Below are 227,915 nucleotides of genomic sequence, written 5' to 3'. Positions count from 1 at the left end.
CCACCCCCACGACCGGCGGCACATCATCCGTAACAGGGCGTGCGACACGTTCCGCTCGGGCGTGAAACCGGGCATTCGTAGCAGATATTGAAGTACTTCCAGCCGCCGCACACCCCCACCTCGATCCGAAGCGGAAACACGCCGGCAGGCCGTCCCCATGCCTTCGGACCTCCCGAGCGTTCCGCCCCTTTCCCAACCTTTCGGATGGCATGAAAAGCGAATTATCGGCCCGCACTTCGGATTCGAAAACCGCGCCGATGGAGTGGGCGCAGTACGACTCCGAGGACACGCTCCGCGGGAAAGTAACCCACGTGCCGGGAGTCGTAACTGGCCTCCTGGTTGTCACCCAGGAGAACCAGCCTGCCCGGCGGTACACGATCCTCCGGCGCGTCGGACAGCGCGGGAACCCGGGCGCGCGGGACGGCGTCGCCGGGAACCGCGACGATCCGTTTGATCATCCAGCGCCTTCCGGACATCGACGCCTCACCGGCCCCCGGCGGCACCGGCGGATCAGGCCATTCACGTTCGGGCGTCGGCTGCTCCACCACGACCACCTGTCCGGCCCTCAGGGGGCGGCCACGCCGCGCGACGACGCGGTCTCCGTCCCGGTAGGCGGGTTTCATGCTCGACCCCCGCACCGTCACCGCGACCAGCCCGCGGGCCATCACCGCGGAGGTGAGCAGGCCCAGACCGAGAACCGACGCCGACGCGCCGCAGGCCACCGCCCATCCCCACGCTCCCCTGACGAGGAACGCGACCGTCCCTCCCCACAGGAGGAGCACACCGATCACCGTCAGCGTCCGGGCACGCGGCGGCCGGATGGAGACCGCCGGCGCGCGGCCCCGCCCCGGACCGCCGGCCGGCGCCCCGGTCTCCCCCATCACGCGCTCGCGACCGGGACGACGAGGGCCGGCGTCGGCGGTCATCCCGCGCCTCCCGCCGTCAGCGCCGGCCCTTCGGCGGCGGGATCCCGGTAACCGGACGACTGAAGCGCGAACAACCGCGCGTACTCTCCGCCGTCGGCCATCAGCCGGGCATGGTCACCCTGCTCCACTATCCGCCCGTCGCGGAGCACGACGATGAGGTCGGCGTCACGCACCGCGCTGAGCCGATGTGAGATCAACAGACTGGTCCGCTCCGCGCGGTGCGCGGTGAGCGAGGCGTGGATCTCGTGCTCGGCCTCGGCGTCCAGCCCCGCCGAGGGCTCGTCGAGGATCATCAGGTCCCGCCCGTCGCGCAGGAGCGCGCGGGCCAGCGCGAGCCGCTGCCACTGTCCGCCGGACAGCATCGTGCCGACCTCCGAGTCGTTCTTCTCCGACTCAGAGAAGAAGATCCGCGTCAGCGGGGTGTCGTATCCGTGGGGCAGTCCGGCGAGCGTGTCGTGGACACCGGCCCGTTCCGCCGCGGACCGGACGCGTTCCCGGTCGTCCCAGACAGCGGGGTCCCCAAGGGCGATGTTCTCCGCGGCCGTCATGTCGTAGTGCATGTAGTCCTGGAAGACCGCACTGATCCTGTCCCGCAGTCCGGCCACGTCGACGTCACGGATGTCCTGCCCGTCCCACAGGATGGAGCCCCTGGTCGGGTCGTAGAACCGGCACAGCAGCTTCACCAGCGTGGACTTGCCCGAGCCGTTCAGCCCGACGAGCGCGACCGTCCTGCCGTGGGGGACGCGCAGACTGACCCCGCGCAGCACCCAGGGGTGCTCCTCGGAGTAGCGGAACCACACATCACGCAGTTCGATCCCGTACCGCATCCGTGGCGGCGCCGGGGCCCGCGGAACGAGCGGCAGATCCGGGGGCGCCGTGATCACCGCCGTGTAGTGGCCGAACATCGTCAGGGCGTGATGTGACCGTGCGATGTCCCTGGCCAGACCGGCGAGGGCCGCCTGCAGGCTCGTCACCGCCGCCACGAAGACGGTGACGTCACCGACCGAAAGTCCTCCCGATCGCGCCGCATCCACCGCCCAGAACAGGCCCCCGCCGAACACCAGCGCGGTGAGCAGGTTGAGCGCGGCCTGGACCGCGACCTCCCGCCTGTCCACCGTCCGTCTCGCGGCGTTGGCGGCACGCCGTTCGTCCGTCATGCGCCTGCGCAGCAGAGGACCGATGCCGAACAGCCGCACCTCCTTCGCGGCCTCCACGCTGGACAGCAACTCGGCGTAGAAGAACTCCCGCCGTTCGATCGGGCCGACCTTCCAGAACATCCGGGAACGCCGCCTCGACATCGCGATCTCCGCGAGCAGCGACGGCACTCCCGACAGCGGCACCAGGACGGCCATCAGCGGGCTGAGCACCGTCAGCGACACGAGGAAGCCCACGATAGTGATCGTCCCGCGGGCGATGCCCAGCGCTCCGTCCACCACCTGGTTCGGCATGTCGCTGGACTGCTGGGCGATGCGCAGCCGGTCCAGGAAACCCGGATTCTCGAACCGGCCCAACCCGGTGAAACCCTCCACCGCGGTGAAGAGCCGGTCCTGTGCGAGCAGCCCGACCCGGCGGTTCATCTCGGTCCGTAGATACTGGGTGGCCTGCGGCAGGGTCCCGGTGACGACGGCCGCCGCCGCGATCCCCGCGGTCAGCGCGACCAGTGCGCTCGCGGAGGCGCCGCCGACCAGGGCGTCCAGCACCAGTTTGGTCAGCCAGGCGGTCGCGACCGGCAGCGCACCGGTGACCAGCGTGACGAGGCAGTACAGGGTGAGGATTCCCGGTGCGGCCCTGGCCGTGAGCGCCCAGGAGCCGGCGATCCGGCGCGTCACGGTCAGAGCGTTCATGTGCTCCGGCTCGCCGTCCGTCCGGCTCTCACCGGAGGCCCGTGGCCGCCCGGAGGGTCGCGTACGGCTCATGCCACGGCGGTGGCCGTCTGCCCCAGGTCCACGGCCTCGTCGGTGACCACGAGTCTGCCTCCCCGCGCCGCCACCCGGAGCACGGTCGGGTAGGCCTTGATCTTGAAAGCCTTGCTGAGGGGGCCCGAGGAGGTCTCGACGACCACGGAGGCCACCGGCGCCAGATCGGCGACAAGGGCGTTCGCCTCGTCCGCGTCGTGGCTGAGCACGACCGCGACCACGCGGCCCCGCCCGCCGGGCAGCGCCCCGCTGTACTCCACGAACCTCGGCAGTTGTTCCCGGCAGGGGCCGCAGTTCGGCGAGAAGAACCCGACCACCGTGTCGTCGGCCAGCGATTCCCTGCTCAACGTTCCACCGTCAACGGTCGAGGTGAGGAATTCGCCGACCTCCTCACCCACCCCGAGAGAGGGCATGACTTTTCCGTGGCCGGGCTTGGACAGCAGTTCCGTGTGTTCCCGGAGGCGTTTGATCACCCCTACCGAAAGGAGCAGATTCAGTACGCAGAGCGTCCCGACGAGCACCAGGGCCGCGATCACAAAAGGCATGACGTCCTCCTTCAACCGACTGCCGGAGGGGATGGGCGACGCCCAATACCCTTGTTCATTGGTTGGAAAAGCTCGAATATGTCGTCGAGTGCGGTGACCAGCACGCCGAGCATCGTCCCGCCGAGGACGGCGATCAGCACTCCAGCGGTCTCCAGGCCTTTCTGCGGTGTCAAGGTCCCGATCACGCCGACGACGGCGACCGCGGCGAGAATCACGTTCCTTACGGCCTGGCGCGGCCCCATCGGGACGGAGGACGCCCCGAAACACCGGCACGCCGCCCGCGTCCCTCTGCGCACCACAAGAACGACGACCACCGTGAACACGGCGAGCAGTCCCGCCGCGACCACGAATCCGGCGACGCCGGTGACGGGTGTGGGTGTCGCGAGCAACATCCATGTCGCGAGTTCGGCGCCCAGCACAATTCGAGCGAGGGAACGCACCGAGGCCGGCGGCACCAAATGCATATCACGTATGGAAGCAACGAAGTCACCGAACGTGTCGCGCCCGATGAGCTTGCCCGTCGAAGATATTAGGAACACGGCGCCGATGACACAGCGGAGCCCGATCGCCAGATATTGCACCGGACGCCCTCCACATGATCAACAATTGAATTTCAGTATGGCATCCGAATACACGGCCATCAAGTGTTGACATCATCAGAAATCACTGTTACGACAAACTCGCAATAAAGCCCGTTGCAAACACAAAATTCGTTTGTAATCATCGGCATGACCGGCGCCATATGTGTAAACCCAGCCGAAAGGAAGTGCCGTGCTCAAGAAGCTCGAAGCAATGGGAAGCAGTCTCCTTGGCATGTTCGTGCCCCGGGTCGAGGCCTCGGCGGCCTGCGGCCCCGTCGTGATCAAAAGCTACTCCAGCTGCTGGGAGTGCAAGGACATCTTCGGATGCGGCTGGAACGCCCCCTGTGACGCGTACTGCCAGAGCGGATGCGGGTGCGACGTCAGGACCTGCTACTGCTAGATAAGAGGCGGCCGTTACCGCCGAATAAAAGGTAGCCGATAAACATCGTGACCGGCGGCGGGCGGGTTCCGCCGGAAATTCGGCATTCCTGTGCACACGCCGGACGGCCTCACGGACCGCCCTCGGACATGTGCTCCTCCGCCGCCGGTCATGCGCCCGAGAGCGCGAACGGCATTGACTCACATTGTTTTCACGACGCCGATACGGGTTATCCGGAAACCGGCCGCGCGGGTTTCCGGAAAGGGTTCGTCCGGCACGGGGCGCTTCGCCTTCCCGAGCCGACGTGAAAGACGGCGGCCGGCGCGCCGCCGTGGACGGACGAAACGCAGAACGCGCCGCGGTCAGCCGGCACCGGCGGCGCATCAGCGGCGCACCGGTGGCATGGGGGCCGTACCGAACGGCGAGCCGCGCGGCGGCTCGCAGAACGGTGTCACGACAGACGGGGGAGATTACGCGGTCGTTCCCAGCGGCTTCGCCTTGCGGGTCTCGACGCCGAAGAGGGCGACCGCCAGGACCGCCAGGACCAGGGGAACCGCGCCCAGGAGGGCGGTGGCGCCGATGGAGGGGACCGTGACCCCGGCGACCAGGACGGCCGTGACCGCGACCCCGCCGAACTTGCCGACCCCGGCGGACAGGCCGGAGCCACGCGAGCGGATCCGGGTCGGGTAGATCTCCGAACTGTAGGCCGCCACCACCGCGGCGATCGTGGCGGTGCCGACGATCGGGCCCGCGAGCAGCACGTACAGCCAGGTTTCGTCGTGCACCAGCGAATCCCCCGCCACGGAGAAGGCCAGCAGGGCGGCGGCCACCAGGGCGCTCAGCACGACGATGGTCTTCTTCGCGCTCCACAGCCCGTACATCGCGGCGGCGACGAAGACCAGCGGCAGACCCAGTAGCGCCGAGTCCCGCAGCGCGCGGTCGGCGGCCTGCTGGGCGAGGCCGAGCTTTTGCAGGTTGGAGGGGATCCAGAGCTGGAAACCGTAGGTGACCAGCCCGACGCTCAGCCCCAGGATCACCACCGCGACGCTGAGGCCGGTGAAGGGACGGTGGAACAGCGGCGTGTAACCGCCCTTGTCCGCGGCGCTCTCCTCGGTGACGGCCCGCTCGATCTTGGCCTCGGCCGCCTCCGTGGAACCGTACCTGACCATGATGGCCCGCGCCTCCTCCTCACGGCCGTGGGCCAGCAGGAACCGGGGCGACTCGGGGATCCAGCGGTTCAGCAGGATGAGCACCACTCCGGTGGGGATGCCCAGCAGCCACAGCGACCGCCACGAGTAGACGGGGATGAGCTCGGACGACAGCCAGCTCGTCATGGCGTACGCCAGGGCCAGGTTGCCGCCGATGAGCACCATGACCCAGCCCCGGTGCCGTCCCGGGATCGTCTCGGCCAGCAGCGAGAAGGTGATGGGCAGCATGCCGCCCGCGGCGAGTCCCATGACCAGGCACATCACCAGGTTCCATCCGAAGGACGGCATCGCCCCGCAGATCGCGGTCGCCACGAACATCACCCCGGCCAGCAGGATGGCCGCCCGCCGTCCGATCCGGTCGCCGAGCCATCCCCACAGGAACGACCCCAGGACCGTTCCCGTCAGGCCGAACAGCGGAAGGAGCGCGACGGGCAGGTCGCCGCCCGGGTTGAGGGCCGACTTGAGGCCGTACTCCTTGCCCATGCCCGGGGCCACGAACGCCAGCGTGATCGGCTTCATCGCGTCGATGGTCACCGCGGCGGTCATCACGAGGATCAGACCGATGTGCGCGGGGCGGAGCCCGGCGTCGTCGGAGGTACGGATGCGCACCTCACCGGCCTGCCTCGCGGCCTTGAGATCACGCGGGACGAGCCCGTACGTGGTCACCGCCAGCCCGACGACGATCAACGCCATGCCGACCGTCATCGGGATGTCCATCGGCATGCCCGCCATGTGGAAGCCCATGTCCGCGGCGTGCACGTACATCGGGATGTGCAGCGCCACCCCCGCCACGCAGGTGAGAAATCCGGTCCAGAAAGCCAGGGGGTGGGCGAAGTCGATGCCGCCCACGGGCCGTTTGCTCATGAGTTCCCTCGGGATCACGATCGTCAGGGGGGTGACACCCGGGAGATGGGCCCGATCGGGTTTCGGTCACTGCCGCGAGATGTCTGCTTGTTCGATGCGTTCCGCACCGCCTTGGTTCGTCGAACAGTGCATCATCCGTGACTTGTGAACCGCTTGTGGGTCAGATGATCCGGCCGCCGCGCAGCCGCCAGTGGACCGACAGCACCCGCATCGGGCCGTTGGCGAACAGCCACTGGCCGATCCAGACGACCGTGAACATGGTCGCGAACGTCGAGAAGGCCACCGGGCGGGTGATGCCGGGGATCAGCCTCTGGTCCAGCAGGACCCACATGAGCAGGCCCTCGGGGACGATCGTGAGCAGCCCGAAGAGCGTCGGCCAGTCCTTGTCCCAGCGGAACTGCATCAGCAGGTGGTAGAGCAGCTCCCAGAGCAGGCCGACGACGGCGACCGCGAGCAGGATGAGGTAGGCGACGCCGTACGTCCTGGACATGGGGCCTCTCGTGCCCGGCAGCACCGGCACGACCAGCGCCGTGAGGACCACGCCGACGGTGGCGAGCAGGAAGATCCGGGTCTGGAGACGACCGGCGAGGGTGGGGATCACGACGTGAACTCCTCAGATGGGACGGCCCGCGGCCCACTTGAACCACTGGCTGACCGAGCGCAGGGGGCCGAGCCCGGCGCAGAACCCGCGCCGGGAGAGGTCGGCGGCGATGTCGAGGGCGGCGGTCTGCATGCCGAGGAAGCTGTCCACCGCCGGGAAGTGGTTGCCCGCGACGGCGGCACCGGAGGCGTACAGCATGCCGTCCCCGCTGCCCGCGCCGCTCACCTCGAAGTTCCTGCCGACGGCCAGGCGACCGGCGCCGTTGCGCTGGGCTCCACCGTGTTCGAGCAGGTCCGCCAGGACCCGGTGCTCGGGCATGTCGGCCTCAAGCCCGGTGCAGTCGACGATGAAGTCCGAGACGACCTGCCCGGCCCTGCCGTCGTCGCTGCTGGTGAAGCTGACCAGCCGTCCGTCCGGGGTCGGTTCGACCCGGTGGACCACCGCCTGGATCGCGTGGTACCAGTTGCCCTCCCGGCCCCGGCGCATCTGCTCCTGCCAGCGGCGCAGCTTCGGGGTGGTCGTGCCTCCCACGAGCTTGGCCAGCGCCGCGCGTTCGGCGCCCTCCGCCCGGCGGAACCGCGCCTTCAGCTGGCCGCCGAAGGCCGACTTGGGCAGGGTGAACGCCTGGTAGGCCCAGCCGTCCCCGCCGGGGCGCCGCATCCACGGGCTCGGGCCGTGGGGTCCGGTCACGTACGTGCGCAGCAGGTGCACGATCTGGGTGTGCAGGCCGTAGCGCTCCCGGTCGTCCATCAGCCGCTGGAGCACCCGGGAGGCGACGATCCCGGAGCCGCGCACCACCACCGTGCCCGGCCTGGTCTTGAGGAACTCGTAGACGTGCTCGTGCGGCTCGTAGGCGTTGACGACGTGGTGGTAGTCGTTGTAGGTCTCCCGGAAGCACTGGAGGTCCTCAAGGAACTTCAGGCCGGGGTAACCGACCGCCAGGTGCACATACCGGGAGCGGATCGCCACCCGCTTGGTCGGCGTCATGCCCGCCGGAGGGGTGAGGAGCGTGAAGTAGCCGCCCCCGAACCTGCGGCGGACCATCCGTACCTGCCCCTTGAGCAGCATCTCCCAGTACGAGACGCGGTCGGCCTCGCGTTTGACGGTGGAGAAGACCGTCGAGGCCCTGGGACTGAAGAAGTCGGTCAGGAGCGGCTCGACCAGGACCTGCCAGAGCAGTTTGGGCGACCTGTCCCGCCAGGCCTCGTGCACGGCGTAGGACGGGAAGCCCCAGATGTTGTCCGGCCTGGCCCCCGCGTCGGAGCGGATGCGCTCCTCAGGCGGCAGCTGGGAGACGCGGGTGAGGTACTCCCAGCTCTGCCACGGGGTGTCGCTGTTGGACAGCACGCGTATGGACGAGGTGGGCACCCCGCAGATCCTCAGCACGTCGACGAGGGTGAAGGAGCCGAGTCCCCCGCCCACCGAGACCAGCGGCACGTCGTGGAACGGGATGCCCGCTTCCTGGACCATCTGGTCGTGCCAGATCGGTGAGTCGATCAGCTGGGGAGTGAGGTCGTCATGGCGCCGGGCATCTAACACGTGACGTCCCCCGTGGTCTGACTCCGAGCGAGTTGCGGGTCCCCTTATTTCAGATAAAAGGGATCACGCGCAACTCGCCCGCGAAGAGCGTCAGCCGGCCAGCACCTTGATGTCGCCGGAGCCGGTGGACATCACGACCTTGTGCGCGGAGGCCGGATCCTGCGGCACGGAGACCTCCCTGTCACCCGATCCCGCCCTGGTCGACACGTTGTACGGCCCGCCGGGGAGGCGGACGGTCACGTCGCCGGAACCGCCCCGCATCTCGACCTCGTCGGGGACGGCGGTGTATCCCAGCTCGGCGGTTCCCGAGCCGACCTTGGTGAAGACCTTCCTGCCCGACAGCCCCGTGCCGGTGATGTCGCCCGATCCCGTGACGGCGGTGATCGCCCCGGTCAGGGAGGTGAGCCTGACGTGCCCCGAGCCCGTCTGCAGATCGACGGTCGTCCCCTTGGGGATCTCGATCCGGTAGTCGACGCCGCAGTTGTCCATGCTCGACGGGCAGTTGTAGCTCACGAACAGGGTCTCCCCCTGGACCCTGCGCGTGGTCTCCGGCTTCTCGTCGTTCCACCGGGCCGTCTCGACGACCTTGACGCCGCCCCCGGTTACCTCGGTCACCGAGACGTCGCCCGACCTGCCCCTGACGTTCAGCTTTGTGACCTTCTCGGTGACCTGGTGGGTCGCGGTCTCATGATGGGAGGCGGAGCCGATGTTCGTCAGCCCACACCCCGTCAGGAGCACCGCGACGGTCAGCAGGCCCCCGCCTGCCACGATCTTCTTCACCCGATGATCCTCCCAACGACCCCACGAACACGCATCAGGGATGTCCCTGGAAAACCTCGGGGATCCCTTAGGGGGCGACGGCCTTCATCCGGTCTTGTCGCCGCGGCCGCCGGACGGCAGGCGAAGGCCCGGCCCCCACGGGGAACCGGGCCTTCTTGGCTGTGGGGCCTACCTGGAGGCCTTGAGGTAGTCGTGGTTCATCCTGGCGATGGTGTCCAGCGGGATGCCCTTGGGGCAGACCGCCGTGCACTCGCCGGTGTTGGTGCAGCCGCCGAAGCCCTCGGCGTCCATCTGCTCGACCATGGCCCTGGCGCGGGCGTCACGCTCGGGCTGGCCCTGCGGCAGCAGGCCCAGGTGCGTGATCTTGGCCGCGGTGAACAGCGACGCCGAGCCGTTCGGGCAGGCCGCGACGCAGGCGCCGCAGCCGATGCAGGTCGCCGCGTCGAAGGCCGCGTCGGCGTCGTCCTTCTTCACCGGGACGCTGTGCGCGTCGGGGGCCGACCCGGCGGGAACGGAGACGAAACCGCCCGCCTGGATGATCCGGTCGAACGCGGAGCGGTCCACGACCAGGTCCTTGACCACCGGGAACGGCGCCGCGCGCCACGGCTCGATGGTGATGACCGCGTTGTCCGCGAAGTGCCGCATGTGCAGCTGACAGGTGGTGGTCGCCACCTGCTCGCCGTGCGCCACGCCGTTGATGACCATGCCGCACATGCCGCAGATGCCCTCGCGGCAGTCGTGGTCGAAGGCGATCGGGTCGTCGCCCTCCAGGATGAGACGCTCGTTGAGCACGTCGAGCATCTCCAGGAAGGACATGTCCGGCGAGACGTCCTCGACACGGTAGGTGACCATCCGCCCCTCGTCCTGGGGGCCCTTCTGGCGCCAGACCTTGAGTGTCAGGTTCATACCCATGGCTCGCTTACCGCTCCTCGTTCGCTGTACGGACCACTCGTCGGTCTGGAGCCACGCGGGAGGCGCTCACTTGTAGCTCCGCTGGCTCATCTTGACGTACTCGTAGTCGAGCTCTTCCTTGTGCAGGACTGGGCCCTGCTCGCCGTACTCCCAGGCCGCGACGTAGGCGAAGTTCTCGTCGTCGCGCAGGGCCTCACCGTCGGCGTCCTGCGACTCGGCGCGGAAGTGTCCGCCGCACGACTCGGTGCGGTGCAGCGCGTCGAGACACATCAGCTCGGCCAGGTCGAAGAAGTCGGCGACCCGCCCGGCCCTTTCGAGCACCTGGTTGAGCTCCTCGGCCGTCCCGGAGACCTTGACGTTCCTCCAGAACTCCTCACGCAGCTCGGGGATGCGTTCGAGCGCCTTGCGCAGCGACTCCTCGGTGCGCTCCATGCCGCAGTAGTCCCACATGAGCTTGCCCAGCTCACGGTGGTAGGAGTCCGGGGTACGGTCGCCGTTGACAGCGAGCAGCTTCGCGATCTTCTCGCGTACCGCGGTCTCCGCGTCGGCGACGGCCTGCTCCTCGACCTCACCGTAGGGGCCGTTGGCGAGGTAGTCGCCGATGGTCGTCGGCAGCACGAAGTAACCGTCCGCCAGGCCCTGCATCAGCGCCGAGGCGCCGAGGCGGTTGGCGCCGTGGTCGGAGAAGTTGGCCTCACCGATCACGAACAGGCCGGGGATCGTGGACTGCAGGTCGTAGTCCACCCACAGGCCGCCCATGGTGTAGTGGACGGCCGGGTAGATGCGCATCGGCTGGGTGTAGGGGTCCTCGCCGGTGATGCGCTCGTACATCTCGAAGAGGTTGCCGTACTTCTTCTCGACCGCGTCACGGCCGAGACGGCGGATCGCGTCGGCGAAGTCGAGGTAGACGCCCAGGCCGCCGGGGCCGACACCCCTGCCCTCGTCGCAGACGTTCTTCGCGGCGCGGGAGGCGATGTCACGCGGGACCAGGTTGCCGAAGGCCGGGTAGATGCGCTCCAGGTAGTAGTCGCGCTCGTCCTCGGGGATCCGCGCCGCCGGGCGGTCGTCGCCCGCCTTGACCGGCACCCACACGCGGCCGTCGTTGCGCAGCGACTCCGACATCAGCGTCAGCTTGGACTGGTAGTCGCCGCTGACCGGGATGCAGGTCGGGTGGATCTGGGTGTAGCAGGGGTTGGCGAACATCGCGCCACGCCGGTGCGCGCGCCAGATGGCCGTGGTGTTGCAGCCCTTGGCGTTGGTCGACAGGAAGAAGACGTTCCCGTAGCCGCCGCTGGCCAGCACGACCGCGTCGGCCACGTGCCGCTCGATCTCCCCGGTGACCATGTCCCTGACGATGACGCCCCGCGCCCTGCCGTCGGAGACGATCAGGTCGAGCATCTCGTGACGGGTGTTCATCTTCACGGTCCCCGCGGCGATCTGCCGTTCGAGCGCCTGGTAGGCGCCCAGCAGCAGCTGCTGGCCCGTCTGGCCCCTGGCGTAGAAGGTGCGGGAGACCTGGGCGCCGCCGAAGGAGCGGGTGTCGAGCAGGCCGCCGTACTCACGGGCGAACGGCACGCCCTGGGCGACCGCCTGGTCGATGATGTTCACGCTGACCTGGGCGAGCCGGTAGACGTTCGACTCACGGGCCCGGAAGTCGCCGCCCTTGACCGTGTCGTAGAACAGCCGGTAGATCGAGTCGCCGTCACCCCGGTAGTTCTTGGCCGCGTTGATGCCGCCCTGGGCGGCGATCGAGTGGGCGCGCCTGGGCGAGTCCTGGTAGCAGAAGGAGGTGACGTTGTAGCCGAGTTCACCGAGGGTCGCGGCGGCCGAACCGCCCGCCAGGCCGGTGCCGACCACGATGACGTGCAGCTTGCGCTTGTTGGCCGGGTTGACGAGCTTGGCGCCGAACTTGCGCTTCTCCCAGCGATCCTCGATCGGCCCCTCGGGGGCCTTGGTGTCGCGGATCGGCTCACCGAGGGTGTACTTCGTCACTTGACAACTCCGATCATGACCGCGACGGGGACGGCGAGGAAGCCGAGCACCAGCACGGCGGAGACCACGGCCGCGACGGCCTTCAGCGGGCGGTAGCTGCGCGAGCCCGCGAGGCCGAGCGTCTGGAAGGCGCTCCACAGGCCGTGCCGCAGGTGCAGGCCGACCATGACGACGGCGAGCACGTAGAAGGCGGTCACCCACCAGCGCGACGTCGCGAACCCCTCGACCAGCCTGTCGTAGGGCGTGCCGTCCCAACCGGCCGGGTTGACCACGCCGAAGGTCAGGTCGAGCAGGTGCCAGACGACGAAGAGGAGGATGGTCAGGCCGCCCCAGCGCATGACGTGGGTGGCGTAGCCGCTGGCCTGGGACTTGCGCTTGGCCGCGTACTTGACCGGGCGGGCCTTGTTCGCCCTGCGGGCCAGGGACACGGCCGACCACATGTGCAGTACGACGGAGGCGAACAGCACGACCTCGACGAGGGTGAGCAGAACCCTGCGCGGCACGAGCGGCTCGCCCATCGTCCGCAGGAACTCGGCGTAGGTGTTGAACGCCTCGGCGCCGAAGAAGCTCTTGAGGTTGCCGGCCATGTGGCCGACCAGGAAGAGCACCAGGATGGCACCGGTGACGGCCATCACGGCCTTCTTACCGTTGGACGAGCCCAGGAAGCCGCCTGACCTCCTGGGGGATGGGGTCTTGGCGGACCCGGAGGGTTTGACCGGCGCTGTGGCGGCGCCGCGCTCAATCGTGGCAGTCACGTCTCGACGCTAGGTAGGGTGGTTTCCCCTCGTCCAAGTCATCGTGGATGTGGTTCCCATAGCCCCCGGCTATCAGGTCTGGGTTTATGCGGGTTTTACAACGACGGCCCCCGCGCGGATGCGAGCAATCTCACACCGGGTCCGTCATTGTCCCGGGGTCGGGGGGCCGCCCCGAATCCGCCACCGGCCCATCCGTACGCTAGGGAAACGTGCAGCTCCAGCAACTGGCCTACTTCGTGGCTGTGGCCGACTCCCGGCACTTCACCCACGCGGCCGAGCGGATGCGGGTCGCGCAGCCCTCGCTGAGCAAGCAGATCAGGGCTCTTGAGGCCGATCTCGGCGCGCCGCTGTTCAGCCGGGCCCGGGGGAACGTCACCCTGACCGCCGCCGGGGAGGCGCTGCTGCCGCTGGCCCGCAGGATGCTGGCCGACGCCGAGACGGCCAGGCGTGAGGTCGCCGAGCTGGCCGGCCTGCGCCGCGGCAGGGTACGGCTCGGCGCCACCCCCTCGCTGTGCGCCGGGCTGATGGCCGACGCCCTGGCCAGGTTCCACCGTTCCTACCCCGGCATCGAGCTGCTCGTCGAGGAGGGCGGCTCCCGCGACCTGGTCCGCGCCCTCGCCCGTGGCCAGCTCGACATGGCGCTGATCATCATGCCGTTGCAGAACGACGACCCCTCCCTGGTCACCGAAGAGGTGCTGCGGGAGAACCTGGTCGTGGTCGCCCCGTCCATCTCGCACGCGCGCAGGCCGTACATGCGGATAGAGGACCTGCGCGGGCAGCCGATGGTGATGTTCCGGCGGGGCTACGACCTGCGGGAGGCGACGCTGGGCGCCTGCCGTCAGGCGGGGTTCGAACCGAGGCTGTCGGTCGAGGGCGGTGAGATGGACGCCGTGCTCCGCTTCGTCGAGGCCGGGCTCGGCATCGCCCTGGTGCCCTCGATGGTCCTGGACGGCCGCCCCGGGCTGACCGGGACGCCGCTGGCGCCTCCCGGGCTGCGCCGTACGATCGCCATCGCCCACCGCAAGGACGTCGAACCGACCAGGGCCGCCCAGGCGTTCCGTGACACGTTGCTGTTCTTCCTGGCCGAGGCCTCCCATGAGGGTAGTCTTCCCGAAGGCCTTGAGCTGATCGTCCAGGACTGAGCGAGCGCGCGTCCGGACGGCGCAGTCCGGGCGGTCGTTGTCCCGTACGTCCGGGTGCCGCACTATTCTTCATACCGTCAAGTAGGTTCCCCCTGAGACAGCGAAGAGGGGTCAGTGACCGCCCCGCCCAACGAAACGCTCACCGTCCTACTCATTGAGGACGACGCGGGCGACGCCTTTCTCGTGGAGGAACTGCTCGCCCAGGCCAACAACCCGCCGAAGATCATCTGGGTGCGCAGTCTGCAGGAGAGCCGGGAACGGCTGACCGACGACGTCCAGTGCGTCCTCGTCGATCTCTCCCTGCCCGACGCCACCGGTCTTGAGGCGCTCGAACAGGTGCTGGCGATGGTGCCCGACGCCGCCGTGCTCGTGCTGACCGGGCTGAACGACGCCCACGTGGGCGTGGAGGCCGTCGCGGCGGGCGCCCAGGACTTCCTGGTCAAGCAGGACGTGGAGGCCAGGCTGCTGGCGCGGGCCATCCGTTACGCGATGGAGCGCAAGCGCGCCGACCTGGCCCAGCGCAGGCTGGTCGAGGCCGAGCTGCTCACCAAGGAGAACTCCCGGCTCGAACGCGGCCTGCTGCCCGTCCCCCTGCTCGAACAGGGCGGCCTCGAACACCAGGCCCGCTACCTTCCCGGCCGCAGGCGCGCCCTGCTCGCCGGTGACTTCTGGGACACCGTGCAGAGCCAGGACGGCGCCGTGCACGTGGTCGTCGGCGACGTGTGCGGGCACGGGCCCGACGAGGCCGCGCTCGGCGTCGCGCTGCGCATCGCCTGGCGGGCCCTGGTGCTCGCCGGGCACACCGGCAACGAGCTGCTGAGCGTCCTCGACTCCGTGCTGCGTCTGGAGCGCAAGTCCGCGGAGATCTTCACGACGCTGTGCATCGCCACGATCGACCCCACGCTCAGCCGGGCGCGGATGCACGTGGTCGGCCACCCGCCGCCGCTGCTGATCCGCGACGGCACGATCGGCGTGGTCCCCGGCACACCCTCGGGGCCGCCGCTGGGCATCTTCAAGGACGTCGTCTGGTCGGAGATCGGGGTCACGCTCGGTGACGACTGGTCGCTGCTGTTCTACACCGACGGCCTGATCGAGGCGACCGTCGGCGGAGGCCCCGATCTGCTCGGCACGGAGGGCCTGCTCGCCCTGGTGCACGAGCACGGCGGCATCCACCTCGACCGGTTGATCGAGCGGGTGATCGAGCTCAACGGTGACTCTCTCAGCGACGACCTCGCCACCGTGCTCATCTCCCGCGGCTCCTCCGGGAACGGCGGACGGTGAGCCGGCGAGCGGAGATCAGGCCGTTGCCCGCCGTCACCCCGGCGAGCGGCTTCGGCAGGCTGCGGGTCGGTCAGTGGTTCACGCTCACCGGGGTCGCCATCACCCTGCTGTTCGCGATCTCCGCCGCCTTCACCGTCTCCTCGATCGAGGAGACGAGGGCGGCCAGCGTGGCCGTGGCCGACGTCGTCGATCCCGCGGCGTTGCGCACCATGGACGTCGCCAACGCGCTGTCGGCGCAGGAGAGCGCGGCCAGGGCGTACGGCAGGACCAACGAGGCCGTCTCCCTTGAGGACTACCGGGAGGCCGTCGCCGCGGAGACCGACGCCCTGCGCGCGCTCGACGGCCTGCTGCCCAGGATGCCGGACGAGCAGCCGATCAGAGCCGACGTGGAGCGCCTGAGGACCGCGGCCCAGGCGTGGCGCCGCGACTACGTGGACAAGGTCATCGCCGAGATCCCCGTCCACAAGTCGGAGACGGCCTCGCGGAACGCTCCCATCAACGCCAGCCGGTTCGCCGACGTCCGCCGCTCGATCGTCGCCCTCCAGGAGAATCTCGACCGGCTGCACGTCGAGGGCAGCGCACGTCTCGACCGGGGCTGGCAGGCCCTGTACCTCGCGCTCGGCGGGGTGGTCGCGGCGCTGCTCCTGGCCGCGATCGGCGCCGCGCTCATCGTGCGCAACGCCGTACTGCGCCCGCTCGCCGAGTTGAGCGGGCAGGTCCGGGCGGTCGCGCAGGGCGACTTCGAGCACCGGCTGAAGGTCGACCACCCCTCCGAGTTGTCGGAGCTGTCCGGCCATGTGAACTCCATGCGGCGGCGCATCATCGCCGAGTGGCGCAGGGTCGAGGACGCCCAGGCCAAGCTTGAGGAGCAGGCGGCCGAGCTGCGGCGCTCGAACGGCGAGCTTGAGCAGTTCGCCTACGTGGCCAGTCACGACCTGCAGGAACCGCTGCGCAAGGTGGCCAGCTTCACCCAGATGCTCGAACAGCGCTACGGCGACCAGCTCGACGACCGGGCCAAGCAGTACATCACCTTCGCGGTCGACGGCGCCAAGCGCATGCAGCTGCTGATCAACGACCTGCTCGACTTCTCCCGGGTCGGCAGGAAGGGCGGCGAACCGGCCCCGGTCGACGCCGACGTGCCGTTGCAGGCGGCGCTGAGGAACCTCGCCGCGCCGATCGAGGAGGCCGGGGCGACGATCACCTCCGACGACCTCCCCACGGTGCACGGCAACCGCACCCAGCTCGTCCAGCTCTTCCAGAACCTCATCGGCAACGCCGTCAAGTTCCGCTCCGAGGAGCCCCCCGTGATCCACATCGGCGTACGGCGCGCCGGGGACATGTGGGAGTTCTCCTGCTCGGACAACGGGATAGGCATCGAGAGCAAGTACACTGACCGGATCTTTCTGATATTCCAGCGGCTGCACGGCCGGGACGTCTACGCGGGCACCGGCATCGGTCTGGCCCTGTGCAAGAAGATCGTCGAGTACCACGGCGGCCGCATCTGGGTGGAGAGCGAGGCTCCCGAGCACCCGGGAACGACCTTCCGGTGGACCCTTCCCTCTGGAGAGAGCGATGAATGACCTGCGCTGGATCGACGTGCTCCTCGTCGAGGACGACCCGGGTGACGTCCTGCTGACGCGTGAGGCGTTCGAGCTGAACAAGGTCAGGAACAAACTGCACGTCGTCAACGACGGCGAGCAGGCCATGGCCTTCCTCCGCAAGGAGGGCGAGTACGCCGACGTGCCCCGGCCCGACCTGATCCTGCTGGACCTCAACCTGCCCCGCAAGGACGGCAGGGAGGTGCTCCAGGACATCAAGGGCGACGAGAAGCTGCGCGGCATCCCGGTGGTCGTGCTGACCACCTCGGAGTCGGAGGAGGACATCCTGCGCAGCTACCACCTGCACGCCAACGCCTACGTCTCCAAGCCCGTCGACTTCGACCAGTTCATCAGCGTGGTCCGCAGGATCGACGACTTCTTCGTGACCGTGGTCAAACTGCCCAGCTCCGACCAGCATTACTGACCCGGGCGGGCCCTGCGGGGCCCGTGACCGAGGATCTCCACTCGGCCCTCCCCAGCTCGCGGAATGTGACGTCCTTATTCCCTGCTCCTGACCAACGTGACAGGAATCACACCGGGTGACGGAAAATGTGAGTGACGCTTCTCACATGAGCGGGTAGCAGCGTCGTAACGTATCCCCACCAACAAGCGCGCGCACGGTGATCCGGCGCGACCACGGCGCGGTGCGCGGACAACTGAAACGACCCGGACCCCTCCGGCGAGCAGCGGGGGTCCGCGGGAGGTGGAGAGGTCTCCGATGACCCAGACAGCGGCCGAGAACCCGGCCAGAAGGCAGCGCGCGCAGATCAAGGAGCGCACGCTGCGCACCGACCAGTGGTGGCGTTATCCGCTGGTCACCTTCATCATCTTCGGGGGGTTCCTCGTCTACGCCACGTGGACGCTCTTCGACAACAGTTATTACGCGGCGCCGTACATCGCTCCGTTCTCTTCCCCGTGCCTGGCCACGAGCTGCCCCGAGGGGGCGCGCCTGTTCGGGTTCGCGCCCTTCGGCGACTGGTACACCCTGTCGCCCAGCCTGCTGATCCTGGCCCTGCCCGCGGGTTTCCGTTTCACCTGTTACTACTACCGCAAGGCCTACTACCGCGGGTTCTGGCTCTCGCCGCCCGCGTGCGCCGTCAGCGAGCCGCACGGCAAGTACACCGGTGAGTCCCGCTTCCCGCTGATCCTGCAGAACGCCCACCGTTACTTCTTCTACACGGCGATCGTGGTCGGCCTGATCCTCGCCTGGGACGCGGTGCTGGCCCTGGTGGAGAAGCCGTTCGCTCTCGGGACGCTGATCCTGGTGGTCAACGCCGTGTTCATCAACCTGTACACGCTGTCGTGCCACTCCTGCAGGCACATCACGGCCGGGCGGCTGAACCACTTCTCCAAGCACCCGGTCCGTTACCGGGCCTGGGGCTTCGTCTCCAAGCTCAACGCCAAGCACCAGGAACTCGCCCTCATCTCGATGTTCACCGTCATGGGAGCCGACCTCTACGTACGGCTGGTCGCCAAGGGCATCGTCAACTTCCCGTTCGCATAAGGATCACCAGTGGAAATCGAGCGTCACGAATACGACGTCGTCGTCATCGGCGCGGGCGGGGCGGGACTACGGGCGGCCATCGAGGCCCGCCAGCAGGGCAAGCGCACCGCGATCGTCTGCAAGTCACTGTTCGGCAAGGCCCACACCGTCATGGCCGAGGGTGGCGCCGCCGCGGCCATGGGCAACGTCAACAGCGACGACAACTGGATGGTGCACTTCCGCGACACCATGCGGGGCGGCAAGTTCCTCAACAACTGGCGGATGGCCGAGCTGCACGCCAAGGAGGCCCCCGACCGGGTCTGGGAGCTTGAGGCCTGGGGCGCGCTGTTCGACCGCACCAAGGACGGCAAGATCAGCCAGCGTAACTTCGGCGGCCACGAGTACCCCCGGCTGGCCCACGTCGGCGACCGTACCGGCCTTGAGCTGATCCGCACCCTCCAGCAGCGGGTGGTCGCGCTCCAGCAGGAGGACGAGCGGCTGCACGGCGACCCCGAGGCCTACATCAAGGTCTTCCAGGAGTGCACGATCACCCGGCTGCTGAAGGACGGCGACGCGATCGCCGGGGCCTTCGGCTACTGGCGGGAGAACGGCAAGCTGATCGTCTTCGACGCCCCCGCGATCGTGCTGGCCACCGGCGGCATCGGCAAGTCCTACGTGGTGACCTCCAACTCCTGGGAGTACACCGGCGACGGCCACGCGCTGGCGCTGCTGGCCGGGGCGAAGCTGATCAACATGGAGTTCATCCAGTTCCACCCGACGGGGATGGTCTGGCCTCCCTCGGTCCGCGGCATCCTCGTCACCGAGTCGGTCCGCGGTGACGGCGGGGTGCTGCGCAACTCCGAGGGCAGGCGCTTCATGTTCGACTACATCCCCGACGTGTTCAAGGACAAGTACGCCACCACCGAGGAGGAGGGCGACCGCTGGTACACCGACCAGGCCAACAACCGGCGTCCTCCGGAGCTGCTGCCCCGTGACGAGGTCGCCAGGGCCATCAACGCCGAGGTGAAGGCCGGTCGCGGCTCACCCCAGGGCGGCGTCTTCCTCGACGTGTCCAGCAGGCTCCCGGCCGCGGAGATCATCAAGCGGCTGCCGTCGATGCACCACCAGTTCAAGGAGCTGGCCGACGTCGACATCACCGCCGAGCCCATGCAGGTCGGCCCGACCTGTCACTACATCATGGGCGGGGTCGAGGTGGACGCCGACACCGGCGCTGCGGACGTCCCCGGCCTCTTCGCCGCGGGTGAGGTCTCCGGCGGCATGCACGGCTCCAACCGGCTCGGCGGCAACTCGCTGTCGGACCTGCTGGTCTTCGGCCGCCGGGCGGGGGCGGGAGCGGCCGCGTACGTCAACGGGCTCGCCGCCAGGCCGCAGGCCACCGAGGAGGCGGTCTCGGCCGCGCAGGCGGAGGCGCTGGCCCCGCTTGAGCGCACCGGGGAGAACCCGTACCAGGTCCACCAGGAGCTCCAGCGGACGATGAACGAGCTCGTCGGGATCATCCGCAACGCCCAGGAGGTCACCGAGGCGCTGGAGGCCGTGGGCAAGCTCAAGGAGCGGGCCCAGGGGGTCGGCGCCGCGGGCAGCAGGATCTACAACCCCGGCTGGCACCTCTGCCTGGACCTGCGCAACATGCTGCTGGTCTCCGAGTGCGTCGCCAAGGCGGCTCTCATCCGTGAGGAGAGCCGCGGCGGTCACACCCGGGACGACTTCCCCGGCATGTCGGCCGAGTGGCGGCGCAGGCTCCTGGTGTGCGCCCTGTCCTCCGACGGCTCCGGCGTGTCCGTCGAGGAGAAGGTGCAGCCCCCCATGCGCGACGACCTGATCACGCTTTTCGACCGGGCCGAGCTGAAGAAGTACATCACCGAGGATGAGCTGGCCGACTTCGACGCGTTGGTCAAGGAGTAGCCATGAGTTACAAGGCGAAGTTCCGCGTGTGGCGGGGCGAGGGCGGCGAGGGGAAGCTTGAGGACTTCACCGTCGAGGTGAACGAGGGCGAGGTCGTCCTCGACATCATCCACAGGCTCCAGGCCACCCAGGCCCCCGACCTCGCGGTCCGCTGGAACTGCAAGGCCGGCAAGTGCGGCTCGTGTTCCATGGAGATCAACGGCAAGCCGCGCCTGGGCTGCATGACCCGGATGTCCACCTTCACGGAGGACGAGACGATCACCGTGACGCCCATGCGGACGTTCCCGGTGATCAAGGACCTGGTCACGGACGTGTCCTTCAACTACCAGAAGGCACGCGAGATCCCGTCCTTCACCCCTCCCGCGGACGTACAGCCGGGCGAGTACCGCATGCAGCAGATCGACGTCGAGCGGTCCCAGGAGTTCCGCAAGTGCATCGAGTGCTTCATGTGCAACAACGTCTGCCACGTGATCCGTGACCACGAGGAGAACAAGCCCGCCTTCGCCGGTCCGCGTTTCCTGATGCGGATCGCCGAGCTGGACATGCACCCCTACGACGTGGCCGACCGCAAGGACTCCGCGCAGGAGGAGCACGGTCTGGGGTACTGCAACATCACCAAGTGCTGCACCGAGGTCTGCCCCGAGCACATCAAGATCACCGACAACGCGCTGATCCCGATGAAGGAACGGGTCGTCGACCGTAGGTACGACCCGCTGGTCTGGCTCGGCAACAAGATCTTCAAGCGGTCCGGCTCGAAGAGCTGACACCCCCGCCCCGGCGCCGGTCACCCCCGTGACCGGCGCCTCGGCATGTCAGGGCTCATGACCCCGTACGGCTCGCGACCGGCCGCCCACGTAACGACTTCGCCGGTCCACGCCCTTCATGACGCGCCAGCCGTGGTCCGCCGGCCGTGATGCGCGGGGCGCGACTCGCCACCCGCGTGACGGCGCCACCGCCCCGCGCCGGCTGTGACGCGTCGGCCGCGTGGCGGTGCCGTACGGCTCGCTTCACCGCGTTGACCGGCCATTTCCTGTCAGGACATATCCGGAAAAATGCTGATGAATTATTAGGGCCGGAAATCTCACCTTCTGGCCGACATATCGCCTTTGACCAGGTATTTCATGCCAAATACCCCCGGGTGGCGACCCGGGGGTAGGTGACTACTTCTTGCGGAACAGGCCGCGCTTCTTCTTGCCGCCCTCCCCGGGGAGGGGGTAGACCGCGGTGCCCGAGGGACCAGAACCGGGCGGCTCGAAGTTGGAGACCTCGGAGGCCGGTGCCTCAGGCTTGGGAGTCTCGGGCTTGGGGGTCTTCGACCTGCCCCTCTTGGACTTGGCCGGGGGCAGCGGCTCAAGGCCGAAGGGACGGCGGGCGCCCTGCGGCTCCTGCGGGCCTCCCGAGGGTTCGGGCTTGGTGCCGGGCAACGGCTCAAGGCCGAAGGGGCGCCGAGGCTGCTGTTCCCCTGCGGGCTTGGTGCCGGGCAGCGGTTCGAGACCGAAGGGACGCCTGGCGTCCCGCGGCTCCTGCGGGAACGGCGCCCCCGGGAACTCGCCCGGTCCCTGCGGCCCGTGGATCGGCCCGGTGAACTCCCCGGGTCCGCCGGGGAACCCTCCCGCTCCGCCGGGGAACTCGCCGGTTCCACCGGGGAGGTCACCGGGCGGGAACGGCGCCCCGGGGAACTCGTCCGGTCGCTGCGGGAACGGCGCCCCGGGGAAGTCTCCCTGCACGGCGCCGGGAACGCCCCTCTGGGGAACGCCGGGAGGATCCTGCGGGAGAGGGCCGTCGAAGCGCTCCGAACCCTGGGGGAACGGCCTCACGGCGTCCCCGGTGAACTCCTCCGGCCGCGCAGGCTCGCCGTACCCGGGATGCTGATCCTGCCCGAAGGGCTGCTCCTGGCCGGGAACCGGCATGTAGCTCGTCGGCTGCTCGTACTGCTCCGGCGCGTAGCCCTCGGGAAGCACCGGGGCGTACATCTGCATGGGGACGAAGCTGATGATCGGGGCGTAGGCCGTACCGCCCTGATAGACCGTGGGCGGCATGCCCGGCGCGGGGGCGTAGGCGGCGCCCTGCGGGTAGAGCCTCGGGTCGAGCCCGGCACCCGGGCCACGCGGTCCGGCCCTGCGTACGGCGGAGGCGTGGGCCAGACGGCGCAGCCTGCCCTCGAAGATCAACACGGCGAACAGGACCAGCAGCGCCAGGACCAACGCCGGGATGCCGAGCCGCTGGCTCAGCCCGGCGGCGTCGAAGTCGGAGCCCGCGTTACGGATCTCGTAGGGCACCGAGGCGGGCCCGTTGTCCTCGAACGTGGTGCTCTCGGTCGGCTCGGGCGTGGCGCCGGTCACGGGGGTCAGGGTCGGGGTCGGGGTCGGCTGCTGGGTCTCCTCCGTGGTGGGGAAGACCGGCGCCTGGTCGGAGGGCGTCGGATCGGCCGCCGGCGTCGGATCGGGGACCACCGGCGCGGTGGTCGGCGTCTCGACCGTCGCCGGGGTGGGGGTCGGCTCCGGAACCTGCGGCTTCTTGGGCTTCTTGGGCTTCGGGCTCGGCGTCACGGTGACCGTGGTGGTCACCGTCTTCTGCGGGGTCGGCGAAGGGGGAAGCGGGTCCGGGTCGCTGGTGACCGTGACGGTGACGACCGGCGTCGGCTCCTCCTCACACGGCCCGGCGGGATCGATGTCACAGCCCGGGATCTCCGAGGGGTTGGCGGCCAGCAGCCGGGTGACCCCGACCGGGGTCCGGTTCGCGAACGGCGCGTTGGCGACCACCAGTCCCGCGCACACTCCCACCGACACCAGGACGGCTGAGACGGTCGCCGCACGCCGTGATCGCCTCACAGGTGCCCTCCGAGGATTCCCTATACAAGCCCAGTCAAGTCAAGGAAATACTAGTCGGATAAAAGGAATAACAAACCCCTGTTTCATGACACCTATCGCGTACCGCGTCTGCGCTGAATACGCGCCTGCAGCCACAGCAGACCGAGCAGACCGCCGACCGAACCCCCCACCACGGGAAATCCATTCGCGCCAGTCAAGGACGGAGTCCACAGGGCCACCGGCTCGATCTCCTGACCGGGCCCGTCCACGTCCTGGGGCAACGGCGCACCCGGCGGCGGGGCATCCGTGGCGATCGCGGGGGACGCGGGGGGCCCTGCGCCGACGGCCGTCGGCGCAGCCAGCGGCATCCTCAGGCTGGGGTCGTTCCACAGCGGAGGTACCTGCCCTGCCCCCGGCACGTTGACCGCCGCCCCTGCCCCCGGCGCATTGGCCGCCGATCCGGTCTCCGGCACGTTGGCCACCTGCCCGGCCCCCAGCATGTTGGCCGTCTGCCCGGCCCCTGGGACACCGGCCGGGACCGGCGGCCCGGGAACCTCCGCCCGCCGCCCGGCGCCCGGCCCCTTCGGCGCTCTGACCGCCTTATGCGACGTGGGCGGCGTGACCGTCTCGTACGGCCCAGGCCCAGGCTGGACACCCACCTCCGTGACCTCGCCCCGGTCCTGCCCGGGGTCCGCCCCCTGATCTACCTCCCCGGAACCGCCTTCCGGCGGCACGACCTCCGCCTCCGGAACCGGACGGACAACCCCTGGCCACCGAACCGATGGGACGGCCTCCGTCCCTCGAACCGAAGGAGCCAACCCCGGCCCCTGGACCGGAGGCACGACCTCCGCCCCCGGGACCGGACGGGCGGCCTCCGCCCCCTGCCCTGGAAGGGTCTCCCCTGGTTCCCGGACCGGCGGAGTCCCCTGGGCCGGCGGAACGGATCCCGGCCCCTGGATCGCCGGGGCCCACGCGCTCCCCCGCTCCCCCGCCCCCGCTTCTCCCGGCGAGCCAGGAACACCCCGGGCATCCGGGCCCGGCGCCGACGAACCGCTTCCCTCGGGCCGTTCCCAGGCGATCGGCTCGATCTCGATCCCCTCGGGACGCCGCCGCGGCAGGGAGTCCGCCTCCCCGGGGCCGCCCGTGGGCCGTGCCCCCCGCAGGCCGGTGGCCGTACGGGTCACCCACTCGCCCTCCGGGGTGCGCATCCGCAGCAGCGCGGCCAGCCCGACGGGCCAGGCCCCGGCCGTGGGCGCGTCGACCAGCACGTCAACGGACGTGCGCGCGCTCACCTCCCCCAGGAGGCACTCCCGCCATACCTGCACAGCTCCTGACGACCCCAAGCCCTCCGAGAATCCCGGCGCGGCCCCCGGCTCAGGCTCCGACCCGCGTCCCGGCTCAGGCTCTGACGCGGACCCCGACCTGGACCCCGGTGTGAGTCCCGACGCGGCCCCCGGCTCAGGTCCCGACCTGGACCCCGGTGTGAGTCCCGGCACGGGACAGCCGACGAACCGGATCTCCGTACCCGGCGTCGCCACGACCGTGAGCCGCGCCTCACTGCCCGGCCCGCTCAGCCACACCCGGAACCCCGCCGTCCCGTCGGCACGGACCACGTCCGGTGGTACGGCGTCGCCCGCCCCGGCCGCGTGGACCACCGGCCCCCCGCCGAGGACGAACGTCCCCGCTCCGACCGCCGACATGATCCGGGCACCCCGCCACCATCCGGTCACCGCATCTCTCCGATCCCCCGATTCGGACACGCGACAACAAACGTTCAGTGGTGTTATGTCACAGTGAGTAGCCGATCAACCCCCGCCGAGCCGACCTTGTACGGCCCGCACGATCGGCAGGTCCGCCGGAAGCCACGGCACGTCGTAGAGTTCGTGACCGGCCAGCCAGCGCAGGTCCAGGTGTTCCTTGGCCTCCGGCTCGCCCTCGACGATCCGCGCCAGCCAGACCCGCAGCACGTATCCACCCGCCAGCGGCCAGTCACCGCCGATCTGCTGCCCCACCTCGATCAGGACGCCGAGTTCCTCCTCGCACTCCCGGACCAGCGCGGTTCGGTCGTCCTCCCCCGGATCGACCTTCCCTCCGGGGAACTCCCAACCGCCCGCCAGCTCAGGGGGGTCGGCGCGCTGTGCGGTGAGCAGTCTCCCGTTGCCGTCGACGATCGCGGCTCCCACAACGACCTTGTCCATGGGCCCGATTGTGTCAGCCCTGTTCCCTCAACCTGAGCTGCTCGACGACCTGGGGGTTGGCCAGCGGCCGGGTGAACCCGACGATGCCGGTACGGTCCTTGTAGGTCGTGACCTTGATCGGCCCGCACAGACGGCACCTGGCCTCGACCATCTTGCCCGGTGAGACCACCATTCCGACGTGCCCCGGCCGGTCGGCCGAGGTGCCGGGCCCGGCGTTGAAGAAGACCAGGTCTCCCGCCTGCTCCTGCCCCTCCGGCACCTTGACGCCGAACGGCCACTGGCCGAAGGTCGTGCGCGGGATCGTCAGGCCGACGCTGCGGTAGGCCATGTAGATGATCCCCGAGCAGTCGAAGGCGTCGGGCCCCGTGCCACCCCACAGGTACGGCTTGCCGCGCTGGTTCAGGGCGTACTCCAGGATCCCGGCCACCGTGCCGGAGGGGGCCGCCGCGATCAGCGGCTCGTCGCAGAGTTCCTCCGCCTGTGACGGCACGCCGACCGCGCCGTCCTTGGCGTACCGCTCGGCGATCTCCATGACCTGGTCGACGTACCACCAGGCCCGGTTGTAGACGAACAGCGACCTGCGCACGTTCTCGGGCGCCCCGTTGTGCTTGAGCATCTTGGCCGCGCCCAGGATGGCGTCGGCCGGGTTGTAGACGTCCGCCCAGCCGTCGCCGTCGCCGTCCGAGGCGTAGCCGTTGAACGTCGACGGGATCTTGATCTTGGCCTTGCCGCCCCAGGTGCTGATCAGGAACTGCATCGGCCCCGCGGCGCCCGCGTAGTTGGTGCCACTGCTGACCCCCGGCAGTGTCGAGCGTCCGTGGTCGGTCTCCCGCTTGCCGACCCCGGCGAGCACGTTCCACTGCACGCCGATCTTCTTGGCGCTGGCGCGGTACTGCTTGAGGTACTCGGAGGGGATGTCGGAGGCCGCGGTCTCCGACTCGTCTCCGACCGGCTGCGCCCTGTCGTTGCAGTCGGGCAGGTCACCGCCGGTGAAGGACGGGAAGGAGCCGATCATCAGCACCGGCGCCATGCTCAGCGTGAACAGGCACAGCGCCCCGACGGCCAGGATCAGCGCGAGACGGATCCTCTTGTTGTCCCTCATCCAGCCGCTCCGGCGGGCACGCCGTACGGGATCAGACGGACGAGCATCGCTTTCCCTCTCATCCGGCCGCGCCCGAGGACTGGTCGTCTCCGTCCTGTCCCTCGTCGGCGGGCTGCAGGTCGTGGATCCGCCACTCGGTGCCCATCTCGACGACCGTCACGGCGTAGTCGGCGGTGCGTTCCTTGGCGCCGCTCTTGGCGGTGACGGTCTGGGTCCCGGTGACCACGAAGATCACCGAGGACCGCTGGATCTGCCTGATCTCCTTCACCTTCGCCGATCCGACGGAGACCACCTCGTCGGCGGTGTTGGCCGCGATGGTGCCCGGCGAGGTGACCGTGCGCAGCAGCACGTCGGCGAAGTCCGACGTGGTGTAGCTCCTGAGCCGGTCACCGTAGGCGGAGGGCTGTTCGTCGTAGCTGAACGTGCCGTACTCGACGGTGAACCGCCGGGCGTAGTCGGCGGCTGCCGCCAGCTCCTGCTTGGTCATCGGCAGGTAGGAGTAGACGTCGAAGGGCGCGTTGCTCGCCGTCGCCTCGGCGTGCGGCGGCTCGGCCTCCCCCCGTGTCGTACGGCTCACGCCCGCCGGTTCGGCGGCGGGCTCCTGCCCGCCGCCGTCCGGACCGGACCACATGGTCAGGTAGAGCCCGACCAGCGCGAGCACCGCCACCAGCACCGCGAAGACGACGCCCCGCCTGCCTTCGACCATCGTCAGTCCTTATCGGGGTTCGAGGCACGCAGCCAGAACGGTGCCGCCTCCCCTGCCTGCCTGTCGCGCTCCGGTCTGCTGGCCAGCCAGAGCGGCGGTGCCTCTGAGGACCGGCCGCGCCCCGCGTCGTCCCGGGAACCGGAGGAGCTGAAGATGCTGCTGCCGGACCTGGAGGAACCGCCCGAGGAGCCGGAGCCCCGCGGGCTCGACTCGGCACGCCGGGAACCGCCGCCGTTGTTGCCGCCACCGCCGCCGAAGAGGCCGCCGCCCGACCGGCCACCGCCGGAGGAACCGGACGACCTGCCACCGCCGGAGGACGGCCTGCTGCCCGAGGACGGCGCGGAGGACCGGCCACCGCCCGACGACCTGCCCGTGGACGACCCGCCGGAGGAGCCTCGCGGAGCCCAGCCCCCCGAGGACCCGCCGAACCAGCCACCGCCGGAACCCGAGCCGCCCGAACCGGCCGAGCCGCCCGAGCCGGTGCCACGACCGGCTGAGCCCGTCCTGGCCGGGGTGGAGCCGCCCGCGCCACCGGACAGGTTCAGCGGCGGGGCCGCGCCCGTGCGGGTCGCGGTGACGGGACGCCCCACGCCCTTGCGCCGGTTGCCCGACTGGGCCTCGGTGTCCAGCGGCGCGGGCTGCGCGCCCGCCGGGACCCGGGTGCCCGCTCCCGCGCCCCGGTCGCCCTCCTCGCCCCTGACCTTGCCCTGGGCGACCGCCGCCGCGGCCGTCGCGACGGAGGCGCCGCCCGCCATGGCCGCCGCCTGCAGTACGGGCTCGGCCTTGCGCATCCCCCACCGGCCCGCCCTGGCCGCCGCGACCGGGGGCAGCACCCCCGCCGCGCGCTGCAGGGTCGGCGCGGAGGCCGCCTCACCCAGCATGCGCGTGGTGAACGTGTGGCCGTCCATCGAGGAGAACAGGTGCTGGAACGGCCGCCGGTAGAAGAACACCGCGATCGTCATCAGCGCCATGAACATGACCTGCATGCCCCACGGCAGCTCGGTGGCGATGATCAGGGCGTAGCCGTACACCAGGACGCCCAGGACCAGTGCCAGCACCGCCTGTCTGAGCAGGGTGCCGATCAGCATCTCCACCCAGCGCATCGCGATGATCCGCCCCGACCCCGGATGGACGCCGATCAGCAGGAAGACCGGCGCGAGGATCAGCAGCAGCAGGAACCCGATCTTCAGGACCAGCAGCGAGACCGCGACCAGGAAGATCAACAACCCCGCGACCATCGCGGCCATCAGGGCGCCGATCGCGATGCCGAGCCTGCTCGTCCAATCCTTTCCCTGGAAGAGGAAGAAAATGGGGGTGTTCTGCAGCTTGCTCGCGACCTCTTCCTCGTATCTTGCCTGGTGGGCATTGGTGTTGGGCGTCTGGTTCGCCTTCAGCTCGGCCGCGTCCAGCGCCTGGATGTCCAGCAGCTTCGCACCGAAGACCTTCACCACCGGCGCGTTGGGGTCGGCGGTACCGAACACACCCATGAGCCACGGCTTGCACACCAGGGTCGACCAGAGCGCCTCGGCGTTCTGGTCGACGCCGGGGACGCCGGTCTGGCCGTAACCACCGGGCTTCGCCTGGGGATTGGCGACGTCCTTGGGAGCGAGGCAGGAGGCACCGCCCGCGTTGGGCAGGTTGGAGAAGGCCGAGTTGACGACCTCTCCGGTCTTGTCCGTCACGGTCTTGCCGAGACCGGTGAAGTCGCCCGGCCTGCTGAAGAACCAGACGGCGACGGTGACGGCCAGGACCATCCAGATGATGCCCTCGGCGGTCGTGGTCGCGCGTTTGCGGATGAGGCCGTACCACGCCAGCCAGATGGCGCCGAGGATGACGATGGGCCGCAGGTACGGCCAGTACATCGCCTCGGCCAGGTTGCCCACGATGTCGTCGACGACGCCCTTGATCGACTCAAGCGGCCCCTCGGTCGCCGCCGCCTGGTAGGTCGTGATGGTCAGCCGGTCGAGCGCCTTGGCCCAGGAGAAGACGGTGTTGGCGGTCATGTTGCCCATGACCGCCGCGACGTCGCCGCAGCCGAGCCCGTAGGTGTGCCAGAACTGGCCGCCGGTTCCGTACCGGGCGTAGTTGCTCTGCGGGGCGGCGCCGGGCGCGGTCGGCGCCGGGGTGGGTGCCGCGGTGGGCGTGCCCGCCGCAGGCGTGTCCGGAGGCGGCGCCTTGACCAGACCGTCCACACCCGAGCCCACGATCTCGGGGGCCAGGTCCGGGGAGAGGTCGCAGGGGCCGGCGGCGACGGCGGTCGAGTCCCCCGTCGGCACCAGCATCGGTAAGGCGAAGAAGGCGGCCAGGGCCACCAGGGTGATGGCTATCCGCCTGCGTAGTCGTCTCTTGCGGGAGTTTCTGCTGCCCTCGCGGGAGCCCTTCATGACCGTACCTCCAGCGCCGTGGCCCCCGGCCTACTGACTCTGTCGCCCCCGGAAAGATCATGCACGTTCTCGGCGGGTTTGTCGTGGGTCGGATTCGTGTCCAGCCAACGGAGCAGCTCATCGGAGATGAGGTCCACCCCTATCCGCCCCGCGCGCCCGTCCAGATCCCGGAAAACACACTCGCCGTTGCCCAGCGAGCGCAGCACCGCCTTGTGCTCCTCGGAGGGTTCGACCCCGAGCAGCGCCATGACATGGTCCACCTCCACCCGTTCGGTGGACCTGAAGGCGAACACCGACGACAGGCAGTTGGTCACCTGTTCGTTCAGCAGGTCGCCCGCGTTCTGTGAGACCAGCACCAGCGCGGTGTTGCGCGAACGCCCCATCCGGCTGACCTCGGGCACCAGCTTGGCGCCCTCCGGGGTCGAGGTGATGGCCCACGCCTCGTCCAGGAAGATCGCCTTCGGCGTCCTGCGGTCGAGGCCGTTCATGAGTCCCCTGGCGAACTGCGCGACCAGGTAGAGCAGCGCGACGGACAGGCGCTGTTCGTAGGAGTAGTCGTCGCGGCCCGTCGAGGCGTCGGGAAGCGTCAGGCCCCCCAGCGTGAAGACCGTCGTCCAGCCCTCGGTGTCGATCTGGTCGCCACCCGACGGGTCGAAGCACAACCGCGCCAGGTGCATCTCCGACATCGAGCGCAGCACGGCGCCCAGGTTCTTCGAGGCCGCGTCCTCGGCCTGTTCGAGGAAGTCGACGACCTTGCCCAGCGACGGATCCGGCCTGGCGGAGACCGCCGCGACGGCCTGGATCATCGCCGACTCGCGTTCCTCCGACATCCGGGGAAGCAGCAGCCGCAGCGTCTCGCTGGCCATGGTCTTCTTGGCCGCGATGTCGTCGCCGAAGGAGAACGGGTCGAGCAGGCCCGGCGCCGCGGAACCGAGCGGGATGACCCGTGCCTTCCTGCCCCGCGCCTGCAACAGCTGGACCAGGGAGTCGGCGTCGCCCTTGGGGTCGATCACCGCGACCGTCACCCCGCGCAGCGCCATCTGATAGATCATCAGCAGGGCCAGCGTGGTCTTGCCGCCGCCCGGCTCACCGGTGATCGCGATGGCCGTCGGCCGGTTACGGGTCGCCGCCACCAGCGGGTCGAAGTGCACGATGCTGCGGGCCCTGCCCAGGGTCTCCCCGATGTACGGTCCCATCCAGCCCGCGTTGCCCTCGTCGACCCGGTCGCCGAGATCGACGGTGGCGCCGGCCATGCCGCCCGCGATCGTGCGCAGCGGCTGCCGCTGGGCGTAGGCGTTGACCCTGACCTTCTCCCCGGGAAGCGCCTCACAGAACAGCGAGAACTGGTCGCCGGTCGAGTTGACGATGTCGATGCCGATGTCCCGGTAGTGCTCGACGACCGCCTCGACCCGCTGTACGCAGATCTCCTCGGTCGGGGCGGACACCATCAGCCGGTGCCAGCCGTACACGAAGGGCAGGCGTTCCTTGGTGATGCCGTGTTCGAGCATCCGGGCCGCGTCGATCTGCTCGGCGAGCGCCAGTGGCGCCTCCGCTCCGGCCTCGCGGATGTGGATGTCCATGTCGCGGGCGTGCGCGAGCTTGCGCGCCACGTCCTTGCTCGCCTTGATCGGCGAGATCAGCCGCATCCTGGAGCTGATCTCGACGGGGAAGGGCAGCTGGTCGGCGAAGTGCATCCACGGTTCGCCGTCGGGGAAGGGCATCAGGTCGGGGAAGCGGGCGAAGGACAGGTGCGCGACGTAGGAGTCACCGTCCGGCTGCTCGATCCGCAGCAGGGATCTGCCGTTGTGGATCTGCCCCTCCACGAGGGACTCGATCTCACCCCTCCCCCACTGCCGCCTCGGGCTGGCCGAGGGGGGCGGATCGCCCAGGGAACCGGTCGCGGCGTGCTGGAACAGCCAGGCGATCTCGGTCGAGGTCGCGTGCCTGGCGTACAGCGCACTCGACGACAGGGCCCGTCCCAGACGCTCGGCCTGCTCACTCCACCGGGTGATCTCCGCCTTGGGGACGTGGTCGTCCTCGATGCCCAGGACCTTCTCACCGCGCTGGTAGAAGCCGAACAGCTGGGACAGCACCCCGGTGCCGAGTTGCCTGCCTCGCGCGCCGAGCCGTACGCCGAGGTAGACCTCCTTGGTCCAGAAGTCCTTGGCCCAGACGTGCCGGTACATCTCCTCCAGGTAGTCGCGCCAGCCCGGCCCCTCGTCGGAGGTGGCGTCCAGCGCCATCGCCCATTCGGCCGCCGGGTAGGTGCGGTGCGCGACCCGCAGGTGCACCTCGGCGTCCGGCATCCTGATCGCCGCGAGCGCGATCGTGATGTTGGTGGCCAGCGCCTCCCGTTCGTCGGGGGTGATGAACTCGTAGCTGACGGTCGGCAGCCGGAAGTACGCCCAGACCGACGTGTCGGTCAGCAGAATCCTGTCGTCGAAGTAGCGGACGGCCAGACGGTTGCGCGCCCGCGAAGAGCGGCTCACCCGTGCCCCCCAACCGGCACGACCTTTCGGGGGTTCACCTGAGCACCTCGCTGTCTCCTCGCGCCCGGGGGATCACTGGGCCACTTCCTCCTCGCTCGGTCGAACCGCCTGCGCCGTCCCGAAGCCCGCGACCACGACCCCGGCCAGCGCGAGGTAGGCCCGGCGGCCGGGGGCACGCAGGTGGGACGGCTCGACACGCTCCGACCTTCCCGGAGCCAGCTCGTCCTCCCAGGGCACCCGCACGATCGCCCTGCACCGCCCTCTGGCGACGGCCTCGGCCTGCTCGACGTCGCCCATGCTGCGGCGGCTCACTCCGTTGACCACCATGATCGCGCGCTTGCGCAGGTCCGCGCAGCCGTGTCCGTCAAGCCACTCGTAGGTCATGGCGACCGCGTCGGGGCCGTCCTCGCTGGCCGGGACGACCAGGACCAGCTGGTCGGCGTAGGGCAGCACCCTCGCCGCCAGCGCGGCGGCCGGGTCGACCACGACCAGCTTGTAGTGCCGGTCCAGGAGGTCCATGGTCCTGCCGAGCCGCCGGTCGGAGAAGAGCGTCCGGTCGGAGAGCCGCTGCTCGGCGCCCGAGTCGGCGTCGCCCGCCAGGACTTCGAGGCCGGAGGCGCACCTGCTGGTGTAGGCCCGCATGCCGAGGTAGCCGTTGACGCCGTCCAGGCCCGCGAGCAGGGAGGTCAGTGTCTCCGGCGACTCGGCCTGGATCCGGCCGGACAGGGCGTTCGCCCCGGTGTTGGCGTCCACCGCGAGCACCCGGTCCTCACGGTGCCTGGCCAGGGTGTGACCCAGCATGAGCGCGGTCGTCGTCTGGCCCGCGCCGCCGGTGCACCCGAGCACGACCACCCTGCGGCTGCCGGTGAACATGGCCTTGGCCCGCGCCTCGTCGATCTCCGACCCGTCGGTACGGCCCGCGCCCGGTCCGATCACGACCTGCGCGAGACGCCGCCAGCCGCCGGCCGAGTCTCTGCCGACGACCGACTCGACCCGGCGGACCTTGGGCTCGGCCTGCCCCGGCCTCGACACCGGGACCGGGGGCACGACCGGTGCCGGACCCGCCGTCGGCCCGCTGGGGACCGCCCTGATCGAGACGCCCTGCGGGGGCCCCTGCCGCTGGGCGGGGCGCTGGGTGGGGCGCTGAGCCGGTCTCTGCACCGGGTGTTCCCCGGTGGCCTGCTGGTCCTGGCTCCGCCGTACCTGGGGGATCTGCTCGGCGCGCGGCGCTCTGGCGACCAGCCGGTCCTGCCCTCTGCCCGCCTGGGCGGCCCGCTGCTCCTCGGCGAGGCGGCGTCGCTCGGCGAACTGCTCCGCGGGGACGGGCTGCCCCCTGCGGTGCTGGGCGCGAACCCCCTCGTCGGCTCCGGCGGGGGCACCCACGGGCGGGACGTTCCTGTACGGCGCCGCCTCCGGCCGCTTCACGGGCTCCTGGTCCGGGAGGCCGACGGGCGCCTCGGGAGCCGGGGCTTCGGTCGCCGGGGTGCCGGGTGCCGCGATCTCGGGGGCCGAGGTGCCAGGGGCCTCGGTCTTGGGCGCCTCGGTCGTGGGGGCCGGGGTGCCGGGTGCCGCGGCCTGGACCGGGGCCTGCGCGGCGGGCTTCTCGGGGGCCTTCGGCACCTCGGGCGCCGGGGCGGTCACGGCCTCGACGGGGGTGGCCCGCTCGGACGGACCGGGAAGCACGGCCTGCCGTTCCGGCCTGTCGTCGCGCGTGACGGTCGTGGGTTGTTCGGTCGCGGGCGGGCCGGCGCGGAAGGCGGCGGCGCGCTCGGCCTCGGTGGCGGCGGCGAGCCTGCGCAGCCGGCGCAGCGCCTCCGGACCGATCGGGGCCTCCTGGGCCACCGGGGCGGACTCCTCGGGAGCGGACTCCTCGGAGGCGGGGTGCACCGGTACGGAGTCCGCGGGCGTGGACGCCGCGACCGCCGACGCCGTGGGGGCCACGGGCTCGGAGGCCGCCGGTTCCGAGACCGTTTCCGAGACCGTGGGGACGGCCTGGGGAGCGGGGGCCGGAGCCTGGGAGAGCGCGATCTCGGGGCTCCGCGCAGTGGAGCTCTGGGCCGTGGGGCCCTGCGCGGCGGGGGTCCGGGGCGCCGCGGCCTGGGGCGTGGCCGTCTCGGCGCGGGATGCCGGAGCCGGGGTTCGCGCGTTCTCGGACGCCGTGGAGGGCTGAGCCTGAACCACAGGCTCGACCCGCGCCACCGGTACGGCGGGCGCCGCCTCGGCCTCCCGGACCGGGGCCTGCTCGGGAAGGGCGCGTGCGGACGGGGCGAAGACCCGCTCGACCGGGCTCGGCGTCTCGGTCCCGAGGGCCGGGGCCGTACCCCTGCGTGGGACAGCAGGCGTGCCCTTGACCGGGCGTTCGCGGACGGCGGGAGCGGTGGTCGCCGCCGCCGCGGCGGCCACGGCGGGACGGACCTCACGGGCCGGGGCCGAGGGGGCGATCTCCGGGGCCGTGGCGCCCTTCGCCTTGCGCCCGGCCTTGCCCTTCACACGGTCCTTCACCCGCGCGCGACTGGGATCTGCCCGCCACACCCGGCCGGTCAGCGCGATCTCGCCGGGCTCGGAGGTCGGCGCCATCCGGCACCAGGAGCGTGGCTCCCCCATGTAGCGGACCTGTGACTGCAGCAGTTCGGTGAGCCGCTTGCTCTCGATCACCGGTCTGGTCGAGAGCCAGGTCACCACCCCGGGCGGCACGAGGTAGACCACGTGCCAGGGGGCGTCGAAGGGCAGACCGAGAAGCGCGAGCAGCAACGACCAGGGGGCCGCCACACCCACGAAGACACCGATCCAGACGATCGGCAGCGGCGTCGGCAGCCGTAGGTCGTACAGCTTGTAGAGCCGCTTTTCGATCCGCCAGATATTGGTATACGTGGGTAGATCCACACGCTCCTCCTCTCCGCCACTCGTTCTTTGACCGCAAACACGCGGTCTCAACCCGCCGAGATGCCCAGTGCTCCCGCAATCGCCTTGGCGGTCACCTCGATGATGTTGGGCACGTAGAAGATCACTCCGATGGCTATCGCGAGAATGATGAACTGGACGAACCTGGTGATCTCACGCGTGAAGAGGAAGAAGAGCGCCACCACGGAGACGATGACGAGGAAGAGCGGCGCGAAGAAGCTCCTGAGGAAGGTGGCCAGCCCCTGGGTGTTCACACCCTGTGGAGGGGACGTCGGCTGGGCGAGATCGACCGCGTGCAGCAGGATCGTCTTCAGGATCATTTCTCGTCCTCCGTGCTCATGATCACGGCCCGGGGGATAACGGGCCCGCGACGCGCATATGGGAACCCGCTCACTGCCGACTCACCGATCAGGGGGGGTTTGTTCACTGTGGACCGGCACCATTCGATCATGTGTTACCCCACAGACCGTTTCGCGCCTCGGATGTCCTTGACGAACCACTTGTCGCCCTGCTTCACCACGGTGAGCCGGTAGGCCTGCTCCAACTTCCCGCTCGCCTCGCCGGGATCGACGTTGGTGGTCGAGTCGAGGGACGTGGTGGTCCGCGCGGGCACCCCCCACACGACCGTCGCGGTCACCTCCCGGGTGGCCCCGCTCCCCGCGGGAACGACGAGGTCCTTGAGGCTCACGAAGGTGAAGGCGCCGCCGAAGCCCTCCAGGGTCACCCCGGCGGCGGCATAACGCTGCAACGACACGTTGTTGCCCGCGGCGTACGCCTTGAAGAAGTCGGCCAGGGGTGTGCGCAGCTCGGTCTCCGCGGCCGCGTCCCTGTCTCCCGCCGGGATCGCGGGCAGGTTCGCCGAGGAGGGCGCGGGCAGGACGGCCGGGCGGCCGGAGACCACGAACCTCCCGGTCTCCGTGTCGTAGAACACCGGCACGGACAGCAGCTGACGGCGGTCGTCCGACTGGAAGGCCAGCGTCACGACGGCGTTCTGCCTGTCGATGATCTCCGAACCGTACGGCTGCACCGCCCCGGCGGCCATCCGGCCCAGGCCGTCCCAGCCGAACTGCGGCTCGGCGCCGTCGGGGAGATAGGGGGCCAGCCGCGACGCCCTTTCCTGGAGGCGGACGGCGTCGAAATTCAGATAGACCGCCGCGAACTGGCTGGCGAAAGAGGTCGCCCTGCTGACGGGGAATTCGGCGTCGGGGGAAATCTGCGGGGTTCCACTGGTCGTGTTCTGCTGGGTGAAGCGTTCAAAAGGTGCACGGACCCCGTTCACCACGATGACCACTATTAGCGCCCAAAGTATGGCGCGACCTGCCCATACGAGCCAACGACCACCGCCACCGGACCAACGACCCCTGGACGGCGCACCACGTCCCCGCGCCGGAGCACGGTCGAACTCGGGGTCGTGCGGCGCCCCCGGGTATGCCGACAGCTCAGGGTCGTCGGTGATCCGAGGATCACGGACGGTTGACCTTCGAGCCATCTTGCCTCCGCTCGCGCCAAACCCCCGGCTGACGCGGTCTCGTATTACTCCCGACCCCGTAAACCATGGTCAAGCACTTACTCTAACCGCCTTGACGATTGTTCCAGGAAAGCCACGCCTATGCTGCAGGCATCACGGTTACCGAGCAAACCGGGTCTGGAACCCGGCTGACGGCCCATCCGGGGACAACAAGACGAAGAAAGCACATTCCACCTGGCCAGCCCCTACGTCGATTACTCAAACGCCACGCATTGCTATCCAAACGGTCCCCACACTGTCCCGACCTGCCCTTTCCTCCCGAACCGGTCACTCACCGTAACCGCTCACGCAGGCCCGCTCCCCTCGCACGGGAGGCGCACGGGGAGGGACGCCGCGAGGGACGTCACGAAGGGCGCCGGGAGGGACAGAGCCGCCATGCGGGCCGGAACCAACACGTCAGAGGCGCTCGCGTCCATGATCACGAAGGCCGGGTCGGGAGCCGCCGCGCCGTTGGTCGCTGAAACGGCCGGGGAACGGGTACGGCGAGCGGAAAGTCTCGTCCCGCCCGCCGTACCTCTGATCAGCACGCCTGTGGCGCTCCCCGACCTGGGACCAGGGCACGCGTTTCCGCGACCCGGCAGGCCCGTGGCGGCGCGGTTCCGACGGGGACGCCGACGGCCCGCCACGCCGATACTTCCGCAAGGACGCATATCCGGCGGGTCCGCACCGTCAAGGACCTGAACCGAGCCCGACGGCCGCCCCACGCGAGACGCTCGGCGGGGAAGCCCCTGCCGAGCGTCTCGCCAAGCCTCCGGCGACAGCCGGTTGATCGGCCTGTGTTACGACGGCCCCTGGAATCGGGCCTTCGGGCGTCGCGGATCCACGGGGGCCGTCAGACGTTGAACCTGAACTCGACGACGTCGCCGTCGCGCATCACGTAGTCCTTGCCCTCGATGCGGGCCTTGCCCGCCTGACGGGCGGCGGCGATGGAGCCCGCCTCGACCAGCTCGTCGAAGGAGACGATCTCGGCCTTGATGAAGCCACGCTGGAAGTCGGTGTGGATGACCCCGGCGGCCTCGGGGGCGGTCGCGCCCTTGCGGATCGTCCAGGCCCTGGTCTCCTTGGGACCGGCGGTCAGGTAGGTCTGCAGGCCGAGCGTCTCGAAGCCGACGCGGGCGAGCTGGGCCAGGCCCGACTCCTGCTGGCCCACGGACTGCAGCAGCTCAAGGGCCTCCTCCTCGGACAGCTCGACCAGCTCGGACTCGATCTTGGCGTCGAGGAAGACCGCCTCGGCGGGGGCGACGAGCGCGGACAGACGGGCCCTGAGGCCGTCGTCGGTCAGCTCGTCGGCGTCGAGGTTGAAGGCGTACAGGAACGGCTTGGCGGTCAGCAGGTGCAGCTCACGCAGGTTGGCGAGGTCGATGCCCGCGCCCTTGGCCCCGGCGTACAGGGTGGTGCCGCCGTCGAGGAGCTTGACGGCCGCCTCGACCGCGTCGAGGGCCGACTTGCGGTCCTTGTTGGTCCTGGCCTCCTTCTGGAGGCGGGGCAGCGCCTTCTCCAGAGTCTGCAGGTCGGCGAGGATCAGCTCGGTGTTGATCGTCTCGATGTCGCGGCCCGGCTCGACGGCGCCGTCCACGTGGGTCACGTCGGGGTCGGCGAAGACACGGATGACCTGGCAGATGGCGTCGGTCTCCCGGATGTTGGCGAGGAACTGGTTGCCCCGCCCCTGCCCCTCGGAGGCGCCCTTGACCAGTCCGGCGATGTCCACGAACTCGACCTTCGCCGGGAGGATCTTCGCGGAGCCGAAGATCTCGGCCAGTTTCTCCAGACGGGGGTCGGGAACACCGACGATGCCCACGTTGGGTTCGATGGTGGCGAAGGGGTAGTTCGCCGCCAGGGCGTTAGCGGTCTTCGTCAGCGCGTTGAAAAGCGTTGACTTGCCGACGTTGGGCAATCCGACGATGCCGATGCTCAGGCTCACGTCAGCCGAGTTTACGGCGAATCACCCGGTGCTGACCGCCGCTGCGGGCCGGAGGCACCCGGAACCGGCGGTGCTGACATCATTCCGTGGTGGATGTCATGGCGCTCGCCTTCCAACTCGCCGTAGGACTCGCCGCCGGGCTCGCCATCGGGTTCCTGCTCGGCAGATCCCGTGCCTCCACGGGTGCGGACGACGCCGTGGCGCGCATGGCGGACGCCGAGGCGAGGGCGAAGGCCGCCGAGGAGAAGCTCGCCTACGTCGAAGGGCAGCTCACCGACAGGTTCCAGGCGCTGTCGGCCAAGGCGCTCGACGTCAACAACCTGCGTTTCCTCGAACTGGCCGAGGCCAGGCTCGCGGCGGGCCGGGCGGAGGCCGCGGGCGAGCTCGAACAGCGCAAGCAGGCCGTCGAACACCTGATCGAGCCGCTGAAGGACACCCTGGCGCGGGTCGAGACGCAGCTGCGCGACACCCAGGCCGGTCAGCGGGCCGCCCACGCCGAGCTGGCCAAGCACATCGACGTGGTCAGGGAGAGCAACGAGCAGTTGCGGCTGCAGACGACGGCGCTGGTGCGGGCGTTGCAGCGACCCGAGGCCAGGGGCAGGTGGGGCGAGCTGCAGCTGCGCAGGGTCGCCGAGATCGCCGGGATGCAACGGTTCTGCGACTTCGACGAGCAGGCGAGCGTGACCACCGCCGACGGCGCCCTCAGGCCCGACATGGTCGTACGGCTCGCGGGTGGCAAGAACATCGTGGTCGACTCCAAGGTCTCCCTGGCCGCCTACCTGGAGGCGGCGGAGTCGGCCGACCCCGAGCGCCAGTCGGTCAGGCTGGACGCCCACGCCCGGCATGTGCGCGAGCATGTGGACCGGCTGGCGGGCAAGGCCTACTGGCAGGCGTTCAGCCCGGCGCCCGAGTTCATGGTGCTGTTCATCCCCGGTGAGGCCTTCCTGGCGCCCGCGCTCGAACGTGATCCGGGGCTGCTCGAATACGCCATGCGGCGGCGGGTCCACATCGCGACGCCGACCACGTTGATCACGATGCTCCGTACCGCGCACTACGCCTGGCAGCAGGAGGCGCTCAGCGAGAACGCGCGGGCCGTCTTCGAGCTGGGCAAGGAGCTCTACGAACGGCTCGGCACCCTCGGGCAGCACATGGAGACGCTGGGCCGTTCCCTTGGCAGGGCGGTCGAGGCGTACAACAAGACCGTCGGTTCCCTGGAGAGCCGGGTCCTGGTGAGCGCGCGCAAACTGAACGATCTGGGCCTCGTGGACGGCGAGCTGGACGGCCCCGGCAGCGTCGAGAACCTGCCGCGGGCGTTGACCTCGCCCGAACTGCTGGCAGAAGAGGAGTCAAGCCCGTCTCCCATCTCCCGCCTGAACGGTAAGTTGGCGGGCGACCTGCCCTAGAGATGCTGTTCCCCGCGAAGCGCAGGCGGCCGGAGACCGCAGGCGGACAGGGGGGTCGACGCGGGCCGAGGTCGAGGGGGGCACAGTGGTGAACGAGCGAGGCGACGGGCAGCCGCTTGATGAGGCCGCCCGTGTGGGCGGAGCCGACCGGCCGGGCGGGACCGGCCAGTCGAACGGGGCGGGCCGTACGGGTGGGGCCGCAGGCCGTACGGGCGGGACGGGGCGTAAGGACGAACGCGGGCGGCCGGGCGGCGGTGTCCGGCTGACCGCGAGGGGCGCGATCGCGCTGGTGCTGGTCTCGACGCTGGCGGGCAGGGTGCTCCAGGCGGTGGTCGGGCCGTCGGCGCTGCTCGGCCTGACGTTCGTGGCCGGCTGCGCGGGCGCGGTCGTGCTGGTGAACCGGCGGGACCTGCTCTCGCTGGTGGTCAGTCCACCACTGGTCTTCTTCGTCGCGGCGCTGGTCACCGAGGGCGTGAGCGCGCTGGGGGCCAAGGTGCCGGTCCAGGCGTTCGGGCTCGGCATGTTCGCGCTGTTGTCGGCCAGTGCCCCGTGGTTGTTCGCGGGGTCGCTGCTGGTCCTGCTCGTCGCCTGGCGGCGCGGCCTGGCCACGTGCGTGCGCGAGCTGCGTGAGGAGCTGCGGGCGGCGGGACCGGCCCCCGCACGGCAGAAGGCGACCGGCGCGGCCTTCGCCCCGGAGCCCGAGGGCTACTTCGAACCCAAGGTGTACGGCACGCCGCGCGAGGAGCAGCCCACCGAGGAGCGGCCCGCCCAGGAGCAGGCGGCGGACGGCCGATAGGGCGCGGGTGCCGTACGACACCCGCGCGGCCCGGTGGCGGGGCGGATCAGACGGTCGCGCGCAGGTCCTTGCGCAGCTCGTGCGGCAGGGCGAAGCGGACGCTCTCCTCGACCGACTCGACCTCCTCGACGTGGTCGAAGCCGTGCCCGGCGAGGCGGGCCAGGACCCCGGCGACCAGCTCGTCGGGGACGGAGGCGCCGCTGGTCACGCCGACCGTCGTGACGCCGTCGAGCCACTCGTCCCTGATGAAGGAGGAGTCGTCGACCAGGTGGGCGGCGTCGGCCCCGTGGTCGAGGGCGACCTCGACCAGACGCTTGGAGTTCGAGGAGTTCTCCGAGCCGACGACGATGACGAGCTGGGCCTGGGCGGCGATCTCCTTGACCGCGACCTGGCGGTTCTGGGTGGCGTAGCAGATGTCGTCGCTGGGCGGGTCGATGAGGTTGGGGAAGCGCGCCTTGAGCCGGGAGACCGTCTCGGTGGTCTCGTCGACCGACAGCGTGGTCTGTGACAGCCACACCAGCCGCTCGGGGTCGCGCACCTTGACCGTTTCGACCGAGTCGAGGCCGTCGACGAGCTGGATGTGCTCGGGTGCCTCGCCCGCGGTGCCCTCGACCTCCTCGTGGCCTTCGTGGCCGATGAGGAGGATGTCGTAGTCCTGGGAGGCGAAGCGCCTGGCCTCGTTGTGCACCTTGGTCACCAGCGGGCAGGTGGCGTCGATGGTCTTCAGGCGGCGCTGCGCGGCCTCCTCGTGGACGGCTGGGGAGACCCCGTGCGCGGAGAAGACGACGATGGCGCCCTCGGGCACCTCCTCGGTCTCCTCGACGAAGATCGCGCCGCGCTGTTCGAGCGTCCGGACCACATGGGTGTTGTGGACGATCTGCTTGCGGACGTAGATCGGCGCGCCGTACCGCTCCAGGGCCTTCTCCACAGCCTGGACCGCGCGGTCCACTCCGGCACAGTAACCACGAGGCTTGGCCACTAGGACGCGCCGGATCGTGGGGGTCTCTGACGTCATGTTCTTATGCTACGTGGAGCGCCCACTCGTCCTGTGGCCACATGAGGCATCGTCTTGCCCGACACTTGCCATACGGAACGACCCAAACAGATCCATCAGGGAGACGACATGTCAGTCCCCGACATCATTCGCAATGTCACCAGAAACGTGCGCGAGGCGCTTTCCAGCCGTGAGGAGTTCAAGGAGAAGACCAAGGATCTGCCGCTCTACGTGCTGCAGAGCACGCTGAGCGGGGTCGGCCAGGCCCTGCAGTTCGGCGGCCGCGTGAAGGACAGGATCAGGCGCCTCGCCGGGCAGGACGTGGAGGAGGAGACCGAAACCACCGAGACCGCCGAGCAGGCCGCCGACGACAAGCCCGCCCGCAGGGAGCCGGTGATCTTCGCCCCGCGTCCCGACAGGACGGCCGCCAAGGAGACCGCCGAGCCCGTCGAGCCGAAGGCCGAGGCGAACGGCGCCAGGACGCGCCCCGAACCCGTCATCTTCGCCCCCGCGAAGCCCGCCACCGAGCCCGCCACCGAGCCCACCGCGAAGTCCACCACCGAGACCCCGGAGAAGGCCGCCCCACAGGCCGAGACTCCCGGGGCCGTCGCTGAGCCCGCCGCGAAGCCCGTCGGTGAGGTCGCCGAGGAAACCTCCGCCGCCCCGGCTGACGCCCCCACCGACGCCGCCGTGAGCGCCCCCGCCGACGTCCCCGCCAAGCCTTCGGCCGAGATCCCCGCCGAAGCCCCCGCTGAGGCTTCCACGGACGCCCCTGCGGAGGCCCCTGCCGAGCCCCTCGCTGAGACCACCACCGGGACCCCGGAGAAGGCCGCCCCGCAGGCTGAGACCACCGAGGCCCCCGAAGCCGCCAAGACCCCCAAGGCCGCTGAGACCGTTGAGACCGTTGAGCCTTCAGAGGCCTCAGGGACGAAGGCAGCCGAGGAGGAGAGCGCGCTCGTGGAGCCGATGCCGGGGTACGCCACCCTGACGATCGCCTCTCTGCGCGCCCGGATGCGCGGCAAGTCCGCCGAGCAGATCGGTGAGCTGCTCGCCTACGAGCGGGCCACCTCTGCCAGGCCCGAGGTCGTGCGCATGTACGAGAACCGCCTGGCCAAGCTCCAGGCCGCCGAATGACGGCCCGGGCCGCGTAGGCTCTGCGGACATGACCTCGAAGACCACCCCCGAACAGCCGCTTCCCGTCCGCACGGTGTTGCAGATGGTCGGCGGCTGGATCGGCAAACTCGGCACCGTGTGGGTCGAGGGGCAGATCACCGAGCTGACCGCCCGGGGTGGCACGGTCTTCCTGACGCTGCGCGACCCGGTGGCCAACGTCTCGGCCCGTGTCACCTGCCCGCGCGGCGTGTACGAGGCGACCGTCCCCCGCCCGGTGGACGGCGCCCGGGTCGTCATGCACCTGAAGCCGGACTTCTGGGTCAACAAGGGTTCCTTCGCCTTCACGGCCCTGGAGATGCGCCCCGTGGGGGTCGGCGAGCTGCTGGCCAGGCTCGAACGCCTGCGCCAGCTGCTCGCCTCCGAGGGGTTGTTCAAGGTGGACCGCAAGCGGCGGCTGCCGTTCCTGCCCGGCGTCGTGGGGCTGATCTGCGGCCGTGACTCGGCCGCGGAGCGCGACGTGCTGGAGAACGCGCGGCGCCGCTGGCCCGCGGTGCGGTTCAAGGTGGAGACGGTCGCCGTGCAGGGGCCGTACGCCGTGACCGAGGTCACCGAGGCGCTGCGCGGGCTCGACGCGGACGACGAGGTCGAGGTCATCGTCATCGCGCGGGGCGGCGGCTCCCTTGAGGACCTGCTGCCCTTCTCCGACGAGTCGCTGGTCAGGGCCGTGGCGGCCTGCCGTACGCCGGTGGTCAGCGCCATCGGCCACGAGCAGGACAACCCGTTGCTCGACATGGTCGCCGACGTGCGGGCCTCGACCCCCACGGACGCGGCCAAGAAGGTCGTGCCCGACGTCGGTGAGCAGCTCACGCTGGTACGCCAGCTACGTGACCGGGGGCGCAGGGTCGCGGGCGGGTGGCTCGACCGCGAGCTGACCTGGCTGGCGGCCGTACGGTCCCGGCCCGCGCTGGCCGACCCGGTCCGGGAGATCGAGCGCAGGGCCGAGCAGGCCGAGCAGCTCAGGGACCGTGCCCGGCGCTCCCTGGGCGCCTCCCTCGACCGGGCGGAGGACGCCCTGGGGCATCTGCGGGCCCGGTTGGTCGCGCTGTCGCCCGCGGCGACGCTGGAGCGCGGCTACGCGATCGTGCAGCGCCCCGGCGGCGAGGTCGTACGGCGGGCGGCCGACGTCGCCCCCGGCGCCGAGCTGACGATCAGGTTCCCCGACGACCGGGTCACCGTCAGACGGGACTCCGCCACGTGAGCGAGGGGTAGCCGTCGGCGGTGAAGCCCATCTCCCGGTAGAGCGGCGCCCCGTCGGAGGTGGCGTGCAGGTCGATCCTGCGGATGTCCCTGGCGCGGTACCACGCCATGAGGGCGGCCAGCACGGCCCTGCCGTATCCCTGCCTGCGGTGGGCGGGGTCGGTCGTCATGCCCTGGATGTAGCCGTAGCGCCCGTCGGGCAGGCCGGGGCCGGGGAAGCGGTCGAAGATGAGACCGACCCCGCAGGAGGCGAGTCCGCCCTCGGGGGCGTCGACCACGTAGACGGCGGTGTCGGTGCTGCCGATCCGCTCGCTGAGGCTGTCGGCGTAGGACTCACGCCAGCCTCCGTCGATCGGGAAACTGCCGTCCATCGCCATGCGGTCGGCCAGGATCTGGCGGAGCCGTACCAGTTCGGGGATGTCCTCGGATGTCGCGGGGCGAACACTCACCGGCCCAGTCTCCCAGGCGGAAGATCGTCGGCGGTCGGCGGGGCCCCGTCAGGGGCCTGTCCACGGAACTTTCCACCTACCGAGGTCGCCCAGGCCGCGCCCCGCGGAACAAGCCCTAGGGTGGGGGCGTGGCCGATGAGAAGACACCGTCGTACGAGCAGGCGCGTGAGGAGCTGACCGAGGTGGTCCGCCGTCTTGAGGCGGGCGGGCTCACCCTGGAGGAGTCCATCCAGCTGTGGGAACGGGGCGAGCGGCTCGCGGCGCTGTGCGAGGAGTGGCTGCAGGGCGCCCGGGTGAAGCTGGCGGCGGCCATGGCGCAGCGCAGGGGGCCGGACCCGGCGGGAGACGCGCCCTTCCAGCCCTTCTAGGTCAGTTTGGTCTGCTGCTTGAGGGTCGCGGCCAGGGCGGACAGCTCGTCCCACTGGGCGGTGCCGGTGACGACGAGTGTGACGTCGGGCAGGACCTGCACCAGGGAGCGCTGGTTCTTGTCCTCGCGGAAGCGCTTCTCCCAGGTCACCCCGTCGATCTGGAGGCTGCCCTGGGGCCGGTCGCTGTTGGCCATCCGGTTGGCGAACCCCGCGGCGGGCCGTTCGTCGCTCTGGGCGATCAGGGCGTGGGCGCGCTTGGCGGTGGCGAAGCCGAGCCGCCAGGTCACGGTCGCCTTGCCCTCGCTGTCCTTGCCCTTGGTCATCCGCGAACTCGTCGGCACCCAGTTGGCGAGCACGAACGCGGGGGACCACACCTGGTACGGCGCGTCCCGGCGCATGTTGGCCACGTCGATCGAGTAGTCGACCTTGGGAATGTGCTCGGTACGGCTCTGCGGGGTCACCAGGAGAAAGACACCGACGCCCGCGAGACAGACCATCATCGCGAACGCGTATCCGTAGAAGCCCTGAGTGAACCGTCTCACGACCATCGAGACTATCCGCTCACGGGGGCGCTCCCGCCTCAGGGGCGCCGGATCTGCCCGATGATGCCCAGTACGTTCTCGGCGAGGACGCGGGAGGTCTCTTCGTCCGGTGACAGGACGACCTCGATGACGGCGGCGTCCAGCGCCCCGGTGAGCACCACGACCAGCGCGTTCTCGCCGTCGAACAGGCTGGCGCTGCGCCTGGTCCACCGGCGCAGCCGTTCGCGCATGACGACCTCGAAGCCGGGTGGCCCGTCACCGCGCAGGAACAGCGCGGCGATCTCGCGTTCGGCCAGGCAGCCGTCGAGGTAGGCACGGGCGCCCGCGACGAACAGCCGCACGGGGTCGTCCTCACCCGTGGCGCGGGCCGTGTGGACGGCCTGCCTGGTCCGCCGGGCCTGCCGCTCCTGGAACTCCTCGAACAGCGTCAGGTAGAGGTCGGCCTTGCCGGAGAAGTGGTGGTAGAGGCTGCCGACGCTCGCCTCGGCCCTGGAGACGATGTCGGTGACGCCGGTGTCGGCGAAACCACCGGTGAGAAAGGCCTCCCTGGCTGCGGCGAGCAGGGCCGTACGTGTCGCGGCGCCTCGTTCCGAGGCGCGTGCGGTCAGGCCCGCGGGTTCCCGTTCCGTGTCACGGCTCATCGTGGGGACATTATCCTCCGCTGCTCGGTCAGAAGAGGGACAACTACGATCGATGTGCAGCAATCCACGAGAGGGGCCCTCCGCCATGTCCGATCAGACGACCGTCCCTGCCGAACTGGCCACGGGTGAACACGCACCTGATCGCAACCTCGCCCTCGAACTCGTCCGGGTGACCGAGGCGGCGGCGATGTCCGCGGCCCGCTGGGTCGGGCGGGGTGACAAGAACGGCGCGGACGGCGCCGCGGTGAACGCCATGCGCCAGCTGATCAACACCGTGTCGATGAGCGGTGTGGTGGTGATCGGCGAGGGTGAGAAGGACAACGCGCCGATGCTCTACAACGGTGAGCGCGTCGGCGACGGCAGCGGCGCCGAGTGCGACGTGGCCGTCGACCCGATCGACGGCACCCGGCTGACCGCGCTCGGCATGCCGAACGGCATCTCGGTCATCGCGGTCAGCGAGCGCGGCTCGATGTACGACCCGTCGGCCGTCTTCTACATGGACAAGCTGGTCACCGGGCCCGAGGCGGCCGACGCGGTGGACATCAACGCCCCGGTCGCCGACAACATCGCCGCGGTGGCACGTGCCAAGGGCGGCGCGCCCTCCGACGTGACCGTGGTGATCCTCGACCGGCCACGCCACGACAAGGTCATCCGGCAGATCCGGGAGGCGGGCGCCCGGATCAAGCTCATCACCGACGGCGACGTGGCCGGTGCCATCATGGCGGCCCGCGCGGGCACGGGCGTCGACCTGATGCTCGGCATCGGCGGCACGCCCGAGGGCATCATCGCGGCGTGCGCGCTCAAGTGCCTGGGCGGGGTCATCCAGGGCAGGCTGTGGCCGCAGGACGACGCCGAGCGGCGCAGGGCGCTGGACGCCGGTCTCGACCTCGACGCCACGCTGACCACCGACGACCTGGTCAGGTCGGACGACGTCTTCTTCGCCGCGACCGGGATCACCGACGGTGAGCTGATGCAGGGCGTGCGCTACCGGAGCGGGCGGGCCGTGACCAACTCCCTGGTCATGCGGGGCCGTTCCGGCACGATCCGCAAGATCGAGAGCGAGCACCAGCTCTGGAAGCTGCGGGCCTACAGCGCGATCAACTTCGACGACGCGAGCTGACCCGTCACGCCGACCGGCGGCGGAACCACGGCCTGCGGGGACGTTTGGGCGACTTGGCGACGACGTTGCCCATGGTGACGAGGCCGGTGATCTCGATCACCGGCCCGTCCGGGGAGGGCGGGACCTGGTTCTTCCTTCCCGCCATGAACCCCGACCCGGACATCAGGATGCGCACCCCCTCGGGGACGATCAGGGTGAGGGTGGCGGCCATCACGGTGACGTTCAGCGTCACGTGGCTCGACTGGAGCACCGCCTCGCGCAGGTCGAGGGTGACGTTGGCGCAGATGGCGGTGGCGGAGTAGCGGGTGGGCACCACCCAGCGGCCCGCGTGTGTCTGGGTGCCGAAGAGGGCCATGACGGGCCGGACGTCGGTGCGCAGGGGCTGCTCCTCCGGCGGGAGCAGGTCCGTGGTGAACGCCGCGAGCTCACCCAGGGTCCTGGCCTGGTAGACGGCGGTGAGGCGTTCCTCGTGTTCGTCGGGGGTGAGCCTGCCGTCGGCGAGCGCGTCGGCCAGCACCGCCGCCACGCGTTCCCGGTCGTCGTTGCCCGCCCTCAGATCACCGGGACGCGGTTCGTACACGGGATCGCGAGGCGCCGGGGGAGGGTAGCTGTCCACCTCTCGACCATAACCTTCCGGGGAACCCGTGAAGCCTCCGCGTGAGCGTCCGTTGACCGTCGGGTACGGCAGCGCCCCGGTCCTGCGGGTCTCCCGGCTCGCCGGAGGCTTCCGGCCCTCCCTGCCCGCGGGCCCTGTCCACGGTTGCGTCCGGGAGGCCGTCTAGGGCGCCTTCGTCATGGGCAGGCGCGGGTCGTCGGGGACCTGGCCGTGCGCCCGGATCTCGGTGGCCGCCGCCGGGCGCTCGGGCCCGGCCAGCACGCTCAGGTGGTAGAGGTCGTGGCCCGGCGCCGCCGTCGACGGGCCGTGGCAGCCGTGCGGGACGAGCACCACGTCCCCTGAGGAGACCTCGGTCACCGTCTCGTGGGCGCCGTGAATCCGCTGGTAGCCGGGCCCGCCCTCGAAGTAGTAGATCCGCTCGCGCACGGCCCCGCACTCCGGGGTCGCGTCGTGCTCGTACGGCGGGCAGGGCGTACGGTTGCCGCCCGGGGTGAGCACCTCGACCGCGACGAGCCGGTCGCACTCGAAGGCGCCGGGGGCGCAGAAGCCGTTGATCTGGCTGCTCGTCCGGCCCTCCCCGCGCACCTCGACGGGCACCTCGCGGGCGGGGCCGTACCTGACGGGGAAGCTTCTGCTCGCGCGGGCCGTGGGGAAGGCGAAGCGGCCTGCGCCGGTGATCCTGACCGTCGCGCCGACGGGCAGGTAGGCGAAGTCGCTGACCGCGTGGAAGACGGAGACACGCCCTTCGAGGGCGAGCCGTACGCCGTCGCACTCGATCCGGCACGAACCGGAGAGCGGCAGGACCAGCATCTCCTCGTCGCCGGTGCAGAAGAGCACGCTCTCGTCGGAGAGCGTGAGCAGGCGGAGCCCGGCGTGGTTCCAGCCCGCCGTCTCCGGGGTGATCCACAGCGCCCACGGCGCCAGGGTGGAGGTACCCGCGGGGACGAGGGTCATGGTCTCTCCCGACGTCGTGTTTCGCACGATCCTTCGCCCATGCCGCCTCCAGCGTGTCCTGGCCGTTACCGGCAGGCGTATAACACCGTCGGCCCGACCACAAGACCCACCGCCGCACACGGTATGACGGCGGCCGTGGACATCGACATAACGACGGCCGATTTCCGCGCGAATTACCCGTCCGACCTGCGCCGGGGCCGGGGCGGGCGGCCGGACTACCTTCGACAACCGCGGCCCGGGACCGGGTCGCGGGGTTCGACTGGAGGAGGACACATGGACCTGCGACTGTCCGGACAGGTGGCCGTCGTCACCGGGGCGTCCAAGGGAATCGGGCTGGCGGTCGTGAGCACCCTGCTGGCCGAGGGCGCCCGGGTGGTCGCCGCCTCGCGCGGGAGCAGCCCGGGACTTGAGGCGCTCGCCGGAGACGACCTGGTGCACGTCGCGGTCGACCTCATGGAGCCGTCGGCTCCCGGACTGGTGGTCGCCCGTGCCGTTGAGGAGTTCGGCGGGCTGGACATCCTGGTCAACAACGCCGGAGGGCCGCCGCCCGGGGTGACGTTGCCGCGTTCGTCGTTCTTCGAGGCCGGTGACGACGACTGGCGGACGGTGTTCGAGCTCAACCTGTTCTCGGTGGTGCGCGCCGTACGGGCGGCCGTCCCGCTGATGCTGCGGCGGGGCGGCGGGGCGATCGTCAACGTCTCCTCGGTCAACGCCAGGCAGCCCTCGCAGATGAACGTCGACTACGGCGCGGCCAAGGCGGGCGTGAACAACCTGACCAAGGCTCTGTCCGAGGAGTTCGGCCCGCAGGGCATCCGGGTGAACACGGTCTCCCCCGGTCCGGTCCGCACGCCGTGGTGGACCAAGCAGGGCGGCGCGGCCGACGTCATCGCCTCGATGACGGGTTCCGACCGGGACAGCGTGATGGACCGCCTGGCGCCGGAGATGATGCGCCTGACCACCGGCCGCCTGGTCGACCCGCAGGAGGTGGCCGACGCGGTCGCGCTGCTGGCCTCCCCGAGGTCGGCCAGCACCACGGGGGCCGACTTCGTGGTGGACGGCGGCTTCCTCAAGGCGGTCTGATCCGTCGCCTCCTCCGGAGGTCAGTGGTTGAGCCGCTCGTGGGTCTGTCCCTGGATCTGTCCGGGGCTCTGCTCCGGGGCGCTGCGCTGGCTGGGCAGGTCACTCCTCTCCAGCCGGCGCCTGCGCTGCTCCGCCTTGGAGATGTCGGCCGGCTGCTGGGGCGCCTCGCCTTCGTTGCTTCTGATGGTCGCCAGCGCTATCGCGATCAGCGAGACCGCCAGTCCCGCGACCACGAGGAGAGCCAGGATCGCGAGCATCACGATGTTGCTGCTCAGGATGGTGTCCACGGTTCCCATGACGTCCTCCGGCCTTCTCTCTTTCCACCTTTCTCCTCTTCTTCGCGAAGGGTGGTCGAAAAGCCGTCATTAAAGGCCCAAATGTTGATATATGCCTTTTGGTGGGTTTGTGGTGCCCGACCACGGCGAGGAGGCGTGAGCGGCAGGCCGTACCCTCTATGAGACCGGAGAAGGCCACCGGCACGGAGGACCGAGGACGATGCCCGAGTTCGACTACACCGACCTGCTTCCGCTGGGACAGGACGAGACCGAGTACCGCCTGATCAGCACCGAGGGGGTGCGTGTCGTCGAGGCGGCGGGCCGCAGGTTCCTCGAAGTCGATCCCGAGGCGCTGCGACTGCTGACCGAGACGGCCGTCCACGACATCTCCCACTACCTTCGCTCCTCCCACCTGGCCCAGCTTCGCAAGATCGTCGACGACCCCGAGTCGAGTGGGAACGACCGCTTCGTCGCGCTCGACCTGCTCAAGAACGCCTCGATCTCGGCGGGCGGCGTGCTGCCGATGTGCCAGGACACCGGCACCGCGATCGTCATGGGCAAGCGGGGGCGTCACGTGCTCACCGACGGCGCGGACGCCGAGCACATCTCGCGCGGTGTCTACGACGCCTACACCAGGCTGAACCTGCGCTACTCCCAGATGGCCCCGATCACCATGTGGGAGGAGAGGAACACCGGCTCCAACCTGCCCGCCCAGATCGAGCTGTACGCCGAGGACCCCAACGGGCACCCCGACGAGTACAAGCTGCTGTTCATGGCCAAGGGCGGCGGCAGCGCCAACAAGTCCTTCCTGTACCAGGAGACCAAGGCGGTCCTCAACGAGAAGCGGATGCTCGCCTTCCTTGAGGAGAAGATCCGTTCCCTGGGCACCGCCGCGTGCCCGCCGTACCACCTGGCGATCGTCGTGGGCGGCACCTCGGCCGAGTTCGCCCTGAAGACGGCCAAGTACGCCAGCGCCCGCTACCTGGACTCCATCCCCACCTCGGGCTCCCCCAGCGGCCACGGTTTCCGAGACACCGAGCTTGAGGCGAAGGTCTTCGAGCTCACCCAGAAACTCGGCATCGGCGCCCAGTTCGGCGGCAAGTACTTCTGCCACGACGTCCGCGTCATCCGCCTGCCCCGGCACGGCGCCTCCTGCCCGGTCGCCATCGCGGTCTCCTGCAGCGCCGACCGCCAGGCGCTGGCCAAGATCACGGCCGACGGGATCTTCCTTGAGCGGCTGGAGACCGACCCGGCGAGGTTCCTGCCCGAGACCACGGACGAGCACCTGTCCGACGACGTGGTACGGATCGACCTCAACCGCCCGATGCCGGAGATCCTCGCCGAGCTGACCAAGTACCCGGTCAAGACCCGCCTGTCCCTGACCGGCCCGCTGGTCGTGGCCCGCGACATCGCGCACGCCAAGATCGGCGAGCTGCTCGACGCGGGCGGCGAGATGCCGCAGTACATGAAGGACCACGCGGTCTACTACGCCGGTCCCGCCAAGACCCCCGAGGGATACGCCTCCGGATCGTTCGGCCCGACGACGGCGGGCCGCATGGACTCCTACGTCGAGCGCTTCCAGGCCGCGGGCGGTTCCATGGTCATGCTGGCCAAGGGCAACCGCTCCAAGCAGGTCACCGACGCCTGCGCGACCCACGGCGGCTTCTATCTCGGCTCCATCGGCGGCCCCGCCGCCCGGCTCGCCCAGGACTGCATCAGGAAGGTCGAGGTCCTGGAGTATCCGGAGCTGGGCATGGAGGCCGTCTGGAAGATCGAGGTCGAGGACTTCCCGGCGTTCATCGTGGTCGACGACAAGGGCGACGACTTCTTCACCGACCGCACGGGGCCGGTGCTGTCCATCGGGCGGCGCTGACCTGAGACGACCCTGGGAGGGGGCGAGGAGATCCTCGCCCCCTTTTCCGTGTTCCGTTTTGCGTCCCTGCCAAGGTGTTCCGGCGGCCGCGTTTCAATGGCCGGATGGACACCTCACGGGCGCGGGCCCTGTTCGTGACCGCCAGGGTCGCCCGCCTGGCAACCGTCAGCGCCGGTACCGCCGGCGCGCCCCGGATCGTCCCGGTGACCTTCGACGTGGACGGTGACACGGTCGCCTTCGCGATCGACCACAAGCCGAAGCGCACGACGGATCTGCGGCGGCTGCGTGACATCGCCGCCGACGACCGGGTGTGCCTGCTGGCCGACCACTACGAGGACGACTGGACGCGGCTGTGGTGGGTCCGTGCCGACGGCAGGGCCAGGATCGTCACGGACGGGCCCGACAGGGAGCGTGCCCTGGCCCGTCTGGCCCGGCGCTACCCGCAGTATCGCGAACGGCCTCCGCACGGCCCCGTCGTGCTCATCGAGGTGACGTCGTGGACGGGATGGGCCTTCAGCGATCCGCCGGGAGAGGGCTGAGAAAGGTCCCGCGCGGGAGGACGGTGCGAACGCCCTCGATCCGACCGGCTCGGGACGACCCGGACCACACGGACGTCCGTGCCGCGCCGCGCCGTACGGGTGTGCGGGACCCCCTCCGGACCAGCTGACACCTGCCATCATGATGTAATTGCGAATTACTTGCAACTACTGAGAGTCCTAGGTCGCAAGTCTGATGCACATGCATGTATCCGGCAGTAGTGTCGGCGAAGTACCGACCAACGAGGAGGTAGACCTTCATGGGTGAGTACACCCTTCCGGATATGCCCTACGACTACGCGGCGCTTGAGCCCGCGATCACCGGCGAGATCCTGGAGCTGCACCACTCCAAGCACCACGCCGCCTATGTCAAGGGCGCCAACGACACCCTGGAGCGGCTGGCCGAGGCCCGCGACAAGGGCGAGTTCGGCGGTCTCGTCGGCCTTGAGAAGACCTTCGCCTTCAACCTGTCGGGCCACGTGCTGCACTCGATCTTCTGGGAGAACCTCTCCCCCGACGGCGGCGACCGCCCCGACGGTGAGCTGGCCTCCGCCATCGACGAGCACTTCGGCTCGTTCGAGGCCTTCCAGAAGCAGCTGACCACCGCGACCGCCGGGGTGCAGGGTTCCGGCTGGGGCGTGCTGGCCTGGGAGCCGCTCAGCCGCCGCCTGGTCGTCGAGCAGATCTACGACCACCACGGCAACGTCGGGCTGAACACCACGCCGCTGCTGGTCTTCGACGCCTGGGAGCACGCCTACTATCTCCAGTACCGCAACGTGCGCCCCGACTACGTCGAGAAGCTGTGGTCGCTGATCAACTGGGACGACGTGAAGCGGCGCTTCTCGACAGCGACGAGCGCGAAAATCTGACCGAAGAACGCAAGAAGTTTCGGCCCGGTCCCTACTGGTCGCATTACGCAAATCGGTAAGCTGCCCATCATGCGTGCGCCCTCCGGATACCTCCTTGCAGCGCGCTACCGGCTTTCCGAGCCGGTCGGGCGCGGCGGCATGGGTACCGTCTGGCGCGCGCACGACGAGTTGCTCGACCGCGAGGTCGCGGTCAAGGAGGTGCGGCTGCCCCTCGTCCTGGACGAGGACCTGCGGGCGGAACTGTGCGCCAGGACCGAGCGTGAGGGACGGGCGACCGCGATGGTCGCCCATCCCTCGGTCATCACCGTCTTCGACGTCGTGACGGAGGACGAGCGTCCCTGGATCGTGATGGAGCTGCTGCGCGCCAGATCCCTGGAGCAGCTCCTGCAGGACCGGGGACCGCTGCCACCCCGCGAGACCGCCGAGATCGGCCGCCAGGTCCTCGGGGCGCTGCGGGCCGTACATGCCAAGGGGATCCTGCACCGGGACGTCAAGCCGAGCAACGTCCTGGTGACCGACGACCGGGCGGTGCTCACCGACTTCGGCCTGGCCGCGCTCGAAGGCGACGTGTCGATCACCCAGGCGGGCATCGTGCTCGGCTCCGCCGGATACATCGCCCCCGAGCGCGTGCTCGGCGCCAAGGCAACCCCCTCGGCCGACCTGTGGTCGCTCGGCGCGACCCTCTACACCGCCGTCGAGGGCCGCGGCCTGCACGGCCGCCGTACGGCGGCCGCCGCCCTGGCCGCGTTGACCAGCGGTGAGCCGATTCCGATGGAGAAGGCCGGCCCGCTGACCCCGGTACTGCGCGGCCTGCTCATGATCGACCCGGCGGCCAGGCTCGACGCGGTGCGCGCCTCGATGATGCTCGCCAGGGTCGCGGCGGGCGGGACGGCGGAGGAGCCGCTCGCCAGGACCACGGGCAGGATCGGCAGGAACACCGCGACGCTCACGGTCCCGTCGTTCAACCGCCGTCCGCAGCACCGTGGGCTGCACCGCGCGGGTTCCGCGCCGTTGCCGCCGCCCCCGCTCATCCCTCCGCCTCCGCAGACCGTGGCGCAGCCTCCCGCGCCGCCCCCGCCGTACCCGCCGCCCTCGTCCAGGGCGCACCGCCGCCCGGCGGAGGGGATGCACCGCAAGCCGATGAGCCAGGCCCCGGAACCGCGGCCGTTTGTCCGTTTCGTCACGCCTCTGATCCGCCTGGTGCTCCCTCGGCTGTTGTGGCCTAAGGAGCTCCGTAAGCGAAGATAAAGCGAGCTTCAAGGAAGAATCGCTATCTTCTTCTCATGCCGGAACAGCAGACGCGCGTGCTCGCTGACCGCTACGAGCTGATCACACCGCTCGGCCGGGGGACGATGGGGACCGTTTGGCGCGCCCACGACCGTTCCCTCGGTCGTGAGGTCGCGATCAAAGAGATCCGTCAGGAGCCCGGGCTCAGCGAGGCACAACGCGCCGAACTTCGGGAGCGCATGATCCGTGAGGGTCGTACGGCAGCCCGCATCAGTCATCCCTCGGTGGCCACCGTCCACGACGCGATCGTCGAGGACGGCAGCCCGTGGATCATCATGGAGCTCGTCCAGGCCCGCTCCCTCGAACAGGTCATCGAGGAGGAGGGGCCACTGCCGCCCCGGCTCGTCGCCGAGATCGGCGTGGACCTGATCGGCGCGCTGCGCGCCGCCCACGACCAGGGCATCCTGCACCGGGACGTCAAGCCGGGCAACGTGCTGGTCACCGAGAGCGGCAGGGTGGTGCTCACCGACTTCGGCATCGCCAAGGCGGAGGGGGACAGCAGCCTCACCAAGACCGGCATGGTGATCGGCTCGCCCGGCTACACGGCGCCGGAGCGGGCACGCGGTGAGCACACCGGCCCCGAGTCCGACCTGTGGTCGCTCGGCGCGACGCTGTACTTCGCCGTCGAGGGCCGTCCGGCCTACGAGCGTTCCTCGGTGGCCGAGACCCTGGCCGCGCTGATGACGGACAAGGCCGATCCGCCGACCCAGGCCGGCCCGCTCCGGCCGGTGCTCGAACACCTCCTGGAGCGGGACCACACCGCCCGTCCCTCACACCTGCAGGCGATCGCGATGCTCAGGACCGTCGCGGACACCCCGACCGGGTCCATCCCGGTCGTGCCGCCCCTGGAGGCCCCCGGCGCGTCCCAGAAGGCGGCCTCCCAGAAGGCGGCGCCCGGAACAGCCGCCGGAGGCACCGGAGACACTGCCGCGAAGGCCGTCCCTGAGGCGTCCAGGCCTGCCGGGGTACCCGTCAACCCCGTCCAGTCCCCGTCCCGCCCCTCCACGGCCCAGCCGCCCGTACAGGCCCCGGCTCCGGCTCCCGCCCAGCCCTCCGCGCCGGCTCCCGCTCCGGTCTCCTCGCAGGGAGACGACGAGGAGTTCGACGCCAACCGCACGGTGGTGGTCATCCGCCCCAAGGGGGGTCTGCGCCTGCCTCCCGGTCCGCAGGCCGCCGCTCCCGTCCCGCCGACGGCCCCCGCGCCGGTCGACGGGCGCCCTGCCGTACCCGGCCTCGGGACGCCGGTCGCGGGAGCGCGGACTCCCTCCCCGGCTGCCCCTCCGGTGCGGGACAGACCGGTCGCGGGCCCCTCGGCCCCTCCCCCTTCCCCGGGCTTCCCGCCCGGCGGAGCCGTACCGCCGCCGCAAGGACCGCCGCTCCAAGGACCGCCGCCGCAGGGTCCCTGGGCGCCCGCCGGGCAGCCGGGGGACGGCGTGCGTTCCCACGGGCTCGGGACCGACCTGTTCGCCATCGCCGGGCAGAACGGCCCCTCCGCCCAGAACGGTCAGGCGCCCCAGCGGAAGTCCTCAGGGAGCCGGGCCGGGGTGCTCGTCCTCATGGGCGTGGCGGCCGTCGCCCTGGTGGTGATCGTCATCCTGGGCGTGTCCTTCCTGACCGGCTGAACCGGCTGAACCACGGCGCCCGGCGACGGGCCGGGCGCCACGGGGCGTCGCCGGGTCAGACCCCGATCACGTTCAGGGACACCCACAGCGCCACGACCGCGAGCGGCAGCGTGGCGCCGACGGTGAGCAGGCCGAGCCGGGTGAACTCCCCCAGCCCGACCCCGGTGTCGTGCTCGCGCACGATCCGCCGCCACAGCAGGGTCGCCAGGGACCCGGCGTAGGTGAGGTTGGGCCCGATGTTCACCCCGATCAGCACTGCGAGGACCGCGCCCGGCCCGGCGGGGGCGGTCAGCGGCAGCAGGACCAGTACGGCGGGCAGATTGTTGATCACGTTCGCCAGGACCGCGGCCAGCGCCGCGATCCCCAGCAGGGCGGGCAGGCCGGTGCCACCCGGGACCAGGTGACCGAGCGCGTCGGCGAGGCCGTTGCCGACCACCGCCCGCACCACGACGGCCAGCGCCAGGACGAAGGCCAGGAACGGCACCGCGGCCGACCGCACGACGGCCACCGGGGTGGTGTGCCCCCTGGCCAGGGCACGACAGGCGAGTACGGCCGCGCCCGCCAGGGCCGCCCACGCGGGGTTGATCCCCAGCCAGGAGGCGACCACGAACCCGGCCAGCGTGCACACCACGGTGACCAGCGCGAAGACCGGTGTCTCACGAGGCTCGGCGACGGCCGGGGCCACGGCCCCCGCGTCCAGGTCCGTGGCGAAGAACCTCAGAAACAGGACGTACTCCACCCCGACCGCGACCAGCCAGGGCAGCGCCATCAGGGCCGTGAACCGGGTGAAGCTCAGGCCGCTGGCGGCGAGGGCGAGCAGGTTCGTCAGGTTGGAGACCGGCAGCAGCAGCGAGGCCGTGTTCGACAGGTGGGCGCACGCGTACACGTGCGGCCCTGGGCGGGCGCCGAGCCGGGCGGCGGTGGCGAGCACGACCGGCGTCAGCAGCACGACCGTGGCGTCCAGGCTGAGCACCGCGGTGATGAGCGAGGCGGCGGCGAACACCTGGGCCAGCAGGTGACGTGGCCGTCCCGCCGCGCCACGGGCCATCCAGACGCCGCAGGCGTGGAACAGCCCCTCGTCGTCGCACAGCTTGGCCAGGACGAGCACGGCCGCCAGGAAGCCGACAACCGGTCCCAGCCGGGCCATCTCGGCGACGGCCTGTTCCACGGAGATCGCCCCGATCGCGACGACCGCTCCGGCGGCGGGGACCGCGACCACGGCCTCCTGCCAGCCCCACGGCCGGATGACCGCGCAGGCCAGCACCGCCAGGAGCAGGAGGACCGAGACCGTCTCGGCGAGCACGGCGTTCAACGGCGTCCTTTCCTGGGCGGGACCTTCCGGGCACGGACAGGGCGGCCACGACTGTGGGAGGAGTCTCGCAAACGTCCTCAGGTATGGTCACGTCACCCCAGGCGTCCGTGTCCGGCGAAGGCGCAAACTGGAAGCATGAGCGAGTTTCGGATCGAACATGACTCGATGGGCGATGTGCGGGTCCCGGCGGACGCGAAGTGGCGGGCGCAGACACAGCGGGCCGTCGAGAACTTCCCGGTCTCCGGCCGTGGCCTGGACAGCGCGCACATCGCGGCACTCGGCCTGATCAAGGCCGTCGCGGCCGAGGTCAACACCGAGCTCGGCGTGCTCGACAAGAAGATGGCCGAGGCGATCGCCGAGGCGGCGACGGACGTCGCGGAGAACGAGTGGGACGCCGAGTTCCCCGTCGACGTCTTCCAGACCGGCTCAGGCACCTCCTCCAACATGAACGCCAACGAGGTGATCGCGACCCTCGCCGAAGAGCGTCTCGGCCGCCCCGTCCACCCGAACGACCACGTCAACGCCTCGCAGTCCTCCAACGACGTGTTCCCGACCTCGATCCACGTCGCGGCGACGACCGAGGTGACCTACCACCTGATCCCGTCCCTGCGGCACCTGGCGACCGCGCTCAGGAACAAGGCGCTGCAGTTCGAGGACGTGGTCAAGGCGGGCCGTACGCACCTGATGGACGCCACCCCGGTGACGCTGGGGCAGGAGTTCGGCGGTTACGCCACCCAGATCGACAACGCCATCACCAGGGTTCGCGGGGTGGTCCCCCGCCTCGTGCAGCTGCCGCTCGGCGGCACGGCCGTGGGGACCGGGATCAACACCCCGCCCGGCTTCGCCCCCAAGGTCATCGAGAAACTCCGCGAGGCGACGGGCCTGCCGTTCTCCGAGGCCCCCGACCACTTCGAGGCGCAGGGGGCCAGGGACTCCATCGTGGAGCTGTCCGGCCAGCTCCGCACCGTCGCCGTCTCGCTCAACAAGATCGCCAACGATCTGCGCTGGATGGGCTCGGGGCCGCGCACCGGACTCGGGGAGATCAACCTCCCCGACCTCCAGCCCGGTTCCTCGATCATGCCGGGCAAGGTCAACCCCGTCGTCCCCGAGGCCGTGTGCATGGTCGCGGCCCAGGTCATCGGCAACGACGCGGCCATCGCCTTCGCCGGGGCCTCGGGCAACTTCGAGCTCAACGTGATGCTGCCCGTCATCGCCCGCAACGTGCTGGAGTCGATCCGGCTGCTGGCCAACGTCTCCCGGCTGCTGGCCGACCGCTGCGTCATCAGGATCACCGCCAACGTGGACCGGCTGCTCGAATACGCCGAGTCGTCCCCCTCGATCGTCACCCCCCTCAACCGGCACGTCGGTTACGAGGAGGCCGCGAAGATCGCCAAGCAGGCCCTGGAACAGCGCAGGACGATCAGGGAGGTCGTGGTCGAGCGCGGTCACGTCGCCAGCGGCGCCCTCACCGAGGAGCAGCTCGACGCGCTGCTCGACGTGCTCTCCATGACCCGGCCGCCGTCGGCTCCCGAGGATCGGGGAGACTCCCGGACATGACACAGATCAAGATCTACGGCCGCCGCGACGTCTGGGCCGACCGGCGCCGGGAGGTGTCCGACACCCTGCACGCGTGCCTCACCGAGGTGTGGCGGCTGCCCGAGGACAAGCGTTTCCACCGGTTCCTGCTGCTCGACGCCGAGGACCTCCTCTGCCCGCAACGGAGCGAGCGGTACCTCATCGTGGAGATCGTCTGTTTCACCGGCAGGACGGACGAGGCCAAACGCGACCTCATCCGCGCGCTGTTCGCCAGGGCCCAGGAGCGACTCGACCTGCCCGCCGCCGACCTGGAGATCGTGATCATCGAATCTCCGCAGGTCAACTGGGGCATCAGGGGCATGCCCGGTGACGAACTCACGCTGACCTACCCGGTTTCCGTCTGAGGCGACTGGACTCTCCCCCCGTGGGAGAGTCCAGCCTTACGGCATGAAGCAGATCCACCGCGACCTCTACACGGCCACCGCGACCCCGCGCCTCCTCGACGTCCCCGAACTGCCCTGCCTCATGTTCGACGGCTCGGGCGCCCCCTCGGACGAGTCGTACCTCGACGCCGTCGCCGCCCTGTACGGCGTGGCCTACGCCGTACGCGCCGAGTTGAAGCCGGTCGTGACCTACTCGGTCGCCCCCCTCGAAGGGCTCTGGGACGGCGACCCCGGCGACCTGTCCGCCATGCGCTGGACGGCCCTCATCCCCCAGCCCGCCCAGGTGACCGCCGAGATCGTCGAGCGGGCGGTGGAGACCGTACGGCGTAAGCGGCCCGGGACGCGGCTCGACGGCCTGCGGCTGGGCACCATGAACGAGGGCAGGTCGGCCCAGATCCTGCACGTCGGCCCCTTCAGCGAGGAGCCCGCGACGGTCAAGACGCTGATGGAGTTCATCACCGGGCAGGGCCTGGCCCTGGCGGGCAGGCATCACGAGATCTACCTGTCGGACTTCCGCCGCACCGCCCTGGAGAAGCAGCGGACCGTCATCCGTTACCCCGTCGGCTGACGGGCCTGGCGTCCACCGGATCGGCGGGACCGGACACTACATTCGACGTCATGACTGATCTGGCGGGGCGGCTGGCCCTGGTGACCGGAGCGGGCAGCGGGATCGGACGGGCGTGCGCGCACCGGCTGGCCGCCGCCGGGGCGCACGTGGTCGTGCTGGACAGGGACGCGGGGGCCGCCGCCGAGGTGGCCAGGGAGGTCGCCGGGACGCCGGTCGTCGCCGACCTGGCCTCGCCCGGTTTCGTCGACCTGGTCCCCGCCGACGTGGACGTCCTGGTGAACAACGCCGGGTTCCAGCACGTGGCGCCGATCGAGGAGTTCCCGCCCGAGGTGTTCTCCACGATGCTGAAGGTCATGGTCGAGGCGCCGTTCCTGCTGGTCAGGGCGGTGCTTCCGGGGATGTACCGGCGGGGCTGGGGGCGGGTCGTCAACGTCTCCTCGGTCCACGGCCTGCGTGCCTCGCCGTACAAGTCGGCCTATGTCACGGCCAAGCACGCCCTCGAAGGGCTGTCGAAGGTCGTCGCGCTCGAAGGCGCCGAACACGGCGTCACCTCCAACTGCGTGAACCCCGCCTACGTCCGCACGCCCCTGGTCGAGGAGCAGATCGACGACCAGGCGAGGAACCACGGCATCGGCAGGGACGAGGTCGTGGAACGGATCATGCTCGGCCCGGCGGTGATCAAGCGGCTGATCGAACCGGAGGAGGTGGCCGAGCTGGTCGCCTACCTGTGCGGCCCGCACGGCTCGTTCGTCACCGGGGCCTCCCTGCCTCTCGACGGAGGCTGGACGGCCCGCTGAGAACCACCGCCGGGGCGGGCGCGACAATGACGTCATGAGCGCGCGGGTCTTCCTCGAACTACTGGCCAGGGAGGCGTCCGCCGTGGAGTTCGAGGGCCCGGTCCTGGCCGCCAGGAGCGCGGGCGCGGACGCCGCGACGCTGGCCGACCTGGAGGAGGCCAAGATCGTCGCGCTGCGGGTGCGGGAGCTGCTGCGGCGCAGGGCCCGGCGTGAGGCCGAGCTGTCGGCGCTGTTCGACACCGCGGGCGACCTGGCCGGGCTGCGCGACCTCGACGCCGTCCTTGAGGCCATCGTGCGCCGGGCCAGGCAGCTGCTCGGCACCGACGCCGCCTACATGACGCTGCACGACCCCGACCGGGGAGACACCTGGATGCGGGTGACCGACGGCTCGGTCTCGGCCAAGTTCAGGGCGTTGCGGCTGCCCATGGGGGCGGGGCTCGGCGGGCTGGTGGCCCAGACGGCGACGCCGTACTCGACGGCCGACTACTTCGCCGACCCCCGTTTCCGCCACAACACGGACATCGACGACGCCGTGGTCGAGGAGGGGCTGGTCGCCATCCTGGGCGTCCCGCTCAAACTCGGCGGCCGGGTCATCGGCGTGCTGTTCGCGGCCAACCGCGGCGTGCGGCCCTTCAGCCAGGACGAGGTGGTGCTCCTGGGTTCGCTGGCCGCGCACGCGGCGGTGGCGATCGACAACGCCAGGCTGCTGCAGGAGACCAGGAACGCCCTTGAGGAGCTGAGCGAGACCAGCCGCCTGGCCAGCGCCCACAGCGGGGCCGTCGAGCGGGCGGCGCACGCCCACGACCGGATGGCCGGGCTGGTGCTGCGCGGCGGCGGCGTCGAGGACGTGGCCGCCGTGGTGACCGAGGTGCTCGGCGGCTCGCTGGTCGTGCTCGACGACGTGGGACGGCCGATCGCCGGCGACCCGGGCGAACTGGGCGCGGGCGTCACGGCGGTGATCGCCGAGGCGGCCAGGACGTCCCGCGCGCTCGGCCGTACGGTCAGGAGGGGCAACCTGCTGGTCGCCTCGGTCGACGTGGGCGCGGAACCGTTGTGCACGCTCGTGCTGCGGGCCGCGGAACCGGTCGCCGACACCGACCAGCGCATCCTGGAACGGGCGGCGCTGGTCACCGCGCTGCTGACGCTGTTCCGCCGTACGGTCGCCGAGGCCGAGGGCCGGGTCAGGGGCGAGCTGCTCGAAGACCTGATCTCCCGTCCCGGCATGGACGGCCTGACCGAGCGGGCCAGGCGGGTCGGCGTCGATCTCGGGGCCGCCCACGTGGTCGTCGTGGCCCGCTACGGCGACGAGCGGGAGCGGGCCGCGTTCTGGGCCTCCTCGCACGCCGCGCTCAACCGCGGCCTGGCGGCCCAGGGCGGGGACGAGGTCGTGCTGCTGCTGCCCGGCGAGGACCCCGGCGCGCTCGCCAGGCGGGTCGCGGCCGAACTCGGCGCCGCCCTCGGCCGTCCGGCGACGGCGGGCGCCTGTGGCCCCGTACGCGGCCCCGGAGAGGTGGCCGGGGCCCACCAGGAGGCAAGGCGCTGCGCGGACGCCCTGGTGGCCCTGGGCCGCGAGGGAGAGGGCGCGGGCGTCGCCGAGCTCGGCTTCGTCGGGCTGCTCGTCGGCGGAGGCCGTGACATCGAGGCGTTCCTCACCGCGACCGTGGGCCCGGTGCTCGACTACGACGCCCGGCGGGGGACGGCGCTGGTGCGCACGCTCACCGCCTACTTCGGCACCGGCTGCTCTCTGTCCCGTACGGCCGAGGCCCTGCACATCCACGTCAACACGGTCACCCAGCGCCTTGACCGGGTGGCGCAGCTCCTGGGGCCGGGCTGGCAGGCCCCGGAACGGGCCCTGGAGGTCCAGCTCGCCCTGCGGCTGCACCGGCTCAGCGGCCGGCCGGGCTCGGCCCCGCCGGGTCAGCCGGGCACGTAACGCCGCTGGGCGGCCCTCGTCACCCTGACGACCCTGCGAACCCCTGGGATGCGCAACGCCACCCGTTTGAACAGCGGGTAGCGCGGGGCCGGTCTCCTCGCGGCGGAGGCCGCGCGGACCTCGACCCGGCCACCGAGGCTCATCCCGACCTTGAAGCGCAGTCCGACCTCCCGGTCCCCGATCCGCAGGAACGGCCGCCAGTCGCCGGGGGCGAGGAACCCCTCACGGTAGACCCGCCGTACCGGCACCTTGGCGACGAGCCGCCCGGCGAGCTGCCCCGGCACGCCCGGCTCGACCAGCGCGGGCGCGCAGATCTCGTGCTCCCCCCTGCTGGCCCTGCGCAGCACCAGCTCCGCCGCGGGCCCCCCGCTCGGCGGCACGTACGGCACGGGCACCACGACGAACACGTGGTCGCGCCGCGAGGTGACGGTCGCCCCCGGGGAGACCAGCGCGATCGACTCGGCGAACGAGCGGGGCTCGACGCACACGCCGAGTTCTCCCCGGTCCGACCACCAGGGGATGACCAGGCGCTCGGAGTGGTCGGCCAGTGTCCCGGTGCGGTTCGGCGGGGAGCCGGTCACCCGGGCGCGGACCTGGTGGGGGCCGCCGTACATGCGGACGTGGACCTCCCACAGGCCGGGGGGCAGCGCCTCCCCGAGGGCCGCGGAGGAGGCGTCGAGCCTGGCCGATCCGGTGACCTGGAGCCTGACCCCGTTGTGGTGCCTGCTCTGGATCACCGAGCAGGTGACGGGCAGGAAGTAGATGAGCCCGCTCTCCTCGTGCCTGACGTAGACCTCGAACCTGGCCCGGGAGGCGGCGTGGGTGACGTCGGCCAGCTCGGGCCGCAGGCTGAGGCCGTCGAGGGGGACGGGCGGCTCCCAGGCCAGGCCGTCGTCGCCGTACCGGACGAACCGCACCGGTTCCCCGCCCGCGCGGACGATCTCCACGGCGAGGTTCATGGTGAAGGCGCCGTCCTGCCAGGACAGGCCCCTGAGGTCGGCCCGCAGGCGGGTGCCGCGCATGGCCTGGGCGAGTTCGACGAGCTGGTCGAGCCTGCCCGCGCGCAGCAGCGCCGCGCGCACACGCATGTGGACGGGCAGGTAGCGGTCCAGGCGTGGGGGGAAACGCTGCACGACCAGTTCGCGCAGGGTCGTGAAGGTCGCCGCCCTGTCCTTGGACGAGGTGACGAACCCGGCCCCCGCGAGACGGCGCAGCACGGCCGTGCGGAACCAGTGGGCGTACATCCGGTCGCGCCGCCGCCCCTGGGGGACCTCGTAGTCGACGACGTCGAGCAGTTCGCGTAGTTCGGTGGCGTGGACGTAGGGGTCGTCCTCCTGACGCGCCGGACGTTCCCCGAGGAGGCAGCAGACCCGGTCGGCCAGGACGGTGATCGTCCTGGCCCGCAGGTAGGCCCTGGTCACGAACGTCTGCTCGGCCAGCGTCCCCCCGGGGTCGGGGAAGGTGAGCACCTCCTCGTCGAGGAACTCCCTGCGGTACAGCTTGTGCGGCGTCGGCAGGGTGAGCAGCCGGTCCCCGAGCAGGTCGGCGTTCTCCCGGTTGCGTTCGAAGATCTTGGACGGCGGCGCCTGGCCGTCCGCCAGCCGCCCGATGAGGATGTCCGCTCCGGTCTCGACCGCCCGGTCGTACATGCGCTCAAGGGCGAGGCGGTCGAGGCGGTCCGTCTGGTCGAGCAGGTAGACGTACTCGCCCCTGGCGACCGCCATGGCGACGTTGCGCCCGCTCATCGGCGAGCCGGTCCGCCCGAGGTGCAGGACCCGGACGTTCGAGCGGACCGCGGCGATGGCGTCGAGGCGGAGCTGGATTCCGTCGTCCGATCCGTCGTCGGCGAAGATGACCTCGTACTCCTCCGAGGACATCGACTGTTCGAGCACGGACCGGATACACGCGTCGGCGGTATCACCGGGGTTGTACACCGGCACTACGACGCTGACTTTTACATCCATGCGCCCAAGCGTGCGACGCCCGCGTCTTCGAGATGGTCAGACTTGCCGACTCTTGGAGTCTCAGTACCACCCCGTGGCCTGGGAATGGCCCCAAGCACCACAAGGGGTGCCGTAACGCCCCTTGATGTAGGTGAGGCCCCACTGGATCTGGGTGGCCGGGTTGACCTGCCAGTCGCTGCCCGCGCTGGCCATCTTGCTGCCGGGCAGGGACTGCGGGATGCCGTAGGCGCCGCTGTAGCGGTTCATCGCCCGCTCGTTCCAGCCGCTCTCCTTCATCCAGAGCTTCTCCAGGCAGCCCCACTGGTCGCCCCAGCCCATGGCCTCAAGCATGCTCTTGCCGAGGGCCTTGTTGCCGGTGGGGTTCGCGCTTCCCGGCGGGAAGGCCTTGGGGTCGAAGCCGTTGCCGCCCGGCGCCTTCTTCGGGATGACGATCGGGTCCAGCGGGTCGCGGTCGCCGCGCGCCGCCTTGAGTTTGTCCTCCTTGGCGGCCTGGGCCGCCTGCGCCTTCATGACGTCGGTCTTGGGGTCGGGCGCGAACGGGTCGCCGCCGCCGAACACCCTGGCCAGTTCGTCCACCGAGAGCGCCGACGCCGAGGAGGTGGCCGAGGCGTTCTGGATGGCGGTGTGGACGGTGAAGCCCCCGCCGCCGACCACCACGACGATCGACGTGCCGATGATGACGGCGCGCTTGGGAGTCAGCCATCCCCGCGGCTTGACGGTCCCGTCGGAGCGGGCCGTACGACGGGAACGCGGAGCCCGGGGCTCCTTCAAGTGCGGTGATCCTGAACTCACGACCTATGAGCTTGCCGTGCTCTGGGGGGTGCTTCGCAACCCGAACGATGGAGTTGACGGCTGTTCACGGAACGTCCAATGGGATTTGTGTGACCTAGGTGCGTGACTACATGGTCTTTCCTTGACACTGACCGGCAAATGTGATGTTAATCACACTTTTCTCAGGAGACCTGTCCCACGGGCCCCTGTTCCGAGGGAAGTGGCCTCGGTCAAGCCTCACAGAACAGCGTCATGATCTCGCCCAACCCTCGTCACAGTTTCGTGACGTGGCAGGTGCTATCGGGCATTGCAACAATAATGACCGCGTGGCTGGCATCCTCCTTGTAGAAGACGACCCCTCGGTCCGGACGGGACTTGAGCTGGCACTGAGCCGTCAGGGCCACACCGTGACCTCGTACGGCACCGGCGAGGAGGCACTCGACCACATCCGGTCGCGCCGCCCCGAGATCGCCGTGCTCGACGTCATGCTTCCCGGGATCGACGGAGTCGAGGTGTGCCGCAGGATCAGGAAGCTGGACCAGCTCCCGGTGATCCTGCTCACCGCGCGAGGCGACGACCTGGACGTGGTGGTCGGACTTGAGGCCGGAGCTGACGACTACGTGATCAAACCGGTCGAGCCGAGGGTTCTCGACGCCCGGATCCGCGCGGTCCTGCGCCGGGTCGAGTCCCTGGCCTCCGACCGCATCACCTTCGGCGACCTGGTCGTCGACCGGGGGGCGCTGAAGGTCTCGCTCGCCGGCCGGGAGGTCCACCTGACCCCGACCGAACTGCGCCTGCTGCTCGAACTGGTCCGTCACCCCGGCCAGGTCCTCAACCGCAGATACCTGTTGCGGGCCGTGTGGGACCACACCCACGTCGCGGACTCCCGGCTGGTCGACGCCTGCGTCCAGCGGGTCCGCGCCAAGATCGAGGCGGTGCCCGCCGAGCCCGAGTTCATCCACACGGTGCGTGGTTTCGGCTACCGCTTCAGTCCGCCGTGAGACGGATCTACACCGGCCTGCGCGGGCGCCTGGTCATCACCTTCACCCTGATCGCCATCGCGGCCTCCTCCCTCGTCGCGGGGATCGGCTACGAGCTGGTCAAGACCCGGGTGATCGAACGCGCAGAACAGGTCGCGGTCGGCGACGTGCGCAACACCCTCGAAGGGATAAGGGTGCCCATCGGCGGCCTCTGGCCCGGTGAGACGCCGCCGACCGACACGGAGATCGACGAACTGCAGAAGAGGCTGCGGACCCCCAACGGCGCCGTCGTCGTCCGCTACGAGGACCCCCGCGTGCCGCGGGACGAGTACCTCTACCCGGACGGCGACTTCAGCATGAACGACGTCCCGACTGACCTCGTCCTCGGGGCCGACCGCAAGATCGCGATCAAACGGCAGCGGATCAACGGCCGCATGTGGCTGATCGTCGGCACCCCGGTGTGGCGGATCGAGCCGATCCACACCGCCCAGCCGACCGGGATGAGCATCTTCGCCTTCGTCCCGCTGTCCGAGGAGGAGCAGCTCCTGAACGACCTGCGCCAGCCCCTGGCGGCGGCGGGGGTCATCATGCTGGGCATCGCGCTCGCGGTCGCCCTGCTGTCGGCCAGGCGGGTGCTGCTGCCCGTCAGGAGGCTCGGCTCCGCCGCGCGCGCCCTCGGCGCCGGCCACCTGGACACCCGGCTGCCGGTGCACGGCCAGGACGAGCTGGCCGAGCTGACCGCGACGTTCAACGACACCGCGGCCGCCCTTGAGCGCAGCGTCTCCGAGCTGCGCGCGCTTGAGGCCATGTCCCGCCGTTTCGTCGCGGACGTGTCCCACGAACTGCGGACCCCGCTGACCGCGATGACCGCGGTGACCGACATGCTCTCCGAGGAGGCGGACCGGCTGCCCAGCGAGCCCGCGGCGGCCGTACGGCTGGTGCTCAGGGAGATCGCGCGGCTGCGGACCCTGGTCGAGCAGCTCATCGAGGCCAGCCGGTTCGACTCGGGGACGGCGACGCTCCACCTGGACAGCGTGAACGTCGCCGACGCGGTCAGCGACTGCCTTGAGGTGCGGGGCTGGCTGGACAAGGTGCGGACGAACGTGCCGCAGGGCCTGACCTTCTCCCTCGACCCCCGGCGCTTCGACGTGATCGTGGCCAACCTGGTCGGCAACGCCCTGCGCCACGGCGAGCCCCCCGTCGTGGTGACCGCGCGGAGCACGCCGAACGGGCTTGAGGTGAAGGTGCGCGACCACGGCAAGGGCATCCCCGCCTCCGACCTGCCGCACGTGTTCAACCGCTTCTACAAGGCCGGGGCCAGGGGCGACGGCAGCGGTCTCGGCCTGTCCATCGCGCGGGCCAACGCGCACCTGCACGGCGGCACGATCTCGGTACGCCCGCAGGACCCGGGCACGCTCTTCACGGTCTGGCTGCCCCCCGCATGAACCGAGACACCAGGAGAACGAGGAGAACGGCGATGCGGCGCGCGCGGCGGCTCACCTGCCTGCTGACGGCCGTCCTGACGCTGAGCGCGTGCGGGATCGCGCCGACCGAGGTGCAGGACCTGGGACGCCCCCCGGTGATCAGCTACAGCCCCACGTGGGTGACGGTCTACCTGCTCCACAACGGCCGTCTGGAGCCCGCCAACGTCCCGGTCGGCTCGAACTCGGCGAAGAACATCATCGACGCCCTGTTCAGGGCGGGCAAGCAGCCGCCGAAGCCGGAGCTGAAGCTGACCAGCGCGCTCGGTTCCTTCAGCCACCACGACACCGAGACCACGAGGTACCGCGACGAGTCGCCGCGCAACGACCCGTCGGGCAACCTGGGCTACCGGCTGACCGTGATCGTCACGGGCGCCGGGGAGATGTCCAGGGAGGCTCTCGCCCAGATCACCTGCACGATCCGGCAGAACAAGCAGGAGAGCATCTGGAGCGTCGAGGTCACCAGGCTGTTCCCCGGAGCGCCGAAGACCTGGGGGGAGCACACCTGCTTCGAGTACCGCGATCTCGCGGCCAAAGGGGTGCGACTCCCCCCGTGATCGTCACGGGCCCTGCGGCCCGATCACATCGTGACGTCCTCCAGCATCTCGGTGACCAGCGCGGCGATCGGCGAGCGCTCGGAACGGGTCAGCGTGACGTGGGCGAACAGCGGGTGTCCCTTGAGCTTCTCGACCACCGCGACCACGCCGTCGTGCCTGCCGACCCGCAGGTTGTCGCGCTGGGCGACGTCGTGGGTGAGCACGACCCTGGAGTTGGCGCCGATCCTGCTCAGCACGGTGAGCAGGACGCCCCGCTCCAGTGACTGCGCCTCGTCCACGATGACGAAGGCGTCGTGGAGCGAACGCCCGCGGATGTGGGTCAGCGGGAGGACCTCCAGCATGCCCCTGTCGATGACCTCCTCGATCACCTCGGGGCTCGTCACCGCGCCCAGGGTGTCGTAGACGGCCTGGGCCCACGGGCCCATCTTCTCGTTCTCCGAACCGGGCAGGTAGCCCAGCTCCTGGCCGCCGACGGCGTACAGGGGGCGGAAGACGATGACCTTGCGGTGCTGGCGCCGTTCGAGCACGGCTTCGAGGCCCGCGCACAGGGCCAGGGCCGACTTGCCGGTCCCCGCCCTGCCGCCCAGCGAGACGATGCCGACCTCGGGGTCCATCAGCAGGTCGAGCGCGATGCGCTGCTCGGCGGAACGGCCGTGCAGGCCGAAGACCTCCCGGTCGCCGCGCACCAGACGGACCGACTTGTCCGGCTGCACCCGGCCGAGGGCGGAACCACGGCTGGACAGCAGCCGCAGGCCGGTGTGGGTGGGCAGGTCACGTGCCTCGGCCAGGTCGGCCGTACCGTGCTCGAAGAGCGTCTCGACGTCCTCGGTGGTCACCTGGAGCTCGGCCATGCCCGTCCAGCCCGACTCGACGGCGACCAGTTCCGCCCGGTACTCCTCGGCGGCGAGACCGATCGAGGCGGCCTTGATCCGCATCGGCAGGTCCTTGGAGACCAGAACCACGTCGTGCCCCTCCGCGGCGAGCGTGCGCGCCACGGTCAGGATGCGGGTGTCGTTGTCGCCGAGCCGGAAGCCGACGGGAAGGATGGATGGGTCGCTGTGGTTGAGCTCCACCCGGATGGTGCCCTCTCCGATGGGCATCGGCTCGTCCAGCCGTCCGTGTGTCACCCTCAGGTCGTCGAGGGACCTCAGCGCCTTGCGCGCGAAGTATCCGAGTTCTGGATGATGGCGCTTGCCCTCCAACTCGGTGATGACGACGATCGGGAGGACCACCTCGTGCTCCGCGAAACGGCTTATCGCCGCTGGATCCGCCAGGAGGACCGAGGTGTCCAGGACGTACGTACGCCGGTTGGTGACCGGCGACGTCGGTGAGGACGACGAAGGGTTTGCCACGCGTTCTCCCCCGGGCGCCATGGGGGGCGCCCTGCCATGAGCTGGGATGCGGACCGGACCCGGACCCACGCTCGCGGCATGACGAGGAGGCACCGGTGACCGGCCCTCCTTGGCAGGTCGTGACGCAAAGGTGGGCCCTCTCCGGAGTAGACGAGCTGCGCCCGTCTACTTGTTACGGTACGTCCTGAATGCCCGTCTTCCAACAGGGCAAGTCCTGCTGAAAGACGGAGTTCACGTCCTGTTTCAGGAGCCGTACCGTCGGTGCCGCGCGGCGTACGAGCGCAGGGCCCGCAGGAAGTCGATTCTGCGGAAGTCAGGCCAGTAGGCCTCGCAGAAGTAGAACTCCGAGTGGGCGCTCTGCCACAGCAGGAAGCCGGACAGCCGTTGCTCTCCCGAGGTCCTGATGACCAGGTCAGGGTCGGGCTGGCCGCGCGTGTAGAGATGCTCCGCGATGTGCTCGACATCGAGGACCTCCACGATGTCCTCGATGCTCGCGCCCTTGCTGGCGTGCTCCTGGAGAAGGGAGCGCACCGCATCAGCGATCTCACGCCTTCCCCCATACCCAACGGCAACGTTCACAATCAAACCCGGACGGTGTGATGTTGCCTCTTTAGCGTTTTTCAGGACACGGGCCGTGTGATCGGGCAGCAGGTCAAGCGCTCCCATGGGCTTGACATGCCAGCCGTCATCCACGAGTTCCTGGACCACGTCCTCGATGATCTTCACCAGGAGGTCCAACTCGTCCTGGGACCGGTTGAGGTTGTCACTGGACAGCAGCCACACGGTGACCACCTCGACCCCGGCCTCCCGGCACCAGCCGAGCAGCTCGGAGATCTTGTCCGCGCCCTTGCGATGACCTCGGCTGACGTCCTCAAGGCCCATCGAACGCGCCCAGCGCCTGTTCCCGTCGACGATCACGCCGACATGCCGGGGGACCATCTCGCTCTGACGGGACAGCTTCCCTTCCAGCCGCCTCTCGTAGAGCCGGTAGACGAGATCACGCACGCCCATTGAAGCCCTCCCCTCAACGCCCGCCGTCGAAGGGCGCCGCCAGGCAATTATCGCCGCCCCAGAGACCTCCGCGCCCCCTCTATCGGGGTTCTGGGGGAGTTGCCGGACTTCTGTGCTCCCAGACATTCCTCGGCCTCGGCGACGAGTCCGTCCACGAAGGCCCCGAGTTCCGCTGAGGTGAGCACCGCGCGCATCCCGACGCCGCCCTGGCCCCAGGCTTCGAGGAAAGCCCGCCTGGCCAGGCGCCACTCTCCGGGGTGGTCCCGGCCCCCGGGAATCCAGATCGGGATGGTGCGCAGCTGGCAGCGCAGCTCACCCCCGCTGACGATCCCCCTCCTCGTCCGGTACCGGAAGGTGAACAGCTCGTCGTCCTCGGGGAAACGGTCGTCCGGATCCGGCCACTGGTCCTGCTGACCGGCGCGGGCCTCCGCGACGCCCGTGGCGAGGCTGACGAGGAACCACCCGCACCTCTCGCCGACCGTCCCGTACAGCGCGCCGTCCCGGTGGAGTTCGAGCGTGACCTCGTACGGCGAGCCGATGCTGTCGCGGCACGCCACCGGCGTAACGGTCAGGTACGACCCATCAAGGCAACGCAATCCCCCCACCTCAGAGAGGGTATCCCTGGCACAGGCTGCCAAAACGTCCCCGGGGCCGAGCGGGCCGCCATGGGACACCCCCGTCCCGGCTCAGCCGCTCCCTCTCCCCAGGACCCGGCCGAGCAGCCGTCCCAGCCCGCCGGAGCGGCCGACCGGCGCGGCGGCACCGGGGGACTCCGGGAGCAGCCCCCGCTCGCCGAGCCAGGCCGCGAAGTCACGCGCGTCGGCCCGGGAGCCGCCCTCCGGCTTGGGGCGTCCGCGCGCGTAACCGTCGAAGTGGGCCGCGAAGCCGTCGCCGAGCAGGACGACCAGGTCGGGCCTGACCCTGGCGACCGTACCGCGCCGTTTGGAGATCAGCGCCCCCTCCTGGACCCGCAGCCGCACCGCGTCGAACCCCTCGGGGACCTCGCCCCCCGCGACCAGGGCCGCGACCAGCTCCGTCTGCGCCCTGCCCAGCTCCTGCCGCGCCCGCTCACGGGAAGGCTCAGACACGGGCCATCGCACCGCGGATACGGCCGAGCTCCTCCTCGAACACGGCGTCACTGGGGTAGTCGCCGTCCCATTCGAGCAGCACACCCGGCGGCTCGGTCCTGGCGCACAGCTCGGTGAGGATCTCCAGCACCTCCTGCGGCACCCGGGAGGTGTGCGTGTCGTGCCAGAGCCCGTGGTGGGAGTGCCCGCCCGCGACGTGGACGTAGGCCAGGGCGGAAAGCGGCAGCCCGTCCAGCGCGGAGACCGCCCCGAGCCCCAGGTTGACCTGGTTGGTGTAGAGGTTGGCGACGTCGACCAGCAGCCCGACCCCGGTCGCCTCGACCAGCTCCCCGAGGAACTGCGCCTCGGTCATCTCGTCCTCGGGCCAGCCGAACAGCGCCGCCACGTTCTCCAGCGCCAGCGGTACGGCCAGCGCGTCCTGGGCCCGCCGTACGTTCTCCACCACGACCGACAGGGCGGCCCTGGTGCGCGGCACGGGCAGCAGGTGGCCCGCCTCCATGCCGCCCGCCCGCACGAAGGCCAGGTGCTCGCTGACCAGGGGTGAGCCCAGAGCCCGCGCGCAGGCGTCCAGGTGGGCCAGCCTGTCCGGGTCGGGCGGCTCCGCGCCGCCGATCCCGAGGCCGACCCCGTGCGGGATCACCGGAACGCCTCGGGCCAGCAGCACCCGCAGCGACTCGGGGAGCGCGCCGGGCCGGATGTTCTCCGCGATCACCTCGACGAAGTCGACACCGGGCATGCGCTCGACGGTCAGGTCGATCTCGGGCCGCCAGCCCAGGCCGACCCCCAGCCGCCCGGCCGCCCCGTGCTCAGCCACCGCCGCATCCTCCTCCGCAGCCGGAACCACAGCCGGAGCCGCCGCCGCAGCTCGACCCGCCCGAGTCCCCACCACCGCCAGAGTCCCCTCCTGCGCCCCAGTCTCCCGACCCGAAGTCACCACCGCCGCCGAAGGAGGAGCCGTCGGAGGAGGACGAACCTCCGCCGCAGGCGCCCGCGGCGCAGCTCGACCCGCCGCCGGCGGTGTGGGCGTTCCTCTTCAGCTCCTCGGTCAGCAGCGGGTCGCCCAGCTCGCCCAGGCCGTACAGGGCCACGGGGAAGGCGACCGCGAAGGCCAGGTCGGAGGTCGCGGGACGGGCGCCGCGCACGTGGACCCCGCGGGCGGCGGCGAGCGTTTCGTGCCCGGCCCGGCTGAGCGCCCCCCGCAAGGCTCGCCGCATCCGGGAGTAGACGACGAGCCCGCTCACCGAGGCCACCGCCCCGGCCAGCGTGGACAGCACGCCCAGGTGCCCCCACGACAGGACGGACAGCAGCGAGCCGAACTCGAAGAGCGCCGCGATCACGGTGAGGACCAGCAGCCTGCGGTGGAGTCTGCGCGCCTCGGCGAAGGCGCCCTCGGGCACCAGCAGTCCCATCCCCAGCAGGCGGTAACGCAGGCCGTCCACGGCGACCCCGGTCCCCACCGTACGGCGCAGCTCCGCCGCCGGGCAGGAGCCGCCCCGCTCCCTGAGGGCGTCGAGAACGGCCTTCTCGACAGGTTCCGCGGGAGGCAGGGCGCCCATCACGAGGCTGATCCGGCCGCCCCTGGCGACCCGGATCGAACCCGCCCTGGCCAGCACGCCGAGCGCGGTGTTGACCGCCCTGAGCGGCCCACCGGCCAGATAGGCCAGCTCGTAGGGACCCAGGGGCGCGCCCGTACCCCTCGGGGGGCCCGCGAGCACCCTGCGATGCTCGCTCCGCAGCCCCACCGCGGTGGTCCATACAGCCGCCACGAGGGTGACGCCGATGACGAGCAGTGTGAATTCCATGTCCGCCTCCGGGGGAAAGGCAAGGCGTGCGCGCGTGACTGTTCTGTCAGGTAGACGTGGGGAACGTCCCCGAGGTTGCGCCTGACCGCCTTTTTGTCGTCATCTTTGTCGCCTTGGTCTTCCCCTACCCCCGTACGGCACCCGTACGACGCGACACGCCGGTCCCCGTACCGGAACCGGCGTGTCGGATGTCCCCGGCGAAGGGGACGCGTGGATCAGCCCAGACGCTCGACCAGCGCCCGGTACTCGTCCCACAGTTCCCTGGGCAGGTGGTCGCCGAAGGTCTCGAAGAAGGCCGGGACCAGGGCCGCCTCCTGGCGCCAGACCTCCTCGTCCACGGTGAGCAGGGTGCGCAGGTCCTCGGCGGGGATGTCGAGGCCCTCGGTGTCCAGCTCGGCGGGCAGCAGGCCGATGGGCGTCCGCACGGCCTCCGCCTCACCGTTGAGGCGGTCCACGATCCACTTCAGGACGCGGCTGTTCTCCCCGAAGCCGGGCCAGATGAACCGGCCGTCCTCGCTCTTGCGGAACCAGTTCACGTAGTAGACCCGCGGGAGGCTGACGCCCTCACGCCTGCCCAGGCCGATCCAGTGGGCGAAGTAGTCGCCCATGTTGTAGCCGCAGAAGGGCAGCATCGCGAACGGGTCGCGGCGCAGCTCGCCGACCTTGCCCTCGGCGGCGGCGGTCTTCTCCGAGGCGATGTTGGCGCCGATGAACACGCCGTGGTTCCAGCTCAGCGACTCGGTCACCAGCGGTACGGCGCTGGCCCTGCGCCCGCCGAAGAGGATGGCCGAGATCGGCACGCCCCTGGGGTCCTGCCACTCGGGGGCGATGGTCGGGCACTGCCCGGCGGGCACGGTGAAGCGGGCGTTGGGGTGGGCGGCGGGCTCGTCGCTCTCCGGCGTCCAGTCGCGGCCCCGCCAGTCGGTCAGGTGCGCGGGAGGCTCGTCGGTGAGCCCCTCCCACCACACGTCGCCGTCGTCGGTCAGGGCGACGTTGGTGAAGATGCTGTTGCCCCAGAGCGTCCTGATCGCGTTGGCGTTGGTCGACTCGCCGGTGCCGGGGGCGACGCCGAAGAACCCGGCCTCGGGGTTGATGGCGTACAGGCGGCCGTCTTCGCCGAAGCGCATCCAGGCGATGTCGTCGCCGACCGTCTCGACCTTCCAGCCCGGGATGGTCGGCTGGAGCATGGCCAGGTTGGTCTTGCCGCAGGCGCTGGGGAAGGCCGCGGCGATGTAGCGGGTCTGCCCTGAGGGGGGCGTGAGCTTGAGGATGAGCATGTGCTCGGCGAGCCAGCCCTCGTCGCGTGCCATCGTGCTGGCGATGCGCAGGGCGTAGCACTTCTTGCCCAGCAGGGCGTTGCCGCCGTAGCCGGAGCCGTACGACCAGATCTCGCGGGTCTCGGGGAAGTGGCTGATGTACTTGGTGGAGTTGCACGGCCACGGCACGTCGGCCTGGCCGGGCGCGAGCGGCGCGCCGACCGAGTGGACGGCCTTGACGTAACCGCCGCGCTCCTCGATGAGCCGCAGCGCCCGCTCCCCCATCCGCGTCATGATCCGCATGGAGACCACCACGTACGGCGAGTCGGTGATCTCGACGCCGAGCTGGGAGATCTCACCGCCCAGCGGCCCCATGCAGAACGGCACGACGTACATCGTGCGCCCGCGCATGCAGCCCTTGAAGAGCCCGGCGAAGGTCCGGCGCATCTCGTCGGGGGCGATCCAGTTGTTGGTCGGGCCCGCGTCCTGTTCGCGCTCGGAGCAGATGTAGGTCCGGTCCTCGACACGGGCGACGTCCGTGGGGTCGGAGGCGGCGTAGAAGCTGTTCTGCCGCTTGGACAGGCGGGTGAGCGTCCCCTGCTCGACCAGCAGGTTCGTCAGCCGGGTCCATTCGACCTCCGAGCCGTCACACCATTCGATCCGGTCGGGCTGGGTCAGCTCGGCGATCTCGTTGACCCACGCGGCCAACTCTTCGTGGGTGGTAGGACTGGGGGCGGTTACGTCCTCGATAACGGACACTGCTACGGCTCCTTACGCTCCTCAGGGCCAGGTCATCATTGACGACCAAACCGCCGTTAATCCAATTGGCATAGACCAGTGAATAACGGCTGTCCGTCGCCGCAACGACTCCGAACCGGCCCCGGCGACCGGCATAAGGGCAGGCAGGAGTCATGATGTTCCGGGTGACCTACCCAAAAGAAGCGACGTTAAAGGAGCGTGTTCCGGCAGTGGTATAGGCCATTAACAGAGGTCTAAACCAATCACCGCACAGGTTCAGACCAATTTCGGCCCGTTTTCCCTGGCCCGCCTCAGGAACCGATGTCCGGGCCGGAGGCACGCACCCGGTCGACGTGCTGAAGCGCGTCGCGCAGATCGGCCAGCCAGGTGTCGGTGTGGGCGCCCACCAGACGCACGCACCAGGCGAGCGCGTCACTGCGGCTGCGTGCGACCCCAGCCGCCACAAGAGTGTCCAGGACGCGCCGCTCGGGCTGGCGCAGACGTGTCATGACCGGGACCGAGAGTGTGGTGAACATCACCCTCTCGTCACCCACCGCGACGCCCCACGAGACCTTCCTGCGGAAGCGGTGCTCGGCCTCCCTGGCGATCTCGACGCGCCGCTCCCTGGTCTCCTCGCGGAAGCGCTGGATGCCGCCCTCGACGGCGGCGGCCCGCTCGATCTCGGAGACGCCCTCGGCGGGCGCGGGCGCGGCGAGCCTGCCGACGACCGTGATCTCCTCACGGTCGAGCACGATCTCGGGACGCCCCTCGAACCACCCCTCGGGCAACCGCCCGGAGAACCAGCCACGCAGCTTCTCGACCGTTTCGTCACTATCCATGTAATCGAGATTACATCGCTTCACCCAAGGGGACCATCGCCGGTCCCGGACAGGGACGGGTGGGCCTCCTGTGGCACTCGTTGCAGTGTTCACACCTGTCGCCTAGACGCGACAATCGGCCCATGAGCTCACCTCAGCGCCCCGAGGGACTACGCGAACGCAAGAAGGCCAGAACCCGGCGAACCATCCAGGAGCAGGCACTGCGCCTGTTCGCCGAGCAGGGCTACGACGAGACGACCGTCGAACAGATCGCGGAGGCCGCGGAGATCTCGGCGAGCACCTTCTTCCGCTACTTCCCCACGAAGGAGGACGTCGTCGTCCAGGACGACCACACCCCCCTGGTGATGACGGAGCTGGCCGCCCAGCCCCCTGAGCTGGCACCGGTCCCGGCGCTGCGCGCGGCGGTGCACACCGCCTTCACCCGGCTCGCCCCCGAGGAGGAGGCGCAGATCCTCGCCATGACCAGGCTCCAGCTACGCCACGTCGCGCTGCGGGCCAGGGCCGTGGACAGCATGATCTGCACGATCGACACCCTCGCCGAGGCCCTCGCCGGACGTCTGGGCCGCCACAGCGGCGATCCGCTGAGCCGTACGGCCGCGGGCGCGGTGGTCGGCGCGATCCTGCCCGCCCTGTTCGGCTGGGCCGAGTCCGGCGGCGTCACCCGCCTAGCAGACACCGTCGACGAGGCCCTGTCCCTCCTGGAAGGAGGCCTAAAGGTCTAGGACTCCTCCGGTGCCATCCGTGAGGGGTGTGGCTTGTGCCTTACCGGTGCCATGCGTGAGGAGTGTCCGGCTTGGGCGCGTCGGTGCTTGGACTGAGGAGCGAAGGAGCGAAGCGGATGAGCGACGAGGGAAAGCGCCGACTCGAAAGCGCCCAAGCCCGCGACGCCGCAGGCGGCGCAAATAGGCACAGTCATCTCACTTGGGCGGCTATCTGGGGGCTGATGCGGACGGCGCCGGCGAAGTTTCTGGTGTAGATCGGGACGAGCTTCACCACGTCACCGGTCCTCGGCGCGTGCAGCATCTTGCCGTCGCCCCAGTAGATCGCCACGTGGGAGACGTAGCCGGGGTTGGTCGGGTCGTTCCGCCAGAACAGCAGGTCACCCGGCTGGGCCTGGGACAGTTCGATCCGCGGCCCGGAGACGAACTGCTGGTGGGTCACCCGGGGGACCTGGATGCCCGCCTGGCGGTAGGCCCACTGGACCAGGCCTGAGCAGTCGAAGGTGTCGGGGCCCTCCGCCCCCCACACGTAGGGGCGGCCGAGTTTGCTGATCGCGGCGGTGAGGACGGTCCTGATCTGGGGGGCCGTCGGGAAGGCGCCTACGGGCCAGACGGTGCGCCTGGGGGCGGTGAACACCGGGTTGATCGTGGCGACCTGGCTGCCCTTGGGCAGGACGCGCAGCAGCCTGTTGCGCAGTTCGGCCGAGTCGGCGCCCGGCGCGCTCACCACCAGCGCGTTGTCCTGGGGGAAACCGAGGGAGCGCGCGGTCTGCTGGGAGACGACGGCGTCGATGGCGCCCATGCCCATGGTCGCGTAGGCGCCGACGCGCAGGCTCGTCCTGGAGGTGGAGACGGTCTTGCCCAGGGTCATGCCGCCGTCGTTGCCCAGGACGAAGGAGACGACCAGTTCTCCCGCCGAGACGTTGCGCCAGAGCCGGTCGGAGCGGGCGGTCGGCTTGGGGGTGAAGGCACGGAACGTCGAGGGGTTGACCCCCAGCGTCTGCACCCGTTTCCCGTCGAGGACGACCTCGGCGGCGTCGGCGCGTTCCACCGCCCGTACCCCGGAGAGCCGGGTCACCCTCGCCACGACCGCCGAGCTGAGCGGTTTGTTCGTCACGACGAACAGGTGCGGCTTGCGGATCGTGGTCAGCGGGGCGACCGGCGGTGGCGGAGTCTGGGCCGGGGTGGGGGTCGCCGTGTTCTGCGGGACCTCCTGGAGAGCTCCCTGGAGCGTCTGTCTGGCGACGGGCCTGCGAAGGGCCGTCGTCGAGGAGTCGTCGGGCAGCCTCAGGACGATCACCACGGCCGCGGTCAGCATGACCACCGCGACCGTCGCCACGATGGGAACGGCAGGGCGCGGCGTGCGGATGCGGGGGCGTGGGCTGTAGGCGAGGTCCTGTCTGGCCTCGTCGATCAACCGGGAGACACGCGTCCGCCTGTCGGGCACGACATCTTCCCTTCCACCCGTCCTGATCCACCCCTACGTAGAGTGCCGTACGCCGCGCCACAATGCGCAGGAACTCACCAAAACGCTCCAAACACGACACGCTGTGCAGTGGCGGCGGGGTTTCGGTCGGCCCGAAGGGCCCTGGACATGGCTATCCGCCGGGACCCGGTCCCGGCGGATCAGCGTGTCCGATGCGGATCAGTTGCCGATGTACGGCACGGCCTCGATGATCTCAACCGTGTTGGACCTGCCGTTCGGCATGGTGTAGGTGGCCTTCTCGCCGATCTTCTTGCCGTTGATCGCCGCCCCCAGCGGCGACTTGGGCGAGTAGACGTCGATCGGGGCACCGCTCTCCTCGCGGGAGGCGAGCAGGAAGGCGACCTCCTCGTCCTCTCCCTCGAACCGTACGGTGACGGTCATACCGGGCCCGACCACGCCCTCGGCACGGGGGGCCTCACCGACCTTGGCGTTGTCGATGATCTGGCGGAGGTGGAAGATGCGGGCCTCCATCTTGCCCTGCTCGTCCTTGGCGGCGTGGTAGCCGCCGTTCTCCTTCAGGTCGCCCTCTTCCCTGGCGGCCTCGATCTTCTTCGCGATGTCGACACGCCCGGGCCCCGAGAGGTACTCAAACTCCGCCTTCAGGCGGTCGTACGCCTCCTGAGTTAGCCAGGTGACGCTCTCGTTTCGGGAGTCGGCCACGGGTTCTCCTTGCTTCCTCTGTGGGGCTTGGTACTAAGGGGTAGCGCTCGTTCGAATTTCGACAGGCTAACAAGTTAACCGGCCGAGCGCTTCCCCAAATGTCTCACTATACGAGATAGCAGTAGTGGACGTCGCCGGAAGTAGCCTGGCTACTGGTCTCTAGCCTCTCGGTAAGGCGGACATACCCCTCACCAGCGGGAATATTGACCTCGCGGCTGCCCACTTCGACGTGGCCCACATCCATGGCCCTGAGCCTGCACACGGCGGCGCGGCTGGACGGCTTGACCACTTCGAAGGTGATCTGCAGAGAATCGCCGCGGCTGGTGTCGAACGCGATGACCTGGTCGATGACCTCGGTGTTGCCCTTGGACGCCCACATCACGTATCCCCAGCCCCCGGCGCACACCGCGCAGAGGATCGCGATCACGACGTGCACGACGAAGCGCCCCCTGCGCTCCGGACGGTCGGGGAAGTCGTCCGGGGTGCCGAGCACGGGGCCGGTCTGACGGCCCGTCCCGGCCTCGCTGGTGGCCATGCGGAATCTCCCTGCGCTACCTCGGTGTTATCCAAGACAATTGTCTCTCGCGGGGGCCTTGCCCTCGCGACCGCCCAAGAGAAACTAACCTCTCTTTAGAGTGACCCAGCCCAACCCGGGGAGCGGTGCGGCAGGCGGGGCCGAGCACGTCACGGCGATGAGCGCGTCCGTGCGGCCCGCGCGGACCCCAGCGCGCCCAACGAAGAGGAGACACCGAGCCCGTGAGTGCACCGCTGAGGCTGATGGCAGTTCACGCGCATCCCGACGACGAGTCGAGCAAGGGTGCCGCGACCATGGCACGCTATGTCGCCGAGGGCGTGGACGTGCTCGTCTGTACCCTCACCGGAGGGGAACGCGGCTCGATCCTCAATCCCAAGATGGACCGTCCCGACATCCTGGAGAACATCGGGGAGGTCAGGCGTCTGGAGATGGAACGCGCGCGGGAGATCCTCGGCGTCGAGCAGCGCTTCATGGGGTTCGTCGACTCGGGCCTTCCCGAGGACGAGAGCGAGCCGTTGCCCGAGGGGTGCTTCGCCGTGCAGCCGCTTGAGGTCGCCGCCGCGCCGCTGGTCGCCGCGGTGCGCTCGTTCAGGCCGCACGTCATCCTCACCTACGACGACGACGGCGGCTACCCGCACCCCGACCACATCATGACCAACCGCGTCTCGGTCGAGGCCTTCGAGGCGGCGGGCGACCCCGACCGCTACCCGGAGGCGGGCGAGCCCTGGCAGCCGCTCAAGCTCTACTACCAGATGGGCTTCACCAAGGCCCGCTTCGAGGCGCTCCACGAGGCGATGAACGCCCGCGGCATGGGCTCGCCGTACGCCGACTGGATCTCCCGGTGGGAGGACCGGCCGGAGAAGTGGCCGGTGACCACCCGGGTGCCCTGCGGCGACTACTTCGAGGTCCGTGACCTGGCGCTCCTGGCGCACGCGACGCAGGTCGACCCGGACGGCTTCTGGTTCGTCTGCCCGCGCGAGCTTCAGGCGGAGATCTGGCCGACCGAGGACTACCACCTGGCCCGCTCCCTGATCGACACCACGCTCCCCGAGGACGACCTGTTCGCCGGCATCCACGCCGACGAGGTCTCCCCCGCCTGCCACTAGGGAAATCACCGGCCCCTTCGGCCCCGCCGGAGGCGGGACCACGGGGTCGGGATGGCAGACTTGAAGGGTGCCTACAGATCCGAACTCTCTCAACTCCCTGGTCAGCCCCGGCCTGCTGGGCTTCCTGATGGTCGCCGCGCTCGGGCTCGCCCTCTACCTGCTCGTCAAGTCGATGCGGCGGCAGATCTCCAAGATCGAGGTGCCGTCCGAGGCCGAGCTGCGGCAGCGCGACAGGGACGGCGCCACGCCGATCTCATGACCAGGCGCGCTCAAGGGCCTTCGGCAGGCCCCAGCGCCCCAGCGGGGTGAGCACCTCGCTCTTGTCGACGATGCCCAGACAGGCCCACAGCGGCGTGACCGAGCTGAAGAGGGTCTCCGCCGCCTCCAGGTCCTCCGGGTCGTCCATCTGGACGTCGATGTCCTCGGACTCGGCGATGAACCTGGCGATCCGCTCCGGTGAGGCCAGCACGCCGGGCCCCCGCCTGGCCAGCGTCGCGACCACGGCCAGCCAGTCGGCGTGGTGGATGGCGCACAGCGCGGCCAGCACCGCGTCCTCGTGGCTCAGCTCACCGTCCAGGTCGGCGAACTCCTCGGGGACGTCGTCGTCCTCCGGCAGGTCGGAGACCGGTCCCGCGATGCCCGCGGTGACGCTCAGCCACAGCTCCTCGTCGTCGGCGGGAAGCGGCTCCCCCTCGTAGCCCGCGCAGGCCCGCAGTACGTTTCCCGGGTAGCCGGGGTCGGCCAGCACCTCGCGCAGCCGTACGCAGGCGGCACGCAGGTCCGCGGCGGGGCGTTCCGGGGGCGGCAGTTCGGCCAGGATGCGCCGCAGCTCGCCGAGCGCGAACGCCTCCTCCTCGTCCCAGGCCGCGAACAGCTCCTCGTCCTGCTCGTCGCTCACCGCGATCCCCGGCACCCGCCCGTCGGGCAGCGGGCCGTTGAGCCAGCGTTCCTGCAGGTCCTCGTAGGCCTCCCTGGCCCGTTCGTCCCGTAGCGCGAGCGCGTCCGGGTCGATCTCCCCCGAGGCGACCCGCTCCTCAAGGAAGGACACCATCCGCTGGAACATCTCCCTGGCGACCGGGCCTCGTTCGTCCTCCTCGGGCCAGACGAAGAAGCTGCGGGTGAGCAGGAGGGGTTCCGTACCGGTCGACTCCAGCCACCGCTGCACGTCACCGACCGTCGCGTTGCCGGACTCGATCGCGCCAAGCGTCGTCTTGGCCGAGTCCCAGAAGTGGGGGGACAGCGGATTGCCCAGCGCCGCCAGCGCCCTGCGCAGGTCGGGAACCGCCACCAGGGCGACCCCCGAGGGTACGGCGAGCAGCGCGCGGGCCACGTCACGACGGGTCAGCTCAAGGGCGGGCCGTCCCGCGTGCACACAGACGAAGTCGAGATCCACGCCCAGTGAGCCTACGCGCGAAGCCGCTCGAACACACCTCCCAGCCCGTAAACTTCCTCCCCGCGTCCAAAGAGGGATCGCCGGGACACCTCACCCCATCCCTCCGGCCGTTTTCCCCGGCGCCGGGAAAGCCATCTAGAAAGCACCCATTCCCCATTTGTCGCTTTAAATCTATCAGACAACAGATATGACTAATAGTCATGATTTTTCGCCAATCTCCTGCTAGATCATGATTATCGCCTTTTGAGCAGTCTCGGCGATCTTCGAGACGTCAGGAGAACTCGTGCTACGACCCCCCAGAAGCGTCGCCACGGCGACGCCCGTCGCCGTGATCCTCTCCCTCACCGCGGCCCTCGTGACAAGCACCCCCGCCCACGCGGCCGACCCGCCCGCCCAGGTGGAGCCCCGTACCGGCACCGAGACCCCCGCCCTGGTCAGCGGCCTGAACGAGGCTCCGGTCAGCGGCGACCCCGTCACCGTCGCCCGGCACCACCTCCGCCAGGGCCGGTACGGGATCACGAACGTGAACACCGACCTGGTCCCCCTCGACGTGGTCCGCGACGGCCAGGACGAGACCGTCCGGTTCGAGCAGCGTTACCAGGGCATCCGCGTTTTCGGCGCCAACTACCTCGTGCAGATGACGAAGGAGGGCAACGCCCACCGGGTCACCGGAGCGGGCGGCCGTTTCCTCACCGAATTGAGTGTTTCGACCACGCCGAAATTCCCGGAAAGACTCGCGCTCGACGTCGCGCTTTCCCGGACCGCGGCACGGACCGGCGGCGAGAAGGAGGGCCTCACCGCGGTCTCCGGCGGCCTCGTCGTCGTCCCGACCGGCAAGGGCCTGCTGGCCTGGCGGGTGACCGTCACCGGGACCGACGCGCGCAGGCAGCTGCCGCTGCTCACCGACGTCTACGTCAACGCCGGGAACGGCGCCCCGCTGTTCGCCTCCGACCGGATCCGCACCGCCGTCGAGAGCTCCGCCGAGGGACCTCTCGCCACCACGGGCACGACGGTGCGCGGCGCCACGGTGCCGATCAACGCCTACCGGCGGGCCGACGGCAGGTACGAGCTGCGCGACCGCACCCGGTGGAACGGCACCGCCGGCGAGGTCGTCACCTACGACGCGCAGAAGCGCGACGTCTCGCGGTTCCAGGGCTCGCTGCCCGCGGACACCCCGATCGTCGCCTCCGACACCCCCACCTTCACCGGCGCCACCACGGAGATCGGCGCGGTGGACGCCCACTGGGGCGCGAACCAGGTCTACGAGTACTACCGGCGGCTCGGACGTGACGGGCTCGACGGCAAGGGCGGCTCGATGCTCTCGGTCGTCAACGTCACCTCCTCCGGCAGGCCGTACATCAACGCCTTCTGGGACGGCACCAAGATGGTCTACGGCGGGGGCGGTGACCAGTACTACTCGCTGGCCTCGGCCCTGGACGTGGTCGGCCACGAGATGACCCACGGCGTGGTCGAGCACACCGCCAACCTGGTCTACTTCGGCCAGTCCGGCGCGATGAACGAGGGCATCGCCGACTACTTCGGCAACGCCATCCAGAGTGACGCCGAGGGGACCGACCCTGCCGACCCCGACGCGGGGCTGCTCGGCGAGACGCTCTGCCGTACCGGGACACCGCGTCAGTGCGCCCTGCGTGACCTCAACGACGGGCGGGTGGCCGCCGACGACTACGTGGGCTCCACCGGCCGCATCGACAGCGCGGGCGTCCACCTCAACTCGACGATCTTCAGCGGCGCGCTGTGGGACATCCGCGAGAAGCTCGGCGCCAGGGCCGACAAGGTCGTGCTCAAGGCCCTGTCCGAGTACATGACCCCGCTCGACGACTTCAGCGACGGCAGGCGAGCGGTGCTGGCGGCGGCCGTACGGTCCCGGCTCGGGGCGCGGGACCTGCTGACGATCGCGCGGGCCTTCGACGCCCACGGCATCAGGAACGGCTGGGAGCGTCGCATCGCCACCGACCACGACGTCCTGCTGCGCGGCGTCACCGACCCCTACGCCCAGCCGGACGCGGCCGGTGACCGTTACGTGGTCACCAACTCCTCCGCCGACCAGACCGCCCCCGCGGCCGTCTACACCGGACGGGTGCGCGGCGGCAAGGCCGTCCAGCTCTCCGAGCCGAACGAGATGTCGAGCTACGACGCCGTGACGGACGGCAGGAGCGCGGTGTGGACGACCTACGTCCAGCGGGAGGACGGCTGGAAGATGCAGGTGTGGAGCAGGCCGCTCGACCGCTCCCAGCCGCAGCGGCTGATCCACGAGGGCGACGGCGACGTGCCCAACATGGCGGTCGACGGTGACACGATCGCCTACTCGGTCTGGGACTCGGCCACGGGCGGCTACGACCTGTGGGTCAAGAAGGGCGACGCGGCCCCGGTCAACATGACGCCGCAGCCCGGGATCTACAGCAGGGTGCCGACGATCAGCGGCGGCCGGATCGCCTACATCAAGCTGTACCTGTGGGAGGGCGGCCCCCGCCGTATGGTCATCACCACCCGTGACCTCGCGACGGGCCAGGAGACCGACCTGCCGACCCCGCCGAGCCCGCCGAACGTGATCGGGCTCGTGAGCGGCCCGGTGCTGACCGGCACCTCCCTGTTCTGGCTCCAGGACGCCCAGCAGGACGGTCTTCAGGGCATCATGCGCGCCGACGCCGACGGTGGTTCCCCGGTGGCGCTCACTCCGGACGACGCCACGTCGCCCAAGCTGCTGGACATGGACGCCACGGACACGGCCGTCACCTACAGCGTCTACCCCGACCTGACGGTGATCAGCAACGACACCCTGCCCAAGATCACCCAGATCCCGGCCAGGGGCGGCAAGGCCGTACGGGTCACCTGCAACCGGGGTGAGCAGGCCCAGTTCGCCTCGGGCGAGGGCGGCAGGGTGATCTGGATCGACGGCACCGCGGCCCACGTGGACCTGGCCACCCGGGCCCGCCCGAGGGGTGCCTGCCGGGCGGCGTAACCGTACCGAGGTCGTTCAGCGGGCGTGGGGGCGCCCGCTGGACGGCTCCGCGAGCGGGATCAACGGGCGGTATCGGATGGATCCGCCGTTAAAGTGTGATGATGTACGTACGGCAGTCCGACAAGCTGGCCAACGTCTGCTACGACATTCGCGGTCCCGTACCGAAGCGCGCGGCAGAGCTGGAGTCCCAGGGTCACCACATTCTCAAGCTGCACATCGGCAACCCTGCTCCGTTCGGCTTCGAGGCTCCCGAGGAGATCCTGCAGGACATCATCCGCAACCTGCCCGTCTCCCACGGCTACGGTGACTCCAAGGGCATCCTCAGCGCCCGCAGGGCCGTCGTGCAGCACTACGAGGGGCACGGCTTCCCCGACCTCGGCGTGGAGGACGTCTACCTCGGCAACGGCGTCTCCGAACTGATCGTGATGGCGATGCAGGCGCTGCTCAACAACGGCGACGAGGTGCTGGTCCCCTCCCCCGACTACCCCCTGTGGACCGCCGCGGTCTCGCTCAGCGGCGGAACCCCCGTCCACTACGTCTGCGACGAGGGGGCCGACTGGCTGCCGGACCTCGACGACATCGCCTCGAAGATCACCGACAGGACCAAGGCCCTGGTGATCATCAACCCGAACAACCCGACGGGCGCCGTGTACCCGCCCCGGCTGCTCGAAGGCCTGGCCGACCTGGCCCGCAGGCACGGTCTCGTCGTCCTCGCCGACGAGATCTACGACCGGATCCTCTACGACGGCGCCGTCCACACCTCGATCGCGGCGCTGGCCCCCGACCTGTTCTGCCTGACCTTCTCCGGCCTGTCGAAGACCTACCGGGTGTGCGGCTACCGCTCGGGCTGGATGGTGCTCTCCGGTCCCAGGGAGCGGGCGTCGTCCTACATCGAGGGCCTCGACATCCTGGCCAACATGCGCCTGTGCCCCAACGTGCCCGGCCAGCACGCCATCCAGGCCGCCCTGGGCGGCCACCAGAGCATCGAGGACCTCGTACGGCCCGGCGGACGCCTGTGCGAGCAGCGCGACCGCGCCTGGAAGCTGCTCAACGACATCCCCGGGGTGAGCTGTGTCAAGCCCCTGGGCGCGCTGTACGTCTTCCCCAGGCTCGACCCCGAGGTCCACCCGATCACCGACGACGTCCGCTTCGCCCTCGACCTGCTCGAACGGGAGAAGCTCCTCATCGTGCAGGGCACCGGCTTCAACTGGGCCCGCCCCGACCACTTCCGCCTGGTCACCCTCCAGCACGCCGACGACCTCGAAGAGGCCATCGGCCGCCTGGGGGGCTTCCTGTCCACCTACCGGCAGTGACGTCTCGTGACCGCTTCTCCGTCGTGCTCTGACGGGAAGGCGGTCACGACCGCCCGGCCCCCTCACGGTGGCGCGGCGAACCGTCCACCGGCGCCTCCCGCGTGTGCGCGGCCCCTGGCCGGGCGGGCAGGCCGAGGTGGGCGATGATCCGGTCTGCGACGGGGGCCAGCAGGTCGTGGAGCCGGCGGGTGGCGTCAGCGCCGAGGGTGGCCCAGGGGCGTTCGGCGAGTTCGTCGGTCCGTTCCTCGACCGCCCGGCGGAGGGCCTGGCCCGCGGTGGTGAGACCGCGCGTGTCGGGCTCCAGCAGCCCGCGGGTGATCAGGCGCCGCTCGGCCGCCTCCCACTCCTCGTCCGTCCACTCCCGGATCCCCTGCAGACGCTCGCGCCGGTCCGCGCCCGCGGCGACGACCAGCACCAGGGCCTCCGGCCCTTCGACGCCGGAGTGCAACAGCGTGGCGAAGTGGCCGTCACCCCGGTGTTCACGCAGAGTGGTCGCGGCCTGCCAGAGCGCCAGGTGAGGTCGCGACGGCAGGGGCAGCGCGGCGTTGGCGCTGCCCAGCGGGCGGCCCGGGGCGTCCCGGCAGGCGTTCGCGGCGAGCCCGGCGAGCCCGGCCGCCTCGGCCAGCTCGGGTGCGGCGACGGACTCCTCCCCGAGGATCGCGCGGAGACCGGCGTCCGCGGCGGCCAGTCGCGCCGCGAGCACCGCTTCGGGGTTCGTCTCCGCCCGGACCGCGCGGACTTCGCGCTCCACCATGCGCGGGCTGAAGTGGTGGAACAGCGCGTGGACAGCGGCCGGGGAGACCTCCCCCAGCGGAGCGGTGCGCAGCGCGAAGTACGGCGTCCAGCGGCCGGTCAGCCCGAGCCTCCGGAAGGCTTCGCCGGCCTGCGGGGCGAGGACGGCCACCAGATGGTAGGGCTCCAGGACGGCGCGCATGGCCCGGGTGAGATCGTTCACGGAAGCCTCCGAGGCGGGTGGGAAAGGTCGTGGAGCAGGCCCGGGCCGTGCTCCGATGTGCCCGGTGACCTGTCAGGGAACGCCGATCACCGCCGCCAGGTCGGGCCGGGCCCGGGTCGGCAGCAGTTCCGTGACCTCGTGCGCCACCAGACCCGCCCGCAGGTAGGGGTCCTCCTCCAGGATGCGGTCGATCTCCTCCCGGGACACCCCCTGGGCGAGGATGAACCCTCCGGTGGCCGGCACCTTGCGGCCGCCCAGAAGGAACGTCCCGCTCCTGAAGTGCTGGTCGATGAAGACGTAGTGCTCATCGCGCAGCGGGAGAATTCGCTCCTCCGGGACCAGATAGGACAGCAGTACCAGGAACATGCGGCCGCTCCCAGAGCTCATTGTCGGTGATGGGCGACGACGGACGGGGTGAGGGGACGCACCGCCGGACGACGACGGCGCGCCCCGCTCCGGTCCGTCCGGGTCAGTCGGTCTTCTGGGCCAGCAGCAGCAGGCCACCGGGGATGTTGGGACGGACCGTCTTGCGGATCTCGAACCCGCCCTGGCGGAAGGCGTCGCTCCAGCCCTCCTCGCTGAGCAGGCCCTGCCCCATCAGCGCGTGGATGAGGGTGAACTCCGGGGTGAAGGTCTCCGGGCAGGCGCGGTCCCGCTGCGGGGGAAGCACCTCGGCCGCGAGCACGTGCGCCCCGGCCGGGAGCCGCTCGGCCAGGCCACGCAGATATGAGACGAAGTAGTCGAGGCCCTGCTCCAGCACCTCGTGCATGAAGAAGAAACCGACCACGAGGTCCACGGTCTCCAGGCCGGGGATCGCGGCGGCGTTGGAGGCGTCCGCCTCGACCACCGTGATGCGCTCCGTCAGGCCGTCCTTGGCCACTTCACGGCGGGCCTCCGCGATCGCGTCTGCGCTGATGTCCACGCCCAGGCCGTCGGCGTCCTTCAGCCCGCAGATCCCGATGAGGTTGCGGGCGTTCCCGCAGCCGAAGTCGGCGACCCGGGTGAACTCGATCTCGGACAGCAGGGAGTGCACATACGGCTTGAGGTCCTCCAGACCGAGGTCGGCCGAGGAGACCGCGACGATCCGGCCGTCGCGCGAGATGTCCTTGCCGTACTTGCTCTTGCCGGAGACCAGTTCGCCGAAGCGCCAGAACGGCTCGCCGAAGCCTCCCGCGATCCAGAAGATGTAGCCACGGTCGCGCAACAGTTCCCGGCCGTACCCGGTGAGCCGGTAGACGTCGCCGTCGGGTGCCACGACCCCGCGGTCGACCAGGTAGAAGACGGTGTCCCGGGCCAGCTGGAGGTTGCCGCCCACGTCCTCGACGCGCAGCCCCTTCTCCTCAAGGATGTCCAGCACGCCCAGGTCGTCGAGCGAGGCGATGACCGAACACATGATGTAACCCTCAAGCAGCTCGAAGGAGTGCCGACGGGGGATGCCCCGGATAGCGAAGTCGTTCGTGGCCATAACAGTCCTTTCATGTTTCCCCTCCGCGGCCCCACGGGCAGCGGCGCAGGAAATTGGACGACAGGATACGAGGACGTTCAGCGCCCGCCGGAAAGCCGCCCCGACCATGGGATAAAACGTTCGCCCAGGGCCGGAAAAAGAAATCCGGAAACTATCGGCGGGGCTGTCGAAAACGGGCCGACGGGTAAATCCTCCAGGATCGCCGTGGGAGTCGAATCAGCCGACGCGATGATTATGCCGCACGCGCCGGTGACGAACCAGAGGCCGGGATCGATTTTCTCTTATTCTGGGACGGAATGCGATGATCACTCGTGCTTCGGGCAGGTGCACAAACCGTCGAAGCCCTGGGCGCGGCGCTCAGAAACAGTGAATCCTCCGGCGCCCCAGTTGTCCAGCGGCACTTCCTGAACAATGACGTAGATCCGCTCCGGATCCTTGCGCAGCACGTCGTGCACCAAGTCGGTGACGCCGTCGATGAGTTGCTTCTTCTTCTCGGCGGTGAGGTTCTCGTTGATAACCTGAATGGTGACGATCGGCATAACGCTACCTCCGGGTCGGGAAGCCGTCGGCGCCGGCCGTTGGCGGCCTCGGACCGGCGCCGTGATCAATGAATCAGGTGCAGCGCGTCTGGGACGGCGAGCCTCGGTCAGGCCGCCGGACGGGGCAGGGTCCGCGGCTTGTAGGACGGGCGGTTCGCCTCGAACGCGGCGATCTCGTCCTCGTGGCCCAGTGTCAGAGTGATGTCGTCCAGACCGTTGAGCAACCGCCAGCGGGCGTTCTCGTCCATCTCGAACGGGGCGGTCACACCGTCGGCGCGTACCTCACCGGACTCCAGGTCCACGGTGATCTCGGCCGCCGGGTCGGCCTCGGTCAGGGACTGCAGCCGTTCCACGACCTCCTGCGGCAGCACCACGGTGAGCAGGCCGTTCTTCAGCGAGTTGCCGCGGAAGATGTCGGCGAACCGGGAGGAGATCACGGCCTTGAAGCCGTAGTTCTGCAGGGCCCAGACCGCGTGCTCGCGCGAGGAGCCGGTACCGAACTCGGGTCCCGCGACCAGCACGGTCGCGCCCTGCCGTTCGGGCCGGTTCAGCACGAACTCCGGGTCGGCGCGCCAGGCCGCGAAGAGCGCGTCCTCGAAACCGTCACGGGTCACCCGCTTGAGGAAGTGGGCGGGGATGATCTGGTCGGTGTCGACGTTGCTGCGGCGCAGCGGGACGGCCCGGCCGGTGTGGACGGTGAACTTCTCCATGCTGTCAGGCCTCCAGCAGGTCGGCGGGGGAGGAGAGGCGGCCGGTGACCGCGGTCGCGGCGGCGACGACGGGCGAGACCAGGTGGGTGCGTCCGCCCTTGCCCTGCCTGCCCTCGAAGTTGCGGTTCGAGGTGGACGCGCTGCGCTCACCGGGCGCCAGCTGGTCCGGGTTCATCCCCAGGCACATCGAGCAGCCGGCGAACCGCCAGTCGGCGCCGGCCTCGGTGAAGACCTGGTGCAGGCCCTCCGTCTCCGCCTGCAGCCGGACCTTGGCGGAGCCGGGGACCACCAGCATCCGGACCCCCTCGGCGACCCGGCGGCCCCGCAGCACGTCGGCGGCGGCGCGCAGGTCCTCGATCCGGCCGTTGGTGCACGAGCCGAGGAACACCGTGTCGACCCGGACCTCGCGCAGCGGCGTGCCGGCCTCAAGCCCCATGTAGGACAGCGCCCGTTCGGCGGCGGAGCGCTCGACCGGGTCGGTGAAGGACTCCGGAGCCGGGACCAGCGAGCCCAGAGGAGCGCCCTGTCCGGGGTTGGTCCCCCAGGTGACGAAGGGCGTCAACGCGGCGGCGTCGATCACCACCTCCTTGTCGAAGACCGCGCCCTGGTCGGTGTACAGCGTCTTCCAGTAGGCCACCGCCGCGTCCCAGTCCTCGCCCTGCGGCGCGTGCGGGCGGCCCTTCAGGTAGGCGAAGGTGGTCTCGTCCGGGGCGATCATCCCGGCCCTGGCGCCCGCCTCGATGGACATGTTGCAGATGGTCAGCCGACCCTCCATCGACAACCCGCGGATCGCCTCACCGCGGTACTCGATCACATGGCCCTGGCCGCCGCCGGTGCCGATTTCGGCGATCACGGCCAGGATCAGGTCCTTGGCGGTGACCCCCTCCGGCAGCTCGCCCTCGACGGTGACGGCCATCGTCCGGAACGGCGCCATCGGCAGGGTCTGGGTGGCCAGCACGTGTTCGACCTGCGAGGTGCCGATGCCGAACGCCAGGGCACCGAAGGCGCCCAGGGTCGAGGTGTGCGAGTCTCCGCAGACCACCGTCATGCCGGGCTGGATCAGGCCCAGCTGCGGGCCCATGACGAAGACGATGCCCTGCTCGGCGTCGCCCAGCGAGTGCCGCCGCACACCGAACTCGTCGCAGTTGCGGCGCAGCGTCTCGATCTGATTGCGGGAAACCGGGTCGCTGATGCGGTCGATCACGTCGGTCGGGACGTTGTGGTCCTCCGTCGCGATGGTCAGGTCGGTGCGCCGTACCGAGCGCCCGGCAAGCCGGAGGGCTTCGAACGCCTGCGGGCTGGTGACCTCGTGAAGCATGTGCAGATCGATGTAGAGGAGGTCGGGCTCGCCCTCGACACGTCGGATGACGTGCTCGTCCCAGACCTTCTCGGCGATTGTCCGTCCCATACGGCCCTCCGAGTTTCCGTGCATTATCTTGAAATGTGAGACGACACGTCTCGCAACGGACCGGACTCTAGTCGATCACAAGCCACGTCCGGAGCCAAATCCCAAAACGGCACAGGACAACTGTGACCCAATCTCTTTACGGACTAAACCCCCTTCGGAATATCTGGAATCTCCCTATGGATTAAACCCCTCTGGATATGAGTCTCGAATTCTGAGATTTTTAGCCGGAATCGTAGACATACTCGGCCTCCAAAAGTAGCTTCGCCAACGGCGCAACCCTGCCCGGGAGATGGCCGTGTGGCCGTTCACAGAAGGAGATTGTCGCTATGTCCGTTTCTGTGGAGTTAGCCCTTCCCCGATGCGCGGACGCTCTCAACCCCCGTGCACTCGTCGAAATCATCAGCTCCTGGCTGCACATTCCCGCCACCGAACTGGATCTCACCGTCAACGCCGACCAGCGCAGGATCGTGATCGAGGCCGTGCGCACGATGAACGAATTGGCGGGCGGCGGCGACTCAGCGGCTTTCCATCAACAACAGTTACTGCTCTCCAGGCTCTACGGCCTGGTGCTGCGACTCCCCCAGGCGGTCACCGCCGAAGGTTCCGTGGTACTCCACGAGGTGGTCCGGCTGCTGGAGGAGGCCACTCTGGCCCGCGAGGACCACGGGGTCGACACCGTCCTGCTGGACGAGGCGCCCGCCGACCCGAAGGACTACCTGTCCTGGCTCAAGAACCTCGCCCGCCGGCACCCCGCCTACAAGCATCCGTACTACGCCGAGTTCATCCGCGACCGCGCCGGGCGCGAGGACCTGCGTACCTACGTCATCCAGGAGTCGGTGGTCGACGGCCGTTTCGACGATCTGCTGGCCATGATGCAGGTCGGAACCGCGGACGACGCCAAGCTTGAGATCGCCCGCAACTACTGGGACGAGATGGGCAACGGTGACGCCGACCAGGTCCACACCCATCTGTTCAACCAGATCTTCCAGGTGTTCGACATCGGCGCGGACGAACTGGAGGGCGCGCTGACGGCCGAGGCCCTGCTGTCCGGCAACCTCGCCGTGATGCTCTGCCGCTACCGGCGCCTGTACCCGGAGGCCGTCGGCTTCCTCGGGATGACCGAGTGGTTCGCCCCTGACCGCTTCGTCCAGGTGGTCCACGCCTGGGAGCGGCTGGGGCTGCCGGACGTCGGCATCGTCTACCACCGGCTGCACATCACGGTCGACTCCCTGCACGCCGCAGGGTGGTTCCACAACGTGATCATCCCGGCGGCGGAGTCGCCGGCCATGCGGCGCGGCATCGCCCGCGGCGCGCTCTTGAGACTCAACTCCTCCGCGCGCTACCTGGACGAGCGGCTGGCAGAGGCGCGCTCCCGCTCCTGAGCAGTGATGTGTCCCATGGCCGGAGGCCCGTCCTCCGGCCCCACACACCCGCACCCCCTGGAGTCCGCCATGCCCGTCCCCCAGCGCGGCCGGCCACCGCACACCGAACACGCCCTGCGTGAAGAGCTTCGGCTGCTGGTCTGCCGGATCAAGAACAGCGACCCCACGGCCCTCGGCGACACCGACGACTACGCCTCGGCACTTGAGTACGACTCGCTCGACTTCGTCGAGCTGGCGGTACTCCTGGACACCGAGTACGGGATCGAGGTCGGCGCCGAGGCCGACGACCTTCCCGCTCTGGCCTCCCTCGACACCCTGACCGCCCTGGTCCGCGACCGGAGGACGCGATGAACCCGCGCCACGGCCGGCTCCCGTCGCTTCTCGGCGCGCTCTCCACCCTGGCCGAGGACACCCCCCGGCGCACCGCCCTGGTCGCCGACGATCGCGGCGTCGACTACGGGGAACTGCACGAGCGCGTCCAGCGGACCGCCGCGGCGCTGGTGCGCCGGGGGGTGGGTCCCGCCCAGCGGATCGCCGTGGTCGGCCACAAGACGGTGGACGCGGTGGTCGCGCTGCTCGCCGTACAGCGGGCCGGCGCGGCTTACGTACCGCTCGATCCCCGGGCACCCGCGGCCCGGCTCGCCGACCTGGTCGCCGACGCGCGCTGCCCGCTCGTCCTGGTCTCCGCCACCGACACCGACCTCGCGCGTGACCTGGCCGAACGGACCGGGGCCCTCCCGCTCGGCGTCGGCGAGGCCGCCGCCGAACCAGCGACGGCCCCGCTGCCGGAGGAGATCTCCCCGGAGAGCGTCGCCTACTGCATGTACACCTCGGGAAGCACCGGCCGCCCCAAGGGGGTGCAGATCCCGCACCGGGCCGTGGACGCCTTCTTCGCGGCGGTCCATCCGCTGCTCCGTGTCGGGCCGGACGACCGCTGCCTGAACACCTCGGCGCTGCACTTCGACGTTTCGGTCGTCGATCTGCTCTACCCGCTGACACGGGGCGCGACGGTGCACCTGGCGCCCGCCGTCCCGATGCCACCGCTGCTGAACCGGCTGATCGAGCAGGAGCGGATCACCTATTTCGCCGCGGTCGGCTCGACCCTGACCCTGCTCGCCGACCACGCCCGCGGCTTCGCCGGACGCGACCTGTCGCACCTGCGCCGGGTGATGACCGGAGCGGAGGTGCTCCAGCCGCACACCGTGCAGCGCTGGCTGGCCGCCGCCCCCCAACTCGTCGTGATCAACGGATACGGCCCGACCGAGGCCACCTGCCTGGTCGTCGCCCATCCCATCGACGAACGGGAACCGGACCGCACCGCGCCCTACCCCATCGGCCGTCCGCTGGACGGGGTCACCGTGCGCTTCCTGCGCGACGACGGGCACATCGACGAGGAGGGGCCCGGCGAGCTCCTGGTCGCAGGCGCACAGCTCATGAGTGGTTACCTGGAGCGTCCCGAGGAGGAACGGCGGGCCTTCCTCGACCTCGACGGCACCCGCTTCTACCGCACCGGCGACCAGGCGCACCGTGACGCCGACGCCGTACTGCACTTCCACGGCCGGCGGGACGACGAGGTCAAGGTCCGCGGCTACCGGGTCAACACGCAGGAGGTGCGCCAGACGCTGGAGGCCCACCGGACGGTGGGGCGCGCGTTCGTCACCGCCTCCCGGGACGGGCGCGGCCGGGAGATCCTCGCCTGCGCGGTCACCCCGCCCGGCGCCCCGGCGAGCGTCCCCTGCGGCGACGAGAGCCCGTTGCCCGCCCTGGACGCCGACCGGGCACGCGCGCTGCGGACGCACCTGTCGGAGCGGTTGCCCGGCTACATGGTGCCCGCCGACTTCCGGCTGCTGGACGCGGTGCCGTTGCTCTCCAGTGGGAAACCCGACGTCCGCGGCATCGTGCGGCGCCTGACCGCGACCTCCCCTCGGGGGGACGCGTGAACGCGCCGCGCACCGCGGCTCCGACCGGCTCGCCCGTCGACGACCTGGCGCCCGCCGGACTGCGCGCCCGCGTCACCGAGTGCCTGCGCGAGTGCGCCTCCGACCGTGCCGAGCCGGTCGTCGCCGCGCTCGACGCGGCGGGCCTGTGCTTCCCCGGACTCCCCGACCGGGTCGTCCTCGCCGAGAGTCTCGCCGCGGCGCTGGACTTCGACCCGGCCGCCGAGGTGCTGGCCCGCCACGACAGGCCGGGGGCGGGCGCGGGCCTGCCGGTGGCCGCGCTGCAGGTCGCCGCCTCAGCCCGCCTGGTGGCCACGACCGGCGGCTGGCTCGGCACCCGGCACTCCTTCGGGCAGCGCCTGATCGACCACCAGGTCGTACGGTTCCGGCTCGCAGAGCTGATGGCCTACGCCGAAGGCGCGCGGCATCTGGTGCACGCGGCCACGGCCGACACGGCGGCCGGCGCGCGGGGGGACGGCGTGGTCGAGGCCGCCCGACTCCAGGCCCGCAAGCTGCTGCGCCGTACCGCGAGGGTCTGCCTGCACCTGCACGGCGCCAGTGGGTATGTCGCCGGTCACCCGGCTCAGCGGCTCCTGCTCGCCGGTCACCGGCCCGCCGACGGAATCTCCGACGAACAGCTGCTGGACGCCGTCGCCCGGCACCTGCGAGGGGCCGATGACTGAGCCTTCGACCGTGGCGGCCCCGCACCACGGGCGGCCAGGACCGGGGTTCACCACCCCGGCCGCGTTCCGCCGGAGCGTCCGGGCGCTGGTCGACCGTCACCCCGAGGTGTTCGCGCCCGTGGTCTGGGACGTCCCCGGCCGCGTTCCGCCCGGGCGGGAGGCGGTGGTCCTGCTGGGCCGCGCCGGGCTGCTCGCCCCGGCCGCCCCTGCCCCCGCCCCGGTTCTGCAGGTGCCGCCGGAGCCGGGCCCGGTCCCGTCCTGGCAGTTCGCGGCGGCGTTGCACGAGGAGCTGGGTCTGCTGCCCGCAGGGGCGGTGGTCCTCACCCAGGTCGAGGTGGCCGCCAAACTGCTGGCCGCCTTCCCGGCCACCGCCCACGCCGCCCGCCAGGCCCTGGCGGGGCGGTCTCTCGCCGCGCTCGCGGTGACCGAGCCCGGCGGCGGCCTGGACTTCGACGCCATGACCACCTCGGTGCGCCGCGGTGACGAGGGGGTCGTCGTCGAGGGGGAGAAGTGGCTCTCCAGCAACGCCCCCTTCGCGGACGAACTGCTGGTGCTGGCCCGGGACGCCGCCTTCGCCGACTCGGCGCTCGGGCGTCACTCCCTGGTGCGGGTCCCCGTGGACGCGCCGGGGGTCGAGGTCCACCCGCTGCGGACCCTGGGGCACCGGGGCGTCACCGGGCGGATCCGGCTGACCGGCGTCCGGCTGGCGCCTGAGGCGCTGCTCGGCTCGCCCGGTACGGGCCTGCTCACCCTGATGAGGCACTGGGTCCACGAGCGCGTCATGGTGGCGCTGCGGATGACGGCGATGGCCGAGGGGCTGCTCGCCCTGCTCCGCTCCGCCGGTGGGCCACGCTCCGGGTACGCCGACCGGGCCGCCGCCGAGCTGTTCGTCGACATCGCCCAGGAGCGGGCGTCCTGCCGGCGGGCGCTCGAACTGCTCGGAGCCGGTGACTGCCCGCCCCGGACCGCGGCGGGCTGCAAGCTCCGATCGGCCGACGTACTGCGGCGTACGGCCGAGGCCGCGCTCCGGCGCGAGGCGGAACTCGCCTCGACCCGGCCGCGCTTCGCCGGACTCGACCCTGCCGATCCGGGGCTGGCGGAACGCGCGTTGCGCGACGCCACCGGCCTCGCCCTGGCCGGCGGCAGCGACGAGGCCCTGCTCATGGTGATCGCCCGGGAGCTGCGGTGACCGAAGCCGTTCCCGCGCGCCGATCGGCCGCGCTGCCCTGCCGTACCCCGGTCGAAGGATCGCCGCCGCTGTTCCTGCTGCCCGCCGCCGGTGGCTCGACCACGCTCTACCGCGACTGGCCGGACGCGCTCGGACCGGGGGTCACCCCGTGCCCGGTCGAACCTCCGGGCCGCGGGCGCCGGATGGCCACCCCGCCCTTCACCGATCTGGCGGAGCTCGCGGGCGTGCTCGACGAGGAGCTCACGCCCCCGGCCGGGAGTCCCTGGGCTCTGCTGGGGCACAGCATGGGCGCCCTGGCCGCCGTGGCCTGGGCGGCCAGGGCACACCGCCGGGGCCGGTCGCCGAGCGTGCTCTATCTGAGCGCGGCCGCTCCACCATGGCTCCACTCCACCGCCGAGCCCCTGGTCCACCTCGACGACGACGGCCTGTGGCGCCACATGCTGGGCCTGGGCGGTCTGCCGGCCGAGGTGGCCGGGAACGACACGGCCCGCAGGCTGCTGACCCCTCTGATACGGGCCGACGTACGGGCCGCCGCGTCCTGGCGGCCCGCCGCCGCTGTCGCGGTCGGCTGCCCCGTGGTGGCGTTCGTCGGGGCGCGGGAGACGGAGTTCCAGCCGTCCCTGGCTCTGGAGTGGCGGTCCGTCGCCACCGGCGGATTCGCCGCGCACGTGCTGCCCGGCGGTCACTTCTATCGGCACGGCCTGACCGATCTGCTGCCCGTGGTCTCCGCCGACCTCATCCGGCGCTTTCCTCCTGCCGAACCGTCCTGAACCGTCCTGAACCGTGCGTCCACCCGCACGTTCGACCAGGGAAAGGAAACCTTCATGGTCCTGCGGTCCGCCGTCCCCGACGTCCTCCCCGACACCGCCCCCGCACCGCTGGTGCTGATCGCCCCCGGGGTCCTCGACCCGCTGCTGGACGACGCGCTCTCCCAGTACCGGCGGGCCTGTGACGGCTCCCGCCGCGGCGAGCCCTACCTTCCCCGCTGCTGGGCCCTGCTGCTGGGCCAGATGGACCAGGGCGCCCTTCGGGTGCAGGCGTTGCGCTGGGCGGGCAACGTCCGGGAGAGCGACGAGGCGGTGCTGGAGGAGTTCGCCGAAGTCATCGTGCCGTGTTTCGGCTCCTCCTATACCAACGGCAGGCGCGGCTACTGGTGTGATCCGGCCGAGCTGTTGAAGATCATCCGCGAGGCGGAGGCGCAGGGGCTGGACGTGCTCGGCTCCGTCCACATGCACGCGGACATGCACCGCTTCTGGCCCGAGCACGCCAACGGCCAGCTGCTCAGCCACCGCCCCACCGCGATGGACGAGTACCTGTTCCGCAACGGGGGCTGGCCGCTGAACATGATCTGCCATCTGGAGAGCTTCGGCGACGACGTAGCGCTGAGCGTCGGCGCCTGGGCGCCACCCGTCTTCGAGGACGAGAACGGCAGGGCGACCGCCATGGAGGTACGGCTCAGCCTTGGCAGCTCCAGCGTGCCGGTGGAGAGCCGGAGGCCGGAGTGATCAAGCGCGTGGTGCTGGTCAGGACCGATCGGCCGGCTCGGATCGACGACGAACTCGCCCGCCTGGCGGGGCTCAGGGGCACCGTCCCCTGCCTGCGGGACATCGAGGTGGCCGCGGACATCGGTGGTCGTTGCCTCGGCTACGACCGGATGTTCGCGCTGAGCTTCGGTGACGCGGAGGACATCGCGGCCTGGAGCGACCACCCGGCCCACGCCCCGCTGCGGACCACGCTGCTGCGAGACGCCGAACTGCTCGTCTTCGAATACCGGACACCGGCGATCATCTCACAATCCGATACAAAGCATCTCTCATATTGATCGCGACTCATCTGGCGAGTAGTCAGGAGGGAACACAGCTCGCCGGATGAACGACCAGACCGTCCAGAGGAGAACCACCGTGAACAAGTCGGCCGCCCCGACACCGGGCGACACCGGCCGCAAGCGCTGGCTGATGTTGGGCCTCGGCGTCGCCGCCCAGGCCGTCGCCTGCGTCTTCGTCTACGGAGTCCCGTACCTCGTCCCCGAGCTCCGCTCGACGGAGCACCTGTCGCTGGCGCAGGCGGGGGTGGTGATCTCCGCCCCCACGATCGGGCTCATGGCCGCCCTGGTCGCCTGGGGGGCCGCGGCCGACCGGTACGGCGAGCGCGTCGTCCTGGGCCTCGGCCTCGCCCTGTCGACCCTCATCCTGTTCGCCGGCCTCATGGTGCACGGTCTCGTCCTGCTCTGGGTCGTCTTCTTCCTGGCCGGGGCCGCCGGCGCCTCGGTCTACGCGGCCAGCGGCCGAGTCGTCATGGGCTGGTTCAGCGCCAAGGAGCGCGGCCTGGCCATGGGTGTACGGCAGACCTCCACCCCGCTCGGCATGGGCGTCGCCGCCCTGGCCATCCCGCCGCTGGCCGCCGGGAACGGCATCTCCGCCGCTCTGCTGTTCACCGCCGTGCTGACCGGTGTGGTCGGGCTGGCCGTCGCGATCTGGGTGGTCGACCCGCCGCGCCCCGCGAAGCCCACCGCCGACGGGGCCGCGACCAAGCCGCCTTCCCCCTATCGCAGCCCGGTCCTGTGGCGCGTCCACGGTGCGAGCGCCCTGTTGGTCTGGCCGCAGTTCACCGTCGGCGCCTTCGGACTGCTCTATCTCGTCGATGTCCAGCACTGGAGTGTCACCGACGCCGGCCGGTTGATGGCCGTCGGCCAGCTGGCGGGCGCGCTCGGCCGAATAGCGGTGGGCAAGTGGTCCGACCGCGTCGGCAGCCGGCTCCGTCCGATGCGGCAGCTCGCCCTGGTCAACGGCGTGCTGATGCTTCTGATGGCGCTGTGCGCGCTGTGGCCCTCCTGGGCGGCGGACGTGGTGCTGATAGCCGCGTGTGGCCTGGCCGCCAGCACCAACGGCCTGTCCTTCACCTCGACCGCGGAGATCGCCGGTCCCCACTGGGCCGGGCGCGCCCTGGGCGTTCAGAACACCGGGCAGAACCTGACCGCGTCACTGACGCCGCCACTGGCCGGTGAGCTGATCGTCGTCGGCGGCTACGCCGCGGGCTTCGGCTTGGCCGCCGTCTTCTCCCTCGCCGCGGTTTTCGCCACCCCGTCGGCCCACCGCACCGAAACCCCCCGGCCGGACCCCGCTCCCGCCCCGCTCAAGACCTGAACCCCGCGCTCCCCGGCGGGGCCGGTTCCCGGGGCCGCAGCCTGGAACACAGCCTGGAACGCGGCCTGGCGTCCGCGCACGCCGTCCTCGCCCGGCGTGCCGCCTGTGGCAGAGTGGGTGGCATGAACAGACTGGCCGAGGCCCAGTCGCCGTACCTCCGTCAGCACGCCGACAACCCCGTCGAATGGTTCGAATGGGGCGAGGAGGCGTTCGCCGAGGCCAGGCGCCGTGACGTTCCCCTGCTGATCTCCGTCGGGTATTCGGCCTGCCACTGGTGCCACGTGATGGCGCACGAGTCGTTCGAGGACCCGGCGACCGCGGCGATGATGAACGAGCGGTTCGTCAACGTGAAGGTGGACCGCGAGGAGCGGCCGGACGTCGACGCGGTCTACATGGCGGCGACCCAGGCCATGACCGGTCAGGGCGGCTGGCCGATGACGGTCTTCGCCACCCCGGAAGGCCACCCCTTCTACACCGGGACCTACTTCCCCAGGGCGCACTTCCAGCGGCTGCTCGCCGGGGTCGCCAACGCCTGGGCCGGCGACCGGGAGGCGGTCGTCGGGCAGAGCTCGACGATCGTGGAGGCGCTGAACGAGCGCAGCGCGCTGCCCACGGGACCGCTGCCGACGGCCAGGACGCTCGCCGAGGCCGTCGAGACGCTCGGCCGGTCCTTCGACCCGGTGCGCGGCGGGTTCGGCGGGGCGCCGAAGTTCCCGCCGTCGATGGTGCTGGAGTTCCTGCTCAGGTACGGCGCCGCCGCCAAGACGTCTCCCGGCGAGGAGCCCGCGGTCCTGATGGCCGAGCGGACGTTGGAGGCGATGGCCAGGGGCGGGATCTACGACCAGCTCGCCGGCGGGTTCGCCCGCTACAGCGTGGACGCCGACTGGGTGGTGCCGCACTTCGAGAAGATGCTCTACGACAACGCGCTGCTGCTGCGGGTCTACACGCACTGGTGGCGCCTCACCGGGTCGTCCCTGGCCAGGCGGGTCGCGCTGGAGACCGCCGAGTGGCTGCTGGCCGAGATGCGCACCCCCGAGGGCGGCTTCGCCTCGGCCCTGGACGCCGACAGCGAGGGCGTCGAGGGGAAGTTCTACGTCTGGACGCCCGAGGAGATCCGCGAGGTCCTCGGCGAGGAGGACGGTGACTGGGCGGTCGCCCTGTTCGAGGTGACCGGGACGTTCGAGCACGGCACCTCGGTCCTGCAGTTGCTCGCCGACCCCGACGACGCCGAGCGCCTCGCCGACGTGCGCGCCAGGCTGCTGGCCGCCCGGGGCCGCCGGGTACGGCCGGGCAGGGACGACAAGGTCGTGACCGCGTGGAACGGCCTGGCCATAGCCGCGCTCGCCGAGACCGGGGCCCTCTTCCGGCGGGCCGACCTGGTCGAGGCGGCACGGGTCGCGGCCACGCTGATCGACGACCTCCACACGGACGGCGACCGGCTGCTGCGCACCTCGCGTGACGGCAGGGCGGGCGGCAACGCCGGGGTCCTCGAAGACTACGGCGACCTGGCCGAAGGTCTGCTCACCCTGTACGGCGTGACCGGCGAGACCCGCTGGTTCGACCGGGCGGGCGTCCTGCTCGACGCGGTGCTCGACCGCTTCTCCGACGGCTCCGGCGGGTTCTTCGACACCGCCGCCGACGCCGAACGGCTCTTCCAGCGCCCGCAGGACCCCACGGACAACGCCACCCCGTCCGGCCAGTTCGCCGCCGCCGGGGCACTGCTGACCTACGCCGCGCTGACCGGCTCGATCAAACACCGGCAGGCGGCCGAGGAGGCCCTGGGCACGGTGACCGTCCTGGCGGGCAAGCACGCGCGCTTCGCCGGGTGGGGGCTCGCGGTCGCGCAGGCCGCCCTCTCCGGGCCGGTCGAGGTCGCCGTCGTCGGCCCCGCCGGTGACCCGGCGACCACGGCCCTGCACAGGGCCGCCCTGCTGTCGACCGTACCCGGCCTGGTCGTCGCGCTCGGCGAGCCCGGCTCGGCGGGCGCCCCGCTGCTTGAGGGGCGCGGCCTGGTCGGCGGCCTTCCCGCGGCGTACGTGTGCCGGGGGTTCACCTGCAGGATGCCGGTGACCACCCCTTCGGCGCTCAAGACCGAGTTGCTCGCCTGATCCGCCGGGCAGGTCCCAGGACTCCGCTCTCCTGGGACCTGTTCGCGGATTCACGCCCACCGCGGTCGTCCGGGCGGCGACCGCTCCACAACCTCAGGACAGCGGATTCACGCTCGCCGCGGTCGTCTGGGCGGCGACCGTTCCGCAGGCTCAGAGCAGAGGCCGGTCAGTTCGGGCGGGACTGGGTGACACTGTCCTGATTCGGAGCCTGCTCCCTGCCGCCGATTCCCGGCTCGTCGCCGTCGCCCTGATCGTCGCCGTCGCCGTTACCCGGACCGTTGCCCGAGCCGTTGCCCGGCCCGTTGTCCGAGCCGTCGCCCTGGCCGTCGCCGTTGCCCTTGCCGTTACCGGGGCCGTTGCCGGGGCCGTCGCCGTCCGGTCCGTCGTCGTGGTCGCCGGGCTGCGGGGTGTGGTCGGGGGCCGGGGGTGTCGTCGGGTTCGAGCGCTGGGGCGGCGGGGCGGTGTCGTCCCGGGTCCCGTCGTCCGAATAGTCGCCGGTGTCCGAGCGGTAGGTGTCGCCGTAGTTGGAGTAGCCGTAGTTGGACGGCTCGGCGAACTCCTTGACCGGTTTGCCCGCCATCGCCTCCGTCATGAAGGCGCGCCAGACCTGGGCCGGGTACGTCCCGCCGTACAGGGCGCTGCCGTCCACGACGACCGGCTTGTTGTCGTCGCGGAACATGTCGACGGCCACCGCGAGCTGCGGGGTGAACCCGGCGAACCACACCGAGGCAGACTTGTCGGTGGTGCCGGTCTTCCCGGCGACCGGACGGTCGTAGAGGCGGGCGGCCGAACCGGTCCCCGCGGTGACGACCTGGGTCAGCGCGTAGGTGGCGTCGACGGCGGCCTGCTCGGTGAAGGCCCGCTTCCCCTTGGTCTCGATCTTGGTGGTGTCGCCGTTCGCGTCGGTGATCGAGCGGATCACATGGGCCTCGCGGTGGACGCCTCCGGCGGCGAAGGTGGCGAACCCCGAGGCGTTCTGCACGGCGCTCACCGAGGCCACGCCCAGCGGGAGGGTGGCGGCGGCGCTGTGCGGGGCCAGCTGGTCGGTGGGGATGCCCGCCTTCTCCGCGGTCTCGACGACCTTGTCCAGGCCGACCTTGCGTCCCAGGTCGACGAAGGCGGTGTTGACCGAGCTCTGGGTCGCCTTGACCAGGTTGATCTGCCCGTAGGAGTATCCGCCGGAGTTCGGGATGCCCTTGCCGTCGGTGGTGATCCGCAGCGGGGAGTTGCCGTCGACCCGGGTGTCGAGGCCGAAGCCGTTGTCCAGGGCGGCGGCCAGCGTGTAGGCCTTGAAGGTGGAGCCCGCCTGGACCTTGGCGCCGAAGGCGTTGTCGTAGGGCTGCCTGCGCCAGTCGCGCCCGCCGTAGAAGGCGACGACCTCGCCGGTCTCCGGATCGACCGCGGCCAGACCGGTGCGGACCTCCTTGGGGGTGCTCTCCGGCAGGACGGAGGTGACGGCGCGCTCGGCGGCGGCCATCAGGTCCTTGTCGAAGGTGGAGACGATCCGCAGGCCGCCCTGGTTGATGGTCTCGTCGGTGTATCCCCTGCGCCTCAGCTCCGCGGCGACCTGGTCGAGCATGTAGCCCTCCTGCCCCTTGGGGGCGAAGATCGGCCTGGGCTTCTTGAGCTGGGGGAACGTGGTCGCCGCAGCCTGTTCGGCGGTGAGGGCGCCGGTCTGCCGCATGCCGTCGACCACCGAGCGCCAGCGCGCCCTGGCCGCGTCGAGGTCGGCGCCGGCGGGGTTGGCGAACCGGGAGGGCTGCTGGATCACGGCGGCGAGGTAGGCGCCCTCGGCGACGGTCAGCTTGCTGACGTCCTTGCGGAAGTAGGCGTCCGCGGCGGCCTGGATGCCGTCGGCGTTGCGGCCGAAGTAGATCGTGTTGAGGTACTGCTCAAGCACCCAGTCCTTCGACTTCGACTGGTCGACCTTCAGGGAGATCATGATCTCCTTGAGCTTGCGGACGATGGACCGTTCCTGGCTGAGGCCGCTGTAGTAGTTGCGGACCATCTGCTGGGTGATCGTCGAGCCGCCCTGGAGCTGCCGGCCGGTCAGCGTCGACCACATGGCGCGTACGGTGCCGGTGAGGGAGATGCCCTGGTCCTGGTAGAAGGAGCGGTTCTCCGCGGCGATCACGGCGTTCCTGACGTGCTGCGGGACCTGCTCAAGCGGCACGCGTTTGCGGTTGACGCCCTGCCTGGCCAGCACGGTCTTGCCGTCGCGGTAGTAGATCACCGACCCCTGGGCGGTGGCCTGCGGCTGGGTGCTTCCAGGGATCGGTGTCATCGCCCAGGCGAGGGCGAACGCTCCGGCCAGGGAGATCACGAGCGCTCCGAAGACGATGAGCGCCACCTTCAGGAGCCTTCTCCTGGGTCCGGCCTTGCCCGCCCTCTTCCGGTACTTGAGCACTCGTCCCCCTGTTCCGTCCGCGGCCGACCCCCCGCCGGCCGCACGGAACCGTAAGGGTAAACGATGCATAACGGTGTCTGAGCCTTGCTTGGGATAGTACGGCTAGGTCCTCCCCTGACGCGGCGCGTCGGCCACCAAGGGAAGGACCCGGTATGGCACGGGTGTGTCCAAGGCGATGACCGAGGAGGTCCTGACCACCCCGTGGACCTCCACGATCAGGTCGATCACCCGTTGCAGGTCGGCGTTGCTGCGCGCCACGACCCGGCAGTGCATGTCGTCACCGCCGGTGATCGTGTGGACCTCCAGCACCTCGGGGATGGCGGCGAGCTGGTCGGCGACGGGGACGTGGCCGCTGATCTGCCGGATCTGCAGGGTGACGAACGCCGTCACCACGTAGCCGAGGGCGGCCGGGGCGACGTCGGGGCCGTATCCGGTGATCACGCCCCTGGCGGCCATCCGGTCGAGGCGGGCCTGGACCGTCCCCCTGGCCACCCCGAGCCGCCGGGAGCACTCCAGCACGCCCAGCCTCGGTTCCGCGGCGAGCAGCGCGATGAGCCGCGCGTCAAGGTGATCAATCGTCATTGTGTACAGGTACTCCGGTGGGAGTGGCAGTCGATTGCACACATTGTCCACTAAATAAGCTAACTCTTGCACAACCAGCTCATCGAAACGGACAGTATTCGTATGAGCGACATCTTTCCCGTGAACGGCATGGACGCCGTGGTCTTCGCCGTCGGCAACGCCAAGCAGGCCGCCCACTACTACTCAAGCGCCTTCGGCATGCGGCTGGTGGCCTATCGCGGGCCGGAGAACGGCAGCCGTGAAGAGGTGGCCTACGTCCTCACCTCAGGAAGCGCCCGCTTCGAGTTCCGCGGCGCCGTACGGCCGGGCACCGGGGTCTCCCGGCACGTCGCCGAGCACGGGGACGGCGTGATCGACCTGGCCATCGAGGTCCCGGACGTCGAGGCGGCCTACCGCGGCGCGGTCGCCAGGGGCGCCACGGGCCTCGTCGAGCCGTACACGGTCGAGGACGACCACGGCAAGGTCGTGCTCGCGGCGATCGCCACCTACGGCGAGACCCGGCACACCCTGGTCGACCGCTCCAACTACAGCGGCCCCTACCTTCCCGGGTACGTCGCCGCCCAGCCGATCGTCCCGGGTCCCGACGTGAAGAACGGCCGGGTGTTCCAGGCCGTCGACCACTGCGTGGGCAACGTCGAACTCGGCAAGATGGACGAGTGGGTCGACTTCTACGGCCGGATCATGGGCTTCACCAACATGGCGGAGTTCATCGGTGACGACATCGCGACCGAGTACTCCGCGCTGATGTCGAAGGTGGTCGCCGACGGCAGCCGCAAGGTGAAGTTCCCGCTCAACGAGCCCGCGATCTCCAAGAAGAAGTCGCAGATCGACGAGTACCTGGAGTTCTACGGCGGCCCCGGTGTGCAGCACATCGCACTGGCCACCAACGACATCCTGACGGCCGTCGACCACATGCGCGCGGCCGGGGTGCAGTTCCTCGACACTCCCGACTCCTACTACGACGACCCCGAGCTGCGGGCCCGCATCGGCCAGGTCAGGGCGCCGATCGAGGAGCTGAAGCAGCGCAAGATCCTCGTGGACCGCGACGAGGACGGCTACCTCCTGCAGATCTTCACCAAGCCGGTGCAGGACCGCCCGACGGTGTTCTTCGAGCTGATCGAGCGGCACGGGTCGCTCGGCTTCGGCAAGGGCAACTTCAAGGCGCTGTTCGAGGCGATCGAGCGCGAGCAGGACCTTCGCGGCAACCTGTAGTCCCTCTCCGGGCGCCCGCGTGTCCCGCGGGCGCCCGGTTTCCCTGTCAACATTTGTGCGCCTGTGTGGCCTCGCGGGGCGTGAGGGACAATTTGTAACTCCCCTTGGCTTTGGAATAGCCGTTATGCGGTGATTCACGACTTATGGGATCACCACCATCGGACAGTTCAGGACCTCCCTCCTGGTCCGACCAGCCGCCGGGCCCCGGGCGCCCCGCCGGGCCGTACGGTCCCCGGCACGGCGCGGGACCGCCGGGGCCGGAGTATCCCGGGTACGGCGCCGGGCCGCCCAGGCTCGGCGGACGCTGGCGCCGGCTGTTCGCCGGAATCCTGGACATCATCATCGTCGGGATCATCTCCTCGCCCTTCACCTACGAGTCGTTCAACACCGTGTGGGACACGAAGAAGGGCGTCTTCGTCCAGATCCCCGTGCAGCACACGCTGCTGGCGAGCGTGGTCGGCTTCCTCTACTACTGGCTGCTGACCGCCTTCTGGGACGGCAGGACCGTGGGCAAGAAGCTGTTCGGGCTGCGCGTGACCGACATCAGCGGGCGCAGAGTCGGCGTCGGGCAGGCCGCGCTCCGCGAACTGGTCGCGTGGGTGCTGTACGCCACCTGCTGCCTGGGATGGATCAACCTCGCCTTCATCCTCTTCACCAGCCGCAAACAGGCCATCCACGACATGGCGGCCAAGACCGTGGTCGTGGATTCCTGATCATCTGAGCTCCCCCGTCTCGCTCGCGTAGTGTGCGACAGGACGCCCGGCACGACCGGGCGCGGGAGGGGGATCTGTGATCATGGCGTCCGGCAGGCTCGCAGTCGTGGCGACGGCGGTGCTCATCGGGACAATCGGCGCCTGCGGGTCGGCGTCGCAGGGGGACAGCGGCTCCACCACGGTCGTCGCCGACGGCTCCATGCCCGATGACGGGGTGGCGGCCCGGCACGCGGGCAGGGCGGGAGCGGCCGGCATCGGCGATCCCGACTTCCCCAACGACGGCAACGGCGGCTACGACGTCGGCCACTACCGACTCAAGATCGACTACGACCCGGAGCGGAAGTACCTCTCCGGTGTCGCGGGCATCCAGGCCAAGGCGACCCAGAACCTGTCCAGGTTCGACCTCGACCTGTCCGGCTTCACGGTCGGCAAGGTCACCGTGAACGGCGCCCCCGCGCGTTTCTCCCGTTCCGGGGACGAACTCGTCGTGACCCCGCCCAGGATGATTCCCGACAGGTCGGCCTTCACCGTCGAGGTCACCTACGCCGGGGAGCCGAAGCCGGTGCGCAACTCCCCCAACCTCGGGACGTACGGGTTCATCCCCACCTCGGACGGCGCGTTCGTCGCCTGCGAGCCCAACGGCGCGCGGACCTGGTTCCCCGGCAACGACCACCCCGCCGACAAGGCGCGCTACGACTTCGAGATCACCGTCCCCGAGGGCGTGACCGCGCTGGCCAACGGCGAGCAGGTCGGCAGCCCGGTCACCTCGGACGGGAAGACGACCTACAACTGGCGGGAGAGCCACCCGATGGCGAGCTACCTCGCCACCGTGACGATGGGCAGGTTCGAGCTGCGCGAGGGCAGGACGGCTCTGGGCACCAAGAACGTGGCGGCCGTCGATCCGCGCTACAGCGGCTCGCTCAACCGGCTCTACAACCAGTCGGCCAAGATCACCGACTACTGGAGCAAGGTGTTCGGCCCCTATCCGTTCTCCTCGACCGGCGGTGTGATCGACGACTTCCCCGCGGGTTACGCCCTGGAGAACCAGACGAAGCCGATGTACGGCGGTTTCAACCCCGGTGACGACGTCATCGCCCACGAGCTGGCCCACCAGTGGTTCGGCGACAGCATGAGCATCAGGCGCTGGCGGGACCTGTGGCTCAACGAGGGCTTCGCCACCTACGCCGAGTGGCTCTGGTCCGAGCACAAGGGCAACGCCAGCGCCGAGCGGATCTTCCGCAACCGCTACGCGGTCGACTCCGGTGCCGCCATCTGGAAGTACGCCCCGGGCCGCGCCAAGCCGGACGACCTGTTCAACGACTCGGTCTACACCCGGGGTGCCATGACGCTGCACGCCCTCAGGCAGCGGATCGGCGACCCGGCGTTCTTCCGGGTGCTGAAGACCTGGAACGCCGAGCACAAGTACGGCTACGTCACGACCCCGGAGTTCGTCGCGCTGTCCGAACGGATCTCCGGAAGGCAGCTCGACGACCTCTTCGACGCGTGGCTGTTCACCCCGAGGAAGCCGACCACCTGGTAGGCGGGCCGGGGTCAGTCGCAGATGACCCGGTAGCCGTCCTGGCGCAGGGACCCGAGCACCTCGTCCGAGTGGGCGGGGCCCTTGGTCTCCAGCTGTAGCTGGACCTCGGCCTCGCCCAGGTGCACGCCGATCCGTTCGTGCGCGATGTCGAGCACGTTGGCGCCCAGGCCGGCCAGTTCGGCCAGCAGGCCGGCCAACTCCCCCGGGCGGTCGGACAGTGGGACGCGCAGGGTCAGATAGCGCCCGGCCGCCGCCAACCCCCGCCTGAGGATCTTCGACAGCAGCAGCGGGTCGATGTTGCCCCCGGACAGCACCGCGACCACGGGCGGTTCGAACACGTGCGGATGGGCCAGGATCGCGGCCACCCCCGCCACGCCCGCGGGCTCGACGACCTGCTTGGCGCGTTCGAGGCACAGCAGCAGCGCCTGGGATATCTCGCTCTCCGAGACCGTGAGGACACTGTCCACCAGATAGTGGATCAGCTCGAAGGGCAGCTCTCCCGGGCGGCCGACCGCGATGCCGTCCGCCATGGTCGTGGCGGGCGGGACCGTGACCGGCTCGCCCCTGGCCAGCGAGGCCGGGTAGGCGGCGGCCCGCTCCGCCTGGACCGCGATGATCCGCACGCCGGGCCGCAGCGACTTGACGGCCAGCGCCACCCCGGCGGCCAGCCCACCACCACCCAGGGAGACCACGATCGTGCCCGTCTCGGGAAGCTGTTCCAGGATCTCAAGCCCGATGGTGCCCTGCCCGGCGATGACGTCCGGGTGGTCGAAGGGGTGGATGAACACCGCCCCGGTCCGTTCGGCGTGCTCGACGGCGCTGGCCAGGGCGGTGTCCACGGTGTCACCCGAGAAGACCACCCGCGCGCCGTAGGAGTTGGTCGCGGCGACCTTGGGCAGGGGCGCGCCGTGCGGCATGTAGACCGTGGAGGAGGTGCCGACCAGACCGGAGCCGAGCGCGACGCCCTGGGCGTGGTTGCCCGCGCTGGCCGCGACCACGCCCCGGGCCCGCTCCTCCTCGGTCAGGCCCGCGATCCTGACGTAGGCCCCGCGCACCTTGAACGATCCGGAACGCTGGAGGTTCTCGCACTTGAGGTGGACGGGACCGCCGATGGCCGCCGAGAGGACGTGCGAGTGCACCAGAGGGGTTCGCAGGGCCACATCGGCCAGTAGTTCGCGGGCGGCGACCACGTCGTCGTAGGTCACCTGACGATCTGACATGCGGGACATCCTGCCACCACCCGGTGGCTTTCCCCCGCGCTTCGCCGGTCGTACCCGGGTGTCGACGGTGCTGATCTCGGGGTTTTCCCCGTGTCACACCGGCCGGACCGGTTTCATGGACGGGCGCCGGACAGGCCTGTCCGTGCCGTGTGCGTGCCGTACACGGAAAATCTTGGACAAGTCAAAATAACTGAGCTATCAAATATTTTGATCGCTTAAATACCTGTCGCCGCCTCAGTATGCTCAGCACATGGCAGACGACAGTGACAAGACCACCGTCGCCGAGCAGGTGTGGCGCAGCATGTTCGGATTCATCATGCACACTCGGCCCCGCAGGGACGCCGTGCTCACCGGACTCGGACTGACCCCCACCGAGGCCAAGGCGCTGGACTCCCTCGACGGGGAGACCGGCCGCACCATGAAGGAACTGGCAGCCGAGTGGAGCTGCGACGCCTCGACCGCGACCTGGACCGTGGACCGGCTCGAACGCCTCCACATGGCCGAACGGCGTCCGCGCCCCGGTGACCGGCGCGTCAGACTCGTGGTCCTGACCCCGCTGGGCGTGACGACGAAGGAGGAGATGACCAGGGGGATGCACATGACACCCCCAGAGCTGCTCGACCTCGGCGAGGAGGAGCTGCGCGCCCTGCGCGCCCTGCTCACCAAACTCCCCGGGGGCACCCGGTCTCCCGCCTGACCGGCCGGGCCTGACCATACTTCGCCGGGCGAAGCATGGTCTCTCTCATGGTCAAAGGATCACCGGTGGTCAGCGAGCCGACCTACTCCATCCTCGCCTGCCTGCTCGACGGACCGCTGCACGGACACGGGGTCATCAAGCAGACCCTTGAACTGTCGGAGAACCGGGTGAGGCTGCCGGTCGGCACGCTGTACGGCGCACTGGACCGGCTCACGGCGAACGGCTGATCGCCGTGGACCGCGAGGAGATCGTCAACGGCAGGCCGCGGAGACACTTCCGGCTCACCGACGAGGGAAAGTCCCTGGTGACGGCGGAGGCTCCGCGCATGCGGAGGACGGCTCAGATCGTAACCGGGCGAACCATGCCCGGACCGGCGTTCTCATGACCGCCGCCATGGGTCCCCACGCTCCGACGGGGGTGGGCGTGGGGCTCCTGGAACGGCGCTACCGGCGACTACTGCTGGGTTGTCCCCGTTTCGTACAGGGATGCCCACAGGGACGAACCGGTCGCGACCCTGCTGGAGACCGCGGAGCCGGGACGCGTCCCTGGTCGTCGGCGGGCCGCGGACCAGGGCGGCCCACGCCGAGTCTGGTCGAGGGCGACGGCTGGAAGCGCTTCCAGGCCCGAACTCCAGAAGCTCCCCGAGGTGGCCACGCCGCACCTGGACAGGGAGATCAGGGCGTCCCTTGAGGACCTGGAGTGCGGCAGGGGCTTCTCCACCGCCTTCCCGCCCAGGCGCAGGCAGATCATGGAGAGGACCCTTCGGGAGTCCGGCTGGAAGGACGGGCTGCTGCGGTGGGAACCCCTCCGGGGAACGGCCGGTGAACGGCCCGCTCCCGGCCTATGGACGCTGGGTGGCGGATAGGCAATCATCTACCGATGAAATCGCTCCCCCTCACGTCGGGCATCATCGGCGGCGTGCTCGTAGTCGGTGTCGCAGGCTGGATGATCTGGCAGTTACAGGAGCCGGACTCGACGGGCCTCGCGCGTGAGCCGGTCGTCGTCGTCGGCGACAAGACGCGCGCCTCCCTGATGGAGGCCATCGACCGGTACCTGGAGACGGCCGATCCCAAGCGGGAGAAGCCCCAGGTGCTGGCCGCGTTGAAGCCGGAACTCAAGCCCAGGATGTTCTGTCACGAGAACCTCGTCGAGGTTCGGAAGAAGAGCGAGAGCCAGCAGCTCGTCGGCATCGCCGCCTCGTGCGAGGAGTACGCCCGGGTCGGGCAGAAGCTCCTGGCCAGCAGCCAGTACAAGAACCTGTCACTGCTGACCGTCGAACCGAACGGCGAGACCTACCGCGTCATCGACATCCAGGAGGCCCTTGAGGGGGACCTGGTGCGCTCCTCGGTGCGGGAGATGTTCTCCGCCGAAGGGGCGCCCCGGGCCCTGGAGATCAGCGACTCCGACTTCTCCGCGCTGAGCGAGGAGAACCGGGTCGAGGGCCGCAAGGTGTTCGGCCTGCCGCCGAACGCCGAGATCCAGCTCTACCAGCCTTCGTAGGGGTTCCCCCTCATTCGAGGCTCTTCGGCGTCGGACTCCCCTCGTCGACGTGTGACCCGCCGCTCGCCGGGGCTCCGGACAACCCCCACATGTCCCGAACCCGGCGCGCCGCGGCTGTTTTTTCGGCCCCCGGTACGGTGCCAGAATCACGTCCATGATCACCGTCCGCCCCTACCTCCCCGAAGACCGTGCCGCCGTGCTCGCGCTGGCCCCCCGCCTGGCCGAGGGAGTCGCGACCTGGCGGGACCCCGGCGCCGTGGGCACCGCCGTACTCGGCTGGGTGACCGGGTCCCTGGAACGGACGGGCAACGACGACCACGAGGTGTTCGTGGCGGTTCGCGACGGCCACGTCACGGGGTTCGTCACGGTCACCACCCGCACGCACTTCACCGGCTCACGGGACGCCTACGTCGGCGAACTCGTCGTCTCCCCCGAGGCCGAACGCACGGGTGTGGGAAGCGCCCTGATGTCCGCGGCCGAGTCATGGGCACGCGCGCACGGCCTGCACCGCGTGACCCTGGAGACCGGCGCCGCCAACCTCCCCGCCCGCGCCTTCTACCGCTCCCTGGGCTTCACCGAAGAAGACGTACGGCTGAGCAAACCGATCTGACCCGATTCGATCTGTACCTTCCCACCACCGCGAACCGGAGGCCCGAGCTTTCCCCACGCCGCACACGGAGGTTTGTTCTCCGGCCTTACCGATTACCGCGCGTGAGGGTCGGCTTCAACTCCCCGGCGCCGCACGTGAGGCTTTGGCCTGTACCTTACCGATGCCGTGCCCAGGGGTTTGGCCTCTGCTTTCCCAACGCCGCGCACGAGGGGTTCGCCTGTGTCTTACCAACACCGTGCGTGAGGGATTCGCCGGTGCTTTACCGGTGTCGCGAGTGAGGGGTTCGCCTGTGCTTTACCGGTGCCGTGCGTGAGGAGTGTCCGGCTTGGGCGCGTCGGTGCTTGGACTGAGGAACGCAGGAGCGAAGCGACGGAGTGACGAGGGAAAGCACCGACTCAGGGCGCCCAAGCCCGCGACGCCGCCAGGCGGAGCAAAAAACACGGCTTGGGCGCGTCGGTGCTTGGACTGAGGAACGCAGGAGCGAAGCGACGGAGTGACGAGGGAAAGCACCGACTCAGGGCGCCCGAGCCCGCGACGCCGCCAGGCGGAGCAAAGGGACACAGTGACGAGGGAAAGCACCGACCCGCAGCGCCCAAGCCCGCGCTGCCGAAGGCAGCGCAAAGAAACACAACATGGCTTGAATGAGCACACCCAAGAAGTGAAAAATTGCCGTACCGGTCTGTTCCATCCGACGGTGTCCCGGCACGAAAACGCCTGGTACCGTCCCCCTCACCATGAGTTATGGATTATTTGTCGGACTGCTTTCGAGGTCAGAGTTCCCGTGAAAAGGATTCCCAGGTCAGAGTGGGCAGGACAATGACAGTTGATTGGTTTTCCCGGTCTGGTTTCCGTTCCCCTCCCGATGCCGGGACGACACCGGGAACCGGGTCACCGGCGTCCCGGAGGGGTCACGATGGGTGACGTCCCCTCCCTCGACCCCGGTTCCCCTCGTGTGCGGTTCGGCGTGGAGATGCGGCGCCTGCGCGAGGCGGCGCACCTGTCCCAGTCCGCCGTCGCCGCCCGTCTCGGATGCACGCAGACCCAGATCAGCAGGCTGGAGATGGCCACCCGTACCCCGTCGAGGGCGGACGCGGAGAAGCTGGACCAGATTTTCAACCTGGCCGAAAGACAGCATTTCGTCGGTCTGCACCGGCGCATCGTGGCCAGACCGGGCGGCCCGAAGTGGTTCATGGGCTGGGTTGAGGAGATCGAACCCAATGCGCTGGCCCTGCACTCCTGGGACCCCCTGCTGATTCCCGGGCTGTTGCAGACCGAGGCCTACGCGCGGCGGATCTTCAGCCTGGAGCCGAGGATCACCGCCACCGAGGTGGACGAACGCGTCCAGGCCCGCATGCGCAGGCGGCAGATCCTCGACCAGCGGAACCCTCCCTCCCTGCTGGTCCTCATGGACACGGGTGTGCTGCGGCGCCCGGTCGGCGGCCCCGAGGTGATGCGGGAGCAGCTCGACCATCTGCTCGACGCGGTGAGACACCCCTCTGTCTCCCTTCAGCTCGTCGCCCCGGAATGCCTGCCGGGAATGCTCGGCGCTTTCATGATCGCAAAACTTCCGAACGGCGATCCCGACATCGTCCATGTGGATTCTTCGGCAGATGGACGGGTTTCCTCCGAGCGCGAGACCGTCGCCTCCGTCTGGAAACGCTATGAAGCCATACGACTGTGGGCCTATCCTGAGCACGCATCCCTCCGCATGATCGAGGAAGTGAAAAAGGAATGGACCTGAGCACCACTGTGTGGCGAAAGTCCTCACTCTCCGGCGGAAACGGTGGGCAGTGTGTCGAGGTCGCCGGTCTGACAGGCGGCACGGCGGTGCGTGACAGCAAGAACCCCGACGGGCCCAGCCTTCTCTTCACCGCCGCCGAATGGCGGACGTTCGTCGAAGGCGTCAAAACCGGTGAGTTCGACAGGTTGGTCTAGGGTTTTTTCCTGATCGGTCACAGGACGACGCGTCGGATGACACCGGCCCGCCCCTCACGGTGCGGGGACCGGTGTCATCTCATGCCAGAGGAAGGTAAACAGGAATGGACCTGAGCACCACCGCATGGCGAAAGTCCTCATTCTCCGGAGGAAGCGCCGGGGCCCCCGAGCTCGCCCGGCTCACTTGATGCGCGGGAGCCGGGTCGCCGTCGTCCTCGTGCTGCTGGCGACGGTCTCCGCCTGTGGCCGGAGCGCCGTGAGCGCCCGGATCCCCGCTCCGGCGCCGTCGTCCTCGCCGCCTTCGTCCCTGGCCGCGTCGGTCTCGGCGCCGTCGTCGCCCGTTCCCCGGCCCGCCGTGACGGTCGGTCCCGGGGTGCCCGGCAAGAAGACCAAGGGGTGCCCGGTGACCAAGCTGCGCAGCCGGGGTGACATGCCGCAGGACGTGGGCGAACAGTTCCGGCAGGAGCAGTTGACCCCCGGCGACTGGTACGGCGTGGGCGGCCTGTGGACGTTGCTGGACACGACCGACGTCGCCTACAAGCGTTCCGGCGAGACGGTGGCCGTCAAGACGGTGTGGTGGCGGGATCGTGACGAGGCGCTGACGGTCGAGGCCGTCTCGGTCAAGACGGGTGAGACCGTGCGGGGGGAGAGCCCCGGCCCCTACCCGGTGCCCGGTGTGCAGCCCATCTCACTGCCGCTTCCCCATCTTGGCTGCTGGCATGTGTCCGCCTCTCTCGGCGGAACAAAGGTCAGTTTCATCACCGACGTGGCCCGCATCGGGGTTCTTGACTGACCAAAACATCCGAATAAATCCCCGAAACTCCCCAAGGGGGATCACAAACGGAAATATAACCCTCCGTTATGATAAAAAGCTATATAAGCGGAGGGGAGTCGCGTGTTGACGATGCGTTCTCGTCGTGGACACGCCGGAGCGGGGTTCGGTTCGGCATCACGGGACGCCGGACCGGAGCCTTTTTCCCGGATTCCCCTGAAGCGGGAAACGGCCGGGAGCACGGCGCCGAAGGCGGCAACGCCGCGAATCCTCACCGACTCGGCCCCCGCGGAACCCCGTGCCGACGACTGAATCTCGGCCCCGGCGGTCGCCACAGGGCCGGTTTTCACGTCGCCGACGCTCCGCCGGAACAACACGAACATCAGGTTCCCCAATCGCCCCGGCGAGGACGATCCATGGCTCCTGCAGGCCCGTTTCACGATCCGATCACGCGCGACAAGGAACAGCGCGCCGCCGTGCACCGCCCATCATCCGCTTGTCCGATAAACGGAAGCGGGGAGGGAGGGGTGCCTGCGCTGGTCGCCCGCGTGCCGGGCCGGACGGCACGCGGGCGGACGCCACGAAGGGCCACGGTGACGCAGCGGGTTCGCGGCAAACCCCGCGCGGGGCGATCGGCGCGTTCCGGTTCGGCACTTCGCGGGCGGAGAGCGAAACGGGCATGACAATTTTGCCTCCAGAGAGCATCCGAAACGCCACCAAACCACCATCTTGCCTGCTCAAGCGGGCATATGTGGAAGGAAGCACCGGTACCCAAAATCCCTGCACCTTCGCAGGGAAGAGCAAGACAAATCCCAATTTGGACTGACAACCGGTGAGTAATTCTTTGCCACTAATCGATAGGTTGCTATCGTTTTTGGGAAGGAACAGAACGGCCGGAAGGTAAGTCAACCGGGGGGTCGCATGACCGAGTCCATTGCGCTGCCGCTGCACATGTGGCGGGCGGGGTTCGACCCCGCTCCCGAGCTGGAGACACTTCGGGACGAGGAGGGCATAAGGCGGATCACGACGACGCTGGGCTTCGACGCCTGGCTGGTCACCCGCCACGACGACGTACGGGCGGTGCTCGGTGACGCCGAGCGCTTCAGCAACGACTGGCAGAGCCACTACCCCGTGCCCGGTGATCCGTACCGGACCGAGGAGGAGAAGGCCAGGTTGCGCGCGGGCAACCTGCTCTCCTTCGACCCTCCTGAGCACACCCGGATACGCCGGATCCTGACGCCGGAGTTCACGCTGCGCCGGATGCGCAGGCTCGAACCCCGGATCACGCGCATCGTCGAGGACCATCTGGACGCGATGGAGAAGGCCGGATCCCCCGCCGACCTGGTCTCCTCCTTCGCGCTGCCGATCCCCTCGCTGGTGATCTGCGAGCTGCTCGGCGTGCCGTACGCCGATCGGGAGGACTTCCAGCGCAGGACCGGCAGGCTGCTTGACCTGTCCCTCGCGCCGGAGGAGCGGATCGCGGCCCAGCGTGAGTCGCGGCAGTACATGGCCGAGCTGGTCGCCCACGTCAAGTCGGACCCGGGCGAGGAACTGCTCGGCATGCTGGTGCGCGAGCACGGCGACGAGCTGAGCGACGACGAACTCGCCGGCATCGGCAGCCTGCTGCTGGTGGCCGGGCACGAGACCACCGCCAACATGCTGGGCATCGGCACGCTGGCCCTGCTGCGCCACCCCGACCAGCTCGACCTGCTCAGGAAGGAGCCCGAGCGTGTCGAGGCGGCGATCGAGGAGCTGATGCGCTGGCTCAGCATCGTCCACTCCGGGGGCTTCAGGATGGCGACGACGAAGGTCGAGGTCGCGGGGCAGGTCATCGAACCGGGCGAGCTGGTGCTGTGCTCCCTGCCCGCGGCCAACCGCGACGCCGCGTTCGTGCCCGATCCCGGGCAGCTGGACATCACCAGGGGCGCCTACGGCCACATGGCCTTCGGACACGGCGTACACCACTGTCTGGGGGCCCCGCTGGCGCGGATGGAGATGCGGGTCGCCTTCCCTGCGTTGCTTCGGCGCTTCCCCGGGCTGCGCGTCGTCGATCCCGAGGCGCACTTCCGCACCTTCCACGTGGTGTACGGCCTGACCTCCCTGCAGGTCGCCTGGTAACCGTCCGCATCCGGACTGCTAGCGTTCGGTGTGTGCCAGAGCAACGACACAGAGCCGATGCCCTGCGCAACTCCGACAGGATCGTCAGGGCTGCGATCACGGCCTTGCGGGAGGGGGGCACCGCCGTACCCCTCGATGAGATCGCCCGCAGGGCCGGGGTCGGGATCGCCACCGTCTACCGGCGGTTCGGCGACCGTGACGGCGTGATCAGAGCCTGCTTCGAGACGTACTTCACCGAGGAGGTCGAGCCGCACGCGCTGGCGGCCCGCCGGGCGGCCGACCCTCGGCAGGGGCTCGCCGAGGCGCTGGGCGCCATCGTGGACACGTTGGCCGCGCACCGCGCCCTGCTCACCGCGGCACGGGAGGCGGGCGCGTTCACCGAGTCCCTGTTCGAGCGGTTCGGCGCGCCGCTGGGCGACGTGCTCGCCGACGCCCAGCGGCGCGGACTGGTCCGCGCCGACCTGCTGGTCCGCGACCTGGCGGCGATGGTGGTGATGACCCTGGCCACGATCGGCCCGACGGGTCTCGACGGCCACCGGAGATACCTGGCGCTCCTGTTCGACGGGACCCGTCCCTCGGAGGCGCCGCTGCCTCCGCCGTCCGAGCCGGGCGAGAGGATCAGTCCCGCAGGGCAGCGGCCTCACGCCCGTGCACGATCAGCGCGTACAGGATGACGACGTCGACCGCGATGACGACGATGGACCACCACGGATTGGCCGCGAGCCAGGCCATCTGGGTGATGGCGTTGACCGCCACGAGGACGACGGCCGCCATCCGCGCCCACTCCTGACCCATCAGCAGGGTGATGCCGACGGCCACGAGCAGGATGCCGAGTATGAGGTGGACCCAGCCCCATCCGGTGAGGTTGAGCACCAGCAGCTTGTCGCGGATCTGCACGTAGAGATCGTTGTTGAAGATCGCGTACAGACCGGAGATGGCGTTGAAGAAGCCGTCCACGATCATGACCACGCCCGCGAACCAGATCCAGCCGATCCAGCCCGTCATCCGCGTGTTGTGTGCCATATGGTGCTGTGCCATATGAATCTGCTGCCCCTTGACCGGTGAGTCGTCACCGACGCCGGGGAAACCTCGCCCGTCCCGGTGCCGTCCCGTGGACGGGTCTTTGCCCTCCACTCCTCCACGGGCGAAACCACCGCCGGCCGTACCGTCCCGGCTGTGCGGATTGAGTGATCCGACCCCGGGTACATCGCACGTTCCGTCCGGGTCCGCGGCACGCGTCCGCACTGATCACTTTCAGATACACTCCTGTATCTGAGCGCGGAGGTATGTGGATGCGGTTGTCAAGGGAGCAGAGCCGTGAGGAGACCAGGCGCAAGTTACTGGCCTCGGCCTCGGAGCTGTTCGCGGAACGCGGGGTCAACGGCACCTCCATCGAACAGATCGCCGAGCGGGCCGGCTACACCCGAGGGGCTTTCTACGGCAACTTCGACGGCAAGCACGAGCTGGTCGTCGCACTGCTCACCAGGCGCACCGAACGGGCACGGGAGGAGTTGGCCGAGATGTGCGGCCGGGCCACCTCGTCCGAGCATCTGACGAGCCTGCTGTACGCCTGGCACCGCGACCACGCCGAGCACCAGGAGAGCTGGCTGGCGCTACGCCTTGAGCTCCTCCTCTACGCCCTGCGCAACCCGGAGATCCGCCCGTTGCTCGCCCAGCGGGAGCTGTTCGCCAGAGACGCGATCACCGAGGGGGTACGGCGGGAGCTCGTCCGCCGGGACGCGGGCCCGCCCGCGGACCCGAAACTGCTCTCCATGATCGTCCACGCCCTGGAGGACGGCCTGCTCGTACAGAGGCTGCTCACCCCCGACGACGTCGACGACCGCACGGCGACCGACGCCGTCGCCCTCCTCCTCGACTCCTGGGCGGCACTCGACACGCGAAAGAAGGACTGATGCACGACTACCGGGTGACCATCAGAGGCAGGTTCATCGGTCTCACCGACGACCAGAGGGCCGAACTGACCGCGCGACTGGCCGACCGCGACATGCTGCTCAACGGCTTCACCAGGGAGGGCGGTTTCGCCTACGACGCCGCCATCGGGCCGTTCAGCTTCCGCTACGTCATCACGGTCGACGACGAGGAGGGAGAGGCCGAGGCCGTCGAACTGGCCCTGGCCGCCGTCAAGGCCAGACTCGGCGAGTACGGCCACGGCGACCTGTCGGTCTCGGCCGTCGACATGCGCGAGGTGAAGATCCGCCGCCGCTGACCGTCCTCCCCAGACCGTCCTCCCCGGTGGGCCGGGTCAGCCTCCGGGCGTGGAGGGCGGCTCGGCGACGGTGGTGTGAAGCGCGAGACCGCCGCCGTCCAGGGGCCGGAACCCCAGTTCGTGGAGTTCGGGAACGTCGAGCGCGGTGACCACCTGTAGGGCACCCACCTCGGCCGCCTCGTGGATCACGACGCGCACCAGCGCGGCACGCACCTGCGGGGGGACGCCGGGCTGGACGTACGCCAGTTCCAGGCGGGCGGTGGTGCGCGGCGCGTCCTCCCAGGAGGCCGCCGCCTGGCCGACGGAAGGCTCTCCCCGCTCGTTGTCGGCGTAGGCCTGCAACCAGCAGACGAGCCTGTTCTCGGCGACCAGCCTCCGGGGAACGGTCACGTCCATCCCCGCCTCGGCCAGCCAGGAGCCCGCCTCGGACGCGGCCACGGGAACCACCGTCCTCCTCCGCGTGAAACGAACCCCCCTCCGTAGGGACACAAGCGGGACCTCACCGACGTGGAACCCGGTGGGCCAGGCGTCCGGGGCGTCGCGAACGTCCAGTACGACGTAGCCGTCCCGAACCGTCCGGCGCCCCCGGCGGACCAGCCCGGTCGCGAGTTCCTCCGCGAGGCGGTAACCGACGTCCGCCGCCCATTCGTCCGGCGAGGTCATCGGTTCGCCGATCACGGAGTTCCTCGGCTCCGTGGGAAACGCGACCTCGACGGCGTAGGTGTTCGGGTCCTTCCTCCAGCGGAAGACCACCAGCATGCCGTACGGCTCCGCGACGACATCGACGACGAAGGCCCCCTCCGTCAAGACCCTCACCCGCAGCAGACACCCCCTGAGCGCCGCGAAGACCTCCTCCCGAGACCACCCGGTCGTCATTTCCCCACCTTCCCGTTGTCGTGTCGCCCGGCGCGGGGCGTATTTCGACCACCGTGGGCCGAGCGCGAAAGCCTCGCATGAGAGCCCTTTTCCGGAGACTCGGTCCCGGCGGTCAGCCCACGCAGGTCGGCCGGGTGCGGCGCCAGTAGGACCAGGCGGCCAGGGCCAGGGCCAGGCCGTACGCGGCGAAGGCGCCCAGGCCGAACCAGGTCACCAGGAGGGCGTCGCCCACGGTGGAGAAGTCTCCCCTGGAGACGGTGATCACGCCCGCCGTGCCGAGGGTGGCGTAGACGACTCCGGCCGCCCCGTAGGGCGCGAGCGTGGCGGCGCCGATCAGTGCCGGGGTGAGCGGCAGCCAGCGGGGCACCCGCCTCCCCCGCAGGACGAGCGTCCAGCGGGGGAACACCTGGCCCCAGGGCCGCACCAGACCGAGGAGGAGGAACACTCCGAGCGCCGCCAGCAGCGCCGTGGGGTCGATGCCCCAGCGGTCCAGGGTGAGCCACAGCTCCGAGGCGCCGTTGCGCTCGTGCATCGCCACCATCTCCTCTCCGGTGATCCCCGCGAAGGTCCCGCCGAGCGCCCATGTCGTCTTCATGACCGCGTAGGGCAGGAACGCCGCGGCGCCCACGTATGCCGACGCCCGGACGCGCCGCGGAGCGGGTGTGGGTTCCGGCCTGTTCCACACGGTCGAGGAGGTGTGTACGGCACCGCACCGCGGGCAGACGCCGGAGGTCGAGGATCGGTAGGAGAGGGCCGTGGCGGCGAGCAGCACCACACCGAGCCCGGCGAGCGCCCGGTTGGCGGCCCCCGTCCAGCTGTCGACGGTCTGACCGAAGACGAAGGTGATCGCGTCCATCAGCAGGCCGAACGCGGCCACGCCGACCAGCGCGCACAGCCCGATCAGGGCGGCGAGAACGACCCGCCGGGGAAGCCGCGGGCCCCGGGGCCGCGCCGCGGCCAGCGTCGTCACCGCCACGAGGGCGGCGGCGGTCACGGCGGCCCAGTTCAGGCCGACCGGCAGCGGATGCGCGGCACGGTAGAAGATCGCGGTTCCGGTCAGCGCCGTGACCAGGCCGAACCCCCCGTAGGCCACCGCCCAGCCGAAGGCCGCGTATCCGGTCCACGCCAACCGCCGATCGGGTGACGATGGATGTGCGATGTCAGTCATGAGCCAACCCCCGTTCGGCTCCGGAACCTACACAGGTGGTCCTGTGGCGAAGCTGAGCCGGGCTGAGAGGGCTCACAGCCGATCGGTCAGTCGTCCTCGTCGGGGGGCGGGTCGGGCAGCCGCCAGCCCTCCAGGAGGAGGGGCAGGGTGTAGTGGGTGGCGAGCAGGGTCAGGGCCAGGGGCAGCAGCAGGGCGGTCGGCACGTCCAGGGTCAGCCGGCCTCCCGTGCTCCACAGGCCGGCCAGGACCACCAGTACGGCCAGCACGACCGTGGTGAGGGTGTGCGCGCCCGTGTAGGCCCGCTGCTGTTCGCCACGCTGCCGTTCGTCGAGATACTCGGCGGGGATGGTGGTGACGCCCTTGGTGGCGAGGGTGAGCCAGCCGTACACCGGGACCAGGACGGCCACGGCGAGCGCGAACATGGACAGGTAGACGTTGCGGGCCAGGTCGCTCGGCGCGAGCCTGACGATGACCACCAGGCCCGCCCAGAGCACCAGCAGGGCCGCGCCCCCGGCGGTCACGAGCCGCCTGCGGTTGCGCCTGCCCGTCCAGACACGGCGGGCCGGGCTGTTCTCGATGAGGGCCACACGTTCGCGGACGCGACGGTCGATCCAGCGACGCATCGGTCTCTCCTTCCTCATGTCCCGCCCCCGCTGCCCAGCCGGGCGAAGGGGGTCAGTGAGAACACGACCTCCACCGGCACCTCGAAGTACTCGGCGATCCGCAGCGCGAGGAACAGGCTGGGGCTGTACTCGCCGCGTTCCAGGTAGCCGACCGTCTGGTAGTGCACGCCCAGGGCCGTCGCCAGGTCCTTGCGGGAGATCCCGCGTTCGGCGCGCAGCATCGAGATGCGGTTGTAGACGATCTCGCTGGACATTCGGGAGCCTCATATCCGCCGCTCGGCCTGCCGGGTCCCGGACGCCCCGCGGGTGACCTTGCGCAGCAGCCAGGGTGCCAGAACCATACCGGCGATCGCCCAGAGTCCCATCACCGTCGCGGCGGTCCCGAGCTGCCAGGCGCCGCCGAGTTCGGCCGCCGCGGCGCCCGGCGGCAGGAACGCGGCCCGCAGGGCGTGTCCCTGCCAGTAGAGCGGGAAGGCCTGGGCGACCCGGCCGACCACCTCGGGCAGCATCCGCAGCGGGAGCATCACCCCGGAGATCAGCATCAGCAGCATGGACGGCAGCCCGAGCACCAGCGCCGCGCTCTTGGGGTTGGACAGCATCGCGCCGAGCGCGGCCCCGACGGGCACCACGGAGAGCGCCCCGAGCACGAGCGCCCAGCCGAAGGTCAGCCACGCCTGCGGGGTCGCGGGGGGCCGGACGCCCGCGACGAGCACGCCCGCCAGCAGCATCAGCGTCGCCTGCGTCAGGATCTGGCACAGCACCGAGACGGCGCGTCCCGTCACGTAGACCGGGATGCCGCGCGGCAGCGCCCGCAGCCGGAGCAGCGCGCCCTCCTCCCGGTCGGCCGCGATCAGCATCGGCAGCGTCGTCACCCCGGTGGAGAACACCATGAACGCCGTGAACCCGACCGCCATGAACGTGGCCATGTCGACTCCGCCACCGGCCGGGTTGCCGCCTATCCACAGCGTGAGCAGCAGGAAGACGCCGACCCCGCCGGCGAGCTGGCCGGTCACCTCCTTCCTGTCCCGCAGGAGGGTGCCCTGCTCGATCAGTCCTCGGCGGATTCCGAGGCCCAGTGTGCCGTTCATGCCGCGCTCCGATCGATCAGGCTCAGGTAGCTCTCCTCCAGCGTCGGCCGCCGGATCTCCAGGTCGGGGACGGGCCCGCCGTACCTCTGGTGGAGTTCCCAGGCCAGCCGTGACGGGTCGTCGGTCAGCTCGCACCCGTCCTGCCAGCGCACCCGTGACGGCGCCCGTACGGCGGCGGCCAGCTCGGCGGGGGTGCCGGAGACGGCGACGCGTCCCTCGACCAGCACCGCGATGCGGTCCGCGAGCCGTTCGGCCTCGGCCAGGTCGTGGGTGGTCAGCAGGATGGTCGTGTCGAGCCCGCGGACCAGGTCGTGGAACTCGCGCCGTGCCTCGGGGTCGAAGCCGGTCGTCGGCTCGTCGAGGAAGAGCAGGTCGGGCCTGCCGACGACGCCGAGCGCCACGTCGAGCCTGCGGCGCTGGCCGCCGGAGAGCTGGCCGACCTTCGCGGTGGCCTTCCCGGACAGGCCGAGGGCGTCGAGCAGCTCCCCGGTGTTCCACTGCGCCGGGTAGTGCGCGGCGACGTGGCCGAGCAGTTCGCCCACCCGCCAGCGCGGGTGGTCCCGCCAGTTCTGCAGGACGACGCCGAGCCTGGCCCGCCAGGCGTCGTCGCCCCGCGCGGGATCGACGCCCAGGACCTCGACCTCGCCCGCCGACGGGAGGCGGAAGCCTTCGAGGATCTCGACGGTGGTCGTCTTCCCCGCGCCGTTCGGCCCGAGCAGTGCGACGGTCTCCCCGCGTCGCACCTCAAGGTCGACCCCGCGCAGCACCTCGTTCCGGCCGTACGACATTCGCAGCCCGCGAACGCTAATCACAGCATCCATGCTTTCGAATGTAGTACACCTACTACATTCCAAACAACCACTACTACAAACGGATCACGGCTGTCAGGATGGAGAGATGATCGACGTTCGTACGGCCCACACCTCGGAACTGGACACCGCCACCCTCGAAACCGCCAGGAGACTGCTCGTCGAGGTCTTCGACGGAGACCTGAGCGACGACGACTGGGAGCACGCCCTGGGCGGGGTGCACGCCCTGGCCTGGCGGGGAGCCGAACTGGTCGGGCACGCCTCGGTGGTCCAGCGGCGGATGCTGCACGGCGGCAGGGCGCTGCGCGCGGGCTACGTCGAGGCCGTCGGGGTCCGCGCGGACCTACGGCGTGGAGGGTACGGCACCGCCCTGATGGACGCGCTGGAACGGGTCGTCCACGGCGCCTACGACCTCGGCGCGCTCAGCGCGTCCGACGAGGCCGTGCCCTTCTACCGGGGACGCGGCTGGCGGCAGTGGCGGGGCGAGACGTTCGCGCTCACCCCGGACGGCCTCGAACGCACCGAGGAGGAGGACGAGGGGGTCCACGTCCTCCCCGTGACGGTTCCGCTCACCCTGTCGGGCACGCTGACCTGCGACTGGCGCGACGGTGACGTCTGGTAGGCGCCGGTCACCGCGAAGTCAGGGGGCGGCGATCCACTCGGTCTCGGTGGTCAGCGCGTCCAGGTCCTCCTGGACGGGGGTGATGCCGATCCCCGGCCCCGAGGGCACGGTCATCTCTCCCCCGGTCAGCACGAACGGCGCCGTGACGTCCCGCCCGTAGTAGCGCGCGGTCGCCGAGATGTCGCCGGGCAGCGTGAAACCGGGCAGCGCGGCGAGCGCCAGGTTGGCGGCCCTGCCGAGACCGGTCTCCAGCATGCCGCCGCACCACACGGGCAGCCCGTTGGCGCGGGCCACGTCGTGGATGCGCCGCGCCTCCAGGTAGCCGCCCACCCGGCCCGGCTTGATGTTGATGATCGAGCAGGCGTCCATCCTGATCGCCGCCGCCGCGTCACGCGCCGAGGTGATGCTCTCGTCCAGGCAGACCGGGGTGTTCGACCTGGCCGCGAACCGGGCGTGGGTGTGCAGGTCGCCGGGGGCGAAGGGCTGCTCGATCATCGCCAGGCCGTAGGCGTCGAGCCTGGTCAGATGGGGGATGTCGGCGGCCTCGTAGGCGGTGTTGGCGTCCACGGTGAGCATCACGCCGGAGCCGAAGGTCTCCCTGACCCGCCTGACGGGTTCGAGGTCCCAGCCGGGTTCGATCTTCAGCTTCACCCTGGCGTATCCGGCGGCCAGGTGCCGGTCCACGGTGTCGAGCAGCGCGTCGATGCTCTCGGCGATGCCGACCGAGACGCCGACGGGCAGGCTGTGCCGTACCGCGCCCAGGTAGGAGGCCAGGGAGACGCCCCTGGAGCGCAGCCAGGCGTCGAGCACGGCCGTCTCGACGGCGGACTTGGCCATCTGGTGGGCGCGCACGTGGCCGAACGCGGGGGCGACGGCCGCCGGGTCCAGGTCGAGGGGGAAGAGCACCGGCAGCAGGAACCGGCGGATCACGTCCGCGGCGCCCTCAAGGTACTCGGGGCAGTAGCTCGGCTCGTCCTCGGCCACGCACTCCGCCCAGCCCTCGCCCTCATCGGTCACCACCCGCACGAGCAGCGCCTCCCGCACCGTCTGGGTGCCCAGGGACGTCCTGAACGGGGTCACCAGCGGCAGCGCGACCTTACGCAGCTCCACACCTGTCAGTTTCACGCCGTGCCTCCTCTGGCCAGCAGATACCACCCGGATCGGGTGAAGCCGGTGATCCGGTAACCGTCGGCGAACGCCGCGCCGAGCACCCCTCCCAGCGCGGCCCGCCAGTGTCTGGCCTCGCCGGGCTCGTCCACGCGCAACCGCTCGATGTCCGGCGGAGTCGCGCAGCGTAGCAGAGGCGCCCCGCCGCCGGGCCGCACGGTCCCCGCCTCGTCGAGGACGGTCACGGCGGCGGTCTCGGACGGCCCTGCCGCCCGTTCGGTGGCCGGGGCGGGGTCCGGGGTGACGGGCCAGGTGACGAACAGCCGGTCGGAGACGTCCCCGTCGTTGATGCCGTCACTCATCGGGCCGTAGAAGTCAGGGAGGTACTCGACGACCTTCGCGCCGAGTTTGACCAGGTTGAAGTAGGCGTTGCGCCGTACGAGCGGGTCGAAGGTCCAGGAGACGGCGACGAGGCCGCGCTCGGCCGCCCAGGCTCGCTGGTGTTCCTTGAGCGCCAGGCCGACGCCGAGTCCCCGCGCCCGGGAGGCGACCCCGGCGACGTGGGAGTGCAGGCTCCTGTCCGCGGCGAGGAACCCCACGGCGGCGCCGACCAGTTCCTCGTCGAGGAAGGCGCCGCCGATGTAGCCGCCGACGTGCGCCAGCGCGCACATCACGTCCAGGGAGATGGGCGGATCGTCACCCGGCCTGGTCCCCCAGACCTGACGGAGCAGCCGGTCGGCGCGCTGCAGGTCGGCGGTGCCGTGCAGAGAGAGGAGACGTACCCCGGCCCGAGCCGAGGCGAGGAGTTCGACCATGGCAGACAGCATCCTGCCGGAAGGCCTCCGGAGCGTTGGCGCACACGCCGAACTTCACCCGCCCGGATTTGTGGTCCCGCTCAGCGCCACCCGTCCGGCGCTCGCACGACCTCGCGACATCGCCAGAACCCGTACGGCCCGGCGGCGCCGCTCGAAGCCCGCCCTGCCTCTCTCACAACCTGCCCGGCCGATGACGCCGCTCACGAGCCGTCCGGTCCCGCGGCGCCGCTCAGCCGGAGCTGGAGCGCCAGGACCAGGCGGGTGTCCGGGTCGTCCAGGTCGATCAGCTCGCCGATCCTGCGCAGCCGGTAGCGCAGGGTGTTGGGGTGCAGGGACAGCGTGTCGGCCGCCCTGGGCACGTCGTAGTGCGCGGTCACCCACACCCGCAGGCTGCGCACGTAGTGGGTGCCGTGCCTGGCGTCGTGCGCGGCGACCACCCCGAGCGGCTCGCCGTGCAGGGAGGGCTTGGCCCGGACGGAGGCGTCCATGTCCATCAGGAACAGCGCCGCCGACAACTCCTCGTGGTGCCCGACCTCGGCCCTCGCGTACGGCCCGCACACCGCCCGCAACGCCTCCTCCGCCTGACGGGCGCTGGTCGGCGCCAGCGCGGCCGCCGGGACCACCCTGCCGATCCCCGCCCGCCACTGCCCGCCGAGCCGGTCGCGCATCCTGGCCAGGACGTCGGCGGTGATCCTGCGCAGCAGCGGCGTCACCGAGTCCGTGGCGACGATCGCGTGGGCGCGCCCGTCGACCGCCCCCGTCGCCGCGCGCATCCGGTAGGCCGCGTAGGCGGTGCGCAGCAGGTCGCCGGTGTGGGTGGCCGCGAAGGCGTCGGCCGTACGGCCGTACGGCCCGATGGTGACCACGGTGACCGGTTCGTCGGGCAGCAGGCCGAAGGAGGTGGCCAGCTCCCTGACCGGCCCGATGCCGCGCAGCAGGTTGCCCAGACACTCGTCACGGCGCCTGCGGGCCTCGTCCGCGGCCAGGGTGATCCTGGCCAGGTGGGGGGCGGCGGCGCGGGCCGCCTCCGCGAGCACCTGCGCGGCGTCGGCCGCCAGCGGCTCCTCCGCCCTGAGCGCCCAGATCGTGCCGAGCGCCTCACCGTGCGCGCGGATGGCGATGGCCAGCCGGGGGTAGTACTCGCGCGGTTCGTAGCTCCACACCGCGTCCTCGGCGCGCAGCACCGCGGCGTACTCCTCGGTGTTGGTCGGATGCTCGGGCACCCTGCGGCCCAGGATGCCCTCCCTGCGCAGGTCGTCGATCTGCTGCCCCTCGACCGTCGAGTAGGCCAGCACCCGCATCGCCAGGTCCTCGATGGCCACGGCCCCGCCGACCCGTACCGCCACCTGGTTGGCCAGCGCGAACAGGTCGGCCGCCCTGGCGTCGCCCAGCGACTCGACGGGCGCGACCACCGCGAGCAGGGCGTCGATCAGCGTGTAGAGCTGCCCCCAGGACAGGTCGGGAGCGGCGGCGAGCAACGCCGTACCGGCCGCCTCCGCCACCTCGGCCAGCGACTCCGGGTCGCTCGTGCCCGGTTTGACCACCACGACCGCGACGCCCGCCTCACCCGCGCGGGCCAGCATCTCGGCGGACGGGCGCCCGGTGACCAGCAGCACGGCGCCGTCGAGACCGGTCATGGCCTCCTCGGGGTCGTAGATGACCGGTGTGCCGATCAGCGGCTCCCTGCCGCCGGGCAGGGCGAGCGGACGCACCATCTCGGGACCGAGACTGTCCAGCAGCACACCGAGCGTGACCCGGCCGCGCGCCGTCATGACATCCCCCGGCGCAGGACCGTTCCATGCCTGCCCCCGGTGAACTCGCCGTCGGCGACCACCTCCCGCCCGGCGAGGAACACGTGCCGCACCCCGTGGGGACGCACGTCGGGGACCTCGTAGGTGCCGTCGTGACCGACGGTCGCGGGGTCGAAGACGCAGACGTCGGCGACCGCGCCGGGACCGAGCCAGCCCCGGTCGGTCAGCCCGAACTGGGCGGCGACGGCCGAGCTGACCTTGCGGATCGCCTCGGGCATCGGGACGACCTTCCGCTCCCTGACGTAGGTCCCCAGGAAGGTGGGGAAGGTGCCGAACGTACGCGGGTGGTTGGGGCCGACCGGGGGCCCGCCGTCCGAACCGATGGAGACCAGCGGATCCGCCATGATCGCGGTCACGTCGTCGTCGTGCATGGTGTGGAAGACCCCGGAGGCGTGCGGATCCCGCCGAAGCAGGTCGCACAGGGCCTCCCACGGGTCCCCGGGCAGGTCGGCAAGGCGCCTGCCCTCGACGGCGGGGTCGGAGTGGGTGAGGATCTGCACGTCGGCCGGGTGCAGCTCACGCCACAGGCCGACCCCGGTGCCGGTCGCCGGGTCCTCGGCCATCGCGCGGAGCGCGGCCCTGGTCAGGGGGTCGGCGAGCCTGGCCAGCAGTGCCTCCTGGCCGCCCTCGCAGGCGACCGGCGGCAGCACGGCGACCAGACCGGTGCAGAAGGCCAGGTACGGATACACGTCCGCGCGCACGTCCAGGCCCGACCTGCGCGCCTCGGCGAGCTTGGCCAGCAGCATGGCCGAAGACCCGTGTACGGCCCGGCCCGACGCCTTGCAGTGCGAGACCTGCAGCCGCACCCCGGCCCGGGTGGCGACGGTGATCGCCTCGTCGAGCGCGTCGGCCAGGCCCTCGCTCTCGCTGCGCATGTGCGTGGCGTAGGGCAGGTTCCACCGCCGGGCGACCAGCGCGAGCGCGACCAGCTCGTCGGTGCCGGCGTAGGCGCCGGGGACGTACTCAAGGCCGCTGGACAGCCCGACGGCGCCCGCCTCGAACGCCTCGGCCGCCAGGACGCGCATCCGGTCGAGCGCCTCGCCCGTCGGCTTCGCCTCCATCCCGCTCGCCGCCAGCCGCAGCGTGTTGTGCCCCACCATGACGGCCAGGTTGTTGCTCGGCCCCGCCGCCCGCGCCGCGTCGAGGTACTCGCCGAACGTGGTGAACGCCTGCTCGGCCAGTACGGCGGGCATGAACCCGGCCGTCTCCGGGTTCGCCGGCCCGCAGGAGAAGCCGCAGTTGCCGACGATCTCGGTGGTGACGCCCTGGTGGAGCTTGAAGGGCTGGGGTTCGGCGAGGAAGGGCACGGTGTCGGAGTGACTGTGCGGATCGACGAAACCGGGGGCGACGACCATCCCCGCGACGTCGATCACCCGCCTGGCGGGCCCGAGGTCACGGCCGACGGCGACGATCCGGCCCTGGGAGATCGCGACGTCGGCGTCCTTCGCGGGGCTGCCGAACCCGTCGTGAACGCTTCCATGACTGAGCAGCAGGTCGTGCATGATGCAAGGTTTCCTTTCTCGCTACTCCGGCCACAAGCGACCAAAGTATGCAGTGTCTCTTTGCTCCGCCTTCGGCGTCGCGGGTTCGGGCGCCCTGAGCCAACGCTTTCCCTCGTCGCTCATCCGCTTCGCTCCTTCGCTCCTCAGTCCAAGCGTCGGCGCGCCCGAACCGTGTCTCTTTGCGCCCTGCCTCTTTGCGACGCCTTCGGCGTCGCGGGCTTGGGCGCCTCCGAGTCGGCGTCTTCCCTCGTCTCTGTGTCTCTTTGCGCCGCCTGGCGGCGTCGCGGGCTTGGGCGCCCCGAGTCGGCGCTTTCCCTCGTCACTCCGTCGCTTCGCTCCTGCGTTCCTCAGTCCAAGCACCGACGCACCCAAGCCGGACACTCCTCACACTTGGGGCCGGTAAGGCCAAGATCGAACCCTTCGCGCTTGGCGCCGGTAAGGCACAAACCAAACCCCTCACGTGCGGGCCGGGAGGGGCCGAAACGAGAGCTCTAGGGGGTTGGGGGGACCGAGGCCAGGAGTTTCTGGGTGTAGGGGTGGGTGGGGGCGTCCAGGATCTGGGGGGTTCGGCCCTCCTCGACCACCTCTCCCTTGAACAGGACCACGGTCCTGTCGGTGATCTGTCTGACCACGGCCAGGTCGTGGGTGATGAACAGCAGGCTGGTGCCCAGGTCGCGGCCCACCGTGCGCAGCAGTTCCAGCACGTGGGCCTGGACCGAGACGTCCAGTGAGGCGACCGGCTCGTCGCAGATCAGCAGGGCTGGCCGTACGGCCAGGGCCCTGGCGATGGCCACGCGCTGCCGTTCGCCGCCGGACAGCGCCCTGGGGCGGCGCTCGGCGTAGGAGGCGGGCAGGCCGACCAGGTCGAGCAGTTCGGGGACGGAGAGCCGTCCCTCACGTGATCCCTGTGCGGCGGCCTCGGTGAGCGTCGAGCCCACGGTCAGGGAGGGGTTGAGCGAGGTCGAGGGGTCCTGGAAGACGCACTGCACCAGCCGGTGCGCCCGGTCTCCCCGCCGCCCGCGCCGGGTCAGGTCGAGCCCGGCCAGCTCCACCCGGCCTCCGTCGGGGGTGGCCAGGCCCAGGACGCACCGGGCCAGGGTGGTCTTGCCCGAACCCGACTCGCCGACGACGCCGACGCTCTCGCCCTCCATGACGGTCAGCGAGACGCCGCCGAGGGCGGTGTGCCCGCCGTACTGTTTGCGCAGGCCGTCGATGGTGAGCAGCGGGCCGCCCGCCGGGGCCTCGCGGAGCGCGGCGGGCTGTGACCCGGCACGGGACCCGGCGTGGGGGCGGGGGCGCACCTCGTACAGGCAGGCGGTGTGCCTGCCCGGGGTGATCTCGCGCAGCGGCGGACGGGCGTGCCCGCACCCGGGTTCGGCCTGGGAGCAGCGGTCGGCGAAGGCGCACGTCCCGGTGACGTCCCCCGCGGACGGCACGGCGCCCGGGATGCCCTCAAGCCTGGGCAGCGTCACGCTCACCGAGGGCAGCGCCGCCAGCAGCCCGGACGTGTAGGGGTGGGCGGGCACCTTGGCCACGTCGAAGCCCGGCCCGCTCTCGACGATCCGGCCCGCGTACATGACCGCGACCCGGTCGCACATCTCGAAGGCCACCCGCAGGTCGTGGGTGATCAGCAGCACCCCCATCCCGCGCGTCCGCTGGACCTCGCGCAGTAGCATGAGGATCTCGTGCTGGGTGGTCGCGTCGAGCGCGGTCGTGGGCTCGTCGGCGATGAGCAGCTCGGGGTCACCGGCCAGGGCCGCGGCGAGGGCGATCCGCTGCCGCATCCCCCCGGAGAGCTGGAAGGGGTAGCGTCCCGCGACCGAGGGGTCGTCGATGCCCACCTCGGCCAGCCGCCGCGTCACCTCCTCCCCGCGCTGGGCGCGGTTCCGGCGCGCCGCCCCGGTCCTGGGCAGCGACTCGGCGATGTGGGCGCCGGCTGTGATCAGCGGGTTGAGCATGGCGAAGGGGTCCTGCATGAGCAGCGCGACCCGGCTGCCGCGCACCGACCGCAGCACGCGCTCGCGGGCGCCGAGCAGTTGCAGGCCGGACAGGGTGACCGAGCCGGACGCGGTCATGCCCTTGGGCAGCAGCCCCGCCACGGCCCTGGCGGTCAGCGACTTGCCGCTGCCCGACTCGCCGACCAGCCCGACGGTCTCCCCCGCGGAGACGGTCAGGTCGACGCCGTCCACGACCAGGTGACGGCCGGTGACGGTCAGGCCGGTGACGTCGAGGAGGGTCATCGGGAGCCTCCCTTGGAGAGGGTGTCGAACAGCCGGTCGCCCAGCAGGGTGGCCGAGGTGGCGATCAGGGTGATCAGGACGACCGGGGCGACGGAGGCCCAGGGGTTGAGGTCGAGCAGATCCCGGTTCTCCTCGACCATCAGGCCCCAGTCGGGGGTGCCCGCGGGCAGGCCGATGCCCAGGAAGGAGAGCCCGGCCAGCGAGACCAGGGCGGCCACGAAGCTCAGCAGGGCGTTGGAGACGACCGTGGGGGCGAGGTTGGGCAGCAGGTGGCGGAACATGACGCGCCGGGGCGGCAGCCCCAGGGTCCTGGCCGCCTCGGCGTAGGCCAGGTCGCGCTGGGCGAGCGTCAGGCTGCGGATCACCCGGATGTCACCCGGTGTGAACAGTACGGCCATGGCCAGCACGGACCAGCCGTACCCGCCGCCGAGCACGCCGACCAGCACGATCAGCACCAGCATTCCGGGCATCGCGATGGCCAGGTCCACGGTCCGCATCATCAGCGCGTCGATCCAGCCGAGCCGGTACCCGGCGAACAGGCCGAGCGAGGTGCTCAGCGTGGTCGTGCCGAGCGCGACGAGGACGGGCCACAGCAGCGCGGACCCGGCCCCGGTCAGGAGGCGGGACAGCACGTCCCTGCCCAGGTCGTCGGTGCCGAGCCAGTGGGCCGCGTCCGGACCGGCCGCGCCGAGCGCCAGGTCCTGCGTCGCCGGGTCGTAGGGGGCCAGGTGGGAGCCGAACAGCCCGACGAGGATCGCCAGGCCGAGCACCCCGGCCAGCACGCCCCTCACAGCGCCACCGCGCCGTGCCGTACCCGGGGGTCGACCACGAGGTAGGCCAGGTCGATCAGCAGGTTGACCACGACCACGATCGCACCGCTGAACAGGACGAGCGCCTGCACCACGGGGATGTCCTTCTGGCTGACGGCGGCGATGAGCAGGGCGCCGAGCCCGTGCAGGCCGAAGGCCTGTTCGACGAAGAGGGCGCCGGTCAGGTTCGCCGCCAGCAGCAGGCCGCCGACGGTCAGCACGGGCAGGGCCGCGTTGCGCAGCGCGTAACCGATCCAGACACGCGCGCGCGGCAGCCCCCGCGCTCTGGCGAAGGTCAGGAAGTCCTGCCCGGCCAGGTCGAGCGCCGCCGCCCGCATCTGCCGTACCACCATGGCTCCCTGCGCCGCGGCCAGGGCGAGCGCGGGCAGCGTCAGGTGGGTGACGCGTTCGGCGAACGTCTCGCCCGCGCCGAAGACGGGGAACCAGCCGAGGGTGACCGCGAAGCCGTACAGCAGCAGGATGCTCATCGCGAACGGCGGTACGGCCAGCAGGACCAGGGAGCCGAGGGTGATGCCCTGGTCGAGGAGGCCGCCCCGGCCCATCGCGGCCACCAGCCCGACCGGGACGCCGACGGCGAAGGTGATCAGCAGGGCGTAGCCCGCCAGGCCCGCGGTGACCGGCAGCCGGTCGGCGATGACGTCGGCGACCGGCTCCCTGGAGTAGATGGAGACGCCGAAGTCACCGTGTACGGCGTCGCCGAGCCAGCGGGCGTAGCGCAGCGGGAACGGGTCGTCGAGGTGGTACTCGGCCCTGATCGCGGCCCTGGTCTCCGGCGTCGAGGGGCGGGTGCCCAGCAGCACCTGCTCGGGACCGCCGGGTGAGGCGACGAGCAGCCCGTAGGTGATCACCGAGAGCGCGCCGAGCAGGACCAGCGCGGCGGCCAGGCGGCGGGCGACGAGAGTGAGGACGGCCATGTCACTTGCCCGCCGGGCGGATGACGACGAAGAAGTTGGGGTTCCAGACACTCAGTCCCGGCGCGGTGAACCCGTCGCGCAGCGCGATGCCGTTGTCCATGTGGAACAGCGGGACGTACGGCACCTGCTCCCCGATCTCGGTGAGCAGGGCGGTCACCTGGTCCTGACGCTCCTGACCGGTGGCCTCGCTCAGGGCGTCGAGCCGGGCGTCCAGTTCGGCGGAGCCGTACCCGGAGAAGTTGAAGCCCTGCGGTTTCGCCGCGGCGCGACCGATCATGTCGGGCAAGACCTCGATCGGCTCCGGGGTGCCATAGGAGAGGTTGACGTACTGCACACCGAGCCCCTTGTGGTCCATCAGCATGGCGATGTACCTGTCGCCGGGGCTCGGCTCCATGGTCAGCTTGATGCCGATCTTCGCGAGGTCGGCGGCGACGGCCTGCATGACGGTCGCGCCGTCCGACCCCGAGGAGTACGGCACCGCCATCGTGAACCCGTCCGGGTAGGCCGACTTGGCCAGTTCGGCCTTGGCGGCGGCCAGGTCGAACGGGTGGTCGGGGAACTTCGGCGTGTCGTCGCCGTAGAGGGCGGTCATCTGCGGCATCGGCAGCATCGCCCTCGCCGTGGTGCCGTGCCCCCCGGTCATCAGGGTGGTCAGGGCCTGGCGGTCCACGGCGTGCGCGATGGCCCGCCGTACGTGGACGTCCTTGAGCGGGCCGTTGCCGACGGCCAGCGACAGGTAGGCGATGTTGTTGCCGGGGTAGAAGCTCGTGGTGACGCCGGGGAGGTTCGTCCACTTGCGGGCGTCCCGGGCGTTGAGACCGTCGGTGGCGTCGACCTCCCCCGACCTGACGGCCATCCTGAGCGTCTCGGCGTCGGAGATGGATTTGATCTCGACCCGGCGCAGCGCGGGCTTCGGCCCCCAGTAGGACTCGTTGCGCTCCAGCACGGTGCCCGAGGTGAGGGAGAACTTCACGACCTTGAAGGGGCCGGTGCCGACCGTGCCGACCTCGGGACTGCCCAGGTCCCTGGGGTGCGCCTCGGCCAGCTTGCGCGGCACGACCTGCCAGGCGATGGCCGCCACCGACAGGAAGGCCGGGTTGGGGCGGGTCAGGGTGACCCTGACCTTGTCGGTTCCGACGGCCTCGGCCTTCTTGACGGTGGTGAAGTAGCTGGCCGCCTGGGAGGCGACGGCCGGGTCCAGGTGACGGCTCAGGGAGTAGGCGGCGTCGTCGGCCGTCAGCGGGGAGCCGTCGGTGAAGGTCACGGCCTTGCGCAGGGTGAACTCGTAGCTGTCCGGCGTCGGCTGGGTCCACGACGTGGCCAGGCCCGGGGCGGGCGCCCCCTTGGCGTCGAGGGTGACCATGGTGTCCAGCACCGCGAGCTGGATGGTGGTCGAGGCGTTGTTGAAGCCGTGCGCGATGTCCAGGCTGTTCGGCGCCGCGGAGGACGCCCAGACCAGGGTGTCGCGGTCGGCGCCGGTCGCGCCCTTCTGCGGGGAGCCCGCGCAGGCCGCGACGGGAAGGAGGAGCAGGGCGACCACGGCGGCCCTGATGGTCGGCGTTTTCATGGTGACCACCTCGGGAGGGGAGCGGGATAGTGGGACGCTAGAAGCCGTCCGGCCCGCGTTCACTGACCCCGCAGCCAAAACCCTCGGTCCCGCCCTCGTGCTGCAGGCCAACATGGGCTCCCGCTCCCCGTCTCGGCCCGCCCTCCGGCGCTCCCGGGCCGCCCCGGAAAAGCCCTCTCCGGGCTCATCCGGGAAGGCCGTCTCCGGGCTCATCCACGGAGGTCGCCGCCGGGCTCGCCCGTGAAGCGCATCCGGCGCAGGCCGCCCCCGCTGATCAGCAGGTCGTCGCCGTCGGGCCGCAACGTGAACGGCCCCGCCTGCCACACCCCCGCCGGGGCGGGTTCGACGGGAAGCCGCAGCTCACGCCCGGCGCGCAGCACGCCGTCCCTGACCGTGACGCGGACGTCCAGCTCCTCGCTGTGGTAGGCCCCGCCGGGCATGGGCTCGGTGCCCGGCGCCTGACACGGCCGGTAGACGATCGGGCGCCGGGCCCCCAGGCCGCTGTCCAGCGCCAGCTCGCCGTCCCGGCGCTCAAGCCAGAGCCCGTCCGCGTCGCCGAGGCCGTACCAGCGGCCGTCCTTGGCCAGGGCGAACTCGGTGACGTCACCGCTCCTGTCGAGCCTGACCCGGCCGTTCTCCGCGGCTTCGAGCGTGAGGAAGGCGTCTCCCACCGGGTCGTGCCAGTGCCCGGCCGGCACCTCGACCGCCGGGTCCACCGTCTCGGCCGGTTCGAAGAGTGCCCCGGGCACCTCGCCCAGCAGCGCCCTGGCCAGGCGTTCGCTCAGCCTGACCGGGTCGACCGCCGTCTGGTTGGACAGTACGGCGACGCCGAAGCCGGCCTCGGGCAGGTACAGCAGGTTCGACAGGTAGCCGGGGACGCCTCCCGCGTGCCCGTAGCCCGCGCTGCCCGCCATCGGCGTGTGGTAGATGCCGCTGGCGTAGCGCAGGGCGGTGCCGTCGGCCAGCACGGTCGGTTCGAGCAGTTGCCGCCGCAGGTCGTCGCCCAGGACCCGCCCGTCGGCCAGGAAGCCGAACCAGGGGGCCAGGTCGGCCACGCTGGTCACCACGCCGCCGTCACCGACCGCGCTCTCCAGGGTGTCGGCCCGCTTCGGCTCGCCGTCCGCGTTGCCGTAGCCGTACGCCAGCCTGGGCAGCGGCAGTGTGGTGTCGTCCCTGAACAGGGTGTCGTCCATGCCGAGCGGACCGAAGATCCGCTCGCGGGCGAACTCGGCGAGCGAGCTCCCGCTCACCGTGCGGACCACCACGGCGGCCAGGACGTAGCCGGTGTTGGAGTAGCTGAAGTCGGTCCCGGGCGGGAAGGCCGTGTGCCGGATCCCCCGGACCTCGTCGAGCAGCCGTTCCTCGGTCAGCGCGGTGAACGGCGTCCCGGTGAACGCCTGCAGCGTGTACCACTCGGGCAGCCCGCCGGTGTGCTGCAGGCACTGCCGCAGCGTGACGGGTACGGTCAGCGCCAGGTCCGGGATGTGCTTCCTGATGTCGTCGTCGAGGCTGAGCCTGCCGTCCCTGGCCAGCAGCATGACGCACGCGGCGGTGAACTGCTTGCTGACCGAGGCGATGTCGAAGCGGGTGTGGGCGTCGACCGGGACGCCGAACTCGACGCAGGCCATCCCCTGGGCCGTGGTGAGCAGAGCCTTTCCGTCGGCGTAGACGCCGACCGCGAGCCCCGGGGCGTCGGGCCCGACCAGGGCCGCGACCTCGCGTTTTACCAGTTCAAGATCCATGGCTTCACTATGCACGACACGGTGCCGCGAACCTTTTGGCCGTGGACGCAAAGTTGACGACACCGCTTTGGCGCCGGGGACGACGCGGGACCGGCAACCTTTGTCGCGCGGCCCCACGCCCGCGGGAAAAGCCGGAATTAGGTTCGTCGAATGATCAAAGTTCTCGTGAGAGGGCTGGCGGCCTGCGTCACCGTGGCCGTGGTCGCCGCCCCTGCCCATGCCGCTCCCTCCTCCGCTCCCGTGTCGGTGTCCGCGTCGGTGAGCGCCGCCCGGTTCACGGTCCCCGTCCTGCCGAAGCCGACGGGCCCCCACCCGGTCGGCGCCGTCGACCTGCACCTGGTCGACTCCTCCCGCGCCGACCCGTGGGAACCGGGGCGGCGGCGCGAGCTGATGGTCACGCTCCGCTACCCGGCCCGCGCCAAGACCGGCGTCAGGACGCGGTACGTGACCCCCGCCGAGTCGGCGCTGCTGCTGGCCGGGCTGGGCGTCGAGGGCCCCCCGCCGGACCTGCTGAACAGGATCAGGACGAACGCCAGGACCGGGGCGCGGCCCTTGCGTTCGGGGCTGCCCCTGGTGGTCCTCTCACCGGGGTTCGGCCTGCCGCGCTCCTCGCTCACCACGCTCAGTGAGGAGCTGGCCAGCCGGGGCTACGCGGTCGCCACGGTCGGGCACCCGTACGAGGCGATGGCGACCACCCTGCCCGACGGCACCACCGTCACCTGCGCGGCCTGCGAGATCGAGGACTCCCCCGGCCTCGTCCCGGCGATCCGCTCGGCCGACGTGTCCTTCCTCATCGGCAGGCTGACCGGCGCCCGTCCCGCGTGGGGGCCGCCCGGCCTGATCGACGCGTCGAGGATCGGCATGGCGGGCCACTCCATCGGCGGCAACAGCGCGGCCCAGGCCATGGTCGACGACCCCAGGATCGACGCGGGCCTCGTCATGGACGGCTCGTTCATCGTCCCGCTCCCGGAGAGCGGCCTGGCCAGGCCTTTCATGTTGTTCGGCACCGAGGGGTCGTTCCTTCCCGGCGGTCCCGACGAGGAGACGTCCTGGCGGGACAACTGGCCCCGGCTGACCGGCTGGAAGCGCTGGGCGACGGTCACCGGCGCCGAGCACGAGTCGTTCACCGACTACCCGGTGCTGATCGAGCAGTTCGGCACGCCTCCGGGCGCGCTCCCCGCCGCCAGGGCGGTGCCGATCACCCGTTCCTACGTGCGGGCCTTCTTCGACCTGCACCTGCGTGGGGTCCCCTCCCCCCTGCTCAACCGCCCCTCCCCCAGGAACCCCGAGGTCAGGCTCTGGAAGACCCCCTGACCCCCTCCCCGGTACGGCCCCGCCGTACCGGGGACACAACCGTCGCAACCGTCCGGTTGATCGCCGACTTCGGAGACGAGCAGCTCAAGGTCGGTTAGCGGGGCCAGTAGTGGGAGGCGGCGAGGATGAGGGCGGCGGCGCCCACCAGGCCCGCGTCCTGGCCGAGGGCGGCGGGCACCACCCTGGCGCGGCGGGCGAAGCCCATCCGGGTGTGCTCGCCGAGCGCGGCCTCAAGCGGGTCGAACAGCAGGCGTCCGGCCTGGGAGAGGCCGCCGCCGACGGTGACGAGGTCGAGGTCGCAGAGGTTGACGGCGGCGGCGACGGCCAGGCCGAGGGCCCGTCCCGCCCGTTCCATCGCAGCCAGTGCCAGCCGGTCGCCCGCCGCGGCGTCCAGGGCGAGCTGCCGCCCGCTCGCCGTCGCCGCCTCCACGTACGGCACGGCCTCCCCCTGACCGGGCGCCTCCCGTACGGCGGCGCCCGGCTGCCAGCCGCGTCCCAGCGCCCAGGCGGCCAGGGCCGGGCCCCGCGCGACGGCCTCAAGGCAGCCCCTGGCCCCGCACCCGCAGACCGGCCCGCCGGGTTCGACCACGACGTGCCCGACGTGCCCGGCGTTGCCGCTGCCGCCGTTGATCAACCGGCCGTCCAGGACGAGCCCGCCGCCCACTCCCGTCGAGACGACCATGCCGAGCATGTTGGCGCTGCCCCGGCCCGCACCCCGCCAGTGTTCCGCGACGGCCAGGCAGACGGCGTCGTTGTGCACGCGCACCGGCACGCCGGGGAAGCGCTCCGCCAGCCGCGCCCTGAGCGGGAAGTCACGCCAGCCGGGCATGTTGATCGGCGAGACCTCGCCCTCCGGCCAGTTCATCGGGCCGCCGCAGCCGACCCCGACACCCACGACCTCGGCCGGTTCCGTGAGCAGCGCGTCGATCAGGGAGTCGAGCGTCCTCCACAGCGTCTGGGCGTCGCCACCCGGGGGTGTCGCCGTCCTGCGGGTCCTGAGGACCTCGCCCTCGCCGCCGGCCTCACTGCCGACCAGGGCGACGGCGAACTTCGTCCCGCCGATGTCGACGGCGAGCACCGATCCGGACATCTAGCGATCATACGGTCTGTCGCCGCCGGGGCGTGAGGAGAAGACCAGGACGGAGGCGGTGAAACCGTGCACGTGGTTGTGGCCCCCGACGGGGCCGACCTCGCCCGCGGCGAAGAACCCGGCGACGCCGATCGGGCCGAGGGTCTCCCTGACCGCGACGGCGTCGTGGTCGGCGCTGCCGAACATGGCCGACCCCCTGCCGTTGCAGGAGAACAGCAGCGCGCCGTCCACTCCGCCGAACTCCTCGCGGTGGGCGTCGAGCAGCTCGTAGAGGTCCTCGTCGGCGGTCGCGGCGTCACGCACCTGGAAGCGCACCGTACGGCCGATCTCGACGACGTCCCCGATGGCGACGGCCTCCCGTTCCGGGTCGATGCCGAGCACCCCCCGGATGAGGAAGTCGCCGTGCTCGTGCCGTTCTGCGTACTCGTCCATGGCGACGCCGATCTGCAGTCCTGAGGCGACCAGCTCCCGTTCGTCCTCGTCAAGCGCGCTGACCACCTCCTCAAGCCTGGCCAGGGCGGGCTGGCCCGCGAGTTCGAGCAGGAGGTTGTCCTCGACCCCGGTGACGGCCATCGTCGGGCCGATCGGACGGCAGCCCTGGCTGACCACGGTCCTGACATCGACGGCTCCGCCGAGCAGGACGCCGACCGCTCCCTCGGTGTAGACCTCGCCGTCGGCGAACAGCCGTACGGCTCCCCTGCCCCTGAGCGCGTTGGCCAGGCCGCCGATCAGCGGCAGGTCACCGAGGACCTCGTCGGAACGTTCGACGAAGCCGTCGGTCGGAAAGCTGTAGGGGTCGGCGAAAAGGATGGCCGCGTGGTCGTCGGCCTGGGGTTCCGGCAGGCCGACGACCACGAAACGGTCATCGGCCCTGAGGGTGTCCAGGGCGAAGGTCGTCAGCCGGGCTCCGTCGAGGGTCGCGGCCCAGGCGCTCACCGCGGGGGTGACCTCCACACCCCGGCCGTCGCCGATCACGCCCGTCGCGCTGCAGCCGATCACCGCCGCCTCCGGTGTCATCCGCATGGCGCGCAGCCCCGCCTGGGCGACCTCGTCGGGGTCGTCGCCGCAGATGAAGAAACAGACCAGGTGAGGCGGCCCGGTCAGGCCGGAGATGGCCTGGCGCACGGCGGTCTCCGCCGCCATGACCAGGTCGGAGCCCACGGCGAGACCGTCGGAGAAGCAGCTCGTCAACAGCGCCACTCGTCTCACCTCCCCTTCTTGTCCGAAGCCTTGCCTTGCAGCGATTCTCCCCACTGTGAGGACATGCACGCGCGCCGGACGGCACACGATGTCCAAGATCCGAAAGCGGGATAACAGTCCCGGTTTCGGCTTCGGGGACGTAGGCTCAATCTCGTGCCTCAAATCCCAGAGCCACGTACTCTGCGCGATCTTCGCGCGAGCGGCCATGTCCACCGCACGGTAAAGGCCGAGATCCGCGAGAACCTGCTGGCCCGGCTACGGGCCGGGCAGCCGAGGTTCCCCGGCATCGTGGGTTTCGACGAGACCGTCCTGCCACACCTGGAGACAGCCCTGCTGGCCGGGCACGACCTGGTCCTGCTCGGCGAGCGGGGGCAGGGCAAGACCCGGCTCATCCGCACGGTGACCGGTCTCCTCGACGAGTGGACGCCGGTCGTCGACGGCTGTGAGATCAACGACCACCCCTACGCCCCCTCCTGCGCCCGCTGCCGCAGGCTCGCCGACGAGGCGGGCGAGGAGCTTCCGGTCGCCTGGCGGCACAGGGACGAGCGTTACGGCGAGAAGCTCGCCACCCCGGACACCTCCGTCGGCGACCTGATCGGTGACATCGACCCCATCAAGATCGCCGAGGGGCGCACGCTCGGCGATCCGGAGACCGTCCACTACGGCCTGGTCCCCCGCAGCAACCGGGGTGTCTTCTCGGTCAACGAGCTGCCCGACCTGGCCGAGCGGATCCAGGTCTCGCTGCTCAACGTGCTTGAGGAGCGCGACATCCAGGTCAGGGGATACAACCTGCGCCTGCCGCTGGACATCCTGCTGATCGCCAGCGCCAACCCGGAGGACTACACCAACCGGGGCCGGATCATCACCCCGCTGAAGGACCGCTTCGGCGCCGAGATCCGCACCCACTACCCCCTGTCCGTCGAGACCGAGCTCCGGCTCATCCGCCAGGAGGCCGCGCTCGACCAGGTGGGAGCCGACCTGCCCGACCACCTGGTCGAGGTGATCGCCCGCTTCACCCGCCTGGTCCGTGAGTCGACCGCGGTCGACGCGCGCTCCGGGGTCTCGGCCCGTTTCTCCATCGCCGCCGCCGAGACCGCCGCCGCCTCAGCCGTACGGCGGGCGGCGCTGACCGGCGAGGAGCGCGCGGTGACCCGGGTCGCCGACCTGCCGGGCATCGTGCACACCCTGCGGGGCAAGGTGGAGTTCGAGGTCAGCGAGGAGGGCCGGGAGACCGAGGTCCTGTCCCACCTGCTGCGCAGGGCCGTCGCGGAGACCTTCCGGGGCACCATCGGCGGCCTCGACCTGGCCCCGCTGCTCGAACGGTTCTCCGAGGGCACCCAGGTGGAGTCGGGGGCCATGGTCCCCGCCGCGGACCTGCTGCGCGGGATCGGCCCCGTGCCGGGTCTCGCCAAGATCATGTCGGGGCTCGGCATCGGTGACGAGTCCCCCGGGCACGCCGCGGCGGCCCTTGAGTTCGCCCTTGAGGGCCTGTATCTCCTGCGGCGTCTGTCCAAGGACGAGGTTGACGGCACGACGGTCTACCGCACCTGAGGCCCGGCGGCGCGTGTTGGAGGGCGTTCGATGAGCTATCGCTATGGCGAGTACCGGGAAGGGCCCGACCCGCTCGCGCCGCCGTACGACGTGCGTTCGGCGCTCGACCAGATGGGCGACTCCGTGCTGGCCGGGGCCAACCCGTCCCACGCCCTGCGTGACCTGCTCAAGCAGGGCCTGCCGGGGGCGGACGACCGCCGCGGCCTAGACGACCTGCTCCGCGAGGTACGGCGGCGCAGGCGTGAGCTGCGCGAGCGCGGTCGTCTCGACGGGACACTCGAACAGGCCAGGGCGCTGCTGGACAAGGCGATCGGCCAGGAGCGCGCGGAGCTGTTCCCCGACCCGTCCGACGACGCCAGACTGCGTGAGGCGGAGCTGGACGGCCTGCCCTCCGACGCGGCCGGCGCGATCCAGGAGCTGAGCGGTTACCAGTGGCGTTCGGCCGCCGCGCGTCAGACCTTCGAGGAACTGCGCGACCTGCTGCGCAGGGAGGTGCTCGACAGCCAGTTCCGCGGGATGCGCGAGGCGCTGGCCAACCCCGATCCGGCCGCGATGGAGCGGGTCAGGCAGATGATGTCGGCGCTGAACGACATGCTGGACCGGGACGCGCGGGGCGAACACACCCCGGAAGACTTCGACGCCTTCATGTCGAAATATGGAGACATGTTTCCGGAGGCGCCGCGGAACCTGGAGGAGCTGGTCGACCTCCTCGCCCGCAGGGCCGCCGCCACCCAGCGCCTGATGGCCTCGCTCACCCCCCGCCAACGCGAGGAGCTCAGCCGCCTGATCGACCAGACGCTCGACCAGGCCGGGCTCGGCGAGCAGATGCGCCGCCTCGGCGACTCCCTCTACGCCCGCCGGCCCGACCTGGCCTGGAACACCCCCGAACGACTCTCCGGCGAGGACCCCCTGGGGATGGGCGACGCGGTCAACGCCCTTGAGGAGCTGGCCGACCTCACCCAGCTTGAGGCCGCGCTGCGCCAGGACTACCCGGGCGCCCGCCTCGACGACATCGACGAGGCGGCCGTCCGCCGCGCCCTCGGCCGTTCCGCCGTCGACGACCTGGACGCGCTCAAGCGGATCGAACGAGAGCTCGAACGGCAGGGATACCTGCGCCGCCAGCGCGGCAAGCTCGAACTCACCCCCAAGGCGGTGCGCCGCCTCGGGGAGACCGCCCTACGCCGCGTCTTCGCCTCCCTCGACTCCGGTCGCAGGGGCGACCACGACCAGGTGGACGCGGGCTCCGCCGGGGAGCTGACCGGCTCGACCCGGCCGTGGCGCTTCGGCGACGAGCAGCCCATCGACGTGGTCCGCACGGTCGTCAACGGCGTACGGCGCGGCGGAGCGGCGGGGACGGTGACCCTCTCGGTCGACGACTTCGAGGTGGCCGAGACCGAGCGGCGCACCGCGGCCGCGGTGTGCCTGCTGGTCGACCTGTCCTACTCGATGGCGTTGCGCGGCACCTGGGCGGCGGCCAAGCAGACCGCGATGGCCCTGCAGGCGCTGGTCGCCTCGAAGTTCCCCCAGGACTCGGTGCAGATCATCGGCTTCTCCAACTACGCCCGGGTCCTGCAGCCCGACGAGCTGGCCGGGCTCGAATGGGACATGGTCCAGGGCACCAACCTGCACCACGCGCTGCTGATCGCGGGCCGCCACCTGGACCGCCATCCGGACTTCGAGCCGGTCGTGCTCGTGGTCACCGACGGTGAGCCGACCGCCCACCTGCGGCGCAACGGCTCGGCCGCCTTCGAGTGGCCGCCGACGCGCGAGACGCTCGACCTGACGCTGGCCGAGGTGGACAAGATGACCCGGCGCAGGGCGACGCTCAACGTCTTCATGCTCGCCGACGACGAGCGGCTGAGGGACTTCGTGAACGAGGTGGCCAGGCGCAACGGCGGCCGGGTCTTCTCCTCCAACGCCGACCGGCTCGGCGAGTACGTCGTCAGCGACTTCCTGCGGGTCCGCAGGAAGCGCTGAACCCTCCTCGAAGGGCCTGTCAGGCGTCGGCGTAGGCGAGGTAGTGGTTGAGCGCGAGGTCGAAGCCGTCGTGGTAGTGGCGGTACGACCGGTAGCAGGGCCGCCAGGCCGTACTGTTGCCGACTCCGGCGCGGGCGTCCTCGACCGCGGCGGGAACCCGTTCGGGGCTGGGCAGCAGGCCTCCGCCGAGATAGCGGGGGTCGGCCAGGACGGTGCAGCGCTCACGGTCGCCGGACACGTAGCGGCCCCGGCACCAGCCGCTCTCCTCGTCCCACACCAGGGCGTCGCCGCCGGTCAGCAGGATCGTGGCGGCCCTCGGGTCGCAGGGCCCCGCCCACCAGCCGGTGGCCTGGACGCCCAGCGCCTCGACGACGCGGCTCACGTAGGAGGACGGCTGGCTGCGCCACTCCTCGGTGTACGGCTCCACATGTCTCACACCCACAGGGGGCACTCCCTTGTGCCGTCGTGCATGATCTGGTTGACTGCTCGCCCGGCACGGCCGTGATCTCGTTGCCGACGGCCTCGGCGCCCAAGAGCGAACCCACCGGTGATCCTACTCACTTCAATGGGATGCTTAGCGCATTAATAAGAAGATCTACCATCGCACATCACCATAAATGCGGATTATCCAAATTGTGATGTTCTGTCCGCAAACTTGGGGCGCCGGTTCCGGCGGAGCCCCCGCTCCCGACCTGAGCCCCTCCCTGAAGCCCCGCCCTCTGACCCTGTGTGATCCAGGACCGCGGCCGCCGGCTTCCCAGGGCGTGCCTTCCCTGACCGAGATCACCGAGGGCTAATGTCTGGTTCATGACCCAACTGCTGCTCTGGCTGCACATCGGCTTCGCGATCTTCACGCTCGGACCGCTCACCGCGGTGACGATGTCCACACCGAAGTTCATCCGCTCCAGGGACCTCAGCGTCCTGCGCTACCTGCACAGGACCACCCGGATCTACGCCATCGGCGCGATCGGCGTCTTCGTCGCCGGCCTGCTGCTCGGCCGCGAGTATCTCGGCAGGCCCTACCTGTCGGTCTCCATGACGCTGTTCATCGTCGCCGCGGTCCTCCTGGTCATCGTGGACCGCGACCAGGCCTCCGCCATCAAACTGCTCAGCGCCGAGCCCTCGACCGACGACGCGAAGGCCCAGCGCGGGCGGATCGCCGCCTTCTCCGGGGTGATCGCCCTGATCTGGCTGGTCATCCTGGTGCTGATGGTCTGGGGCAGCCCCGCCTGAGGACGGGCTGGAGACCTCTGACGGCGGCGGAGACGGCCGACCCGGAAGACGGCGGGCACGAGATCATCTCCGCCCGGCCGTCAGCCAGGAAAGGATCTTTTCCGGAACACCATGAAAAAGCGCCTTTTCCGGCAGGGAGTTTCCGATTCACTGCCATTCCCCTTTTCCCGTGCCGGGGCGGTTCACCGGAGCGCACGGGAACAGGCGGCAGAGCACACGAAGCCGGGCGGAAGGGGCACGCCCGGCCCGGCCTCGACCCAGCCGTTCAGCCTCAGCCCAGCGCCCGGCCTCAGCCCAGCGCCCGGCTGAGATCGGCGAGCAGGTCGTCGACCGACTCGATGCCGACGGACAGGCGGACCAGGTCCGCGGGCACCTCAAGCGGCGACCCGGCCGCCGAGGCGTGTGTCATCCGCCCCGGGTGCTCGATCAGCGACTCGACACCGCCCAGGGACTCACCGAGCGTGAAGAGCTTGGTCCGGTTGCAGATCTCGACCGCCTCCGCCTCGCCCCCCGCGACCCGGAACGAGACCATGCCCCCGAAGCGCCGCATCTGCTTGGCCGCGGTCTCGTGCCCCGGGTGGTCCGGCAGACCGGGATAGAGCACCGAGGAGACCCTCGGGTGGGCGAGCAGCAGGTCGGCGACCCGCTCGGCGTTGTCGCAGTGCCGTTCCATCCGCACCGCGAGCGTCTTGAGCCCCCGCAGCGTCAGCCACGCGTCGAACGGCCCGGCGACCGCGCCCATGGCGTTCTGGTGGAAGGCGAGCCTTTCGCCCAGTTCGGCGTCGGCCGTGACGAGCGCGCCGCCGACCACGTCGGAGTGCCCGCCGACATACTTCGTGGTCGAGTGGACGACGACGTCCGCGCCGAGCGCCAGCGGCTGCTGCAGGTACGGCGAGGCGAAGGTGTTGTCCACCACGAGCAGCGCGCCGTTGTCGTGGGCCAGCTCGGCCAGCGCCGCGATGTCGGCGATGCCGAGCAGCGGGTTCGTCGGCGTCTCGACCCAGACGATCCTGGTCTTCGGCGTCATGGCGGCGGCGACCGCGTCGAGGTCGCCCAGGGCCACCGGGTCGTAGTGCAGGTCCCACGGCCGGTTCACCTTGGAGAACAGCCGGTAGGTGCCGCCGTAGGCGTCGTTCGGGATGAGAACGTGGTCACTCGGCCTGCACACCGTGCGCAGCAGCGTGTCCTCGGCCGCCAGACCGGAGGCGAAGGCAAGACCTCGCGCGCCGCCCTCGACCGCGGCGACGGCCTCCTCAAGGGCGGTCCTGGTCGGGTTGGCCGAACGGCTGTACTCGTATCCGGCGCGCAGACCGCCGACACCGTCCTGCTTGTACGTGGACACCGCGTAGATCGGCGGAACGACGGCCCCCGTATACGGGTCCGGCTCCTGACCTGCGTGGATGGCCAGAGTTTCGAATCCTTCAGTCATAGGGCAACGCTACTCGCACCCGGGCGGGCACATGTCGCGTCCACCCGGCCAGGCGTGCCGGACCGTCCCCCGACGACCCGGTCCGCCTGGCCGTACCCCCAGGTGGAGCCGCCACGGGCACACCGCGAAGCCCCTTCGGCGGATTCGCCGTCAGGCGGCCCGGTGCCCGCTGCCGGCCGTGTGACGCCCCGGCAGCCACACGACCTCACCCCCCGCCTCGACCGGCGGCACCTTGATGTGACGGCCGCTGGCGCCCTCGCCGCCCTGGCCGTTGATGCGCGAGAGAACCACCGGGTCCGCGAGCGCCAGAGCCAGCGCGACCACGAACCCAACGATCAGTACCAGGACTCCGATGACGGTCATCTCCGTCCCCCCTTCAACTCCTCAAGCATCGGCCGCGGACCCCGGCGGGCGCCTCCGCTGAAGGACCGGTTCCCCATGAGGCCGCTCCACCGAATGGCTGATGTCCGATTTGGCCAAGAGTCTTAGGCTCAGTGGCCGTGGGGGAGACACATCGCATCGTCTACTGGATCCAACGGCTCAGCGAGATCGCTCTGATCGGCTGGCTCACCCTGCTGTTGCTGCTCGACGTGATGGTCGTGCTCACCCGCCCCGACAACCCCGTGGTCTGGCTCGGCCCGGTCTGCGGCGCCATCGGCGTCCTGGCGGTGCTGCTGCGCCGTACCCACAGGATCAGCGGATACGCCACCCTGCTCGTCGCGTCGTTCGTCACCACCCTGATCATCGGCTCCAGCCACGTCAGCGGGCTGCCCTCCTTCGCCGAGACCGGGTCACTGCTGATCCTCACCATCGCGGGCCTGCGCTGGATCGAACCCATCAGCAGGGCCGCGATGTTCTCCATCGCGTCCGTCGTCGTACTGGAGAGCGCCGCCGGACGGCTGCGCGAGGACACCCCGTCCCTGGCCGTCGGCTTCCTCGTCTTCGTCGGCTGGTCGATCGCCGCCGGGGTGGGCGCCTACCTGCGCTTCCAGCTCGAACGCCGCAAGGAGGCCGTCAACTCGGTACGGCGCGCCGAACGCCTCGAACTCGCCAGGGAACTGCACGACCTGGTCGCCCACCACATCACCGGAATCGTCGTCCAGGCCCAGGCCGCCAAGATCGTGGCCGAGCACAAGCCCGAGGCCGTCGTCCCCGCGCTCGACGCGATAGCCGGGGCGGGCGCCGACGCGCTGACCTCCATGCGCCGCCTGGTCAGCGTGCTGCGCGCCCAGGACGGGGCCGCCCGCTCCCCCGGCAGCACGCTCATGGACATGCGCACCCTGGTCGAACGGTTCTCCGCGGGCGGCCCCCAGGTCGCCTTCGACATCGGCCAGGGCATCAACGACGAGACCATGGCCCCCGAGGTGCTGACCACCCTCCACCGGGTCCTGCAGGAAGCCCTCACCAACGTGCGCAGGCACGCCCCGGGCACCGGCTGGGTCGAGGCCGACCTACGGCTCGGCGGCCCCCCAAACGGGCCCTCCGCCGGGCCTTCCCCCGGCCCTCCCAGGAGGGAGCAGCACCAGGGAACACACTGGGTGTGGCTGCGCGTACGCAACTACGGTTCGGCGACCGACGCCAAGATCTCCCGCCTCGGCGGCGGATTCGGTCTGGTCGGCATGTCCGAACGCGTGGAGGCCCTGGGCGGCCGCCTGACCGCGGGCCACACCTACACGGGGGCCTGGGAAGTGGTGGCGGGCTTTCCCGTGTCCCTTGGCGGCGCCTAGCGGCGCCGAAGGCCGCGCCCCTTCGCGCAGCCTTCGGCTGACCTCGATCACCTGTGACGGCGAGGGAGCGTCCAGGGCTTCACCCCACGGCGCCGACAGCGGGCTGGGCGTCCCTCCGCCTCGGCCCGCGACGTCACGCCGCTCAGTTGAAACAGTCCTGCTTGTTGAGCGCGATGCCGTACTCGGTGACCTTGCCGCGCGTGACGCCGAAGGTGTAGTAGGCCTTCTTGTTTCCGGGAACCGTGATCACATAAAAGTCGTGGACGTCTTTCCTGATGTGCGGATAGGCGGTCTTCATCTGCTTGGCGGTGGAGCCGATCCCGACGCCTTCCGGAGTCCTCATGCCCTTCGCGGCGAAGATGGCGGCCAGTCCCACCTTCGGCGAGATGAAGACGCCGACCGAGTCCTTGGGAGTGGGGAAGTCCTTCAGGTCCCAGCCGGAGCAGCCGCCGTCGCCGGACAGCTTCTTGACGACGCCCCCTGTCTTCTTGGCCTGCGTGACGGTCATACCGAGCTTGACGGCACCGTAACCGTAGGGGCCCAGCGTGGGCCTCGTCTGGGCGTCGGCCACGGTGGTGCCGACGACCAGCAGTGAACCGGCGAGGAGCGATGCCCCGATCATCGTCTTCATCATGCTCTGTTCGACTACGAAACGGTGGCGAAGGTTCTCAACGGAGCCGTTTTCCTCCGACGACCCCGACCCGGGTCCTCGTGCTGGACGGGCCCTGTCGGACGTTCGTCTCCGACTGCCAGGTGCGCGCAGCGGCCGAACTGGTCGGCCACGTGTGGGACCCCGTCGTGATCTCGGCCCTGCGCATGGGATCGGCACGGCGCAGGGAACTGCTCACGAGGCTCGCTGGAGCCAGCGACAAGGTCCTGACCCGGACGCCGCGGCGCCTGCGAGCTCGCGGGCTCGTCGTGAGGGACGACGGCGCCAACCAGGCGTCAGCGCCCACAGGCACGGTCTACCGGCTCTCCGCACTGGGCGAATCGTTCGCGAACGGCCCTCTGGCGTACCTCGCGCAGTGGGCCGCCGACAACCAGGATCGCCTCACCGGCGAGCCCACCACATCGTGACGGGCTGCGGGTCCGTCGCGGAAGCCGGTCCGACCTGCGACGACGGCCTGATGATCACCCACAGCCCGGACCGAGGGGGCATGGACCTGCGGCGTCCAGGCCCTCGCGGCGTCGAAGGCGCCGCGAGGGGAAGGGGAGCACGACTAGTTGTTGACCAGGAACGCCAGCAGGTCCTGGCGGGTCACCAGGCCAACGGGCTTGCCGTCGTCCAGGACCACGGCGGCGTCGGCCTTCTCCAGGGCCTCTATCGCGATGGAGACCGGCTCTCCCGCGCCGATCATGGGCAGGGGCTGGGACATGTGCTCGGCCAGCGGGTCGGTCGGCCGTACGCGGCCCCGGTAGAGGGCTTCGAGCAGGTCGCGTTCCACGATCGAGCCCACGACCTCGGCGGCCATGACCGGCGGCTCCTCCTTCATCACCGGCAGCTGCGAGACGCCGTACTCCCGCATGATCGCGATGGCCGTGTCGACCGACTCGTGCGGGTGGGTGTGCACGAACTCGGGCATGCCCGCGCCCTTGCGGACCAGCACGTCCCTGACCAGGCCCTCCTCCGAGGAGGTGGTCAGGAAGCCGTAGTCGGCCATCCACTCGTCGTTGAAGATCTTCGACAGGTAGCCCCGGCCGCCGTCGGGCAGCAGCACGACGACCACGTCCTCGGGGCCGGCCTGCCTGGCGGCCCGCAGCGCCGCGACCGTCGCCATCCCGCAGGAGCCGCCGACCAGGAGCGCCTCCTCACGGGCCAGACGGCGCGTCATGCCGAAGGAGTCCTTGTCGGAGACCGCGATGACCTCGTCGCAGATCGTGGTGTCGTAGGTGGAGGGCCAGATGTCCTCTCCGACGCCCTCAACGAGGTACGGCCTGCCGGTGCCGCCCGAGTAGACGGACCCCTCGGGGTCGGCTCCGATGATCTTGACCCGGCCGCCGGAGACCTCCTTGAGGTAGCGTCCGGTGCCGCTGATCGTGCCGCCGGTGCCGATGCCCGCGACGAAGTGGGTGATCCGCCCCTCCGTCTGCTCCCAGATCTCCGGCCCGGTCGAGTGGTAGTGGCTCTCGGGGTTTCCGGGGTTGGAGTACTGGTCGGGCTTCCAGGCGTTCGGCGTCTCCCTGGCCAGCCGGTCGGAGACCGAGTAGTAGGAGTCCGGGTGGTCCGGGGAGACCGCCGTCGGGCAGACCACGACCTCGGCCCCGTAGGCGCGCAGTACCGCGATCTTGTCCTGGGCGACCTTGTCCGGCACGACGAACAGGCAGCGGTAGCCGCGCTGCTGCGCCACCATGGCCAGGCCGATGCCGGTGTTGCCCGAGGTGGGTTCGACGATCGTGCCGCCGGGCACCAGCGCGCCCGACCGCTCCGCCGCGTCGATCATGCGCACCGCGATCCGGTCCTTCACCGAGCCGCCGGGGTTGAAGTACTCCACCTTGGCGAGCACCTGGGCGGACACCCCGGCGGTCACCTTCCGCAGCCGGACAAGCGGCGTGTTTCCCATCAGTTCCACAAGCGAGTCATACACACGCATCGCGACGATCACCTCGAAATACAGAGCCAGGTCGGCTTGTTGTGCTGAACGCCGTGCCCCCAAGGGGGTTGGTGGGACTCTCGGCTAGGTTCAAGGCAACGCTACCCGTCGTGGGGTACCGAAGGGGCAACGCCAGGTGATCTGGACACCGGGGGCGGCTCGGGCCGCCCGTCGTATCGCCGCCGCCGCGGCCGTCGGCGGAGGAGGGCTCACCGCGCTCGGCGCGGTCACGTACGGCCTGCTGATGGGTGAGGCCCTGCTGGCCCGGCGCATCGTCGGCCGCCCGCACGGCATGGAGGGGCCGCCCTCCGACGGGGTTTACGGTGACTTCGCCGGTGAGCCGGTCCGGATGGTCATGCTGGGTGATTCGACCTCGGTCGGTCTGGGCACCTCCGAGGCGGCGCAGACCCCGGGCGTGTTGATCGCCACGGGGCTGGCCGCGGTGGCCGAGCGTCCGGTACGGCTGACCGTGGTCGGCAGGTCCGGCGCGGTCTCGGCGGATCTGGACGACCAGACCGACCTGGCGCTCGAAGCCTCCCCCGAGATCGCGGTGATCTTCGTCGGCGCGAACGACGTCACCACCCAGACCAAGCCCACCCACGCCGTGCGGCACCTGCAGAAGGCGGTGCGGCGGCTGCGTGAGGCGGGGGCGGAGGTCGTCGTCGGCACCTGCCCCGACCTGGGGACGGTCAGGCCGATCGCGCAGCCGCTGCGCTGGGTGACCCGGCGCTGGAGCCGTCAGCTCGCCGCGGCGCAGACCGTGGCCGTGGTCGAGGCGGGTGCCCGTACGGTCGCCTTCGCCGACCTGCTTGGCGGTGAATTCTCCGCAAACCCGGACGAGATGTTCGGACCCGATCGTTTCCACCCATCTGTTCAAGGTTATCTACAGGTTGCTTACGCGGTGCTACCGTCTGTGTGCACCGCGCTTGGACTGTGGCCGGAGCCGCGCTCCGAACGCGGTGGGTCGATCTACCTCGTGGCGGCCAAGGCCGCGGAGGAACCCGGCGCCGAAGTCTCCGCGACTCGCGTCGCCGGCCGAGTAACCGGACCCCACGGACGGTGGGCGACACTGCTCCGCCGGAGGCACGGGGTGCTGCCCAACGACGCCTGACCACGGTCACTCTCCGCGGTGAGGCCGTTACGTCTCGCCTTTTTGGAGTGCAATGCCCGTGATCCGGCCCCACGTGAAGAAGGCTGCGGTCCTCGCCGGAGTGCTCGCCCTGACCGGCTGTTCCGGCAGCGAGGCGGCCGTTCCCGCCCATCCGACCTGGCACAACGGCGAAGTGAACGCGGTGAGCCGTACCACCTCGGCCGCGGGTGTCGCCATGACGACCTCCATGAGGGCGGACGGCACGCTGGAGACGGTCGCCCTCGATCTGGCCACGGGCAGAAAGCTGTGGGCGCACCCCGCGACCATGGCCGGTCGGCTGCCGGGCATGGGCGTCCCCGCCCCGGCGATCGTCCAGTCCTCCGGCGGACGGCTCGTCGCGGTCACGGTCGACCCTGTCCGCCAGGGCCGTTGGAACGCCGCCCTTGTCGGCCGTGACGCGCGCACCGGCAACCGGCTGTGGACACGCCCGCTGCACTCGACCTTCGGGCCGCAGCGCTGCGGGGCGTTCGTGTGCGTCTCCGAGGACACCGCCCTGTCCAAGGCCCGGATGTCCGTGCTGGCCCCGGAGACCGGCAAGCCGATGTGGCAGTTGCCCGGCATCGCCGAGGTCGAGTGGTCCGGCGCCTCCCACGCCGTGCTCCTGCGCATGGCCCGTCACCCCGTCCTTGAGGCCTACGACCTGGCCTCGGGCAGGCGTCCGTGGCGGCTGCCCGTCGAGGAGGCGCTCGGCCCCGGGGTCGACCTGTCCGGCGGGTGGGCCTTCGGCTCGACGGCCGACGACCTCGTCGGCTACGTCGCCCCCTACACCGGTCCCTCGAAGAAACGGGTCTCCGCCTTCGGCCTGTTCTCCGTCAAGCTCACCGACGGCACGGTCAACTGGCTGCGTCCCTCCGTGGTGCGGGTCTACCCCAGCGGCAGCCCCGGCCTGGCCCCCGTCGTGCGCCCCGTCGACCCACGGGGCCAGTACGGCGGGTTCGCCAGGCTCGACGCGAGCAACGGGCGGGTCCTGGGTCAGATCTCCGCGGCCCAGATCCCCGGTTCCGGCTGGTGGCTGGCCTTCCCCGACCGGATGGACACCCTCGGCTTCCTCAAGCACGGCCGGCAGGGCAGCGCCTTCGACCTGGCCACGGGCCGCGGCACCGAGATCAGGGACCAACGCGGCTGGTCCTTCTGCGTCACCGACCCCAGGCCGCTCCCCCTGAAGCACCAGGCGGCGGGTTTCTACCCGGTGGCCTCCCTGTGCGAGTTCGACCTGGCCAGCGGCAAGAGGACGAACGGCTCCGAGGCTCCGCCCGCGTGGTTCACCGGCAGCCAGGGGGGCTGGCGGATATGGCGCGACGAGCTGGGCGGGCTGCACGGCGTCAAGGACGGCACCCCGACCGCCCCCGGCATGTACGGCTGACGCCCCCGTACAAAGTTCTGTTCCGGGCCGCCCCACTCGCGACCTTCGCCCTACCGGGGAGTAGCCTCCGCTCAGGAGTGCCCGACAACCCAGGAGAGCCCCATGCCCGAGGCAGTCATCGTCGCGACCGCGCGCTCGCCCATCGGACGCGCCTTCAAGGGATCGCTCAAGGACATCCGCCCTGACGACCTGACCGTCCAGATCGTCAGGGCCGCCCTGGCCAAGGTGCCCCAGCTCGACCCCACGACCATCGACGACCTGATGCTGGGCTGCGGTCTGCCCGGCGGCGAGCAGGGGTTCAACATGGGCCGGGTGGTCGCCACCCTGCTCGGACTCGACGGCGTGCCCGGCACGACCGTCACCCGCTACTGCTCGTCGTCCCTGCAGACCACGAGGATGGCCCTGCACGCGATCAGGGCGGGCGAGGGCGACGTCTTCGTCTCGGCGGGCGTCGAGTGCGTCTCCCGGTTCGTCAAGGGCAACTCCGACTCGCTGCCCGAGACCGAGAACGAACTGTTCGCCGAGGCGCGCAGCCGTACGGCGCGGGCCGCCGAAGGCGGTGGCGAGGTCTGGCACGACCCCCGTGAGGACGGCGAGCTGCCCGACGCCTACATCGCCATGGGCCAGACCGCGGAGAACGTCGCCGCGCTCAGGGGCGTCTCGCGCCGGGAACAGGACGAGTTCGGTGTCCGGTCGCAGAACCTCGCCGAGGAGGCCATCGCCAACGGCTTCTGGGAGAGCGACATCACCCCGGTGACCCTGCCGGACGGCACCGTGGTGACCAGGGACGACGGCCCCCGCCAGGGGACGACCTACGAGGCCGTCTCCCAGCTCAAGCCGGTCTTCCGGCCCGACGGGACCGTCACGGCGGGAAACTGCTGCCCGCTGAACGACGGCGCGGCCGCGGTGATCGTGATGAGCGACGTCAGGGCCGCGGAACTGGGCATCACCCCGCTGGCCAGGATCGTCTCGACCGGTGTGACCGGCCTGTCCCCCGAGATCATGGGGCTCGGGCCGGTCGAGGCCTCCCGGCAGGCACTGTCCAGGGCGGGCATGGCCATCGGCGACGTGGACCTCGTCGAGATCAACGAGGCCTTCGCGGCCCAGGTCATCCCGTCCTACCGCGACCTCGGCGTCGACCTCGACCGGCTCAACGTCAACGGCGGCGCCATCGCGGTCGGACACCCCTTCGGCATGACCGGAGCCCGCATCACCTCGACCCTGGTCAACAGCCTGCGCTTCCACGACAGGACGATCGGCCTGGAGACCATGTGCGTCGGCGGTGGCCAGGGCATGGCCATGATCCTGGAACGCCTCAGCTGAGCCGGGAAACGCCGCGCCGTACCCTGCGACACGGGCGGGTACGGCGCGGCGGCGTCTCAGCCGTGGATGTCGGGGCCCGCACGGGTGATGGTGACGCGCAGCAGGACCCGCCGGTCCCGTTCCATGGCGGCCCGGTAGTCGTCCCAGTCGGGGTGCTCGCCGGAGATGTCCCGGTAGTAGCCGACCAGCGGTTCCATCGCCTCAGGCAACGAGAGGACCTCCGTCTCCCCTTCGATCTGGATCCAGTCACCGTAGAAGGAGTCGTTCATCACGCAGAGCGTGGCCCGCGGGTCCCTGCGAAGGTTGCGAACCTTGGCGGCGGTCTCCCTGCTACTGACGATCGCGCGCCCCTCGGCGTCCAGCCCGACCGTCACCGGGGAGAGCTGCGGACGTCCGTCGGCGTGCTTGGTCAGCAGAACCGCACGATGGTTGACGCGGATGAAGTCACGTGCCTTGTCGAGATCCATGATCCCCATCATGGACCGGGCACACAGAAGCCCGCACCCCCCGATGGGAGGCGCGGGCTCACGGAAGACGGATAACTTACATACGACGGCTGTGGCGGCGACGTTCGTGCTCACGCACGATGGCGGCGGCGTAGCCGTGGGACAGCCCGTGCTCCTGGGCGAGCCAGTTGGCCCGCTCCTCGCAGCGCAGGAAGGACGGGCCGTTGTCGATGGCTTGGAACCACTCTGGGAGTGCGCGGCCGGTGATATCCGTGACTCTAGCGATCAGCTTGCTCTGCGTCTCCAGTGAGTGGCTCAACGACATGGGCACCTCCACGGATAGGCTCCTTTGCTTGACAGTGCCTCACGTGTCCCCAGATAGCAAGCCCTGCGGACCTGCCCATCCATCATTCTTCGTCGCCTTGTCGTCTCTTTGCGTCACCTTCGGTGACGCGGGCTGTGTCCCTTTGCGCCGCCTGGCGGCGTCGCGGGCTTGGGCGCGTCGGTGCTTTCCCTCGTCACTCCGTCGCTTCGCTCCTGCGTTCCTCAGTCCAAGCACCGACGCGCCCAAGCCGGACACTCCTCACGCTGAGGGCCGGTAAGGCACAGGCAAAGCCCTCACGCTTGGCGTCGGTGAAGTTCTCTCTCACGGCGTCGGGGGTAAGTGGGGGTGGAAAGCGAACACCCCGCGTCACCGGGGGTGGCGCGGGGTGTTCGTGGTGGTCGGGCAGCTAGTCATTACTGGTGAAGTAGCTGACGAAGCGGAGGATCTCCAGGTAGATCCAGACCAGGGTGACCGTCAGGCCGAAGGCCATCAGCCAGGAGTACTTCGCGGGGGCTCCGGCGCGGATGCCCTGCTCGACCGAGTCGAAGTCGAGGAGCAGGAAGAAGCAGCCGACCAGGATCGCCGCGATGCTGAAGACGTAGGACAGCGGGCCGCCGGAGCGGATGCCGATGCCGTCCTCGATGAAGAAGGTCGCCAGCCAGTTGACGAGCATGAGACCCATGAGGCTGATCAAGGCCGCCACGACGAACTTGGTGAACTTCGGCGTCACCCGGACGATGCGCAGCGTGTAGACCGCCAGCATGGCGCCGAAGGCCAGTGCCGTACCGACGACCGCCTGGAAGACGACACCGTTGTACAGGTCGTTGTAGGCGTGGCTGATCACACCGATGGCGACGCCGTAGGAGACCGCGTAGCCGAGGATCAGCACCGGGTTGGTGCTCTGCCTGAACGAGACGATCAACGCGAGCACCAGACCGGCGAGCACGCCGATGATCAGTGCGGGTCTTCCGAGGTTGAGCGCCCAGGCGAGCGCGGCGGAGACGACCAGCGTGCCCAAGGTGATGAAACCGCGCACGACCACGTCGTCGATGGTCATCCTCCGTTGCGCGGGCGGCGCGTAGGAGGGCGCGTCATACATTCCCCTGAGCTGCTCGGGGGTCGGGGTGCCCCAGGCCTGCTGGCTCCCGGGCGCCTGCCTGCTGAACACAGGATTCTTGCTTTCCATCGCTAGCCTCCACGCTGCGACCTACGCGATCGGCGTATAGATCGGTTGTCACACGGCCGTATCGTGTTGTTGTCCGTTTTAGGGTCAAGTGACCGTACGGCTACCGCCGAGGATTCCAACGAACGGCCGCAGCGCCGGGTTCCCGGCCCTACGGAGGCATCATGGCCCGCCCGCCGGGTCCACGCCAGGCCCCCTCCCCCGCCGGGAGGCCCGGGAAGGGGCCGGTGGGTCAATGGAAACGACCGGAGCGAGGGCGGGAAACGCTTCCCGGAATCGGCCGGTCGCTTCCGGAAACCGGCCGCCCGTGGATTTGTCGCGTTGTTTTCCCCACCCGGTGTCTCCGGTAAGGAAAACGACACGGTCACAGCGGGGAAAACAACCGTGCACCGTCGAAAGCGTGTTCCGCTCCATCAACCGAAGCGCTCGACGAGTCGCCGATAAGTGTCGAACGCGGGTTTAGGCCGGTAGTCGTCACCGAGAAGGCCGAACCGGTGGAACAGACCGGGTTTCGCACTGTCGGCATCCCGCAGGGCGAAATGGGTGTAGCCGCCGATGTTGAGCCGAGTGCGGTGGTCCGCGATCACCGTGACGATCGTCTCCAGGACCTCGGCCTGTCGCTGTGGACTCCGGGCAGGACCGGTCGGCCAGCCGTTCTCGGTGATCCACAGGGGGACCGACTCGTCGATGCCCGCCGGGGTGAGGCACCGGTCGCGGTGGTGGCCGAGCAGTCCCGCGACGGCCTCCGCCAGGCCGTCCGCCGGGGCGGGCTGGAAGACGTCGGGGAAGAAGTCGAGGCCGACGTAGTCGACGGCCTCGACGAAGCGCCGTCCGCCGTCGGCGGTGAGCGCGGCGACGAAGCCCTCGGCGGGGCCGAAAAGGGGCGTGGTGTTGAACCCGACCCTGAGGTGGTCCAGGCCCAGCAGGCGCGCCTCCTCCTTGGCCGCGACGACGCCCTCGACGAGGGCTTCGAGCACCCGGGGGTGGCCTCCGTCGTACAGTGGCAGGTTCGGCTCCTCCGTCACCTGGAGGGTCGCGACACGCGTCCCGTGACGGCGGACGAGGTCGCGAACGAAGGCGACGTAGCCCGCGACGTCGCCGCTGTGGGAGCGGTACTGCGCGACCAGGTCGAGTGCGCGCCCGTCGGTGGCGTACCGTTCGACGCGCTCGGGGGCCTGCGGGTAGACGTCTCCGGGATCGGCGAAGCTGACGTAGCCGCGGACCAGGAAGGGCCCGCCGTCAGGCCGCAGGCGGGTGAGCGCCTCGGTGATCCGTCTCGGGTCGTCCGGAGGCCCCTGGAGCACGCCGCCGTTCTCGTCGCCGGCCGCTCCGCCGGGGTAGATCCCGAAGAGAAGGCCGTCCGATGTCATGTGAGGTCCTTTCGGTCGTCGGGCCAGGTCAGGCTTCCTGTGCGGATCTCCTCCGCGGTGCCGGTGACCCAGTCGAGTTCGCCACGGGTCATGTGCAGGGCGTATTCGGCCTCGATGACGAACAGGCGGGGCACCTGTCCCGAGGCCAGCGCGTCGTCGAGGGCCCGCCGGTCCTCGGCCATGGCGGCGCGCAGCCGTTCGGCCCGCTCCAGCAGCGCCGCCCACGCGCGCTCGGGGCCGAGGGCGCCGAGGTAGGCGACGGCGGTGAGGAAGAGGGGATATTCGCGCCGGGGAACGCGGATCTGCTCGTCGAGCCGACGTACGAAGGCGTCCCTGCCCGCCTCGGTGATCGCGTAGACCGTGCGAGCCGGTCTGTTGCCCTCCTGGACCCTGGCCTTCTCGACGATCCACCCCTCCCCCTCAAGGGCCGTGACCACGTCGTAGAGCGAGCCCCGGTTGATCCGGACGCTGGCGTCCTTGCCGCGTTCCCGCAGCACGACGACCATCTCGTAGGGGTGCATGGGCCTTTCGAGCAGCAGCCCCAGCACTCCCAGGGCCAGAGGGTTGTCCACACTTCGAGCCATAGTCGCCTCCTGATATCAGGAACCGACTATATGAGACGCCGTACGGCACCGCAACGGCGCCCGAAAACGCCCTGAACAGATCACGACATCCGGCCGATCTGGAAGACCGGGATTTCCGCGCCATAATTTGGCCGACAGGACCACATACGATCGGCGCGCAAACGACGGGACAACACGAAACGCCCCGACTCGGGGTTTTCCCACACAACAGAGCGGCCCGTGACCGATTTTTCCTGGTCACGGGCCGAACTTCGCGGATCACTACGAGTGCCCCCGGAGGGACTCGAACCCTCACTCGAACCCTTTTAAGGGGTTTGCCTCTGCCATTGGGCTACGGGGACGCCGTAATCATACGTAACTGACCACTCATCAGAGGAGCACAACTTTGTATCAGGCGTCACACAAACCATGCCACAGCGTTCCGATCTCCGAGACCGCCCCCAGTCCCGGCCGTACGGCGTGAACGCGCGAGCCCCCTCCCGGAACGGACCGGGAAGGGGCTCGCGACGGACGGCGGCCACCTTCGGGTGACCGCCGGGTGGCCGTCAGGTCCTGGCCGCGCTGCGGAACTCCTCACGGGGCGCCTCGATCTCGCCGAGCGAGACGGTCTCCCGCTTGAAGAACAGCGCGAGGGTCCAGTCCATCGTCACGCGGACCTTGCGGTTGACGGTCGGCACCCGCGACAGGTGGTAGGTGCGGTGCATGAACCAGGCGAGCAGCCCACGGAGCTTGATCCCGTAGACGTTGGCGACACCCTTGTGCAGGCCGAGCCCGGCGACCGAGCCGACGTACTTGTGGCGGTAGTCGACCAGCGGCTGGCCGTGCAGGTGCCGGGTGATGTTGTCGGCCAGCACCTTGGCCTGCCGTACGGCGTGCTGGGCGTTGGGCGCGCAGTACTGACCGGGGCTGGTCACGTCGGGCACACCGGCCACGTCGCCCGCCGAGAAGGCGTCCTCGACGCCGGCCACGGTCAGCCGGGTGGTGGTCTTGATCCGGCCGCGCTCGTCCAGGGGCAGGTCCCCGGCGTTGACGACGGGGCTGGGCTTTACCCCCGCGGTCCAGACGATGGTGGCCGCCTCGAACTCCTCACCGTCGGAGAGCTTCACCAGGCCGCCCTCGCAGGAGTCGAGGCGGGTGTTCATCTTGACCTCGATGCCGCGCTCACGCAGCTGCTCGGCGGTCCACTTGCCCATCTCGGGGCCGACCTCGGGCAGGATGCGATCCGTCGCCTCGACGAGGACCCAGCGCATGTCCTTGCGGGAGACGTTGCGGTAGTAGCGGACGGCGTCGACGGCCATGTCCTCAAGCTCGGCCAGCGCCTCGACGCCCGCGAAGCCGCCGCCGACCACGACGAACGTCAGCGCCCTGCGGCGCAGCGCCTCGTCCTCGTCGGTCTCGGCGCGGTCGAGGAGTTCGAGCACCCGGTTGCGCAGCGCGATGGCCTCACCGACCGTCTTGAAGCCGATCGCGGCGTCGGCCAGACCCGGGATGGGCAGCGTGCGCGAGACCGATCCCGCCGCCATGACGAGGATGTCGTAGCCGATGTCGTGCGGGGTGCCGACGTTCGGCTCGAAGGCCACGGTCTTGGCCGCGTGGTTGACCTTGGTGACCTTGCCGTTGAGGATCGTCGCCTTCGACAGCACCCGCCGCAGCGGGACGACGACGTGCCGGGGCGAGAGGTTTCCCGCCGCCGCCTCGGGAAGGAACGGCTGGTAGGTCATGTGGGATTCGGGGGTGAGAACGGTGATCCGGACGCTACCGTCGCGCAGTTCCTTACGAAGGGTGTGCTGCAGACGCAGCACGGTGTAGAGCCCGACGTAACCTCCGCCGACGACCACGATGTGCTTGGCGGTACGGTTCACTTCGACGCCATCCTTAGGTCGATGCCTTGTGAAAGCTTTCACAAGCATACGTCTCCCTCGAAAACCAGACCAGGCACCCCCTGTGTAACTTTCGCCATAGTTTCCAGAACGGCGATAAAATACGGACATTTCAGAGCGAAGTTTTGACGATCTTCTCTTTGTGATCGAGTTCACAAGCTCCGTAACACGTTTGCCCTGGTCAGAAGGGTGTCGAGCATCTCGGCCGTCACCCGGCCGGTGAACGTGTTCTGCTGGCTCGGGTGGTAGCACCCGAGAAGACGGGCCGTTTTCCCGCCACGGGAGATCTCGACCTCGGCGCCGTGTCCGAAGGGCGGCCTGCGGGAGGGCAGGACGTACCCGGCCTCCCGTAGCGCGGGCCAGATCGCCTGCCAGGCGAATCCCCCGAGCACGACGATCACCCGGACGCTGTCGGCGACCAGTTCGATCTCCCTGGCCAGCCAGGGGAAGCAGGCCGTACGCTCGGCCGGCTCCGGCTTGTTGCCCGGCGGGGCGCAGCGCACCGAGGCCAGCATCCGGGCGCCGACGAGCCGCTGCCCGTCCCCGGCGCGCGTGCTGGTCTCCTGTACGGCGAGCCCCGTCCGGTACAGCGAGGCGAACAGCCAGTCCCCGCTGCGGTCACCGGTGAAGATCCTCCCGGTGCGGTTGCCGCCGTGCGCCGCGGGGGCGAGCCCCACGATGAGGACCTCCGGCCTGTCCTCCCCCCACCCGGCGATGGGCCTGCCCCAGTAGGTCTCCTCCGCGAAGGCCCGCCGTTTGACCGTCGCCACCTCCTCCCGCCAGGCGACCAGGCGTGGGCAGGCCCGGCAGACGGACTGCCTGGCGGTCAGTTCACCGAGCGTACGGCTCGCCGCCGCCAGCCGTACGACCTGGGCGGGGTCGTGGGCGACGGGAGTGTCCGGCAGGGCGGGGTCTTCGGGCCAGCCGGACCCTGGAGGAACGAATGTCATGTCCTCGATCGTGCCAGGAGGAAACACGCCCTTAACCTCGGGCACGCGAAAGCGGCGCCCGCCTGAGGCGAGCGCCGCTCTCTCAACTCGTTTCCGCCCCCGCGTCAGACGTGGGGCGGGCCGTCACGGAGCCAGGAGGGTTCCCCCGGCACGCGCTCAGGCCTGGCAGACCGCGTTGAAGTTCACCGACTGCGAGCCGGCCCCGTCGATCGCCAGCTTCGCGCTGCCGCCGTGGGTGCCGTTCGTCGCCTTGGTGAAGGTCACGGTCTTGGTGCCGGCCTCGGTGAAGACCAGCGGGCCGGACTCGACGGTCACGCCGTCAACGGTCCAGCGGTAGGTGAGCGTGGTCGCGCCACTGGCGTAGATCTGGCCGGAGCCGGACAGGGAGGCCGCGGGGCAGGCGCCCGCGGTCTGCGTGGCCGAGACGCTCTCGCCCACGACCCAGACCTTCACCTCGGGAGCGGGGGCCTGGCAGGTGACCTTGCCCTCGACGGTGCCGGTGGTCGAACCACGGTAGAGCTCGATCGCCCGCTTGCTCGTCCCGGAGGCCGAGGCGCCCCAGGAGTCGGTCACGGTGCGGGACTGGTAGCCGTGGCCACCGAAGTAGACGTCCTGCCAGGAACCGGCGACGCCGTCACGGATCCAGCGGTACTTGACGCTGCCACGACCCTCGGAGACCGAGATCGTGCCGGTGAAGTTACGGGTGACCGGGCAGGTGCCGGTGTAGGAGTCGGGAGCGCTGACGGACGCGGTCACCTTCGGCGACTCGTCCTTGCACCAGACCCTGAAGCCGACGCGGTTGGAGGAGTTCTGAACCGGGTCCACGATCTCCAGAACGGCCCAGCCGCTGAGGCTGTGACGCGGCCTGATCACGTGGAACACCTTGGTCGAGCTGCTGACGCGGACGACGTCACGGTCGACGACGTCACCGTTGACGACCCAGCGGTACCGCACCCAGGTGGGGCTGGAGGCGGTGATGCGGCCGACCAGCGTGGCCTGGCAGTTGCCCTCGTTGACCCACGCGCGGGCACCGACGCCGACCTGGATGACTTCCTTGCCGCCGCCCTCGTCGCCACCACCACAGGAAACCCGGAAGCTTCCCTTCTTGGAGGTCGCGCCCCTGGGGGCCAAGACCTGCAGGGCCTGCCAGCCCTTGACGTCACCCTTGAACTTCGAGGTCTCCTTGACGGTGACCGACTTGTTGCCCTTGCCCTTCAGAACAAGGGTCTTGACCTTGCTCTTGGAGCCGTCGCCGCGCAGCCAGCGGTAGGCGACGGTGGTCCGGGAGGCAACGGCCTTCACCTTGACGGTCGAGGAGAAGGTCACGTTGACGGGGCAGTCACCCTTGTAGTTCGAGGGGGACGCCTTGGGGGTGCCGACCGAGACCGCGGGCCTCGGCTTGGCGACGGCCGTGGCGGCCGTCTGGGTGGATGCGCTCGCAGCGGCCGCGGGCGAGGCCATCAGGGCCGTCGCCATCGTCGCCAGCATGGCCGTGCCGGCGCTCACCGCGGCTAGCCTGCGTGCTAGTCCGGACTTCATGAGGGGTTGCTCCGTTTCGTTAGGAAGCGAATGCGCTCCGGAGACGGTTGCCGCCCCGACACCAGCTGTGCCGGGCCCCACGGCAAAGCCTCGCTAAAGCCCCTTTACCTAATCATGAACGGAACGATCTCTCAATACCCCATCAACAAGTCAAATGTCTAGATCTCATTAAAGTTTAGATGTCAGCCATGCGATTCCATCGAGGATGTCACGTTCGCTGACAACGACTTCGTCGAATCCGTACCGCTGCAGGACGCGGTCGAGAATGAGGGCGCCCGCGCCGATGACGTCCACCCGGCCGGGATGCATGACCCCTATGGCCGCGCGCTCCTCGTGGGTCATCCCCAGCAGCCGGCGGGAAATCTCATGCGCCCGATTTGCCGGAATTCGCGAGTGGTGAATTTTATCCGGGTCATATTCCGGCAGGTCAAGCGCTATTCCCGCGACGGTCGTCACCGAGCCCGCGAGACCCACCAGCGTCAGCGCCCGCTCTACCGGAACCTTCTCCGCGACCCGGTCGAGCGCGTCGTCGATGTCGGAGGTGATGGCCTCGACCACCTCGGGGGACGGCGGCGCCGTCGAGCCCCGCAGGTGCCGCTCGGTCAGCCTGACGCAGCCGATGTCCACCGAGATCGCCTCCTCGGCGTGCGTCGAACCGAGCACGAACTCGGTCGAGCCACCGCCGATGTCGAACACGAGGTAGGGCGGCCTGGTTCCCTCCGGGGTCGGCAGGCCGGTCTCCGGCGAGAGCCGTACCAGGTCGCGGGTGGCCCCGGTGAAGGACAGCTCGGCCTCCTCGGCTCCGGTGATCACCTCGGGCTCGACGCCGAAGATCTCCCTGACACCGTCGACGAAGTCCTGGCGGTTGGCGGCGTCCCTGGTCGCGCTGGTGGCGACGACCCGCACCGCCGAGGCGCCGTGCCGTTCGATGAGCCCGGCGTAACCGCGCATCGCGGCGAAGGTGCGTTCGAGCGCCTCCGGGGCCAGCCTGCCGGTCCTGTCGACGCCCTGTCCCAGCCTGACGATCTCCATCTGACGCTCGACGTCGGTCAGGACGCCCCCGTCGATGTCGGCGATGAGCAGGCGGACGGAGTTGGTGCCACAGTCGATCGCGGCGACACGGGTCACATGGTCTCCTCGTTGGTTGTCGTGTCTGAAGACTGGGTTTCCCCGGCGCAGCAGGGGCCGTCCGCCCACCACTCGCCGAGCGCGTCCAGCGCCTCGCGGCCGAACGGGTTGGTCCCCGGCGCCGCCAGTTCGTGCCCGACCAGGGCGTGCAGGCACTTGACCCTGACCGGCATGCCCCCGGTGCTCTGCATGTCCCTGGGCAGCGGCTCGATGCCCAGCTCGGCCGCGGCCTTGTCGCGGCGCGCGACGTAGTCGTCGTGCGCGGCCTGGTAGGCCCGGGCCAGCTCGGGGTCCTCGGCCAGCCTGGCCTGCATGTCCCGCATCATCCCCGAGGTTTCGAGCCTGCCGATGGCCGAGGCCGCCCTGGGGCAGGTCAGGTAGAACAGCGTCGGGAACGGCGAGCCGTCGGGCAGCCTGGGAGCCGTCTCGACCACGTCCGGCAGCCCGCACGGACAGCGGTGCGCGACCGCCCGCAGACCCCGTGGGGTCCGGCCGAGCTGCCGCTCCACAGCCGCGACGTCGCGGTCGTCAACCATCTGTGACACCCCCTGAAAGACGACATCCAGGGTATCGGGGTCATCCGCCGGTCCCGGCCACCTTCGCACCGGTTCCCGAGTCCGCCGCCTCGACCGACTCCCAGAGCGTCTGGTACCACGGCGACGTCACGGCCTTCTTCCCCCCGGCCGGGATGCTTCCGCCCTGCCCCTGGCTCTGGCCCTGCCGCTCCCGCATGACGACGTAGCACTTGCGGCCCGGGTCGCAGTAGAAGAGCCGCTCCCTGCCCTGCCGCTTGATGTAGCCGGGGTCGAAGTGCTGGCGGTAGCGGTCCTCCTGCTCCTTGATCTCGGCCAGTTCCCTGGCCCGTTGCTGTTCGAGCTGGGCGATGTAGCGCCGCTGCGCGACGTACTCCCTGATCGGGTAGGCGAGGCTCATGGCGATCGCGCACACCACGATCGCGAGGACCGCGGCCCGTCCCGTCAACTGCGGCCGTCTCGCCACCCGCGCCTCCCCGTCCCCGCTCGCTTCGCCCGCCTCGCCGTACGGCCGGGCCCTGAGCGCCCGCCGTATGGCTCGCGCCCGAGCAAATCGGGCGCAAGCCATACAGGCGAAACTACCGCTGGAAGCGCGGGAAAGCGGCGCGACCCGCGTAGCGGGCGGCGTCGTCGAGCAGTTCCTCGATGCGCAGCAGCTGGTTGTACTTGGCCACGCGGTCGGAGCGGGCCGGGGCGCCGGTCTTGATCTGACCGCAGTTGGTGGCCACCGCGAGGTCGGCGATCGTGGTGTCCTCGGTCTCGCCGGAACGGTGGCTCATCATGCAGCGGTAGCCGCTGCGGTGCGCCAGGTCGACCGCCTCGAAGGTCTCGGTCAGGGTGCCGATCTGGTTGACCTTGACCAGCAGGGCGTTGGCGGTGCCCTCGGCGATGCCCCGGCCGAGCCGCTCGGGGTTGGTCACGAACAGGTCGTCACCGACGATCTGGATCTTGTCGCCGAGTGCCTTGGTGATGGCCTTCCAGCCCTCCCAGTCCTCCTCGTTCAGCGGGTCCTCGATGGAGACCAGCGGGTAGTTGGCGACCAGGTCCTCGTAGAAGGCCACCAGTTCGGCGGAGGAGAGGCCCTTGCCGTCGATGGTGTAGACGCCGTCGGAGTGGAACTCCGAGGCCGCGACGTCGAGCGCGAGGGCGACGTCCTCACCGGGCACGTAACCCGCCCGCTCGATGGCGACCAGGATCAGGTCGAGCGCGTCACGGTTGGAGGGCAGGTTGGGCGCGAAACCGCCCTCGTCGCCGAGCCCGGTGGCGTAGCCCTTCTCCTTGAGCACGGCCTTGAGCGCCTGGTAGACCTCGGTGCCCATTCGCACGGCCTCACGGAACGACTCGGCTCCGATCGGCGCGATCATGAACTCCTGGATGTCGACGTTGGTGTCGGCGTGCGCGCCACCGTTGAGGATGTTCATCATCGGCACGGGCAGCACGTGCGCGTTCGGGCCACCGAGGTAACGGAACAACGGCAGCTCCGCGCTCTCGGCCGCCGCCTTCGCCACGGCGAGGGAGACGCCGAGGATCGCGTTCGCGCCGAGACGGCTCTTGTTCGGCGTGCCGTCGAGGTCGATCATCACCTGGTCGATGCTGCGCTGCTCGGCCGCGTCGAACCCGAGGATCTCGTCGGCGATCTCGTCGGTCACCCCGAGCACGGCCTTCTCGACGCCCTTGCCGCCGTAGCGGTTGTCGCCGTCACGCAGCTCGACGGCCTCGAACTGACCGGTCGAGGCACCACTCGGCACCGCTGCGCGCCCCTCGCTGCCGTCGTCGAGCAGGATGTCGACCTCAACCGTCGGGTTGCCCCTGGAGTCAAGGATCTCGCGGGCGGTGACACCCTCGATGGAAGCCACGAAGCGCTCCTAAAGTCGCAGGACAGATTGCCGCAGAAGCCTATCGAGGCCTACCTCCCAGTACGGTGGGCGGCTTCCCCCTTCGAATTCCGGATGTGCTCAAATCAGAACCATGAGCCAAGCCACGGCACTCGACCGGGTCCGTGAACTGCTGGACCCCACCCTGCTCGGCCTGGCGGGACGGGACGCCACGGCCGGCGGCTACCTGGACCTGCTCGGCGCGGAGCCCGCCGGATCGCCCGTCCAGTGGCTGATGCGTTCGGGATTCCTGCCGGGGATCTACGAGCGGGTCTGGCGCCCGGCGGTCCTCGGGGCGATGAAGGGCCCCTTCGGGCCGGGCACCCGCCAGGAGCTGGCACTGGTCGGCAGGATGCTCGAACTCGGCCCCGGCGACCGGGTGCTCGACGTCGCCTGCGGGCCGGGCAACGTGACCCGGGCGCTGGCGGACGGCGTCGGCCCCGCGGGCCTGGCCGTCGGCCTGGACGCCTCGGCGTCGATGCTCGCCCGCGCGGTGCGCGACACCCGGGCGCGTGGCCTCGGCAACGTCGGCTACGTCCGGGGTGACGCCGCCGGCCTGCCGTTCCTGCCCGGCTGCTTCGACGCGGTCTCCTGCCTGGCGGCGCTCTACCTGTTCGAACGCCCCTTCGAGGCTCTCGCCGGGATGGCCAGGGTCCTCAGGCCGGGCGGCAGGATCGCCGTCATGACGACCAGGCGGGTGCCGTACGGCGGGCCGCTCAACGCCCTCGTCGGCGTGGCCTCGGGGGTGCGCCTGTTCGGGGACGAGGAGGTGGTCGAGGCCCTGAACAGGCTCGGCTTCTCCGGCCTGCGCCACCGCGCCTACGGCCTCGTCCAGTTCGTCAACGGCCGTCTGGTCTGACCCGGTTCAGGCCTCCCCGGTCTCCCCCGCCTCCCAGGCCCGGACCCGGTCGCGGTAGCGGCGGGCGGTGGCGCGCAGTTCGGCCTCGGGGTCGAGACCGGCCTCGTGCGCCCGCCGTACGAGGGCGAACAGGCGCGCTCCCAGGTCGTCTCCGGCGGCCTCGGGATCGACGAGCAGGCCGTCCGGTGCGCCGACCCGCCCCGCGCGCCGGATGAGCTGCGCCGCCAGGGAGAGAGCGGGCTGGCCCATCGGGACCCCGTCGAGGACGGACCCGGCGTCGCCGTCGTTCTTGGCCGCGCGCTCGGCGGCCTTGATGGCCTCCCAGTTGTCGCCGACCTGTTCGGCGCCGGTGACCTTGACGTCCGCGAACACGTGCGGGTGGCGGCGGACGAGCTTGGCGACGATCCCGTCGGCCACGTCGTCGATGTCGAACCCGCCCTCCCCCGCGGAGCGCTCACGGGCGAGCCTTGCGTGGAAGGCCACCTGGAGGAGCAGGTCGCCGAGTTCCTCACGCAGCGCGGCGTGGTCGCCCTCCTCGATGGTCTCCAGCACCTCGTAGGCCTCCTCAAGGAGGTACGGCGCCAGCGACTCGTGGGTCTGTTTGGCGTCCCACGGGCAGTTCGTCCTGAGACGGTCCATCACCTCGACCAGGTCGAGCAGCCGCCCGCCCGGCAGGTCGTACGACCCCGGCACCACCTCGATCACCGGCGGGTCGTCGAGGGCGAGCGCCGCGTGCCCGACCGCGCGCATCAACGCCTCGTCGGCCCCGAGCCAGACCACGGTCCCGTCACGGGCCTCGCGCACCAGGGCCGCCGGATCGGGCTCGACGACCTCGACGGTGACGCCGGCCTCCTCCAGATGGGGCAGGTGCGGATGTCCGGCGGAGCCGGTGCGCACCGGCCCCTCCCTCAGGACCTGCCACGCGTGGTGGCTGAGCAGCCCGGGGGCGACCCTGGGCGAGGTGGTGACGACGATCAGGGGCATGCCCCCGAGACTACTGGGCCCGTGCGGCGGGAGGGATCGCGCCGAAACGGCCCGCGTCCACGAACAGCTGCGGAGACTGCTCGCTGCGGTTGTCGTTCAGCACGCCGTAACGCGGGCTCCAGGTGACCTTGACGGCCTGCAGGTCCTTGATCGCCTGGGCCTGGCCCCGCTGGAGCGCCTCCTGGTCGGCGCCGCCGCCGTACTTGGCCATGAGCTTGGTGAGCATCAGACCGGCCTTGGTGAACTCGCGCGAGTGCGACGGCGCGACGGCCTGCTGGAGCATCCGCTGCTCGTGCTGGGCCTCGCCACCGGAGGCGGCGACCACCTGGTCGATCTCGGCCTCGGTGACCGTGATGCCCTGCCGCTCGGCCGCCTTGGTGTACTGCTTGGCGGTGGCCAGCTGGAACAGCACCACCTGCGGGACGCTGCCGGGGAACTGCAGGTCAGCGGGGGAGACGTTGGCCTTGGCGAGGGCCTCCTCGTACTCCTTGACGCTGCTGTCCAGCTCGCCGGTGCTGATCCGCTCACCGCCGACGATGGCGGCGGTGCCTGCCTGCCCCGGAGAGCAGGCGGTCAGCGCGGCTCCTGCGGCGGCGACCGCCAGGATGACGCGCAGTCGAGTCGACTTCACTTGCGATCCCTTCACGACAGACGCCGTTTACTTTACCGGCTGGTTCTCAAGGAACATCGCCTGGACCAGGTCACCGCACCACCTGAGCAGGTCCAGGTCGCGCAGCGGCTGGCCGCCGAGCGGCCTGGTCTTCGGCACGGGTACGAGCAACGTACCGGCCGCCTGCTTCAGCAGTGCCTTCGGGTACAGCCTCTGCAGCCTGACCTGCTGGGAGTCCCTCAGGTCCACGGGGGCGAAGCGGATGTTCTGCCCCTGGAGGGTGACGTCGGTCAGCCCCGCCGTACGGGCCCGGATCCTGAAGCGGGCGACCTCAAGGAGGTTCTCGACCGGCTGGGGCGGCCTGCCGTACCGGTCGAGGAGCTCGTCACGGACCGCGGCGACCTGCTCGTCGGACTCGACGGCGGCGATGCGCTTGTAGGCCTCCAGGCGCAGCCGCTCGGAGGTCACGTAGTCGTGCGGGATGTGCGCGTCGATCGGCAGCTCGACCTTGACGTCGGCGCGTTCCTGGGTGACGGGGGCGCCGGACAGCTTGGCCTTCTGCTCCTGGACGGCCTCGGCCATCATCCGCACGTACAGGTCGAAGCCGACTCCCGCGATGAACCCGGACTGCTCGGCGCCGAGGATGTTGCCCGCGCCCCGGATCTCCAGGTCCTTCATCGCCACGTACATGCCCGCGCCCATCTCGGTGTGCTGGGAGATGGTGGCCAGGCGCTCGTGGGCGGTCTCGGTGAGCGGCTTCTCCGGCGGGTACAGGAAGTAGGCGTAGCCGCGCTCACGGCCACGCCCGACCCGGCCGCGCAGCTGGTGGAGCTGGGACAGGCCGTAGTTGTCGGCCCGGTCGACGATCAGCGTGTTGGCGTTGGGCACGTCCAGGCCCGACTCGACGATCGTGGTCGAGACGAGCACGTCGAACTCGCGTTCCCAGAAGCCCACCATGATCCGTTCGAGCTGGTGCTCCTGCATCTGGCCGTGCGCGACGGCGATCCTGGCCTCGGGAACCAGTTCGTGCAGCATGGCCGCGACCTTGTTGATGCTGGAGACCCGGTTGTGCACGAAGAACACCTGGCCGTCGCGCATCAGCTCGCGCCGGATGGCGGCGGCGATCTGCTTGTCGTCGTACGGCCCGACGAAGGTGAGGATCGGGTGCCGCTCCTCCGGCGGGGTGAGGATCGTCGACATCTCCCGGATGCCGGTGAGGCCCATCTCCAGTGTGCGCGGGATCGGCGTCGCGGACATGGCCAGCACGTCGACCTGGGTCCGCAGATGCTTCATGGCCTCCTTGTGCTCGACGCCGAAGCGCTGCTCCTCGTCGATGATGATCAGGCCGAGCTCCTTGAACCTGATCTCCGGGGAGAAGAGCCTGTGGGTGCCGATCACCACGTCGACGGAGCCCTCGCGCAGTCCCTCCATCGTCGCCTTGGCCTCGGCGTCCGTCTGGAAGCGCGAGAGCGGCCTGACGTTCAGCGGGAATCCGGAGAAACGCTCGGTGAAGGTCGACAGGTGCTGCTGGACCAGCAACGTCGTGGGCACGAGCACCGCGACCTGCTTGCCGTCCTGGACGGCCTTGAACGCCGCCCGCACCGCGATCTCGGTCTTGCCGTAGCCGACGTCGCCGCAGATCAGCCTGTCCATCGGGACGGCCCGCTCCATGTCGCGCTTGACCTCGTCGATGGCCTCCAGCTGGTCACCGGTCTCGGCGTAGGGGAAGGCGTCCTCCATCTCCCGCTGCCAGGGGGTGTCGGTCCCGAAGGCGTGCCCGGGTGAGGCCATCCTGGCGGAGTAGAGGCGGATCAGCTCCCCGGCGATCTCCTTGACCGCCTTCTTGGCCTTGGTCTTCGCCTTGGCCCAGTCGGCGCCGCCCATCCGGTTGAGCGTGGGGGCCTCTCCGCCGACGTAGCGGGTGACCTCGTCGAGCTGGTCGGTCGGCACGTAGAGGCGGTCGCCCTTGGCGTACTCGATCACGAGATACTCGCGGGTCGCGCCCTGCACGGTCCGCTGCGCCATCTCGACGTAGCGTCCGACGCCGTGCTGCTCGTGCACCACGTGGTCGCCGACCTTGAGCTGGAGCGGATCGACCATGTTGCGCCGCTTGGAGGGCAGCCTGCGCATGTCCTTGGTCGAGGCCTTCTGCCCCACCAGGTCCAGATGCGTCAGTACGGCCAGCCCCGGCGCGACGAAACCGTGCTCGACCAGGCCGGTCGTGACGTGCACGACCTTGGGGTCGGGGGCCGTGTCGAGCCCGGCCTCAAGACGGGCGGGCAGGTCCACGCCCTTGAGCAGCTCAACCATGCGCTCGGCGGGGCCGTGGCCCTCGCTGAGCAGCACGACGGCCCTGTCCTCCTCAAGCCAGCCCTTGATGTCGCCGAGTGCCCGCTGGGTGTCGCCCCGGTAGCTCTCCGCCTCCTTGGCGGGCAGGAGCAGCCCGTCGCCCAGGTCGTCGCCGCCGAACGGCGCGATCGACCACCAGGGCTGGCCCAGCTCCCGCGCGTGGTCGCGGACCTCCTCAAGGCTGCGGAAGGCCGCCGCCCCGAGGTCGATGGGCGCCTCGCCGCCCGAGGCGGCGTTGATCCACGACGCCTCAAGGAACTCCTGGCTGGTGCGCACCAGTTCCTCCGCCCGTCCCCTGATGCGCTCGGGGTCGCAGACGAACACCGCGGCGCGCGCGGGCAGGTGGTCGACCAGCAGGTCCATCTCCCCGGCGAGCACGGGCGCGAACGCCTCCATGCCCTCGACGGCGACCCCCTCGGCCAGCTGCCCGAGGATCTCGGTCAGCGCCGGGTGCTCCTCGGCCAGCAGCCGTGCCCGCTCCCTGACCTCCTCGGTCAGCAGCAGTTCCCGGCAGGGGGCCGCGAACAGGCCGCCCTCGGCCACCTCAAGGGAGCGCTGGTCGGCGACCTTGAACCAGCGGATCTCCTCGACGGTGTCTCCCCAGAACTCAAGGCGCAGCGGGTGCTCCTCGGTGGGCGGGAAGACGTCGAGCAACCCGCCCCTGACCGCGACCTCGCCGCGCTTCTCCACCATGTCGACCCGGCTGTAGCCGTTCTCGACGAGCTGGGCGACGACGGCGTCGAGGTCGGCGTCCTGACCGGCGCGCAGCCGTACCGGGCGCAGGTCGCCCAGGCCCCGCACGATCGGCTGGAGCACGGCCCTGACCGGGGCGACGATCACCCGCAGCGGCCCGGCGGCGGCGTCGCCCGCGACGGGGTGCGCCAGCCTGCGCAGTACGGCCAGCCGCTGCCCGACCGTGTCGCTGCGCGGTGAGAGGCGCTCGTGCGGCAGGGTCTCCCAGGCGGGGAAGACCGCGACCGAGTCACCGTCGATGAGGCTGGTCAGCGCCGCGGCGAGGTCCTCGGCCTCGCGGCCGGTCGCGGTCACCGCGAGAACGGTCCGCGCGCCGTCCTCGGCCCCGTCCCTGGACAGCGCGGCCACGGTGAACGGCCGCAGCGCGGGCGGCGCGATCAGCGAGACGTCGGAGAGGTCGCCCCCGCGCACGTCACGGAGGACGGAGGCCAGCTTCGGCTCTCCAGCGACAAGGTCAAGTAGTCCGGAAAGGCTCATCAGATTCGCCCACAGCCCCACGACGGCAACACGGCAGGCCCCGGGCCGGGTCCGGCACGGGGCTCTCCCAGGCTACCGGTGTTCGTCGGCGGTGTTCCGGCCCGCCGCCCGCCCGGCGGGCACGTGGGGCCCTTGGGGCGGGGACCGCAATCGTCACCGTCGGGCGATGGCCAATGCGCGACTATCGGTGCGCAATTGACTACTGTCGGTTGCATGTCTGAGGTACGGTCGGTCGTCTCGCGGGACGACATATTCAGCAGGCGGATTCGCGAGCAGGCGGCGGGGCAGCCCGGCAGACGGCTGGACATCCTGGTCGCCGGGTGCGGATGGCCGGAGCCGCTCGACCTCGAAGGGGTCCAGGCGCGGGTCACCGGGATCGACGAGGACCTGCCCGCGCTGCGGGTGAGCGCGGGGGCCCGCAAGGACCTCGACGCGCTGGCGCTGGGAGATCTGCGCTCGGTGCCCGTGCCGCCCCGCGCGTTCGACGTCCTGCACGTACCGTTCCTGCTCGAACGGATCGAGCACCCGGAGCTGGTGCTCGACCGGCTGCTCGCCGGGTTGCGCCCGGGCGGCCTGGTGCTGCTGCGGATGCGTGACCGCGCCTCGGCCTACGGCACGTGCGAACGGCTGCTGCCCAACGTGCTACGGCGGCTGCTGTGGCCGAAGCTGGCCCCCGAGGGCGCGGTCGGCCCGCTGCGCCCCTTCTACGGCGAGATCACCTCGCGCGAGGGAATGCACTCCTACTGCCTGACACGCGGCCTGATGGTGACCGACGACGTGTCGGCCACGAGCGGCCCGGCGCTGAGCGGGCCGAAGCACGCCCTGGTCAAGCTCGTCTGCTCCATGGTCGAGACCGTCTCCCGGGGGCGGCGGCCCGCCTCGCACGACGAGATCACCATGGTCGTCCGCAAGCCGCAGAACCACTTCGCCCGGTTGATATGAGCCGGAGGGGTTGGTGTGGGACAACTGGAGTAGGTAAGGTGATGAAATCCGACTAAGTTGATCGGGATTGTGGAGCAGATGACGGCCCCTTTCGAGTGGACCCCCGACGCCCATGAGCTGGCCGACCTGGAGCTGCTGCTCTCCGGTGCCTTCCAGCCTCTGACGGGCTTCATGAGCTCGGCCGACGCGCACTCCGTCGACGGGCACGGCGTCCTGACGGACGGCACGAGCTGGCCCGCGCCGGTCACGTTCGCGCTGCCCGACGACCATCCGGCCGTCCCCGGCGACCGGGTCACGCTGCGCGACCCCGAGGGTGCCGCGCTGGCCGTGCTCACCGTCACCGACCGTCACGACGGCCTCGTCGCCGGTCCGGTCGAGGCGCTCGACGCCCCGGAGCACGGCCCCTTCGCCAGGTTGCGCCTCACCCCGGCGGAGATCCGCAAGGAGCTGGGTGAGCGGCCCGCGCTCGCGGTCACCATGCGCGGCCCGCTGGACGACCTCGGCGAGATCGAGGCGACCGCGCGGGAGCTGGGCGCCGTGGTGCTGCTGCTGCCGCTGGCATTCGGTGAGGGCGGCCCCGCGGTGGTCCGCGCGGCGCTGAAGGCGCGTGAGAGGCTCGGCGAGGACGCCCTCCTGGCCGTGGTGCCCCTGGCTCGCAGAGACGACCCCAGCATCGATCTGGAGCTGCGTGAGCGTGTCGCGGAGGCCTACGGCGCCACCGAGCACCTGGCGGGCCCCGAGCCGGTGACGCTGCCCGGCCCGCCGCACCGGCGCGGCCTGGTGGTCTTCTTCACCGGCCTGTCCGGCTCAGGGAAGTCCACCGTGGCCAGGGGCCTGCGGGACGCGCTGCTCGAACGCGGCGGCCGTACGGTCACTTATCTGGACGGGGACGTGGTCAGGCGGCTGCTGTCCGCGGGGCTGACCTTCTCCAAGCAGGACCGCGACCTGAACATCCGCAGGATCGGGTTCGTCGCCGCGGAGGCGGCCAGGCACGGCGGGCTGGCGATCTGCGCGCCCATCGCGCCCTACGCCGCGACCCGCGAGGAGGTCAGGGAGATGGTCGAGGCGGTCGGCGCCGACTTCCTGCTGGTCCACGTGGCCACTCCGCTCGAAGAGTGCGAGCGCCGTGACCGCAAGGGGCTCTACGCCAAGGCGCGCGCGGGTCTCATCCCCGAGTTCACCGGGATCTCCGACCCCTACGAGGAGCCCGACGACGCCGACCTGGTCGTCGACACCACCTCGATCAGCGTGGACCAGGCGGTACGGCAGGTGCTCGACCCGTTGATCCGGGGAGGGTGGGTCCGTTGACCCCGGGGCCCGGGGCGCCGGGCCCCCGCAACGGGCGGCCCCGCGCCGCCGCCACACAGTGACCCTGAACGACCCAGAGTGACCGAGAGTGACCGAGAAATGGTGAGCGACCGATGGCCATCGACATCCCCCTGGCAGCCGGCTCCTTCATCGTCGCGATCATCGTCGGGCTGACCGGCATGGGCGGCGGCGCGTTGATGACGCCGATGATGTTGCTGTTCTTCAACGTCCCTCCTCTGGCCGCCGTCTCCAGCGACCTGGTCGCCTCCGCCGTCATGAAGCCGGTCGGCGGGGTCGTCCACATGCGGCGCGGGACGGTGAACCTGCGCCTGGTCGGCTGGCTGTGCGCGGGCTCGGTGCCCGCGGCCTTCTGCGGGGTCTTCGCCGCCAGGGCCTTCGGGGACGGCGAGCAGGTCCAGGAGGTGGTCAAGTACGCCCTGGGCGTCGCCCTGCTGCTGGCGGTCGTCGGGCTGGTCACCAAGGCCTGGATGTCACGTGACGACCAGGGGAAGGCCTCGGCGGAGCTGTCGTCCATCGTCGTGCGCCCTATTCCGACCTTACTGGTCGGTACGGTCGGAGGCTTGGTCGTCGGCATCTCGTCGGTCGGCTCGGGTTCGCTGATCATCGTGGCGCTGCTCGCGCTGTATCCGGCGCTGAAGGCCAACCAGCTCGTCGGCACCGACCTGGTCCAGGCCGTGCCGCTGGTCGCCTCGGCCGCCCTCGGCCACCTGCTGTTCGGCGACTTCCAGCTGTCCATCACCACCTCCCTGCTGGTCGGCTCGATCCCCGGTGTCTACATCGGCGCCAGGATCTCCGCCTGGGCGCCGGGCGGCGTCATCCGCGCGCTGCTCGCGGTCGTGCTGCTCGCCTCGGCGCTGAAGCTCCTGGGCGTCGGCAACACGGCCCTGCTGTGGAGCGTCGGCGGGATGTCCGTCGTCGGCGCCGTGGCCTGGTCACTTCTGCGGAACCGCGGGGGCGCGCAGGTCGGGGTCGTGCGCGAGGCCGGAAAAGGCCTGTAGGGCCCCCGGGGTGGTGTCGAAGCGGGTGTCCCCCCTCGGGGCGTGCGGCGAGTCGAAGTAGACCAGCGCCTTGATCCGGGGATAGTCGCGCACCTGCCGCCGTGCCCCGGCGAAGAACCTCTCCTTGAAGGCGGGGTCGCCCGGCCGCTCGAACACGCCCCACTCGGCGAGCATGACGGGCTTGCCCGGCAGGTGCGCGTTCATCCACCGGTAGGCCCCCGGCCAGCGGGCGAACCCCTCGCGGGTCCTGTCGACCAGGTCGCCGAAGTTCCGCACCCGCTCGTCGGCGTAGGGGTCCATCGCCACCCAGTCGACCACGTCGTCGCCGGGGTAGAGCCGGTCGAACCAGGGGCTCGCCCCCCAGTTGGGCGCGCCCATGTAGGTCATGACCGTGACCGCGTTGCGCACGCCGTCCCCCCGCAGGCGCAGCACCACGTGCCGGAACATCGCGGCGTAGTCCTCGGCGGTCATGCCCGAGCCCGGGCGCTGCCGTACGTCGTTCTCCGGCTCGTGATGGACGGTGAGGAAGAACCTCTCGGGGAAGCTCCCGGTGATGTGCGCGGCCAGCCGGTCGATGCGGGAGTCGATCGCGCCCTCGGCGACCTGCGCCCAGGTGTGGTCGAGGGACGGCTTCCAGTTGACCAGCAGGATTCTGCGGCCCTTCGGGTCACGGGCGATCCGGCGCTCCTGAGGGGTCGGGAACAGCTCGGTGCCCCGGTGGTAGATGTGCACGATGTCGGCGCGGCGGCCCATGCGCCGTTCGGCGCGGGCGATCGCCCGCTGCGGGGGCCTGCCGGTGAAGATCTCCGGCGCGATCCCCCACCAGACGCCGCAGGCGGGGACGAGCTTGGCGTCGACCGCGCAGGCGGACGGCCTCACGTCGGCCCGTGCAGGAGTGCTCCGCGGCCGGTCGCGGGAGGCGCCCTCGGAAGGAGCGCACGCCCCGGTTCCGAGCACCAGTGCCAGACCCGAAACGGCGACCAACGCCTTCCGCGAAAAAAGCCGCATCGCGGCATCACACAAATACACCGTCAGAACCACCGTTTCCTCACGAACATTCCGACCATTCCGGTCATTCCGGTTTCTGGCTCCGCGGTCACCGCCGCGCCCCAAGCCTGCCACCGCGTGGACGTGCCACGTCACCGGCTTCGACGTTCCCGAGCCGCCCCCGCATGGCAATCGCAAGGAAATATCGGATAAATGGTGTTTATTTTCTTTCAACCGCGACGGCGCCCGCCACGAAAATCTTGTGTATCGGATCGAGAAAACAACAGGCGGACCTATAGTTCCTAGCGTTCGAAATCATCGAACCCTCATATCAAACCCCCTCGAAAAGGACTCGAAACATATGAGCCCTCCGCCGGACGCCTCGGTCCGCCGCTCCGGCGGAGACCTGACGGACTACGTGTCCTTCCTCCGCCGCCGCTGGCCGACCATCCTGTTCCTGCTCGCCGGTGGCGCGGGCGCGGGTGCCGTGCTGCTGTGCGTGATCCCCCCCTCCTACACCGCCTCGGCCCAGGTGCTGGTCACCCCGACGGGCCTGCAGGAGCAGACGAACCAGGTCACCAACCGGCAGCGCGAGGCGCTCAACCTCGACACCGAGGCCCAGGTCGCCCAGTCCGCCGTGGTCGCGAGAAAGGCCGGGCGCACGCTCGGCGGCACCCCGGGGCCGGTGGAGGTCTCCGTGCCCCCGAACACCTCGGTCCTGGACATCTCCTACACCGCCTCCGACCCGGCCGCCGCGGCGGCGGGAGCGGGCGCCTACGCCAGGGCCTACCTGGACAACCGGCGCGAGGCCGCGGCACGGGCGATGGACGCCCAACTGGGGGCGCTCCAGTCCAAGCTGAAGCAGGTCAACGCGAGCCTGTCCGCCGTGGTCGCCTCGCTCCCCAGCCTGCCCAAAGGTACGGCGGAGCGGACCCTGGCCGCGCAGCGGCAGAACGTCCTCGGCCGCCAGGTCTACAACCTCACCGTGAAGTACGACGCGCTGCGGACGGTGGCCGTGACCCCCGGCACCGTGATCAGCGAGGCCGTCCCCCCGACCGCCCCCAGCCAGCCAAGCCCGCCCCTCTACCTCGGCAGCGGCCTGATGGCCGGACTCCTGACCGGGGTCGGCCTCGCCTGGCTCCGCGACCGCCCCGCCAGGCAGAACGCGCCCGCGACCGGAGGGACGGGACCCGGCGCCGTCCTGCGGGCACGCCCCGAGGAGATCGAGAGACTGGCAGGCGAGGAGGGCGCGGTGCTGCTGGTCAGCGTCGCCGGGATCTCCCCACGCGGGATGGCGCGGGCCGTACGGCGACTCGGAAGGCAGGGCATGCCGGTGGTCGGCGGCCTCCTCACCCCCCCGCCTCCCCCGCAGCGAACGGTGGAGCGCCCCGCCCAGCAGATCCCGCCGCAACCCCCGCAGGACACACCGCGCCATACGCGCAGCGTCGCGTCGCGCCGTGACGAGGCCCCCGGCGACTGGCCCACCTCCTTCCCGGTGAGCCGCCCGACGCCCCGCGCCGCCGGCCGTGCCCCGGAGAGCGTCCCCGAGCCGGGCAGGTGGGTCGCCGGGGCCTCGATGCCCACCGTGCCGATCAGGACGTTGTCCCCGCCAGAGACGGCCTTCCCCCCGTGAGAGGCCTGGACCGGGCGGCCTGGCCGATCGCCGCGCTGCTCGTCGGCTACCCCGTCTGGTGGGCGCTCGGTTTCGGCGGCCTGTCGATCGTCGTGCTGGCCCCGGCGATGGCGGCGGTGCTGTGGCGGCGACGGCCGATCAGGGTTCCCCGGGGGTTCGGCCTCTGGCTGATGCTGCTGGCCGGTTACCTCATCAGCGCGCTCATGCTGGGGGAGATGCCGCCGGGGACCTACGGCGACTTCGGTCTCGGGCGGGTGCTCGGCTACCTGATGCGCCTGGCCCTGTACGTCTCCCTGCTGATCATGGTCCTCTACCTGGGCAACCTGACCCAGCGGGAGCTCCCCCAGCTCACCCTGGTGCGCATGCTCGGCGCGCTGTTCGTCACGACCGTCGTGGGCGGCCTGCTCGGGGTTCTCGTCCCCGGCGCCGACCTCACCTCACCGGTCGAGATGGTGCTGCCCCACTGGATCGCCGACAACCCCTACGTGCACAACCTGATCCACCCGACCACGGCCCAGGTGCAGAAGGTCCTCGGCCACGCCTCCCCCCGCCCCGAGGCCCCCTTCGAATGGGCCAACGCCTGGGGAAGCAACGTCTCGGTGCTGCTGGTCTGGTTCGTGGTCGGCTGGTGGACGTACGGCGGGCCGCGCAGACGCCTGGCCGTGGCCCCGCTGCTCGCGCTGTGCGCCGTCCCGGTCGTCTACTCCCTGAACCGGGGCCTGTGGATCGGCCTCGGGGTCGCGGCCGTCTACCTGCTGCTGCGCCTGGGCGCGCGGACCCGGATCATGGCCTGCTCGGCCATCGCCGCCGGGGCGCTGCTGCTGCTCCTGAGCCCGTTGCGCACCCTGGTCGCCGAACGGCTGGACAACCCGCACAGCAACGACATCCGCGCCTTCACCGTCTCGGCGACCGTCGCCGCGGCGCGCACCTCGCCGATCATCGGCTACGGCAACACCAGGAACGCCATGGGCAACCACAACACGATCACCACCGGCAGGACCGACTGGTGCGAGGGGTGCGGCCATCCACCGCTGGGCAGCGACGGTCAGCTCTGGCACCTGATGATCACCCAGGGGTTCGTCGGGGCCGGGCTGTACGTGGCGTTCTTCGTCGGGGCGATCCGCCGCCACTGGCCCGACCGGAGCCCCGTCGGCCTGGCCGGGGTGCTGGTGATGATCCTGACCCTGCTCTACATGTTCGTCTACGACGGGCTGGTCACACCGCTCAGCCTGTATCTGATCTCTTTCGCGCTGCTCTGGAGGAACTCGATGACGAGTGGGGCCGCATGAACGACACCCGTGTCCGGCTGCGCTACCTCACCAGGACGGTCGGCCTGCTGTTCCCCTCGGAAGGCGAGCCCCGCCCCTACAGCCTGCTCCCCCACCGCACGTTTCCCCGCAGGCTGGCGCCCCGCGCGTGGTGGCACCCGGGAAGGAAGGTGCTGGTGCCCTCCGGGGACGACACCATCGAGACCTACCTGAGCCAGGCGCTCGGCACCCCGATCCGGGTCGTGCTGCACGTCCGTCCCCCCAGGCGCGCCAACCGCAAGCCGATCCTCGAAGCCCACGCGCGGGACGGGCTGGCCGCCTTCGTGAAGATCGGCGACACGCCCCGGGTCCGTGACCTCGTCACACACGAGGCGCGCACGCTCGCCATGCTCGCCGACATCCCCCTGAAGACCGTCGTCGCCCCGACCGTGCTCCACCACGGGACGTGGCGCGGCCTGTCCGTGCTCGCGCTGTCCCCCCTGCCCGTACGGCGGAACGCCCGAGCGACCCCCGTGCCCGGCCGCCTCCTCGTCGAGGCCGTCACCGAGATCGGCCACCTGCCCGTCCCGCACAGGCGGGGCTTCGCCTGGCACGGAGACTTCGCCCCCTGGAACATCGCACGCGCGGCGGACGGCAGGCTGCTGGTGTGGGACTGGGAACGGTTCGGCACCGGTGTCCCGTTCGGCTTCGACGCCGTCCACCACCTCTTCCACCGCCTGCTGCGCCGCAACGGCCCGGCGACGACCGCCAGGGCCTGCCTCGCCCAGGCCCTTCCTGCGCTGGCCCCCTTCGGGCTCTCCGCGGCCGAGGCCAAGCTGACGGTGATCCGCTACCTGATCGCGCTGGCTGACCGGCACGCGGCCGACGGCCACGCCCCTCTCGGCCCGCCGGAGCGCTGGCTCAACCCCACCGTCGACTTCCAGGAGCTCCTGTCGTGAAGCCCATGCTGAAACGTTCCGTGCACGCCGTCGCGCGGACCGCAGGCCGGTTCACCGCCGCAGGACGGGTGCTGCCCTCCTTCCTGATCGCCGGGGCGCAGCGCACGGGCACCACCTCGCTCTACCGGGCGCTCTCCCAGCACCCGCTGATCCTCAAGCCCGGCCTCCACAAGGGGGTGCACTACTTCGACGTGGCCTATGACCGTGGCCTGTCGTGGTACCGGGCGCACTTCCCTCTACACGCAGGAACCTCCAGGCTGACCCGCCGGTACGGCTGCCGCCCCCACGTCTTCGAGTCCTCCCCCTACTACCTGTTCCATCCGCTGGCCGCCTCCCGCATCGCCCGTGACCTGCCGGGTGTGAAGCTGATCGTCCTGGTGCGCGACCCGGTCGAGCGCGCCTTCTCCGCGCACGCCCACGAACTGGCCAGGGGGTTCGAGACGGAGCCCTCCTTCGCCAGGGCGGTCGAGCTTGAGGAGGAACGGCTCGCCGGAGCCGCGGAGGGGCTGTGCGCCGCGCCGTACTCGACGAGTCACGCGCACCGTCACCACGCCTACCTCGCCAGGGGCCGCTACGCCGAGCAGCTCGCCCGGTTCGAGCCGCTGATCGGCAGGGACCGGATACTCGTGATCGACAGCGGGCGGTTCTTCGGCGAACCCGAGATCGTCTACGACCGGGTGCTGGAGTTCCTGGGGCTGCCGCACATCGGCGATCCGGTCTTCGAACGGCACAACGCCCGTCCTCGGCCCGGTCCGATGCCCGATTCGTTGCGCCGTGAACTCACCGACCACTTCGAGGAGTGGGACGCCAAGCTGCCCCACTGGCTCGGCGCGCCCCCCTCGTGGCGCCGCTGATCTCCGCGGGCCTGGCCAGGCTGCCGCGCGTCGGAGGAGCGGCCAGGGACGGCCTGGCGGGACTCGTCGGCGCCGGAGTCGGAGCGGGCGCCCAGTTCCTCACGGTCGTGCTGGTCACCAGGGGCACCGACCGGCAGACGGCGGGCGCCTTCTTCACCGCGACCGCGCTGTGCCTGACCGTCGCGGGCGTCCTGCGGCTCGACGCGGGCAACGGACTCGTCCACGCCATCGCCGGGACCGGCGCCTGCGGTCACGACCGGGCGCGAGGGCAGGTCCGTGCGGCGCTGGCGCCGGTCGCGGCGCTCTCGGTGGCCGTGGGGACGGTCCTGTTCGCCTGCCTGTCCGACCCGGCTTTCCGGGTGCTGGCGGTCGCACTGCCCGCCGTCGTGTGCGCGGACGTCCTGGTCTCCGCCACACGCGGCTTCGGGATGATGCTGCCGACCCTGCTGCTCGACGGTCTGCTCCAGCCCGTCGCCCAGCTCGTGCTCGTCTCCCTCGCCGTCGCCTCCGGAGTGCGGACGGTTCCGGTCCTGGTGGCCGCCTGGGCGTTGCCGTACGTCCCGGTGCTGTGCCTGGCGGCGCTCTGGCTGCGTGGACGGCTGCCCCACACGCCCTACGCCGGGCCGTACGCCCTGGAGGCCGCGCGTGAGCTGTGGCGCCACACCTGGCCCAGGTCGGCCGCCGCCGCGATCCAGGCGGTGTTCCAGCGGCTGGACGTCATGGTCGTCGCGGTCCTCGCCGGGCCGGAGGAGGCCGCCGTCTACACCGCCGCCACCCGTTTCAAGGTGGTCGGCCAGCTCGTCAACCGGGGTCTGGCCCAGGCGGCGCAGCCCAGGCTGGTCGAGGCGCTCACCGCCGGGAACCTGGGCCGCGCCCGCGCGCTGTACCAGTCGGCGACGACGTGGCTGGTGGCGCTGACCTGGCCGCTCTGGCTGGGGTACGCCCTGTGCGCGCCGTGGCTGCTCGGCCTCCTCGGCGACGGGTACGCCTCGGGTGCCGCCGTGGCGCTGGTCCTCGCCGTGACGATGATGCTCGCCGGGGCCTGCGGCATGGTGGACGTGGTGCTGACCGCCGCCGGGTACACCCGCTCCAGTCTGGCCAACCTGGTCGCCGCGATCACGGTGACCACAGCCTGCGGGGCGTTCCTGACCCCCGCGTACGGCGCGGCGGGCGCGGCCCTCGCCTGGGCCTCGGGCACGCTGGTCAAGAATCTGCTGCCGCTGTGGCAGATCCACCGCCGCCTCGGCCTGCGCCCCTTCGGCGCCCACAGTCTGGGGGCGTTGCGGCCCTGGCGGCCCCGGTGACGGGCCGGGTTCCCGTGCTCGTCACGGGGCTGCCCAGGAGCGGCACGAGCTGGACGGGCAAGATGCTGGCGGCGGGCGGCGGCCTGGTCTACGTCAACGAGCCGCTCAACCCCCAGCACCCGCCCGGCCGCTGCCCCGGGGTGCTGAACGCCCACGTCACCCACCGTTTCCAGTACATCTGCCCGGACAACGAGGACCTCTGGCTGCCCGCCTTCACCGACACGGTCGCGCTGCGCTACCGGTTCCTGGCCGAGCTGCGGCGCAACCGCTCGCCGTACGACCTGGCACGGATGGCCAGGTACGGCGCGGCCTTCACACTGGGGCGGCTGACCGGGCGGCGGGCGCTGCTCGACGACCCGTTCGCGTTGTTCTCCGCCGGATGGTTCGCAGAGCGCCTCGGCTGCCAGGTGGTCGTGCTGCAACGTGACGCGGTGCCGTTCGTGGGCAGCTGGCAACGGCTCGGCTGGACCGTCTACTTCCACGAACTGCTCGAACAGCCGCTGCTCATCAGGGACCACCCCCACCTGGAGGCGCTGCGCGCGTTCGTCGGCTGCCAGGACCGCATCGCCAAGGCCGTCGCGCTGTGGCGGGCGGCCAGACGGGTCGTCACGACCCTGGCGGCCGGGCACCCGGGGATCACCCTGGTCCGCTACGAGGACCTCGCCGCCGCCCCCGAGGAGGGCTTCCGCGCCCTGTACGGCAGGCTGGGCCTGACCTGGTCGGCCCGCGCGCGCGAAAGGGTCCTCAGGGCGTGCACGGCGTCCACAGGGCCGGCGGGCGGCTTCGTGTGGCACGGCCTGTCCCGTACGGCCTACCGTCCCATGGACTCCCGGCTGGCCCTGGCCCACGCCGCGAACCGGCTGAACCCCGAGGAGACCCGCCGGGTCCTGGAGCTGGCCTCCGGCGGGTGAGCCTCCTTCAGGAGAACAGACGCCGCAGCAGGCAGACCGTGAGCAGCTTGAGCGCGAACGGCAGATCGTGCAGAAGATAGCGGCGGGCCAGCCTGCCGGGCTCGTTGACCAGCCGGAAGAGCCATTCGAGCCCGGAGCGCCGCATCCACGCAGGCGCCCTGCGGGCCGTACCCGCCGCGAACGAGATCGCCGCGCCGCAGCCGATGAACCAGGTCGCGGGCATGTCCTGGCGGAGCCTCGCGATGAGCCGGTCCTGTTTGGGGAAGCCCAGGCCGACGAACACCACCCGGGGTGCGGCGGCCAGCATGGCGTCCTTGACCTCCGCGTAGCCCTCCTCGGTCGTCTCGAACCCGTGCGGCGGGGCGTCGGCCCCCACCACGCGCAGCCGGGGATGGCGTCCGCGCAACCGGGACGCCGCCTGCGCGGCCGCGCCCTGCGGGCCGCCGAGCAGGTAGACCGGGTAGCCGTAGAAGGCCGCCGCGTCCGAAAGGGACCAGATCAGGTCGGCGCCGGTGACCCTGCCGGGGACGGGTGTGCCGAGCAGGTCGGCCGCCCACACCAGCGGCATGCCGTCGGCGACCGCCAGATCGGCCTTCTCGACCAGCTCGCGCGCCTCGGGGTCGCGGGCGACGGCCCAGCCGATGTCCACGTTGGGGGTCACCAGGTGGCCGCCCTCGCCGCGTTTCAGCGAGGCGACCACATGCTCGACGACCTCGCCCTCGGTCATCGGGTCGAGGACGAGACCGGCGACCCGCACCCTGCGGCGTTTACGGGCCTCCTCGTCCCTCCCCCCGTCCTGGCTCTTGTCCCGGCGCCGCCTGCCGTGGGCCGGGCCCGGGGTCTGCCTGGCCGTACCGGTCGCCATCAGATGCCGTGCCCGCGGTGGTGCAACGCGCCCAGCACCGTGTGGGCGGAGACCAGACCGGCCGCGACGGCCAGCGCGATGGGCGTGCGTGGCTCGCCGCGCCGTACGGTGAACGCCCGCAACGCCCAGCGTCCGGCCTCCCTGCGCCTGCCGAGGGCCGCGTTGTGGAAGGCGATCTGACCGTAGACCCGTGCCGCGCCGCGCGGGTCCACGGCCAGATCCGGGTGCCGGGCGAGCATCCACTCAAGCCCGGCGATGCGGTCCGCCCATCTGGTCGCATACTGCGAGGCGCCCCAGCGGACTCGCACCAGCGGACGGTCCACATGCACGATGGGACGGCGCGCGGCGGCGCGCAGCGCCAGGTCCCAGTCTTCGTTCTGACCGTTCGGCGCGCTCTCGTCGACCAGGAACGCTCCACGCCGGAACAGGAACGTCGAGGAGTGCACCATCGCCATCCGTGAGCGCAACAGGTGGGCCCGGGTGATGGAGGAGGTGCTCGCCAGGCGCCGGACACTGCGGGAGCCGTACTCGATCTCGATGGCGCAGCTGGCGAACTCCGCGCCGGGCCGCGCCGCGAGCGCGCCCATCTGGGCGGCGAGTTTGCCCGGTGCCCACTCGTCGTCGTCGTCGCAGAAGGCGACCAGGTCGGTGTCGAGCGCCTCGATGCCCGTGTTTCGCGCCCCGGGAAGACCGGGGAGACGCCGGTTGGCCACGACCCGGACACTCCGCGAGGTCGTTCCCGCCCCCCGGGCGAGGAAGTCGGCCAGCTGGTCGGTGACCCCGGCGGTGTCCGTGCCGTCGACGACGACGACCACCTCGACCGATCCGGAGCACACCTGGCCGAGGGCGGCGCGCGTCGCGGCGCGCAGGTGCTCCGGCCTGTGACCTCTCGTGGGGATGACCACTCCCACCGACGGACTCACACAAGCCTCCCGCGATAGCCGTACTTGATCATCAGTGGCCAGGTCAGCGCGGTGACCAGGCTCCGGTGCAGGACGGGGGCCGCGGTGCGCCAGGCATCGTCGGGGACCAGCCCGATGGGGCCGACCGCGAAGCGCATCGGGTTCCCCGCGACCGTGTGCGCCCTGGAGAGCAGGGCCTTCTCACCGGTCAGGAAGTCAAGGCCGGCGGGCAGGCCGATCCTGGCGGCCAGGTGCCCGAGCGTTTCCGCCGGGGCCCGGACGAGGTCCTCGTAGCGGACCCTGGTGACCGGCACGCCGCCACGGGCCAGCAGTTCGATGCCGAGGTTCTGCGCCAGCCAGTGCACCGAGGTGCGGCCGGGCGACCAGCGGGTCATCGGGGAGCCGCTCTCCGGGCGGATGACCCGCCTGTGCCAGGAGTGGGCGACCGCCCGGGGGTCGCGCACGACGTGCACGACGTGCACGTCGACCCCGGAGGCGGCCAGGCAGAAGGCCAGGGAGGCGTGCTTGCTCGAATCGACGACGACCGGGCAGCCCGCGACCTCACTCGCCGCGTCGTAGAGACGGCGATGGGCGGCGACGTACTCGCCCAGTGCGGCGGGCCTCCGCGACGACCGGCCGCCGGCCAGGAGCCGGGCCAGGGCGGGGATGCGCCGGGTGCGGTCGACCCGCAGGCCGAGTGTGACGACCCTTTCAGCGAGGTCCTCCGACCAGCCGCCGAAGGCGCGGGCGCCGACCTCGCGCCAGAAGGGGCAGGTGCCGAACGGCCTCGCGCACCCGCAGTCCTCGTTCGCGAGCACGCCCCGCGTCCAGAGGTGGGCGACCTCGCCGAGCGGCGCGATGCCGGGGACCTCACCGAGCAGCCGTTCGAGCAGTGTGGTGCCGCTGCGGCCGAGACCACCCAGGAAGACGACCCTGGCGGGAGACGGACTGTCAGACACGGGCACGAATCCTCACCGGATGGATACGGAACGTGCCGAGACTAGCGCGGAGAGTCACATTCGGGTTGGGGAACGGTCAAACGATCTACCGACCCCCACGCGGCGCGGCTTCGTGGCCCGCCGGGACGGCTCGGCCGCGTGAACGCGAAGGTCCCCTCCCCCACCCGCGTACGGCGGGCGGTGAAGGGGACCGGAGGCAGGGCGTTATCGGGCCTCGACGATCATCCCGGCGCCGACGGTGTTGTTGGTCGTCTCGTCCACGAGGATGAAGCCGCCGGTGAGGCGGTTCCTGGCGTAGTCGTCGACGAACAGCGGCTGGGTGACGCGCAGCGAGACCCGTCCGATCTCGTTCAGGCCGAGGGCCTCGGCCGACTCGTCGCGGTGCAGGGTGTTGACGTCGAGCCGGTAGTGCAGGTCGCGGACCAGCGCGCGGGCCGTACGGGTGGTCTGCTTGATGGTCAGCTTGGCGCGCGGGCCCAGTTTGCTGGCGTCGGTCATCCAGCAGACCATCGCCTCAAGCTCCTGGGCGGCCTGCGGCTGGTTGTTCGGGCGGCAGATCATGTCGCCCCGGGAGATGTCGATGTCGTCCTCAAGGCGGAGGGTCACCGACATCGGCGGGAAGGCCTCGTCCACGGGGCCGTCGAAGGTGTCGATCGAGGCGATGCGCGTGGTCAGCCCGGAGGGCAGGTGCATGACCTCGTCGCCCGGCTTGAGGACGCCGCCCGCGACCTGGCCCGCGTAGCCCCGGTAGTCGTGGAAGGCCGGGTCGGTCGCCCGCTGCGGCCTGATCACGTACTGCACGGGGAAGCGCACGTCCACCAGGTTGCGGTCGGAGGCGATGTGCAGGTGCTCAAGGTGGTGCAGCAGCGAGGAGCCGTTGTACCAGGGCATGTTCTCCGAGCGGGAGACCACGTTGTCGCCGTGCAGCGCCGAGATCGGGATGAACGTCAGGTCCGGGGCGTTCAGCTTGGCGGCGAAGGCGGTGAACTCCTCGCGGATCTCCTCGAACCGCTCCTGGGAGTAGTCGACCAGGTCCATCTTGTTGACCGCGAGCACCAGGTGGGGCACCCGCAGCAGCGTGGTCAGGAAGGCGTGCCGCCGCGACTGCTCGACCACGCCCTTGCGCGCGTCGATCAGGATGATCGCCAGGTCCGCGGTCGAGGCGCCGGTGACCATGTTCCGGGTGTACTGGATGTGGCCCGGGGTGTCGGCGATGATGAACTTGCGCTTGGGCGTGGCGAAGTAGCGGTAGGCCACGTCGATCGTGATGCCCTGCTCCCGCTCGGCCCGCAGGCCGTCGGTGAGCAGCGACAGGTCGGTGTACTCGGTGCCGCGGTCGCGGGAGGTGCGCTCGACGGCCTCAAGCTGGTCCTCGAAGATCGCCTTCGAGTCGAAGAGCAGGCGGCCGATGAGGGTCGACTTCCCGTCGTCGACGCTTCCCGCGGTGGCAAAGCGAAGAATGTCCATCAGAGCTGCTCTCCAGAGATCGTACGGCTGGCACGGGAAGGCCGCGCGGCGCGCGGGCCGAGGGGGCGGGGCCGCTCCCGGGAGGGAGCGGGCCGGTGCGGCAGGACCTCGCGCACTAGAAGTACCCCTCCCGCTTGCGGTCCTCCATCGCCGCCTCGGAGGCCCGGTCGTCGGCGCGGGTCGCGCCGCGCTCGGTGAGCCGGGTCACCGCGATCTCCTCGATGATCTCCTCGACCGTGGTGGCGGTCGACTGGACGGCGCCGGTGCAGGTCACGTCGCCGACCGTGCGGTAGCGAACCGTCATCTCGACGAGCGGCTCGTCCTCGTCGCGGGGGATGAACTCGGTGTCGGACAGCAGCATGCCGTCGCGCTCGAACACCTTGCGCCGGTGGGCGTAGTAGATCGACGGGATCTCGATGCCCTCACGCCGGATGTAGTCCCAGACGTCGAGCTCGGTCCAGTTGGACAGCGGGAACACCCGGATGTGCTCGCCCTTGCGGATTCGCCCGTTGTAGAGGTTCCACAGCTCGGGCCGCTGGTTCTTCGGGTCCCACTGACCGAAGTCGTCACGGAAGGAGAAGACCCGCTCCTTGGCGCGTGCCTTCTCCTCGTCCCGGCGGGCGCCGCCGAACACGGCGTCGTACTCGTTGTCCTCGATCGCGTCGAGCAGGGTCGTGGTCTGCAGCCGGTTGCGGGAGGCCCTGCGGCCCGTCTGCTCGGTGACGCGCCCGGCGTCGATGGAATCCTGCACGCTCGCCACGACCAGGCGGGCGCCCAGCTCGGCGACCCTGCGGTCGCGGAACTCGATGACCTCGGGGAAGTTGTGCCCGGTGTCGACGTGCATCAGCGGGAAGGGGATCGGCGCCGGCCAGAAGGCCTTCTCCGCGAGACGGAGCATGACGATCGAGTCTTTACCACCGGAGAAGAGCAGACAGGGACGCTCGAACTCGGCCGCCACCTCACGCATGATGTGAATGGCCTCTGCCTCAAGGACATCGAGCTGCGACGTGGTGTAGTCGCACTGAAGCATCTGACTCTCCTAGCGGGGATTATCGGTGGAGATCCCGGATTCCGGCGAGCAAGGTCGGCGCCAGTCCCGGTAGGGAAACAAGGATATCCGGCAGCGACGGGTCGCCCTGGTTGTAGGTCAGGGGTGAGCCGTCGATCCGGCTGGCGTGGGCTCCCGAGGCGAGGGCGACGGCGACCGGGGCCGCGGAGTCCCACTCGTACTGGCCGCCCGCGTGCACGTAGGCCTCGACCCTCCCGGTGAGGACCGCGGAGATCTTGGCGCCCGCCGACCCGATCGGCACCAGGTCGGCCCCCGTACGGCGGGCCAGTTCGACGACGAACTCGGGGGGCCTGCTCCTGCTGACCGCGATCTTCGGCCTGGTGCCGGCCGCGAGCTGCGGGAGGACGGGGGGTTCCAGAGTGGACAGCGTCGTGCCGGCGGCGGGCAGCGCCACCGCCCCCGCGCGCAGTGCGCCGTTCTCCCACAGCGCCACGTGCACCGCCCAGTCGTCGCGGCCCTCCTCGGCGAACTCGCGGGTTCCGTCGAGCGGATCGACGATCCACACCCGCTCCGCCGTCAGACGCCGGGGGTCGAGACGCTCGTCCTGAGTCGCCTCCTCGGATAGCACACTGTCACCTGGACGTGAGGTCGCCAGGGCGTCCATCAGGAGGCGGTGCGCGGAGGAGTCGCCCTCGGCGCGCAGCGCGGCCGGGTCGTCGAAGCCCCTCTTGTCGCGCAGGGCGAGCAGCAGTTCGCCCGCCTGAGTCGCCAGGTCCGCGGCGAGAACGTGGTCGTCGCGAATCGTCATCAGTATGCTCCAGCCCCTCGCGCGACAGCCGACCAGGTCTTCCACAGGATCTGCAGGTCCAGCGTGAGGGACCAGTTCTCCACATAACGTAGGTCCAACCGTACAGATTCCTCCCAAGATAGGTCAGACCGCCCACTGACTTGCCACAGGCCGGTCATGCCCGGCTTTACCAGCAGCCGCCGCCGGACGTCGTCGCCGTACCGGGCGACCTCCTCGGGCAGCGGGGGTCTCGGGCCGACCAGCGACATCTGACCGAGCAGCACGTTGACAAGCTGCGGCAACTCGTCCAGGGAGTGACGCCGCAGCCGGGCGCCCACCGGGGTGATGCGCGGGTCGTTGCGGATCTTGAAGAGCACGCCCTGGCCGTCTCCGGTCAGGGTGATCCGGCGCCGCTCCGCGTCGGTGGTCATGGTGCGGAACTTGTAGATCGTGAACTCGGCGCCGTCCCTGCCGACCCGCCGCTGCCGGAAGAACACCGGCCCCGGTCCCGAGGCCCGTACGGCCAGCGGCAGCACGGCGAACAGCGGCAGCAGCACGACGAGCAGCACCCCGGCGCCGACCCGGTCGAAGAGGTTCTTGACCAGTTGCCGCGGGCCGGTGAGCTCGGGGTGCTCCACGTGCAGCAGCGGCAGGCCCGCGGCGGGGCGGATGGTGATCCGCGGCCCGGTGACCTCCATGAGCGCCGGGGCGACGACCAGGTCGGTCTCGGTGCGTTCGAGGCGCCAGGCCAGCCGCCGCAGCGCCACCCCGTCCATCTCGGGACAGGCCAGGACCGCGACCGTGTCGGCCGACACCTGCGGCACGGCGATCGGGACGTCCGACAGGCCGCCAAGCACGGCGACCCCCTCCACGTCCCCCATCCCGTCGTACGGCACGCAGGCCCCGACGACCTCCATGCCGTGGTAGCGCTCCCTGCGGAAGCGTCGGACGAGGTCGGCGACCGCGGCGCGGTGACCGACCGCGACGACCCGGCGCATGCAGGCCCCCTGGGCCCGCCTGCGGTGCAGACGGCGGCGCAGGCCGTACCTGGCGAGGATGGTCAGCAGCGTCGCCAGCGGCAGGGCGAGCACGACGTATCCCCTGGCCACGTCGGTCTTCGTCACGTATGCGCCGATGGCGAGGGCCGCGGTGAGGGTGAACCCGCACTGGAAGATCCGCTGGAACTCCTCGGCCCCCAGCCCGATCAGGCGAGGCTCGTAGGCACGGTTGATCCTGATCGCGCAGACCCAGACGACCGGAAGCGTGAGGCTCAGCAACACGTACGGGGTCACATATGGGGTGACCTCGCCGAACCGGACGAACAGCGCGAGCGTTCCGGCCAGGGAGGCTGAGCCGAGATCGGCCACCGCGGCTCGCACCCGGTAACGACGGACCCAATCCGGCAGACTCGGACGGACCGCCCATGCGGCCCTCGGCCTCGCCCGGTCGACGATTACGTCACGCACACACTCCCCCTGCGTAACCATGCACCAACGGACAGTGACCGAATGTTAGCGTCAGGAACGGGAGGTACGAGGTTCGAAGGCCGAAACGCGCGCCGTTCGTACGAACGGCTAGAAGTCGATCACCGGGGCGGGCCCGAGATGTTCAGGTCGGTCGCGTGGAAGGCGTTCTGAGTGGGTTCGAGCCCCGCCTTCATCAGCGACTCGACCACGTCCGCCGCCTTGTCCACCAGGAACGGCAGGTCCTTGCGCTCGGCGGTCGCGAAGTCGCGCAGGACGAAGGAGGCGGCGTCCATCCGGCCGGGCGGGCGGCCGATCCCGAAACGGACCCGCAGATAGTCACGCGTCGCGAGGGACTTGGTGATCGACTTCAGCCCGTTGTGGCCGTTGTCGCCGCCGCCGAGCTTGGCCCTGAGCGCTCCGTAGGGGATGTCCAGCTCGTCGTGGACCACGATCACCCGGGCCGGTTCGACCTTGTAGAAGTCGGCCAGGGCCTTCACCGGGCCACCGGAGAGGTTCATGAACGACAACGGCTTGGCCAGCACCGCGGAAAGGCCGGCGACCCGCCCCTCAAGCACCTCGGCCCGCGACCTGTGGGCCTTGAAGCGCCCCCCGGCCCGCGCGGCGAGCTCGTCGAGCACCATGAAGCCCGCGTTGTGCCGGTTCCCCGCGTACTCGGGACCGGGGTTCCCCAGACCAACGACCAGCCAGCGGTCCACGGTCGGCATCCCTTCTCGCATGCGCGTCAGGTCTCGCACGCGCGTCAGGGCAGCCCGGTCCCGGACTGCCCTGACAGGGGACGACGCGACGACCGCGCACCCCCGGCGTGCTCGGTTTCCCCGCCGCCGTACGGCGGAGCGGGGAAACGGGCCGGGCCGGCGCCCGTACGGCGCGCGGCCCGGTTGTACCGGTCTTACCCGGTGTCCTACTCGGCGGCCTCGGCGGCCTGCTCACCTTCGGCGGCCTCGGCGGCCTCACCCTCGGCGGCCTCGGGCTCCGGCTCGGCGGTCGGGGCGGCGGTGACGTGCAGGACCAGCGTCTCGGGGTCGGCGACCAGCGTCGTGCCCTTGGGCAGCTTCAGGTCGCCCGCGGTGACCTGGGCGCCGATCTCCAGGCCCTCGACGTCGACCTCGACACCCGTCGGGATGTGCGTGGCCTCGGCCTCGACGGAGACGGAGACGAGCTGCTGGTCGAGGATGCCGTCGGCGACCTCACCGGTCGTGGTGACCGGGATTTCGACGGTGACCTTCTCGCCGCGCTTGACCAGCAGGAGGTCCACATGCTCAAGGAAGCCCTTGAGCGGGTCACGCTGGACGCCCTTGGGCAGCGCCAGCTCGGAGACCGCACCCTGGAGGCGGATCAGGACGTTCGGGGTGCGCAGCGCGAGCAGCAGCTCGTGGCCCGGCAGGGACAGGTGCTGGGGCTCGGTACCGTGACCGTAGAGGACGACGGGCACCTTGTGCTCGCGACGGATCTTGCGGGCGGCGCCCTTGCCGAAGTCGTTGCGGGACTCGGCGGTGATGACTACCTCGGACACGGTGGATCTCCTAGGGATCTTCGTCGGTGGAAAAGGACGCGCTCTCCCTCACCCGCCCTAGCGGAAGGCGTTACGAGCGCTGCGTCTCTTTGCCGGGCCGGCGCCCGGCGGCTCGGATGCCTTTCGAGCCGATGTCTTCGCCCGTCGTGCGGTTTCGGACATCTGCGGCATCCTCGCGGCGAACCCCATCAGCTTAGTGGGTTCCGCGGGGAGGTACGGCCCGGGACGCCGGGCCGTACCTCAGGGGAGGGTCAGCTGTCGCCCTCGAAGAGGCTGGTCACCGAGCCGTCGCTGAACACCTCGGTGATCGCGCGGGCGATCAGCGGGGCGATCGACAGCACGGTGAGCTTGTCGAAGCGCTTGTCCTCGGCGAGCGGGAGCGTGTTGGTGACGATCACCTCGGAGACCCTGGAGTTCTTCAGCCGGTCGACCGCCGGGTCGGAGAAGACCGCGTGGGTGGCGGCGACGAGCACGTTGGTCGCGCCCTGCTCGTAGAGCGCGTCGGCCGCCTTGCAGATCGTCCCCGCGGTGTCGATCATGTCGTCGATCAGCACACAGGTACGGCCCCGCACCTTGCCGACGACCTCGTTGACCGTCACCTGGTTGGCCACGTCGAGGTCGCGGCGCTTGTGGATGAAGGCCAGCGGGGTGCCGAGCGTGTCGGCCCACCGTTCGGACAGGCGCACCCGGCCCGTGTCGGGCGAGACGATGGTCGTCGTCTCCAGGTCGAGCTTGTCCCTGAGGTAGTTGACCAGCACGGGCATGGCGAACAGGTGGTCGACCGGACCGTCGAAGAACCCCTGGATCTGGGAGGTGTGCAGGTCGATCGACATCAGCCGGTCGGCCCCTGCCGTCTTGAACATGTCGGCCATCAGGCGGGCGGTGATGGGCTCGCGGCCCCTGCCCTTCTTGTCCTGCCGGGCGTAACCGAAGAACGGCATGATCACGGTGATCCGCTTGGCGGAGGCGCGCTTGAGCGCGTCCACCATGATCAACTGCTCCATGATCCACTTGTTGATGGGCCCGGTGTGACTCTGCATCACGAAGGCGTCGCACCCCCGGACCGACTCAAGGTACCGGGCGTAGATCTCCCCGTTGGCGAAGTCCCGCAGGGCCGTCGGCGTCGTCCTGACACCGAGGTGGCTGGCCACCTCCTCGGCCAGTTCCGGGTAGGCGCGTCCGGAGAAGAACATCAGGTTCTTCTGGCCGGTCTGCTTCATACCGCTGCTCGTACCGCTGGTCATGCCGTCCTCCCGCCGTGACGGCCCACCGTTGCATTAGCGACGCCGCCGCGCCTGATGGCCCGCTTGCTTCGCTCGCTCACGTCTTGCTCCCCTGCTGGTTTTCGGCCTCGGCTGCCCGCAGTGCCGCCTCCGCCGACCTGGTGCCCGCGCGCCTGCGCGCGACCCACCCTTCAATGTTGCGCTGCCGCCCGCGGGCCACCCCTATCGCCCCGGGAGGGACGTCGCCGGCGATGACCGAGCCCGCGGCAGTGTAGGCGCCGTCGCCGATGTTCACCGGCGCGACGAGCATGGTGTCGCACCCGACGAAGGCGTGCTCGCCGACCGTCGTCTGGTGCTTGTCGACCCCGTCGTAGTTGACGAAGATCGTCGAGGCGCCGATGTTGGCCCCCGCCCCGATGACCGCGTCTCCCGCGTAGGTCAGGTGCGGCACCTTCGCGCCCTCGCCCACCTTCGCGTTCTTCATCTCGACGTAGGTGCCCGCCTTGGCCTTCCTGGCGAGCACGGTGCCGGGGCGCAGGTAGGCGTAGGGGCCGACGAGGGCCTCGGGGCCGATCTCCGCCTCGACGCAGACCGCGTTGCGCACGACCGCTCGCTCACCGACGAGCGTGTCGGTCAGCGTCGTGGCCGGGCCGACCTCCGCGCCCTCCGCGATCTCCGTACGGCCGTGCAGCTGGGTTCCGGGGTGGAGGACCACGTCGGGCTCCATGGTCACCTCGACGTCGACCCAGGTGCTGGCGGGGTCGATCACGGTGACCCCGGCGCGCATGTGGGCTTCGAGCAGCCGGGTGTTGAGCACCTTGCGGGCGAAGGCGAGCTGCACCCGGTCGTTGACGCCCTCGACCTCGACGTGGTCGGCGGCCACGTGCGCGCCGACCCGGTGGCCGTCCTCCCTCAGGATGGACAGCACGTCGGTGAGGTACTCCTCGCCCTGGGCGTTGGTGGTCGAGACGCGCTTGACCGCGTCGGCGAGCAGGGTCCCGTCGAAGGCGTAGACGCCGGAGTTCATCTCCCTGATCGCCCGCTGCTCCGCGGTCGCGTCCTTCTCCTCGACGATCTGCAGGACCGCCCCCGTGGTGTCTCGCACGATGCGGCCGTAGCCGTACGGGTCGGGGACCTCGGCGGTCAGGACGGTGACGGCGTTGCCGTCGGCCTCGTGCCGCTCCAGCAGGGCGGCGAGGGTCTCGGTGCGCAGCAGCGGGGTGTCGCCGTAGGTCACCAGGACGGTTCCCTCGATCGCACCGACCGTTTCGAGCACGACTCTGACCGCGTGGCCGGTTCCCCGCTGGTCCTCCTGGATCACGGGCAGCGCGTCGGGACCGGTTCTCGACAGGTGTTCCCGGACCCGGTCTCTCTCATGACCGATGACAACAATGAGCCGCCCGGGTTCGAGGCCTCGGGCGGCTGCGAGCATGTGGTCGACCAGGGTGCGGCCGCACAGCTCGTGCAGGATCTTGGGTGTTTTCGATTTCATCCGGGTGCCCTCGCCTGCGGCGAGGACGATGACGGCGGCCGGGCGCGGCACACTCACGGACGAGGCTCCCTCGGCGTCGCAGCTGAGACATGACAAAGCGGGATGAGATGCGATTACCGCCTGGGAACCGTCCCGTCACCCACTCGACAACGCGAGGATACCTTCCCGTCCACCAACCCACCCAGCCGACCAGCCGGGTTGCCAAACTAGGCAGAACGGACAGCTCCGGCACCAGGACTCGAACCTGGACAACAAGGACCAAAACCTTGCGGGCTGCCAATTACCCAATGCCGGATCAGCCTGGCGACTCGGATCACATCCGATCGCCCGACTCCCCTACGATACCGACCCCTTGCTATCAAACGCGCCTCGTTTGGAGACCTCATCTGATACAGGGCGTGCCGGTCGCCGGAACGGCACCGGACAGGCGCAGGCCAAGTGCCGTCTAGCAGACGGCCGGGTGGCGCGCAAGTCGTTAAACCCCTAGACGACGTTCCCCCAAGAGTCACCTTCCCCACATTAAGCACTTAGGGATTCCTAACTTACGATGGCGTAGGTTACGGTTGCGTAGCCCGACAAACGCCCACCTCCTCCCAGCTTCCGTGAGGTAGTGCATGACCGTCATCGAAGAACGCCCCGCGCCCGGCCCGAAGCCGGAGGCGGACCCAGAGCCGAAGACCACGATCGAACTCGTCACGTTCGGCGTGGTCGTGGCCGCGCCTCTGCTCGCCTTGCTCGCCGCCGTTCCCTTCGCGTGGGGATGGGGGCTCGGCTGGACCGACGTCGCGATCTTCTTCGTGTTCTACGCGGTTTCCGGGCTGGGTGTGACCGTTGGCCTGCACCGCCACTTCACTCACGGTTCCTTCAAGGCCAAGCGCCCGATGAAGATCGCGCTGGGCATCGCGGGCAGCCTCTCGCTGGAGATGTCGGTGCTCGACTGGGTGGCCACCCACCGCAAGCACCACAAGTTCTCCGACAAGGAGGGCGACCCGCACTCGCCGTGGCGGTTCGGCAGCGGCTTCCTGTCGCTGACCAAGGGACTGCTCTGGGCGCACGCGGGCTGGCTGTTCGAGACCGACCGGGTCAACCGGGAGAAGTACGCCCCCGACCTGCTCAAGGACCCCGACATCGTCAAACTGCACAAGTTCTTCCCGGTGATGGCGATCTCCTCGATGGTGCTCCCCCCGCTGCTCGGCGGCCTGCTGACCTGGTCGTGGTGGGGCATGCTCACCGCCTTCTTCTGGGGCACGCTGGTCAGGATCGGGCTGCTGCACCACGTGACCTGGTCGATCAACTCCATCTGCCACGTCTTCGGCGAGGAGGTCTTCGAGTCGCGTGACAAGTCGCGCAACGTGTGGTGGCTGGCCATCCCGTCGTTCGGCGAGTCCTGGCACAACCTGCACCACTCCGACCCGACGTGCGCCAGGCACGGCGCGCTCAAGGGACAGATCGACCTCAGCGCCGGGGTCATCCGCTGGTTCGAGAAGGCGGGCTGGGTTCACGACGTCCGCTGGCCGACGCCGGAACGACTGGCGGCCAAGCGCATATCCGCCTGAATCATGACACCGCGCCGCACCTCCGGTGTCCCCCCTAACACCTTGGACAACGCGCCCGCGCCCCCCTCAAGAAGGGGGCGACGGCCCCCGGTCCGGCGAAATACGGTTCCCGTTTCGCAACCTGGGAGCGCCATCATTGGAAACGTGAGCGAACCCCGACGACGCATGTCAGGCAAGGAACGCCGGGAGCAGCTGATCCAGATCAGCCGGACCCTGTTCGCTGAGAAGGGGTTCGACGGCACATCGGTCGAAGAGATCGCGGCGACCGCCAACGTCTCGAAGCCCGTGGTCTACGAGCACTTCGGCGGCAAGGAGGGCGTCTACGCGGTCGTGGTCGACCGTGAGATGCAGAAGTTGCTCGGCCTGGTGACGGAGGCCCTCTCCGCCTCACACGCGCTGATCAAGCTGGAGCGGGCCGCGCTGGCGCTGCTGGCCTACGTCGAGGAGAACAGCGAGGGCTTCCGCATCCTGGTCCGCGACTCACACGCGGCCTCGGGGACGGGCACGTTCGCCAGCCTGATCAACGACATCGCCAGCCAGGTCGAGGACGTGATGGTCGACCAGTTCGCCGAGCGCGGCTACGACCCGAAGCTGGCGCCCATGTACGCCCAGATGCTGGTCGGCATGGTCGCGCTGACCGGCCAGTGGTGGCTCGACGTCCGCAGGCCCGCCCGCGAGGAGGTGGCCGCGCACCTGGTCAACCTGGCCTGGAACGGCCTCACCGGTCTGTCCCCGACCCCCCGCCTGACCTCCTTCTCCCACGGCCTGGAACCCCGCGGCCCCGAAGCTCACGGCGTCGTGGCCCCGGCGCCGACCGAGAAGGAGCTTCGCGAGCGGGAGAAGGCGCGCGAACGCGAACTGAAGGAGCAGGAGAAGGCCCGCGAGCGCGAGCGGCGCGAGGCCGACAAGCTCGCCCGTGACCTGGAGAAGATCAGGCAGCGGGAGCTGAAGGAGCAGGAGAAGGCCCGTGAGCGCGAGCAGAAGGAGCACGAACGGCTGCTCAGGGAGCAGGAGAAACTCCGCGAGCGGGAGCTGAGGGAGCAGGAGAAGCTCCGTGCCAGAGGGGCGAGGACACCCGCGGGAGGGTCGGCGACGGCCTCCGGAGATGGGGAAAACCTGGAAACAAGCGAGTAACCAACAGCAGCCGTTGATCCCAAATTAACGTTCCGTTCAATCAAAGCGGGCATTCTGGTCATATGTCCGCCGATCCCGCGCACCCCACCCCCGAAGGACTTCCTCTCCCCCAGGAACGCTTCCTCAACCGCGAGGAGAGCTGGTTGCAGTTCAACCAGCGGGTTCTTGAACTGGCCGAGGACACGTCCCTGCCCCTGCTTGAGCGGGTACGGTTCCTGGCGATCTTCGCCAGCAACCTGGACGAGTTCTTCCGGGTACGGGTCGCGGGCCTCAAGCGGCGGATGGCCACCGGCCTGCTGCTTCGCACCAAGAGCGGACTCAAGCCCCGCGAGGAACTGGCCAGGATCGCCGCGATCGCCGACGAGCTCGCGCAGCGGCACTCGGCCTGTTTCCACGAGCAACTGCGCCCGCAGCTCGCCTCCGAGGGCATCGAGATCGTGCGCTGGGACGACCTCGGCCGGGACGAGCGCACCGAGATGCGCAAGCTGTTCCGGGAGCGGATCCGGCCGGTTCTGACCCCGCTGGCCGTCGACCCCGCCCATCCTTTTCCCTATATTTCCGGACTCTCGCTCAACCTTGCCGTGACCGTCCGAAACCCGGCGACCGGCAACACCGTGTTCGCCAGGGTGAAGGTGCCCAGCAGGCTCCCCCGGTTCGTCGCGGCCTCCAAGGACCGCTTCGTCCCCCTCGAAGACGTCATCGCCGCCCACCTGGGACAGCTCTTCAAGGGCATGGAGGTCGTCGAGCACCACGTCTTCAGGGTGACCCGCAACGAGGACCTGGACGTGGACGAGGACGTCACGGAGAACCTCATGCAGGCCCTGGAGCGGGAGCTGCTCAAGCGCCGCTTCGGCCCTCCGGTGCGCCTGGAGGTCGAGGACACCATCACCCCCGAGGTTCTCGACCTGCTGGTCGACGAGCTGGGGGTGGCCCAGCACGAGATCTACCGGGTGCCCGGTCCGCTCGACCTGACCGGGCTGCACGCGATCTCCGACCTGGAGCGGGGCGAGCTGAGCTTCCGCCCCTTCGTGCCCGCCGAGGTGGTCCACGTCGAGGACGACATCTTCGCCGTCCTGCGCGAACGGGACGTGCTGCTGCACCACCCCTACGACTCCTTCTCCACCAGCGTGCAGCGCTTCATCGAGCAGGCCGCCGCCGACCCGAACGTGCTGGCCATCAAGCAGACGCTCTACCGGACCAGTGGTGACTCGCCGATCGTGGACGCGCTGATCGACGCGGCCGAGGCGGGCAAACAGGTCGTCGTGGTCGTGGAGATCAAGGCGAGGTTCGACGAGCACGCCAACATCACCTGGGCGCGCAAACTGGAACGGGCCGGATGCCACGTGGTCTACGGGGTCGTCGGCCTGAAGACCCACTGCAAGCTCGCCCTCGTCGTACGGCAGGAGCCCTCCGGCGAGCTGCGCAGCTACTGCCACATCGGCACGGGCAACTACAACCCCAAGACCGCCAGGCAGTACGAGGACCTGGGTCTGCTGACCGCGGACCCGCTGGTCGGCGAGGACGTCACCGACCTGTTCATCCACCTGACCGGCTACTCCAACCACTCGGCCTACCGGCGGCTGCTGGTCGCCCCGCACTCGCTGCGCGGCGGTCTGGTCGCCAGGATCGAGCGGGAGATCTCCCACCAGGAGGCGGGCCGCCCGGCCAGCATCAGGATGAAGACCAACTCCCTGGTCGACGAGCTGGTCATCGACGCCCTCTACCGCGCCTCTCAGGCTGGCGTCCCGGTCGACCTGTGGGTGCGCGGGGTGTGCACGCTGCGTCCCGGCGTTCCCGGGCTCTCCGAGAACATCCGGGTCAGGAGCGTGCTCGGCCGCTTCCTCGAACACTCCAGGATCTACGAGTTCGGCCACGGGCGCAGGCCGGAGATCTGGATCGGCAGCGCCGACCTCATGCGACGCAACCTGGAGCGCCGCGTCGAGGCGCTGGTCAAGGTCACCAGCCAGCAGCAGCGGATGTACCTCAGCTCGCTGCTCGACCGGGCCATGTCGGAGGAGACCTCGACCTGGTGGCTCAACGCGGACGGCAGCTGGGCCCAGCACCCCGGTGACGACCTGCAGAACCATCTGATCAGCACCCGGCGGTGGAGGACGATAGATGACTGAACTGGACGTCCACCCGACCGACATGATCCGCGCCGCGGGGGCGGTGGTGTGGCGGGGGCAGGAGACGGCCCCCGAGGTCGCACTCGTCCACCGTCCCAAGTACGACGACTGGACCTTCCCCAAGGGCAAGTTGAAGCCGGGTGAGCACGTCATCGCCGGAGCCCTGCGCGAGGTGGCCGAGGAGACCGGGATCACCGCGCTGCTCGGCCGGGCGTTGCCGCCGATCCACTACCTGAAGGGCAAGCGGCTCAAGCGCGTCGACTACTGGGTGGCCAGGGCCGCCACCAGCGAGCCGTACACCGACGTCGAGGAGGTCGACGAGGTCGTCTGGCTCTCGCTGAAGGAGGCCAGGCGGCGGCTGACCTACGAGTGGGACGCGGGCCTGCTGCGCGCCCTCACCGCGGTCCCGCTCGCGACCACCCCCCTCGTCCTGGTACGGCATGGCATGGCCGGTTCGCGCCAGGATTGGGAGGGTGACGACGACGAACGTCCCCTGGACGAGGTGGGAAGGCTGCAGGCCGAGGTCCTCACCGACGCCCTGGCGGCCTACCGTCCCGTCGAACTGATCAGCTCGACGAGCAGCCGGTGCGTGCAGACGCTTGAGCCGTACGCCGAGAGCGCCGGGCTTGAGATCCGTCAGGAGCGGCTGCTGTCCGAGACCTACCACGACCCGAGGGCCGCGCTGCGGCTGGTGTCGAAGGCGCTGGACTCGGAGCGTTCGACGGTGCTGTGCAGCCACGGCAAGGTGCTTCCCGAGCTGATCGCCGGGATCACCGACCGGCCCGGGGACGTGCAGTTACGCAAGGGCGCCTTCATGGTGCTGCACCACGCCGGCGGCAGGGTCGTCGGCGTGGATCGCTACATCACCTGAAAGCCGACAGAAGCTCCTCCACGGCCTTGGAGGTCTCGGCCCAGACCGCCGGGAACTCCTCCCACGCCCGTGCCGCTCCGGCCCGCTCAAGGCCGGTCAGCACGCCGTAGGTGAAGGTGTCCTCCCCCGCGAGCCTGGCGTTGGCCGCCTCGGCCGCGAGCCGTTCCTGGGCGACGACGCCGTCCTGGTGGGTGCCGAGCACCTCCTGTACGGCCTCGGCGTGCTTGGCCAGCTTGCCCAGGCCGAGCACCTCGGCGGTGTAGCGGGCCCGCTTGGCCGTCTTGCGCACCTCGTGCATGGCCTCCTCGCGCTCCGGGCCCTCGACGGCCTGGGCCGCCGCGTACGCCTTGGTGACCCGGTTCCAGCCCTTGGCCGCGACGGCTTCGAGGGAGTCGGCGGGCCGCTTGGCGGCCTTGGTGAGCGTGGGCGTGGCGACCAGGTCGTCCAGCGCGTCGAGCAGCGCGAAGTAACGCTCCCCGCCGAGCACCTCCCTGATCCGGTCGTAGGCCTCGTGCTCGGCGTCGAGCAGGTCGGAGCTGAGGCGGGTCCCGACCGGGCCCACGACCAGCTCCTGGTCGAGGGTCGCGAGGCTGCGGGCGAAACGCTCCCTGATGACCTCCAGGTCCCGGGCCTCGCCGAGGACCCCGGCCAGCCACTTCAGCTCCTCCTGGAGGGTCTCGGTCCCCTCGACGACCGATTTGAAGGACTTCAGCGCGCTGCGCAGCCTCCGGGAGGCGACGCGCATCTGGTGGACGGCGTCCTCCTCGGCGCGCCGTACCCGGGGGTCCTGGGCCAGGAGAGCGGCCACCTGGGCGCCGAGATAGCCCATGACGACCTCGCCCGCCGAACCGGACTTGGTCTCGGCGAGCCGTACCGTGGGGACGGGGGCGGCGGAGTTGAGCAGGCGGGCCAGCTTGCTCGACGAGTCGGCGGGCGAGGCTCCCGCCTTCGTCAGCCGCTTGCCGACCTTGGCGAGCAGTTTGACGTCGCCCTCGATCAGTTCGGCCTCGACCTCACGCCAGCGTTCGAGGTGCGGCTGCTCACCCAGCACGGTGCCCTTGACCCGGTCGTCGGCGATCTCGACGAGCCGAACCCCGGCCCCGTTCACCAGGTGGGTCACCGAACGGCGGGTGTCGAGCTCGGCGACGGGGGTCAGGGGCGCGCCCCTGGTGTAGGCGAGCACGAGGTCGGCCAGCTCCCTGGGCACGATCTTGGCGCTGCGGGTCAGCGGGTGGACGATCTCCTGCCGGACGCCCTTCGCCTTGGGGAGCTTCAGGTGCCAGCCCGGGTCGGTGCCGCCCCGGCGCCGCCGCAGGGTGATGCCCCGGGCCGCGAGCCGCAGGTCAGGGGTGTCGAAGTAGAGCGCGACGAGCTGGTGGGTCTTGGGACCGACGACCCCCGAGCAGCCCGGCAGACCGGTCAGTTCGGGCAGCTCGTAGTCCACCGGCACGTCGAACTTGTCTTCTATTTCTATAGCCACAGGCCGTCCCCTGATGTGCCCAGATATCTATCTCAGTCCCTGCAGTATTTATTGACGTCCCACCATTCGTCCACAACTCCGGACGATCGACCTGCAATTACCCATCGGGTACAGACCCCACCCTGTCCGGACAACGCCTTTCGTTAAGGGTTTGTTCATTTTTCGGTCATCTTTTGGGCCACCACGAAAATCCGCCGGAAGGGGAACAGGGTGCCGTGGGGACCGCGGGGGTAGGCCCGCGCGAGCACGTCGGAGCAGTCGTGCAGGAAGTCGTCCGCCTCCTCGGGGGACAGCCGGTCGAGCATGGGACGCAGGAAACTGCCGGTGATCCATCCGAGCACGGTCTCCTCGCCGGTGAGAACGTGCAGGTAGGTGGTCTCCCAGGCGTCGACCCGGCAGCCCACCCCGGCCAGCAGGTCGTGATACTCGGCGGGCTCACCGACCGGAGTCGGCCTGACCAGGTCGGCGAGCCGATCACGCCAGGTCGTACGGCACAGCTCGTGCACCAGCGCGTGGCTGGGCGCGCCGAAGTTGCCGGGGACCTGGAAGGCGAGCCAGCCCCCCGGCGCGAGCGCCTCCACCCAGCGCGGCAGCAGGTCACGGTGGCCGGGAACCCACTGCAGGACGGCGTTCGACACGATCACGTCGACCGGTTCGCGGGGACGCCACCGGGTGACGTCCCCGACGGAGAAACTCAGCCCACCCGTCGCCGGGGCCCCGGCGAGCATCGCGGGCGAGGAGTCGAACCCGTGCACCTCGGCCTCGGGCCAGCGTTCGGCCAGCGTGGCGGTCAACTCGCCGGTGCCACATCCCGCGTCCACCACCCGGCGCGGGCTCCGCGCCGCTATCCTCGCGACCAGGTCGAAGAAGGGCCGCGACCGCTCGTCGGCGTACCGGCCGTAGACCCGTGGGTTCCATATATCTCTTGACATCAAGGCAACTCATAACGGGTTATTTATCTCGATGTCAAGACAGATAGACTCACCGCATGACCGTGCACCGCTCCGGCCGCGACCTCGACCGGCCCCGCGACGAGGTGGACCGGCTGGTCACCGCCTGGCGCCAGGAACGCCCCGACCTCGACGTCGAGCCCCTCCAGGTGCTGAGCCGGGTCTCCCGGCTGGCCCGTCACCTGGACCGCGCCCGCCGGGCGGCCTTCGCCGAACACGGCCTGGAGAACTGGGAGTTCGACGTCCTCACCGCGCTGCGCCGGGCGGGCGAGCCGTACGAGCTGAGCCCCGGCGCGCTGCTCAGGGCCACCCTGGTCACCTCGGGAACCATGACGAACCGGATCGACAGGCTCGCCGCCGCCGGTCTGGTACGGCGCCGCCCCGACCCCGAGGACAGGCGAGGGGTGCTGGTCTCCCTGACCGACGCCGGACGGGTCCGGGTCGACAACGCCTTCGCCGACCTGCTCCGCCGCGAACGTGACTTACTGGCAGGCCTCGGAAAGCATGAACAGCAGGCCCTCGCGGGCCTGCTGCGCACGCTACTCGTCCCTTTTGACGCGACCGACACCGGAGCGCACTGACCCCACTGCCCTCGCGTCAGGGGACAAACCTCTGACTTTCACTCGCCCAGGCGGTCGGCCAGCTCCAGCCACTCGGTCTCCACGGCCTCCTTCTCCGCGAGGACCTCCTTGAGCTCGGCGTCGAGGGAGGCCAGCCTGCCGTAGTCGGCGGCGGCGTCCGCCATGGAGGCGTGCAGCTTCTCCTCGCGGGTGCCCAGCTTGTCGAGCTGACGCTCAAGACGCGAGAGCTCCTTGCGCAGCTCCCGCTCCTCCTTCGCCGACAGGCCGGTGGTCTCCGTCGGCTGCGGCGTGGCACGGACGTCCGTCGAAGCCGCGGCCCTGGCCGACAGCGCCCCGCCGGAGGCACGCCGTTCGAGATACTCGTCGACACCGCCGGGCAGCATCGACAGCCTGCCGTCGCCCAGCAGCGCGACCGTCCTGTCCGAGACCCGCTCCAGGAAGTAGCGGTCGTGGCTGACCACGATCAACGTGCCCGGCCAGCCGTCGAGCAGGTCCTCAAGCTCGTTCAGCGTCTCGATGTCGAGGTCGTTGGTCGGCTCGTCCAGCAGCAGCACGTTGGGGTCGTCCATCAGCAGCCGCAGCAACTGCAGGCGGCGCCGCTCGCCACCCGACAGGTCACCGACCACCTTCCACTGCGCCTCACCCCGGAAACCGAGGCGCTCAAGCAGCTGGGAGGCGGTCCACTCCTTCTTGCCGACCTGGATGAACTTGCGGATCTCCTCGACGGTCTCCAGCACCCGCCGTGTGGGGTCCAGCTCGGCCAGCTCCTGCGACAGATGAGCCAGCCGGACGGTCTTGCCCCGCACGACCTTGCCGGAATCAGGTCGCACCGTGTCGGCCAGCAGCCGCAGCAGCGAGGACTTGCCCGAACCGTTGACCCCGATCAGGCCGACCCGGTCACCGGGGCCGAACTGCCAGGTCGCGTGCTCCAGAACCAACGGCCCCGCCCCGGGACCGCCCGCGTGCAGCGTGACGTCCTCAAGGTCATAGACCGTACGGCCCAGCCTGGCGGCGGCGAACTTCACCAGCTCGACGCTCTCCCTGGGCGGCGGCTCGTCCGCGATCAGCGCCTGGGCCGCCTCGATGCGGAACTTCGGCTTCGAGGTACGCGCCGGCGGGCCCCGGCGCAGCCAGGCGATCTCCTTGCGCATCAGGTTCTGCCGCCGGGCCTCCGAGGCGGCGGCCACCCGGGCCCGTTCCGCCTTGGCCAGCACGTAGGCGGCGTACCCGCCCTCGTAACGCTCGACCGTGCCGTCGACCACCTCCCACGTCCTGGTGGAGACCGCGTCCAGGAACCACCGGTCGTGGGTGACCACCAGCAACGCCGTACGGCGCGCGGACAGGTGCCTGGCCAGCCAGTCGATGGCCTCGATGTCCAGGTGGTTGGTCGGCTCGTCCAGAATGATCAGATCGTGCTCGCCGACCAGCAGCCTCGCCAACGCCGTACGGCGCCGCTCACCACCCGACAGGGTCCCGGCCAGCGCGGTGAGGTCGATGTCGCCGAGCAGACTGGCCATGATCTCGCGGATGCCCGCGTCACCGGCCCACTCGTGCTCGGGCCTGCCGCCGACGACGATCTCCTGCACCGACAGCGCCGGGTCGAGGTCGTCGCCCTGGGACAGAACCCCCACGTGCAGACCCCGGTTGTGGGTGACCCGTCCCGCGTTCGGCGTGAGGGCACCCGCGATCACCGAGATGAGCGTGGTCTTACCACCACCGTTGCGGCCGACCACCCCGACACGGTCACCGGCCTCGATGCCCAGGGAGACATCCCTCAGCAGAGGCTTGGGACCGTAGGAGTGGGAAACCGACTCAAGATTGACCAGATTCATCGTTTCATAAGGTTACTGCGTCTCTTTGCTCCGCCTGGCGGCGTCGCGGGTTCGGGCGCCTTGAGCCAACGCTTTCCCTCGTCGTTCGTCCGCTTCGCTCCCTCACTCCTCAGTCCAAGCGTCGGCGCGCCCGAACCGAAACTCCACACACTTGGGGCCGGGAAAGCACAAGGTGTGCTGCTTTGCGGCGCCTTCGGCGTCGCGGGGCTTGGGCGCTTTCGAGTCGGTGTCTTCCCTCGTCGCTCATCCGCTGCGCTCCTTCGCTCCTCAGTCCAGACACCGACGCGCCCAAGCCGGACACTCCTCACGCACGGCATCGGTAAGGCCGAGATCGAACCCTTCGTGGCCGGCGCCGATGGCTGGTCGTGGAGTTGGGGAGAGCTGGAATCTTGGCCGAGCTGTCGCGCTGTCTTGCCGGGGATCGGGGCCGCCTGGAGGGGCTGGGAACAAGGGAGTGGGGCGGGGTGGGGTTTGGGACTCCTCTGATGATCGTTTTTGGGTGTTCGTATTGGTTGTTTGCTGATCAATCGGTGAATATGTGGCATATGGTGCGCGGATGCGTCCTCCTGAGCAGCCTTCCCCCACGGGCCCGCCACCCGGTCGGCGGCCGGAATCGCCGCCGCCGCGGAGTCGCAGGAACATCGCGGTCTTCGTGGTCATCGCGGCCGTCGCGGTGATAGGCGTGCTCAGGCTGTTGGGCGGCCTGGCAGCCCCGCCCGACGACGGCGCCGGGACACCCGTGGCGGAACCGGTGGCCTCGACGCCGACGCCCATGAGGACACCGCCCCCGGTCGAGGAGGACACCGGGCCGAGCACGCCGAGCATGGAGCCGACAGCCGCACCCGACCCGTCGGCGTCGGCACTCGAAGCGGCGTTCACGGCGGCGGTGAGGCAGCGGAAGGCGCTGAGGGACGCCGACCCCTACAAACTGGGATGGCTCGGCCGGAACATGTGCGCGGCGCTGGAGGAGGGAAAGGGTTTCGCCGCGGCCGCGCACCTCGGGACCAGCGGGTTCGACCCGGAGACGTCCGCGTACATAGCGAAGCTCGCCATCGTCAACCTGTGCCCGCACCAGCGGGATGCGATTCCCGGTTAACGCGCTCCCCGGGCCTCAGACGACCGTGGGACCCGGAGTGGGGCCCTGGGCGGTCAGGACGTCCCTGGCCACTCCGGCGGCCCGCAGGCAGGCGGCCAGGGTGACGGCGTGGTCGGCGGACTCGGCCAGGAAGGCGCAGGTGGGGCCCGAGCCGGAGACCAGGGCGCCCAGGGCTCCGTGTTCGCGGCCCGCGTCCAGGGTCCTGGCCAGGCTGGGGCGCAGGGACACGGCGGCGGGCTGCAGGTCGTTGGCCAGTTCGGCGCCCAGGGCCTTGGCGTCTCCGGCGCGCAGCGCGGCCAGCAGGGGCTGTGACGCCCGGGGCGGGCCGACCGGGTCACCGCTCTCGGCGCGCAGGCGGTCGCACTCGGCGTAGACCCTCGCCGTGGACAGGCCGCCGTCGGCCAGGGCGAAAACCCAGTGGAACGTGCCATCCGCCTCAAGGGAGGTCAGCCGCTCCCCCCTGCCGGTGCCGACGGCCGTACCGCCAAGCAGGGCGAAGGGCACGTCGCTGCCGAGGTCGGCGGCGATCTCCATCAGGTCCTCGACCGGCAGGCCGAGGCCCCACAGTTCGTTGCAGGCGACCAGGGCCGCGGCCGCGTCGGCGCTGCCGCCGGCCATGCCGCCCGCGACCGGGATCGCCTTGCGGATGACGAGACTGACGCCGTAGGACCTGCCGGCGTGCCCGGCGAGCGCGAGGGCGGCCCGGATGGCCAGGTTGTCGGCGTCCTGTGGCACCTCGCTCGCCGACTCACCCTCGACGCGGACCCGCATCCCGGTCTCCGCGACGGCCGTCACCTCGTCGAAGATCGACACGGCGTGGAAGACGTTCACCAGGTCGTGGAAGCCGTCGTCGCGGAGCGGCCCGACCGCGAGCCGCAGGTTGACCTTGGCGGGCACCCGGACGGTCACCGAGTTCATGCGTCCCTCTCATCGCTCGTCACGGTCCCCGATCGTAACGGGGTCCCCGCACACGTCCTCGCAAAGCTCCCCAGCAAATCAGCTCATGTGCGCTTTTCAGCGATTCGTGCGAAGTCCTCGATGGACAGCTGCTCGCCACGGAGTGTGGGATCGACCCCGGCGGCGCGCAGCGCCTGCTCCGCGGCGGCGGCCGTACCGGCCCAGGAGGCGAGGGCGGCGCGCAGGGTCTTGCGGCGCTGGGCGAAGGCGGCGTCCACCACCGCGAAGACCTCCTCGCGCGAGGCGGTGGTCTCCGGGGGCCGCCTGCGGGTCATCGCGACGAGCCCGGAGTCCACGTTGGGCACCGGCCAGAAGACCGTCCTGCCGACGGGACCGGCTCTGCGGACGTCGGCGTACCAGGCCGCCTTGAGCGAGGGGATGCCGTAGACCTTCGAACCCGGCGCCGCGGCCAGCCGGTCGGCCACCTCGGACTGGACCATGACCAGGACGGCACGCAGGGACGGCAGCGTCTCCAGCAGGTGCAGCACCACCGGGACCGACACGTTGTAGGGGAGGTTGGCGACCAGGGCGGTCGGCCTGTCCTCGGGCAGTTCCTCGGGCAGCACCCGCATGGCGTCCGCGAGCACCACGGTCAGGCGGTCGGCGAGCTCGGGGGCGTGCCCGGCGACGGTCAGCGGGAGCTGTTCGGCCAGGACCGGGTCGATCTCGACCGCCACGACGCCGCGTACCTCGGGGAGCAACGCGAGGGTGAGCGACCCGAGGCCGGGCCCGACCTCGATGACCACGTCGTCGGGGCGCAGATCGGCCACCCGGACGATCCTGCGCACCGTACCGGCGTCGATCACGAAGTTCTGGCCGAGCTTCTTGGTCGGGCGGACGCCGAGCCGCTCCGCCAGCTCACGTATCTCGACCGGGCCGAGAAGGCTCATCGCCGCCCCTCACTCACCGCATGCTCCCCACGTCATCCGACAAGTGTCGCGCATGGAATCCCCCGGTGAGGACGCCCGGTCTTCCGGATAACGTGATCCGTACGGGGGTTCGTCGGCGATGGAAGGATTGCCCCCGTGATGGATGCCAACCGGCCCGGCGTCGAGGGGTTACGTCCCGGCGACCCCGGATGGATCGGGGAGCACCGGCTTCTCGGGCGCCTCGGTGAGGGCGGCATGGGCACCGTCTACCTGGCACGGAACCCGCAGGGGCGCCTGGTCGCGGTGAAGGTGATCAAGCCTGAGGTCGCCGTCGAGGACGGCTTCGCCGAACGGTTCCACGCGGAGGTGCGCAACGCCCGGCGGGTCGCCTCGTTCTGCACCGCCCAGGTGCTCGGCAACGGCAACGCCGACGACGGCAGGCCGTACATGGTCACCGAGTACATCCCGGGCACTCCCCTGTCACGCCAGATCAGCGTGTACGGCGCGCTCGACCCCGCCCAGCTGCACGGTGTGGCCCTCGGGGTGGCCGCCGCCCTGGCGGCGATCCACGTCGCCGGGCTGGTCCACCGCGACCTCAAGCCCGCCAACGTGATCCTGTCCCTGTCCGGGCCGCGGGTGATCGACTTCGGCGTCGCCAGGGCACTGGACTCCACCCGTGGCTTCACCCGTTCCGGCGAGGTGCTCGGCAGCCCGGGGTGGTGGGCGCCGGAGCAGGTGAAGGGGCTTGAGATCACCCCGGCCGCCGACGTCTTCGCCTGGGGGTGCCTGATCGCCTACGCGGGCAACGGCCGCCACCCGTACGGCCGGGGCGACATGATCACCATGGCGACGCGGCTGCTGAACACCCCACCCGACCTGGGCTCGCTTCCCGCCCCGCTCGACGACCTGGTCCGCAGGGCGACCGCGATGGACCCCGGAGCGCGCCCGACCGCGCAGGACCTGCTGATCGCGCTGGTCGGCGGCTCCCCGGCCCCTGCGGGCCCCCTGACTGCGGGCCGGCCGGCTCCGGTCGTCGACGTGCTCGGTGACACGTGGCGGCCTCCGGCCAACGTGGAACCGGACACCACCCAGGTCCTCGGTGGCCTTGGCGCCCCCGGGGCGCCCCCCGCGGCCCGGTCCCGGCGGAAGAAATCAATCATGGTGGGACTCGTGGTGGCCGCCGCGCTCGCGGTCACCGTCGCGGTGCTGGCCCACGTCCTCGGGAGCCCTGACAGCACAGGAGGCGGAACCTCCTCGGGCGGCGGTCCGACCGACGTGGGCAGGCGGATCCCGATCGGCTCTCCGGTCGGAGATCCGCAGCTGATCGTGCCACGGGCTCCACGCTGCGGCCTGACCTCCTACGAGGGCACGACGGCGCGCGGCAGGTTGTGCGTGGTCACGCTCACCCTGCTCAACCCGGGTGGCGAACGCGTCCCCCTCAGTCGTGACCCGTTCACCCTGCTCGACGACGCGGGGACGCCCCACACCCCCGAGGCGCCCGTGGCGGGCCTGACGGACACGCTGGCCCCCGGGGGCAGGCTGGACCGGGTCCTGGTCTACGACCTGCCTCCCGAACGGCGACCGGCCCGGCTGAGCGGCCAGGTGACCGGCGGCGGACGGCGGATCGAGGTGCGGCTGTGAGGTTCCTCCCGCAGGCCGCCGTGCCGTTCGCGCTGCTGTTCACCCTCGTGGCTGTGCCGTCGTCGCCGCCGTCATCCCCGTCGCCCGCGGGCTGTGGCGGGGACACCGCCGTCGGCGACCCGTTCGCCTCCCCGGGAGGGGTGACCGGGGCGGGAGCCGTACACGTCCTGTCCGGCAGGGGCGACGAGGCAAGGGCCGTGCGCGCCCCCGCGCCCGCGGCGGGCGACGGGTTCGGCTGGTCGGTACGGCTGGCCGACCTCGACGGCGACCGCTGCGCGGACCTGGTGGTCGGCGCGCCGTACACGGACGTGGCGGGGCGGCCGGACGCGGGTGCCGTCTACATCGTGTACGGCACGGCCTCCCGCCCTCCGGTGCGCCTGCTCCCCTCCTCTCCCGAGGCGGGCGCCCACTTCGGCTGGTCGCTGGCCGTGGGGCGGGGCACGCTCGCCGTCGGAGCCCCGCACGAGGACGCCGACGGGGTCGAGGACTCCGGCGCGGTCCACCTGTTCGACGTGGGGGCCGGGTTCGGTGAGGGGCGGCGGATCTCCCAGGACACGCCGGGGGTGCCGGGCAGCGGTGAACCCGGCGACATGTTCGGCTGGTCGGTGGCCGTCGGCAGGATGGGCGGCCGACGGGACGCGGCCGACCTCGCGGTCGGCGCGCCGTACGACAACGACGACGGAACGGGACGCCAGGAGAGCGGGGGCGCCGCGGACGCGGGCTCGATCGCCGTGATCTACGACGTGTCCGGCACGGGGGACGCCTACACCAGCAGGAAGTGGGACCTGCGCCGGCTCGTGGAGACCCACGCCGGCGACCGGTTCGGTTACTCCATGGCCTACGCGGAGGAAGGGGAGGCGGGCTACCTCGCGGTCGGGGCGCCGCTCGGCGACGGCGGTGGGATACGCGACTCGGGGCTGGTGCGGCTCTTCCGCTCCTCGGCGACAGAGGAGATCACCCCGCTGGCCACCCTCGACCAGGGTTCCCGAGGCGCCACGGGCGACGGATACGGCTTCTCGCTCGCCCTCACCGGGGAGGGCGGCGCCCGGCTGGCGGTCGGCGCCCCGTTCGGCGGTCCCGGCGGACGCGGCCGGGTCGTGGTGGTCCCGGTGCGAGATCCGTCCGCGGCCCGGGTGGTCGAGCGGGGGAAGGCGGGAGACCGGTTCGGCTGGGCGGTCGGGTTCGGCGGCAACCGCCTCGTGGTCGGCGCTCCGGACCGCGACGGCTCTGGGGCGGTGACGGTCCTCGGCCGCAACGACACCGTGGGAACCCCGCTGCCCCCCGCCCAGGACGACGGGGAGCCTGCGGAGTTCGGCGCCTCGGTGGGCTGAGCCTCCGTGGGCTGAAGACGAGGTGAAGCCGCCGTGGCCCGGACATCGTGGGCCGAGCGGCGCTGTGGGCAGAAAGCCGTTGTGGCGGGGCGTCGTGTGGCCTGGTTGTGTTCTGGCGGTGCTCTGGCGGTGCTCTGGCGGTGTTCACCAGGTGCCGAAGACGGCCTCCCCGTTGGCGCTGATGGCCGTGGCCAGCTCGCCCGGGTCGATCCCCTTGACCTCGGCGAGGCAGCGCAGCGTGAGGGGGATGAGATAGGGGGCGTTCGGCTTGCCCCGGTGCGGCGTCGGCGGAAGGTAGGGCGCGTCGGTCTCCACCAGCATCAGCTCCACGGGCGCGAGCGCGGCGGCCTCCCGGAGATAGCCCGCGTTCTTGTAGGTGACCGGGCCGGAGAAGGACATGTGATAGCCCGCCTGGACGCACCTGGCGGCCATCTCGGCGTCACCGGAGAAGCTGTGGAAGACCACGACGTCCGGCGCCCCCTGGTCGGCCAGGACGTCCAGCACGTCGTCGTGGGCCTCCCGGTCGTGGATCACCAGGGCCTTGCCGGTCCGTTTGGCGATCTCGATGTGCGCCCTGAAGCTGGCGTGCTGGTCGTCCTTCGACGCCCAGTCGCGGTAGTAGTCGAGGCCCGTCTCCCCCACCGCCCTGACGTGCGGCAGCCGGGCCAGCGCCTCGATCTCGGCGAGCACCTCGGGCGTCGAGGCGTGCGCCTCGTTCGGGTGGATCGCGACCCCCGCGTAGACGTCGGGGTGCAGTTCGGCCACCTCCGCGTTCCACCGGGAGGAGGGCAGGTCGTAGCCGATCGTGACCAGCCGGGTCACCCCGACGGAACGGGCCTGGTCGAGGATGCTCTCGACGCTCGCCTGGGCCGCCTGCGCCGCCTGGGCGACGGGGTCACCCGAGGACGCCTGACGGTTGCCCACCATGATGTCGAGGTGGCAGTGGCTGTCGAACACCTCCGCGGCCAGGGGCTCGGGAGGGGCGGGAAGCTTCGTCGTGCTCACCCGCCCCAACCTATCGAGCCTGTCACGTCACCCCAACCGGGCGAGCTCCTCATCGACGATCTTCGGGTCGAGCTTGGTGAAGAGCCTGGTCGGCGGCGCGAGCGGGACCCCGGGCCGGATCGGGGTGTGCTCCCAGCGCGCCTGGCCGTCGTAGTCGCCGGTGATGATGGGGTACGGCCTGCCGTTCTCCTCGACCTCCCTGATCTCCGGCATCCCCGACCAGACGCCGGTCCCGCCGAGCATCTCGTGGATCTTGTTGGAGGAGGAGGGCAGGATCGGGGTCAGCAGCGTCTTGGCGTCGTCGACGACCTGCAGGGCCACGTGCAGGATCGACTTGACCCGCTCGGGGTCGTCCTTGATCTTCCACGGCTCCTGGTCCGCGAGGTACTTGTTGGCCTCACGGATGACGTCGAACGCCTCGTTCGTGGCGTTCTTGAAGCGGGAGCGCCCGAGCTCGGCACCGACCCTGGGGAAGGCGGCCCGGCTGCGTTCGAGCATGGCGCGGTCGGCGTCGGTGAGGTCGCCCGCCTCAGGGATGGCGCCGAAGTTCTTGGCGGCCATCGAGATCGACCGGTTGACCAGGTTGCCCCAGGCCGCGACCAGTTCGCCGTTGTTGCGGTTGAGGAACTCCGACCAGGTGAAGTCGGTGTCCTGGTTCTCCGGACCGGCGACCGCGATGTAGTAGCGCAGCGCGTCGGCGTCGTAGCGGGCCAGGAAGTCACGAACGTAGATGACGACCTGACGGGAGGAGGAGAACTTGCGCCCCTCCATGGTCAGGAACTCGCTGGAGACGACCTCCGAGGGCAGGTCCAGCGCGCCGAGCGCCCCCGGCGTGCCGTTCCTGGCGCCCTGGCCGTTGTAGCCGAGCAGCAGCGCCGGCCAGATCTCGGCGTGGAAGACGATGTTGTCCTTGCCCATGAAGTAGTAACCACGGGCGTCGGGGTTCTGCCACCACTGCCGCCAGGCCTCGGGATCGCCGGAGCGGCGGGCCCACTCGATGGAGGCGCTGAGGTAGCCGATGACGGCGTCGAACCAGACGTAGAGCCGCTTGTTCGCCTGGTCGCTCCAGCCGTCGAGCGGGATCGGCACGCCCCAGTCGAGGTCACGGGTGATCGCCCGGGGCTGCAGGTCGCCCAGCAGGTTGAGGGCGAACTTCAGCACGTTTGGCCGCCAGTCGCCCTGCTTGGACTGCAGCCAGGTGGCGAGCACCTCGGCGAAGGCGGGCAGGTCGAGCATGAAGTGCTCGGTCTCGACGAAGACCGGCTTCTCGCCGTTGATCCTGCTGACCGGGTTGACCAGCTGGATCGGGTCGAGCTGGTTGCCGCAGTTGTCGCACTGGTCACCACGCGCGCCGTCGTAGCCGCAGATGGGGCAGGTGCCCTCGATGTAGCGGTCGGGCAGGGTGCGCCCGGTCGACGGGGAGATGGCGCCCATCGTCGTCTTGGGGAAGACGTAGCCGTTGGCGTGCAGCCCCTTGAAGACCTCCTGGACCACGGCGTAGTGGTTGTCCGTCGTGGTCCGGGTGAACAGGTCGTAGGACAGGCCGAGCGCCTGGAGGTCTTCGGCGATGACCCGGTTGTAGCGGTCGGCGAGCTGACGGGCGCTCAGCCCCTCCTTGTCCGCCTGGACCTGGATCGGGGTGCCGTGCTCGTCGGTCCCGCTCACCATGAGGACCTTGTTGCCCACCATCCGCTGGTAGCGGCTGAAGATGTCGGACGGCACGCCGAATCCGGAGACGTGCCCGATGTGGCGGGGGCCGTTGGCGTACGGCCAAGCGACCGCGGTCAGGATGTGCTGGGACATGTAGCCAAGCCTAAGGGACGCCGACTCAGGCCTTGGTGCGCTCCCGGGGATCGGGTCGTGCCGCTCTCCCGGGAGGGGCTCAGGCCTTGGTGCTCTCTCGGAGGACCGTCTGCTCCTCGCCGTCCAGGCTGACGGCTTGGGCGGCCTCCTCGGCCGCGGAGGCGGCCACGTCGATCGGCGTCTCCTTGGAGCGGCGGATGCCCAGGATGCTGATGAACAGGGCGGCGAAGATGGTCTGGAAGCTCATGATCAGCGCGGTCGCCGAGGGGACGACCAGGCGCAGTGACTCCGACGGGATCAGCGGGCCGAAGCTGCGCGTCTGCCAGTGGACCAGCGAGGCGCCCAGGCCGAAGAGTCCGGCCAGGGCCAGCAGGCCTCCGGCGATCAGGCCCTTCTCCAGGGTCACGATGTCGACGAGCTTGCGCACGCGCCTGTCTTCGGGCAGGAAGCCCTCCTCAGCCGCGTAGACCTTGGTGAACAGGGCGAACAGGACCGCCTGGAAGCCGATCACCACGGCGGCCGAGGCGCCGACCAGGGTGTCGACGTCGAAGCCGAGCTTGCCGATGTAGATCGGCCCGAAGCTCAGGGCGGCGCCCGCGACCAGGCCCAGGGTCATCAGGATCAGGCCGGGGATGAAGAACAGCCAGCGCGGGCTGTACAGCATCAGGAAGCGCAGGTGGCGCCAGCCGTCGCGCCAGGAGCGCAGGTGCGGCGGGCGGGAACGGCCGTCGGGCGACAGGGTGGTCGGCACCTCGCGCACGTCGAGACCGGACAGGGTCGAGCGCACGACCATCTCGCTGGCGAACTCCATGCCGCCGGTCTGCAGGCCGAGCCTGAGGATCGAGTCGCGCCGGAAGCCGCGCAGGCCGCAGTGGAAGTCACCGATGGCACTGGGGAAGAACAGCCTGCCGATGAAGGACAGCACCGGGTTGCCGAGGTAGCGGTGCAGCGGGGGCATGGCGCCGGGGGCGATTCCGCCCTTGAAGCGGTTGCCCATCACCAGGTCGGCCCCGTCGCGCAGCTGCTCGACGAACGGCAGCAGCGCGGTGAAGTCGTAGGAGTCGTCGGCGTCGCCCATGATGACGTACTTGCCGCGGGCGGCCCTGATGCCCCCCATGAGGGCGTTGCCGTACCCCTTGGCGTCGACGTGCACGACGCGGGCGCCCGCGTCACGGGCGAGCTGCTGGGAGCCGTCCGTGCTGCCGTTGTCGGCGATCAGCACCTCTCCGTCTATCCCGTGCTCCCGCATGCAGGCCAGTGCCTTGCGTACGCAGGTCTCCACGGTCTCCGCCTCGTTCAAGCAAGGCATGACCACGGTCAGTTCCACGTCTCAACCTCTCAGTTACGGCACAGCCCAACCTCATCATGATGCCCTCTAACGTCTACTGTGCGGGTCAACTCCACCAAACGGCTGGCATCCTGTAATGCATGGTGACCGTCACCGAGGCGCCGCGCCTCGACTCACCCGCGGCGGGTGTGCTCTCGCGCGCGCTGGCCCTCCTCGGCCGCCACCGGCTGTTCGCCGTGGCCGTGGCGCTGGCGTTCGCGCTGCGTGTGGTCACGATGCTGGGATACGGTCCGGCGCTGTGGTTCAACGACTCCTTCGAGTACGTCTCGGGGGCGGTCAATCCTGGCAGACCCAGTGCCCTGCGACCGAACGGTTATTCCTTCTGGCTGCTCCTGCTGCGGCCCTTCCACAGCTTCTCCCTGGTGGTCCTCACCCAGCACCTGATGGGCCTGGGTGTGGCGCTGCTGATCTACGTCCTGCTGCGCAGGAGGTTCGGGCTGCCGGGGTGGGGGGCGACGCTGGCCACGCTGCCGGTGTTGTTCGACGCCTACCAGATCCAGCTCGAACACCTGATCATGTCGGACGCCATGTTCATGCTGCTGGTCGTGGGCGTCGTGACGTTGGTGCTCTGGCACAGGAAGATGTCCTGGCAGGTCGGGGCCGTGGTCGGCCTGCTGCTCGCGCTGACCGCGCTGACCAGGTCGATCGGCCTGCCGATCCTGGCCCTGGTCGCGGTCTACATGCTCGTCAAGCGGACCGGCTGGAAGCCGATCGTGGCCATGGTCACGGCCTGTGGCGTTCCGGTGGCCGGTTACATGGCCTGGTTCGCCGCGACGTACGGCAACTTCGCGATGACCAGCAGCGACGGCGCGATCCTGTACATGCGGACCGCGCTGTTCGCCGACTGCAGGACGATGAGGGTCGATCCGCGCAAGGAGCTCGAACTGGCGCTGCTGTGCATCAGCGCCCCGCCGAGCGAGCGTCACTTCTCCGGGCAGAAGTACCTGTGGTGGGCGCAGCCCGGGCAGCGGTTCCACGCCTTCGGGCCCAACACCACCTTCACCCCCGACATCAACCGGGCCGCGGGGGCGTTCGCCAGGCGGGCGATCCTGGCCCAGCCGCTCGACTATCTCGGCGTCATGGCCGGAGACTTCTTCCGCGCCTTCCGCTGGGACCGGCCGCAGTTCCCCGACGCCAACACCTACCGGCAGTACGAGTTCCTGCCGGAGGGCAAGGTGCTGCCCACCTGGCCGTCGTACAGGGGCACCAGCGACCGTGACGCCCAGACCTACGACCCGAGCCTGCCGACCGCCCAGATCCGCGGCAAGCCCAGTGTGATCGGCACCGAGGTCCACGACCCGTGGGCGAGGTTCATGCAGGGCTACCAGCAGACGGTCAGGCTGCCCGGCATCGTGGTCGGCGTGCTGCTGCTGATCGGCCTCGCCGGGGTCGTGGCGCGCTGGCGCACCCTGGGCGGTCCGGTCCTGCTGCCGTGGCTGGGCGCCTTCGGGCTCGTCCTGGCGCCCGCCGCGACGGCCGAGTTCGACTACCGCTACGTGCTGCCCGCCGTACCGCTGGCGTGCCTGGCGGCGGCGATCGCCCTGCGGCACGGGTTCAGACCCAGCTCCGCAAGAGCATCCGGCGCCACCACTCCTCGTGCGGAATGACGTCGGCGGTCAGCACCGGATAGAGCCACCAGAAGTTGATGATCGCGAGGAGGGCGAAGAGGCCGACCACGCCCGCTCCCACGGCCCTGCGGTTCGGTGTGGCGTCCGCGGGGCCGATGATCAGCCCGGCGACCAGGGTGATGGCCAGGATCATGAACGGCACCATGGGGATCGTGTAGAAGTTGAACATGGTGCGGTGGTCGGCCAGCGCCCAGTAGAACCAGGGCAGCCAGCCCGCGGCGTAACCGAGCAGGGCGGCCCCGGCCCGCCAGTCCCTGGTGGCCACGTACCAGGCGATCATGGCGACCAGGGCGGCGAGCCCGCCGTACCAGATGACCGGGGTGCCGACGCCGAGGATGGCCGAGGCGCAGGTCTTGACCCCGCAGACGTTGTCCGAGCCCTCGTAGAAGAACGCCACGGGGCGAAGCATCAACGGCCAGCTCCACGGCTCCGACTGGTAGGGGTGGGAGGCCGAAAGGCCGGTGTGGTAACCCAGCACCTGGAAGTGGTAGTTGAGCCACGACCGGACGGAGTCGAAGACGAAGAAGACCGGTCCCTGTGAGGTGGCCTGCGCCCAGTTGCGGCCCCAGCCGAGCGGCGAGACGAACCATCCGGTCCAGGAGACGAGATAGGTCAGCGCGGGCAGCAGGCCCATCGCTCCGAGCAGCGTCGGCAGGTCCTTGCCCAGCGCCCCGCTGTACGGCCTGCCCAGGCCGACCGCCCTGCGGGCCCCGGCGTCCCAGATCAGCGACATGACGACGAACGCGACCAGGTAGAAGATGCCCGACCACTTCACCGCGCAGGCGGCGCCCAGGAGCACACCGGCGGCCATCCGCCAGGGCCGCAGCCCCAGCCAGGGGCCCTGGTCGCTGATCGGGGAGTTCTCGTACCAGTCGACCAGTCTGCGCCTGGCGTGGTCGCGGTCGGCGACCAGGCAGGCGAAACCGGCCAGCACGAAGAACATCAGGAAGATGTCCAGCAGCGCCGTACGCGACAGCACCAGGTGCAGGCCCTCGACCGCGAGCAGCAGACCGGCCAGGCACCCCAGCAGGGTGGAGCGGGTCATCCTGCGCGCCACCCGCGCCAGGATCAGGATCGACAGGCTGCCCAGCACCGCTCCCGCGAAGCGCCACCCGAACGGCGTCATCCCGAACAGCTGCTCACCGATCGAGATCAACCACTTGCCCAGCGGCGGATGGGCGACGTACTGCGGGCAGGGGGCGGCCTCCGGCGGGGAGCAGCCGATCCAGATGTCGGTGTTCCCGGCGATGAGCATCCGGTCGGAGATCGGGTTCGACGCGTCGCCGAGCGTGGCCCGCTCAACGCCGAAGAGGCTCAGCGAGTAGGCGTCCTTGGCGTAGAAGGTCTCGTCGAACACCACCGCCTTCGGCAGTCCGAGACGGTCGAACCGCAGGAACGCCCCGAGCGCGGCGACGAACAACGGTCCCAGCCAGCCCAGCAGGACGTTTCCCGGCATGGGGGGCAGAAGTCGATCTCTGGTTAATCCCATTTAGGGAAGTATGGAGAAAAATCACCCTCTGTGGACAGCATCGTAAAGATCTCGTTTGGGAATCCCCGCCGACTTCGCGACGTCCACGATCGCCTGCTTCCTCGGCACCCCGGTCTCCGCGCGCCTGGCGACCTCGGCGACCAGGTCCTCGATGTCCGGCTCGACCTCCTGCGGGTCGTGCCCGGCGACCACCACGGTGATCTCGCCCTTGACCCCGTCGGCCGCCCACACGGCCAGTTCGCCCAGGCCGCCGCGCCGTACCTCCTCATAGGTCTTGGTCAGCTCGCGGCAGACGGCGGCCCTGCGCTCCGCCCCGAACGCCTCGGCCATCGCGCCGAGCGCGGCCGCGAGCCGGTGGGGCGCCTCGAAGAACACCATCGTGCGTTCCTCGGCGGCCAGCGCCCGCAGCCTGCGGTCGCGCTCGCCCGGCTTACGCGGCGGGAAGCCCTCGAAGCAGAAGCGGTCGCTGGGCAGGCCGGAGACGGCCAGCGCGGTGGTGACCGCGGAGGGCCCTGGCAGCGAGGTGACCGTGATCCCGGCCTCGACGGCCAGGCGGGTCAGGCGGTAGCCCGGGTCGGAGACACCGGGCATCCCGGCGTCGGTGATGATCAGGACGGTCCTGCCGTCCCGCAGTTCGCCCAGCAGCTCGGCCGCCCGGCCCGCCTCGTTGGCGTCGTAGTAGGAGACGACCCTGCCGCCGATCTCCGCGCCCAGGTCGGCCGCCAGACGGCGCAGGCGGCGGGTGTCCTCGGCGGCGACCACGTCGGCGGTCTCCAGCGCCTCGCGCAGCCTCGGCGAGGCGTCGCCCGTCTGTCCGATCGGGGCTCCAGCGAGCACCAGCCTGCCGTTGTCGTTCACGGTTCCATCCTCCCGCATCCGACACGGGGTCCCAACAAGGGGAGAAGTTCCGTAATTGGACATGTAGGCGGTGTTTCTTAGGTTCGTGAGGGGAGGAGGCCCGTACGATGGCCGGGTGGCCGTGACCGACTTCCCCAACCAGGCGTTCGAACAGCCGGAGTCAGAACCGAGCACCGACTCGGCCGTCTCCGTGCGTGACCGGCTGGTGCCGCCGATGCCCGGCGGCGCCATGTGGGGCTGGATCGGCCCGCTGCTGGTGACGGTGTTCGGGGCGTTCCTCCGCTTCGTCAACCTGGGCCGCCCGAACGCGGTGATGTTCGACGAGACGTACTACGCCAAGGACGCGTGGTCCCTGGTCAATTTCCTCGCCGAACGCACCATGGTCAAGGACGCCGACAAGGTCCTGATGGCCGGCGGCACCGAGATCTGGCAGAAGTGCGCGCCCGCCGAGATCGACAAGTGCGCCTCCTACGTGGTCCATCCGCCGCTGGGCAAGTGGTTGATCTCGATCGGTGAGCAGCTGTTCGGGATGACGCCGTTCGGGTGGCGCTTCGCGGGAGCGGTGCTGGGCAGCCTGTCGATCCTGATCCTGGCGCGGGTGGCGCGCAGGATGACCCGCTCCACCCTGCTGGGGTGCCTGGCCGGTCTGCTGCTCGCGGTCGAGGGCCTGCACCTGGTGCTGTCGCGTACGGCGCTGCTGGACATCTTCCTGATGTTCTTCGTGCTGGCCGGTTTCGCCTGCCTGGTCGCCGACCGCGACCACGCCAGGCGCAGACTGGTCGACTGGTACGAGAACTCCCCGATCAGCGACCAGGGCCCCTGGCTGGGGCTGCGGCCCTGGCGGATGGCCGCCGGTGTGCTCCTGGGCGCCGCCTGCGCGGTGAAGTGGTCAGGAGTGTTCTACCTCATCGCCTTCGCGGTGATGACACTGCTGTGGGACGCGGGAGCCCGCCGCGCCGTGGGGCTGCGCAGGCCGTACAGCGGGGCGCTGGGCAAGGACCTGCCGACACTGCTCGGAGCGGTCGGCCTGCTGCCCGCCCTCACCTACCTGGTCTCCTGGACCGGGTGGTTCATCAGCGCCACCGGCTGGGGCCGCAACTGGGCGCAGGCCACCTCACAGGGACCGGCCTTCTTCGTCTTCGACTCCATCCGGTCGTGGCTCAACTACCACTTCCAGGTGCTGAGCTTCCACACCGGCCTGTCGACCCCGCACAACTACCAGTCGGAGCCGTGGAGCTGGCCGCTGCTGCTTCGCCCCGTGGCCTTCTTCTACGAGGGCCCCAAGAACGCCTGTGGAGCCGATACCTGCTCACAGGCCGTCCTCGGGGTGGGCACCCCGGTCATCTGGTACGGCGGGCTCGCCGCCCTGGTCGCCATGATCGCCTGGTACGTGGCCACCAGGGACTGGCGGGCCGGAGCCGTCCTGCTCGGTTACGCCGCGGGCTGGCTGCCCTGGTTCTACTGGGCGCTGGCCGACCACCGCACCATGTTCATGTTCTACGCCATTCCCATGGTGCCGTTCATGATCCTGGCCATCACCCTGGCGGCCGGGCTGATCATCGGCCCCGCGGACGCCATACCGTCGCGGCGGCTGCTCGGCTCCGTGGTGGTCGGCGCGTTCACGGTGATCTCGATCATCAACTTCTGGTGGCTCTATCCGGTGCTGACCGCCGAGATCATTCCCTACGCGGATTGGAGTTCCCGCATGCTCTTCAAGAAGGGGTGGATCTGAGCTCCGGCTCACGATCCGCTTAGCACCGATTTCCTAGGGTAGGCGACGTGCGCGATCCATTACGTCACGTTCATCGTCAGGGCAGGCCCGCATACGGCAGACTTCGAAGCATGCCTGCACCGGACGTGGCCGCGCTTCTGTCCGAGCTTGAGCGGTCCGAGCCCGACTGCGCCGAGCGCGCCCGTAACGCGGTCGACTGGCTGACCGGCGGCGAGCCGTTGGAGACGATCACCGAGCTCAACGTGTGCGAGTTCCTCTGGTACACGCTGCCGACCAAGGCCCGCGGTGACCGGGCCGCGATCGCCCACGCCCTGAGCCGCCTGCTGCGCCTGGGCGGTCTCGAACGTTACGCCGCGATCTGCGTCTCCCCCACCACCACCAGGATTCTGCGCGTCTACGCCCACGCCGGCGAGGAGGCCGGGATGGCCGCCTACCAGAGCGCGCTCGACGCCACCGGCGTGCTCCCGCCCGACGTCCCCGAGCTGCGGTGGAGCTCGATCATGGGCCCCGAGGAGCTGGGCGCGCACGGCGCCTGCTCGGCCGCCCTCGAACTGGCCATCGTCTCGGGACAGCTGAGTCCCGACTCGCGGGAGCGGATCGCGCTGACCCGCCGCTGGCTCACCACGCCCCGCGCCGAACTCGGCGGGGACAACTGGCTGCACCGGGTCCAGGGCGAACGGCTCAACCGCTGGGTGCTGGGCAGGGGCACCGCGTGGCGCGAACTCGCCCAGCCCTTCGAGGTGTGCCTGCACGCCCCGATCCCCGCTCCGGAGAAGGACCACCTCGAAGCGCTGCGGTGGCTGCTGAGGGTGGGCGACAGGCCCGGCGGCGTCTCACTGACCCAGCGCCACAACCTGGCCCGCGCCGTGCTCGCGGAGAGCACCTGGAGCGCCGGGGAACTGGCCGCGGCCAGGGAGATGGCGCAGACCCAGCTGGGCGCGCTGCACCGGGTCGGCAGGCGCCTGGTGACCACCTCGATCGGGCAGCGACTGCTGGCCGATCCCGTCCTGCTCTGGGAGTCCGCGGCGGCCGCGTTGCTGACGCCGGTGCCGGGAGAGAACGACTTCGGCGCCTCGGCGCGGGAGGTCGCGCTGATGCTGCTGGTCGACGGCTCCCCCGCCGAGCGCGAGCACGTCACGGCGGTGATCGACTGCGAGAAGTGGCAGGCGGCCGAGGTCGAGGCCTCGCTGACCGAACTCGGGCGGCGTCTGGACGCCTTCGGGCTCAGGGTCGGGGGCAGGCTGACGCCCGCGGGCCGTTCCGCCGCCCTGGCCGCCCTGCGCAACCACGCCCTGCGCCCTCGCCAGTACGTCAACCTCCCCTGACCGGACGGGCCCGGCTCTCCGTGTCGTGGAGAACCGGGCCCGCCGTACGGGAAGGGGTGCGTGTCAGACGCCGCTCTCCTGGCCCGCCTGCTCCTCACCCGTGTCCGGGGGCGTCGCGGGCGCGCTGGGCGTGGGGGTCGGCGTGGGGGCCCCGGCCGCGGGCAGGGCGCTGCCCTTCTTCCACTCGGTCCAGCTGAGCTGCCAGAAGCCCCAGCCGTTGCGCCAGTCGAGCTTGCGCTTGGTGCCGGCGATCTTCACGACGTCACCGCGCTGGGCGATGCCGTAGAACCACTTGGCGCCCTCGGGCGTGGCGCGCACGCAACCGTGGCTCTGGTTGGACCGGCCGAGGTACTGGTAGTAGCCCGCGCTCTGGTGGACGTACTCACCGCTGTCGGAGATCCGCACCGCCCAGGGGATCTCCTCCTTGTAGTAGCGCGGGTCCTTGGGGTCGGTGACGCCGAGCCAGGAGGAGGTCATGGTCTCGACCGCCTTCTTGCCCATCGTGAGGTGGACGCCGCTGGTGGTGAGGTAGACGTCGACCCCGTTCTTGACCAGGCCGCCCCGGCCCGCGCTGATCGGGATGGTCTTGGCGAGCTTGCCGTCCCGGTAGACCTTCATCAGGTGCCTGGTGGTGCTCACCGTCGAGATGTTGGCCGTGCCGATCGCGAAGCGGCGGCTGACGTCCTTGGCCGCCTCGTTGCCGGGGATCTGGCTCAGGCGGGCGGTGAAGAGGACCTTCTGGTGCGGCTTCCAGTAGGTCTTGGTGCGGTAGATGACCTTGCGGTCGGAGACCCAGCGCCAGGCGCCCTGGACCGGCTTGTCCGCCTGGACCTGGAGGACGGCCTCGGCCGCGGCCCGCTTGGCGACCGCCCTGTCGAAGGTGACGATGATCGGCGCGCCGACGCCGATCCGCTCGACCTTCTCCCCCATGGGCGTGATGTCGGCGATGCCGAGTATGGGCTTGCCACGTCGTGCGGTCTTGGCGGCCTTACCCGCCGCGGGAGGCGGAACCGCCGCCTTGTCCGCGGCCGAGGCGGCGCTGGACACGGACACGGGCGCCGCCTGTACAGCCGAGCCGCCCTCCCCAGCGCAGGCCGCAACGGCGGCGAGGGCCACGAGGGCGAGCGAGGCCTGGGCCGTCCGCCTGATGGTCTTCACGGTCTGCTCCTCATATGCATGCTTCCGCGCCCGTTTGAGCTACTGGCGCGCTCCATATGTGAGACAACCGAAAACCGCGTTATGCGTACCGGATCACGCAACAATTAGATAACAGAGTGATTGGTGGGGTTTGGCAGCGTTCCCACCAGGGGGAACGCCGCGACCGTCGCACGGCCGCGGCGCCCCGGAGGATGAGGTCAGCCCTGGCCCTTCCGGGCGGCGAGGAAGGCTGCGAGGTCCTCCCCGATGCTGGCCTCGGCGGCGGCCTTGTCGATCCCCAGGCCCGACAGCACGCCCTGGCCGTCCTCGAATTCGAGCAGGGCGAGCAGGAGGTGCTCGGTTCCGATGTAGTTGTGACCCAGGCGCAGGGCCTCCCTGTGGGTGAGTTCCAGCACCTTGCGCGAGCGCGCCTCGTACGGGATGAGGTCCGGCACCTCGGCCGCCGCCTCGGGCAGCAGGGCGACCACGGCCTGCCTGAGGGCCTCCGGCGTGACCCCCTGCCTGCCGATCGCCTTGACCGCCAGCCCCTGAGGCTCGGCCAGCAGGCCCAGCACCAGGTGCTCGGGGAGGACCTCGCCGTTGCTCGCGGCGTGGGCCTCGTTGTGCGCGGCCATCACGACGTTCCGCGCCCGGTCGGTGAACCGGCCGAACATCTGGCCGAGGTCACCGGAGGCGTCGCCCTTGGCCACGAAACGCTTCTGTACCGCCTGCTTCGTCACCCCCATGCTTCTGCCGATGTCCGTCCAGGAGGCGCCGGAACGCCTCGCCTGGTCGACGAAGTGACCGATCAGGTGGTCCGCCAGCTCACCCAGGTGGTCGGCGACGATGACCGCCCCGGAGAGCTGCGTGAGCGCGTCCGAATGGGACTTCTTGATGGCCTCGATCAGATCGTCGAGGCGAACCTGGTTCGTCATGCGAACTGAATCCGTCATGCGTCAACCATAGGTTGACGCCCCATGGCCGTCAACCCAAAGTTGACGTCATGGATCCCTTTTCGTCCGCCTCCTCTGGCACCATCCAGCCATGGACCAAGACGACTTCTGGGCGACCATCGAACGAGCCCGTGCCCTGGGCGGCCCTCTCCACGAGGCCCTGGAGACGGTCCTGGCGGACATGCCGGCCGAGGCGGTCGTCGACTACAGCCAGCACTACGACGAGCACGGGGCGGCGCTCCACCGCTGGGACGTCTGGGCCGCCGCCTACCTGATCGGCGGTGGTTGCAGCGACGACTCCTTCATGGACTTCCGGGCCGGCGTCATCGCCCAGGGCCGTGAGTGTCACCGGATCGCCCTCACCGGCCCGGACCGCCTCGCGGACCTTCCCCTCGTCCTGGCGGGCGACGGCGAGGACCTCTTCTACGAGGACTTCGTCTACGTGCCCGCCAACGCCTACAGGCGCCTCACCGGCGGTGACGACCTGTTCGCGGCCCAGAGGACGCGATACCCGCAGCCACTCGACGAGCCGGACATGGGCGAGGACTTCGACTTCGACGACCCCGCCGAGATGCGCCGCCGCCTGCCCCGGCTGGCGGCCCTGTTCCTGGACGACTCCCCCCGCACATGAGACGCAGGGCCGCCTTTCACAGAAGGCGGCCCTGCCCAGTGAGCTCAGTGAGCGCGCAGGACGACCATGGGGATGACCCGTGTCGTCTTCTCCGCGTAGTCGTTGAAGCGCGGGTTCTCCGCCACCATCAGGGCGAAGAGCCGGTCGCGCTCGGCGCCCTCGGCGGGAACCGCGGTCGCCTGATACTTCTCCGCGCCGATCTCCACGGTCACCTCCGGGTTGGCCACCAGGTTGTGGTACCACGCCGGATGCTTCGGCGCCCCGGCGTAGGAGGCGGCCACGGCGACCGTGTCACCGTCCCTGACGTAGACCGCCGGGGTCGTGTGCGGCCTGCCGCTCCTGGCCCCCACCGTGGTGAGCAGAAGGAGGTCGGCCCCCTCGAAGAAGCCTCCGACCTTCCCCTTGTTCGCGCGGAACTCCTCGATGACGGCCTCGTTCCGGCTCTTCGGCGTCGGTGCGTCTGTGGACATATGTCGACTCCTCTGTGGGACGTTGACGGGCTCGTTCCAAACGATCCCTGTTCATGGAACACGATGGCACGCGTCGTATCCCGCGACGTTCGCGGGCGCTTCCGAAGACAGCCGGGACGAAAGATGTGGGAGGTGCCGCCGTCGTGGGCATGATCTCCGTCACCACACCAGGGCCGGACAAGGAGCGACGATCGCCGTGCGACCGAACAGACCCGCGCCGTCATGGAAGCTGAGCCGGAGGCTGCTGCGCCTGGCCTTCAACGTGGCGGAGCACATCGGCCCTTCGCTCGCCTCGATGCACTGGCACATCCCGCGTGAGGCCTACGCCCCGCCCGCCGAGCCCTGCGACCGCTGCCCGTCGCCCTTCGGCCCGCCGCCCGGCCACCCGGAACGGCTGATCCCGGAGGTCGGAGCCACCAGAGCCGAGCGCGCGCTCTGGGCCCAGCTCGACCTGGGCGCCATCGCGAACTCCAAGGCGTGGAGCCAGCGCCGGTGCCCGCACACGTGAGGCCCTGACGGCGGTCAGTCCCCGTCCTGCGAGGGGTCCACGCCGGCGAACGCCCGCCTGCCGTACGCGAGCAGCTCACGCACGGCGGGGTTGTGCGTGTCCCGCCAGACCAGCGCGAGCAGCGCGGGCACCTCGGCGTCCTCGATCGTGAGGGCCGCGAGCCGGTCGCGGTGCCAGGCGGCCATCGAGTCGCTGAGGACCGCGACCGCCAGGCCGCGGGCGGCGAGGTCGGCCACGGCGTCGGCGGCACTGGCCTGCAACGCGACCACCGGGGTGAGGTCGCGGGCGGCGCAGGCCCG

208 protein-coding genes and 2 tRNA genes (1 of these 210 running past the window's edge) are annotated in these 227,915 nt (G+C 70.4%); 91 read left to right on the top strand and 119 right to left on the bottom strand.

Annotation, left to right across the window (positions count from 1 at the left end; all coding sequences use genetic code 11):
• Positions 1-221: 221 nt before the first annotated feature.
• From ACIBVQ_RS15030 to ACIBVQ_RS15015, 4 genes are read right to left on the bottom strand one after another with little or no spacing between them, the layout of a single operon-like run.
• Positions 222-926, bottom strand: a complete 705-nt coding sequence (locus tag ACIBVQ_RS15030) for a S26 family signal peptidase (RefSeq protein ID WP_399177920.1) — start codon at positions 924-926, stop codon at positions 222-224.
• Positions 923-2,842 (bottom strand): ABC transporter ATP-binding protein, encoded by a 1,920-nt coding sequence (locus ACIBVQ_RS15025; protein ID WP_399177918.1) that lies wholly within the window; start codon positions 2,840-2,842, stop codon positions 923-925. Before ACIBVQ_RS15025 ends, ACIBVQ_RS15030 begins: the two co-directional genes overlap by 4 nt.
• A complete protein-coding gene (locus tag ACIBVQ_RS15020) occupies positions 2,839-3,387 on the bottom strand; it encodes a TlpA disulfide reductase family protein (RefSeq protein WP_362776563.1) in 549 nt (182 codons plus the stop codon). The genes ACIBVQ_RS15025 and ACIBVQ_RS15020 overlap by 4 nt, the downstream gene beginning before the upstream one ends.
• Before the next feature lie 11 nt (positions 3,388-3,398).
• Positions 3,399-3,968: a MauE/DoxX family redox-associated membrane protein gene (locus ACIBVQ_RS15015; RefSeq protein WP_362776565.1), complete on the bottom strand. Its 570-nt coding sequence runs from the start codon at positions 3,966-3,968 to the stop codon at positions 3,399-3,401.
• A gap of 211 nt (positions 3,969-4,179) precedes the next feature.
• Between ACIBVQ_RS15015 and ACIBVQ_RS15010 the strand changes: the two genes are divergently transcribed.
• Positions 4,180-4,368 (top strand): hypothetical protein, encoded by a 189-nt coding sequence (locus tag ACIBVQ_RS15010; RefSeq protein WP_362776567.1) that lies wholly within the window; start codon positions 4,180-4,182, stop codon positions 4,366-4,368.
• Positions 4,369-4,817: 449 nt separating this feature from the next.
• Here ACIBVQ_RS15010 and ACIBVQ_RS15005 read toward each other — a convergent pair whose 3' ends face one another.
• The 7 genes from ACIBVQ_RS15005 to ACIBVQ_RS14975 form a co-directional block, all read right to left on the bottom strand.
• Complete coding sequence (locus tag ACIBVQ_RS15005; RefSeq protein WP_352013746.1) at positions 4,818-6,419, bottom strand: MFS transporter; 1,602 nt, start codon at positions 6,417-6,419, stop codon at positions 4,818-4,820.
• Positions 6,420-6,579: 160 nt separating this feature from the next.
• Positions 6,580-7,020 (bottom strand): hypothetical protein, encoded by a 441-nt coding sequence (locus ACIBVQ_RS15000; protein WP_362776570.1) that lies wholly within the window; start codon positions 7,018-7,020, stop codon positions 6,580-6,582.
• 12 nt (positions 7,021-7,032) lie between these two features.
• Complete coding sequence (locus tag ACIBVQ_RS14995; RefSeq protein ID WP_352013748.1) at positions 7,033-8,559, bottom strand: hypothetical protein; 1,527 nt, start codon at positions 8,557-8,559, stop codon at positions 7,033-7,035.
• Between the two features lie 90 nt (positions 8,560-8,649).
• Entirely contained in the window at positions 8,650-9,339 is a 690-nt protein-coding gene (locus ACIBVQ_RS14990; RefSeq protein ID WP_399177914.1) for a DUF4097 family beta strand repeat-containing protein, read from the bottom strand.
• A 168-nt stretch (positions 9,340-9,507) separates the two neighbouring features.
• Positions 9,508-10,245, bottom strand: a complete 738-nt coding sequence (locus ACIBVQ_RS14985) for a succinate dehydrogenase/fumarate reductase iron-sulfur subunit (RefSeq protein WP_352013750.1) — start codon at positions 10,243-10,245, stop codon at positions 9,508-9,510.
• Positions 10,246-10,317: 72 nt separating this feature from the next.
• Complete coding sequence (locus ACIBVQ_RS14980) at positions 10,318-12,243, bottom strand: fumarate reductase/succinate dehydrogenase flavoprotein subunit (protein WP_352013751.1); 1,926 nt, start codon at positions 12,241-12,243, stop codon at positions 10,318-10,320.
• A complete protein-coding gene (locus ACIBVQ_RS14975) occupies positions 12,240-12,998 on the bottom strand; it encodes a succinate dehydrogenase cytochrome b subunit (RefSeq protein ID WP_352013752.1) in 759 nt (252 codons plus the stop codon). The genes ACIBVQ_RS14980 and ACIBVQ_RS14975 overlap by 4 nt, the downstream gene beginning before the upstream one ends.
• Before the next feature lie 209 nt (positions 12,999-13,207).
• Between ACIBVQ_RS14975 and ACIBVQ_RS14970 the strand changes: the two genes are divergently transcribed.
• The 7 genes from ACIBVQ_RS14970 (at position 13,208) to ACIBVQ_RS14940 (ending at position 21,189) form a co-directional block, all read left to right on the top strand.
• On the top strand, positions 13,208-14,140 hold the full coding sequence (locus ACIBVQ_RS14970; RefSeq protein ID WP_352013753.1) for a LysR substrate-binding domain-containing protein: 933 nt from the start codon (positions 13,208-13,210) through the stop codon (positions 14,138-14,140).
• Between the two features lie 114 nt (positions 14,141-14,254).
• Complete coding sequence (locus tag ACIBVQ_RS14965; protein ID WP_399177911.1) at positions 14,255-15,421, top strand: PP2C family protein-serine/threonine phosphatase; 1,167 nt, start codon at positions 14,255-14,257, stop codon at positions 15,419-15,421.
• A complete protein-coding gene (locus ACIBVQ_RS14960; protein ID WP_399177909.1) occupies positions 15,418-17,001 on the top strand; it encodes an ATP-binding protein in 1,584 nt (527 codons plus the stop codon). The genes ACIBVQ_RS14965 and ACIBVQ_RS14960 overlap by 4 nt, the downstream gene beginning before the upstream one ends.
• A complete protein-coding gene (locus ACIBVQ_RS14955) occupies positions 16,994-17,443 on the top strand; it encodes a response regulator (RefSeq protein ID WP_352013756.1) in 450 nt (149 codons plus the stop codon). Before ACIBVQ_RS14960 ends, ACIBVQ_RS14955 begins: the two co-directional genes overlap by 8 nt.
• A gap of 294 nt (positions 17,444-17,737) precedes the next feature.
• Positions 17,738-18,523, top strand: coding sequence for a hypothetical protein (locus ACIBVQ_RS14950; RefSeq protein WP_352013757.1), 786 nt, complete (start codon positions 17,738-17,740; stop codon positions 18,521-18,523).
• A gap of 9 nt (positions 18,524-18,532) precedes the next feature.
• The gene (locus ACIBVQ_RS14945; RefSeq protein WP_352013758.1) at positions 18,533-20,425 is read left to right on the top strand and encodes a fumarate reductase/succinate dehydrogenase flavoprotein subunit; all 1,893 of its coding nucleotides are present in this window, start codon (positions 18,533-18,535) and stop codon (positions 20,423-20,425) included.
• Positions 20,426-20,427: 2 nt separating this feature from the next.
• Positions 20,428-21,189 carry a succinate dehydrogenase/fumarate reductase iron-sulfur subunit gene (locus ACIBVQ_RS14940; RefSeq protein WP_352013759.1) on the top strand — a complete coding sequence of 254 codons (762 nt, stop codon included), beginning with the start codon at positions 20,428-20,430 and terminating at the stop codon, positions 21,187-21,189.
• A gap of 396 nt (positions 21,190-21,585) precedes the next feature.
• On the opposite strand, the gene ACIBVQ_RS14935 is transcribed toward ACIBVQ_RS14940, so the two are convergent.
• From ACIBVQ_RS14935 to ychF, 11 genes are all read right to left on the bottom strand, one after another.
• Positions 21,586-23,256, bottom strand: a complete 1,671-nt coding sequence (locus ACIBVQ_RS14935; protein WP_399177906.1) for a hypothetical protein — start codon at positions 23,254-23,256, stop codon at positions 21,586-21,588.
• A gap of 92 nt (positions 23,257-23,348) precedes the next feature.
• Positions 23,349-24,527 (bottom strand): hypothetical protein, encoded by a 1,179-nt coding sequence (locus tag ACIBVQ_RS14930; RefSeq protein ID WP_399177904.1) that lies wholly within the window; start codon positions 24,525-24,527, stop codon positions 23,349-23,351.
• A 513-nt stretch (positions 24,528-25,040) separates the two neighbouring features.
• On the bottom strand, positions 25,041-25,433 hold the full coding sequence (locus tag ACIBVQ_RS14925; protein WP_386196055.1) for a (deoxy)nucleoside triphosphate pyrophosphohydrolase: 393 nt from the start codon (positions 25,431-25,433) through the stop codon (positions 25,041-25,043).
• A gap of 13 nt (positions 25,434-25,446) precedes the next feature.
• On the bottom strand, positions 25,447-26,535 hold the full coding sequence (locus ACIBVQ_RS14920) for a bifunctional lytic transglycosylase/C40 family peptidase (protein ID WP_352013764.1): 1,089 nt from the start codon (positions 26,533-26,535) through the stop codon (positions 25,447-25,449).
• 58 nt (positions 26,536-26,593) lie between these two features.
• On the bottom strand, positions 26,594-27,241 hold the full coding sequence (locus ACIBVQ_RS14915) for a conjugal transfer protein (protein ID WP_352013765.1): 648 nt from the start codon (positions 27,239-27,241) through the stop codon (positions 26,594-26,596).
• A 2-nt stretch (positions 27,242-27,243) separates the two neighbouring features.
• A complete protein-coding gene (locus ACIBVQ_RS14910; protein WP_399177901.1) occupies positions 27,244-29,625 on the bottom strand; it encodes a type IV secretion system protein in 2,382 nt (793 codons plus the stop codon).
• A complete protein-coding gene (locus ACIBVQ_RS14905) occupies positions 29,622-32,114 on the bottom strand; it encodes an ATP-binding protein (RefSeq protein WP_352013767.1) in 2,493 nt (830 codons plus the stop codon). The genes ACIBVQ_RS14910 and ACIBVQ_RS14905 overlap by 4 nt, the downstream gene beginning before the upstream one ends.
• Before the next feature lie 72 nt (positions 32,115-32,186).
• On the bottom strand, positions 32,187-34,997 hold the full coding sequence (locus ACIBVQ_RS14900) for a TcpE family conjugal transfer membrane protein (RefSeq protein WP_399177899.1): 2,811 nt from the start codon (positions 34,995-34,997) through the stop codon (positions 32,187-32,189).
• A gap of 47 nt (positions 34,998-35,044) precedes the next feature.
• On the bottom strand, positions 35,045-35,335 hold the full coding sequence (locus tag ACIBVQ_RS14895; RefSeq protein WP_352013769.1) for a hypothetical protein: 291 nt from the start codon (positions 35,333-35,335) through the stop codon (positions 35,045-35,047).
• 134 nt (positions 35,336-35,469) lie between these two features.
• Entirely contained in the window at positions 35,470-36,297 is an 828-nt protein-coding gene (locus ACIBVQ_RS14890; protein WP_352013770.1) for a conjugal transfer protein, read from the bottom strand.
• 1,078 nt (positions 36,298-37,375) lie between these two features.
• The gene (gene ychF / locus ACIBVQ_RS14885; protein ID WP_399177896.1) at positions 37,376-38,464 is read right to left on the bottom strand and encodes a redox-regulated ATPase YchF; all 1,089 of its coding nucleotides are present in this window, start codon (positions 38,462-38,464) and stop codon (positions 37,376-37,378) included.
• A 98-nt stretch (positions 38,465-38,562) separates the two neighbouring features.
• On the opposite strand from ychF, the gene ACIBVQ_RS14880 reads away from it, so the two are divergent.
• Together ACIBVQ_RS14880 and ACIBVQ_RS14875 are read left to right on the top strand one after the other, a co-directional pair.
• Positions 38,563-39,867 carry a DNA recombination protein RmuC gene (locus tag ACIBVQ_RS14880; RefSeq protein WP_399178038.1) on the top strand — a complete coding sequence of 435 codons (1,305 nt, stop codon included), beginning with the start codon at positions 38,563-38,565 and terminating at the stop codon, positions 39,865-39,867.
• Between the two features lie 88 nt (positions 39,868-39,955).
• Positions 39,956-40,663 carry a DUF6542 domain-containing protein gene (locus tag ACIBVQ_RS14875; RefSeq protein ID WP_399177894.1) on the top strand — a complete coding sequence of 236 codons (708 nt, stop codon included), beginning with the start codon at positions 39,956-39,958 and terminating at the stop codon, positions 40,661-40,663.
• 46 nt (positions 40,664-40,709) lie between these two features.
• Here ACIBVQ_RS14875 and ACIBVQ_RS14870 read toward each other — a convergent pair whose 3' ends face one another.
• Positions 40,710-41,678 carry a 4-hydroxy-3-methylbut-2-enyl diphosphate reductase gene (locus ACIBVQ_RS14870; RefSeq protein WP_352013773.1) on the bottom strand — a complete coding sequence of 323 codons (969 nt, stop codon included), beginning with the start codon at positions 41,676-41,678 and terminating at the stop codon, positions 40,710-40,712.
• 108 nt (positions 41,679-41,786) lie between these two features.
• Here ACIBVQ_RS14870 and ACIBVQ_RS14865 point away from each other — a divergent pair, with 108 nt between their 5' ends.
• Complete coding sequence (locus ACIBVQ_RS14865; protein WP_399177892.1) at positions 41,787-42,791, top strand: hypothetical protein; 1,005 nt, start codon at positions 41,787-41,789, stop codon at positions 42,789-42,791.
• A gap of 28 nt (positions 42,792-42,819) precedes the next feature.
• The gene (xseA, locus tag ACIBVQ_RS14860; RefSeq protein WP_362914162.1) at positions 42,820-44,028 is read left to right on the top strand and encodes an exodeoxyribonuclease VII large subunit; all 1,209 of its coding nucleotides are present in this window, start codon (positions 42,820-42,822) and stop codon (positions 44,026-44,028) included.
• Here xseA and ACIBVQ_RS14855 read toward each other — a convergent pair.
• Positions 44,006-44,476 carry a GNAT family N-acetyltransferase gene (locus ACIBVQ_RS14855; RefSeq protein WP_399177890.1) on the bottom strand — a complete coding sequence of 157 codons (471 nt, stop codon included), beginning with the start codon at positions 44,474-44,476 and terminating at the stop codon, positions 44,006-44,008. The two genes, xseA and ACIBVQ_RS14855, sit on opposite strands and share 23 nt — an antisense overlap.
• A 128-nt stretch (positions 44,477-44,604) precedes the next feature.
• Here ACIBVQ_RS14855 and ACIBVQ_RS14850 point away from each other — a divergent pair, with 128 nt between their 5' ends.
• Positions 44,605-44,844: an exodeoxyribonuclease VII small subunit gene (locus ACIBVQ_RS14850; protein ID WP_352013777.1), complete on the top strand. Its 240-nt coding sequence runs from the start codon at positions 44,605-44,607 to the stop codon at positions 44,842-44,844.
• On the opposite strand, the gene ACIBVQ_RS14845 is transcribed toward ACIBVQ_RS14850, so the two are convergent.
• Both ACIBVQ_RS14845 and ACIBVQ_RS14840 read right to left on the bottom strand, forming a co-directional pair.
• Positions 44,841-45,386, bottom strand: a complete 546-nt coding sequence (locus ACIBVQ_RS14845; RefSeq protein ID WP_399177888.1) for a DUF4245 domain-containing protein — start codon at positions 45,384-45,386, stop codon at positions 44,841-44,843. The genes ACIBVQ_RS14850 and ACIBVQ_RS14845 overlap by 4 nt on opposite strands.
• Positions 45,387-45,424: 38 nt before the next feature.
• A complete protein-coding gene (locus ACIBVQ_RS14840; protein ID WP_362914158.1) occupies positions 45,425-46,027 on the bottom strand; it encodes a TetR/AcrR family transcriptional regulator in 603 nt (200 codons plus the stop codon).
• An 85-nt stretch (positions 46,028-46,112) separates the two neighbouring features.
• Here ACIBVQ_RS14840 and glpX point away from each other — a divergent pair, with 85 nt between their 5' ends.
• On the top strand, positions 46,113-47,147 hold the full coding sequence (gene glpX, locus ACIBVQ_RS14835; RefSeq protein ID WP_352013780.1) for a class II fructose-bisphosphatase: 1,035 nt from the start codon (positions 46,113-46,115) through the stop codon (positions 47,145-47,147).
• Between the two features lie 4 nt (positions 47,148-47,151).
• Here glpX and ACIBVQ_RS14830 read toward each other — a convergent pair whose 3' ends face one another.
• Both ACIBVQ_RS14830 and ACIBVQ_RS14825 read right to left on the bottom strand, forming a co-directional pair.
• Positions 47,152-47,763 (bottom strand): DUF1707 domain-containing protein, encoded by a 612-nt coding sequence (locus tag ACIBVQ_RS14830; RefSeq protein WP_352013781.1) that lies wholly within the window; start codon positions 47,761-47,763, stop codon positions 47,152-47,154.
• A gap of 162 nt (positions 47,764-47,925) precedes the next feature.
• Positions 47,926-48,717 carry a 5-deoxy-glucuronate isomerase gene (locus ACIBVQ_RS14825; RefSeq protein ID WP_399177885.1) on the bottom strand — a complete coding sequence of 264 codons (792 nt, stop codon included), beginning with the start codon at positions 48,715-48,717 and terminating at the stop codon, positions 47,926-47,928.
• Between the two features lie 273 nt (positions 48,718-48,990).
• On the opposite strand from ACIBVQ_RS14825, the gene ACIBVQ_RS14820 reads away from it, so the two are divergent.
• On the top strand, positions 48,991-49,797 hold the full coding sequence (locus tag ACIBVQ_RS14820; protein ID WP_362914153.1) for an SDR family oxidoreductase: 807 nt from the start codon (positions 48,991-48,993) through the stop codon (positions 49,795-49,797).
• Positions 49,798-49,817: 20 nt separating this feature from the next.
• On the opposite strand, the gene ACIBVQ_RS14815 is transcribed toward ACIBVQ_RS14820, so the two are convergent.
• Positions 49,818-50,093, bottom strand: coding sequence for a hypothetical protein (locus ACIBVQ_RS14815; RefSeq protein WP_399177884.1), 276 nt, complete (start codon positions 50,091-50,093; stop codon positions 49,818-49,820).
• Positions 50,094-50,292: 199 nt separating this feature from the next.
• Between ACIBVQ_RS14815 and ACIBVQ_RS14810 the strand changes: the two genes are divergently transcribed.
• The 5 genes from ACIBVQ_RS14810 to ACIBVQ_RS14790 all read left to right on the top strand — a co-directional run bounded on the left by ACIBVQ_RS14810 (position 50,293) and on the right by ACIBVQ_RS14790 (position 56,259).
• On the top strand, positions 50,293-51,945 hold the full coding sequence (locus ACIBVQ_RS14810; RefSeq protein WP_362914149.1) for a fumarate hydratase: 1,653 nt from the start codon (positions 50,293-50,295) through the stop codon (positions 51,943-51,945).
• Between the two features lie 104 nt (positions 51,946-52,049).
• Entirely contained in the window at positions 52,050-52,484 is a 435-nt protein-coding gene (locus ACIBVQ_RS14805; RefSeq protein WP_399177882.1) for a TIGR03668 family PPOX class F420-dependent oxidoreductase, read from the top strand.
• A 257-nt stretch (positions 52,485-52,741) separates the two neighbouring features.
• Complete coding sequence (locus ACIBVQ_RS14800) at positions 52,742-53,350, top strand: superoxide dismutase (protein WP_352013787.1); 609 nt, start codon at positions 52,742-52,744, stop codon at positions 53,348-53,350.
• Positions 53,351-53,419: 69 nt separating this feature from the next.
• Complete coding sequence (locus tag ACIBVQ_RS14795) at positions 53,420-54,598, top strand: serine/threonine-protein kinase (protein ID WP_352013788.1); 1,179 nt, start codon at positions 53,420-53,422, stop codon at positions 54,596-54,598.
• A 35-nt stretch (positions 54,599-54,633) separates the two neighbouring features.
• A complete protein-coding gene (locus ACIBVQ_RS14790) occupies positions 54,634-56,259 on the top strand; it encodes a serine/threonine-protein kinase (RefSeq protein WP_399177879.1) in 1,626 nt (541 codons plus the stop codon).
• A gap of 55 nt (positions 56,260-56,314) precedes the next feature.
• Here the strand turns inward: ACIBVQ_RS14790 and ACIBVQ_RS14785 are convergent, their stop codons facing one another.
• Positions 56,315-57,562, bottom strand: a complete 1,248-nt coding sequence (locus ACIBVQ_RS14785) for an SLC13 family permease (RefSeq protein ID WP_362776848.1) — start codon at positions 57,560-57,562, stop codon at positions 56,315-56,317.
• A 144-nt stretch (positions 57,563-57,706) separates the two neighbouring features.
• Between ACIBVQ_RS14785 and ACIBVQ_RS14780 the strand changes: the two genes are divergently transcribed.
• From ACIBVQ_RS14780 to ACIBVQ_RS14760, 5 genes are read left to right on the top strand one after another with little or no spacing between them, the layout of a single operon-like run.
• Positions 57,707-59,128, top strand: a complete 1,422-nt coding sequence (locus ACIBVQ_RS14780) for a class II fumarate hydratase (RefSeq protein WP_399177877.1) — start codon at positions 57,707-57,709, stop codon at positions 59,126-59,128.
• On the top strand, positions 59,125-59,511 hold the full coding sequence (locus ACIBVQ_RS14775; RefSeq protein ID WP_386196022.1) for a tautomerase family protein: 387 nt from the start codon (positions 59,125-59,127) through the stop codon (positions 59,509-59,511). The genes ACIBVQ_RS14780 and ACIBVQ_RS14775 overlap by 4 nt, the downstream gene beginning before the upstream one ends.
• A 43-nt stretch (positions 59,512-59,554) precedes the next feature.
• On the top strand, positions 59,555-60,118 hold the full coding sequence (locus ACIBVQ_RS14770; protein ID WP_362914139.1) for a GyrI-like domain-containing protein: 564 nt from the start codon (positions 59,555-59,557) through the stop codon (positions 60,116-60,118).
• A gap of 50 nt (positions 60,119-60,168) precedes the next feature.
• Entirely contained in the window at positions 60,169-60,915 is a 747-nt protein-coding gene (locus tag ACIBVQ_RS14765) for a 3-hydroxybutyrate dehydrogenase (RefSeq protein ID WP_352013793.1), read from the top strand.
• Between the two features lie 34 nt (positions 60,916-60,949).
• Positions 60,950-62,848: a helix-turn-helix domain-containing protein gene (locus ACIBVQ_RS14760; protein ID WP_399177874.1), complete on the top strand. Its 1,899-nt coding sequence runs from the start codon at positions 60,950-60,952 to the stop codon at positions 62,846-62,848.
• Here the strand turns inward: ACIBVQ_RS14760 and ACIBVQ_RS14755 are convergent.
• Both ACIBVQ_RS14755 and ACIBVQ_RS14750 read right to left on the bottom strand, forming a co-directional pair.
• Complete coding sequence (locus tag ACIBVQ_RS14755) at positions 62,833-64,812, bottom strand: glycosyltransferase family 2 protein (RefSeq protein ID WP_399177872.1); 1,980 nt, start codon at positions 64,810-64,812, stop codon at positions 62,833-62,835. The genes ACIBVQ_RS14760 and ACIBVQ_RS14755 overlap by 16 nt on opposite strands.
• 60 nt (positions 64,813-64,872) lie before the next feature.
• Positions 64,873-65,583 carry a lytic transglycosylase domain-containing protein gene (locus tag ACIBVQ_RS14750; RefSeq protein ID WP_352013796.1) on the bottom strand — a complete coding sequence of 237 codons (711 nt, stop codon included), beginning with the start codon at positions 65,581-65,583 and terminating at the stop codon, positions 64,873-64,875.
• A gap of 326 nt (positions 65,584-65,909) precedes the next feature.
• Here ACIBVQ_RS14750 and ACIBVQ_RS14745 point away from each other — a divergent pair, with 326 nt between their 5' ends.
• From ACIBVQ_RS14745 to ACIBVQ_RS14735, 3 genes are read left to right on the top strand one after another with little or no spacing between them, the layout of a single operon-like run.
• Complete coding sequence (locus ACIBVQ_RS14745) at positions 65,910-66,584, top strand: response regulator transcription factor (RefSeq protein WP_352013797.1); 675 nt, start codon at positions 65,910-65,912, stop codon at positions 66,582-66,584.
• Positions 66,581-68,008 (top strand): ATP-binding protein, encoded by a 1,428-nt coding sequence (locus ACIBVQ_RS14740; RefSeq protein ID WP_352013798.1) that lies wholly within the window; start codon positions 66,581-66,583, stop codon positions 68,006-68,008. Before ACIBVQ_RS14745 ends, ACIBVQ_RS14740 begins: the two co-directional genes overlap by 4 nt.
• 32 nt (positions 68,009-68,040) lie before the next feature.
• Positions 68,041-68,601: a hypothetical protein gene (locus ACIBVQ_RS14735; RefSeq protein WP_352013799.1), complete on the top strand. Its 561-nt coding sequence runs from the start codon at positions 68,041-68,043 to the stop codon at positions 68,599-68,601.
• A gap of 23 nt (positions 68,602-68,624) precedes the next feature.
• On the opposite strand, the gene ACIBVQ_RS14730 is transcribed toward ACIBVQ_RS14735, so the two are convergent.
• The 8 genes from ACIBVQ_RS14730 to ACIBVQ_RS14695 all read right to left on the bottom strand — a co-directional run bounded on the left by ACIBVQ_RS14730 (position 68,625) and on the right by ACIBVQ_RS14695 (position 76,687).
• Positions 68,625-69,974: a PhoH family protein gene (locus tag ACIBVQ_RS14730; RefSeq protein ID WP_352013800.1), complete on the bottom strand. Its 1,350-nt coding sequence runs from the start codon at positions 69,972-69,974 to the stop codon at positions 68,625-68,627.
• Positions 69,975-70,196: 222 nt separating this feature from the next.
• Positions 70,197-70,964, bottom strand: coding sequence for an isoprenyl transferase (locus ACIBVQ_RS14725; RefSeq protein ID WP_352013801.1), 768 nt, complete (start codon positions 70,962-70,964; stop codon positions 70,197-70,199).
• Between the two features lie 47 nt (positions 70,965-71,011).
• A complete protein-coding gene (locus ACIBVQ_RS14720) occupies positions 71,012-71,521 on the bottom strand; it encodes a hypothetical protein (protein ID WP_352013802.1) in 510 nt (169 codons plus the stop codon).
• A gap of 129 nt (positions 71,522-71,650) precedes the next feature.
• Complete coding sequence (locus ACIBVQ_RS14715) at positions 71,651-72,052, bottom strand: hypothetical protein (RefSeq protein WP_399177868.1); 402 nt, start codon at positions 72,050-72,052, stop codon at positions 71,651-71,653.
• Entirely contained in the window at positions 72,045-72,866 is an 822-nt protein-coding gene (locus ACIBVQ_RS14710) for a DUF692 domain-containing protein (RefSeq protein WP_362776641.1), read from the bottom strand. Before ACIBVQ_RS14710 ends, ACIBVQ_RS14715 begins: the two co-directional genes overlap by 8 nt.
• Positions 72,859-73,854: a TIGR04222 domain-containing membrane protein gene (locus ACIBVQ_RS14705; RefSeq protein WP_362914130.1), complete on the bottom strand. Its 996-nt coding sequence runs from the start codon at positions 73,852-73,854 to the stop codon at positions 72,859-72,861. Before ACIBVQ_RS14705 ends, ACIBVQ_RS14710 begins: the two co-directional genes overlap by 8 nt.
• Before the next feature lie 215 nt (positions 73,855-74,069).
• Positions 74,070-75,869, bottom strand: coding sequence for a phosphoenolpyruvate carboxykinase (GTP) (locus tag ACIBVQ_RS14700; protein WP_386196009.1), 1,800 nt, complete (start codon positions 75,867-75,869; stop codon positions 74,070-74,072).
• 290 nt (positions 75,870-76,159) lie between these two features.
• Complete coding sequence (locus tag ACIBVQ_RS14695) at positions 76,160-76,687, bottom strand: hypothetical protein (RefSeq protein WP_399177865.1); 528 nt, start codon at positions 76,685-76,687, stop codon at positions 76,160-76,162.
• A 122-nt stretch (positions 76,688-76,809) separates the two neighbouring features.
• Here ACIBVQ_RS14695 and ACIBVQ_RS14690 point away from each other — a divergent pair, with 122 nt between their 5' ends.
• Positions 76,810-77,409 carry a TetR family transcriptional regulator gene (locus ACIBVQ_RS14690; RefSeq protein WP_352013808.1) on the top strand — a complete coding sequence of 200 codons (600 nt, stop codon included), beginning with the start codon at positions 76,810-76,812 and terminating at the stop codon, positions 77,407-77,409.
• A gap of 190 nt (positions 77,410-77,599) precedes the next feature.
• On the opposite strand, the gene ACIBVQ_RS14685 is transcribed toward ACIBVQ_RS14690, so the two are convergent.
• The 3 genes from ACIBVQ_RS14685 to ACIBVQ_RS14675 form a co-directional block, all read right to left on the bottom strand.
• Positions 77,600-78,853 carry a C40 family peptidase gene (locus tag ACIBVQ_RS14685; protein ID WP_399177863.1) on the bottom strand — a complete coding sequence of 418 codons (1,254 nt, stop codon included), beginning with the start codon at positions 78,851-78,853 and terminating at the stop codon, positions 77,600-77,602.
• A 198-nt stretch (positions 78,854-79,051) separates the two neighbouring features.
• The gene (greA, locus tag ACIBVQ_RS14680; protein WP_352013810.1) at positions 79,052-79,552 is read right to left on the bottom strand and encodes a transcription elongation factor GreA; all 501 of its coding nucleotides are present in this window, start codon (positions 79,550-79,552) and stop codon (positions 79,052-79,054) included.
• Between the two features lie 106 nt (positions 79,553-79,658).
• Positions 79,659-80,087, bottom strand: coding sequence for a DUF4307 domain-containing protein (locus ACIBVQ_RS14675; protein WP_362914126.1), 429 nt, complete (start codon positions 80,085-80,087; stop codon positions 79,659-79,661).
• A gap of 221 nt (positions 80,088-80,308) precedes the next feature.
• Between ACIBVQ_RS14675 and mca the strand changes: the two genes are divergently transcribed.
• Together mca and ACIBVQ_RS14665 are read left to right on the top strand one after the other, a co-directional pair.
• Positions 80,309-81,193, top strand: a complete 885-nt coding sequence (gene mca, locus ACIBVQ_RS14670; protein WP_352013812.1) for a mycothiol conjugate amidase Mca — start codon at positions 80,309-80,311, stop codon at positions 81,191-81,193.
• A 67-nt stretch (positions 81,194-81,260) separates the two neighbouring features.
• Positions 81,261-81,452, top strand: a complete 192-nt coding sequence (locus ACIBVQ_RS14665) for a hypothetical protein (RefSeq protein ID WP_352013813.1) — start codon at positions 81,261-81,263, stop codon at positions 81,450-81,452.
• On the opposite strand, the gene ACIBVQ_RS14660 is transcribed toward ACIBVQ_RS14665, so the two are convergent.
• Positions 81,447-82,586: a hypothetical protein gene (locus ACIBVQ_RS14660; protein ID WP_352013814.1), complete on the bottom strand. Its 1,140-nt coding sequence runs from the start codon at positions 82,584-82,586 to the stop codon at positions 81,447-81,449. The genes ACIBVQ_RS14665 and ACIBVQ_RS14660 overlap by 6 nt on opposite strands.
• A 283-nt stretch (positions 82,587-82,869) precedes the next feature.
• On the opposite strand from ACIBVQ_RS14660, the gene ACIBVQ_RS14655 reads away from it, so the two are divergent.
• Both ACIBVQ_RS14655 and ACIBVQ_RS14650 read left to right on the top strand, forming a co-directional pair.
• Positions 82,870-85,566, top strand: coding sequence for a M4 family metallopeptidase (locus ACIBVQ_RS14655; protein WP_399177860.1), 2,697 nt, complete (start codon positions 82,870-82,872; stop codon positions 85,564-85,566).
• Between the two features lie 101 nt (positions 85,567-85,667).
• A complete protein-coding gene (locus ACIBVQ_RS14650) occupies positions 85,668-86,879 on the top strand; it encodes a pyridoxal phosphate-dependent aminotransferase (RefSeq protein ID WP_352013816.1) in 1,212 nt (403 codons plus the stop codon).
• Positions 86,880-86,922: 43 nt separating this feature from the next.
• Here ACIBVQ_RS14650 and ACIBVQ_RS14645 read toward each other — a convergent pair whose 3' ends face one another.
• From ACIBVQ_RS14645 to leuC, 6 genes are all read right to left on the bottom strand, one after another.
• Positions 86,923-87,834 carry a hypothetical protein gene (locus ACIBVQ_RS14645; RefSeq protein WP_362914120.1) on the bottom strand — a complete coding sequence of 304 codons (912 nt, stop codon included), beginning with the start codon at positions 87,832-87,834 and terminating at the stop codon, positions 86,923-86,925.
• Between the two features lie 72 nt (positions 87,835-87,906).
• Complete coding sequence (locus ACIBVQ_RS14640) at positions 87,907-88,200, bottom strand: YciI family protein (protein WP_399177858.1); 294 nt, start codon at positions 88,198-88,200, stop codon at positions 87,907-87,909.
• A gap of 103 nt (positions 88,201-88,303) precedes the next feature.
• A complete protein-coding gene (locus tag ACIBVQ_RS14635) occupies positions 88,304-89,299 on the bottom strand; it encodes a class I SAM-dependent methyltransferase (protein ID WP_352013819.1) in 996 nt (331 codons plus the stop codon).
• A gap of 305 nt (positions 89,300-89,604) precedes the next feature.
• Entirely contained in the window at positions 89,605-89,838 is a 234-nt protein-coding gene (locus ACIBVQ_RS14630) for a 4-oxalocrotonate tautomerase family protein (protein WP_352013820.1), read from the bottom strand.
• A 107-nt stretch (positions 89,839-89,945) separates the two neighbouring features.
• Positions 89,946-90,548: a 3-isopropylmalate dehydratase small subunit gene (leuD, locus tag ACIBVQ_RS14625; protein ID WP_352013821.1), complete on the bottom strand. Its 603-nt coding sequence runs from the start codon at positions 90,546-90,548 to the stop codon at positions 89,946-89,948.
• Between the two features lie 4 nt (positions 90,549-90,552).
• Positions 90,553-91,956 carry a 3-isopropylmalate dehydratase large subunit gene (gene leuC, locus ACIBVQ_RS14620; protein WP_399177855.1) on the bottom strand — a complete coding sequence of 468 codons (1,404 nt, stop codon included), beginning with the start codon at positions 91,954-91,956 and terminating at the stop codon, positions 90,553-90,555.
• 326 nt (positions 91,957-92,282) lie between these two features.
• Between leuC and ACIBVQ_RS14615 the strand changes: the two genes are divergently transcribed.
• The 10 genes from ACIBVQ_RS14615 to ACIBVQ_RS14570 all read left to right on the top strand — a co-directional run bounded on the left by ACIBVQ_RS14615 (position 92,283) and on the right by ACIBVQ_RS14570 (position 102,398).
• Positions 92,283-93,338, top strand: a complete 1,056-nt coding sequence (locus ACIBVQ_RS14615; RefSeq protein ID WP_399177853.1) for an iron-containing redox enzyme family protein — start codon at positions 92,283-92,285, stop codon at positions 93,336-93,338.
• Positions 93,339-93,407: 69 nt separating this feature from the next.
• The gene (locus tag ACIBVQ_RS14610; protein ID WP_399177851.1) at positions 93,408-93,689 is read left to right on the top strand and encodes an acyl carrier protein; all 282 of its coding nucleotides are present in this window, start codon (positions 93,408-93,410) and stop codon (positions 93,687-93,689) included.
• Positions 93,686-95,278, top strand: coding sequence for an amino acid adenylation domain-containing protein (locus ACIBVQ_RS14605; RefSeq protein ID WP_399177849.1), 1,593 nt, complete (start codon positions 93,686-93,688; stop codon positions 95,276-95,278). The genes ACIBVQ_RS14610 and ACIBVQ_RS14605 overlap by 4 nt, the downstream gene beginning before the upstream one ends.
• A complete protein-coding gene (locus ACIBVQ_RS14600; protein ID WP_399177847.1) occupies positions 95,275-95,958 on the top strand; it encodes an acyl-CoA dehydrogenase family protein in 684 nt (227 codons plus the stop codon). Before ACIBVQ_RS14605 ends, ACIBVQ_RS14600 begins: the two co-directional genes overlap by 4 nt.
• Positions 95,951-97,147 carry an acyl-CoA dehydrogenase family protein gene (locus ACIBVQ_RS14595; protein ID WP_399177845.1) on the top strand — a complete coding sequence of 399 codons (1,197 nt, stop codon included), beginning with the start codon at positions 95,951-95,953 and terminating at the stop codon, positions 97,145-97,147. The genes ACIBVQ_RS14600 and ACIBVQ_RS14595 overlap by 8 nt, the downstream gene beginning before the upstream one ends.
• Positions 97,144-97,917 carry a thioesterase II family protein gene (locus ACIBVQ_RS14590; protein WP_399177843.1) on the top strand — a complete coding sequence of 258 codons (774 nt, stop codon included), beginning with the start codon at positions 97,144-97,146 and terminating at the stop codon, positions 97,915-97,917. The genes ACIBVQ_RS14595 and ACIBVQ_RS14590 overlap by 4 nt, the downstream gene beginning before the upstream one ends.
• A 54-nt stretch (positions 97,918-97,971) precedes the next feature.
• The gene (locus tag ACIBVQ_RS14585) at positions 97,972-98,652 is read left to right on the top strand and encodes a hypothetical protein (protein ID WP_362914106.1); all 681 of its coding nucleotides are present in this window, start codon (positions 97,972-97,974) and stop codon (positions 98,650-98,652) included.
• Positions 98,649-98,969 (top strand): Dabb family protein, encoded by a 321-nt coding sequence (locus tag ACIBVQ_RS14580; RefSeq protein ID WP_362914104.1) that lies wholly within the window; start codon positions 98,649-98,651, stop codon positions 98,967-98,969. Before ACIBVQ_RS14585 ends, ACIBVQ_RS14580 begins: the two co-directional genes overlap by 4 nt.
• Before the next feature lie 79 nt (positions 98,970-99,048).
• A complete protein-coding gene (locus ACIBVQ_RS14575; RefSeq protein WP_399177840.1) occupies positions 99,049-100,290 on the top strand; it encodes an MFS transporter in 1,242 nt (413 codons plus the stop codon).
• Between the two features lie 122 nt (positions 100,291-100,412).
• The gene (locus ACIBVQ_RS14570; protein WP_362776676.1) at positions 100,413-102,398 is read left to right on the top strand and encodes a thioredoxin domain-containing protein; all 1,986 of its coding nucleotides are present in this window, start codon (positions 100,413-100,415) and stop codon (positions 102,396-102,398) included.
• A gap of 166 nt (positions 102,399-102,564) precedes the next feature.
• On the opposite strand, the gene ACIBVQ_RS14565 is transcribed toward ACIBVQ_RS14570, so the two are convergent.
• Positions 102,565-104,805, bottom strand: coding sequence for a transglycosylase domain-containing protein (locus ACIBVQ_RS14565; protein WP_399177838.1), 2,241 nt, complete (start codon positions 104,803-104,805; stop codon positions 102,565-102,567).
• A 102-nt stretch (positions 104,806-104,907) separates the two neighbouring features.
• Positions 104,908-105,387 (bottom strand): Lrp/AsnC family transcriptional regulator, encoded by a 480-nt coding sequence (locus tag ACIBVQ_RS14560; protein ID WP_352013834.1) that lies wholly within the window; start codon positions 105,385-105,387, stop codon positions 104,908-104,910.
• Between the two features lie 102 nt (positions 105,388-105,489).
• Here ACIBVQ_RS14560 and hppD point away from each other — a divergent pair, with 102 nt between their 5' ends.
• The 3 genes from hppD (at position 105,490) to ACIBVQ_RS14545 (ending at position 108,852) form a co-directional block, all read left to right on the top strand.
• Positions 105,490-106,599 carry a 4-hydroxyphenylpyruvate dioxygenase gene (gene hppD, locus ACIBVQ_RS14555; RefSeq protein WP_352013835.1) on the top strand — a complete coding sequence of 370 codons (1,110 nt, stop codon included), beginning with the start codon at positions 105,490-105,492 and terminating at the stop codon, positions 106,597-106,599.
• Between the two features lie 143 nt (positions 106,600-106,742).
• Positions 106,743-107,312 carry an RDD family protein gene (locus ACIBVQ_RS14550; RefSeq protein WP_399177836.1) on the top strand — a complete coding sequence of 190 codons (570 nt, stop codon included), beginning with the start codon at positions 106,743-106,745 and terminating at the stop codon, positions 107,310-107,312.
• A gap of 82 nt (positions 107,313-107,394) precedes the next feature.
• Positions 107,395-108,852, top strand: a complete 1,458-nt coding sequence (locus tag ACIBVQ_RS14545; protein WP_399178035.1) for a M1 family metallopeptidase — start codon at positions 107,395-107,397, stop codon at positions 108,850-108,852.
• An 11-nt stretch (positions 108,853-108,863) separates the two neighbouring features.
• Here ACIBVQ_RS14545 and ilvA read toward each other — a convergent pair whose 3' ends face one another.
• Positions 108,864-110,072, bottom strand: a complete 1,209-nt coding sequence (gene ilvA / locus ACIBVQ_RS14540) for a threonine ammonia-lyase (RefSeq protein WP_352013837.1) — start codon at positions 110,070-110,072, stop codon at positions 108,864-108,866.
• A 250-nt stretch (positions 110,073-110,322) separates the two neighbouring features.
• On the opposite strand from ilvA, the gene ACIBVQ_RS14535 reads away from it, so the two are divergent.
• The 10 genes from ACIBVQ_RS14535 to ACIBVQ_RS14490 all read left to right on the top strand — a co-directional run bounded on the left by ACIBVQ_RS14535 (position 110,323) and on the right by ACIBVQ_RS14490 (position 118,378).
• A complete protein-coding gene (locus ACIBVQ_RS14535) occupies positions 110,323-110,769 on the top strand; it encodes a MarR family transcriptional regulator (protein ID WP_362914094.1) in 447 nt (148 codons plus the stop codon).
• Positions 110,770-110,816: 47 nt separating this feature from the next.
• Complete coding sequence (locus tag ACIBVQ_RS14530) at positions 110,817-110,996, top strand: PadR family transcriptional regulator (protein ID WP_399177833.1); 180 nt, start codon at positions 110,817-110,819, stop codon at positions 110,994-110,996.
• Positions 110,997-111,415: 419 nt separating this feature from the next.
• Positions 111,416-111,634 carry a hypothetical protein gene (locus ACIBVQ_RS14525; protein ID WP_399177831.1) on the top strand — a complete coding sequence of 73 codons (219 nt, stop codon included), beginning with the start codon at positions 111,416-111,418 and terminating at the stop codon, positions 111,632-111,634.
• Positions 111,635-111,648: 14 nt separating this feature from the next.
• Positions 111,649-112,269: a hypothetical protein gene (locus tag ACIBVQ_RS14520; RefSeq protein ID WP_352013841.1), complete on the top strand. Its 621-nt coding sequence runs from the start codon at positions 111,649-111,651 to the stop codon at positions 112,267-112,269.
• A 154-nt stretch (positions 112,270-112,423) separates the two neighbouring features.
• Positions 112,424-112,879, top strand: coding sequence for a GNAT family N-acetyltransferase (locus ACIBVQ_RS14515; RefSeq protein WP_399177829.1), 456 nt, complete (start codon positions 112,424-112,426; stop codon positions 112,877-112,879).
• Between the two features lie 862 nt (positions 112,880-113,741).
• Entirely contained in the window at positions 113,742-114,620 is an 879-nt protein-coding gene (locus ACIBVQ_RS14510; protein WP_362914086.1) for a helix-turn-helix transcriptional regulator, read from the top strand.
• A complete protein-coding gene (locus tag ACIBVQ_RS14505) occupies positions 114,611-114,814 on the top strand; it encodes a DUF397 domain-containing protein (RefSeq protein ID WP_352013845.1) in 204 nt (67 codons plus the stop codon). The genes ACIBVQ_RS14510 and ACIBVQ_RS14505 overlap by 10 nt, the downstream gene beginning before the upstream one ends.
• Positions 114,815-115,001: 187 nt before the next feature.
• Positions 115,002-115,607, top strand: coding sequence for a hypothetical protein (locus ACIBVQ_RS14500; RefSeq protein ID WP_399177826.1), 606 nt, complete (start codon positions 115,002-115,004; stop codon positions 115,605-115,607).
• A gap of 900 nt (positions 115,608-116,507) precedes the next feature.
• Complete coding sequence (locus ACIBVQ_RS14495; RefSeq protein WP_399177824.1) at positions 116,508-117,704, top strand: cytochrome P450; 1,197 nt, start codon at positions 116,508-116,510, stop codon at positions 117,702-117,704.
• A gap of 32 nt (positions 117,705-117,736) precedes the next feature.
• The gene (locus ACIBVQ_RS14490) at positions 117,737-118,378 is read left to right on the top strand and encodes a TetR/AcrR family transcriptional regulator (protein ID WP_399177822.1); all 642 of its coding nucleotides are present in this window, start codon (positions 117,737-117,739) and stop codon (positions 118,376-118,378) included.
• On the opposite strand, the gene ACIBVQ_RS14485 is transcribed toward ACIBVQ_RS14490, so the two are convergent.
• Positions 118,323-118,727 (bottom strand): hypothetical protein, encoded by a 405-nt coding sequence (locus tag ACIBVQ_RS14485; protein WP_362776697.1) that lies wholly within the window; start codon positions 118,725-118,727, stop codon positions 118,323-118,325. The two genes, ACIBVQ_RS14490 and ACIBVQ_RS14485, sit on opposite strands and share 56 nt — an antisense overlap.
• Positions 118,728-118,996: 269 nt before the next feature.
• On the opposite strand from ACIBVQ_RS14485, the gene ACIBVQ_RS14480 reads away from it, so the two are divergent.
• Both ACIBVQ_RS14480 and ACIBVQ_RS14475 read left to right on the top strand, forming a co-directional pair.
• A complete protein-coding gene (locus ACIBVQ_RS14480) occupies positions 118,997-119,617 on the top strand; it encodes a TetR/AcrR family transcriptional regulator (protein ID WP_399177820.1) in 621 nt (206 codons plus the stop codon).
• Entirely contained in the window at positions 119,617-119,931 is a 315-nt protein-coding gene (locus ACIBVQ_RS14475) for a DUF6204 family protein (RefSeq protein WP_399177818.1), read from the top strand. The genes ACIBVQ_RS14480 and ACIBVQ_RS14475 overlap by 1 nt, the downstream gene beginning before the upstream one ends.
• Before the next feature lie 36 nt (positions 119,932-119,967).
• Here ACIBVQ_RS14475 and ACIBVQ_RS14470 read toward each other — a convergent pair whose 3' ends face one another.
• The 6 genes from ACIBVQ_RS14470 to ACIBVQ_RS14445 form a co-directional block, all read right to left on the bottom strand.
• Positions 119,968-120,807, bottom strand: a complete 840-nt coding sequence (locus ACIBVQ_RS14470) for a hypothetical protein (RefSeq protein ID WP_399177816.1) — start codon at positions 120,805-120,807, stop codon at positions 119,968-119,970.
• A gap of 112 nt (positions 120,808-120,919) precedes the next feature.
• Positions 120,920-121,975: a hypothetical protein gene (locus tag ACIBVQ_RS14465; protein WP_399177814.1), complete on the bottom strand. Its 1,056-nt coding sequence runs from the start codon at positions 121,973-121,975 to the stop codon at positions 120,920-120,922.
• 86 nt (positions 121,976-122,061) lie between these two features.
• A complete protein-coding gene (locus tag ACIBVQ_RS14460) occupies positions 122,062-122,598 on the bottom strand; it encodes a hypothetical protein (RefSeq protein WP_362914068.1) in 537 nt (178 codons plus the stop codon).
• Between the two features lie 14 nt (positions 122,599-122,612).
• The gene (locus ACIBVQ_RS14455) at positions 122,613-122,852 is read right to left on the bottom strand and encodes a helix-turn-helix transcriptional regulator (RefSeq protein ID WP_352013855.1); all 240 of its coding nucleotides are present in this window, start codon (positions 122,850-122,852) and stop codon (positions 122,613-122,615) included.
• A gap of 9 nt (positions 122,853-122,861) precedes the next feature.
• Positions 122,862-123,686 carry an ABC transporter permease gene (locus ACIBVQ_RS14450; RefSeq protein WP_352013856.1) on the bottom strand — a complete coding sequence of 275 codons (825 nt, stop codon included), beginning with the start codon at positions 123,684-123,686 and terminating at the stop codon, positions 122,862-122,864.
• Entirely contained in the window at positions 123,683-124,507 is an 825-nt protein-coding gene (locus ACIBVQ_RS14445) for an ABC transporter ATP-binding protein (protein WP_399177811.1), read from the bottom strand. The genes ACIBVQ_RS14450 and ACIBVQ_RS14445 overlap by 4 nt, the downstream gene beginning before the upstream one ends.
• A gap of 76 nt (positions 124,508-124,583) precedes the next feature.
• Between ACIBVQ_RS14445 and ACIBVQ_RS14440 the strand changes: the two genes are divergently transcribed.
• Positions 124,584-125,117, top strand: a complete 534-nt coding sequence (locus ACIBVQ_RS14440) for a GNAT family N-acetyltransferase (protein ID WP_362914063.1) — start codon at positions 124,584-124,586, stop codon at positions 125,115-125,117.
• 18 nt (positions 125,118-125,135) lie between these two features.
• On the opposite strand, the gene menC is transcribed toward ACIBVQ_RS14440, so the two are convergent.
• The 9 genes from menC to ACIBVQ_RS14395 all read right to left on the bottom strand — a co-directional run bounded on the left by menC (position 125,136) and on the right by ACIBVQ_RS14395 (position 137,645).
• A complete protein-coding gene (gene menC / locus ACIBVQ_RS14435; protein WP_352013859.1) occupies positions 125,136-126,242 on the bottom strand; it encodes an o-succinylbenzoate synthase in 1,107 nt (368 codons plus the stop codon).
• A complete protein-coding gene (locus tag ACIBVQ_RS14430) occupies positions 126,239-127,039 on the bottom strand; it encodes a GNAT family N-acetyltransferase (RefSeq protein WP_362914061.1) in 801 nt (266 codons plus the stop codon). The genes menC and ACIBVQ_RS14430 overlap by 4 nt, the downstream gene beginning before the upstream one ends.
• 200 nt (positions 127,040-127,239) lie before the next feature.
• On the bottom strand, positions 127,240-128,811 hold the full coding sequence (locus tag ACIBVQ_RS14425; RefSeq protein ID WP_399177808.1) for a PucR family transcriptional regulator: 1,572 nt from the start codon (positions 128,809-128,811) through the stop codon (positions 127,240-127,242).
• On the bottom strand, positions 128,808-130,352 hold the full coding sequence (locus tag ACIBVQ_RS14420) for a D-aminoacylase (protein ID WP_352013862.1): 1,545 nt from the start codon (positions 130,350-130,352) through the stop codon (positions 128,808-128,810). The genes ACIBVQ_RS14425 and ACIBVQ_RS14420 overlap by 4 nt, the downstream gene beginning before the upstream one ends.
• Positions 130,353-130,843: 491 nt before the next feature.
• A complete protein-coding gene (locus ACIBVQ_RS14415) occupies positions 130,844-132,592 on the bottom strand; it encodes a dipeptide ABC transporter ATP-binding protein (protein WP_399177806.1) in 1,749 nt (582 codons plus the stop codon).
• A complete protein-coding gene (locus ACIBVQ_RS14410) occupies positions 132,589-133,383 on the bottom strand; it encodes an ABC transporter permease (RefSeq protein WP_362776724.1) in 795 nt (264 codons plus the stop codon). The genes ACIBVQ_RS14415 and ACIBVQ_RS14410 overlap by 4 nt, the downstream gene beginning before the upstream one ends.
• Positions 133,380-134,336, bottom strand: coding sequence for an ABC transporter permease (locus ACIBVQ_RS14405; RefSeq protein WP_362776726.1), 957 nt, complete (start codon positions 134,334-134,336; stop codon positions 133,380-133,382). Before ACIBVQ_RS14405 ends, ACIBVQ_RS14410 begins: the two co-directional genes overlap by 4 nt.
• 1 nt (position 134,337) lies before the next feature.
• Positions 134,338-135,903: an ABC transporter substrate-binding protein gene (locus ACIBVQ_RS14400; protein WP_399177803.1), complete on the bottom strand. Its 1,566-nt coding sequence runs from the start codon at positions 135,901-135,903 to the stop codon at positions 134,338-134,340.
• Between the two features lie 209 nt (positions 135,904-136,112).
• Complete coding sequence (locus ACIBVQ_RS14395) at positions 136,113-137,645, bottom strand: serine hydrolase domain-containing protein (RefSeq protein WP_399177801.1); 1,533 nt, start codon at positions 137,643-137,645, stop codon at positions 136,113-136,115.
• Between the two features lie 150 nt (positions 137,646-137,795).
• Here ACIBVQ_RS14395 and ACIBVQ_RS14390 point away from each other — a divergent pair, with 150 nt between their 5' ends.
• Entirely contained in the window at positions 137,796-138,959 is a 1,164-nt protein-coding gene (locus ACIBVQ_RS14390; RefSeq protein ID WP_362914052.1) for an alpha/beta hydrolase, read from the top strand.
• A 94-nt stretch (positions 138,960-139,053) separates the two neighbouring features.
• Here the strand turns inward: ACIBVQ_RS14390 and ACIBVQ_RS14385 are convergent, their stop codons facing one another.
• Positions 139,054-140,049, bottom strand: a complete 996-nt coding sequence (locus ACIBVQ_RS14385) for an ROK family protein (RefSeq protein ID WP_399177798.1) — start codon at positions 140,047-140,049, stop codon at positions 139,054-139,056.
• Entirely contained in the window at positions 140,050-141,192 is a 1,143-nt protein-coding gene (locus tag ACIBVQ_RS14380) for an FIST N-terminal domain-containing protein (protein ID WP_399178033.1), read from the bottom strand. It lies immediately after the preceding gene.
• 210 nt (positions 141,193-141,402) lie between these two features.
• On the opposite strand from ACIBVQ_RS14380, the gene ACIBVQ_RS14375 reads away from it, so the two are divergent.
• Both ACIBVQ_RS14375 and ACIBVQ_RS14370 read left to right on the top strand, forming a co-directional pair.
• Entirely contained in the window at positions 141,403-142,800 is a 1,398-nt protein-coding gene (locus ACIBVQ_RS14375; protein ID WP_352013870.1) for a sigma 54-interacting transcriptional regulator, read from the top strand.
• A 30-nt stretch (positions 142,801-142,830) separates the two neighbouring features.
• Complete coding sequence (locus ACIBVQ_RS14370; RefSeq protein ID WP_399177796.1) at positions 142,831-144,777, top strand: VWA domain-containing protein; 1,947 nt, start codon at positions 142,831-142,833, stop codon at positions 144,775-144,777.
• Positions 144,778-144,796: 19 nt separating this feature from the next.
• Here ACIBVQ_RS14370 and ACIBVQ_RS14365 read toward each other — a convergent pair whose 3' ends face one another.
• Positions 144,797-145,219, bottom strand: a complete 423-nt coding sequence (locus ACIBVQ_RS14365; protein ID WP_352013872.1) for a DUF6292 family protein — start codon at positions 145,217-145,219, stop codon at positions 144,797-144,799.
• A gap of 365 nt (positions 145,220-145,584) precedes the next feature.
• Between ACIBVQ_RS14365 and ACIBVQ_RS14360 the strand changes: the two genes are divergently transcribed.
• The gene (locus ACIBVQ_RS14360; protein ID WP_362776743.1) at positions 145,585-146,010 is read left to right on the top strand and encodes a hypothetical protein; all 426 of its coding nucleotides are present in this window, start codon (positions 145,585-145,587) and stop codon (positions 146,008-146,010) included.
• Between the two features lie 289 nt (positions 146,011-146,299).
• On the opposite strand, the gene ACIBVQ_RS14355 is transcribed toward ACIBVQ_RS14360, so the two are convergent.
• Both ACIBVQ_RS14355 and ACIBVQ_RS14350 read right to left on the bottom strand, forming a co-directional pair.
• On the bottom strand, positions 146,300-147,439 hold the full coding sequence (locus ACIBVQ_RS14355) for a cystathionine gamma-synthase (RefSeq protein ID WP_352013874.1): 1,140 nt from the start codon (positions 147,437-147,439) through the stop codon (positions 146,300-146,302).
• Between the two features lie 150 nt (positions 147,440-147,589).
• Positions 147,590-147,802 (bottom strand): hypothetical protein, encoded by a 213-nt coding sequence (locus ACIBVQ_RS14350; RefSeq protein WP_352013875.1) that lies wholly within the window; start codon positions 147,800-147,802, stop codon positions 147,590-147,592.
• A gap of 137 nt (positions 147,803-147,939) precedes the next feature.
• Between ACIBVQ_RS14350 and ACIBVQ_RS14345 the strand changes: the two genes are divergently transcribed.
• Positions 147,940-149,166 carry a histidine kinase gene (locus ACIBVQ_RS14345; RefSeq protein WP_362776749.1) on the top strand — a complete coding sequence of 409 codons (1,227 nt, stop codon included), beginning with the start codon at positions 147,940-147,942 and terminating at the stop codon, positions 149,164-149,166.
• 142 nt (positions 149,167-149,308) lie between these two features.
• On the opposite strand, the gene ACIBVQ_RS14340 is transcribed toward ACIBVQ_RS14345, so the two are convergent.
• Positions 149,309-149,788 carry a hypothetical protein gene (locus ACIBVQ_RS14340; protein WP_352013877.1) on the bottom strand — a complete coding sequence of 160 codons (480 nt, stop codon included), beginning with the start codon at positions 149,786-149,788 and terminating at the stop codon, positions 149,309-149,311.
• A gap of 89 nt (positions 149,789-149,877) precedes the next feature.
• Here ACIBVQ_RS14340 and ACIBVQ_RS14335 point away from each other — a divergent pair, with 89 nt between their 5' ends.
• Positions 149,878-150,243, top strand: coding sequence for a winged helix-turn-helix transcriptional regulator (locus ACIBVQ_RS14335; RefSeq protein ID WP_399177792.1), 366 nt, complete (start codon positions 149,878-149,880; stop codon positions 150,241-150,243).
• Between the two features lie 143 nt (positions 150,244-150,386).
• On the opposite strand, the gene ACIBVQ_RS14330 is transcribed toward ACIBVQ_RS14335, so the two are convergent.
• The gene (locus ACIBVQ_RS14330) at positions 150,387-151,757 is read right to left on the bottom strand and encodes a cystathionine beta-synthase (protein WP_399177790.1); all 1,371 of its coding nucleotides are present in this window, start codon (positions 151,755-151,757) and stop codon (positions 150,387-150,389) included.
• A 136-nt stretch (positions 151,758-151,893) separates the two neighbouring features.
• Between ACIBVQ_RS14330 and ACIBVQ_RS14325 the strand changes: the two genes are divergently transcribed.
• The 3 genes from ACIBVQ_RS14325 (at position 151,894) to ACIBVQ_RS14315 (ending at position 155,593) form a co-directional block, all read left to right on the top strand.
• Entirely contained in the window at positions 151,894-152,868 is a 975-nt protein-coding gene (locus tag ACIBVQ_RS14325) for an SGNH/GDSL hydrolase family protein (protein ID WP_399177788.1), read from the top strand.
• Positions 152,869-152,941: 73 nt separating this feature from the next.
• A complete protein-coding gene (locus tag ACIBVQ_RS14320; RefSeq protein WP_362776756.1) occupies positions 152,942-154,270 on the top strand; it encodes a PQQ-binding-like beta-propeller repeat protein in 1,329 nt (442 codons plus the stop codon).
• A gap of 102 nt (positions 154,271-154,372) precedes the next feature.
• Positions 154,373-155,593 (top strand): acetyl-CoA C-acetyltransferase, encoded by a 1,221-nt coding sequence (locus tag ACIBVQ_RS14315; protein ID WP_362776759.1) that lies wholly within the window; start codon positions 154,373-154,375, stop codon positions 155,591-155,593.
• Between the two features lie 56 nt (positions 155,594-155,649).
• Here the strand turns inward: ACIBVQ_RS14315 and ACIBVQ_RS14310 are convergent, their stop codons facing one another.
• The 13 genes from ACIBVQ_RS14310 to eno all read right to left on the bottom strand — a co-directional run bounded on the left by ACIBVQ_RS14310 (position 155,650) and on the right by eno (position 167,387).
• Positions 155,650-156,060: a PPOX class F420-dependent oxidoreductase gene (locus tag ACIBVQ_RS14310; RefSeq protein ID WP_362776762.1), complete on the bottom strand. Its 411-nt coding sequence runs from the start codon at positions 156,058-156,060 to the stop codon at positions 155,650-155,652.
• Between the two features lie 76 nt (positions 156,061-156,136).
• On the bottom strand, positions 156,137-156,364 hold the full coding sequence (locus ACIBVQ_RS14305; protein WP_352013939.1) for a DUF4287 domain-containing protein: 228 nt from the start codon (positions 156,362-156,364) through the stop codon (positions 156,137-156,139).
• A 406-nt stretch (positions 156,365-156,770) separates the two neighbouring features.
• Positions 156,771-157,550: a Bax inhibitor-1/YccA family protein gene (locus ACIBVQ_RS14300; RefSeq protein ID WP_352013884.1), complete on the bottom strand. Its 780-nt coding sequence runs from the start codon at positions 157,548-157,550 to the stop codon at positions 156,771-156,773.
• A 410-nt stretch (positions 157,551-157,960) separates the two neighbouring features.
• Complete coding sequence (locus tag ACIBVQ_RS14295; protein WP_399177784.1) at positions 157,961-158,917, bottom strand: hypothetical protein; 957 nt, start codon at positions 158,915-158,917, stop codon at positions 157,961-157,963.
• A complete protein-coding gene (locus tag ACIBVQ_RS14290) occupies positions 158,914-159,501 on the bottom strand; it encodes a helix-turn-helix transcriptional regulator (RefSeq protein ID WP_399177783.1) in 588 nt (195 codons plus the stop codon). The genes ACIBVQ_RS14295 and ACIBVQ_RS14290 overlap by 4 nt, the downstream gene beginning before the upstream one ends.
• Positions 159,502-159,769: 268 nt before the next feature.
• Positions 159,770-159,842, bottom strand: a tRNA-Leu gene (locus tag ACIBVQ_RS14285).
• A 204-nt stretch (positions 159,843-160,046) separates the two neighbouring features.
• Entirely contained in the window at positions 160,047-161,363 is a 1,317-nt protein-coding gene (locus ACIBVQ_RS14280) for an NAD(P)/FAD-dependent oxidoreductase (protein ID WP_390038485.1), read from the bottom strand.
• 170 nt (positions 161,364-161,533) lie between these two features.
• A complete protein-coding gene (locus ACIBVQ_RS14275; RefSeq protein WP_352013888.1) occupies positions 161,534-162,331 on the bottom strand; it encodes a uracil-DNA glycosylase in 798 nt (265 codons plus the stop codon).
• A 156-nt stretch (positions 162,332-162,487) separates the two neighbouring features.
• Positions 162,488-163,837, bottom strand: coding sequence for a hypothetical protein (locus ACIBVQ_RS14270; RefSeq protein ID WP_352013889.1), 1,350 nt, complete (start codon positions 163,835-163,837; stop codon positions 162,488-162,490).
• A gap of 201 nt (positions 163,838-164,038) precedes the next feature.
• Complete coding sequence (locus tag ACIBVQ_RS14265; RefSeq protein ID WP_352013890.1) at positions 164,039-164,998, bottom strand: Ppx/GppA phosphatase family protein; 960 nt, start codon at positions 164,996-164,998, stop codon at positions 164,039-164,041.
• Positions 164,995-165,534 (bottom strand): DUF501 domain-containing protein, encoded by a 540-nt coding sequence (locus ACIBVQ_RS14260; RefSeq protein WP_352013891.1) that lies wholly within the window; start codon positions 165,532-165,534, stop codon positions 164,995-164,997. The genes ACIBVQ_RS14265 and ACIBVQ_RS14260 overlap by 4 nt, the downstream gene beginning before the upstream one ends.
• A 40-nt stretch (positions 165,535-165,574) precedes the next feature.
• On the bottom strand, positions 165,575-165,997 hold the full coding sequence (locus ACIBVQ_RS14255; protein WP_352013892.1) for a septum formation initiator family protein: 423 nt from the start codon (positions 165,995-165,997) through the stop codon (positions 165,575-165,577).
• Positions 165,998-166,109: 112 nt separating this feature from the next.
• Positions 166,110-167,387, bottom strand: a complete 1,278-nt coding sequence (gene eno / locus ACIBVQ_RS14250; RefSeq protein ID WP_352013893.1) for a phosphopyruvate hydratase — start codon at positions 167,385-167,387, stop codon at positions 166,110-166,112.
• A 112-nt stretch (positions 167,388-167,499) separates the two neighbouring features.
• Between eno and ACIBVQ_RS14245 the strand changes: the two genes are divergently transcribed.
• Positions 167,500-168,264 (top strand): methyltransferase domain-containing protein, encoded by a 765-nt coding sequence (locus ACIBVQ_RS14245; protein WP_399177779.1) that lies wholly within the window; start codon positions 167,500-167,502, stop codon positions 168,262-168,264.
• Positions 168,265-168,270: 6 nt separating this feature from the next.
• Here ACIBVQ_RS14245 and ACIBVQ_RS14240 read toward each other — a convergent pair whose 3' ends face one another.
• Genes ACIBVQ_RS14240 through mfd form a run of 3 tightly spaced genes read right to left on the bottom strand, consistent with a single transcriptional unit; the run spans position 168,271 to position 173,437 of the window.
• On the bottom strand, positions 168,271-169,248 hold the full coding sequence (locus ACIBVQ_RS14240; RefSeq protein ID WP_362776780.1) for a MazG family protein: 978 nt from the start codon (positions 169,246-169,248) through the stop codon (positions 168,271-168,273).
• 10 nt (positions 169,249-169,258) lie between these two features.
• Positions 169,259-169,879 (bottom strand): SurA N-terminal domain-containing protein, encoded by a 621-nt coding sequence (locus ACIBVQ_RS14235; protein WP_352013896.1) that lies wholly within the window; start codon positions 169,877-169,879, stop codon positions 169,259-169,261.
• A gap of 27 nt (positions 169,880-169,906) precedes the next feature.
• Positions 169,907-173,437, bottom strand: coding sequence for a transcription-repair coupling factor (mfd, locus tag ACIBVQ_RS14230; RefSeq protein WP_352013897.1), 3,531 nt, complete (start codon positions 173,435-173,437; stop codon positions 169,907-169,909).
• A gap of 213 nt (positions 173,438-173,650) precedes the next feature.
• Between mfd and ACIBVQ_RS14225 the strand changes: the two genes are divergently transcribed.
• From ACIBVQ_RS14225 to ACIBVQ_RS14215, 3 genes are all read left to right on the top strand, one after another.
• Complete coding sequence (locus tag ACIBVQ_RS14225; RefSeq protein ID WP_352013898.1) at positions 173,651-174,379, top strand: class I SAM-dependent methyltransferase; 729 nt, start codon at positions 173,651-173,653, stop codon at positions 174,377-174,379.
• A 78-nt stretch (positions 174,380-174,457) separates the two neighbouring features.
• Positions 174,458-175,687, top strand: coding sequence for an adenylyl-sulfate kinase (cysC, locus tag ACIBVQ_RS14220; protein ID WP_399177776.1), 1,230 nt, complete (start codon positions 174,458-174,460; stop codon positions 175,685-175,687).
• A 113-nt stretch (positions 175,688-175,800) separates the two neighbouring features.
• A complete protein-coding gene (locus ACIBVQ_RS14215; RefSeq protein WP_362776789.1) occupies positions 175,801-176,706 on the top strand; it encodes a sulfite exporter TauE/SafE family protein in 906 nt (301 codons plus the stop codon).
• On the opposite strand, the gene ACIBVQ_RS14210 is transcribed toward ACIBVQ_RS14215, so the two are convergent.
• Positions 176,641-177,585: a glycoside hydrolase family 26 protein gene (locus tag ACIBVQ_RS14210; protein WP_399177774.1), complete on the bottom strand. Its 945-nt coding sequence runs from the start codon at positions 177,583-177,585 to the stop codon at positions 176,641-176,643. The two genes, ACIBVQ_RS14215 and ACIBVQ_RS14210, sit on opposite strands and share 66 nt — an antisense overlap.
• Before the next feature lie 469 nt (positions 177,586-178,054).
• Here ACIBVQ_RS14210 and ACIBVQ_RS14205 point away from each other — a divergent pair, with 469 nt between their 5' ends.
• Genes ACIBVQ_RS14205 through ACIBVQ_RS14180 form a run of 6 tightly spaced genes read left to right on the top strand, consistent with a single transcriptional unit; the run spans position 178,055 to position 184,601 of the window.
• Positions 178,055-179,326 (top strand): Wzz/FepE/Etk N-terminal domain-containing protein, encoded by a 1,272-nt coding sequence (locus ACIBVQ_RS14205; protein WP_352013902.1) that lies wholly within the window; start codon positions 178,055-178,057, stop codon positions 179,324-179,326.
• Positions 179,323-180,615, top strand: coding sequence for a hypothetical protein (locus tag ACIBVQ_RS14200; protein ID WP_352013903.1), 1,293 nt, complete (start codon positions 179,323-179,325; stop codon positions 180,613-180,615). The genes ACIBVQ_RS14205 and ACIBVQ_RS14200 overlap by 4 nt, the downstream gene beginning before the upstream one ends.
• The gene (locus ACIBVQ_RS14195) at positions 180,612-181,532 is read left to right on the top strand and encodes a hypothetical protein (RefSeq protein WP_399177771.1); all 921 of its coding nucleotides are present in this window, start codon (positions 180,612-180,614) and stop codon (positions 181,530-181,532) included. Before ACIBVQ_RS14200 ends, ACIBVQ_RS14195 begins: the two co-directional genes overlap by 4 nt.
• A 5-nt stretch (positions 181,533-181,537) precedes the next feature.
• Positions 181,538-182,386, top strand: coding sequence for a sulfotransferase family protein (locus tag ACIBVQ_RS14190; RefSeq protein WP_399177769.1), 849 nt, complete (start codon positions 181,538-181,540; stop codon positions 182,384-182,386).
• The gene (locus ACIBVQ_RS14185) at positions 182,374-183,690 is read left to right on the top strand and encodes a lipopolysaccharide biosynthesis protein (RefSeq protein WP_399177767.1); all 1,317 of its coding nucleotides are present in this window, start codon (positions 182,374-182,376) and stop codon (positions 183,688-183,690) included. Before ACIBVQ_RS14190 ends, ACIBVQ_RS14185 begins: the two co-directional genes overlap by 13 nt.
• On the top strand, positions 183,687-184,601 hold the full coding sequence (locus ACIBVQ_RS14180) for a sulfotransferase (RefSeq protein WP_352013907.1): 915 nt from the start codon (positions 183,687-183,689) through the stop codon (positions 184,599-184,601). Before ACIBVQ_RS14185 ends, ACIBVQ_RS14180 begins: the two co-directional genes overlap by 4 nt.
• 7 nt (positions 184,602-184,608) lie before the next feature.
• On the opposite strand, the gene ACIBVQ_RS14175 is transcribed toward ACIBVQ_RS14180, so the two are convergent.
• The 12 genes from ACIBVQ_RS14175 to ACIBVQ_RS14120 form a co-directional block, all read right to left on the bottom strand.
• Positions 184,609-185,466, bottom strand: coding sequence for a WecB/TagA/CpsF family glycosyltransferase (locus ACIBVQ_RS14175; RefSeq protein ID WP_362776801.1), 858 nt, complete (start codon positions 185,464-185,466; stop codon positions 184,609-184,611).
• Positions 185,466-186,389, bottom strand: a complete 924-nt coding sequence (locus tag ACIBVQ_RS14170; protein WP_399177765.1) for a glycosyltransferase family 2 protein — start codon at positions 186,387-186,389, stop codon at positions 185,466-185,468. The genes ACIBVQ_RS14175 and ACIBVQ_RS14170 overlap by 1 nt, the downstream gene beginning before the upstream one ends.
• A complete protein-coding gene (locus ACIBVQ_RS14165) occupies positions 186,386-187,327 on the bottom strand; it encodes a sulfotransferase (RefSeq protein WP_399177763.1) in 942 nt (313 codons plus the stop codon). Before ACIBVQ_RS14165 ends, ACIBVQ_RS14170 begins: the two co-directional genes overlap by 4 nt.
• A 204-nt stretch (positions 187,328-187,531) precedes the next feature.
• Positions 187,532-188,794 (bottom strand): sulfate adenylyltransferase subunit CysN, encoded by a 1,263-nt coding sequence (cysN, locus tag ACIBVQ_RS14160; protein WP_352013911.1) that lies wholly within the window; start codon positions 188,792-188,794, stop codon positions 187,532-187,534.
• A 115-nt stretch (positions 188,795-188,909) separates the two neighbouring features.
• Complete coding sequence (gene cysD / locus ACIBVQ_RS14155; protein WP_362914006.1) at positions 188,910-189,824, bottom strand: sulfate adenylyltransferase subunit CysD; 915 nt, start codon at positions 189,822-189,824, stop codon at positions 188,910-188,912.
• A gap of 19 nt (positions 189,825-189,843) precedes the next feature.
• Positions 189,844-190,611, bottom strand: a complete 768-nt coding sequence (locus ACIBVQ_RS14150) for a 3'(2'),5'-bisphosphate nucleotidase CysQ (RefSeq protein ID WP_399177760.1) — start codon at positions 190,609-190,611, stop codon at positions 189,844-189,846.
• On the bottom strand, positions 190,611-192,077 hold the full coding sequence (locus tag ACIBVQ_RS14145) for a sugar transferase (protein ID WP_399177758.1): 1,467 nt from the start codon (positions 192,075-192,077) through the stop codon (positions 190,611-190,613). The genes ACIBVQ_RS14150 and ACIBVQ_RS14145 overlap by 1 nt, the downstream gene beginning before the upstream one ends.
• 98 nt (positions 192,078-192,175) lie before the next feature.
• Positions 192,176-192,781, bottom strand: a complete 606-nt coding sequence (gene pth, locus ACIBVQ_RS14140) for an aminoacyl-tRNA hydrolase (RefSeq protein ID WP_352013940.1) — start codon at positions 192,779-192,781, stop codon at positions 192,176-192,178.
• A gap of 197 nt (positions 192,782-192,978) precedes the next feature.
• A complete protein-coding gene (locus ACIBVQ_RS14135) occupies positions 192,979-193,590 on the bottom strand; it encodes a 50S ribosomal protein L25/general stress protein Ctc (RefSeq protein ID WP_362914000.1) in 612 nt (203 codons plus the stop codon).
• Between the two features lie 251 nt (positions 193,591-193,841).
• Positions 193,842-194,834 (bottom strand): ribose-phosphate diphosphokinase, encoded by a 993-nt coding sequence (locus ACIBVQ_RS14130; RefSeq protein ID WP_352013916.1) that lies wholly within the window; start codon positions 194,832-194,834, stop codon positions 193,842-193,844.
• A gap of 76 nt (positions 194,835-194,910) precedes the next feature.
• Complete coding sequence (gene glmU, locus ACIBVQ_RS14125; RefSeq protein ID WP_399177755.1) at positions 194,911-196,362, bottom strand: bifunctional UDP-N-acetylglucosamine diphosphorylase/glucosamine-1-phosphate N-acetyltransferase GlmU; 1,452 nt, start codon at positions 196,360-196,362, stop codon at positions 194,911-194,913.
• A 166-nt stretch (positions 196,363-196,528) separates the two neighbouring features.
• Positions 196,529-196,600, bottom strand: a tRNA-Gln gene (locus ACIBVQ_RS14120).
• A gap of 319 nt (positions 196,601-196,919) precedes the next feature.
• On the opposite strand from ACIBVQ_RS14120, the gene ACIBVQ_RS14115 reads away from it, so the two are divergent.
• The 4 genes from ACIBVQ_RS14115 to ACIBVQ_RS14100 all read left to right on the top strand — a co-directional run bounded on the left by ACIBVQ_RS14115 (position 196,920) and on the right by ACIBVQ_RS14100 (position 201,992).
• Positions 196,920-197,861: an acyl-CoA desaturase gene (locus ACIBVQ_RS14115; RefSeq protein ID WP_362776818.1), complete on the top strand. Its 942-nt coding sequence runs from the start codon at positions 196,920-196,922 to the stop codon at positions 197,859-197,861.
• 144 nt (positions 197,862-198,005) lie between these two features.
• A complete protein-coding gene (locus tag ACIBVQ_RS14110) occupies positions 198,006-198,995 on the top strand; it encodes a TetR family transcriptional regulator (protein WP_399177752.1) in 990 nt (329 codons plus the stop codon).
• 62 nt (positions 198,996-199,057) lie between these two features.
• A complete protein-coding gene (locus ACIBVQ_RS14105; RefSeq protein ID WP_352013920.1) occupies positions 199,058-201,121 on the top strand; it encodes an RNA degradosome polyphosphate kinase in 2,064 nt (687 codons plus the stop codon).
• A complete protein-coding gene (locus ACIBVQ_RS14100; RefSeq protein WP_399177750.1) occupies positions 201,114-201,992 on the top strand; it encodes an NUDIX domain-containing protein in 879 nt (292 codons plus the stop codon). The genes ACIBVQ_RS14105 and ACIBVQ_RS14100 overlap by 8 nt, the downstream gene beginning before the upstream one ends.
• Here ACIBVQ_RS14100 and ACIBVQ_RS14095 read toward each other — a convergent pair.
• Both ACIBVQ_RS14095 and ACIBVQ_RS14090 read right to left on the bottom strand, forming a co-directional pair.
• Positions 201,985-203,472 carry a CYTH and CHAD domain-containing protein gene (locus tag ACIBVQ_RS14095; protein WP_352013922.1) on the bottom strand — a complete coding sequence of 496 codons (1,488 nt, stop codon included), beginning with the start codon at positions 203,470-203,472 and terminating at the stop codon, positions 201,985-201,987. The two genes, ACIBVQ_RS14100 and ACIBVQ_RS14095, sit on opposite strands and share 8 nt — an antisense overlap.
• Positions 203,473-203,627: 155 nt before the next feature.
• Positions 203,628-204,404, bottom strand: a complete 777-nt coding sequence (locus tag ACIBVQ_RS14090) for a trans-aconitate 2-methyltransferase (protein WP_399177748.1) — start codon at positions 204,402-204,404, stop codon at positions 203,628-203,630.
• A 56-nt stretch (positions 204,405-204,460) separates the two neighbouring features.
• Between ACIBVQ_RS14090 and ACIBVQ_RS14085 the strand changes: the two genes are divergently transcribed.
• A complete protein-coding gene (locus tag ACIBVQ_RS14085; protein WP_352013924.1) occupies positions 204,461-205,003 on the top strand; it encodes a MarR family winged helix-turn-helix transcriptional regulator in 543 nt (180 codons plus the stop codon).
• A gap of 38 nt (positions 205,004-205,041) precedes the next feature.
• Here ACIBVQ_RS14085 and ACIBVQ_RS14080 read toward each other — a convergent pair whose 3' ends face one another.
• On the bottom strand, positions 205,042-206,835 hold the full coding sequence (locus ACIBVQ_RS14080) for an ABC-F family ATP-binding cassette domain-containing protein (protein WP_352013925.1): 1,794 nt from the start codon (positions 206,833-206,835) through the stop codon (positions 205,042-205,044).
• A gap of 652 nt (positions 206,836-207,487) precedes the next feature.
• Between ACIBVQ_RS14080 and ACIBVQ_RS14075 the strand changes: the two genes are divergently transcribed.
• Positions 207,488-207,931 (top strand): DUF732 domain-containing protein, encoded by a 444-nt coding sequence (locus ACIBVQ_RS14075; RefSeq protein WP_399177746.1) that lies wholly within the window; start codon positions 207,488-207,490, stop codon positions 207,929-207,931.
• 15 nt (positions 207,932-207,946) lie between these two features.
• On the opposite strand, the gene ACIBVQ_RS14070 is transcribed toward ACIBVQ_RS14075, so the two are convergent.
• On the bottom strand, positions 207,947-208,849 hold the full coding sequence (locus ACIBVQ_RS14070; protein WP_352013927.1) for a 4-(cytidine 5'-diphospho)-2-C-methyl-D-erythritol kinase: 903 nt from the start codon (positions 208,847-208,849) through the stop codon (positions 207,947-207,949).
• Positions 208,850-208,932: 83 nt separating this feature from the next.
• Positions 208,933-209,778 carry a 16S rRNA (adenine(1518)-N(6)/adenine(1519)-N(6))-dimethyltransferase RsmA gene (gene rsmA, locus ACIBVQ_RS14065; RefSeq protein ID WP_352013928.1) on the bottom strand — a complete coding sequence of 282 codons (846 nt, stop codon included), beginning with the start codon at positions 209,776-209,778 and terminating at the stop codon, positions 208,933-208,935.
• A gap of 138 nt (positions 209,779-209,916) precedes the next feature.
• Here rsmA and ACIBVQ_RS14060 point away from each other — a divergent pair, with 138 nt between their 5' ends.
• Positions 209,917-211,398 carry a serine/threonine-protein kinase gene (locus ACIBVQ_RS14060; RefSeq protein WP_399178031.1) on the top strand — a complete coding sequence of 494 codons (1,482 nt, stop codon included), beginning with the start codon at positions 209,917-209,919 and terminating at the stop codon, positions 211,396-211,398.
• Positions 211,395-212,729, top strand: coding sequence for a hypothetical protein (locus ACIBVQ_RS14055; protein ID WP_399177743.1), 1,335 nt, complete (start codon positions 211,395-211,397; stop codon positions 212,727-212,729). Before ACIBVQ_RS14060 ends, ACIBVQ_RS14055 begins: the two co-directional genes overlap by 4 nt.
• Positions 212,730-212,873: 144 nt before the next feature.
• Here ACIBVQ_RS14055 and ACIBVQ_RS14050 read toward each other — a convergent pair whose 3' ends face one another.
• From ACIBVQ_RS14050 to ACIBVQ_RS14040, 3 genes are all read right to left on the bottom strand, one after another.
• Positions 212,874-213,734 (bottom strand): TatD family hydrolase, encoded by an 861-nt coding sequence (locus ACIBVQ_RS14050; RefSeq protein ID WP_352013931.1) that lies wholly within the window; start codon positions 213,732-213,734, stop codon positions 212,874-212,876.
• A gap of 27 nt (positions 213,735-213,761) precedes the next feature.
• Entirely contained in the window at positions 213,762-215,537 is a 1,776-nt protein-coding gene (gene metG, locus ACIBVQ_RS14045; protein ID WP_352013932.1) for a methionine--tRNA ligase, read from the bottom strand.
• 79 nt (positions 215,538-215,616) lie between these two features.
• A complete protein-coding gene (locus ACIBVQ_RS14040; protein WP_399177741.1) occupies positions 215,617-216,864 on the bottom strand; it encodes a glycosyltransferase in 1,248 nt (415 codons plus the stop codon).
• 101 nt (positions 216,865-216,965) lie between these two features.
• Here ACIBVQ_RS14040 and ACIBVQ_RS14035 point away from each other — a divergent pair, with 101 nt between their 5' ends.
• Positions 216,966-218,492 (top strand): hypothetical protein, encoded by a 1,527-nt coding sequence (locus ACIBVQ_RS14035; RefSeq protein ID WP_399177739.1) that lies wholly within the window; start codon positions 216,966-216,968, stop codon positions 218,490-218,492.
• Here the strand turns inward: ACIBVQ_RS14035 and ACIBVQ_RS14030 are convergent.
• A complete protein-coding gene (locus tag ACIBVQ_RS14030) occupies positions 218,440-219,969 on the bottom strand; it encodes a dolichyl-phosphate-mannose--protein mannosyltransferase (RefSeq protein WP_399177737.1) in 1,530 nt (509 codons plus the stop codon). The genes ACIBVQ_RS14035 and ACIBVQ_RS14030 overlap by 53 nt on opposite strands.
• Positions 219,970-220,023: 54 nt before the next feature.
• Positions 220,024-220,878 (bottom strand): 16S rRNA (cytidine(1402)-2'-O)-methyltransferase, encoded by an 855-nt coding sequence (gene rsmI, locus ACIBVQ_RS14025; protein ID WP_352016611.1) that lies wholly within the window; start codon positions 220,876-220,878, stop codon positions 220,024-220,026.
• Positions 220,879-221,074: 196 nt separating this feature from the next.
• Between rsmI and ACIBVQ_RS14020 the strand changes: the two genes are divergently transcribed.
• Together ACIBVQ_RS14020 and ACIBVQ_RS14015 are read left to right on the top strand one after the other, a co-directional pair.
• Complete coding sequence (locus tag ACIBVQ_RS14020; protein WP_399178029.1) at positions 221,075-222,592, top strand: dolichyl-phosphate-mannose--protein mannosyltransferase; 1,518 nt, start codon at positions 221,075-221,077, stop codon at positions 222,590-222,592.
• A 110-nt stretch (positions 222,593-222,702) separates the two neighbouring features.
• Positions 222,703-223,917, top strand: a complete 1,215-nt coding sequence (locus ACIBVQ_RS14015; protein WP_352014158.1) for a hypothetical protein — start codon at positions 222,703-222,705, stop codon at positions 223,915-223,917.
• 63 nt (positions 223,918-223,980) lie between these two features.
• Here ACIBVQ_RS14015 and ACIBVQ_RS14010 read toward each other — a convergent pair whose 3' ends face one another.
• Positions 223,981-225,075: a L,D-transpeptidase gene (locus ACIBVQ_RS14010; protein WP_399177735.1), complete on the bottom strand. Its 1,095-nt coding sequence runs from the start codon at positions 225,073-225,075 to the stop codon at positions 223,981-223,983.
• Positions 225,076-225,272: 197 nt separating this feature from the next.
• On the bottom strand, positions 225,273-226,007 hold the full coding sequence (locus ACIBVQ_RS14005; RefSeq protein ID WP_399177733.1) for a Clp protease N-terminal domain-containing protein: 735 nt from the start codon (positions 226,005-226,007) through the stop codon (positions 225,273-225,275).
• 91 nt (positions 226,008-226,098) lie between these two features.
• Here ACIBVQ_RS14005 and ACIBVQ_RS14000 point away from each other — a divergent pair, with 91 nt between their 5' ends.
• Positions 226,099-226,638, top strand: a complete 540-nt coding sequence (locus ACIBVQ_RS14000) for a DUF4240 domain-containing protein (protein ID WP_386195669.1) — start codon at positions 226,099-226,101, stop codon at positions 226,636-226,638.
• Positions 226,639-226,682: 44 nt separating this feature from the next.
• Here ACIBVQ_RS14000 and ACIBVQ_RS13995 read toward each other — a convergent pair whose 3' ends face one another.
• On the bottom strand, positions 226,683-227,108 hold the full coding sequence (locus ACIBVQ_RS13995) for a nitroreductase family deazaflavin-dependent oxidoreductase (protein ID WP_362918661.1): 426 nt from the start codon (positions 227,106-227,108) through the stop codon (positions 226,683-226,685).
• Positions 227,109-227,304: 196 nt separating this feature from the next.
• Here ACIBVQ_RS13995 and ACIBVQ_RS13990 point away from each other — a divergent pair, with 196 nt between their 5' ends.
• Positions 227,305-227,616, top strand: coding sequence for a DUF6059 family protein (locus ACIBVQ_RS13990; protein WP_362918663.1), 312 nt, complete (start codon positions 227,305-227,307; stop codon positions 227,614-227,616).
• Between the two features lie 14 nt (positions 227,617-227,630).
• Here ACIBVQ_RS13990 and ACIBVQ_RS13985 read toward each other — a convergent pair whose 3' ends face one another.
• Positions 227,631-227,915, bottom strand: the 3' end of a protein-coding gene (locus ACIBVQ_RS13985) for a LysR family transcriptional regulator (protein WP_399177730.1). It continues 618 nt past the right edge of the window; the window shows 285 of its 903 coding nt (coding positions 619-903); the start codon falls outside the window, past its right edge; the stop codon is at positions 227,631-227,633.

This window comes from Streptosporangium sp. NPDC049376, from assembly GCF_044466505.1.
In the GTDB taxonomy this organism is placed as follows: Bacteria; Actinomycetota; Actinomycetes; order Streptosporangiales; family Streptosporangiaceae; genus Streptosporangium.
This window is presented reverse-complemented; position numbering and strand designations above follow the sequence as displayed.

Bases quoted from the DNA above. Each gene is read 5' to 3' on its own strand.
- ACIBVQ_RS15030 (WP_399177920.1), bottom strand. From the start codon at position 926: ATGACCGCCGACGCCGGCCCTCGTCGTCCCGGTCGCGAGCGCGTGATG.
- ACIBVQ_RS15025 (WP_399177918.1), bottom strand. From the start codon at position 2,842: ATGAGCCGTACGCGACCCTCCGGGCGGCCACGGGCCTCCGGTGAGAGC.
- ACIBVQ_RS15020 (WP_362776563.1), bottom strand. From the start codon at position 3,387: ATGCCTTTTGTGATCGCGGCCCTGGTGCTCGTCGGGACGCTCTGCGTA.
- ACIBVQ_RS15010 (WP_362776567.1), top strand. From the start codon at position 4,180: ATGGGAAGCAGTCTCCTTGGCATGTTCGTGCCCCGGGTCGAGGCCTCG.
- ACIBVQ_RS15005 (WP_352013746.1), bottom strand. From the start codon at position 6,419: ATGAGCAAACGGCCCGTGGGCGGCATCGACTTCGCCCACCCCCTGGCT.
- ACIBVQ_RS14985 (WP_352013750.1), bottom strand. From the start codon at position 10,245: ATGAACCTGACACTCAAGGTCTGGCGCCAGAAGGGCCCCCAGGACGAG.
- ACIBVQ_RS14955 (WP_352013756.1), top strand. From the start codon at position 16,994: ATGAATGACCTGCGCTGGATCGACGTGCTCCTCGTCGAGGACGACCCG.
- ACIBVQ_RS14950 (WP_352013757.1), top strand. From the start codon at position 17,738: ATGACCCAGACAGCGGCCGAGAACCCGGCCAGAAGGCAGCGCGCGCAG.
- ACIBVQ_RS14940 (WP_352013759.1), top strand. From the start codon at position 20,428: ATGAGTTACAAGGCGAAGTTCCGCGTGTGGCGGGGCGAGGGCGGCGAG.
- ACIBVQ_RS14925 (WP_386196055.1), bottom strand. From the start codon at position 25,433: ATGGACAAGGTCGTTGTGGGAGCCGCGATCGTCGACGGCAACGGGAGA.
- ACIBVQ_RS14920 (WP_352013764.1), bottom strand. From the start codon at position 26,535: ATGAGGGACAACAAGAGGATCCGTCTCGCGCTGATCCTGGCCGTCGGG.
- ACIBVQ_RS14915 (WP_352013765.1), bottom strand. From the start codon at position 27,241: ATGGTCGAAGGCAGGCGGGGCGTCGTCTTCGCGGTGCTGGTGGCGGTG.
- ACIBVQ_RS14910 (WP_399177901.1), bottom strand. From the start codon at position 29,625: ATGAAGGGCTCCCGCGAGGGCAGCAGAAACTCCCGCAAGAGACGACTA.
- ACIBVQ_RS14895 (WP_352013769.1), bottom strand. From the start codon at position 35,335: ATGATCCTGAAGACGATCCTGCTGCACGCGGTCGATCTCGCCCAGCCG.
- ACIBVQ_RS14880 (WP_399178038.1), top strand. From the start codon at position 38,563: ATGGCGCTCGCCTTCCAACTCGCCGTAGGACTCGCCGCCGGGCTCGCC.
- ACIBVQ_RS14870 (WP_352013773.1), bottom strand. From the start codon at position 41,678: ATGACGTCAGAGACCCCCACGATCCGGCGCGTCCTAGTGGCCAAGCCT.
- ACIBVQ_RS14865 (WP_399177892.1), top strand. From the start codon at position 41,787: ATGTCAGTCCCCGACATCATTCGCAATGTCACCAGAAACGTGCGCGAG.
- xseA (WP_362914162.1), top strand. From the start codon at position 42,820: ATGACCTCGAAGACCACCCCCGAACAGCCGCTTCCCGTCCGCACGGTG.
- ACIBVQ_RS14840 (WP_362914158.1), bottom strand. From the start codon at position 46,027: ATGAGCCGTGACACGGAACGGGAACCCGCGGGCCTGACCGCACGCGCC.
- glpX (WP_352013780.1), top strand. From the start codon at position 46,113: ATGTCCGATCAGACGACCGTCCCTGCCGAACTGGCCACGGGTGAACAC.
- ACIBVQ_RS14825 (WP_399177885.1), bottom strand. From the start codon at position 48,717: ATGACCCTCGTCCCCGCGGGTACCTCCACCCTGGCGCCGTGGGCGCTG.
- ACIBVQ_RS14820 (WP_362914153.1), top strand. From the start codon at position 48,991: ATGGACCTGCGACTGTCCGGACAGGTGGCCGTCGTCACCGGGGCGTCC.
- ACIBVQ_RS14815 (WP_399177884.1), bottom strand. From the start codon at position 50,093: ATGGGAACCGTGGACACCATCCTGAGCAGCAACATCGTGATGCTCGCG.
- ACIBVQ_RS14810 (WP_362914149.1), top strand. From the start codon at position 50,293: ATGCCCGAGTTCGACTACACCGACCTGCTTCCGCTGGGACAGGACGAG.
- ACIBVQ_RS14805 (WP_399177882.1), top strand. From the start codon at position 52,050: ATGGACACCTCACGGGCGCGGGCCCTGTTCGTGACCGCCAGGGTCGCC.
- ACIBVQ_RS14800 (WP_352013787.1), top strand. From the start codon at position 52,742: ATGGGTGAGTACACCCTTCCGGATATGCCCTACGACTACGCGGCGCTT.
- ACIBVQ_RS14795 (WP_352013788.1), top strand. From the start codon at position 53,420: ATGCGTGCGCCCTCCGGATACCTCCTTGCAGCGCGCTACCGGCTTTCC.
- ACIBVQ_RS14790 (WP_399177879.1), top strand. From the start codon at position 54,634: ATGCCGGAACAGCAGACGCGCGTGCTCGCTGACCGCTACGAGCTGATC.
- ACIBVQ_RS14780 (WP_399177877.1), top strand. From the start codon at position 57,707: ATGAGCGAGTTTCGGATCGAACATGACTCGATGGGCGATGTGCGGGTC.
- ACIBVQ_RS14775 (WP_386196022.1), top strand. From the start codon at position 59,125: ATGACACAGATCAAGATCTACGGCCGCCGCGACGTCTGGGCCGACCGG.
- ACIBVQ_RS14770 (WP_362914139.1), top strand. From the start codon at position 59,555: ATGAAGCAGATCCACCGCGACCTCTACACGGCCACCGCGACCCCGCGC.
- ACIBVQ_RS14765 (WP_352013793.1), top strand. From the start codon at position 60,169: ATGACTGATCTGGCGGGGCGGCTGGCCCTGGTGACCGGAGCGGGCAGC.
- ACIBVQ_RS14760 (WP_399177874.1), top strand. From the start codon at position 60,950: ATGAGCGCGCGGGTCTTCCTCGAACTACTGGCCAGGGAGGCGTCCGCC.
- ACIBVQ_RS14755 (WP_399177872.1), bottom strand. From the start codon at position 64,812: ATGGATGTAAAAGTCAGCGTCGTAGTGCCGGTGTACAACCCCGGTGAT.
- ACIBVQ_RS14735 (WP_352013799.1), top strand. From the start codon at position 68,041: ATGCGGCGCGCGCGGCGGCTCACCTGCCTGCTGACGGCCGTCCTGACG.
- ACIBVQ_RS14730 (WP_352013800.1), bottom strand. From the start codon at position 69,974: ATGGCGCCCGGGGGAGAACGCGTGGCAAACCCTTCGTCGTCCTCACCG.
- ACIBVQ_RS14725 (WP_352013801.1), bottom strand. From the start codon at position 70,964: ATGGGCGTGCGTGATCTCGTCTACCGGCTCTACGAGAGGCGGCTGGAA.
- ACIBVQ_RS14705 (WP_362914130.1), bottom strand. From the start codon at position 73,854: ATGGAATTCACACTGCTCGTCATCGGCGTCACCCTCGTGGCGGCTGTA.
- ACIBVQ_RS14695 (WP_399177865.1), bottom strand. From the start codon at position 76,687: ATGGATAGTGACGAAACGGTCGAGAAGCTGCGTGGCTGGTTCTCCGGG.
- ACIBVQ_RS14690 (WP_352013808.1), top strand. From the start codon at position 76,810: ATGAGCTCACCTCAGCGCCCCGAGGGACTACGCGAACGCAAGAAGGCC.
- ACIBVQ_RS14675 (WP_362914126.1), bottom strand. From the start codon at position 80,087: ATGGCCACCAGCGAGGCCGGGACGGGCCGTCAGACCGGCCCCGTGCTC.
- ACIBVQ_RS14650 (WP_352013816.1), top strand. From the start codon at position 85,668: ATGTACGTACGGCAGTCCGACAAGCTGGCCAACGTCTGCTACGACATT.
- ACIBVQ_RS14640 (WP_399177858.1), bottom strand. From the start codon at position 88,200: ATGTTCCTGGTACTGCTGTCCTATCTGGTCCCGGAGGAGCGAATTCTC.
- ACIBVQ_RS14635 (WP_352013819.1), bottom strand. From the start codon at position 89,299: ATGGCCACGAACGACTTCGCTATCCGGGGCATCCCCCGTCGGCACTCC.
- ACIBVQ_RS14630 (WP_352013820.1), bottom strand. From the start codon at position 89,838: ATGCCGATCGTCACCATTCAGGTTATCAACGAGAACCTCACCGCCGAG.
- leuD (WP_352013821.1), bottom strand. From the start codon at position 90,548: ATGGAGAAGTTCACCGTCCACACCGGCCGGGCCGTCCCGCTGCGCCGC.
- leuC (WP_399177855.1), bottom strand. From the start codon at position 91,956: ATGGGACGGACAATCGCCGAGAAGGTCTGGGACGAGCACGTCATCCGA.
- ACIBVQ_RS14615 (WP_399177853.1), top strand. From the start codon at position 92,283: ATGTCCGTTTCTGTGGAGTTAGCCCTTCCCCGATGCGCGGACGCTCTC.
- ACIBVQ_RS14610 (WP_399177851.1), top strand. From the start codon at position 93,408: ATGCCCGTCCCCCAGCGCGGCCGGCCACCGCACACCGAACACGCCCTG.
- ACIBVQ_RS14605 (WP_399177849.1), top strand. From the start codon at position 93,686: ATGAACCCGCGCCACGGCCGGCTCCCGTCGCTTCTCGGCGCGCTCTCC.
- ACIBVQ_RS14595 (WP_399177845.1), top strand. From the start codon at position 95,951: ATGACTGAGCCTTCGACCGTGGCGGCCCCGCACCACGGGCGGCCAGGA.
- ACIBVQ_RS14585 (WP_362914106.1), top strand. From the start codon at position 97,972: ATGGTCCTGCGGTCCGCCGTCCCCGACGTCCTCCCCGACACCGCCCCC.
- ACIBVQ_RS14570 (WP_362776676.1), top strand. From the start codon at position 100,413: ATGAACAGACTGGCCGAGGCCCAGTCGCCGTACCTCCGTCAGCACGCC.
- ACIBVQ_RS14560 (WP_352013834.1), bottom strand. From the start codon at position 105,387: ATGACGATTGATCACCTTGACGCGCGGCTCATCGCGCTGCTCGCCGCG.
- hppD (WP_352013835.1), top strand. From the start codon at position 105,490: ATGAGCGACATCTTTCCCGTGAACGGCATGGACGCCGTGGTCTTCGCC.
- ACIBVQ_RS14550 (WP_399177836.1), top strand. From the start codon at position 106,743: ATGGGATCACCACCATCGGACAGTTCAGGACCTCCCTCCTGGTCCGAC.
- ACIBVQ_RS14545 (WP_399178035.1), top strand. From the start codon at position 107,395: ATGGCGTCCGGCAGGCTCGCAGTCGTGGCGACGGCGGTGCTCATCGGG.
- ilvA (WP_352013837.1), bottom strand. From the start codon at position 110,072: ATGTCAGATCGTCAGGTGACCTACGACGACGTGGTCGCCGCCCGCGAA.
- ACIBVQ_RS14535 (WP_362914094.1), top strand. From the start codon at position 110,323: ATGGCAGACGACAGTGACAAGACCACCGTCGCCGAGCAGGTGTGGCGC.
- ACIBVQ_RS14530 (WP_399177833.1), top strand. From the start codon at position 110,817: ATGGTCAAAGGATCACCGGTGGTCAGCGAGCCGACCTACTCCATCCTC.
- ACIBVQ_RS14520 (WP_352013841.1), top strand. From the start codon at position 111,649: ATGAAATCGCTCCCCCTCACGTCGGGCATCATCGGCGGCGTGCTCGTA.
- ACIBVQ_RS14515 (WP_399177829.1), top strand. From the start codon at position 112,424: ATGATCACCGTCCGCCCCTACCTCCCCGAAGACCGTGCCGCCGTGCTC.
- ACIBVQ_RS14510 (WP_362914086.1), top strand. From the start codon at position 113,742: ATGCCGGGACGACACCGGGAACCGGGTCACCGGCGTCCCGGAGGGGTC.
- ACIBVQ_RS14505 (WP_352013845.1), top strand. From the start codon at position 114,611: ATGGACCTGAGCACCACTGTGTGGCGAAAGTCCTCACTCTCCGGCGGA.
- ACIBVQ_RS14500 (WP_399177826.1), top strand. From the start codon at position 115,002: ATGCGCGGGAGCCGGGTCGCCGTCGTCCTCGTGCTGCTGGCGACGGTC.
- ACIBVQ_RS14495 (WP_399177824.1), top strand. From the start codon at position 116,508: ATGACCGAGTCCATTGCGCTGCCGCTGCACATGTGGCGGGCGGGGTTC.
- ACIBVQ_RS14485 (WP_362776697.1), bottom strand. From the start codon at position 118,727: ATGGCACACAACACGCGGATGACGGGCTGGATCGGCTGGATCTGGTTC.
- ACIBVQ_RS14480 (WP_399177820.1), top strand. From the start codon at position 118,997: ATGCGGTTGTCAAGGGAGCAGAGCCGTGAGGAGACCAGGCGCAAGTTA.
- ACIBVQ_RS14475 (WP_399177818.1), top strand. From the start codon at position 119,617: ATGCACGACTACCGGGTGACCATCAGAGGCAGGTTCATCGGTCTCACC.
- ACIBVQ_RS14470 (WP_399177816.1), bottom strand. From the start codon at position 120,807: ATGACGACCGGGTGGTCTCGGGAGGAGGTCTTCGCGGCGCTCAGGGGG.
- ACIBVQ_RS14465 (WP_399177814.1), bottom strand. From the start codon at position 121,975: ATGACTGACATCGCACATCCATCGTCACCCGATCGGCGGTTGGCGTGG.
- ACIBVQ_RS14460 (WP_362914068.1), bottom strand. From the start codon at position 122,598: ATGCGTCGCTGGATCGACCGTCGCGTCCGCGAACGTGTGGCCCTCATC.
- ACIBVQ_RS14455 (WP_352013855.1), bottom strand. From the start codon at position 122,852: ATGTCCAGCGAGATCGTCTACAACCGCATCTCGATGCTGCGCGCCGAA.
- ACIBVQ_RS14450 (WP_352013856.1), bottom strand. From the start codon at position 123,686: ATGAACGGCACACTGGGCCTCGGAATCCGCCGAGGACTGATCGAGCAG.
- ACIBVQ_RS14445 (WP_399177811.1), bottom strand. From the start codon at position 124,507: ATGGATGCTGTGATTAGCGTTCGCGGGCTGCGAATGTCGTACGGCCGG.
- ACIBVQ_RS14440 (WP_362914063.1), top strand. From the start codon at position 124,584: ATGATCGACGTTCGTACGGCCCACACCTCGGAACTGGACACCGCCACC.
- ACIBVQ_RS14430 (WP_362914061.1), bottom strand. From the start codon at position 127,039: ATGGTCGAACTCCTCGCCTCGGCTCGGGCCGGGGTACGTCTCCTCTCT.
- ACIBVQ_RS14425 (WP_399177808.1), bottom strand. From the start codon at position 128,811: ATGACGGCGCGCGGCCGGGTCACGCTCGGTGTGCTGCTGGACAGTCTC.
- ACIBVQ_RS14420 (WP_352013862.1), bottom strand. From the start codon at position 130,352: ATGCACGACCTGCTGCTCAGTCATGGAAGCGTTCACGACGGGTTCGGC.
- ACIBVQ_RS14415 (WP_399177806.1), bottom strand. From the start codon at position 132,592: ATGACCCTCCTCGACGTCACCGGCCTGACCGTCACCGGCCGTCACCTG.
- ACIBVQ_RS14405 (WP_362776726.1), bottom strand. From the start codon at position 134,336: ATGGCCGTCCTCACTCTCGTCGCCCGCCGCCTGGCCGCCGCGCTGGTC.
- ACIBVQ_RS14400 (WP_399177803.1), bottom strand. From the start codon at position 135,903: ATGAAAACGCCGACCATCAGGGCCGCCGTGGTCGCCCTGCTCCTCCTT.
- ACIBVQ_RS14395 (WP_399177801.1), bottom strand. From the start codon at position 137,645: ATGGATCTTGAACTGGTAAAACGCGAGGTCGCGGCCCTGGTCGGGCCC.
- ACIBVQ_RS14390 (WP_362914052.1), top strand. From the start codon at position 137,796: ATGATCAAAGTTCTCGTGAGAGGGCTGGCGGCCTGCGTCACCGTGGCC.
- ACIBVQ_RS14385 (WP_399177798.1), bottom strand. From the start codon at position 140,049: ATGTCCGGATCGGTGCTCGCCGTCGACATCGGCGGGACGAAGTTCGCC.
- ACIBVQ_RS14380 (WP_399178033.1), bottom strand. From the start codon at position 141,192: ATGGCGGCGGAGACCGCCGTGCGCCAGGCCATCTCCGGCCTGACCGGG.
- ACIBVQ_RS14370 (WP_399177796.1), top strand. From the start codon at position 142,831: ATGAGCTATCGCTATGGCGAGTACCGGGAAGGGCCCGACCCGCTCGCG.
- ACIBVQ_RS14360 (WP_362776743.1), top strand. From the start codon at position 145,585: ATGACCCAACTGCTGCTCTGGCTGCACATCGGCTTCGCGATCTTCACG.
- ACIBVQ_RS14355 (WP_352013874.1), bottom strand. From the start codon at position 147,439: ATGACTGAAGGATTCGAAACTCTGGCCATCCACGCAGGTCAGGAGCCG.
- ACIBVQ_RS14350 (WP_352013875.1), bottom strand. From the start codon at position 147,802: ATGACCGTCATCGGAGTCCTGGTACTGATCGTTGGGTTCGTGGTCGCG.
- ACIBVQ_RS14340 (WP_352013877.1), bottom strand. From the start codon at position 149,788: ATGATCGGGGCATCGCTCCTCGCCGGTTCACTGCTGGTCGTCGGCACC.
- ACIBVQ_RS14330 (WP_399177790.1), bottom strand. From the start codon at position 151,757: ATGCGTGTGTATGACTCGCTTGTGGAACTGATGGGAAACACGCCGCTT.
- ACIBVQ_RS14315 (WP_362776759.1), top strand. From the start codon at position 154,373: ATGCCCGAGGCAGTCATCGTCGCGACCGCGCGCTCGCCCATCGGACGC.
- ACIBVQ_RS14310 (WP_362776762.1), bottom strand. From the start codon at position 156,060: ATGGATCTCGACAAGGCACGTGACTTCATCCGCGTCAACCATCGTGCG.
- ACIBVQ_RS14305 (WP_352013939.1), bottom strand. From the start codon at position 156,364: ATGTCGTTGAGCCACTCACTGGAGACGCAGAGCAAGCTGATCGCTAGA.
- ACIBVQ_RS14300 (WP_352013884.1), bottom strand. From the start codon at position 157,550: ATGGAAAGCAAGAATCCTGTGTTCAGCAGGCAGGCGCCCGGGAGCCAG.
- ACIBVQ_RS14295 (WP_399177784.1), bottom strand. From the start codon at position 158,917: ATGACATCGGACGGCCTTCTCTTCGGGATCTACCCCGGCGGAGCGGCC.
- ACIBVQ_RS14290 (WP_399177783.1), bottom strand. From the start codon at position 159,501: ATGGCTCGAAGTGTGGACAACCCTCTGGCCCTGGGAGTGCTGGGGCTG.
- ACIBVQ_RS14275 (WP_352013888.1), bottom strand. From the start codon at position 162,331: ATGACATTCGTTCCTCCAGGGTCCGGCTGGCCCGAAGACCCCGCCCTG.
- ACIBVQ_RS14260 (WP_352013891.1), bottom strand. From the start codon at position 165,534: ATGGTTGACGACCGCGACGTCGCGGCTGTGGAGCGGCAGCTCGGCCGG.
- ACIBVQ_RS14245 (WP_399177779.1), top strand. From the start codon at position 167,500: ATGAGCCAAGCCACGGCACTCGACCGGGTCCGTGAACTGCTGGACCCC.
- ACIBVQ_RS14240 (WP_362776780.1), bottom strand. From the start codon at position 169,248: ATGCCCCTGATCGTCGTCACCACCTCGCCCAGGGTCGCCCCCGGGCTG.
- mfd (WP_352013897.1), bottom strand. From the start codon at position 173,437: ATGAGCCTTTCCGGACTACTTGACCTTGTCGCTGGAGAGCCGAAGCTG.
- ACIBVQ_RS14225 (WP_352013898.1), top strand. From the start codon at position 173,651: ATGTCTGAGGTACGGTCGGTCGTCTCGCGGGACGACATATTCAGCAGG.
- cysC (WP_399177776.1), top strand. From the start codon at position 174,458: ATGACGGCCCCTTTCGAGTGGACCCCCGACGCCCATGAGCTGGCCGAC.
- ACIBVQ_RS14215 (WP_362776789.1), top strand. From the start codon at position 175,801: ATGGCCATCGACATCCCCCTGGCAGCCGGCTCCTTCATCGTCGCGATC.
- ACIBVQ_RS14205 (WP_352013902.1), top strand. From the start codon at position 178,055: ATGAGCCCTCCGCCGGACGCCTCGGTCCGCCGCTCCGGCGGAGACCTG.
- ACIBVQ_RS14195 (WP_399177771.1), top strand. From the start codon at position 180,612: ATGAACGACACCCGTGTCCGGCTGCGCTACCTCACCAGGACGGTCGGC.
- ACIBVQ_RS14190 (WP_399177769.1), top strand. From the start codon at position 181,538: ATGCTGAAACGTTCCGTGCACGCCGTCGCGCGGACCGCAGGCCGGTTC.
- ACIBVQ_RS14175 (WP_362776801.1), bottom strand. From the start codon at position 185,466: ATGGCGACCGGTACGGCCAGGCAGACCCCGGGCCCGGCCCACGGCAGG.
- cysN (WP_352013911.1), bottom strand. From the start codon at position 188,794: ATGGACATTCTTCGCTTTGCCACCGCGGGAAGCGTCGACGACGGGAAG.
- cysD (WP_362914006.1), bottom strand. From the start codon at position 189,824: ATGCTTCAGTGCGACTACACCACGTCGCAGCTCGATGTCCTTGAGGCA.
- ACIBVQ_RS14150 (WP_399177760.1), bottom strand. From the start codon at position 190,611: ATGACGATTCGCGACGACCACGTTCTCGCCGCGGACCTGGCGACTCAG.
- ACIBVQ_RS14145 (WP_399177758.1), bottom strand. From the start codon at position 192,077: ATGGTTACGCAGGGGGAGTGTGTGCGTGACGTAATCGTCGACCGGGCG.
- pth (WP_352013940.1), bottom strand. From the start codon at position 192,781: ATGCCGACCGTGGACCGCTGGCTGGTCGTTGGTCTGGGGAACCCCGGT.
- ACIBVQ_RS14130 (WP_352013916.1), bottom strand. From the start codon at position 194,834: ATGACCAGCGGTACGAGCAGCGGTATGAAGCAGACCGGCCAGAAGAAC.
- ACIBVQ_RS14115 (WP_362776818.1), top strand. From the start codon at position 196,920: ATGACCGTCATCGAAGAACGCCCCGCGCCCGGCCCGAAGCCGGAGGCG.
- ACIBVQ_RS14105 (WP_352013920.1), top strand. From the start codon at position 199,058: ATGTCCGCCGATCCCGCGCACCCCACCCCCGAAGGACTTCCTCTCCCC.
- ACIBVQ_RS14100 (WP_399177750.1), top strand. From the start codon at position 201,114: ATGACTGAACTGGACGTCCACCCGACCGACATGATCCGCGCCGCGGGG.
- ACIBVQ_RS14090 (WP_399177748.1), bottom strand. From the start codon at position 204,404: ATGTCAAGAGATATATGGAACCCACGGGTCTACGGCCGGTACGCCGAC.
- ACIBVQ_RS14085 (WP_352013924.1), top strand. From the start codon at position 204,461: ATGACCGTGCACCGCTCCGGCCGCGACCTCGACCGGCCCCGCGACGAG.
- ACIBVQ_RS14080 (WP_352013925.1), bottom strand. From the start codon at position 206,835: ATGAATCTGGTCAATCTTGAGTCGGTTTCCCACTCCTACGGTCCCAAG.
- ACIBVQ_RS14070 (WP_352013927.1), bottom strand. From the start codon at position 208,849: ATGAACTCGGTGACCGTCCGGGTGCCCGCCAAGGTCAACCTGCGGCTC.
- rsmA (WP_352013928.1), bottom strand. From the start codon at position 209,778: ATGAGCCTTCTCGGCCCGGTCGAGATACGTGAGCTGGCGGAGCGGCTC.
- ACIBVQ_RS14060 (WP_399178031.1), top strand. From the start codon at position 209,917: ATGGATGCCAACCGGCCCGGCGTCGAGGGGTTACGTCCCGGCGACCCC.
- metG (WP_352013932.1), bottom strand. From the start codon at position 215,537: ATGTCCCAGCACATCCTGACCGCGGTCGCTTGGCCGTACGCCAACGGC.
- ACIBVQ_RS14035 (WP_399177739.1), top strand. From the start codon at position 216,966: ATGGTGACCGTCACCGAGGCGCCGCGCCTCGACTCACCCGCGGCGGGT.
- ACIBVQ_RS14030 (WP_399177737.1), bottom strand. From the start codon at position 219,969: ATGCCGGGAAACGTCCTGCTGGGCTGGCTGGGACCGTTGTTCGTCGCC.
- rsmI (WP_352016611.1), bottom strand. From the start codon at position 220,878: ATGCGGGAGGATGGAACCGTGAACGACAACGGCAGGCTGGTGCTCGCT.
- ACIBVQ_RS14020 (WP_399178029.1), top strand. From the start codon at position 221,075: ATGCCCGGCGGCGCCATGTGGGGCTGGATCGGCCCGCTGCTGGTGACG.
- ACIBVQ_RS14015 (WP_352014158.1), top strand. From the start codon at position 222,703: ATGCCTGCACCGGACGTGGCCGCGCTTCTGTCCGAGCTTGAGCGGTCC.
- ACIBVQ_RS14005 (WP_399177733.1), bottom strand. From the start codon at position 226,007: ATGACGGATTCAGTTCGCATGACGAACCAGGTTCGCCTCGACGATCTG.
- ACIBVQ_RS14000 (WP_386195669.1), top strand. From the start codon at position 226,099: ATGGACCAAGACGACTTCTGGGCGACCATCGAACGAGCCCGTGCCCTG.
- ACIBVQ_RS13995 (WP_362918661.1), bottom strand. From the start codon at position 227,108: ATGTCCACAGACGCACCGACGCCGAAGAGCCGGAACGAGGCCGTCATC.